The following is a 227,915-nucleotide window of genomic DNA, read 5'->3' as shown; positions in this document are numbered from 1 at the left end:
CGGTGCCAACGCGGCCGGCTGAGCACTGAGCGGTTGAGTGTGTCGGGGGGCTCCGCGAACGGCGGAGCCCCCCTCGGACCGTGGAGAGGGAGGAACATGCGGAAGTCCGGGCTCCATGAGGCGTGGCGACCCTTCGCCGTACCCGTCTTCCGGGCGTTGTGGATCGCGCAGTTCGTCTCCAACACCGGCACCTGGATGATGACGGTCGGCGCCCAGTGGGAGCTGATCGGCCAGTCCGGTGCCGTGCTCGCGCTCGTACAGACCGCCACGAGCCTCCCGCCGCTGCTGCTCGCGTTTCCCGCAGGCCTCCTCGCGGACCGCTTCGACCGCCGAAGGCTCCTCATCGCCGCCCAGTACGCGATGCTCGCGGCCTCGGCGGCTCTCGCCGTCGCGGCCTTCACCGGACTGCTCGGGCCCGGACTGCTGCTCGCGCTGCTCTTCGTGATCGGAGGCGGCTCGGCGTTGATGGGACCGGCCTGGCAGGCCATCCAGCCGGACCTGGTCGATCGGGCCTCGCTGCCGCAGGCCGCCGCGCTCGGTTCGGTGAGCATGAACCTCGCCCGTGCGGTCGGTCCCGCCCTCGGTGGCTTCGTCATGGCCCTCGCCGGCACCGGATGGGTCTTCGCCTTCAACGCGGTCTCCTATCTCGGAACCGCAGCTGTGCTCACGGCCTGGCGCGCACCGCACCGCGCTCCGAGCGACGCCGGCCGGGAAGGCATCCTGGCCGCCGTGGACGCCGGGCGTCGCTACATCCGCTACACACCCGACATCCGACGCGTCCTTCTGCGCACGCTCCTGTTCGTCCCGGCGGCATCCGCGCTGTGGGTCCTGCTGCCGCTCGTCGCGGAACAGCGTCTCGCCCTGGGCGCCTCGGGATACGGACTGCTGCTCGGCGCGGTGGGCATCGGAGCCGTGGCCGGGGCCTTTCTGCTGCCGTGGCTGCGGCGGACCTGGGGAGCGAACGGCCTCCTCCTGATCGCCGCCGCCCTGTGCGCCGCCGTGCTGACGAGCCTCGCCCTGCCCGGCCCGGCGCTGATCGTCATGAGTCTCCTGCCGGCTGCCGGCCTTGCCTGGATATCGGCGCTCTCCGTTTTCAGCGCCGCGGTGCAGACACGTGTGCCGGGCTGGGTGAGAGCCCGCGCCCTGGCCGTCCAACTGATGGTCTTCCAGGGCGGCATGGCGCTGTCCGCGCCCTTGTGGGGCCTGCTCGCCGACCGGCTCGGACTCGCCGCCGCGCTGGGCATCGCCGCAGCCGTCGTGCTGGGCGGCGGGCTGAGCGTCCGCGTTCTGCCCCTGCCCGTCGGCGAGGCGGACCCGACCGGGTCGGACCACTGGCCCGAGCCGTCTCTCGCCTCCCGTCCCGACCCCGATGCCGGGCCGGTCCTGGTCACCGTCGTATACCGGGTGCCACAGTCGCGCACCCACCGCTTCCTCACCGCCATGGAGCCCGTCGCCCGCGCGCGCCGCCGCACCGGAGCCATCACATGGGGCCTCTACAGAGACGGCGACGACCCGGAACTGCTCGTCGAGCACTACCTCGTCGCCACCTGGTCCGGACACCTTGCCCAGCATCACGGACGACTGACCGCCGACGACCGTGCCGCCGAGGAAGCGGCCCGGGCCCTGCTTGCCGACGGCACGGTCCCCAAGGTGACCCATGCCTTCGACGCCTTCGCCGCTGATGGGTCGTGCATGTTCAGGACAGCGCCGGACACGCTCGGACAAGTCCCTGACCTGGGCGTTTCCTATCGTGAGGCCTTCCAGAATCAACGCAAGGAGTAACCCATGGAACTCGGACTTCTGATCCTGAGGGCGGTGGCCGGACTTCTGCTGGCTGCTCACGGAGTTCAGAAGGTGAGCTTTCACCTCGGTGGCAAGGGGCTCGAAGGCGGCACCGAGGAGTTCCGGCGCGACGGCTTCCGCGGTGGTGTGCTGACCGCGCTTGCCGCAGGGACGACGCAGATCGGCTCCGGTGTGCTGCTGACCGCGGGCGCACTCACACCACTCGCCGCGGCCGGCGCGATAGGCACCATGACCGTAGCCCTGACCGTGAAGTGGCCGCACGGGCTCTGGGTCCAGAACGATGGCTACGAGTACCCCTTTTTCCTGATCGTCGCAGCCGCCGTCCTGTCGTCGACCGGACCGGGCGCCTGGTCGGTCGACGCGGCGCTGGGATTGCTGCCATGGCCCGGATGGTGGCTCGCTGTCGCCGCGATCCTGGGCGTCGGCGGCGGTCTCGTCGCGCGCGCGATATTGCACCGTTCGGCGAAGAGCCGTTCCTGACCCGGTCACCCAACGAGAGTCCCGTGCAGCATCCTCTCGATGAAACACCGGCCCCCAAGTTCGCCTTCGGTGGAGTCGGCGCCGAAGGGTTGTGCCGATCGCAGCGGCCCCGCACCTGAAGAGGTGCGGGGCCGCCTGCCGTTGCGTGCCCGGGTGAGCAACTCATGTGCACGCAGGGCAAACCTTGCGTCCGCGTCGGCTCCTACGTTGGAGCCATTCCCCAGGAACCGGGCCGTGTACGACGGCCCCACGATCTCACCGGAGGTGAGCCACGTGACCAGCATGCCGGTCGCGGGCATGGTCCCAGTGCCGGGCACCGTCGAGCCCGCCGAACTCCTCGTCCGTAATGCCAAGGTGTACACCGGTGACCCCGCGCGACCCGAGGCGCAAGCCGTCGCGATACGTGGTGGTGAGGTGATCGCGCTGGGTGATGACCGTACGGTGGCGGGCCTGGTGGGGCCCGCCACCAAGGTCGTCGATGCGCTCGGACGCCGGGTGATCCCCGGTCTGAACGACTCGCACCTGCACGTCATTCGGGGCGGACTCAACTACGTCCTGGAGCTGCGTTGGGACGGCGTGCCGTCACTGCGTCAGGCGCTCGCGATGCTGAAGGAACAAGCCGGGCGCACACCGAAGGGCCAGTGGATCCGGGTGGTCGGCGGCTGGACGGCGGACCAGTTCGCCGAGCGGCGGATGCCGACGGTCGCCGAGCTCAACGCGGCGGCCCCTGATACGCCGGTGTTCGTGCTGCACCTGTACCAGTCGGCGCTGATGAACCGCGCCGCTGTCCAGGCCGCCGGATTCACCGCCGAGACACCCAACCCTCCCGGCGGGCAGATCGTCCGGGGCCGGGACGGCAGTCCCACCGGCGTGCTGCTTGCGGCGCCCGGTGCACTGATCCTCTACTCGACGCTGGCCAAGGCGCCGCCGCTCGGCGCCGAGGATCAGCGCACGTCCACCAAACACTTTCTGCGGGAGCTGAACCGGTTCGGTCTGACCTCCGCGGTGGACGCGGCCGGCGGCTTCCAGAACTTCCCCGACAACTACCGGACGGTGATCGACCTCGCCCGCGCGGGGGAGCTGACCCTGCGGATCGCCTATCACCTGTTCCCGCAGACGGGCGGCCAGGAGATCGCCGACCTCACCCGGTGGATCGAGATGGTCCGGCCCGAGGACGGCGACGCGTGGCTGCGGCTCAACGGCGCGGGCGAGAACCTCACCTGGGCCGCGGCCGACTTCGAGAACTTCACGGAACCGCGCCCCGAGCTGACCCAGGGCTATGAGGCCGAGTTCGAGAAGGCCGTGCGCCTGCTGATGGAGAACGGCTGGGGCTTCCGCCTCCATGCCACCTACGACGAGACGATCCGCCGCGACCTCGCTGTCTTCGAGAAGCTCGCCGCCGACGGGCTGTTCCCGGCCGGGAACCGCTGGCTGTTCGACCACGCGGAGACCGTGACCGATGCCAGCCTGGACCGGATCGCCGCCCTCGGCGGGGCGGTTTCCATCCAGAACCGCATGTCCTTCCAGGGGCGCGCCTTCGTCGACCGCTACGGCGCCCAGGCCGCGGCCCACACCCCGCCGGTGCGGCGCATGCTCGCCAAGGGGCTGGTCGTCGGCGCGGGCACCGACGCCACCCGCGTCTCCTCGTACAACCCGTGGGTCGCGCTGCACTGGCTCGTCACAGGGCGGACCGTCGGCGATCTGGCCCTCTACCCCGAGGACAACCGGCTCTCGCGTGAGACGGCCCTTGAGCTGTACACCCGAGGGGGAGCCCGTCTGACCGGTGAGGAGGACGTCAAGGGGGTCCTGAAGGAGGGCTTCTTCGGTGACCTTGCGATCCTCTCCGACGACTACTTCACCGTGCCCGAGCAGGACATCGCGCACATCGAGTCGGTGCTGACCGTGGTGGGCGGGCGGATCGTGCACGCAGCGGCCGAGTACGAGGGACTCGACGAGGCGATCGAGCCCATCAGCCCCGCATGGAGCCCGGTCGCCCACTTCGGCGGCTACCAGGCCACGCCGCGGCCCAGCGTGACCGGTGCCCGGCAGGCCGACCTGCTGGCGGAAGCCGTCGCCGAGTCCGAGCAGCACCGCCAGTGGCGCGTGGCACGCGGCTTCGTGACCGAACCGCGCACGGAGATATTCGACCCGTGCTTCGTGCTCTGACCCGGGCGCTCCGCAGCCCTTCCCCGCACGACGGCTCCCAGGAGAGACCACTATGAGCACCGACCAAGGCCAGCCTTCCGAACAGCCCGAGCCACCCGGCAGGCACTTCGAGCCCGACCTTCGTCCCATGACGCGGATCAATCTGCATCCGATCGCGTCCCCGATGCCGGTCGGCTTCTTCGCCTTGGCCATTGCCTCGGTGATCGTGGCCAGCCTGCAGCTGGGGTTCCTCGGCGACGACGCCCATCGTGCGGTCGGCCTCGCGATCCTGCCGGCCTTCGCCCTCCAGTTCTTGGTGAGCATCCTCGCCTTCGGAGCGAGGGACGTCCTCGCAGCGACGCTGATGGCCTGCTTCTCCGGGACCTGGCTCGCCAGTTCCCTCGTGCTTGTGGTGGACCCTCCGGGGGGCACCAAAGTGCTCGGCGTACTGAACCTCCTCTTCTCGTTCTTCGCTCTGCTCATGGCCTCGGTCGCGCATCGCAAGCGGTCCATGTGGTTCGTCCTGTGTGTTGCCGTGCCGCGGTTCGCGGTCGCCGCGCTCTACAACCTCACCGGCACCGAGTGGCTGGCCTATGTCTCGGGGTCGTTCGGTCTGCTGCTCGCGGCCGTGGGCCTGTACGCGGCGTTCGCGCTCATGCTCGAGGACATGCGGGGCGAGGAGGTTCTCCCGATCGGACGAAGCGGTCCGGCGCAGACCGCGGTCGAAGGGGACCTCGCGGTTCAGCTGCGCAACCTCGAACGGCAGGCGGGCGTACGCCGCACGCTGTGAACGAGAACGCGTACCCGTTCGCCAGAACGTCCCAACAGATCAGCAAAAGAACCGGAGTTGAACATGAACGCGTCCGTGTCCACCACGGCCGGCCCCGAGCCGCGCGGGGGTACCCAGCCCCTTCTGCACCAGAAGGGGCATGAGTTGCAGGCGTACGGCACGGTCAAGCAGTTGCCGATCGGCCTGTCGCATGACACCCGCAGGTACTCCTGCCAGCGGCTGAATCGGATCCTGGCCGACACCCAGATGCTGTACGGGCTCTACAAGAAGCATCACTGGCTGATGCGCGGCGCGACCTTCTATCAGCTGCATCTGCTGCTCGACAAGCATGCCGGCGAGCAGCTGGCGATCGTCGACGCACTCGCGGAGCGTGTACAGAGCCTCGGCGGTGTCGCGGTGGGGGACCCTCGGCACGCCGCCGAGATCACCGGTGTGCCCCGCCCACCGGACGGCGTCGAGGAGGTGCCCGCCATGCTCTCCCGGCTGCTCGAAGCGCACGAAACCATTCTGATCGAGGCGCGTGACGCCGCGTCCCGCGTCGCGGGCCTCGGGGATGACGGAACCAACGACCTCATCGTCTCCGACGTCATCCGGATCGGCGAGGCGCAGGTGTGGTTCCTGGCCGAGCATCTGGTGGACACGCCGCTCGTCCGCGTGTGACGGAGCGGCATGAGGTACTCCCCGGCGTGCACGACGGCCTCCGAGCCCGTGCGCGCCGGGGATCTCGTTCGTCCGGCGGTCCTCGGGGCCCGGCTGGGCGCAGCGATGAGTGCCGATCTCCCTGGTCGGGAGCTGCCGCAGGCTGCCGCGGGACGGCTCAGCGGAGGGCGTCCCGCCAGGCCTGGGGCGACACACCGAACGCGCTCTTGAACGCCCGGCTGAAGTGGGAGCTGGACTTGAACCCCCAGCGGTGGGCGATGGCCGAGACGGTGTCCGCGCTCGGCGGTCGGCGGGACAGCTCCCTGCGGCACTCGTCCAGCCGGTGCGTACGGACCCACTCGCCGAAGCTGATGTCGCTCCTGGCGAGGATGGCGTAGAGGTAACGGACCGAAATGTGGTGGGCCTGGGCGACCGAGGCCGGTGTCAGATCCCGGTCCGCCAGGTGCGTCCTCATGTACTCCAGGATGCGAAGGCCGAGCGTCTCGTGGAACGAGCCGGTCCCCAGCGCGGGCTTCTCCGCCTCCGAGGCGATGACCGCGCGTACGAGCTCCATGCTCGGAGCGGCGAGCAGAGGGGAGGCCGTCCCTTCATGGAGCTGCGGGCTCGCGGCAAGGCGCGAGAGATACCCGGAGGTGAGCCCCGAGATGCTTCCGTCAGCGCCGAGGGTGCGGGCCGTCACCTCGTGGATCGCGGCGTCCGGGAGGGCGATCTCGCTGATCGGGATCCGGAAGAAGTGCATGTCGACACCGCGGTCGAAGAGGAGCGTGTAGGGGCGCCGCGTGTCGTAGAAGGCGATGTCGCCGGGGCACAGGACGGCATGTCTGCCGTCCTGGACGACCGCGCTCTCTCCGGACACCTGGAGGCTGATGAAGAGCACGGGTTCCCAGTCCGTCTTCGCGAGCCGTGGAGTTCTGAGCACGGTGGCCGGGTTCGCGTTCACCGTGCTCAGCTGCATCGAGCCGATCTGGGCGATCACCACGTCGGCGAACACACGCTCGGGGCACCTGGGGAGGACGAGTTCGACGGGTACGACCTGCTCCCGGATGGTCTGGCGGAGGGCATCGGCGCGATCGCCGAGCGGGATGGCTGACGTGCCCCAGGTCGTGGTCATCGGTTCCTCCTTGCGTGCATCCAGGCGGCAGGCTAGGTCCGCTGAACGTCGATGACCAGGGGTTACTTTGAGTAGCACCAGAGCCGTGCGGTGAGGGACAACAAGCTTGCGCGGACAGGAAGGCCGCGGCTCGCGTTCAGCTCGCGTTCAACTTGTCGCGGAGCTGACCACGCGAGGTGATCCCGAGCTTCGGGAAGATGCGGTACAGGTGTGCACCGACCGTCCGGGGCGACAGGTACAGCTGCTGGCCGATCTCCCTGTTGGTCAGGCCGTCTGCCGCGAGCTTGGCGATCTGCAGCTCCTGAGGTGTGAGCAGGTCCCAGTCGGCACGGCTCTGGCGCTTGCTGCCCTCGCCCGCCGAGCGGAGTTCCTGTCGGGCGCGTTCGCACCACGGCGCCACACCGAGCGCCTCGAAGGACTCCCGGGCGATCCGCAACGGAATACGGGCCTCCAGCACCCGGCGACGCCTGCGGAGCCAGGTGCCGTGGGCGAGCATCAGTCGCGCGCGGGTGAACGGCGTATGGGCCATGTCCAGATCGAGTGCCGAGCGGAAGCGCTCTTCCGCATGCTCGTCGTCGGAGAGGAGCGCCTGGGCGAAACCCAGGTTCACCCGGGTCAGCTGGGCCTTACTCGATCCGGCGGTGGCGTCGAGCCGGAGCAGCGCGCCCCGCGCCATGGCCCGTTGCTCCTCACCCGTGGCGGCCTCGGCCAGCTCCGCGATCGCGAGGGTCTGCAAGAACGGATGGTAGGCCGGGTCGGCCGGGTCGAAGACCCGCCAGACACAGCAGAAGGCCTCCGCGTGGTTGCCCGCGGCCAGGCCGATGAGACCACGGGTGATCTGGATGAACGCGAGATTGGACGGATTGGCGACGGACAGCCCCTGACGCTCCGCCTCACCGATGACGGTGAGCGCGGTGTCCAGATCTCCGTGCAGCGCTGCGAACTGCGCCTTCGCGATCCGCGCACCGGTCAGCCAGCGTGGCTGCGCGTTCTCCTCGGCCAGCCGCATCGCCTCGGCCACACCGGGGAGTCCGGTCTCCCAGTCGACGGTGTGGACCGCGCTGAAGGAGAGGGACACCAGTGTCTGGGCCAGCAGACCGAGACGGCCCTGGGTGCGCAGCCCGGCCACCGCATGCTGGAGAAAGCCCGCGGCGTGGTCGTAGGCGTTCGCCATGGTGGCCGCCGTACCCAGGGTGGCGGCGGCCAGGGCGTCGTACCCGCCCTCACGTTCGAGGCGCTCCAGGCGTTCGATCACCGTCGCTCCCCGCTCCACCGGGGTCGCCGCGGCCAGTGTGTACACCAGGTCCGGATGGAGCTCCGGAACGGGCAGCCGCTCGGCCACGGCCACCACGCGTTCCCGCAGGCCCCGCTCAGGGTCGGACCACCAGCATCTGCGCGCCGCCGAGCGCAGCAGCCGAAGGGCGAGTCCGGGATCCCCGGCATCGGCGGCACGCTCCGCCGTCGTGATCAACAGGTGCAATCGGGGGATGCTTGTCGCGACATCCACTTCGAGTCCTTCGCGGAGCAGCAGCAGCCGCGACCGCTCCCGGACGCCGAGCTCCAGCGGTTCGGCCTGCTGCAGCAGGCTCGATGCGCGGTCCGTCCTGCCGAGTTCGAGGCCCAGTTCGGCGGCGTCCAGGAGGCGTGACACTCTTCCGGAAGAGTGCTCACTCAGTGTGGTGGCTCGTTCCAGCGCCGTCATGGCCACCGCGGTGGCGCCACGCCCTCTCGCTCTGAGGGCCACTTGATCCAATTGCCGCGCGACCGCCTCGTCACGGCGGCCGATCGCCGCAGCCCGGTGCCATGCCTGCCGGTCGGGCTGTCCGTGCAGGACGTCGGCCAGCGCGCCGTGCGCCGCGAGACGGTCGGTGAGCGTTGCCGCGCCCAGGACGGCTGAACGCACCAAGGGGTGCGTGAAGCCGATGTGGAAGGCGTCGGCAGTCACCAGACGCGCGGCGATGGCGGGTTCCAGGGACCGGGTGGAGATCTCTGTGCCGGTCAGTGTCGAGGCCGCGGCCAGCACCTCGGCAAGCGCACCCCCGTCGTCGGCGGCGGTGATGAGCAGGGTGCTGCGTGTGTCGGGCGGTAGATCGGCCAGGCGGGAGGCGAAGGCCTGCTCAAGCCTGGCGGTGAGGGGGAGTGTCGCCGATGCCGCAGGTTCGGCGGTCGCCCGGTCCGTGCCGAGAGTGAGTGGAAGCTCGGTGAGCGCCAAGGGGTTGCCGGCGGACAGCTCCAGTACACGGCGGTGTACGGCGGCGTCGAGGCCGGGTTCGCGGGCGTCCAGCAGGGCGTCGGCCGCGGCCGGCTCCAGAGGTGTCAGACGGAGTTCGCGGAGACCGAGGGTGCCCGGTGACGCGAGGACGCCGCACGACGCGGTGTGGCCTTCGCGGAGGGCGAGCAGCAGACCGAGAGGTTCGGCGCCCAGCCGCCGTGCGAGGAACCCGAGCACATCAAGCGTCGGCATGTCGAGCCACTGGGCGTCGTCCACGGCCAGCAGGAGCGGGGCCTCGGTGGTCGCCTCGCCGAGCAGGCTGAGCGTGGCCAGAGCGATCATGAAGAACTGGGGTGCGGAGGCGCCGGAGGGCGGCTCGGCCATGCCGAAGGCTCCCCGTAGCGCGTCCGCCTGTGCGGGAGGAAGCTGCGAGACGCGGTCCATCAAGGTCCGGGTCAGCTGGTGCAGCCCCGCGAACGGAAGGTGCGTCTCGGCCTGCACGCCCGACGCCTTGAGGACGGTGATCCCTGACTTCTCGGCCTGGGTGACAGCGTGGGCGAGCAGGGTGGACTTGCCGATCCCGGGGGCTCCTTGGATCAGAAGTGCCCCGCCGCGCTCCGGCAGTCCGTCGACCAACTCGTCGACAATCGCCAGCTCCGCGGACCGACCGAACAGTATGTTGCCTGGCACCCGATCTTCCCTTGCACCAGCGATCTCACCTGTACGAACGCATTCTAAGTGCGTGCAGAGGATGACGACCTGCGCTGACAGCAAAGCGTGGCCTGGCGCATCCCGGCATCACAGTCGCTTCGCAGTCATCATGCCGACGACGTAGGTCACCCGGCGTTCCAGGATGGTCGAGGTGCCGGTGGGCCGCTCGTGCGGCGGTGGGGTCCGGCACCGGAGAGATGACTGGAGGCCTCCATGACACCTGTGATCGACACGGCCGGATTCCCGGACAGCGACAACAGGATGCGTCGTTGGAGCCGGGCCGTTTCCAGGGCCACGCTGCCGGTCACGGTCACTCCGTACGGCGCTCGGCCGCTGAAAGGCCGTATGACCACCCGGCGCCTGGGTCATCTGCTCTTCGTCACGACGGACGCGGATCCGCAGTGCTTCACCCGCGGTCGACGGCGGATCGCCCGTGGCGCGGGGGAGACCGAGGGCTATGTGGTGGTCGCCGTCGTAGGGCCCACCGGTGCTCTGCTGGAGCAGGGTGGGAGAACGGTCGACATCACCGCGGGATCGCTCGCGATCTGGGATACCGAGCGTCCGCATGTGGTCGACCTCCCGCACGGTGTACGCACGACGGTCTGCCTCGTGCCACGCCACACCCTTGGTGTACGGGACGACCAGCTGGAGCGGGTGACGGCGACCGTGATCGAACCGGACAGTCCGGTGGCCGCCGTACTTGGACCTCTTTTGGTGACACTGGCCGAGACAGCCGCAGACTGCCCGGAGCACGTCGTCGGCCAACTAGCCTGCAACGTCACGGACTTGGTAGCCACCCTCGTCACCGAGCGCGCCGCCGGTGACGCCGGGAGCACGACAGGTCCGCGGTACACCCAGGCCCGGGAAGTCCGTGCTTACGTGGACCGGAACCTCGGGGATCCGGGACTCTGCCCGGACGCCATCGCGGCCGCTCACCACATGTCCGTCCGGTCCCTCCACAAGCTCTTCGAAGGGGAAGGGATCACGGTCAGCCGTCTGATTCAACGCCGCCGACTGGAGGCGTGCGCCAGGGATCTGCTACGGGGCGACAGCTCCGAGCAGACGGTCTCCGGTGTGGCCCGGCGCTGGGGCTTCACCAACCCGGCCCACTTCAGCCGGCTCTTCCGCGCCGCGTACGGCATGCCTCCGTCCGAGTGGCGCGACACCCAAGGCGGCGCAGAGACCGTGGCCACCGCCCCCGCACCATCCGTACGGCAGCTCTGCCACGCGCTTGACCTGCCGTGATGTGTGATTGCCCCACAGTGCAGGACCGAGGTGTTCCGTGGTGAAAACAACGCGCGGCGACGGAAGATGGCGTCGTCTCCGCCATCGCGCCGGAGCTGCGTGTACGCCTGCATCAGCAGGCCCGACACAGGGGACCACGGCACGGCCACGGCCCCACCGGCCGCCGAAAGGCAGGCCGACGATGCTCTGAACCACTCTGTACCAGGGAGCCCATATGAGCCTGGCGTTCACCACCATGTCTGTCGCCGATCGGAAACGGCTCATATCGGAGGACTCCGTCTCGCGGGCGCTCCCGTCGCGGGAGAACGTCGTGCCGCACGGCTCCTCCTTCCAGGGCCGGGCCGACTCGCACCATTTTGGATTCCTGCAGGTCAGTACCTTCGAGGGCGGAGAGCAACGGTTGGTCGGACCGTCGCAGTCCCTCGCGTCGAATCCCGGCGACGTCATCGGCGTCGGTATCCACACGACGGGCTCGGCCCTACTCGCTCAGCAGGACCGGGCCCTGCGCTGCGAGCCGGGCGACGTGTTCGTCATCGATATCTCACGTCCCTATGCGCTACGTGAGCACGGTGACTTCCGTCTGCACCTTTTCCAGTTCCCTCGCACTGTTCTGGGCCTTTCCGACGAGGACATGGAGGTCCTCTGGGGAGTCCACCGGCCGTCCGGCCAGGGAGTGGTTCAGCTCCTCGCACCGGTGCTCGAGACCATGGCGGACTCGGTTGCGTCCTACTCGCAGCACGTCGCTCACCGCCTCGCGGGCCTCGTGACGGATCTGCTCGGCACGATGGTGTCCGAATTGACGGTGGTCGAGAGCGCGGCCGTTGGCACGGCGGACGAGAATGCCGCTCGTGCCGACCTGGCACGGCGGATCCGCAGCTTTGTGAACCAGAATCTGGGCGACCGTGAGCTGTCTCCCGAGATGATCGCCGCCCACCATCATGTCTCGGTCAGATACCTGCACAAGGTGTTCGCCAACGAAGGCACCACCCTCAGCCGGTGGATCCAGCAGCGCCGATTGGAGGAGTGCAGACGGGAACTGGCCCGGCTCGGGCACGTCACCCCGTCCGTCTCGGCAGTCGCCAAGCGCTGGGGCTTCGTGAACCCCGCCCATTTCAGCCGCAGTTTCCGCGCCGCCTATGGCATCTCACCGAGCGACTGGCACAAGGTCCGCAACGCCGACGCTTCGGCCTCGCCGGCGGAGGAGAAGGTGAGTGGAGCCCTGGCGCTCGCGGGCTGAGGCACGCACGTATGCAGGGAGAAACTCTCTCGCGCGGGGGCTCGACATGCCGGCCCCCCGCGCGCGGGACGACTCCGGTGAGAGAGGCCGTCGTGGTTTCTCAGTCGCTCGTCATTCCCGCGACCCTGCGCCATTGACGGGGCGAGTGCCCGTATACCGACTTGAACGCACGGCTGAAGTGCGCCGGGTTCTGGAAGCCCCAGCTCTGCGCGACCGTCGAGATGGTCGGCGTCGCTCGCCCCCGCCGCACCAGCTCACGGGCGCACTCCTCGACACGCCGCTGCTGGATCAGCTTCCGTACCGTGGTCTCCTCCGCTTCGAAGAGGCGGTGCAGATACCGGACCGAGATGCGGTGGGCCTCAGCGATGCGTTCAGGGGAAAGACCGGGATCGCGGAGGTTCTCGTCGATGTAGCGCCGGATCAACGGCAGAAGGTGATCGCGGGTGGAGCCGCGGTCGTCGGCGCCGCCCAGCTCATCGACCAAGGCGGCCAGCAGATCGGCCGCATTTCCCGCCAGTCGGTCGCCGACCGGTGCCGCGATGCGTGCCGCGTCTGCCACGAGCCCCGTGACGAAGGGGGCGAGAAGCGCGGCCACACCCTCGGCCGGTGCGATGGCACGTCCGGTGATCCGGTGCACACCGGCCGCGGCGTCGCCCAGCGACCGTTCCGGCAGACGGAACAAGTGCAGACAAAAGCGCTGCCGCGGTTCCAGGGCGAAGGGGCGTCGAAGGTCGAACAGGGCCAGTTCCCCAGGGCGCAGCACAGCACTGCGCCCGTCCTGATGCAGTGCGGCGGTCCCGGACTCCTGCACGGCGAGGGCGAGGTGGTTCTCCGGCGCGTCGGTGACCAGGCGGGTGTTGCGGCTCAGACGTACAGGGTCGGCTTCCATCGACAGTACGCGCAGATAACCCAGATCGACGGCCGTCAGGCTCCCTTCGAAGGGATGGGCGGTCTGCCGAGGGGTCACCTGGACCGGAGCCAGCAGACGGCGGACAGCGCGCTGCCACGCGCCGACTCTGTCCGCTTCGGGATCGGAAGCCGTACTCAATACAGATCGCACACAGACTCCTTGGCTCACGTACTCCGGTGGCGAGTGGGACCATGGCGCCGGAGCGACCAGAGGTCTCCGCAAGGCCACGCTCACACCGGATTCGGCGTGGGCGTATCCGGACTTCCAGGCTTAAGTCATCTGACGACACAAGAGTGGCTCGGAAGACCGTCCCTGCTCACCTGGGCATGAGGAGTGCACGGAGCGTCATGTGTTCGTACACCTGGTGGACCGTCTGCTGCCCGGTCGCTCCGTAAGGTCGGTGCACGGTGCCGGGAACACCCTCCTGGCATCCGGCGCATGCCTGCCGATTTCCGGTGGGCGCCCCCACCGTCGGCCATGGCCGAGCCCGTGCAGGAGTGCCCTGTGAAAGACATCGCCCAGGTCTCGCAACCGCCTGTCGTCCTCGATCGATTGGCCAAGAGGTTCGTCGAGACGTACGACTGTCCCTCGGTGCCTGCCGGCACGCGTCCTGAGAGGGCACGGGCACAGCTCACACCCTTGATGAAGGGCTCCGGCTCCGGCTCCGACGCGGACGTCACGGAGGAATGGCTGGCCCTGCCGGGCTGCGACGGAAACAGGATCAGGGTGCGGATCCTGCGTCCTGTGGACGGAGACGAACCGCTGCCCGTGGTTCTCTTCCTCCACGGACTGGGGTGGATGCTCACCGATGCCACCGCCCACCGGCAACTGGTCGCCGACCTTGTGCTCGGCGCCGACGCGGCGGTGGTCGTTCCGGAGTACGACCGGCCCCCGGAGGCTCGCTACCCGGTGGCCCTCGAACAGGCCTACACCGTCGCGCGATGGGTCTCCCAACACGGCGCCGGGTGCCGCCTCGACGGGAGTCGAATCGCCGTCATGGGCGTTTCGGCAGGTGCCACTCTCGCGACCGCGCTGACCCTGCTGGCGAAGCAGCGCGGTGATGTGCGCGTCCTGCACCAGGTCCTTGTCTGCCCCGTCACCGACGCGGCCATGGACACGCAGTCCTATCGCCAGTTCGCCGACGGCTACTTCCTCGGCCGTGCGGCCATGCGCAGCTTCTGGCAGCAGTACGCTCCCGATCCTCACGAGCGCTCGCAGATCACCGCGTCCCCGTTGCAGGCGACGGTCAGCGATCTCGAAGGGCTGCCACCGGCCCTGATCCTGACCGCGGAGGCCGATGTCCTGCGGGACGAGGGGGAGGCGTACGCGGCCCGCCTGCGCGAGGCCGGGGTGCCCGTCGTGTCGATGCGCTACCACGGCACCGTCCATGGGTTCGTCCTGTTCGACGCGCTGCGTGCCAGCGATGTCTCCAGGTCCGCGCGCACCCAGGCCATGGACACCCTCCACACGGCTCTGCACAGCTGCTAGGGCCTGTCCGCAGATACCGACATGTGCGTCAGAGGTCAAGAGTTCGTACGCACTTTGGCTTGTTGTCGCTCCTCGGTGGCCTAGCGTCCGATCGGTAACGAAAGGAGCAGATGTGCAGCAGCCCATCGTGCAATTGGTGACGGCGAAAGTGATGACGGCGCAGTGGGGCTGGTGTCATCTGCCCCTCCGGATGCGCTACCTGCCGGAAGACCCGCTGGCCGTGCGGCTCGACTTCGCCGTGGCCGACGCCACCACCCCGAACGGCATCACGTGGGTGTTCGGGCGAGACCTGTTGGCGACCGGACTCATCCTCCCCACCGGCGAGGGAGACGTGCGTGTCCGTCCGCACGGCGACAGTGAGATCGACGTGGAACTGATCTCCGCGGATGACTGGTGCGTCGTGAGGACGCCATCGGTCGGTGTACGCCACTTCATGGCCCGGACGCAGACGACGCGGCACCGGTGGAGAGCGCTGCTCGACGCCGACCTCGACCGGCTGCTGGACGACATCCTCCGGCACGCCTGAAGCGGGGCCGTCGGCAGGCGCGGTGGGGGGGCGATGAGCTGTGCGTTGTCGGGAAACCTCCCTGCACATGCAGTCATCTTGCGTGGAGCACACCGCCCTAGCTTGTCGCTGACGCTCACCCATCCAAGGAGTCGGAACGGTATGCCCGAGCCTCGGTCGATGAGTCGCCGCCGGAACACGGTGGAGGTCGCGAGCTCACACCTGCCGCTCTACAGCCGGCCCCACACGGTCGCGGGGCTGATCAAGGACGCGGCGCGATCGACCACCGCGTAACCACCGCCCCTCTTCCATCTCCAACAGTGAGGACATGTGCCGTGTCAGCATCGGCCGATCTCGAGACCATCGAGCGCATCAACGCGGGCTCCCGCACCCCTGTCGTGTTCGTCCACGGTCTGTGGCTGCTTGCCAGTAGCTGGGAGCGGTGGGCGCGGGTCTTCGAGGAGGCGGGGTACGCGCCTGTGATGCCGGGCTGGCCCGACGACCCGGACACCGTGGCCGAGGCCAACGCCCACCCCGAGGTCTTCGCCGGTAAAAGCGTGCGCCAGGTCGCCGACCACTTCGCCGGCCTGATCGGGCGGCTGGAGCGCAAGCCCGTCGTCATCGGACACTCCTTCGGTGGCCTCATCACGCAGATGATCGCCGGGCGCGGGCTGTCCGCCGCCTCGGTGGCCATCGACCCGGCGCCCTTCCGCGGCGTGCTGCCGCTGCCCCTCTCGTCGTTGCGGGCCGCGAGTGTGGTCCTCGGCAACCCGGCGAACTACCACCGGGCCGTTCCGCTCACCTACGACCAGTTCCGCTACTCCTTCGCCAACGCCGTCAGCGAGGAGGAGGCCAAGGAGCTGTACGAGCGGTTCGCCGTGCCTGCGCCGGGCGAGCCGCTGTTCCAGGCGGCGTTGGCGAACATCAATCCGTGGACCGAGGCGAAGGTCGACACCCTCAGTCCCGAGCGTGGACCTCTGCTCATCATCTCGGGCGCGAAGGACCACACCGTGCCGTGGGTCATCGCCAACGCTTCCTACAAGAAGCAGCAGCGCAACCAGAACGCGGTCACCGAGATCACCGAGATGAAGGGCCGCGGTCATGCGCTGACCATCGACAGCGGCTGGCGCGAAGTCGCCGACACCGCCCTCGCCTTCATCCGACGCTTCACCAGCTGACCACGAGGAGAATCATGAACGACATCGGCATCGACAGCGACTTCGAGATCAGTGACGTCAGGGACCAGGGGCTCCTGGTCGGGCGTCTCGACGGCGAGATCGTCGGCTTCATCCAGTACTTCGTCCTGCAAGAGCCGCAGCGGGCCCTGGTACCCGTCCACACCGTCGTCGAGTCCGAACACGCAGGCAAGGGCTACGCGGGAGCACTGGTACGCGAGCTGTACCAGTTGGCCGGCCGCGAGGGGCTCGCGGTCGCGCCCCTGTGCCCGTACGTCGTGAAGTGGCGGGCACGTCACCCGAAGGAGGCGCCTGCTGCCTCCGAGGAACTGCTCAGCGCGGCAACGACGGCCTTCGCCGCCGACCCGGTCAGGTGGTGGTGACCGAGAACCGCCCGCACTGATCCGCGCCTTCAAGGCGCACAGAGAGACGGACCGCACTCCTCCCGGCACATCCGGAACCCCGTGTGGGGCGTCGGATCGGCCGACGGTCGGGCCGTATCGTCCGGTGGCCGAGCTGGCGCCGACCGGCCGCGGTGATCGACTTCGGTATCGCGCGGGCCACCGACAGCGAGGGCGGCACCGAGATCACCCACACCGGCCGGCTGGTCGGCTCGCCCGCCTTCATGTCTCCCGAACAGGCCGAGGGGCAGCCGCTCACCCCGGACAGCGGCGTGTTCTCCCTCGGCGCGGTGGCCCGCGGTGCACGAGATGATTGACGAGCGCGCTGAGATCGCCCGGCTGCTCGGGCTGCCGGAAGCGGACACCGTACTCGTGTAGACCGAGACCGAGACCGAGACCGAGACCGAGACCGAGACCGAGACCGAGACGGTCGTCCGCACGACGCTGCTACCAGGCCGCACCCTGCTGCTGCCGGACGCCCCGCCCGCGGATTCTCCGCCCTCGGATCCGGCTACCGCTCCCAGGGCGCCGGGCCCGAGCCGCCGCGCTCTTCTGCTCGGCGCGCTCGGCGCCGGTGCCGTCGCCGTCGCCGTACCGATCGGACTGGATCTGGCTTCCGACTCGTCGGCCACCGGGGACAAGAACGGGGCGGGCGCCACCTCTTCGACACAGAGGCCGTCCGGGCGCGCATCGCGCTCCGCGTCGCCCACCCCCGTCCCGACGCCCAAGGCAACCCTGGCCGACAAGGGGGAATCTCCCCTGCACGCTTTGCAGTTCAGCCCGGACGGCACGCCGCTGGCCGCCTGCCTGTTCCGCCAGCTGGCCCTCTGGAAACTCTGACAGCCGCGCCAGTTCGGCCGGCTGTGGCTTCGCGCCGCGACGTTCTGCCTGGCGCAGTGGATCAGTGGGCCTGGCCGGGAGGGGGGCCGGGAGTCAGCCCGCTGTGGTGTTTTCCGCGCGGGACAGGGCGACTTCGAGTACGACCAGCAGTGCATCCCGGACCGAGCCCGTCTTGCGTGCGTCGAAGACGATCAGCGGTACGTGGTCGGAGACGTCCAGCGCCCACCGCACCTCGTCGAGGTCGTGGTGGACCTCGCCGTCGAACGCGTTGACGGCGACGGCGAACGGCATGCCCTTGTGCTCGAAGTAGTCCACCGCGGCGTAACAGTCGTCCAGGCGGCGGGTGTCCACGATCACCAGACCGCCGAGAGCGCCCTCGACCACGTCGTCCCACATGAACCCGAACCGGTCCTGGCCCGGCGTGCCGAAGATGTAGAGCTTCAGCGTCGGGTCGATGGTGATGCAGCCGAAGTCCATGGCGACCGTGGTGGTGGTCTTGCCGGGGGTGTGAGAGAGATCGTCCACGCCGGCCGCGACCTCGGTGATGGCGGCCTCCGTGGTCAGCGGCCGGATCTCGGAGATCGAGCCCACGGCCGTGGTCTTGCCGACGCCGAAGCCACCGGCGATGACCAACTTGACCGGTACCGGCGGCTGTTCAACCGCTGTCACGGAGTGAGCCCCGTGAGTCGGGGACGGCACGGAGACCATCAATTACCCTTCGCAGTACGGAGATGTCCTGGGTTGTCCTGGCGTTCGGGACATGGACCGCCAGATGTCCGGCGGTGCACAGGTCCTCCGCCAACACCCGGATCACGTTGAGGTGGAGGCGCAGCCGGGCGGCCAGTTCCGCCACCGACTGCGGCCGTCGGCAGGCCGCGACGATGTCGTGTTGTTCGAAGGCGAGCGAGCCCAGGACGGAGAGCCCGGACGATGTCGCCACGACCTGGGTCTCGATCGGGAGCGGTGGGCCGGCGCCGCCCCCCGCCACCCGGCCGGCGGTCAGCAGGAAAGGCCGGATCGCCGGAGCGCGGCCGGCCGGCTCCGACGGACCCTGGGCTCTGCCCTCCCCCAAGCTCTCGGCTCCGCTCGAGCGGGGGGGACCCCCACCCTCGTCCGGTCCTGGTTCACCGGCGGCCATCATGATCCTCTTCTCAGCGCCTGCACCCTGCCTCCGCGGTGTGGGACGGGTCAGCGGGCCGGTGCGGCGCCGGCGTTCTTCTTGAGCTCCAGCACCAGCTGGGGGGTGAGCGCGCTCCCGGCCCGGTTGGCGAAGAGGGTCATCTCGTAGGCGATGTTGCCGAGCTTGGCCTCCTTCGAGGTCACCACGCCGAGGACGGCGCCGCAGCCGATGGCCGACACCAGCACATGGCCGCCCTCCAAGTCGATGATGACCTTGTTGAGGCCGCCGAGGCCGTAGTTGCCGGACGCACCGGCGGCCAGACTCGTGATGCCCGACACGATCGCCGCGAGCCGCTCGGAGTCGGCCTGCTCGCGCAGTTGGGAGACGGCGATCAGCAGGCCGTCGGAGGACACCGCGATGGCGTCGACGACGCCGGCGGTCTGGGTGGCGAACCGGTCGAGCAGCCAGGTGAAGTCGGCCACGGCGGCTGTCAGATCGGTGGGTTCGTCCCGCTCGGAACTGCTCTTACCTGTCGGCGTGGTCACTGCCCGACTCCTTCCGGGATTGCTGGTGTGGTGATGGGGCTGGATCCCTCGGGGCAGGAGCACTCTCTCGCTCTGCCCTGCGTACGGCGGCCTCGAATTCGTCGAGTTCCGAACGGACCGCGTCGGCGTCGACAGGTCGGCGCACGGCCTGGGTCTCGCGGTCGGCCGCCGGGGTGGTCATATCGAGCGTCGCACCCCGTACCCGCCGTCGCAGCGGCCGGGAGGACTGTGCCGGCCGCGGCTCGACCGCGGGGCCGGTCTGCTCCGCGTCCGTGCGGTGCGCGAGGCGCCGGGGGAGCTCGCCCGGCCGCGAGGGGGCGGCCGGCTGCTGTTCGGGCGTGGTGCCGAGGGCTCGTACCGGCAGGGGTGTGGCGGAGGCCGGTGCGGGCTCGGGTGCGGGCGCGGTGGACTCCTGCTCGGGCGTTGCCGGGTGCTCCGCCACGGCCTCGGCCACCTCCGCGGCCGCCCCCGGGGACGGTGTGGCGGCGGGGCTCACGGCGAGCAGCAGCGCGGAGGGGAGCCAGACGGTGCCGGTGACCCCGCCGCCCGGCGTACGGCTCAGGGTGACCCGGATGCCCGAGCGCCGGGCGAGGTTTCCGACCACGAACAGGCCGAGGACCTTGGTCGGTACGAGGTCGAGCCGTTCCCGGCGGACCAGCCGGGAGTTCTCCTCGTCGAGGCGTTCCGTGCTCATTCCGAGGCCGTGGTCGATGACCTCGATCAGGGCACCACCGTCCGAGGTGATGTCGGTGCCGGGCCGGACGACCACTTCGACGGGCGTGTCGGACGGGGAGAACGAGACCGCGTTCTCCAGCAGTTCGGCGAGCATCAGCGTCAGATCGTCGACGATGTCGGGCGCGACGGTGACCTCGGTCTCGGACCGCAGGGACACCCGCTGATACCCCTCGATCTGGCCGAGCCCCGCCCGTATGACGTTGACCAGGGTGGTCGGCCGGGCCTCCACCTCGGGGTCCCGGATTCCGGCGAGCAGCATCAGACTGTCGGCGTTGCGCTGGAGGCGCACGGCGATGTGGTCGATGCGATACATCCGCTCCAGGACGTCGGCGTCCGTCTCCTCGCGTTCCACGGCGTCGATCAGCATGAGCTGGCGTGAGGTGAGGTTGCTGACCCGGCGTCCGACGTTGCCGAACATCTCGGCGACGTTGCGGCGGCTGAGCACCTGCCGCTCCAGCAGCGCCGCGGCGGTGACCTGCACCTGGTTGAACGCCTCGGCCAGGTGGCCGATCTCGTCGCGGACGGGAACGGGGATCGGTCGCGCCCGCAGCGGGGTGCGCTCCGGCGACTCGTCGTCCTCGACCCTGGCGAGTTCCTCGCCGGCCACATCGACCACCTGCTGGGCGGCGTCGGTCAGGGCCGCCAGGGGTCGTACGACCGAGCGCCGGACCAGGACGGAGAAGGTCAGCCAGGAGACGAAGCCGAGCAGGGCGAGGCCGAGCATCGCCAGCGCGTTGTGCAGGGCGCCTTGGGAGAGACCGTCGGCCCGGGCGGCGATCTGCTCCGTCAGCGACCGGGTGATGTCGAGGCGGGCCTCGGCCTGCCGGGTTCCGGCGGTGATCGCCTTGCGCAGCTGTTGCGGGGTCTGGCCCTGTAGGGAGCCCGGATCGATCTGGAGCTCCGCGAACTGGGCGTCGATGCCGTTCTCCTCGGCATCTCGCTCGATCCCGCCCAGGCGCAGGACCTGGTCCGGGTCGGCGATCCTGCCGAACCGTTCTGTCTGCTCCTCGTAGAGCTTGTGAGCACCGACCGCCCGGGTGTACTCGGTGAGCGCGTTGGCATCCCGGGTCTGGGCGGAGAACACCCCGCTCTCGTAGGCCGCGTGGGCGGCGTCGGCGCGCAGTACCGTGTCGAGGAGATGGGTGACCGAGGACGACGAGGTGCCGTCGAAGCGGTCGAGGCCGATGCCGTCGATCAGGTAGCCGACCGCGGCAGCGTACGCGGGATCGATGCCGGCGGCCGGGACCGAGCCCCGTTCGACCTTGTCGCGCAGCACGGCAAGGCCCCGGATGTACTCAAGGGCCCGCGCCTCCTCCTTCGGCAGGCCCGCCCCGAACGCGGAACGCACGGCGGTGACCTGCTCATCGGTGTCCCGCTGCGTCCCGCGGTAGGCGGCGGTCGACGGCAGGGCGGCGCCGGGCCGGGCCGACTCCTGCTCCACGGACAGCAGGAGCGCCTGCCGGTGTTCGGCCTGTACGTCGTTGATCAGCCTTGCGACCTGCTCGCTGTCGCGCACCAGCTCCGCCGTGCGGCCGGCTTCCCGGGCCTTCTCCGCCTGGGTGTTGACCCCGATGCCCAGAAGCACGCCTACGACGGCGACGGGCGCGATGACCAGAACGTTGAGTTTCCGCCGGAACGGCCATCGGTCCAGGAGGGCGCCCGCCTGCTGACGGAACCGCGGCGTCAACGGTGAACGCCGGGACGGGTCCGGTTCGTGTGGCGGGTCCACTGTGTCCACAGACACCCAGGCCTCCTTACGACATGCTCCTGAGCGGTGACCGAGGTGTTGTTGTTGCCGACCGCCGACGACAGGGGATCGTGACGCTTGCGAAGTTCGCCCGAATACACGAGCGAAAAGATTGCGCCACATGCCCAACCGGCCGTGAACATTACCGCTTGTGCACGCGCATGCAACACATGACCACCAACGGCCAAGCGGTATTCAACTCTTTGTCACATTTGGCCCGTTACCCATTGCGGTGTGCCATGCCGGCCGATGGGCCGGTGTCCGTGGGGGAGTAGGGCGCGGACCGGCTCGCTCCGCACCGGGCCCGGCGCCGGTGGCGTACGCCGTGCCTCCCGGAGGTGGATGCGCCGTGGAGCATCGCCACCCGTAATCTGTCTCCCCCCACCCCAACCCGTATCCTCATCCTGCCCTGCGAGGAGACCCGTGCACCCCACCCGCAAGGCGGTCGTGACAGCCGCCGCACTCCTGGTCATGGCCACCGCCGTCGGCTGCGAACCCGGCGCCGGCGCCACCGCATCCCACGGGAGCTCCTCCAAGCCCGGATGCCCCGCCGCCCTTTCCAGGGCCAAGCAAGCCGTCACGAAGGCCGAGGAGGTCAACGCCCCCTGGAGGGGCCCCACCACCGGCCCCAAGGCGGTCCACGGCAAGACCATCGTCTATATCGCCCAGACCCTGACCAACCCCGGCGTCGCCGGAGTCGCCCAAGGTGTTCAGGAAGCCGCCGAGATCGTCGGATGGCACGCCCGCACCCTCAACGGCCAGGGCACGCCCGACGGTCAGCGGGCCGCCTTCAAGCAGGCCCTCCGCCTCAAGCCGGACGGCATCGTCATCAGCGGTTTCGATCCCGGGATAGCCGCAGAGGACGTCAAAAAGGCCAATTCGGCGGGCATTTCGCTGATCGGCTGGCACGCCGCCCCGGCTCCCGGCCCCAGCAAAGACCCGCAACTCTTCAGCAACATCACCTCCCGGGTCGAGGACGTCGCGAAGATCAGCGCCGACTGGATCATCGCCCGGTCCAACGGCCGCGCGGGCGTCGTCCTGTTCACCGACGCCTCGGTACCCTTCGCGAAGCGCAAGTCCGATCTGATCAAGAAGGAACTCGCCACCTGCTCCGGCACCAAGCTGCTGAGCTACACCAACATCCCCATCCCCCAAGCCAACAGCCGCTCCATCGGGGAAGTCCGCTCTCTGCTGTCCCGTTTCGGCCGCAAGTGGACCTATTCCGCCGCCATCAACGACCTGTACTTCCGCCACGCCGCGCCCGCCCTGCGCGCCGCGGGCAAGGACGGCGCCGGCGCCCCGTTCAACATCGGTGCCGGTGACGGCGACCCGTCGGCCTTCCAGCGCGTCAACGGCAAGGAGTTCCAGGCCGCCACCGTGCCCGAGCCCCTCTCCGAACAGGGCTGGCAGATCGTCGATGAGTTCAACCGCGCCTTCACCGGCACCCCGGACAGCGGGTACGTCGCCCCCGTCCACATCGCCACCGCCGCCAACAGCGGCGGCGCACTGTCCTGGGACTCCGAGGGCTACCGCCAGGCCTACCGCAAGATCTGGGGCGATTGACGCGCTCTCCCGGCCCGAGCCGGCCCGGCACCGGCGTGCGGGCCTCGGCCGCGTAGCGCCTTCGAGCTCACCTAGGGCGCGCGCAGTGCGTCGACGGCGATGCGGGCGGCCGTGCCGATGACGGCGTCGGCCGCGGGGAGGGTGGCGGCGGTGTTGGCGGTGCGGGTGAAGACGGCGACGGCGTAGCGGCCGCCGTCGGGATACTCGACGACGCCGACTTCGTTGCGCACGGTCGGCAGGCTGCCGGTCTTGCCCGCGACGTGGACGTCGTCGAAGGGGAAGCCGGAAGCCATGCGGTGTGGCCAGACCTGCAGGCCGAGGATGCGACGGATGGCGGCGCCGTGCTCGGGGGTGCAGGCTTCGTCGCGCCAGACGGCGCCGAGCAGGCGGGTCATGTCGCGCGGGGTGCTGCGGTTGGTGCGGGCCGGGTCGAGGGCCCTGAGCCGGGTGATGACGTGCGGGTCGGTCAGTGCCTGGGCGCCGCCGGGGCCGGCGTCCTCCCGGATGGTGGCGAAGAGTTCGCCGAAGGTGTGGACGGCGTGCGTGCGGGTGAGGCCGAGGCGGGGCATGGCGTCGTTGACGGCGTCGAGGCCGACGTGCCGCAGCAGGAGGTCGGCGGCGGCGTTGTCGCTCACCGCCATCATCAGGTAGGCGGCATCGCGCACGGATATGCGGACGGGGTCGAGCATGGCGGCCAGTCCGGTGGGGCCCGCCGTGCGGCCGGCCGGCGGGCACTCGATCTGTTCGCCGAGGTCCAGGCTCCCCGAAGCGGCCAGCTCGTGGAGTGTGACGAGCAGACAGAGTTTGTGGACGCTGGCGGTGCAGACCGGCTGGTCCGCGCCGGCCTCGATCTGCGCGCCGGAGTCGATGTCGAGGGCGTGCAGCCAGCCGGTGCCACCGGCTTCGGCGAAGGCCGCGTGAATGCGGGCCGGGGTGTCGGTCACAGCCAGTACTCCGATGCCGGGCGAAGGTGCAGCGGCCCTGCGGGCGCCTCGCCCCGCGCGCCGGCGGTCGTCCGCAGCGCGTGCGTGGCCACTTCCGCGAAGGCGCTGACGGCGGCGTCGCCGCGGCCCTTCGGCCAGGCCACGGAGTGCCGCCAGGCCAGTGGGGCACCGGCGAGCGGACGCCATACGACGCCCGAGCCGGCGTCCGCGTTCCGATCGCGGACGTCGGTGGGCTGGGCGTCGTACGGGCCGAGGGCCACGGCCCCGGCGGACAGGACCAGGCCGCGGACGAAACTGGCGCCCTGGCCGTGCCGGACGGCGGCGGGGGTGTAGCCGTTGCGGGCGCAGGTGGTCAGCAGGTCGTCGTACAGCGCCGGAGCACTGCTCCGGGGAAAGAGGATCAGGTCGTACCCGGTGAGCGACGTGAGCGGCACCTCGTGGAGCGCGGCCGCGGCGGCGCTGCGCGGCAGCAGTACCCCCAACTCGCGGCGCAGAACCGGGCCCAGTTCCAGCCCGGAGACGTCACAGGGGTGGTGGATGACCCCGACGTCCAGGTCGTGGGAGGCGAACCGGGCGAGCTGCTGAGCGGTGGACAGCTCGTGCAGCTCCAGTTCCGGGCCGGCATGGCGCCGCGGAAAATCCGCCAGCACCGCGGCGACGGTCTCGCCGGCGATATCGGGTGACAGGGCGGCACGCAGCAGGCCGGTCTCACCGTCCCGTATGCGGCGCGCGGTGGCCATGAACGCCTCTGATCGGGCGAGCAGTTCACGGGCCTCCGCCAGCAGCAGCGTCCCGGAATCGGTGATCGTCACCTGCCGACTGGTGCGCTCGAACAGCCGGACGCCCAGCTCCCGCTCCAGCCGCTGGATGCGCTGCGACAACGGTGGCTGGGCCATGCCCAGACGAGCCGCGGCACGGCCGAAGTGTGACTGTTCTGCAACAGCCACAAAGCACTCCAGATGCCGAACCAGGTCCATGAACAGCAATCATATCGACAATTGATCGATTCGAGATCGATATGCATCTTGGACAGATACCGGGAGGCATTGCTCTCCTCAGGACATGGATTCCTTCACCCCCTCTCGCCGCGGCCGCACCGTGCGCGCCTGGTGCCACGCGCTGCTGCTCGGCCTCGCACTCGCCGGCTGCGGTACGACGACCGAGCCGCCCGCGCCACCGACCAAGGCCGGCGGCTCCGTGGCTCCGACCACAGCGGCCGAACCCCCGAAGCAGCTGCGGGTGGACGGCCGTACGCGGGAGTACCTGCTGCACCGGCCCGCCGCGAACGGCAGCAAGCCCCGGCCCCTGATCATCGCCTTCCACGGCCGCGGCTCCACCGCCTCGTACCTGCGCGAGCAGAGCCGCCTGGACGAGGACGCCAGGGCGCGCGGCATGCTGATCGCCTATCCGGAGGGACTGCACAAGCTGTGGGGCGCCGGCACCCAGGTAACCGAGCAGCGGCCGGATCCGGACCTCGACGTACGGTTCACCAAGACGCTGATCGACGAACTGGTGCGTACGGAACGGGCCGATCCCGAGCGGGTCTACGTCGTCGGGTTCTCCAACGGGGGCTCGATGGCGCTGCGCGTGGCGGCCCAGCACCCCGAACTGCTGGCGGGAGCGGCCGCGGTGTCCGGCGAGCTCCCCACGGGGGCCGCCGCGGTCAAGCCCACCGGACCGGTGCCCGCCATGATCATTTACGGGGCCGACGACCCGGTGCGCCCGCTCGCCGGAATGCCCAGCCCCACCCCCGCCCCCGCCGGTGAAGAACCGGTCACACCGACGATGTCGGCCCGGGACAGCGCCGGGGCGTTCGCGGCCGCGGGCGGGGCGGGCAAACCGGCCACGGAGACCGAAGCGGGCTACGACCGCACCGTGTGGCGCCTCAGGAACCCGGGAGCCACCGTTCAGCTCCTCGTCATGCACGACGCGGGACACGCCTGGCCGGGCTCGCGCATCACTCCGCCCAAGGGCTTCGGGCGCACCAGCACCGCACTGAACGCGACCAGCACGATCCTCGATTTCTTCCGCCTCTGAGCAGCGACAAGACCGGCCGACAAGACCGACGGAACAGGCCGACGAGACCGACGGACCAGACCGGCAAGACCGACATGACAAGGACTTCCCGATGCCGAAATCCGGGTACGCCACCACTCGCCGTCGCAAGCCGCGCACCATGGTTCGGGCCGTCACCTCGGTGGCCGTGGTGAGCGCGGTCGCCGTGGGCGGGACGTACGCGGCCGGTCTCGGTCCCTTCGCCCGTGGTGCGGCAGGCCCCGATCCCGCGGCCCTGGCCCAGGCGCGCGCCTTCCTCGCCGACTGGGCCGCCGGGCGCCTGCCGAACGCGGCCGGCCGTACCACCAGACCTGCTACGGCGCAGGACGTGCTGCGCAACTTCACCGCCGGCCTCGACATCGGCAAACCGACGCTCACCGCGGCGGCGCCCACGGAGGCCGAAGACGACACCGTCAGCGTCCCCTTCACCGCCAAGATGCCCATAACCGACCTGGGCACCTGGACGTACACGTCAAAGCTGCCGCTCCGCAAACAGGGCGACGGCAGCTGGAAGGTGGACTGGACACTGTCCCTGGTCCACCCGCGTCTGAGCGGAGCCAAGAAGTTCCACCTCGAACGCGAGGACACGGACGCCCCTGAGGTCACCGACCGGAAGGGGGTGGCCCTCTCCGGCGACACGTTCCCCTCCCTGAGCCCCGTCCTGGCCCAGATCGACGACGGCGCGGGCGGCACCGGCCCGCGCGGTGCGATCCAGCTCGTCGACCGGGCCACCGGAAAGGTCGAGCGCACGGAAGCCACCTTCGGGAAGAAATCCGGCCGGCCGTCCGACCGGCCCGTCCGTACGACCCTCGACGCCACCTGGCAGGCCGCCGCGGAGAAGGCCCTCGCCTCCGCTGCCCACGGCAAGAACGCCTCGCTCGTCGCGCTCCGGATCGACAACGGCGAGATCCTGGCCATGGCCAACTCCCCGTCGTCCGGCTTCAATCGCGCCGTCTCCGGCACCTATGCGCCCGGGTCCACCTGGAAGATCGTCACCAGCGGCGCCCTGCTGCTCAAGGGCGCCGTCGCACCCGCCGACATCGTGGACTGTCCCAAGTACCTCACGGTGGGGAAGGAGTTCCACAACGTGGAGACCTCCGAACACCGCAACGCCACCTTCCTGAAGGACTTCACCGAGTCCTGCAACACCGCGTTCATCGGCCTGCGCGGCAAGCTCGGTGACCAGGAACCGGGTGACGTCGCCGGCAAGTACTTCGGTGTCGGCCAGGAGTGGCACGTCGGCATCCCCTCGTACGACGGGTCGGTGCCGGCGCCGCAGGACGAGACCGAGAAGGCCGCCTCGATGATCGGGCAGGGCAGGATCCAGGCCAACCCGCTGATCATGGCGTCGGTCACCGCCACCGCGGTCTCCGGCACCTTCCATCAGCCCTCGATCACCCGCGGGAACAGGAACACGACCACCACCACCCCGCTCCCGCAGAAGGTCGTCACACAACTCCGCGCAATGATGCGCGCCACCGTCACCGACGGCACGGCGAGGGTCCTGTCCGACCTGCCCGGCGACGTCGGCGCGAAGACCGGCACCGCCGAGGTCTCGGAGGAAGAACCCAACAACGGCTGGCTCGCCGCCCATCGCGGCAACGTCGCCGTGGCCTGCGTCGTCGAGCAGGGGGTCACCGGCGGTGGCTCCGCCGGGCCCGTGGTCCGCGACCTCCTGGCCGCCGTCCCCGCCGACCCCTCCTGAACGGGACGCCGAGGCAGTACGCAAAACCGGCGGCGAACCCCTCGGCGCACGGTGGCTACCGGTGGAACCGCGGGTGCCACACGTCGCGTACGTCTCCGTTGTCGTCGGTGACGGTGATGTCGGGCCAGCGGTCGAAGGCCGAGCAAGGGTGGGAGATGCCGAGGTCGACGGTGTCGCCCACGTCCAGGCCCTGTGTGTCGGTGAGGACCAGGTGGTGGTCGTAGATCTGGGCCGCGGTGGCCTGTGCCGCGGGGCGCGGGGCGCCGGTCGCCGTGTATGCGGCAAGGAGGACGGGCAGGCCGGCGTCGTAGGGGAGTTCGCGTTTCCCGGCGTTGATGACGGCGGTGCCGGGCTCGGGGGTGGACAGTACGGCGGCCCGGACGGTGAGGGCCGGGCGCAGGCCGGGCAGGGGTGAGACCTGTGCGTAGGTGCCGTGGTCGTGGGTGACATAGCAACCCGAGCGGAGCACCGGCACCAGGGGCAGGTCGCGGAACCGGCGTGCGAGGTCCGCCACGGTGTCGGCGACGCGGTCGGGGAAGGCGGAGCCGCCCATGCTGAAGACCGGCCGCGGGGTCCGGTACAGCGGGGCGAGGGAGGCGAAGGCGTCGGCCGTCACACGGCAGTGGGCGTCGACCGCGGCGAGCGTGGCGGCGTCCCGGCGGTTGGGCCGCACCCCCTCATACCCGGCGACACCGGCCAGCAGCAGTCCGTCTCCCGTCTTCGCCACGGCTGCCCCCAGCTCGTACGCCTCAGCGGCACCGCGCACTCCGGTACGGCCGCCCTGCACGCCGACGTCGACCAGCATCCGGAGGGGGTTCTCGGCGCCGTTGAAGGCCGCGCGGGCGTACCGGAGCCCGGCCGCGGAGTCGACGAGGCAGTAGAGCTCCAGGTCGGGTGTGGCGTCGAGGCGCGCTCGCAGGAGCGCCAGGTCGGCGGGGTGCACGACCTGGTTGGCGATGAGGATCCGGCGTACGCCCCAGCTCAGCGCGGTGTCGGCCTGGCGGGCGGTGGCCACCGTCACACCCCATGCCCCGGCGGTCAGCTGCCGCTCGACCACGGGGCGGGTCATCGTGGTCTTGATGTGGGGGCACAGTTCGAGGCGGTGCGCGCGGCACCAGTCCGCCATGAGGTGCACGTTGTGCTCCAACGCGCCCAGGTGGAGGCGGAGTTCGGGCAGCGCACGGGCTTGGTCGTGGGCAGGGGAAGCGGGAGCGGAGTCCATCTGTCCTCAAGGAGTTCTCGGCGGTACGCCCGACGAGCGGACGCCCGCGTCGGCGTCTTCTATAGAAGACGGACAGTAGAGGATGTAAGACATTCGGGCAAACGATATAGTGGATGGGATGTCCTGTTTACTCGACACGGGAAAGAGGTGAGGGCGCGTGGCGAAGGACGGCGCTCAGGGCGCGGCACCCGACGCGGACGAGGGAATCGGCCGGCATCTGCGCCGCGAACGTCAGGCGCGGGGGTTGACGCTGGAACAGCTCGCCGAGAAGACCGGGCTGTCCCGGAGCTATCTCAGCAACGTCGAGCGGGACGTGAACAGCCCGACGATCAACACGCTGCGCACCATCGTGAACGCCCTCGGCACCACCCTCAGCCGGCTGCTGCACGCCGTCGACCGCGAGCAGCGCGTCCTGACCCGCCCCGACCAGCGCGTCGAGCTGACCCGGGCGGGTGTGGACGGGGTCACCTACACCCTCCTCAACCCCGAGCACGGCGGCAGGCTGGAGATGATGCTGCTGGAGGTCGCCCCGGGAGCCTCCTCCGGTGACCGGCCGCACAGCCACACCGGCGAGGAGGTCGGCGTCCTGCTCAGCGGCGAACTGGACTACTGGGTCGACGGCGTCCCCTACCGCCTGGGGCCCGGCGACTGCGTCAGCTTCCCCTCTGCCACCCCGCACCGCTACAGCAACCCCGGGGACGTCCCGGCCGTCTGCGTCTGGGCCGAAACCCCTCCGAGTTTCTGATCCTCAGATCCCCAGGTGCCTCAGAGGCCTATTGCCGGATCTGGCCGGCGATCTCGCGGGCGAAGGCCGAGACGCGGGTGTAGACGCCAGGCGTGGGCGTGGTGGCGTTGCTGTTGGCCAGCCAGCTCACGATCCCGATCAGCTTTCCGCCCGCGACCAGTGGACCGCCGCTGTCGCCCTCGGCGTGGTGGGCGCCGGTGACCGGATCGTTGGCGCAGGCGTGCATCCTGGGGTCGAAGTCGCCTCCGGGATTGAGTCGCCGGCACGTCCTGTCGGGGAGCATGCGCAGGTTCGCCGTTCGCAGGCTGTTGGCCTCGCGGTTCTCGTAGTCCAGCAGGCCCCAGCCGTAGACCCGTGCGCCGGTGCCCGGGCGGTACGAACCGGTGTCGGCGGCGGTGGCGAGGGGCAGCGGCGTGTACTTCGCGGGCATGGGCGTATCGAGGGTGAGGACGGCGACGTCGTTCTCCAGATGGCGGCCGAACCGCGGGTGGATCCAGACCTTGGTCACCTTGCGCAGGGTGCCGTCATGACGGCGCAGGTCGGTGCGGCCCGCGAGGACCCCCAGATCGGTGGGCTCTTCGGTCACCACGCAGTGGGCGGCGGTGACGACCTTCGTCCGGGTGACCAGCGTGCCGCCGCAGAACTGGCCCGAACGCGGGTAGGTGTCGGTCTGCCGCCACAGGTTGACCGCGACCGTCCATGGTGCCTGCGCCGTGCTCGTTTTCCGACCGCCGACGATGGCGTGGGCGGTGGGGGCCGGCAGCACGGCGAAGCCGAAGGCAACGAGCGCCATGAGACAGGCAAGTGCGGGCATACGCGGGTACGCGTGCCGTCGAGTCATCGTGATTCTCCCTGGCTGTCCAGCTATCCGGCCATCTGGCTCTGGAGGAGCGCGTAGTAGGAGGCGGTCTTGACGGCGACGCCCGGGTAGAGGCGGTTGGTGCAGCTGCCGCCGCCGCTGATGACACCGACGAGCCGCCCCTTGACGACGACCGGTCCTCCGCTGTCCCCGTAGCAGGCGTTGACACCACCGGCCGGGTAGCCCAGGCACATCGTGTAGCGCTTCTGGTAGCGACGGCTGCCATATGCGGTGACGCACTGCTCGTCGCCACGGTTGGGGATCAGTGCGGTCTGCAGCGGCGGCACGCGGTCATCGTCGTCGCGACCGGTCGTGGACCCCCATCCCAGGACCCTGTTGGGTGTGCCTTCCTCGTACAGCTTCTGCTGCGCCGGAGTGGCGAGAGGCAGAGTGCGGTAGGGCATGGGGGCGTTGAGGGTGAGGACGGCGATGTCGTGCGCGTAAGTGGAGCCGTTCCCTTCGGTGTTGGCCTTGGGGTGGATCCACGCCTTCGCGACCTTGCGGACCGTGCCCTCGCCGGTTTTCCGGAGATCCTCCCGGCCGGCGACCACGCGTAGCTGATCGACGGTGGCCGGATTCACGCAGTGGGACGCGGTCAGCACCTTGTTCGGCGCGACGAGCGTGCCCCCGCACTCCGGAAGCTTCACGTCGTCCGCCGACGTCAGGGCCACTGTCCAGGGGTACTTCTTGATGTCGGCGCGGTCTCCTCCGACGACCGCGGCGGCGGGTGGGACGGCTGAGACGACCAGCGCTGCCCCGGCCAACGCCGCGCCCACCAGGGCACCGCGGCGTGTTCTCGCTGCGTTCATTGCTCCTCCGTGGCGTCCGGGCAATGTCACCCAGGGAGAGGCTGTGCAACGCCGCATGGTTGTCTGCGACATGGCGACTCTTGCGGGCCGTGTCGCGCTGCTTGGCGCATGTCTGCCGATGAGGCACCTGTTTGGCGTCGTGAAGCGGAATTGTCGCCGCGCGTTTCGCTGCCGGCCTTGTGGCGCCGACAGCGTTCCTGCGCATGAAACCAATCCGCGCAGCAGCCAGAGCGGGTCTTGTGCTGCTGTTCTTCGTCCTGGGCTTCGGTGTGCAGCCCGCGTCGGCGCATGTGTCGCCGCACCACGCCGAACTCGTCGTCTCCACCAAGGAGAACGTCACCAGCGGGAGGCTGATCGTCCACCGTGACGTGGTCTCGCCCGACAAGGCGGGCGCTTGGGCGTCGCGCCTTCTGACCGCCTCCTGTCCGGCCACCGGCTCCGGTGTCGCCGGCGACAGCGGTGGAGTCCCCGGGGGTGTGGTGGTCGAGCTGGCGTGGAGTTGCCATGTCGACAAACTCGACCTGACGTCGATGCTGACGGAGGGCGGACTGACCCAGGCCGTCGTCGAGTTCGACGGCAATACGGTCGATGCGACCGCGGCGGCCCCGGTCGTCGATGCCTGGGGTGCCCATGAGGGCCCCGCGAGCACTGCCTTCCCGTGGCGCACCGCGGTGCTCGGCGCAGCCCTTGCCGTCGTGGCGCTGCAGGCCCTCCGCTGGGCGCTCCGGCGCCGTTCGCAGTACCGGCCCACACCTCCGCGCCCGCACCTGCGGCAGTCGGTGCGCACCACCCGTCGGCGCCGTAAGCAGCTGATTGCGGCCGGTGCCGCTGTGGTGGCGGGGCTGGTGCCGTACGCCACTGCCGGTACCTCGTTTGCCGCCGACCAGACGGTCGCGGCTGCGGCGAACAGCGACCCGGTGTCCGTCCAGGGCACGGTCTTCAAGGACGTCAACCGCAATGGCGTACGGGACGGGGGCGAGGCGCCCCTGCCCGGCGTCGATGTCACCGACGGTGCCGTCTGGACGACGACCGGCGCCGACGGCTCGTACACCCTGCGGATGGACCCGAGCCGCCGGGAGACCGATCTCGTCAGCGTGGTTTCCCCCAACGGCTATACCCCCGCCTTGCGCAAGGACTACATCCCGCAGTTCTTCCACAAGGTGCCCGACGGCGACGGTCCGCATACCGGCATCGACTTCGCCCTCGTGCCGGACAAGAACGCCGCCAACCCCACCGAGAAGTGGGTGATGGACTCCGACATCGAGGTTTCCAACACCTCGGACGAGGCGGCCCGCGGGACGTTGCCGCGGTGGACCGGCCAGGTCGAGGCGATGTCCGAGGTCGACGGCGCGACGATGGCCATCGCGACCGGCGATCTGACCGTCACCGACTACGCCCAGGAACCGCGCCGTCAGGCCGGTTACGACATCCTGCGCAAGGGCCTGACCGACGGAAAACTCGGTATGCCCTTCTACCCGACGGTCGGTAACCACGACGTCGGCGGCACCGCCACGTCCCAGGGATACGGCGGCAGCATGGAGTACTACCGCCGCAATCTCGGTCCCGAGTGGTACAGCTTCGACCGCAACGGCCGTCACATCGTCGTCCTGGAGGACAACTACGACGCAAGCGGCCTCAAGCCGCAGCTGGAGTGGCTGCGAGAGGACCTGAGGCGCCACGCGGTCGGCAAGCAGGTACTCCTCTTCGCCCACCGGTCACTGTTCACCCAGTGGGGACCGGGCGCCGGTATGCAGCCGACCATCGACGAACTCGCGAAGTACGACGTGCGGATGTTCGCCGCCGGCCACAACCAGCAGGCCGAGTACCGCCGTGGCGCCTTCGACCGCTCGGTCGAGATCAACAACCAGGGCGCGTACGGCATCGACGGCTCCCACCCGGACTACAAGATCCTGAGCTTCAAGGACATCACCGACAACCCGCGCACCCGGCGCAACGAAGACACCGGCTATGTGAGAGGTACGCACCGGCAGTTCGACGTCGATGACGATGCGGCACTGGTCAGCCCCGCGCCCGGCAGTGTCCACGGAGCCGGCGCCACCATCCCCGTCGAGCTGTACGCCGAGGACGACGGCCGCACACCGGCCACCGCAACCCTCACCATCCGCGACAGCCAAGGCCGTACGGTACGGCGCGAGAGCGGCCTGAAGTTCGGCGCCGGCAACGCCCGGACGGGCAAAGAGAACTGCTACACGCCGTCCGGCGGCAAACCGGAGCCCTGTCCCGACGCCCGGATCTCCTGGACCCGCGTCAGCGACCGGACAGGCGGACTGCGGCCGGGAACGTACACGGCGCAGATGACCGCCGTCGACACCAAGGGCACGGCATGGCCCACCCTCAAGAACCGCTTCAAGGTCGTGCCCGCAAAGGAGTTGGCCAACCCGAAGAGCGGCCAGGACTGGACCCGTCAGGGCCGCGACGAAGCGGGACGCGGCGCGAGTGCGGACAACCCGGGCACCGCTCTCGATCTGCGCTGGGCTGCGAGCACCGGTGAGCAGTTCAATCTCAATGGTTCGGTGATCGCCGACGGCAAGGTGATCGTCTCTTCCCGGGCGTTCGACTCCCCGTACAGCATGATGCTCGCCTACGACCTCGCGTCCGGCCGCGAGATCTGGCGTACCTACCTGGACGGCGACGCCGAGTCGGCACCCACCCTCCACAACGGGAAGGTCTATCTGACCACCGCCGTCGGCCGGATCTACGCGCTCGACGCCGGGGACGGCCGTGTCGTGTGGCAGACGATCGAGAACGAGGAGCGGCACGGCGACACCGTGCGGCGCTACGGCCGGGCCGGCGGTCCGGTCAGTGTCTTCGACCTCAAGGGCGAGGACCGTACGATCGCCGTCTATCAGAACTGGAACAAGATCCAGTGCCGCGACGCCAAGAGCGGTGACCTGCTGGGCGGCTTCAACGGAGCGACCAACTGGGGCCAGTTCCACAGCACGGCGGTCCGCCAACCCGGCTCCAACACCGCCTATCTGCATACGGATTCCAGCAACACGCTGGTCGCCATGGACCTCGCGAGCTGCGGTCAGCTGTGGGTCCAGAACACCCAGGGCGGCATCGACAGCCACTCCTCCCCCGCGCTCACCGATCCGGCCGAGGGGGACCCGAAGTTGGTCACCATGACCCAGAGCGGCGCCCGCGGTCACGACCTCAAGACCGGTGCGGTCCAGTGGCAGTCCACGGTGGGCGGCAGCAGCACCTGCGAACCCGGGCAGGCTCCGCTGACCAGTCCCGCCGTCTGGGGCGACACCGCGTATATCGCCGGCCGGGACGGTGTCATCCGCGCCTACGACACCAGCGCGGCCGAACCGGGCAAGCCGCTGTGGGAGACCCCCGTCGGCCATCTGACCGGGGAGAGCCCCCTGGACGACAAGTGGCGGGTGGCCATGGGGTGCACCAGCGCAGGGAAGGGCTCCCCCGCGATGCACGCCGTGGTGACCAAGGACCGCCTGTACGCAGGCACATGGGACGGGCGTCTGCTCGTCCTGGACCGCGCCACCGGCAAACGGCTGGCCGAGTACAACCTCGGCGGCGGAGTGGCCTCGGCACTGTCCATCAGCGGCGACTGGGTATTCGCCCTCACCGACGACGGGACGATCCACGCGCTGGCGGCCAGGCGCTGATCGGTAACCGACCGGTACATCTCTCCCGCCCTGCGGGTGCCTCCCCGACAAGGGAGGCACCCGCAGGGCACTCCTGATCGGAACACCACTGTGCACACCCTCAGCCACGTCTGCTCCAAGGCGGTCCGCCCCGTCCTCGTCGGCGTACTCACGACGCTGGTGCTGCTCGGTCTCGCGGGCACGGCGGACGCACACCCCTTCGGTACGCCGCCCGCCGCCCGGATCAAGGCCCACGGCAAGACGGTCGAGGTCATCTGGTCGGCCGCGAAGGACGACCTGGCCGTACTCCGCAAGGAGGCCCACGCTGCCGACGCGTCCGAAGCGCGATACCTCGGCTCGCACATCCGGCTGAGCCAGGACGGCCGACCCTGCCCACTGCATCACGCAGACACCACGCACCTCGTCCAGGACGGCGCCCGCCTCCGCTACCTCTGTCCCCGACAGGTGACCACGGTCGCCGTGACCATCACCGCACTCAACGACGTCGACCCGAAATACCGCACCATCTCCGTCACACCGTCGGGCAGCGGCGGTCTGCACACGGCCGGGGAGCCGACCCGTACGCTCACGCTCGGCCCGTCCGGCAGTGGCAACTCCGGTGCGGCGGCCGGGCCGCAGGGGCCGTTCAGCGTCTGGACGACAGACCTGTCCGGACTGCTCGCACACCGCGCCGTACTGCCCCTGGCACTCCTCGTCGCGGCGGCGGTGGGAGCCTTCCACGCCTGCGCCCCCGGACACGGGAAAACGCTCGCAGCCGGCTTCCTCATAGGCGGCCGGGGGAGAGCACGGGACGCGGTATGGCTGGGCGTCATCGTCGCCGTGATGCACACCGCATCCGTCGCCGCCCTCGCCCTCGCATGGTGGCTCGCCGCGGACAACGCCCCGGACATCGCAGCACTGACCGGCTGGCTACAACTGATCGCCGCGCTGGTCGTGGTCGGGGTCGGGCTCGGGCTGCTACGACGACACCTGAGCAACCAACGGCATACGCACGGCCACGGCCACGGCCACAGTGAGAGCCACAGCCACAGCCACAGCCACGGTCACCACCACAGTCACGGCCACGATCACAGCCACTCCCACCCCCACCCCCACGCCCACCCTCTTCCCGGCACATCCCTGCTCACCTGGCGCGGCATCGCACTCCTCGGCACGTCCGGCGGACTGCTGCCCTCCCCCTCGGCGTTCCTCGTCCTCCTCAGCGGACTGCTCACGGGCCGGGTGGGCGCCGCGGTGCTGATGGTGGCGGCGTTCGGACTCGGGATGGCGCTGACCCTGACCGGCGTCGGCCTCGTCGTGCTCCGGGGACGCGACGCGCTACTGACCCGCGCCGCCAACTCAGCGAAACTGCGCGCATGGACCGTACGAGCGCCGGTCATCGCCGCCTCGACCGTTGTGCTCGGCGGCGGCCTGGCCTCCGTACTCGCCCTCACACGCGTTCTGGCTTCCTAAGGGCTGTCCCGTAATCCCTGGTGGATCAGCGCACGGCGTCAGATGCACTGCGTTCTCCCCCACGCCTTAAGGGCGCAGGAGGGGCCCCCACCGCTCACTCCGTCTCGGCTCTTCATTCGCTGTACGGATGCCGAGCTGCATCGCAAGGCGGAGGGACGTCCGGATACTGGGCGTATCCGGACGTTCCGACAACGCGGCGTGGGGGCACCTCCCAGCGTTAGCTGGGGGAGTGCCGTAGCTGTCGTCGTGCGCCCGCCAGGGATTACGGGACAGCCCTTAGGCCAGCTGCTGCGGCCCGATGTGGGGGCATGGCGGTGACATCCCCGGCTACGGCACCCGCCCTGGGGATATCCCCACCCGACGAGCCGGGGGCTACCCCCACCTCGAAGAGCCCGGCTGACTCCATGGTCGGCACATAGCCCCCCACTTAGTGTCGACAAGGTAGTTGACCAGCGAAGAAAGGGACACGATGGCCTGGCGCCGCGACCGCATGGACTCCGAGCGGGATGGGGGTGGGCACCCTGCGATCGAGCTGCGCGCCGTCACGCGCGCTCATGGACGGGGCGCTTCGGCCGTCCGGGCGCTGAGCGGGGTGGACCTGGCGCTGGCCCGGGGCAGCTTCACCGCGGTGATGGGCCCGTCGGGGTCCGGGAAGAGCACGTTCTTGCAGTGTGCGGCCGGTCTGGACCGGCCGACCTCGGGGCAGGTGCTGCTCGGCGGGGAGGAGATCACTCAACTGAGCGAGAACCGGCTGACGAAGCTGCGGCGCTCGCGCATCGGGTTCGTCTTCCAGTCCTTCAACCTCCTGCCCTCCCTGACCGTGCTGCAGAACGTCCTGCTGCCACAGCGGCTCGCGGGTGAGCGGCAGGACCGGCGGCGGGCGCAGCAGCTGCTGGCCGAGGTCGGGCTCGCAGAGCACGGGAGCAGGCGTCCGGGGCAGTTGTCGGGCGGGCAGCAGCAGCGGGTGGCGATCGCCCGCGCGCTGATCACGCAGCCAGAGGTGGTGTTCGCGGACGAGCCGACCGGCGCCCTGGACACCCGGTCCGCCGGGGAGGTCCTGGGTCTGCTGCGCCGCGCGGTCGACGCGATGGGTGCCACGGTCGTCATGGTCACCCATGACCCGGTGGCCGCGTCCCACGCGGACCAGGTGCTCTTCCTGGCCGAAGGGGCGCTGGTGGGGAATTTGTGGCGCCCTGATCCGCAGTCGGTGAACGACCGGATGGTGGCACTGACCGCTGCGGCCGGCGGGTTCGCCCGGGTGGCGGCGTGATGAACGGTCTCGCGCGGGCGTCCGTACGCTTTCGTCCCGCGTCCTTCGTGGGCAGCTTCATCGCGCTGCTGCTGGGGGCGGCGATCATCACCGCCTGCGGGGCCCTGCTGCAGACCGGCATCACCGCGCACGTGCAGCCCGTGCGCTATGCGGAATCCCCGGTGGTGGTCTCCGGCGATCCCTACGCCCGGATCAGTTACCAGGGGGGCGAGGGAGCGGAGTCGAAAGAGCGTGCTCTGCCGGAACGCAGCCGTGTCGAGAGCGCGCTGACGGCACGGATCGCCGCCCGCCCCGGAGTGGCCGCGGCCGTGCCGGACCTGTCCTTCCCCGTACAGGCGGAGAAGAGGACAGGCGCACTGCCCGTGCTGACCGGACGGAACTTCTCGGCAGCCGCCCTCACCGCTCCCGGCTCCTCCGCTCGGGCCAAGGGACATGCACCCAGGGCCGGGGAGGTCGTGCTGGAGGAGGCCGCCGCACGCGCCGCCCACCTTGCGCCGGGCGACCGCGTCTCGCTGACCGCCCCGGGCGGAAGCGGGAACTACGTGATCTCCGGGCTGGCCTCCGCCCAGTCCGACGGCCCGAGTGTGTGGTTCGCGGACGGTGTGGCCGAGCGGCTCTCCGGGCACCCGGGGACGGTGGACGCCATCGCCGTCGAGCCGCGCGACGGCATCACCACCGCCGCCCTGGCCGGGCAGGTCCGCCAGGCAGTGGACGGCCGCGCCGAGGTCGCCACCGGTGATGCGCGCGGGGCCGTCGAGGAGCCCGCTCTGGCTGAAGGCAAGACCGTCCTGATCGGGCTGGGCGGCTCCTTCGGCGGCATCGCCGCGATGACCGCCATCTTCGTCGTCATCGGCACGATCGCTCTGGCCATCGGTCAGCGTGCCCGCGAATTCGCCATGCTGCGCGCGGTCGGCGCGACCCCCGGGCAGATCCGCCGCACCATCGCCACCGAGGCGGTGATCCTCGCACCCGCCGCTGCGGCCCTGGGGGTGCTGCCGGGCCTGGCGCTGGCCCGCTGGTGGTTCGGTGAACTCGTCGACCGCGGTGCGGTACCCGGGCAAGTGTCCCTGGACATCGGTGTGGTGCCGATGCTGGCCGCGGTGGGGACCAGCGTGCTGGCCGCGCTGACGGCCGGCTGGGTGGCCGCGCGCCGGCCCGCCAAGCTCCGCCCCAGCCAGGCGCTCGGGGAAGCGTCCGTGGAGCCCGCCCGGCCCGGCGTGACCCGGATCGTCATGGGCCTGGCCGCCCTCGCGGGCGGTGGTGCCCTGACCGGTCTCGCCGCCCGGCTCAACGGCAGCGACGCCGCCAACACCGCCCTCGGCGTGGTCATGTGCTTCCTGCTCGCCGTCGCCCTGCTGGGCCCCCTGCTGGCCCGCCTGTGCACGAGCGTCCTCGGCCTGCCCCTGCGGGCAAGCGCCGCCGGAGCCGCCGGCTCCTTGGCCGCCGACAACACCCGCGCCCAAGCACGCCGCCTGGCCTCCGCCATCACCCCGATCGTCATGGTCACCGCCTTCTGCGGAACGCTGATCTTCATACAGAGCACCATCCGCCACGCCTCCGCCCAGAACGTCGAGGTCGCAGCCGTCGCCGACCATGTGCTCGGCTCGACCGGCCCCGGCCTGCCCGCGGCCACCGCCGAACGAGCAGCCCGGGTACCGGGAGTGGAGTCCGCGACCGGAGTGCTGCGCACGGGGGCCGTCTACCGGTCCGGCGACGAGCTGTCCTCGACGACGGTCCTGGGCATCTCCGGTGACCCGGCCGAACTGCCCAAGGTGCTCGACCTCGGCGTGCGCAGCGGGTCATTGAGCGCACTCGGGTCCTCCAGGGACACGGTCGCGCTGGACACCTCGCTCGCCGAAGACCTCGGCGTGAAGACCGGCGACCGCGTCCCCCTGTGGCTGGGCGACGGCACCAAGGTCCGGCCCACCGTGGTCGCCACGTACGAACGCGGCCTCGGGGTGGGACAGGTACTGATGCCCCGCGCCGCCGTCGCCCAGCACGTGAGCGCCGCCCTGGACGGCCAGGTCCTGGTCTCCGCCGCCCCCGGCGCCGACCCCAAGACCGTGGCCCGGCAGCTGGCCGCGCTCTCCCCACAGGCCACCGTCACCGACGCGGCCGGATACGGCGTCCAAGCAGACCGGAATCAGGAGCTCAACTCCTGGGCCAACACCGTCATGGCCGCTGTCCTCGGCGGATTCGCCGCCATCGCGGCCGCCAACACCCTCGTGATGACCGTCCTCGACCGCCGCCGCGAAGTCGGCCTGCTCCGCCTCTCCGGCACCACCCACCGCCAGGTGCGCGGCATGATGCGCTGGGAAGCGCTCCTCGTCGCCGCATCCGGCCTCCTCCTCGGCAGCGCCATCGCCTGGACCACCCTTGTCCCCATCGCCCGCGGCCTCACCGGAGCCGCCCCTACATCCCCACCGGCACCGCACTGCAACTGGCCGCCGGAGCCGTCCTCCTCACCCTCGCCGCCACCGGCCTGCCCACCCGCGCACTGCTGCGCGCCCGACCGATCGAAGCCGGCACGGCACGGCAGTGACGCCACCCACAGGCACCGCGGCCGAGGAGAGAGGAACCGTGCGCGGCGCACCTCAAATCAAGCTCTGAACTTCCCCGCTGACGGCGGTCATCGTGTGACGCACGGACACCATGGCCGGCATGAGTGCGAAGACGAGGAAGCTGTGGTGGACGATCGGGGGCACCTTGGCGGCGGCCGCCTTTGTGGCGGCGCTGATCTGGGGGCCATGGCTGCTCGAAGGCCGACATGTCCGCGACGCTCGCCTCGCACCGTCCGCCGGGATCATCATCACCGGATTCCGCACCATGCTCGCCGCCCTGGCAGCCGGAGCCGTCGCCGCACTCGGTGTCCACTACACGCACCGTAGCCACAAGCTGTCGCAGCGCCAGTTCGAGCAGACGCAGGATCAGTTCAAGCTCGCCCAGGACCAGTTCGCGCATACCCAAACCAAGGACCGGCAGCAGGCGGAGCAGACTCGCGAAGGCCAAGTAACCGAACGCTACGTTGAAGCCATCAAGCTTCTGGGATCCTCCAATGCCACCGAGCGCCTCGGCGGAATCTACTCTCTTGAGCGCATTATGCGTGACTCCGCGAAAGACCATGACACGGTGGTTGAGGTGCTCTCTTCCTTCGTCCGCTTGCACGCGCCTGCCCCGTTGAAGAGCACTTGCGAGGAGCTCGACTCGAAACCTCGGGTTGATGAGCATGTCCAGGCTGCGATTACGGTACTCGGGCGTCGCCCGGTTCGGGACGAGGGCGAACGCAGAATAGATCTGCGGCGAACGGATCTACGCGGCGCCGACATGGAAATGCTTCGCTTCGACCGGGCCCTCCTCGACAATGCCTTCCTTGACCGGGCGAGTTTGGAGGGCGCCAGCTTCTGCGAGGCGCGGCTGCACCATGCCAGCATCCGCGGCGCGCTGCTCTGCAGCATCGATTTCACTCGCGCCGGCATGACGGGGGTGCGGCTGAACGGTTCCCGCTTATGGAATTCCGATTTCTCGAGCGCCATGTTGGTCATGGCCGATCTCACAGATGCGGACCTCACGGACGCGGAATTCGGCGGAGCGAATATGGATCGGGCACTCCTTGAGTGTGCCGTTCTGTTCGATGTTTTCGAGGACCGTGATGCGCGATTCGTATACCAGGTGGACGGTCTGCAAGTGAGTCAGATTGCGGAAGCTCTCGTCTACGAGACGACTCGGCTCCCGCCCGAATTCGCAGGGGATCCTCGTATCAAGGCGCGCATCGTGGAATGCGAGGCCGAGCGCGCCGAACGGGTTCGTTCCTAATACTCCAGCCGTAGATCGTGATCTTCATGTCTGATTCGCGGCTGGTCGTCGGTAATGGCCGGCTTGGGCTCGGGCCTGGTGGCGGCGTCGCCAGGCGGACCAGGCGAGCCGGTGGGCTACCTCGCGCACGGGCCGGACGACCAAGGTGATGAACAGTCGCTGGATCTCGTTGCAGGTGAGCGGGGTAAGCCCGTCAGGTGCGGGGCGCCGGGCGTGTTCGTCGGCGCGGACAACGGCGAGGAAGGCGTGAGTGAGCATGGCCAGGGTGACCCAGCGGGACCAGGAGGTGTAGCGGCGGACTTGGTGCTCGTCGAGTCCGGCCAGGCCCTTTCCGGACCGGAAGGTCTCCTCCACCCGCCACCTTGATCCAGCGACGCGGACCAGGGTGTTCAGGGGCGCCGGGTCGGGTGAGAAGCAGCGGTAGTAGGCGAGTTCACCGGTGGTGCGGTTGCGGCGGATCAGCAGCTGGCGGCTGCCAGGGCGGGGTTCGGCCAGATCGATGACCGCCCAGTCGTAGAAGCGGTGCCCCTTGGCACCGGCCCCGGCCGACAGCTTCTGCCAGGCCCGCTTGGGCACCTTCGCGGCCAGGGCATCCGCGTGGAACTTCCCCGCGCCAGTGGTGAGTTCATGTGAGCAGGCGACGGCGAGCACGTAGCCGACCTGGCGCTCTTCCGGCGCGGAGCGCAGCTTCGGGTTGCCGCCGTAGACCTCGTCCGCCGCGACCCGGCCGGCGCGGTGCCCGGCATCGAGGAACTGGCCGATCATGCGGTCGGCCGGCTCCGGCTTGGTCGCGAAGACGGTGTCCTCGTCCAGGCCCGCGGCTCGGCAGCGATCTGGGTCGCGCGTCCAGGAGCGCGGGATGTACAGCTCCCGGTCCACCGCCGCGTGCCCGCGCAGTCCCGCGTAGACGAGGTAGACAGCGACTTGCGCGTTTTCGATCCTCCCGGCGGTGTCGGTGTACTGGCGCTGGACACCGACGGTGTGCGTGCCCTTCTTCACGTCCCCGGTCTCGTCGACCACCAGCACTGCACCCTCGTCGTGCAGATGCTCCAGGACGTACTCGCGCACGTCATCGCGCGCGGCGCCGGCATCCCATCGGGCCCGGCCGAGCAGGTGCTGCATGCCGTCCGGGGTGGCCTCTCCGGCCCATTCGCCGATGCTCCAGCAGTTTTTGCGTGGCAGGTCCGACGGCAGCCCCAGCACCAGATCCCGTACCCGACGCCGGGGTTCAACCCGGGCGAACCGGCCGGCTATCCGGCTCACCAGGCCCTCGAACGCTTCCTGCCGGTGAGCAGGGTCTACGCTGTGACCTGCGGCCACCGCAAGATCGTTAGTCTTCACACACCGATGATCAGCGGTGGCCGCAGCCTTCCCGCAGCCGACCCACGAGCAAGATCAAGGTCTACGGCTGGAGGTCGCGCTGGTACCAAGTGCCTGACTTGCCGCCAAGATCGGCCGGGGTGGCAGGGCCAACCGGGACGAACCCGGCCTTGGCCAAGACTTTCTGGGACGCGGCGTTGTCGTGGGAGGTGGCCGCCCGCAGTGTGCGCAGCCCGTGTCGCGCGGTCGAAATCCGGCACAGCTCCCGGACGGTCGCGGTCGCCACGCCGCGGCCGGCGACCCGCTCCGCGACCCGGTAGCCGAGTCTGGCAGTACCGTCCTCCAAGTCGTACAGGTTGAACCTGCCGAGTACCGAGCCGTCCTCGGCGACGAGCACGTAGAAGGCGCAGCTGCCGGCCTCCTGCTCGGCCAGCGAGGCGTTGTACCGGTCGGCGAACTGGTCGAAGAAGTCATCGCCGCGGTCGGAGATCGAGGCAGCGAAGTAGGTGCGGTTCGCCAGCTCGAAGGCCAGGACCGCCGGGGCGTGGCCGGCATGCAGCCGCTTCAGCTCGGGCATCGCCCGACTCTACCCAGATCGTGCGCTGAGGCCACCTGAGTTTCCGCCGGCGGCGGACAGCCCCAAGACCAGGGCACATAACGATCTACGGCTGGAGTACTAAGGGCCGTCAGCCGTCCTGCTCGGCATCGAGGCCGAGTTCGCGGGTGAGGGCGTCCTCGACCCAGGTCTGCATGGTGCGGCGGGGCAGCGCACCCGCGTAAGTGATCGTCTGTACCGCGAATCCGTCGAGCAGCGCGGTCAGCCGCCATGCCGCGCCCTCCGGGTCGGCGCAGTCGAATTCGCCCGCGGCCGCGCCCTGTGCGATGACCTCGGCGAGCGCCGCTTTCCACTGCCGGTCGAGGTCCTGGGCCACCTTGCGCAGTACGGGCTCCCGCAGCGAGGCGGCCCAGCCCTCGATCCACAGCTTCCAGCCCTTGGCCTGCCCGGTGGGGGAGTACCAGCGCAGTGCGGCGCGCAGCCGGCGCAGCGCGCTGCCGCGCCGGCCCAGAATCGACTGGAGATGGGCCAGGTCGGCCTCCGCCGCGTACTGGAAGGCCGCCGCGACCAGCTTTTCCTTGGTCGCGAAGTGGTAGAGCACCAGCGCGTTGCTCACCTTGAGTTCGGCGGCGACATCGGATACGCGCAGGGCCGCCACACCGCGCCGCTCGATCTGTCCGACGGCGGCGCGCAGCAGTTCCTCGCGCCGCTCCTCCACGCTCAACCGTACCCTCGCCACTCCGTCACCCTACTCAGAGCCGGTCGCCAGGGCCGAGGCACCGTCGCCGGAACCCGCCGGCGAAACCTGGTGACGACCTCTTGACCGGGCCGTGCGGCGCCCCGCACAGTCTGCTCTTACTAACTGTTCGTTCAGTCAGTTTACGGAGGTCGAGCCCGTGACCCCAGCACCACCGTCCCCAGGAACCAACGCCCCCGACCTGTCCGCGGGATGGCGCGAACAGCGCTCCCGGCTCCGTAAGGAGCTGCGCAGACTCGATGTCTTCTTCTTCCTGATCTGCACCCTGGTCGGACTGGACACCATCGGCTCGGTGGCCGCCGCCGGGCCGCAGGGGCTGACCTGGATGGCGGTCCTGGCGCTGGTCTTCTTCCTCCCCTACGGGCTGCTCGTCGCCGAACTCGGCTCGACCTTTCCCGTCCAGGGCGGGCCGTACGTCTGGACCCGGCTCGCCTTCGGACGGCTGACCGCCGGCATCAACCAGGTCCTGTACTGGCTCTCCAACCCCGTGTGGCTCGGCGGCAGCCTCTGCATCATCGCCCTGACCACCTGGGAGCAGTTCTTCACCCCGCTGCCGGGCCTGTGGAAGTACGCCGCCGGGCTGGTGTTCATCTGGGCGGGAGCGCTGGCCGTCGTGCAGTCCGTACGGGTCGGCAAGTGGGTGCCCATCGCCGGCGCCGTCGCCCGGATCGTGCTGCTCGGCGTCTTCCTCGTCTCCGTCGTCGTCTACGCCGGCCGGCACGGGGTGCACGCCCTGCCGGCCGGTGAGTTCGCCCCCACCTACGCCGGGTTCCTCGCCCTCGTACCGGTCCTGATCTTCAACTACGTCGGATTCGAACTCCCCAGCACCGCCGCCGAGGAGATGACCAACCCCAAGCGCGACATCCCGCTGTCCATCCTCCGCTCCGGGCTGGCCTCGCTGCTGCTCTACGGAGGCCCGATCCTCGGCATCCTGTTCGTCCTTCCCGCCGAGCGGATCGGCAGCCTCGGCGGCTTCATCGACGCCTGCAAGGCGGTGTTCACCGTCTACGGTGGCCATATCGCGGCCGACGGCACGGTCACGCTCACCGGCTTCGGCGCCGTCCTCGGCAGCATCGCCGCGGCGGGCCTGATCATCGGGCTGCTCACCAGCGGCGTCACCTGGGCGATGGGCGCGCACCGGGCCCAGGCCGTGGCGTGCGCGGACGGCGCGGGCCCGGCCTGGCTGGGCACGTTCTCCGAGCGCCACGGCACGCCGGTCCGGGTCAATCTGCTCTCCGCGGTACTCGCCTCCGTACTGCTGATCGTCGCGCTCCAACTGACCGACGGCGACGGGGAGAAGTACTTCGCGGCCGGCCTCGGGCTGACCATCAGCACCACCTTCATCTCCTACGTCGTCACCTTCCCGAGCCTGCTGGTGCTGCGCCGCAAGTACCCGGACACCCCGCGGCCGTACCGTGTGCCGGGCGGCCGGGCCGGTGCCCGGCTGATCACCTTCCTCGCGACCGGACTTGTCGCCTTCACCGTCGTGGTGCTGATCTGGCCCGGATTCGGCGTCGGCTGGTTCGGCACCGGTGGCTCGGCCGCCGACTCGCTGCCCGAGGCCTTCGCCGGCCAGCGGCTGCAGTACACCCTCAGCCAGGTCGTACCGCTGCTGCTCTTCCTCGTGGTGGGCCTCTGCTTCGCCCTGCTCGGGGCGCCGGCCCGGCGGCGGATGCGGGCGGGGGCCGCAGCGGGCGAACTGCCGGACGGCGAAGGGCGGCAGGCTTCCCCGACGGGCCGTGCGGTGCGTTCGACCGGGCGGTGACCCCGCGTCTGCGGGCGGCCGGCACCGACACACCACCGGGTACGGGGTCCTGAGTACAGATACTCAGGACCCCGTCCCGTTGCGGGGGGAAGCTGAGCGCATGACCACCGAACCCACACCGCGGACACCCCCGCACCACGGAGGGGAAAACGGGGAGCGCGGACGGGGGCCGGCCGCCGACTTCGGGCTGGCGGTCGGTCTGCTCGTGCTGGACGTGATCGTCGCGCTCGTCACGCTGCTCCCGGTGATGAACGAGGCCGGATATCACTTCTTCGACACCGCCGCGAACAGCGATTTCGACAGCACGAGCACGGTGCTCACGCTGATCATCCTGGGCGCTGTGGCCGGGCTGTCGGCGTGGCCACTGCTGCGCGGCCGGTTCTTCATCAGCGGGTGGCTGCAGATCCTGGCCGCCGGGGCCCTGTGGGGTTGGACGCTGCACGGCGCGGTGCGGGGCGGCGCGTGACGATCTGCCTCGACGACAGGGGACCGTGCGACCGCCCTGCTGAACCGACCCCGCTCGGACGTGGAACGGCAAACTAGGCCGTTGCCGTCGCGCCCCGCCCGTACACCTGCTTGCCGAGCCACTGGCCGCCGTCCACGGTCAGGCACTCGCCCGTCAGGTACGAGGCCCCCTCGCCGAGCAGGAAGAGCGCGGCGTCGGCGATCTCCCGGGGTGCGGCGAACCGGCCGGCCGGGACGCTGTCCAGGACCTCCTTACGGGCCTGGGGCGTCGCCCACAGGGCCGCGCCCGCGCCCTCGGTCTCCGTCGGGCCGGGGGCGAGGCAGTTCAACCGGATGCCCAGCGGGGCGAGTTCGACCGCCAGGGTCCGGGTCATGGCCAGCACGCCGGCCTTGGCCGCCGCGGAGTGCACCGTGCCGGGGTGGCCGTGCCAGGCGTAGGTCGCGATCACCGACAGGATCGATCCCGGCGTGCCCTGCTCGCGGAGTCTGCGGGCGACGGCCCGGGTGCAGTGGAAGGACCCGTTGAGGACGATGTCGACGACGGCGCGCCAGCCGTTGGGGCTCAGATCGATACCGGACGCGACGAAGTTCCCCGCGGCGTTGTTGACCAGCCCGTCCACCGCGCCGAAGCGCTCCACGGAGCGGGTGACCAGCGCGTCGACGGCCGCCGGGTCGCGTACGTCGGTGGGTACCGCGAGCGCCTGCGCGCCGTCCGCTTCCAGAAGGCGGACCGTCTCCGCGAGCCTGTCCGGGGTGCGCCCGGCGACGACGACCTGTGCCCCCGCCGCACCCAGGGCGAGCGCGATGGCGCGGCCGATGCCGCTGCCGCCGCCGGTCACGAGGTAGGTACGGCCGTCGAATCCGGGAGTGGCGGGGGTCATGAGTGGTGGCCTTTCGTGACGGGTGCGGACGGGACGGCGTGTGCGTCGAGGGCGAGGGCGCCACCCGGGTGGACGAGCAGCGGGTTGACTTCGATGTCGGTCAACTCGGGGTGATCGAGGGCCACTTGACCGAGGGCGACCAGGGCTGTGGCCGCGGCGTCCAGATCGACGGGCGGCGCGCCGCGCCAGCCGGTCAGCAGCGGGGCGCCGCGCAGCGAGAGCAGCAGCCGGCGGGCGCGGTCCACGGTGAGCGGCGCCAGGGCGAGCGCGGTATCGGCGAGCAGCTCTGCGGTCACCCCGCCCAGACCGGCCAGCACCACGGGGCCGAAGGCCGGGTCACGCCGTACCCCGGCGATCAGCTCGACCGCATGCGGCGGCGCCGCCATCGCCTCGACGGCGAAGGACGCGGCGCCGGTCGCCGCGCGTACGGCGGCGAACGCGGCGCGCAGCGCGGCCTCGTCCCGCAGGCCGAGCGCGACACCGCCCGCCTCCGTCTTGTGGGCCAGGCCCATGGCCTTGAGGACCACGGGATATCCGGTGCGGCGGGCGGCACGCGCGGCCTCGTCGGCGGTGCCGACGAACACCGCCGCGGGGAACTCCACCCCGTAGGAGCACAGCAGCGCGCGCATCGTTGCGTACGCACCGTCGGGCACGGGCGGGGCGGTGCGCCCGGCCGGTAGCGGCACCGGGGGCGGCTCGGGGGAACCCGCCCGCCAGCGGGCGGCGTTGGCGAGCGCCGTGGCCGTCTGCTCGATCCGTTCGTAGACCGGGATGCCGTGGTCGCGCAGCACGGCCAGGGCGGCGGTGTCACGGGCCATCGAATGCACCACGAGGGGCCGGCCGTGCGCCGTGACGAGGGCGGCGAGCGCGCCCGCGGTCGCGCACTCGTGGCGTTCCTGGGAGGGATTGGCCGTCGCATAATCGCCGAAGTAGCCGGTCAGCACGGCCGCATCGGCGTCACCGCTCGCGAGCAGGGTCTCGCTGATCCGTACGTAATTGGCGAGATCGGCCTCGCCGGCGCCGGCGAGATCGACCGGATTGCCGGCGTGGGAGCCGGGCGGCAGATGGTCCGCGACGGCCGCCGCGGTGGCGGGAGAGAGACTCGGTACGTCGAGGCCGCAGGCGGTCAGCGCGTCCGCGGCCAGGGCGCCCTGGCCGCCGCTGTCCCCGGCCACCGCCACCCGCCGCCCCCGTGGCAGCGCGGGCGCCAGCAACGCGACGGCCGTGTCGACGAGTTCACCCGCACCGTGCAGCAGCAGCGCGCCCGCGTCCCGGCACACCGCGGCCACCGTGGCATGCGCGCTGACCAGGGCGCCGGTGTGGGAGGCGGCGGCCCGTCCGGCGGCCTCGCTGCGGCCGGCGGTCAGCAGCAGCACCGGTTTTCCCGCGGCCCGCGCGGCGCCGAGCGTACGGGCCATCCGCCGCCCGTCCCGGAAGTCCTCCACATACGCCGCGATGACCCGGGTCGCCGGATGCGGGATCAGCGCTTCCAGGGCGTCGGCGGCATCGATGTCCGACTGGTTGCCCAGGGAGACGAAACGGGAGATGCCCTGGCCCGCACGGGCGAGCAGCCGCGCCGTCTCCAGCGCGAGATTGCCGCTCTGGGACACCATGCCCACCTCCCCGCGCGGGAAGTCGCCCCAGGTCAGCCGCAGATCGCTGCCGGTGTCGACGACGCCCATACAGTTGGGGCCGAGCAGCCGTCCCCCGTGCGCGGTGACCAGCGCCGCCAGCTCACGGTCCTCGGCCGCCGCACCGGCCCCCGAGGTGATGACGGTGAACCAGCGGGCCCCCGCGGCCACCCCGTCGACGACGACCTGACGGACGCCGGACGGTGGTACCGCGACAACGATGTGCTCGGGAGCGCCGGGCAGCGCGTCCAGACCGGGGAGGAAGGGCACGCCCTGGAGGCTGCCGCCGCGCCGGTTGACGAGATGGACACTGCGGCGGTGCCGGCCGGTCAGCGCCCCGGCGGCGAGCCAGTAGCCCCACTTCTCCGGGTTGTCGGACGCCCCGACGACCGCGACGCTGCGCGGGTCGAACAGCGGCTCCCAGGGGCCGCCGGCCGGCCGGCCGGTCACCGGTGGCTTCCGTAGCGTGCGGCGATCTCCGGCAACCGGTCGGTGACCAGCCCATGCGCGGCGGCCCGCGGAGTGCTGCCGTCGGCCGCGGCGCGCGCCAGCATCCGGTCGATCAGCGCCCGCATCGAGCGGCGTATATGCGCGAAGGCCTCGTCCGCGTCCGCGCCGATGTCGCCGAAGAGCGTCCACCACCACCAGGCGTTGGTACCGGAGTTGACGACCACGTCCGGCAGTACGGTGATCCCGCGGGCCGCGAGCAGCGCCTCGGCCTCCGGCACCACCGGCATATTGGCCGCCTCCACGATCCAACGGGCGGTGATCCGCGCCTGGTTGGCGGCGGTCACGCAGTACGACACCGCCGCCGGGACGAGCACCTCGGCGTCGGCGGACAGCCAGGCCTCCGGGGGCAGTTCGACATCACCGGTCCGCAGCGCCGTACGGTCCATCGCGCCGAACGCGTCCCGGCCGCGCAGCAGCGCCTCGACGTCCAGTCCGCCGGGGTTGGCGACGGTCCCCTTCACATCGGCCACGGCCACGATCCGCAGCCCCGCCCGCGCCAGGAACCGTGCGGTGGCGCCCCCCATCGTGCCCAGCCCCTGGAGAGCGACCCGGGTTCCGGCGTACGGGGTCCCGGCCCGGTCCAGCGTCGCCAGCACCGCCTCGGCGACCCCGCATCCGCCGGCCAGCTCGTCCAGCCCGATGCCGTCGACCTCGACGGCGAAGGCGTCGGCGAGCCGCTGCCGGGCCGCGCGCTCGTCGTCCAGCAGCGGATAGACGGCCTGGATGGAAGAGACCAGACCGGCCTCGGCGGCCGCCTTGTCGACCAGGTCCTGGGTCAGCCCCAGGTCCTCCCCGGTCGTCCAGAACTGCTCGATGTACGGGCGCATCGCCCGCAGATAGCGGGTCAGTACGCCATAGGCCTCCGGGGCGTGCGGATCGCAGTCGATGCCGCCCTTGGCGCCGCCGAGCGGGATATAGCGGGCGTCGGGGTCGTAGTGCAGCGCTTCCTTCATGGTCATCCCGCGGGCGAGCCCGGTGACCTCTTCGAGGGTGCAGCCCGCGCGCATCCGCAGCCCGCCGCTGGACACCCCGCGCACCAGCCGGTCGATGACGAGGTGGCCGAGGTGGCCGGTGACCTGGTCGGTCCAGGTCAGGGAGATCAGCGGGGCGGTGCCGTTCGCACTCACAGGTCGGTCTCCTCGGTGGGGTGGGCCGGTTCGCGGTGGTCCGCCGGCTCGGGGACGGTGATCACGGTGGGGCCCGGCACGGTCAGGGCGGTACGCAGGGCTTCGGCGAGCGCGCCGGGGGTGGTCGCGCGGGCGCCGTGTCCGCCGTACGCACGGGCCAGTGCGCCCAGGTCGAGCGGCGGATGGTCGACGGCCATGGGGGCGTCACCGCGGGCGGCCATCTCGTCGCGGATCTCCCCGTAGCCGCCGTTGTCGAAGACCACGACCGGCAGCGGCAGCGCCAGGTCGGCCGCGGTGGCCAGTTCCTGGACGGTGAACTGGAACCCGCCGTCCCCGCTGAGCGCGACGACCGGCCGCTCGGGGGCGCCCGCTTTGGCGCCGATGGCGGCGGGCAACGCATAGCCCAGGGTGCCGAATCCGGTGGGGTGGAGGTAGCGGCCGGGCGGGTCGACGGGCAGGTGCGGCAGCGCGCCGTAGTAGCAGCACTGCGCGCTGTCGGAGGTCAGCACGGTTCCGGGCGGGAGGACGGAGCGGATCGCGGCGAGGAACGGCAGCCGGCGCCCGTCGCGCCCGCCGGCCGTCCCGGCGTCGGCCTCGGCGCGCAGCGCGGCGGCGTCCACGGGGGCGGGGGCGGAGCCGGTGGTGGAGCCGTCCTCGTCCCGCACGCGGGGCAGTTCGTCCAACAGCGCCCGCAGCGTCTCCCGCGCCTCGCCGACCAGCGCAATGTCCGCGGGCAGCACCGCGTACATCTGCGCCGGGTCGATATCGACGCGGATCAGGGTGCCGGTGAGCGCGGGCGGGGCGGACCACAGGTCGGACTCGGCGAGTTCGGTGCCGACGGCGAGGACGGCGTCGCTGCCGGCCAGCCACTTCTGCACGGCGGCGGTGTGCAGCCGCACGCCGAGCGCGCGCGGATGGGACTCCGGGAAGGCCCCCTTGCCGTTCGCGGTCGTCGCCACCGCCGCGCCCAGCCGCTCGGCCAGGGCCAGCGCCTCGGCCCCCGCCCCGTGGGCGCCACCGCCGAGCACGAGAGCGGGACGGCGCGCCCGGCGCAGCGCCTCGGCCGCCTCCCGGAGCGCCTCCGGCCGTGGGCGGACCGGCAGATGAGGTGGCGCCACTCGGGGCGCACCCGCCGGTTCGGCGGCCGTCAGCAGATCGAGCGGTACCTCGATATGGACGGGGCGGGGCCGCTGCGTACAGAACAGTGTGAAGGCGCGGGCGACGGCCGCACCGATCTCCTCGACCGAGGAGACCCGATGGCTGAAGGCGGTGATATGCCGGAACGCCTCGGTCTGGCTGGGCATTTCGTGCAGCATCCCGGTGGCCAGCCGAGGGTGGCGCAGCGGCATACCGGGCGAGACGACCAGCAGCGGAACGCTGTCGGAGTACGCCTGGCCGACCGCGGCCGCGATGTTCAGCAGGGCGGGCCCGGTGGTGGTGATCGCGACTCCGGGGCAGCCGGTGGCACGGGCGTAGCCGTCGGCGGCATAGCCGGCGCCCTGCTCGTGGCGGGGCGCGAGGTGCCGGATGCCGTACGGCGCGAGATGGCGGTAGATCTCCAGGTTGTGGGTGCCGGGGATGCCGAAGGCGAGGTCGGTGCCATGGGCGGCCAGCGACCGGACGAGCGCCTCCCCGCCAGTGAGCACCGAGGAGCCCGGCCCGGTGCCGGTTCCCTTCACAGTCCCCGCCCGATGACGAGCCGCATGATGTCCGAGGTGCCTTCCTCGATCTCCTCCAGCCGGGCGTCGCGCATCCACTGCTCGACCGGGTACTCACGCGAGTACCCCCAGCCGCCGAGCGTCTGCACCGCGGCCCAGGTGCAGTAGGCGGCGGTCTCCGAGGCCGTCAGCTTCGCCATCGCGGCCTCGGTCGTCGCCTCCAGACCGGCGTCCAGCCGCTTGGCGGCGCGCCAGGTCATCAGCCGGGCCTGTTCCAGCCGCGTCCGCATGTCCGCGAGACGGAAGGCGACGGCCTGGTGCTCGATGATCGGCTTGCCGAACTGGGTGCGCGTACGGGCGTAGTCGACGGCGTACTCGTACGCGGCCCGGGCCACGCCCGTCGCGGCGGCGCCCAGCACCGTGCGGGAGATGTCGAAGGTCCGCATCAGACCGCGGAACCCCTGGCCTTCGTCGCCCAGACGCTGCTCGGCGGGCACAAAGGCGTCCTGGAAGAAGATCTCCCGGCAGACGATGGCGCGCTGGCCCATCTTGCGCATCGGCTCTCCGAAGGTGACGCCTTCGGTGTCCTTGCGGAGCAGAAACGCCGTCACGCCCCGGGAGCGCAGGGCGGGGTCGGTCTTGGCGAAGACGACGTACTGCTCGGCCTCGCCCGCGTTGGAGATCCAGGCCTTCTGGCCGCTCAGCAGATAGCCGCCGTCGACGGGGGTCGCGGTGGTGGTGATGCCGGCGGCGTCCGAGCCGGCCCCCGGCTCGGTGGTGGCGAGCGCGGTCATCGGGGTGCCGGGCCCGGCGAGCGGGGTGAGCCAGGTGTGCTGCTGCTCCTTGGAGCCGAGGGCGAGCACCGGGTCGGCGAAAAACCCGTTGGAGCAGAGCAGATTGCCGATGCCGAGGTCGCCGACGCACAGCTCCTCCTGGACCAGGACCTGGCTGAAGACATCGGTGAAGCCGCCGCCTCCGTACTCCTCGGGGAGCATGAATCCGGTGATGCCGACCTCGGCGGCGGAGCGCCACAGGTCCCACGGGGTGACGGTGTCCGCCTCGTCGACGGCGCGCGCCCGCGGGCGGATCTCGTCGCGGGCGAAGGCGCGGGCGAGGTCGACGATGTCGGACTGTTCGGGGGTGAGCGGGACCAGTTCGGTGGGGAGCGCTGACATGGTGCCTCCAGGCGGGCGGCGGCGCGGGAAATAACTGAACCGCGAGTCAGTATCTGGAGCGGTCGGCGGCCGTGTCAACGGATCTGTTGCTGAATTGTGGTTCAGTAATTGGCCGGCTGTCGGCCGGTCACGTCACCGAGAACCCACCGTCCACGAACACCGTCTGCCCGGTCACATACGCCGCCCCCGGACCGGCCAGGAACACCGCCGCGCCCGCGAAGTCGTCCAGTTCGCCGTTGCGCCCGGCCATCGTGCGGCGCGCCATCGCCTCGGTGCGCCCGGCGTCGGCGAACACGGCCTCGTTCAGCGGGGTGCGCACGAAGCCGGGCGCGAGCGCATTGACGCTCACGCCGTGCCGCGACCAGGCCTCCGCCTGGGAACGGGCCAGCGCCGCCAGCCCCGCCTTGGACACCCCGTACGCACCGCTGTTGCCGAACGCCCGGACCGCCTGCTGCGAGGCGATATGGATGATCCGCCCCCAGCCGCGCTCCGCCATGCCGGGCCCGAAGCGCTGCCCGAGCAGAAACGGCGCCTCCAGGTTGACGGCCATCGTGCGGTCCCAGTCGGGCGTGGTCAGATCGCCCATCGGTGGACGGGGGTTGACCCCGGCGGCATTGACGAGGATGTCGGGCTCGCCGTGCCGCTGCACCATCTCCTCGGCCGCCTGGCCTACCGCTTCCCGGTCACCCAGATCGGCGGCGAGCCAGTCCGCCGTACAGCCCGCCGCACGCAGCTCCGCGGTGGCCGCCCGCAGCGGCTCCGCGCGCCGGGCCAGCAGCACCACCTCGGCCCCGGCGCGGCCCAGCGCCTCGGCGATGGCCCGGCCGATACCGGAACTGCCCCCGGTGACCAGCGCGGTGCGGCCGGCGAGGGAGAAGAGTGCGTCGAGATAGGCGCTTGTGGTCATGGCGTGCGATGCCTCCTGGGGTGCGGCCCGTACGGGATCGATGCCGGGCGTCCGTCGCGACGATCACGCATCATCCCGGCGCCCGGCAACCCGCCGCACGACCTGGAGCAGATACTCCTTGCGATGGAGCGGATCACGGTCCGTACGCGGCCGGGTCGGGATCGCGCCCCGGACCGGCTGATACCGGTCGAAGACACACTCCACCACGCCCTCGCCGCGGGTCAGTCCCGGCAGGCGCCGGCCCAGCTCGTGCACCCGGGCCGCCGGGATCTCCCCCTCCAGCAGGCAGGCCGTGCCCCGCATCTCCGGGGCGCGCACCACGGCGTGCAGCCGGGCCAGCACCGGCGACAGGGGCCCGAGCGTGTCCGCCGGAATCTCCAGCCGGAAGCGGTGCAGCGGCTCGTACACCTGCGTACCGGCCTGTCGCAGTGCGCTCATCAGCACCAGCGGCGTCAGATGGCGGAAGTCCCCGGACGTGCTCGACATGCTCTTGTCGAAGACGCCGTGGGCGTGGCTCTGCCGTGCCCAGTAGCCGGAGTGCGTCATGGTCACCGTGCAGTCCTCGACCTGCCACCCGTAAAGCCCCTGGCGCAGCGTCTGTTGCACGGTCTCCTCGACGGCCTTGATGAACGAGTACGGCATCGACCCGAGCTCGACCTCCAGCCGGAAGTCCGATCCGGCGCCGACCGGGGCCGGATCGACCCGGAGCCCGACGGTGGCGAGAAAGGGGTTGGGATCCTTGTCGATGATCTCGAACGCGGCGCCGGAGGAGAGGGGCTGCTCGACGCAGAGGGTCGTCGACTCACGGAAGACGACATCGACCCCGAATTCCTGCGCCAGGGTCGCCTGGATGACTTCCTTCTGGACCTCACCGTAGAGCGCTACGGAAATCTCCCCCCGGATCTCGTCCTGCCGCAGACCGATCAGCGGATCCTGCTCGGCGAGCCGGTTGAGCGCGAGGTGCAGCGCCCGTTTGTCGGCGGGGCGGGCGGGGGACACGACCGTTTCCAGCGTCGGGGGCGCGAAATGCCGCCGCGCGGGCGCCCGCTGCGTCTCCGGCACGGTTTCCGCCACGCCGACGGTGTCGCCGATCCTGATCTCGCCCAGGCCCAGGAGCTTTCCGATCTGCCCCGCGGTCACCGACGGGCGACGCGGCGCCGATCCCTGGTCGAAGACGCTGATCGCGGTGACCTTGCCCGCGTCGTGCCGCGCGGCGCCGGGCCGGCGGAACGGCAGCAGCTCCCGGGTCCGTACCGCTCCGGAGAACATCCGGACGTACGCGATCTTCTCCCCGGCCGGACCGCGCTCCACCTTGAAGACCGTGCCCGCGGCGGGACCCGCCACATCGCCCTCGGCGGCCGGCAGCAGCTCGGTGATACCGGCGCTCAGCGCCGCCAGGCCCGCGCCCGTGATCGCCGAGCCGAAGAACACCGGATGCACCAGCGCCCGCCCGGTCTGCGCCGCCAGCTCGCCGCGCAGCCGCCGGTAGGAGAGGGCCGGCGTGTCTTCGACGTACGCGGCCAGCAGCGCCTCGTCATGTTTGGCGAGCAGTTCGGCCAGCCGGTCGGTGAAGGCGGCGTCGGTTGCGCCGTACGGGGTGAAGCGCGGGCTGCGGGTGCCGAGGCCGCGGACCGCTCCCATGGCGACGGCCGCCGGGGTCAGCTTCTCGGCGATGCCGCGCAGGATCCGTTCGTCCTGCGCACCACGGCGATCGAGCTTGTTCACGAAGATCAGCGTGGGAATGCGCAGCCGTTGCAGCGTCCGCATCAGGACGCGGGTCTGTGCCTGTACGCCCTCCACGGCGGAGACGACGAGTACGGCGCCGTCGAGCACGTTCAGCACCCGCTCCACCTCGGCGATGAAATCCGGGTGGCCGGGCGTGTCGATCAGATTGACCGCGACACCACCGAGGGTGAACGACACCACGGCGGATTTGATCGTGATTCCGCGCTGCCGTTCCAGCGCCAGGGAATCGGTGCGGGTACTGCCGTCATCGACGCTGCCGATCTCATCGATGACACCGGCGGTGTGCAGCAGCCGCTCGGTCAGGCTCGTCTTACCGGCGTCCACATGCGCCAGAATTCCCAGGTTCAGCGTGTGCACGAAGCGTCATGTCCTTGTGATCGACGGAAATTCCCCTCTGGATGGACATGCACGCTTCCCGCATTTCGTCGCTCCTCGGTCGATCGGCAAGTGCCGGGAGTAGAGCAGAGCGCGCGCTCGGCGGGCAACCGGTTTTTCCCGGTCGGATCGGGTCGGAACGGGTTCTTCCGGTTTTGCCCGGGGCGGGCCCCTGTCGAACAGAGGTCGATCACGAGATATCTTGATGTCGAGCAATGTTGCAGACGTGGAGCGGAGCACCCGGTGACTGACTCGACCATCATCTACACCCACACTGACGAGGCCCCGGCCCTGGCGACGTATTCGTTCTTGCCTGTGGTCCAGGCATACGCGTCGACGGCCGGCGTCAGCGTGGAGACCCGTGACATCTCCCTGGCCGGGCGCATCATCGCGAGCTTCCCCGAGCGTCTCGAGGAGGGCCAGCGCATCGACGACGCCCTCGCCGAGCTCGGTGAGCTGGCCAAGACCCCCGAGGCCAACATCATCAAGCTGCCGAACATCTCGGCGTCGATCCCGCAGCTCAAGGCCGCGATCGCCGAGCTGCAGGAGCAGGGCTACGCGCTGCCGGACTACCCGGACGACCCGAAGACCGACGAGGAGCGCGACATCCGCGCCCGCTACGACAAGGTCAAGGGCAGCGCCGTCAACCCGGTGCTGCGCGAGGGCAACTCCGACCGCCGTGCCCCGGCGTCGGTGAAGAACTACGCCAAGGCGCACCCGCACCGCATGGGCGAGTGGGTGGCCGGCTCGAAGACCAACGTCGCGCACATGGACAACGACGACTTCCGCTCCACCGAGAAGTCCGCGGTCATCGGCCGGCCCGGCTCGCTGCGCATCGAGCTGTCCGGGGACGACGGCAGCACCACCGTGCTGCGCGAGTCGGTCCCCGTCCTCGAGGGCGAGGTCGTCGACGCGTCCGTCATGCGCGTGGCCGTGCTGCGTGAGTTCCTCACCGCGCAGGTCGCCCGCGCCAAGGCCGAGGGCGTGCTGTTCTCGGTGCACCTGAAGGCCACGATGATGAAGGTCTCCGACCCGATCATCTTCGGCCACGTGGTGCGGGCCTTCTTCCCGAAGACCTTCGCCGAGCACGGCGAGACCCTCGCCGCCGCCGGCCTGACCCCGAACGACGGTCTCGGCGGCATCCTCAAGGGCCTGGAGTCGCTGCCCGAGGGCGCGAAGATCAAGGCGTCCTTCGAGGCCGAGCTCGCCGAGGGCCCCGACCTGGCGATGGTCGACTCCGACCGCGGCATCACCAACCTGCACGTACCGAGCGATGTCATCGTCGACGCCTCCATGCCGGCCATGATCCGCACCTCCGGCCACATGTGGGGCCCCGACGGCCAGGAGCACGACACCCTCGCGGTGCTCCCCGACAGCAGCTACGCCGGCATCTACCAGGTCGTCCTCGACGACTGCCGCGCGCACGGCGCCTACGACCCCTCGACCATGGGCTCGGTGCCGAACGTCGGCCTGATGGCGCAGAAGGCCGAGGAGTACGGCAGCCACGACAAGACCTTCGAGATCCCCACCACGGGCACCGTGCGGGTCCTCGACGACAACGGCAACGTCGTGCTCGAGCAGGCCGTGGGCGCCGGCGACATCTTCCGGATGTGCCAGACCAAGGACCTGCCGATCCGCGACTGGGTCAAGCTCGCCGTCACCCGCGCCCGCGCGAGCGGCGACCCGGCGGTGTTCTGGCTCGACGAGGACCGCGCGCACGACGCGCAGCTGATCCAGAAGGTCAAGACGTACCTCGCCGAGCACGACACCGACGGCCTGCAGATCGAGATCATGGCCCCGGTCCACGCGATCAAGTTCTCCCTCGACCGCATCCGCCGCGGCGAGGACACGATCTCGGTCACCGGCAACGTGCTGCGCGACTACCTGACCGACCTGTTCCCGATCCTGGAGCTCGGCACCAGCGCCAAGATGCTCTCGGTCGTCCCGCTGATGAACGGCGGCGGCCTGTTCGAGACCGGCGCCGGCGGCTCCGCGCCCAAGCACGTCCAGCAGCTCGTCAAGGAGGACTACCTCCGCTGGGACAGCCTGGGCGAGTTCCTCGCGCTCGCGGTCAGCTTCGAGCACCTCGCCCAGACGACGGGCAACGCGCGCGCCCAGGTGCTCGCCGACACCCTCGACCGGGCGACCGGCGCCTTCCTCAACGAGAACAAGTCGCCCAGCCGCAAGCTGGGTGGCATCGACAACCGCGGCAGCCACTTCTACCTCGCGCTGTACTGGGCGCAGGAGCTGGCGAAGCAGACCGACGATGTCAAGCTCGCCGAGGCGTTCGCCCCGCTCGCCAAGGCGCTCTCCGAGCAGGAGCAGACCATCGTCGACGAGCTGATCGCGGTCCAGGGCTCGCCGGTCGACATCGGTGGCTACTACCAGCCCGACGCCGAGAAGGCCTCGGCCGTCATGCGTCCGTCGAAGACCTTCAACCAGGCCCTCGCGACCCTCGCCTGACGCGTCAGCGGCACTGACCCGTTCCGCCCCGGCCGGCACTTCGCCCGGCCGGGGCGGTTCCGTTTCCGCCGCCGGCCGGACTTCGCGACGCTTCGCGAGCGGGCGGCCGCCGTCGGGAGGTAGCGTCGGTCCGGCAGTGCACGTACGACATCTCACGGGGGTATCGATGGAACTCGCCCAGATCCGCCTGCTGGTCACCGACTTCCGCGGCTGTTACCGCTTCTACCAGGATGTCCTGGGGCTGAAGCCGCAGTTCGAGGCCGAGGACGGCCCGTATGCGAAGTTCAGCTGCGACGGCGGCTCCGCGGGTATCGCGTTGCAGGAGCGCGCACAGATGGGCCAGGTCCTCGGTGAGCTGTCGGCGGCGCCGGCCGGATACCGGTCCCTTGTCGTCCTGCGGGTCGACGACCTCGACAGTTACTGCGCGGAGATCACCGCGCGCGGCGCCGTCCTCGCCCACGGCCCGGCCCCGATGACGGACCGGATGAGGGTCGCCCACCTCAAGGACCCCGAAGGCAACCTCGTCGAGCTCCAGCAATGGCTGGCTCTGCGGGCGGCGGACTGACCCCGCCCCGGCGCCCGAACCCTCAGTCCACGAGGTCCAGCACCGGGCGCAGGCCGTCCGGGCGCCGGTCCACCGGCAGATGATCCACCGGCATGAAGGCACAGCCCAGCGCCGTGGCCCCGCCGTCCGCCGTGCGGTCGTCGCCCACCATCAGCACGGCGGACGGATCCAGCCCCAACTCCCGGCAGGCGACGGCGAAGAGCCGCGGGTCCGGCTTCTGGATGCCCTGCTCGTAGGACAGCACACAGCAGTCCACATAGCGGTCCAGGCCATGCGCCCGCAGCACCGGCCGCAGATCCCAGCCGATATTGCTCAGTACGCCGATCCGGGTGCCGCGCCGGTGGAGTTCCGCCAGCACGCCGGCGGCGTCCGGGTAGGGGTGCCAGGCGTCCGCCGTCATATGGCGGTCGTAGAGCGCGTCATACAACTCCGGCCGGGGGAGCGGGACTTGGCGGGCCAGGCCGGTGTACACCGCGCGGTGGTGGCGGGCGTCGCGGTCGCGGATCTCCCACAGGCCGGCCAGGTCGTCGGGGATCTCGACGGGCGAGGCGCCGCCGGGCAGCGCGCCGGCCCGTTCCAGCTCGGCCGCCCGGCGGGCGATCTCCGCCTCGTCCATGTCCGTGCCGGACGCGGTCAGGGCCGCGCGCAGCCAGGACTCGGCGGACTCGATCCGCAGCAGGGTCCCGGAGAAGTCGAAGAGCACACCCTTGATCGTGGTCATGGCGACCATCCTGTCCCGCGCGCGGCGCCGGGCCAATCCGTCCGCGGTACGCAGCCGTGGTACACCGCTGCCGCCCCGGCCACCAGGGCGCCGCCCAGCAGCCAGCCGCCGACGACGTCCGACGGCCAGTGCACGCCCAGGTACACCCGGGTGAAGCCGACGCCGACGGCCGAGACCACGACCACCGTTCGGGCCGTCCACCGCCACAACGGGCGCGCCCCGTGCAGCCGCAGCAGCCAGAGCACCAGGGCGCCCGCGACCACCACCGACATCGCGTGCCCCGAAGGGAACGCCGCGTAGTGCGCGGAGTCCACCGGATCCGGCCAGACGGGGCGCGCCCGGCCCACCACCGCCTTGAGCCCCTGTTGCAGTCCCGTACCGGCGAGCGCGGTGGCCGCCACCCAGACACCGAGCAGCCGCTCACCCCGCCGTACGAGCAGACCGACCGCCGCCGCGAGCGCCGCGCGCATCGTCCACGGATCCCACACCCGGTCGGTGAGCACCCGGTTGAGGCGGGTCCAGCCGGGCGCGGCGACCGCCGTACGGTGCAGCGCGCCGGTCACGGCCGTGTCCAGGGACAGCAACGGGCCCCAGCGCAGGACTACCAGGGCGAGCAGCAGGGTGAAGAGAGCGGCGAGGAGCAGCGCCCGGCGCGGCGCGGGGGGAGCGGGCGCTGAGGCGAAGGGGTCGTCGTCCACGGTGGACGTCCGGACGGTGGGGCGCGGCGTCGGCGGCATGGGGCGATCCTCGCCGATACCGGGCGTCTCGGGCGAGGCAGCGCCCTACGTCAGCGCGCTCAGCCCCGGAATGAACGTCACCAGCAGCGGCACCGCGGGCACCAGCGCCGCGCATGCCGTCATCCGCAGCCGGCGGCCCGGCGTGAAGCGTGGCGCGGGGGACAGCAGCCGGTCCACCCGCTGTGGCACCTGGGCGAGTTGGGCCGGGCAGGGGCCGAACACCCCGCGGTCCTCGTTGAGTTCGACCAGCGCCAGGGCGATGGTCAGCCGGCCGAAGCGGCGCGAGGCCACATCGTCGGCGGCGAGTTCGACCAGCCGGTGCACCTGGTCGCGGAACGCGGCGAACACCGGGATCTGCGGAAAGCCGACGGCCAGTGCCGAGGCGCAGTACAGCAGCAGATCGTGCCGGGCCCGCACATGGCCCTGCTCATGGGCGATCAGCGCATCGAGCTGACGGCCTTTCAGTCGTCGCAACGCCGAGGTGGTGATGACCAGTTGGGGTGAGGAGTGCTGCAGCCACCACGCCCCCGGGCGGTCGCCCTCCAGGACGACCAGCCGCTCCCCGAGGGGCTCCTCGCCGGGCAACAGCGGGGAGCGCAGCAGCAGATCGGCCCGGCGCTGCCGGCGGCGGGCCCGCGCCGCCCGTACCTCGCGGGTCAGTGTGACGGCCGTCCATGCGCCGCCGCCCGCCAGGAGGAGGGCCAGTACGCCGGCCCAAGGCCCGTATCCCTTGAGGGCGTACGCCTCGACGACCACCCGTGGGGCGAACCCGAACACCGGACTGCGGACGGCCTCCCAGGCCGCGGCCGCGCTGAGCGACATCGCGAGCACACAGCACAGCAGAACGCCGGCGACCAGGCACTGCCACACCCACAGGGCGAGCACCGGTTCACGGTCGGGCCAGTCGGAACGGGCCATCAGCCGCGGCGCCGTTGCCGCGGCCAGCACGCCGAGAATCATCAGCGCGAGGGGGACCATCATGGCGTCAGCCTATGAGCGGACCGCTACTCGTTGGTACGGCCGCGCGACGGAAGTGATGTACGCCACCCTGGTCCGAGGTGTGCATCGCGGACCCCTGTGCGAGTCGGCCCGCCGGCCGCCGCCAGGGCTTCCGCGCAGCTCACAGCGCCAGCAGCATCGCCAGCATGCCGATGCCCATCGTCACCCGGCAGGCCCGCAGCACCTCGGCCGGCCCGGCCCCCACCGCCGCCACCGGCCCGTCCGCCACCGGCCCTTCGGCCGTCGGGTCTGCCGCCGGCACCAGCCGGACCCCCGCCCCGATGACGTACACCGTGTAGTAGGCGAGCAACAGCCCCGTCAGCAACGGCACCCCGCCCGGCGCGGAGTGCGCCATCCGGCCCATCCGACCCATCTGACCCATGTGCTCCGCGGGCACCATCATCGCCACCGCCATGTACACCATGGCCCACGCGCCCACCGCGTGATGCAGATGCCGCCGCAGCAGCGCCCACAGGCCCGCCGCCCCGAAGGCCGTGGCGAACAGCCACGGTGACCACGCCGGCGGCGCCACGGCGGACGCCGGCAACGCCATCGCCGCCATCCCCAGCGCCATCAGCCCCTCACCGCGCGCCTCGACCCGCTGCGCGGCCGGACCGCTCCGCGCCCGCGCCAGGCAGTACGCGCCGGCCCCGGCGCACAACAGCACCAGCAGCCAGCCGACCCACAAAGATCCGTGCACGGAGCACCTCCCTCAGGGCCCGTCCTCGCACCCGTACGCATCGCGTGCAGGATTCCCGCCCGGCGCCCCGCACATGGGAGCGCACGGACGCAAAGGGGGGAGCGCGCAAGGGGCGCCGGCGTCACGGGGCGGGCGGCCGGTCAGGGCCGGTAGCGCAGCGGATGGTCCGCCGGTACCTCCGTCAGCACGAGGCGATGGCCGTCCGGGTCGGCGATCCACATCTCGATGAGACCCCACGGCTCCCGTACGGGCGGCCGCAGCACCGCCACCCCGCGCGCCACCAGCTCCTCGTGCGCCGCCGCCGCGTCCGCCACCTGGAGCCACAGTTGGAGGGTGTCCGTGGCCGGATCCGTGGCGCGGCCGGAGACCTCCAGGAAGCCGCCGCCGAGGAAGTACACCGTGCCGCGCTCGGGCCCGGTACCGAACTCCCGGTAGATCTCCAGCCCCAGCGCCTCGCCGTAGAACGCCCGTGACCGCTCGGGATCGGACGGCCGCAACAGCACCCTGCTGCTCAGTACGTGCACCATGGGTGGACCCTACGCCGCCGCCCCCGCGTGTCCGGGCCTTGGTCACCGCGCGGCCGTGACCAAAGTCCCTGACACGGCGCACATGCCTCTTGTTAGCCTCCTTTCAGCCATACGTCCGGCCCTGAGAGGACCCCGCGCACCATGCCCACCAGCGAGCTGACCTTCCGTACCGCCCTCGACGCCGATATCCCCGGGCTCGTCGAGCTCATCGAGTCGGCCTACCGCGGGGACGCGAGCCGGGGCGGCTGGACGACGGAGGCGGATCTGCTGGAGGGGCAGCGCACCGACCCGGAGGGCGTCGCCGCCGTGGTGGGCAACGAGACCGGCCGGCTGCTGGTCGCCGAGCGGGACGGCCGGCTGATCGCCTGCTGCCAGCTCGAACACCGCGGGGACCACGCGTACTTCGGGATGTTCGCGGTACGCCCGGAGCTCCAGGGCGGCGGCCTCGGCAAGGTGATCATCGCGGAGGCCGAGCGGATCGCCCGGGACACCTGGGGCTCGCGCGAGATGCAGATGACGGTCATCCGGCAGCGCGCGGAGCTGATCGCCTGGTACGAGCGCCGCGGCTACCGGCGCACCGGACAGCTCACCCCGTTCCCGTACGGCGATGAGCGGTTCGGCATCCCGCAGCGCGACGACCTGGAGTTCGAACTGCTGGTCAAGCCGCTTACAGCCGCCGCGCCTCGATGATCCGCTGAAGGAACCGCCGGGTGCGCTCGTGCTGCGGATCGCCGAAGACCCGCTCGGGAGTGCCGCGCTCCAGCACCACCCCGCCGTCCAGGAAACACACCTGGTCGGCGACCTCCCGCGCGAAGCCCATCTCATGGGTGGCGATGACCATGGTCATGCCCTCCTCCTTCAGATCGCGGACGACGCCGAGCACCTCGCCGACCAGCTCGGGGTCGAGCGCCGCGGTGACCTCGTCGAGCAGCAGCAGCCGGGGCCGTCCGGCCAGCGCCCGGACGATCGCGACGCGCTGCTGCTGACCGCCGCTGAGCCGGTCCGGGTACTCATCGGCCCGCCCGCCGAGCCCCAGCCGCTCCAGCAGCTCACGGGCCCGCGCCTCCGCCTCGGCGCGCGGCACCTTGTGCACCCGGCGCGGCGCCAGCGTGATGTTGTCCAGCACGGTCATGTGCGGGAAGAGGTTGTAGGCCTGGAAGACCACACCGATCCGGCGGCGCACCGCGTCCGCGTCGGCCCGCGGATCGGTGATCTCCGCACCGTCCAGGAAGATCGCCCCGTCGTCGATCTCCTCCAGCAGATTCGCGCAGCGCAGCAGCGTGGACTTGCCCGATCCCGAGGCGCCGATCAGCACGGTCACGGTGTGCGGCGGCACCTCCAGGTCCACATCCCGCAGGACCACCGTGCCGCGCCCGTACGTCTTGCGTACGGACTCCAGCCGCAGCACCGGGCCGCCGTCGGGCGCCGCCCCGGGGGCCGGCACCGGTGTGTTCTCGGTCGTGCTCATACGATGCCTCCCTGGGCGCGCCGGCGGTCCATCCGGGCCGTGACCCAGTCCGTGAAGCGCGTCATCGGGATCGTCAGCGCGACGAAGACGAGCCCGGCCACGACATAGGGTGTGAAGTTGAAGTCCTTGCCGGCGATGATCTGCGCCGCGTAGACCGCGTCCACCGCGCCCGCGATGGACACCAGACCGGTGTCCTTCTGCAGCGACACCAGATCGTTCAGCAGCGGCGGCACCACCCGCCGCACCGCCTGCGGCAGCACCACGAAGCGCAGCGCCTGTCCGCTGGAGAGCCCCAGCGACCGGGCCGCGGCCCGCTGCGAGGGGTGCACCGATTCGATGCCGGCCCGGAAGACCTCGGCCACGTACGCCGAGTACGTCAGCACCAGCGCGGAGCCGCCGAGCACCACCGGATCGGTGGTCACGCCCTGCAGCCGCAGCGCAGGGACGCCGAAGACCACCATCAGCAGACAGATGATCAGCGGCAGTCCGCGGAAGAAGTCGGTGTACGCGGTGGCCAGGGCGCGCAGCGGGAAGAACACCGGGCCGTGCAGCGTCCGGGCCACCGCCAGCAGCAGCCCGAGCACCAGCACCGCCGCCCCGCACACCACCAGCAGCTGCAGATTCAGCAGCAGCCCCTCCAGCACCTTCGGCAGCGCCTTGCGCGCGTACTCGGCGCTGAAGAAGGTCTCCTGGGTGCGCGGCCAGCCGGGGGAGCCGGTGATGACGAGGAAGAGGACGACGGCGGTGACGAGGGTGCTCAGCGCGGCGACGGCGGTGGCACGCCGGGCCCTGGCCCGCTTGAAGCGCTCCCGCTCGATCCGCCGCTGCGAGGGCACATAGACCTCGCCGGCCTGCTCCGGAATCTCGACCGTCTCCTTCAACAACCCTTTGCGGTACGTCACTTGAGCACCGGTGCGTCCACGGCGTCGGCCAGCCACTTCTTCTCCAGCGCGGCGAGCGTGCCGTCCTTGCGCAGCGCGTCCACCGCGGCCGTCACACACCCGGTGATCCGGCTCTCCTTGTCCAGGACGAGCCCGAACTGCTCCTTGGCGGTGCCGGTGAGGGCGAACTGGCCGACCACCTTGGCGTCCCGCACCTCCGCCGAGGTGATGTAGAAGGCCGTGGGCAGATCGGTGAGGATCGCGTCGACCTGGCCGTTCTTCAGCGCGGACTTGGCGAAGTCGTTCTTCTGGAAGGGAGCGACCGGCTGGGTCGGCCGGATGGTGTCGTTGGCGACGTCCAGGCTGGTGCTGCCGACCTGCGCGCCGAGCTTGACGTTCTTGAGGTCGGCGATGCTCTTGGCGTGCGCGGCCTTGGAGCCCTTGAGCGCGATGACCGCCTGCCGTACGTCGTAGTAGCCCGAGGAGAAGGCGACGGCCCGCTTGCGCGAGGCGCTGATGGAGATCTGGTTGATGTCGAAGTCGAACTTCTTCTCGCCGGGCGCGAAGGCGTTGTTGAACGGCACGGTCTGCCAGCGCACCGCGCCCTTGGCGTAGCCCAGTTGCTCGGCGACGGCGTAGGCGACCGCCGATTCGAAGCCCTTGCCGTTGGCCGGGTCGTCGTCGTGGAACCACGGTGCGTACGCGGGCTTGTCGGTGCCGACGGTGAGCTTGCCGTCCGCGACGGTGGCGAGTTTGCCGCGGTCACAGCTCTGCTTGCCCTGCCCGGCGGCCCGCGGGCCACCGGGGGACTCGTCCTGCGGGGCACAGCCGACGGCCGCGGTGAGCAGCACGACGGCGGCGCAAGCGGCAAGCTGAAGGGGGCGGTTGGCGAGGCGCATGGCGGGAGAGTGGCAGTGCACGAGGCCATCTGTCGAGATCACCGGGGAAAACGTCCGCATGCTGGAAGGACGTTGCGCGTCTGTGAACTGCGGATTTCCCCGTGCGCCGGGGCGGGACCGGCGGGACCCGGTACGTCCCGCCCCGTGATCCGGTACGCCCCGCCCGGCTCACGCCGTGCCGCGCACCCTCACGCGGTGAAGCGCACCGCCCGCCGGATCTCCGGCAGGTCGGTCACCACACCGTCCAGCCCGAGGCCGCGCGCGAGCCGCAGCTGGTCATGGGTGTTGACCGTCCAGGCGACGACCTTCAGATGCGCGGCGTGCGCGCGCTCGACGAGTTCGAGGGTGAGCCGGCGGATGTTCAGCGAGAGCATCGTCGCGCCGACGGCCTGTGCGCGGTCGACGACATCGGCGCCGTAGCGGCTGCCGACCAGCGCGGTGCGTACCCCGGGCAGCAGCGTCCGGATCGCGGCCAGCGCCTCGTCGTGGAAGGAGATCACATCGACCCGGCCGACCAGATCGCGCGCCCGCATCACCTCGGCCAGCGCCTGCGCGGCCGCCACATCCTTGATCTCGGCCTGCAGCGGCGCCTTGACCGCCTCCACGACCTCCTCGAAGACGGGGATCCGCTCGCCCTGCCCGGCGTCCAGTTCGCGCAGTTCGGCGAGGGTGCGCTCGGCGATCGGGCCGGCGCCGTCGGTGGTCCGGTCCACGTCCGCGTCGTGCATCACCACGAGCGCGCCGTCCTTGCTCAGATGCAGGTCCAGTTCGATGACATCGAGGCCCTCGTGTTCGGCGCGTACGAAGGAGCGCAGGGTGTTCTCCGGCTCCACGCCCATGATCCCGCGGTGTCCGATGGTGAGAAAGGACAAGGCTGCCTCGCTTCTGTCGGCTCGGTAGTGCTGTCGGCTCTCTGTCAGTGTCGACCGTCGACCGTCGGCAACGGTGGTACGAAATGGCGCACAGCCTAACGGCCCCGGGTGGCGTGAACGGGGTGCCGGACGGGACCGCGGTGTGTCCAGTACCGGTACCCGCCATATCCGGCTTCAGACCGCCTCACCCTTGCGTGGGCGAGTCCTCCGCGCGCTGACGCCCTCCCGCGCAAGCCGGTCCGGTCCGCCGGGGCACCATCCCCCAGTGGGGTGAATCGGCCATTCCGTATGTCTCCGCGGGCCGCTCCCGCACCGTGGACCGGGGCCGGGAGGGCGAATGTGACGAGCGCAACCGGCTCGTCCGGTGGCTTCCGTCGGCCGTGGCCGTCCCAGGAGAAAGCGCGGAAACCCTTGGCATTACTGGCAGGAAGTGGTGTCGAAGTAGCCCCACACAGGAAAAATGATCGTGATCGCGGGGTGTTAACAGAATAATTTTCGGCTACCCCACTTGAGTGGACGATCCCTGGCTGGTTACGGTGTGCTGACAACACGATCTACCGCCGGAGGGCAGTCATGACGGAAATTCTTTCGCCTGTGGGTGTCCAGGGGGGCACTCTGACCGCAGAGCGTGTGGTCGAGCATCCGGCATGGCCCGTGCTCAAGGACGCGGTCGAGACCATCCGCCCCTGGCAGTCCAAGGACGGCTCCATCGACCTGGAGGCGGAGGGCGCGCCGTCCGCCGACGCCGTCCGCGGTGAGGTCGACCGCGTGATAGCGGCCGTCGCCGAGCTCGCCCCGCTGCTGCCGCACAACGCCGCCTACCACCAGGCGCTCGCCACCGACCTGCGCCGCTGGGTCGACGGCGGCTTCGGTGTGCCGGACTTCCTCGACTCGCTGCTCGCCTTCCAGCCCGCCCAGCAGCGCGCCGACAGCCTCCAGCACCTCGTGCTGTTCCCGATGTACACCCAGAACGGCAACCCGAACCGCAACCTCGAGGCCGTCGTCCTGCGCATGGTCTGGCCGGACTGGCTCGCCGAGCTGGAGCGCACCCGCTACGACAACCCCCTCTTCTGCGGCATCACCTTCGAGGACTTCACGGCCGGCTACGACACCCACTCCGCCGTGCTCTTCCCGGAGACCATCGCCGTCCGCGAGGCCCCCGAGCGCTTCAGCTGGGGCGGCATCTTCTGCGACCGCGAGGCCGCCCGCTTCCGTCGGGTCAGCGAGGCCGTCGTCGAGACGCTCGGCGTCGAACTTCCCGCGGACCTCGGCAAGATGCTCGGCGACCAGGAGCGCTGCCAGGAGGCGTTCGTCCTGTGGGACATGGTTCACGACCGCACCCACAGCCACGGTGACCTGCCGTTCGACCCGTTCATGATCAAGCAGCGCCAGCCGTTCTGGATGTACGGCCTGGAGGAGCTGCGCTGCGACCTCACCGCCTTCAAGGAGGCCGTGAAGCTGGAGGCCGAGGGGTACACCCAGGCGCGCGATGTGCAGTTCGCGGTGATCTTCGACCGGATGTTCCGGTTCCCCGTCAGCGGTGACCGGGTCCGTAACTACGACGGCCTGGGTGGACAGCTGCTCTTCGCGTACCTCCACAAGCACGACGTCGTACGCTGGACGGACAACACACTGCACATCGACTGGGAGCGGGTGCCCAAGGTCACCAACCAGCTGTGCGGCGAGATCGAAAAGCTCTACCGCGACGGCATCGACCGGCCCAAGCTGGTCCACTGGTTCGCCGCGTACGACCTCGTCTCGACCTATCTCGCCCCGCACCCGGGCTCGGTCTGGGCCAAGGGGCCGGACGCCCTCGACCTGGACCAGCCGCCGCGCAAACTCGTGGACGACGTGCTCCCCGACGAGTTCCCGCTGAGCATGTTCTACGAGGCGCTCGCCAAGAAGCTGCGCGCTGTGATCGCATCCACCAAGGGCATCACGGCCCACAGCGACGCTTTGGCGGCGGCGTGAGGACCGGCCGGAGCATCCGGCGGATGGCCGTCGAGGGACAGGACGAGGAGGCGACGGAGATGGTTACTTCGACGGGCGGCCAGGGGCCGCTGGAGGGTGCGGTCATCGCCGTGGCGGGGGCGGCCGGACCGGCCGGCCGCGCCACCCTGCTGCGACTGGCCGAAGCCGGTGCGGTGGTGGTCGGCTCGGACGCCAACCCCGAGCGGCTGGCGGAGGCCGTGGACGCGGCCCGCTACGCCCACGGCGGTGCCACGGTGATAGGGGACACCGTCGACCTGCTCGACCTGGACCAGGCCCGCGAATGGGCGGCCCGTACGGAGAAGGAGTTCGGCCGGATCGACGGCCTGGTCCATCTGGTCGGCGGCTGGCGCGGTTCGTCGACCTTCGCGGAGACCGACATCGCGGACTGGGACGTGCTGCACAAGCTGCTGATCCGCACCGTTCAGCACACCTCCCTCGCCTTTCACGAAGCCCTCGAACGCAGCGGCAACGGCCGCTTTCTGCTGATCAGCGCGGCCGGCGCCAGCAAGCCCACCGGTGGCAACGCCGCCTATGCCGCTTCCAAGGCGGCTGCCGAGGCCTGGACGCTCGCCATGGCGGACGGCTTCCGCAAGTCGGGGGGTGAGCAGGGACCGCGCGCCGCGGCTGCCATCCTGGTCGTGAAGGCGCTCGTCAACGATCAGATGCGCGCCGAGCGACCGAACGCCAAGTTCGCGGGCTTCACGGACGTCACGGAGCTGGCCGAGGCCATCGCCGGGGTCTGGAGCCGGCCCGCCCAGGAAGTGAATGGACAGCGTCTGTGGCTGACCCCCGAGCCGTGACCGGAGCGAAGACCGACGCCCGGCAGCACCACGATCCTCAGATACGCGGCTTCGCCAGCGACAACTACGCGGGCGCCCACCCGGAGGTCCTCGCCGCGATCGCCCTCGCCAACGGCGGCCACCAGGTCGCCTACGGCGAGGACGACTACACCGAACACCTCCAGCGCGTCTTCCGCAGCCACTTCGGTCAGCGCGCCGAGGCGTTTCCGGTGTTCAACGGGACCGGTGCCAATGTCGTCGCGCTCCAGGCCGTCACCGACCGCTGGGGCGCGGTGATCGCCGCCACCTCCGCACACATCCACGTCGACGAGTGCGGCGCGCCGGAGCGGGTCGGCGGACTCAAGCTGCTGACCGTACCGACCGAGGACGGCAAGCTCACCCCTGAGCTGATCGACCGCGAGGCGTACGGCTGGGACGACGAGCACCGCGCCATGCCGCAGGTCGTCTCGATCACCCAGAGCACCGAGCTCGGCACGCTCTACACCCCCGACGAGATCCGGGCGATCTGTGAACACGCCCATGAGCGCGGCATGGTGGTGCATCTCGACGGCTCACGGATAGCCAACGCCGCGGCGTCGCTCGATGTCCCGATGCGGGCCTTCACCAACGCCGTGGGCGTCGACATCCTCTCCTACGGCGGCACGAAGAACGGTGCGGTCTTCGGCGAGGCCGTGGTCGTGCTCAATCCCGACCGGGTGCGCGCGATGAAGCATCTGCGCAAGCTGTCGATGCAGCTGGCCTCCAAGATGCGCTTTGTCTCCGTCCAGTTGGAGGCGCTGCTCGCCAAGGACCTGTGGCTGCGCAACGCCCGGCACGCCAACATGATGGCGCAGCGGCTGGCGGCCGGGGTGCGGGAGATCGACGGGGTGCAGATCCTCTACCCCGTGCAGGCCAACGCCGTGTTCGCGCGGCTGCCGCACGATGTCAGCGAGCGGCTGCAGAAGCGCTACCGCTTCTACTTCTGGAACGAGCAGGCCGGCGACGTGCGCTGGATGTGCGCGTTCGACACCACCGAGGAAGACGTCGACGGCTTCCTCGCCGCGCTCCGCGAGGAGATCGCCCGCTAGTCCTGAAGCGTGAGATCTGATCCACCTCTTCATCTGCATAGTTATGCGCCCGACCGAAAAGTCATTGACCTTCGGTCGGGCGCATCGCTACGCTCCCCGGGTATGGAGCTGATCCAGAACACCCCGGATATCTCCGCCTACTTGGCGGCCAGTGACGTCATCGACCACGAGCACCCGCTCGTCCGGGCCACCGCGGCCACTCTGTCTGCCGACGCCCCCGATGCATATGCATACGCCAAGGCCGCCTTCACATTCGTCCGCGACACCATCCCGCACAGCTACGACACCGGCGATCTGCGGGTCACCTGGCGCGCCTCGGACGTCCTCGGGCAAGGCACCGGCATCTGCTACGCCAAGTCGCATGCGCTCGCCGCCCTGCTGCGGGCGCGCGGCATCCCCGCCGCGCTCTGCTACCAGAAGCTCGGATTCGTCCACGGTCTGGTCGCCGTCAAGCTGCCCGGCGAGGAGCGCTGGGCGCGGCAGGATCCGCGGGGCAACATCCCCGGCATCGATGCGCAGTTCCGCCTCGATCGCGAACAGCTCGCCTACACCGCCCGCCCGGAGTGCAACGAACTGGACCATCCGGTGCTGTTTGCTGAACCGCATGCTGCCGTGCTCCAATGCCTCCGGGAGGCCGTCGACCGGCCTCACCTCTGGCAGCTACTCCCCACCGATCTCTGAGGAACGGCTCGATGTCCAGCCCCCTGCACATCTCCGACATGCGGTGCCCCCTGCACGTGTCCGACGAGGTACGCGCCCTGGCGCCCGGCTTCGGTTACCTCGCCGTCGAAGCGCACGGCCTGACCAACGGGCCCAGCGACGAGGCCGGCTCGGCGCTCCTGGACGAGGCCACCCGCCGCCTGGCCGAGCGCCTCGACGGGCGCGCCCCGCAGGACGACCCGCACATCGCCGCCTGGCGCGCCGCGTACACCGCCTTCGGCAGCAAGCCCTCGCGCACCCGCAACTCCGCCGAGGCGCTGGCCAAGCGTGCCCTCGCGGACGGCGGTCTGCCGCGCATCAACCGCCTCGTCGACCTCTACAACGCCATCAGCGTCGCCCACCTCATCCCGGTGGGCGGCGAGGACCTGGACCGTATCCAGGGCCGGATGCGGCTCGTACGGGCCACCGGCGACGAGCCGTTCGCGACCGCGGCCGGCGGCGCCGAGGTCATCGAGCACCCGGATGCGGGCGAGGTGGTGTGGTGTGACGACGAGGGCGTCACCTGCCGCCGCTGGAACTGGCGCCAGGGCGTGCGCACCCGCCTCACCGAGGACTCCGTCAGCGCCCTGTTCCTGCTGGAGCGGATGGCCCCGATGCCCCTCGACGAGCTCGCGACCGCGGGCGCCGAGCTCGCCGAGGCGCTGCACAAGGCCTGCCCGGACGCCCGTATCGAGATCGGCGACATCTGGTCGCAGTGATCGATCCGCCCCGGCCGGGCCCGGCTCCCGCCGCGGCCTTGCCGCGGCCTTGCCGCGGGGTTACGCGATGGACCCGGGTGCCGCGGGCGCGGTGCCGCCGAGGTGGGCCGGGATCCACCAGGTGTCCTCGGGGCCCTTGGGGCGTACGGGGTAGGCGCGCTGAGCCGCTTCCAGCAGCTCCTGGACCCGGGACCGCAGTCGGTCGGTGACCTTCTCGGCCTGCTCGGCCGGGTCGGCCTCCATCGGCTCGCCCACCCGGATCGTTATCGGGAAGTGGTTACGGCCCAGATCGCGCTTGTGGCCCTTGGTCCACAGCCGCTGGGTGCCCCACAGGGCCACCGGCAGCAGCGGCACCCCGGCCTCCTGGGCCAGCCGCGCCGCACCCGACTTGAAGTTCTTCAGGGTGAAGGACTCGGAGATCGTCGCCTCGGGGAAGACTCCGATGATTTCACCCGAACGCAGCGCGGACAGCGCGTGCTTGTAGGCATGCATCCCCTGGCCGCGGTCCACGGGGATGTGCTTCATCGCGCGCATCAGCGGCCCCGACACCTTGTGCCGGAAGACCGATTCCTTCGCCATGAAGCGCACCAGCCGCTTGGCCGGCCGCGCCGTCAGCCCGGCGAAGACGAAGTCCAGATACCCGATGTGATTGCTCACCAGAACCGCCCCGCCACGACGCGGAATGTTGTCCGTCCCGGCGATGTCGAATTTCAGATCGAGCGCCTTGAAGAGGGTGCGGGCGGCGCCGATCACCGGCGGGTAGACGAGCTCTGCCATTGTCCGGAGGACCCCTTTTCCGTGCCTGGGGAGGGTTCTCCCGGCGGATACCTACGCAGCCGTAACTGCGGCTTTCGGGAGATCGTGCCCGATGACGGCCGTGGCGGCCAGCGCGTCGGACGCCAGGGCCGGGAGATTCTTGTCACGTGCGGCGCACGGACCGACACGGTTCAGCCGGCCGTTCTCCGGAACAGAAGGTACATCTCGCACCCCAGGCAGTACCCGAACGCGGCATTGAGGAACGCCGCCGCGAGCGCGCAGCCGGTGGCCGCGAGCCCCAGCCACTGCGGCCCCGCGAAGTAACCGGCCAGCCCCACCACCGCGAAGAACAGCCCGACGCTCTGCGCGAAGCGCGGCGGCGCGGCGGCCTCGAACGCGGTCGGCGCCGACAGTCGCGGGCGCACCGCCACCTTGAACAGCCATGCGTAGGGGGACCGCTGGACACCCGCCACCGCCCCGACGGCGAACACCAGCGCCTGGAAGGCCAGCAGCCGGCCGCTCCCGCTGATCAGCACGGCCGCCAGTACGACAGCCGTCAGCGTCGCCCCGAACCTCGGACCCCGTACGTCGATACTGTCGATGGGCATGCCCCCACCCTCTCGCAGACCGGGCCGCCCGCGGCGCCGGGAATCTTTGCGGTCTCATGAACGCTGGACCCGTCGATGACTGGACTCATGGTGTGCATCGCGGTGCTCGCGGCGGCGAGTGTCTTCGGCGTGTGGCACCAACGCCGCAATGGGAGGCTGACGGTGCGGGAGCGGGACGACACGGCGCGGCTGGGCGCCGCCGAGATCGGCGTGGAGCTGGGGGAGCGGGCCACCCTGCTGCAGTTCTCCAGCGCCTTCTGCCAGCCGTGCCGCGCCACCCGGCGCACCCTCACCGAGATCGCCGGGATGGTCGACGGGGTGACCCATGTCGAGATCGACGCGGAGGCCCATCTGGACCTCGTACGGAATCTGAACATCCTGCGGACCCCCACCGTGCTGGTGCTCGACGCGAAGGGCGCGATCGTCCGCCGCGCCTCCGGGCAGCCCCGCAAGGCCGATGTCATCGCGGCGCTGGGTGCGGCCGTCCGTGATTGATCTCCCAGATGCCGGACGTGCCTTGACGCTGTGGGTCACGAATCGTCACTCTGACGTGATGCGGCCAGGACTCCTTCTCTACGGACGCGCCCACGTCGACCTTCTGCGGACTGCCAGTGCCCGCTGTCCGGGCGTGTGAGCAGCGACGACATCACCGCTGCCGGCAGCCGCACGGCCGTCGGCGGCTCCGCCCGGGCCCGTACTCCTCAGCAGAAGGACAACTCCATGACGGTCTCGCCCGACCTCGGCGCGCCTCGTACCGCCTCCCCTGAACTCCTGCGTTCCGCCTTCCGGCAGCACGCCGCCGGCGTCGCCGTGATCACCGCACACGGCTCCCGCCCGGTCGGCTTCACCGCCACCTCCCTGACCTCCGTCGCCGCCGAACCGCCGCTGCTCTCGTTCGGCATCGGCACCGGCTCCTCCAGCTGGCCGGCCGTCTCCGAGGCCGAGCACATAGGCGTCCACATACTCGGCGAGCACCAGCAGGAGCTGGCCGCCACCTTCGCCCGCAGCGGCGCCGACCGCTTCGGCCCCGCCACCTCCTGGCGCACGGGCCCCGAGGGCGTCCCCCTTCTGGAGGGCGTGCTCGCCTGGCTGGTGTGCAAGGTCGTCGCGCGGGTGCCGGCCGGCGACCACCGCATCGTGCTCGCCCAGCCGCTCGTCGGCGACCCCGCGGGGCCCGGCCGTCCGCTGCTGTACCACCAGGGCCGCTTCAACGCGCTGCGGGACTGACCGGTTCCCGCGGCGCTTCGTCATTCCCCCGTCAGGGCCGTTGGCAAGGTCACATTTCGACGGCCTTGATTCGGGGCATGAGACTGGATGTACTGGCGAGTAATATGACGGTCGGCGTGGGGAACCGCATCCGACCGGGAGCCGCCCCAACAGGCGCCTATGCTGCCAGCACAAGGCAGTTCTGAAGAGACGAAGCAGGTAGGAGAGCCGGCGTGAGCTTGAGGATCGTTGTCTGTGTGAAGTACGTGCCCGACGCCACCGGCGACCGGCACTTCGCCGAGGACCTGACCGTCGACCGTGACGACGTGGACGGTCTGCTCTCGGAGCTCGACGAATACGCCGTCGAGCAGGCCCTGCAGATCAAGGAAGCCGCCGACGACGCGGAGATCACGGTCCTGACCGTCGGTCCCGAGGACGCCAACGACGCGCTGCGCAAGGCCCTCTCCATGGGCGCCGACAAGGCCGTCCACGTCGAGGACGACGACCTGCACGGCACCGACGCGCTCGGCACCTCGCTCGTGCTCGCCAAGGCCATCGAGAAGACCGGCTACGACCTCGTCGTCTGCGGTATGGCCTCCACCGACGGCACGATGGGTGTGCTGCCCGCGCTGCTCGCCGAGCGACTGAACGTCCCTCAGGTCACCCAGCTCTCCGAGGTCGCCGTGGCCGACGGCAAGGTCACCGGCCGCCGGGACGGCGACACCGCCAGCGAGCAGCTGGAGGCCGCGCTGCCCGCCGTTGTGTCCGTCACCGACCAGTCGGGTGAGGCGCGTTACCCCTCTTTCAAGGGCATCATGGCCGCCAAGAAGAAGCCGGTGGAGTCCCTGGACCTGGACGACCTGGACATCGACGCGGACGAGGTCGGCCTCGAGGGCTCCTGGACCAAGGTCGACGACGCTGCCGAGCGACCGGCTCGTACGGCGGGCACGATCGTCAAGGACGAGGGCGAGGGCGGCAAGCAGCTCGCCGAGTTCCTCGCGGGCCAGAAGTTCATTTAAGGCCCGCCACCCTCTCAACCGCCCTCATTCTTCCCGCAGGAGAGCATTCCCATGGCTGAAGTCCTTGTCTACGTCGACCACGTGGACGGTGCCGTCCGCAAGCCCACCCTCGAGCTGCTCACCCTCGCCCGCCGCATCGGCGAGCCGGTGGCCGTGCACCTCGGCCCGAACGCCGACGAGGCCGCGAAGGTCCTCGCCGAGCACGGCGCCGTGAAGGTCCTGGCCGCCGACGCCCCCGAGTTCACCGAGTACCTCGTCGCCCCCAAGGTCGACGCGCTGCAGGCCGCCTACGACGCGGTCTCCCCGGCCGCCGTGCTGCTGCCGTCCTCCGCCGAGGGCAAGGAGATCGGCGCCCGCCTCGCGGTCCGTATCGGCTCCGGCATCATCACCGACGCCGTCGACCTGGAGGCCGGCGACGAGGGCCCGGTGGCCACGCAGTCCGTCTTCGCGGCCTCGTTCACCACCAAGTCCCGCGTCACCAAGGGCACCCCGGTCATCACGGTCAAGCCCAACTCCGCCGCTCCGGAGGCCGCGCCGGCCGCCGGCACCGTCGAGCAGCTCGCGGTGACCGTCGCCGACTCCTCCAAGGGCACCAAGATCGTCTCGCGCACGCCGCGTGAGTCGACCGGCCGCCCGGAGCTGACCGAGGCCGCGATCGTGGTCTCCGGTGGGCGCGGCGTCAACGGCGCCGAGAACTTCCCGGTCATCGAGGCGCTCGCCGACTCCCTCGGCGCGGCCGTCGGCGCCTCGCGCGCCGCCGTGGACGCCGGCTGGTACCCGCACACCAACCAGGTCGGCCAGACCGGTAAGTCGGTCTCGCCGCAGCTGTACATCGCGGCGGGCATCTCCGGCGCGATCCAGCACCGCGCCGGTATGCAGACCTCGAAGACCATCGTCGCCATCAACAAGGACGCCGAGGCGCCGATCTTCGATCTGGTCGACTACGGCGTGGTCGGCGACCTCTTCGACGTCGTCCCGGCCCTCACCGACGAGGTCAAGTCCCGCAAGGGCTGAGCCCGTTCGGCTCGCGGGAGCCCACGGCCACCGCACGAGGCCCCGTACGCGCGGTGCGTACGGGGCCTCGTGCTGCCGTGGCCCGGGCGGGCGGCGACTCAGGTGTTCGGCAGCCTGCCCTTGCCCGGCTCACCGGCCGGTACCGGCTCCAGTACCGCGACATCCACCGGCGAGGCCAGCGCCTCCGCGATCTCCGCGCCCAGCGCCTCCAGGGCCGGTCCGGCCGAGTGCGCGTCGAGGGACGCATGGTCGACCCAGTTCTCCACCACGGTGACCCGGTCCTCGCCGGCGTGCACGGCATAGAGCAGGCAGCCGGGCTCGGCGTGCACGGCGGGTGCGTGCCGGCGGAACGCGGCGAGGACGTCCTCGCGGCGGCCGGGCTTGGTCTTGATGGTGGCGACGACGACGGGCACGGGGCCTCCTGGGGTTGTGGGTGGATGTGATCTTGGAGAGAAAAGAGTGACCTTAGTCGCCCGTCACGCCGTCGATCCGCTCACGCAGCAGATCCGCATGGCCGTTGTGGCGCGCGTACTCCTCGATCATGTGGACGTAGATCCAGCGCAGGTTCAGCGTCCGGCCGCGCGAGGTCGCGAAGGTCTCGTCCAGCCCGCGGTCCGCCACCGCCTTGTCGCAGGCCTCGATCTCGGCGCGGAACGCCGCCACATTCGCCTCGGCGGCGGCCGGGTCGACGTCGTCGAAGTCGGCGTCGATGTTGTCCTCGGTGAAGTAGTGATCACCGATGTCCTCGCCGAGGAAGCGCTTCCGGAACCAGGTGCGCTCGACGTCCGTCAGGTGGCGGACCAGGCCGAGCAGCGTGAGGGTGGACGGCGGGTTGCTCGCCGCGGCGAGCTGGTCGGGCGTGAGTCCGGCGCACTTGGCGAGCAGGGTGTCGCGATGGAAGTCGAGCCAGCCCTGCAGCATCTCCCGTTCGCCGGCCGCGGTCGGGAGGTCTCTGCGCTCGATGGAGGGTGCGATCCAAGTCATGAGGGTGAGTGTCTCGTTGTCGGCCACGGCCCGCCACGGGGTTTTCGGAGGGCGACCGCGGGCCCGTGACCTGCGTCGCCTCGGGTGCGGGGTGTTGACCTCGCCCATCGACCCGGTTAACTTCGCTATACGGATTGTTGATTCCGTTACGCGGAAAATGCTCGATCGTCGGGCGTAAGCACCGGGAGGGTATCGAATGGGGCAGCAGGAGACCGTGGCGACGAGCCTCGCCGACACCGTACGCGAGGGAATCGGAGCCGCCCTCGCAGAGGTGGACGCGGATCTGGCGCGGCGCTACCCCGGCGACCCCGGCACCCGCCAGCCCGTCCACACGGTCTACGTCCCCGGCGACGTCTTCGCCGCCGACACCCTGCGCTCCTGGGGCGATCAGGCGCTCGCCGCCCTCGACGAGCACGCCCCCGACGCCGGCGCGCTCGCCGGCGTCCTCGGCATCCCCGACGAGCTCGCAGGGCCGGTCCACGACCGCGTCCGCGCCAAGCTGGAGCGCGAGCCGATCGAGGACCTGCGGATCGACTTCGAGGACGGCTACGGCCCCCGCCCGGACGCCGAGGAGGACGAGGCCGCGGCCCGCGCCGCCGCCCTGGTGGCCGCCGCCTACCGTGGGGGCACCTCCCGGCCAGAGGCTGGGGGAGGCACCGCGGCCCCTTACATGGGCATCCGGATGAAGTGCATGGAGGCCGCCGTCCGCGACCGCGGCATCCGCACCCTCGACATCTTCCTCACCGGCCTCATGGAGGCCGGCGGCCTGCCCGACGGCCTGGTACTGACGCTCCCCAAGGTCACCTACGTCGAGCAGGTCACCGCCATGGTCCGGCTGCTGGAGGCCTTCGAGAAGGCACGCGGCCTGGAGAGCGGCCGGATCGGCTTCGAGATCCAGATCGAGACCACCCAGTCCATCCTGGGTGCCGACGGCCGCGCCACCGTCGCCCGCATGATCGAGGCCGCCGAGGGCCGCGCCACCTCCCTGCACTACGGCACCTTCGACTACAGCGCCTCCTGCGGCGTCAGCGCCGCCCATCAGTCGCTCGACCACCCGGTGGCCGACTACGCCAAGGCCGTGATACAGGTCGCGGCCGCGGGCACCGGCGTACGCCTCTCCGACGGCTCCACCAACGTCCTGCCGGTCGGCCCGACGACCCAGGTGCACGACGCCTGGCGGCTGCACCACGGCCTTGTCCGCCGCTCGTTGGCCCGCGCCTACTACCAGGGCTGGGACATGCACCCGGCCCATCTGCCCACCCGTTACGCGGCGGTGTACGCCTTCTACCGGGAGGGCCTGGAACAGGCCTCGGCCCGGCTCGCCGCGTATGTGGCCAAGGCCGGCGGCGACGTCATGGACGAGCCCGCCACCGCCAAGGCGCTCAGTGGCTACTTGCTGCGCGGCCTGGACTGCGGCGCCGTGGACACTTCCGAGGTCGCCCGCCTCACCGGCCTGACCCGCGCCGACCTCGACGCGTTGGCGGGGCGGGCGGGGAAGACGGGCTGAGGGGGGCGGGGGAGAGCGCCAAGGCTGCCGAATCGCCGCTTCCGCCGCCGCGGGCCGGGCCGCTTCCGCCTCGGCGAACGGCCCGCCCCCGCCGCAGGAACCCCCCTCCGCCCCGTACACGCAACGCCGCCGTGCGGGCGGCGGTGGCGCTGTCAGTGGCTCGTGCGAGCATGACGGTGGGTTGATTCGGGACCGCAACGGGGGGAGCCGATGAGGTCGGGGTGGGGTGCTGTCGTAGGGCAGTTGACGGTATTTCGGCGAGCGGCTCGACCGGTCCTGGGCAGGGCGGTCCGTTCGGTCACCGGCCGGGCGGCCCGGTTGGTTCTCGGCCGGGCGGTTCGATCAGTCCTCGGCCGGGGGGATTTCGCCCGAGCCGCGGGCGATCAGGCGGGTGGGGATCTCCATCTGCCGGGGCGCGTCGTCGATGCCGTCCAGGCGGCGGAAGAGCAGCCCGGCGGCCGTCCGGCCCATGCGTGCCGGGTCCTGGGCGACGACCGTGATCGCCGGCCGTACGAGATCGGCCAGTTCGAAGTCGTCGAAGCCCACCAGTGCGACGGGGCGCGGGCGTTCGCCGAGGACGCGTACGGCGGTGACGGTGACCCGGTTGTTGCCCGCGAAGAGCGCGGTGACCGGCTCGGGGGCGTCCAGCATGGCGTTGGTGGCGGTGCGTACCCGGTCGGGGGCGGTGGAGCCCAGCGACACCCAGGAGTCGTCCACGGGCAGACCGGCGGCGGCCATCGCGGTGCGATAGCCGCGCAGTCGCTCCCGTGCGGTGTGGATCCGCGGCTGGTCGCCGATGAAGCCGATGCGGCGGTGGCCGTGTGCGATGAGATGGGCCACCGCGTCCTGGGCGCCGCCGAAGTTGTCGGAGAGCACGACATCGGCATCGATCCGGCCGGCCGGGCGGTCCACGAAGACGGTCGCTATCCCGGCCGCGATCTCCGGCTCCAGATACCGGTGGTCGTCACCGGCCGGGATGACGACCAGTCCGTCCACCCGCCGCGCGCACAGCGCCAGCACCAACTCCTGTTCGCGGGCCGGGTCCTCGGCGCTGGAGCCGTTGATCAGCAGCGCACCGTGGCCGCGTGCGACCTCCTCGACGGCGCGGTTGAGGGGGCCGTAGAAGGGGTCGGCGAGATCCTCCAGCACCAGACCGATGCTGGCCGTACGGCCCTTGCGCAGGATCCGGGCGGAGTCGTTGCGGCGGAAGCCCAGGGCCGTGATGGCTTCCTGGACGCGTCGTTCGGTGTCCGGTGTGACGCCCGGTTCGCCGTTGACCACGCGGGAGACCGTCTTGAGGCCGACCCCGGCGCGCGCCGCGACATCCTTCATCGTGGGCCGGGTGCCATAGCGGCGGGACGTGCCCCGCGCGGTGTCGGTCACGGTGTGCGGTCCTGTTTCTGTCGGCGTCGAGGTGTGGCGTCGAGCATAGCCTCTAGACAACGTTGTCAAAGGGGGGAAGACTGGCGTTCTCACGCCGGGCCGGTACCCTCGGCCCCCGGGCCCACCAGGAGATTCCACACCGATGCAGACGGACCTCAGCGCAGCGTTGGACATTGGCGGCACCAAGATCGCCGGCGCTCTGGTGGACGCACACGGCAGACTGCTCGTACGAGCCGCCCGGCCCACCCCGGCCGACAAGGACGGGGCGACCGTGATGCGCGCGGTGGCCGAGGTGGTACGGGAGCTGGCCGCGGGCCCGGACTGGGCGCGGGTGGCGGCCGTCGGCATCGGCAGCGCCGGGCCGGTGGACGCCAAGGCCGGCACCGTCAGTCCGGTCAACATCCCCGGCTGGCGCGGTTTTCCGCTGGTCGCCGGGGTGCGTGCGCTTGTCGGGGAGCGCCCGGTCGTACTCGTCGGTGACGGTGTCGCGATGACCGCGGCCGAGCACTGGCAGGGCGCCGCGCGCGGCCACGCCAATGCGCTGTGCATGGTGGTCTCCACCGGCGTCGGCGGCGGACTCGTCCTCAATGGCCGGCTGCACCCCGGCCCCACGGGCAACGCCGGGCACATCGGCCACATCAGCGTCGACCTGGACGGCGACCCCTGCCCCTGCGGGGCCCGCGGCTGTGTCGAGCGGATCGCCAGCGGCCCCAACATCGCCCGCCGGGCCCTGGCCGACGGCTGGCGGCCGGGCCCCGATGGGGACACCACCGCCGCCGCCGTGGCCGCCGCCGCGCACGCCGGAGACCCGGTCGCCATACGCTCCTTCGAGCGAGCCGCCCAGGCGCTGGCCGCCGGGATCGCCGCCACCGCCACGCTCGTCGAGATCGATATCGCGGTCATCGGCGGCGGTGTCGCGGGCGCGGGAGACGTCCTCTTCGCCCCGCTGCGCTCCGCCCTGCGGGACTACGCGACGCTGTCGTTCGTGTCGGGCCTGACGGTCGTACCCGCCCAGATGGGGACGGATGCCGGAGTGGTGGGCGCCGCCGCGGCCGCCGCGCAACAGTCCCGTCTCGATGCCTTCGTCCCCACACCCTGAGGCCACCACAGGCCCCCGCGCGCCCCTTAGTCTGTTGCCGACCGCGACGTACGCCGTGTGGCACACGGCGTACGGGCCAAGACACGGGTATCGAGGGGATCGGCGACGGTGACACCGGGGGAGCGTGAGCAGGGCGGAGCGGACGCGGCGCATGGGGCGAACGGTGTGAGCGGATCCGGCGAGGCGGGCAGCACCCCCTCGCCGGACACCGGCGGGGGCGCGGGCGGTGCCGGCGACGGCGTGCCCGGTGCCGCCGCCGCGAGTGGGCCCCGGCCCGGCAACGACGCCGATCTGACCGGGCGCCTGCTGGGCGGCCGTTACCGCGTGACCGGCCGGATCGGCCGCGGCGGGATGGGTGTGGTCTGCCGCGCCGTCGACGAGGTGCTGGGCCGCGAGGTCGCGGTCAAGGTGCTGCGCGCCTACACCGACGCCTCCGCCCCGGAGCTGGCCGATCTGCGTACCCGTATGCAGCGCGAGGCGCGGGCCGCGGCCCGTATCCGGCACTCCGGTGTGGTCACCGTCCATGACGTCATCGACGAGGACGGCCGGCCCGTCATCGTCATGGAGCTGGTGGACGGGCCCTCGCTGGACGACGCCCTGGAGCAGCGCGGCACCCTCGACCCCCGGGAGGTCGCCCGGATCGGCGCCCAGGTGATGGACGCGCTGGACGCCGCCCACCAAGCGGGCGTGCTGCACCGCGATGTGAAGCCGGGCAATGTGCTGCTGGAGCGATGGGGGCACCGCCCGGGCTCTGGGGCAGGACGGGTGGTGCTCACCGACTTCGGCATCGCCAGCATCGAGGCCCCGGGCGACGGCGCGACCACGAACATCACCCGCAGCGGCGAACTGGTCGGCTCGCTCGACTACTTGCCTCCCGAGCGGGCGCAGGGCCAGGACCCCACCCCGGCCTCGGACATCTGGTCGCTGGGCATGACGCTGTACGCGGCCGTCGAGGGCGGCGGCGCGCCGTTCCGCCGTACCTCGGTGTGGTCGACGCTCACCGCGATCGTCACCGAAGCACTGCCCGAGCCCCGTAAGGCCGGGCCGCTCACCCCCGTACTGCACGCCCTGATGGCCAAGAACCCGGCCGACCGACCGTCCGCCGCCCAGGCCAGGAGCATGCTGAACGCGGTGGCCGAGGGCCGCGAACCCACGACGCCACCGGCGCCCGGTGCGCCGTATCTGCCCACCGCGACGCATGTACGGCCGGTCGCCCCGCCGCCTCCACCGCAGGAGTTCGGCCCGCAGGCGGGCGGCGGCCAGGCCGCGGCGGCCGCGGGCGCGGGCCCCGCCGGTTCGGCCGACGCGGGCGCGCCGCCGACCAGTTGGATGTCGGGGCCGGGGGCTCAGGGCGCGCCGGTGACCCAGCCCACGCCGCTGCCACCATCGGCGCCGCAGCCCGCATCCTCACAGCAGCCCGTCTCCTCGCCGCACCCCGCCCCCGCGCCGCAGCACAACGCACCGCAGGGGCAGTACGGCGCCACGGGCGGTCAGGCGACAGGCTTTTCGTACGCGACCCCCGGCGCCGCCTGCGACCCGCCCGGCGTGGTGCCCGGTCCACCCGTGGGTGCTACAGGCGCCCACCCGTACCCGGCGAGCCCGCCCGAGCGGGACACCGAGCGGCTGCCCGCCCGCGGGCGCCGTCGTGTGGTGCTGGCCGTGGCGGCGGTGCTCGCCGTGCTCGCGGCCGGCGGCGGGGTGACGTACGCACTGGTCGGCGGCGGTGCGAGCGATACGGTCGCGGACGGCGGGCGGCAGTCGGCGGAGTCGGCCGGGACACCGGGCGGTCCGGGTACGCCGAGTCCGGCCGGCGGCAAGGACGGCAAGGGCGACAAGGAAGACAGCAAGGCCAACGACCAAGGCACGGGTAAGGACGGCGGGAAGGGCGCTTCGTCGTCCGCTTCGGACAAGCCCTCCGGTGGCGGGAAGTCCGGCGACCCCAAGCCCGGTGGTGCGGGCGGGACTTCGGGCGACCAGAGCGGCGACGCGGGCGGCAGCCAGGGCGGCACCGACGGCGGCAGTGGTTCGGGTGGTGCGTCCGGCGGCGGTGCGTCGGGTGGGTCCGGCAGTGGCACCAGCGGTGGCAGTGGCGGCGGCGACCCGACCCCGGGGACATCGTGTGTGTCGATCGGGGGCGGAAAGGCCAACTGCGACGTATGGCGCACCGCGAACTCGTACACCCAGTCCTTCCAGCAGGTCGGCACCCTGAACATGGGTACCAACTACTTCTACTGCCAGGCGAATCTGGGCCGCCGGGAGACGTACGGGAAGTGGACGAATGTCTGGTGGGCCAAGACCGATGACGACAGCGGCAATTCCGGTGTCTATGTCAGCGTGGTCTACCTCAAGGGCGGCGCGAACGACCAACCGATCCCGGGGCTGCCCACCTGCTGAGTTCCGGCGGCGGGTGGCCGGTCAGGCCGGGTGGGCCAGGTGGCCGGGCGGGCCGGGCCGTGAACCCACCCGACCCACCCGACCCACCCGACCCATCCGGCCCTTCTGGCCCTGAACTCCCCCGTCAACTGCCCCGTCAGCAGCTGAACTTGGCGTCGCCCCAGTCGGCATGGTCGTAGTCGATACCGTCCCCGCCGTCGGTCACGACGAGCCGCACGGTCTGGGCTCCGGCGACCGAGGCGCTGACCGCCTTGGCGGCATCCGCCCCGGTCAGCGTGCCGGTCCCGGCGACGCGCCGGCCGTCCGCCCACACCTCGAAGCCGGCCGAGCCCTTGTAGCCGGACTCGTCGTCGATTCCGACCTGGGCGCTGAACGTCGAGCACCGGCCACCGGTGTAGAAGCTGACCTCACTGGGCGCATGGACGCCCAGGCCCCTGGCGAAGCCGGTGCCGCCGATGCTGATCGGCCCGCCGTCGCCGGGCGCGCTCTCCCCGACGCTGCTGTTCTTCTCGACCGGACCCCAGCCGTTGGCGGCGGTGAGCCAGGGCAGCTCGGCGGCGTACGCGGTCCCGGACGGCGGTGGCACCACGACATGGGCCGTGCCGGGCAGGGTGGCGGTGGCCCGTTCGCCGCGTGGCGAGCGGTAGTCGGCGGTGAGCGGCAGATCGTACGTGCCGGGCGCGGCGCCGGCCGGCGCGGTGATCCGCCAGCTGGTGGTGAGCGTCCTGCCGCCGGGCAGTGCGCGTGCCGTCGCGGGCGAGGTGGCCTTGATCTGCCACCCCTGTGGGGCCTTGAGCGTCACCGCGAGGTTCTTGGCGGGGGTGCCGCCGAGGTTACGGACGGTGGAGCGGAGGCCGGCGGGCGCGCCGGCCTCGACCAGCGGCGTACGGTCGGTGCCGGTCTCGACGGCCGGTGGGTAGTCGGCCCAGCGGCGGTCGGCGGAGACCCGGTAGACGGTGGTGCCGTGCGCCGGCACGGTCGCGGAGATGGTGCCCGTGGTGTGGGTGTCGCGGTGCTGCCACAGGTCGCGCAGACGGTAGCCGTCGGCCTGCGGGAGGCCCACGTCCTTGGCGGTGGTGGAGATCTGCTGCGGCTGTCCGGTCTCGTTGAACAGCGCCACCGCGCGGTCACCGTTCGCCAGTTGCCTGACCACCGTCCAGCGGCCGGACTCGGACTTCAGCACGGTCGCCTGCTTGCCCAGTGCGTCCTGGTCGATCGCGATGACGTCCTTGTTGGAGAGGATCTCGAATGTCTCCGGGGTCGCCTTGCGCAGATCGGAGCCGATCAGCAGCGGCGCCGCCATCATCGACCACAGGGAGAAGTGGCTGCGGTACTCGGTGTCGGTCATCCCGCCGTTGCCGACCTCCAGCATGTCCGGGTCGTTCCAGCGCCCGGGGCCGGCGTACGACGCCAGCGGCAGATTCTGCTTCGCGATCTCGAGCATGCTCGACCAGGAGTCGCTGATGTCGCCGGTCGTGCGCCATAGATGCCCTACGTCCGACGCCCACTCCCAGGGCTTGTTCTCGCCCCATTCGCAGATGCTGTAGACGATGGGCCGCCCGGTGGCCTTGAGCGCGTCCCCCATGGTGCGGTACCGCTGCTTGGCGTCCACACCGAGGTTATTGCAGTTGTCGTACTTGAGGTAGTCCACGCCCCAGTCGGCGAACTGCTGGGCGTCGGACTTCTCGTGGCCCAGGCCGCCGGGGAATCCGGCCGGGTTGCACGTCTTGATGCCGGCGCTCGTATAGATGCCGAACTTCAGGCCCTTGGAGTGGACATAGTCGGCCACCGCCTTGATGCCGTTCGGGAAGCGCTGGGGATCCGGTACGAGCTTGCCGTTCCCGTCGCGCGTGGGCAGCGCCCAGCAGTCGTCGAGATTGACGTACTGATAGCCGGCGTCCTTGAGGCCCTTGGCGATGAAGAGGTCGGCGATGCCTTTGACCATCTCCTCGTTGAACTCCGCCCGGCAGTGCGTGGAGTTCCAGTTGTTGAACCCCATGGGGGGCGTCTTGGCGAGACCGTCGGGCAGCCGGGGCGCCGGGGTGGTGTCGGTGGTGTGCGCGGTGTCGGCGGGGCCCGGGGTGTCGGGCGTACGGGCCGCGGCGGGCAGGGCGGTCACCCCGGCCGTACACAACAGCGCGGCGGACAGCGCTCCGACGATTCTTCGATGACCTCGCCGTGGGGTGGTGCGGATGTGAACGCGCATGCTTCGCGTCCTCCGTCTTCGCGAGAGATGTGGTGGGGGCATGTACCGGTCACTGGCGAGTGTTTACGGTAGGGCTTGTTGGAGTCTGTTGGAAGAGGAGCGGTAACGGTTCCTGCTTCGCCTGCCAAAACCCTTGACTCGACCTGCCGTTCGGAGTGAGATCCCACCACTCGCGTTCGGTTCTGTTTGGTTCCACCCCTGAGGAGGGGGACATGGTCCAGTCAACGTTCAGCGGCTCAGACATGCACGGGGAAGCGGCAGGACGTCGGATGTCCCGCCGGACGCTGCTGAGGGGCGCGGCGCTCGGCGCGGGGGCCGTGGCCCTCCCGTCCCTGCTCGCCGCGTGCAGCAGCGGCCCCAGCGGCATCACGATGGGGTCCAACGCCTCGGACGCGGTGCCGAAGAAGGCCTTCGCCGAGGCGTTCACGGCGTACGAAAAGAAGTCAAAGAAGTCGGTGAAGGTCAATACCATCAATCACGAGAACTTCCAGGAGAACATCAACCGCTATCTCCAGGGCACCCCGGACGATGTCTTCATGTGGTTCGCCGGCAACCGCATGCAGTACTTCGCGCAGAAGGGCCTGCTCTCCGATATCAGCGATCTGTGGCGGGACTTCGACGGATTCACCGACGCGCTGAAGAAGCAGTCGACGGGGCTGGACGGCAAGCAGTACTTGGTGCCGTACTACTACTATCCGTGGGCCGTGTTCCACCGGAAGAGCGTCTTCAAGGCGAAGGGGTACGAGATCCCCAAGACCTTCGACCAGTACCGGGCGCTCGCCAAGCAGATGCAGAAGGACGGGCTGGTGCCGTTCGCCTTCGGCGACAAGGACGGCTGGCCGGCGATGGGCACCTTCGACTACCTCAATATGCGCGCCAACGGCTACGACTTCCATATCGCGCTGATGAGCGGCCAGAAATCCTGGAACAGCCCGCAGGTCAAGCAGGTCTTCGACCTGTGGCGCGGGCTGATGCCATATCACCAAAAGGGCGCCAACGGCCGCACCTGGCAGGAGGCCGCACAGACTCTGGCGCAGAAGAAGGCCGGGATGACCGTGCTCGGACTGCCGCACCCCGGCCAGCAGTTCAGCGCCGCCGACCGGGAGGATCTGGACTTCTTCCCCTTCCCGGAAATCGACCCGGCGCACGGCCAGGACGCGGTCGAAGCGCCGATCGACGGATTTCTGATGTCGAAGAAGGCCAAGGACAAGGACGGCGCGAAGGACCTGCTGAAGTTCCTCGCCACGCCCAAGGCGGAAGACATCTACCTCAAGTCGGACCCCAACAACATCGCGGTCAACAGCGGCGCCGACACCGCCGCCTACACCCCGCTGCAGAAGAAGGCCGTCCAGCTCATTTCGGGCGCCAAACAGATATCGCAGTTCATGGACCGTGACACCCGGCCCGATTTCGCCTCGACCGTGATGATCCAGGCGATCCAGCAGTTCCTCAACGCACCGGATGACATCGACGGCCTGGTGAACGACATCGAACGCCAGAAGAAGCAGATCTTCGCCGTCAAGTGACCACTGTCAGCCGACCGCTGTGAAGGACGGGGAGCGAACCGCCGTGCCGAACACCCGCGCACGGCGCGCCAAAAGACCGGGGCCGCGGCGCCACACCCGCCGCGACCTCGTCGTCCTCGGCGTGCTGCTGGGCATACCGATCCTGCTCGACCTCGCCTTGATCTGGGGCCCGACGCTCGCCTCCGTCGGCCTGTCCTTCACCAACTGGGACGGCATCGGCGATATCCAATGGGCCGGCCTCAAGAACTACGACAACCTTTTCGCCGACTACCCGCAATTCTGGCCGGCGGTCCGCCACAACCTCCTGTGGCTGGCCTTCCTCGGACTGCTCGCCGCCCCCTTCGGCCTGCTGCTCGCCGTCCTCATCGACCGCGGCGTCCGCTTCAGCCGCTTCTACCAGTCGACGCTCTATATGCCGGTGGTGCTCTCGCTCGCCGTCGTCGGCTTTATCGCCCAGCTGATCCTCTCCAGGGACCAGGGCGCACTGAACGCCGTCATCGGCGGCAAGAATCCCACCGACTGGCTGGGAGACCCCGGACTCAACATCTGGATGGTGCTGCTGGCCGCCTGCTGGCGGCACACCGGCTATGTCATGATTCTCTATCTCGCCGGCCTGAAATCCGTCGACCCCAGCCTCAAAGAGGCCGCCGCCATCGACGGCGCGAGCGAACGGCAGGCCTTCTTCCGGGTCGTACTGCCCACCTTGCGCCCGGTGAATGTCATCGTCGGCGTCATCACCGTCATCGAATCGCTGCGCGCGTTCGACATCGTCTACGCCATCAACAAGGGCCGCAACGGCCTGGAGCTGCTGTCCGTGCTGGTCACCGACAACATCATCGGGGAGGCGAGCCGGATCGGATTCGGCTCGGCCATCGCCGTCGTCCTGCTTCTGGTCTCCCTGGGATTCATCGTGACCTATCTCGTCCAGGAACTGCGAGGGGAGCAGCAGCGATGACCACCCCTGCCACCACCGCGCGCCCCGTTCCGCGGCCGGTGCCCGTCGGCCCCGGCCCGGCCCGCCGCCGCGGACGGTTCGGCGTCCAGATCTTTCTGGCCGCCGTCTCGCTGGCCTTTCTCGCCCCTCTGCTGCTGGCCGTCTACGCCTCGCTGCGCCCCTACGAAGAGACCGCGAAATACGGCTATTTCTCCCTGCCGCGCCATCTCTCCTTCGACTACTACCGACAGGCCTTCGTCGACTCCGGTATGAGCAAGTACTTCCTGAACTCGCTCATCATCGCGGTCCCCGGTGTCCTGCTCACCCTCTTCCTGGCGTCCTTCGTCGCCTTCGCCGTCGCGCGGCTGCGCCTGCGCGGCGGCATCGTCGTACTGATGGTCTTCACCGCTGGAAACCTGCTTCCCCAACAGGTGATCGTCACCCCGCTCTATGTGCTGTTCAACAAGATTCCGCTGCCGTACTGGATGTCCGACTCCATGACGATGTACGACTCCCTCTGGGCCGTCATCGCCGTACAGATCGCCTTCCAACTCGGTTTCTGTGTCTTCGTCCTGGCCAATTTCATGCGCACTCTGCCACGGGAAATCCTGGAGGCCGCGATCGTCGACGGAGCCGGGGTCTGGGCCCAGTACTGGCGCGTCACCCTTCCGCTCTGCCGCCCCGCACTCGCCGCGCTGGGCACCCTGCAATTCACCTGGATGTACAACGACTTCCTGTGGGGCCTGGTCTTCCTCTCCGACGGCGACAAACTCCCGGTCACCTCGGCGCTGAACAATCTCCGCGGCCAGTTCTTCACCGACTACAACCTGCTCGCGGCGGGCTCGGTCATCGTCGCGCTGCCCACGATCCTGGTCTTCCTGATCCTGCAGCGGCATTTCATCGCCGGTCTGACCCTGGGGGCGAGCAAGGGCTAGGGCGCACGCACCCTGGGCGTGTCCGGCGGATGAGCGCCGGGCACGCCCTGGCGGACCGGACGCCGAACCGGCCGGTGGCCGGCGCGCGACCGCATGATGGGCCGCCGTCATATGCGCCTTCCCGAATGCCGGCGACGGTACGGAACCCGGTATGCGGGTGAGGGTTTCGGTACTGGAGGGGCTGGGGAGCGCTTGTTTGCCGGGGGCTTCGCGGCGGGGGATCGGTGACCGGCATCCTCCTCGCGATGCATTTCACGATCGGCTCGTCCATGGGCAGCGAAGGCTCCCTGGCCGGGCCGGTGGTCGAATGCGCAACGATCCCGGCAGTGCGCGCGGCCCGTGGTCCCGAGCGTTTCCGTGGCAGGGTGTTGCGGGCAACTCACCTGGGTCTAGGGAAGAGGGGAAACCGTGATCGTCTGGCTGAACGGCACGTTCGGTGCGGGCAAGACCACAGCGGCTCATGAATTGCTCGACCTGCTTCCCGGAAGCACGCTCTACGACCCCGAACTCCTCGGCAGCGGACTGCGGTTGATGCTGCCGGCCAAGCGGTTCGAGGAGGTCGACGACTACCAGGATCTGCCGTCCTGGCGGCGGATGGTCGTGGACACCGCAGCGGCACTGCTCACCGAAGTGCCGGGCCCGCTGGTGACGCCGATGACGCTGCTGCGCCAGGAGTACCGCGACGAGATCTTCGGCTCCCTCGCCGCCCGCCGGATACCCGTACGCCATGTTCTGCTACATGCGGAGGAAACGATCCTGCGGGCGCGCATAGCCCACCGCGAGGAGACACCGGGCGACGACGGGACCAATGCGTCGATACGCCGCTGGAGTCTGGAACACCTCGGGCCCTACGCCGACGCGCTGCCCTGGCTCAAGGGCGATGCGCACGTCGTGGACACCACCCGGCTCACACCCCGGCAGACCGCCGAGCGGGTCGCCGAGGCCGTACGGACCGGCGCCGGCGCCTGCGACATCGTGCAGACCCCCGAACCCACCGCCGAGACGCTCGCCGCCGGCGTACTGCTCTTCGACGACCAGGACCGGGTGCTGCTCGTCGACCCCACCTACAAGGCCGGGTGGGAATTCCCCGGCGGCATCGTCGAACGCGGTGAGGCGCCCGCCCATGCCGGCGTACGGGAGGTCGCCGAGGAACTGGGCATCGAGCTCCCGCGCGCGCCCCGGCTGCTGGTGCTGGACTGGGAAGCCCCCAAACCGCCCGGCTTCGGCGGCCTCCGGCTGCTCTACGACGGCGGCACCCTGACCGGCGACCGGATCAGCAAGCTGCTGCTGCCCGGCTCCGAACTCCGCGACTGGCGCTTCGTCACCGAGGCCGAGGCCGAGAAGATGCTGCCGCCGGTGCGCTGGAACCGGCTGCGCTGGGCGCTGCGCGCCCGCGAACAGGGCTGTCCGCTCCACCTGGAGGCGGGCGTCCCCGTCGGCTGACACCGGGGTCGAAGGATCGGGCGCCGCACCCAGGGCGCGGCGCCCGATCGTCCCTCAAGACAGTCGGGCCTCAGGCCCGGCTCTCCGCGTACTGCCGCAGGAACAGCGCCTCCGCCAGCGAGAGCCGCTCCAGCTCCTGCGGCGAGACGCTCTCGTTGACCGCGTGGATCTGCGCCTCCGGCTCGCTCAGCCCGATCAGCAGGATCTCCGCGTCCGGGTAGAGCCCGGCCAGGGTGTTGCACAGCGGGATCGAGCCGCCCATGCCCGAGGTCTGCATCTCCTCACCGTCGTACGCCTCCCGCAGCGCCGCCGCCATCGACGCATACGCCGGGCTGCTGGTGTCCGCACGGAACGGCTGGCCCTGCCCGACCTGCTCGACCGTGACCCGCGCGCCCCACGGAGCGGCGCTCTCCAGGTGTGCGGCCAGCAGCTTCGTCGCCGCCACCGCGTCCGTGCCCGGCGGCACCCGCAGGCTCACCAGCGCCCGCGCGCCCGCCTGTACGGACGGCGTGGCGCCGACCACCGGCGGGCAGTCGATACCCAGCACCGTGACGGACGGCCGCGCCCAGATCCGGTCCGCGACCGTGCCGTTTCCGGTCAGCCCGACGCCGTCCAGCACCTTGGCGTCCTTGCGGAAGTCCTCCTCCGGATACTGCAGGCCCTCCCAGGTGGCGTCCGCGGCCAGGCCGTTCACGGTCGTCGAACCGTCCTCGGCGCGCAGCGAGTCCAGGATCCGGATCAGCGCCGCCAGCGCGTCCGGGGCCGCACCACCGAACTGGCCGGAGTGCAGATTGCCCTCCAGGGTGTCGACCTGGACGCGGACCAGCGTCATCCCGCGCAGCGTCGCGGTCACCGTCGGCAGCCCGACCCGGAAGTTGCCGGTGTCGCCGATGACGATGGCGTCGGCGGTCAGCAGCTCGGGGTGTGCCTCGGCGTACCGCTCCAGACCGCCGGTGCCCTGCTCCTCCGAACCCTCCACGATCACCTTGACGTTGACCGGAACCCCGCCGTGCTCCTTCAGCGCACGCAGCGCCGTCAGATGCATGATCAGGCCGCCCTTGCAGTCGGCGGCACCGCGGCCGTACCAGCGGCCGTCGCGCTCGGTCAGCTCGAACGGCGGCGAGACCCAGGCGGCTTCGTCCAGCGGCGGCTGCACGTCGTAGTGCGCGTACAGCAGGACCGTCGGGGCGCCGGCCGGGCCGGGCAGAAAGCCGTAGACGGACTGGGTGCCGTCCGGGGTGTCCAGCAGCGCCACGTCCTGGAAACCGTCCGCCCGCAGTGCATCGACGATCCAGTTGGCGGCCGCCTCGCACTCGCTCTTGGGGAACTGGGCCGGGTCCGCCACCGACTTGAAGGCCACCAGCTCGGCCAGCTCGGTCCTGGCACGGGGCTGCAGCGCGGCGACGGTGTGGGCGAGCGGGCTGTCGGACATGGAACGCTCCTTGTGGGCGCGGCGTTGTGCAGTACGGGCCGTCCGGGCCTCGTGAGCCGGACGGGCCGGACGCATGAGTGCCCCCGATCTTCCCACAGGCCCTTCGCGCAAGAGCGGCCCGTAGGATGCGGGCGGTACGCGCAGCCAGGCATCGAACAGGAGCAGAAGCACAGGTGAGCAGCGAGCGGGCAGCCGAGGACAACCAGCAGGTGTGGGACGTCGTGGTGGTGGGCGCGGGGCCTGCGGGCGCCTCGGCCGCGCATGCCGCGGCCTGTACGGGACGCCGGGTGCTGCTCCTGGAGAAAGCGGAACTGCCGCGGTACAAGACCTGCGGCGGCGGCATCATCGGCCCCTCGCGGGACGCACTGCCGCCCGGCTTCGAGCTGCCGCTGCGCGACCGGGTGCATGCGGTGACGTTCTCGCTGAACGGCCGGCTGACCCGCACCCGCCGCTCCAAGAACATGCTGTTCGGGCTCATCAACCGCCCCGAGTTCGACGCCCGGCTGGTCGAGTCGGCCAAGGACGCCGGCGCGACGGTCCGTACGGGCGTCACGGTCTCGCGGGTGGAGCAGCACGGCGCCGAGGTGCCGGACCGGCGGACCGTCGCGGTGGTGCTGGGCGACGGCGAGGTGTTGCTGGCGCGCGCCGTGGTCGGCGCGGACGGCAGCGCGGGCCGCATAGGGGCACACGTCGGGGTCAAGCTCGACCAGGTCGACCTCGGCCTGGAGGCGGAGATTCCGGTTCCCGAGCCGGTCGCCGAGGACTGGGCGGGCCGGGTGCTCATCGACTGGGGACCGATCCCCGGCAGCTACGGCTGGGTCTTCCCCAAGGGCGACACCCTCACCGTCGGCGTCATCTCCGCGCGCGGCGAGGGCGCGGCGACCAAGCGCTATCTGGAGGACTTCATCGGCCGGCTGGGCCTGGCCGGCTTCGAACCGAGCATCTCGTCCGGGCATCTGACGCGCTGCCGGGCCGATGACTCGCCGCTGTCCCGCGGCCGGGTGCTGGTGTGCGGCGACGCGGCCGGGCTGCTGGAGCCCTGGACGCGCGAGGGCATCTCCTTCGCGTTGCGGTCCGGGCGGCTCGCGGGGGAGTGGGCGGTCCGGGTCTCCGAGGCGCATGACGCGGTGGACGCCCGCCGCCAGGCCCTCAATTACGCCTTCGCCATCAAGGCGGGCCTGGGGGTGGAGATGGGTGTGGGGCGGCGGATGCTCGGTGTCTTCTCGCGCCGCCCCGGACTGCTGCACGCCGCCGTCACGAGCTTCCGCCCGGCCTGGCACGCCTTCGCGAAGATCACCCGCGGGACGACGACGCTGGCCGAGATGGTGCGCACGAACTCGGTGGCGCGACGGGCGCTGGAGGCGTTGGACCGGGGATGAGGTCCCTCCACCGGGCTCAGGATTCGGTGATCCGGAAGACGGGGTGGCGCGGGGCCGCGGCGAGAAGTTCCTCGTCGGTGGAGTCCGCGGTGATCTCGCCGAAGTACGACTTGACCTCCCAGCCCCAGCGCTTGAGGTAGGCGCGCAGCAGCGCCGGGGTCTCGGCGGGCGGCAGTTCGACGGCGGTGAAGGGGCGGGTGCGGCGGCCGACGCGCAGCTCGCCGCCGCCCGCCGCGCGCATATTGCGTACCCACTCGGAGTTGCCGCGCGCCGAGACGAGATAGCGGCCGTCCTCGAAGGTCATCGGGTTGACCGGGACGCGCCGCCATTCGCCGCTCTTGCGGCCGCGGACGGCGAGGTCGGCCGAGCCGGCGAGGCTGATGCCACGGCGGGCGAGCCAGCCGATGGCGCCGTTGAGGCGGGCGGCGAGGCGGCCGGGCTTGAGGTAGTGGGTCATCTGGGACATGGCTTTCCTCGGTTTCTGCGCCGGGCGGTGCTCGCGCGCTGCGTTGTTAGGGCGCTCGCAGTCGTGAGCGCCGCACTCAATCGAGAGCACTGCTCTCGCTTACGAGCAGTGTGCACGCGAATGGCACACCAAAGCAAGAGCACTGCTCTCGTTTTTGTGCGGTGATCCGGAAAGTGGCACACTGCTCACCATGACTGCGATCCGAGGAGCCAGGGAACGGGCCCGTAGCGAAATCACCGAAGCCATCAAGGCCGAGGCCCGCAAACAGCTCGCCGCCGAGGGCGCCGCCAAGCTCTCCCTGCGGGCCGTCGCCCGCGAACTCGGCATGGCCTCCTCCGCCCTCTACCGCTACTTCCCCAGCCGCGACGACCTGCTCACCGCCCTGATCGTCGACGCCTACAACGTGGTCGGCGAAGCCGCCGAGCGCGCCACAGCCGGCCTTCGGGGCCCCGACGCGGCCCGCCCCGTCGCCCGGTGGACCGCCATCTGCACGGGCGTGCGCGACTGGGCCCTGGCCCATCCGCACGAATACGCGCTCATCTACGGATCGCCCGTCCCCGGCTACCGTGCCCCCCGCACCACCACAGAGCCCGCCGCCCGGGTCGGCCTCGCGCTGATCGGCGTCGTACGCGACGCACACGCCACCGGCGCGCTGAAGGAGCCCGCGCAGCCACTGCCCGACGCGGTGGTGGGCGATGCTCTGGCGCTCGGGGCGGAGCTGGGCGTGGAGCTGCCCGGCGCCGTGCTGGCGCGGCTCGTCGGGGCCTGGGCGCAGCTCTTCGGGCTGCTGAGCTTCGAGCTGTTCGGCCAGTTCAACCGGGTGATCGAGGCCCGTACGGAATTCTTCGAGCAGGCCGTCCTGGAGCTCGCCCGCAGCGTCGGTCTCAGCACCCCGCGCTGAGGCGCCGCGCCCGCCCTCTACTCCCGCGGGAGTACGGCTGATCACTGCGCCGGGCTGACGCCGCCGGCCCCCGCCGCGGTCTAGCGTGACGGCATGGAGAACGCACGGCCGCCGTGGGCGCGGCGCTGTCTCGGCCCGGCCTGGGAACGGTGGCTGTCGGCGCCGCCCGAGGAACCGCCGGGCCGGCCCGGTGCCCGGCTGCCCTGGCTCTCGACGCTGGTCGTGACGGTCTTCGTGACGGTCGGCTCCGGTTTCGCCGGGCACGACCAGCCGGACCGCGTCCCCGTGGACTCCTTCGCCCGCGCCCTGCTGATCGTCGGCACGGCGCTGCTGCTCTTCCGGCACCGCTACCCGCGCACCGTCGCCCTCGGTACCGCCGCCGCCGGTGCGGTCTACCTCGCGGCCGGCTACCCGTTCGGACCGGTCTTCCTCTCCCTCGCCCTCGGCGCCTTCGCGGCGATCGTCGCCGGATACCGCAAGGTCGCCTGGTGCGCGCTGGGCGGAGTGTGGATGAGCCATGTCCTGGTCGCCCACTGGCTCTACCGCTGGCTGCCTCCGCACGGCGATGGGCCCGCCCCCTGGGGGCAGGAACTCTTCGTCGCCGCCTGGGTGGTGGCCGTGCTGGCCCTCTCCGAGTTGGTACGGGTGCGCCGCGAACAGCTCGCCAGGGCGCGCGCCGAGCGGGCCGCCGCCGAACGGCGCCGGGCCGACGAGGAGCGGCTACGGATCGCCCGCGAGCTGCACGATGTCCTCGCCCACAGCATCTCCGTCATCAATGTCCAGGCGGGCGTGGGGCTGGCGCTGCTGGACAGCGACCCGGAGCAGGCGCGGACCGCGCTGACCACCATCAAGGGAGCGAGCAAGGAGGCGCTGGGCGAGGTCCGCCAGGTCCTCGACACCCTGCGCACCCCGGGCGACGCCCCGCGCTCCCCGGCCCCGGGCCTGGACCGGCTGCCCGAACTCACCGAACAGGCCAAGAGCGTCGGCCTCACCGTGGACATCACCACCGAGGGCGCCCCCGCGGCCCTCTCGCCCGGTACCGACCTCGCCGCCTTCCGCATCGTCCAGGAAGCGCTCACCAACATCGTCCGGCACTCCGGCTCCCGCGCCGCCCGGGTGCTGCTCCACTACGCCCCCGGGGCGCTGGAGATCCGGGTCGACGACGACGGCCCGGCGACCTCCCGCCCGGGTGAGCCGGCCGGCGGCGGCAACGGCCTGATCGGGATGCGGGAGCGGGCCGCGGCGCTGGGCGGCACCATCGAGGCCGGCCCGCGCCCGGACGGCGGCTTCCGGGTCCGGGCCCGTATCCCGCTGGACGGCCGGAAGGCCCGGGACCGGGCCCCGGGTGCGGATACGGTGACCGGGACCGTCACCGAGGAGGAGTCGTGATCCGGGTACTGCTCGCCGACGACCAGCTGCTGGTCCGGGCCGGCTTCAAGGTGCTGCTGAACGCCCAGCCCGACATCGAGGTGGTCGCCGAGGCCGCGGACGGGCAGCAGGCGCTGGCCGCGGTCCGCGAACACCGCCCGGACATCGTCCTGATGGACATCCGCATGCCGGTGGTGGACGGTCTGGTCGCCACCCGCCGGATCACCGAGGACCCACAGCTGCCCGAGGTGAAGGTCGTCATGCTGACCACCTTCGAACTGGACGCGTACGTCTTCGAGGCGATCCGCTCCGGCGCCTCCGGCTTCCTGGTCAAGGACACCGAACCGGAGGAGCTGGTACGGGCGGTGCGCGCGGTCGTCGCCGGGGACGCGCTGCTCTCGCCCGGCGTCACCCGTCGCCTGATCGCCGAGTTCGCGGCCCGCTCCAAGGAGCCGGCCGACGCCGGCACCCTCTCCGAACTCACCGAGCGGGAACGGGAGGTGATGGCACTGGTCGGCATCGGCCTCTCCAACGAGGAGATCGCCCGCCGCCTGGTCGTCAGCCCCCTCACCGCCAAAACCCATGTCAGCCGCACCATGGTCAAACTGGGCGCCCGCGACCGGGCCCAACTCGTCGTACTCGCCTACGAGTCGGGCCTGGTGCGCCCCGGCTGGCTGGGCTGAAACCGGACGTCGTCCCGGCCGCCGCTGTCGCCGCGGAGCTGCACGACGCGGGGTGCGGCTCGCGGCGTGTGCGGCGCCCGGGAGAACGCCCCCAGGGCTCAGATGCCCGCGTGCTCCCGCCACAGGCGGGTCAGTGCCTCATCGCCGGTGATCGTCATGGTGTCCCACGGCAGGCGGTTCCACAGTGCGAGATACAGCTCCTCGGCCGGGCCCTCGATCGTGCAGTCCGCCGGCTTCGCGGCCTCGCCCGGCCCGTCCGGGGCGGATGTGCGCACCATGCGCGGCGGTGCGTCGGAGAGGTGCACGGTCCACTTGGCGCCCGGTGAGTCCGTCGCGCGCACCCGGAGCGTGCGGGGCACGTCCGTACGGAGCGCGCTGCGGTCCAGGGAGTGAATGCCCGTCAGGAGTTCGTCGATGCCGTCGGCGGCGAAGGCGGACGGGAGGGGGGTGAGGGCGGCGCCGAGCGCCTGCTGGGCGTCCACGCGGTGCACCGATGTCTCGTGCGCCTGGCGGCGGGCCCAGAACGCCAGCGGGGACGGGGCGGGCCAGAAGGTCCAGGCCGCCAGGTCCCGCGGGGCCGCATGCAGCGCGAGGACGAGGTGGTGGTGGCCTTCGCGCAGCCAGGCCACCAGTTCGTCGTCGGCCAGGTCGGGAGCCTCGGCGGGACGGCTGGGCTGTTGCGCTCCCTGCGTCACGATTCCCGCCGCCCAGCGGTGGACCCGCCCGATATGGGTGACCAGATCGCGCATCCGCCACTCGGGACAGGCCGGAATCGCGGCCTCCGGGCCCGCTTCCTCGGCGGCGTCGGCGAGCAGTCCTCCGTCCAGCCGGAGCGTTTCGACGAACTCAGTGATCTCCATGCCCACGAGTGTGCCAGCCGGCACTGACAGCGGACCGTCGCGGGTCCCGGCGGCTGCGCAGCGCGCGGTGCACCAGCCCCAGCAGCAGCGCATTGACCAGTGCCGCGACGGCCGTCGCGGCCATCAAGTACCCCTCTGGGGCGCCGGATCCGCCCCAGAGCGCATCGCCCGCCAACCACAGCGGGAAGACCGTGGGGGCGGTGAGCAGCAGCGCCCAGATGCCGGAGAACGAGGCGTCGGGGTGGTGCACCGCCAGGCCGTCGACCAGCGCGAACAGCACCGCGGCGAGCACCAGGGAGAGATAGCCGAGGGAGAGCGGGTTGGTGAAGGTCAGGCGGAGCAGGGCGCGTGGCCGGTGCGGTCGGGGACCGGCCGGCCCGCCCGCAGGGCGTGGGCCGTGGGTCCCGCCGTCTTGGTGCCGGTGTGCCGCGTCGTCCATGCCGTTGTCCCCGTCCGTCTGCCGATGGTGCCCCGCGTGCGGCTCAACTACCGCACGAAAGGAGGAGCGCGGATACGCACAGTGCGCGTACCCGTGGGCGGGCCGGCGAATCACGTCCGCCCGGTGTGGTGTGCCCGGCGGGTCGCATACGCGATACCCGCGGCGAGAGCGGCGAGCAGGGCGACCGTGGTCAGCGCGGTGGGCAGGGTGTACGCCTCGGCGAGGAAGCCGATGACGGGCGGGCCGAGCAGCATGCCGCCGTAGCCCACCGTGGAGGCCGCGGCGACACCGTCGGGGCCACCGGCCTCGCCGGCCCGGGCGATGGCGATCGGGAAGATGTTGGCGAGCCCCAGACCCGCGACGGCGAAGCCGAGGCAGGCCGCCCAGGCGGTGGGGGCGAGCGCGCCGAGCAGCATGCCGGCGGTCGCCGTCGTACCGCCCGCGATCAGCGCCCGCGCCGGTCCGAAGCGCTGCACCACGGCGGTCCCGGACAGCCGTCCGGCGGTCATCGCCAGCGCGAACACCGCATATCCGGCGGCGGCCGGGCCGGGCCCGGCGGCCAGGTCCTGGGACAGATGCAGCGCGCCCCAGTCGGCCATGGCCCCCTCGCCGTACGCGGTGCACAGCGCGATCAGGCCGAAGACGAGCACCAGGCGGCGCCCGCGGCCGGCGGGGCCCGTGCGCGGCCCGTCCGCGGGCACAGGCAGCCGCTCGGGAACCACGGGCGCCGGGTGCGCGCGCAGCGACCGCCCCGCAACGGCCGTCACCAGCAGGCCGATCACGGCGAGCAGCAGCAGATGGACGGTGGGGGAGAGGCTGCCCGCGATCAGTGCGCCGAGCCCCGCGCCGAGCATCCCGCCGAGGCTGAAGGCGGCGTGGAAGCTCGGCATGACGGGGCGTCGCAGGGCGCCGATGAGGTCGACGGCAGCGCTGTTCATGGCGACGTTGAGCGAGCCGTACGCGGCGCCGAAGACCAGCAGGACCAGCCCCAGGGCGGTCGCCGAGTGGGTGAGCGGCGGCAGCACGATGCTCAGCGCGAGGGCGGCGGCGGAGGCGGTGGTCACGGCATGGCTGCCGAACCGCCGGCACAGCCGTCCGGTGATCATCATGAAGGCGACCGCGCCCGCCGACACGCCGAGCAGGGCGAGCCCGAGGGCGCCCGCGTCGGCGCCGGTCTGCGCCTTGATGGCAGGGATACGGACGACCCATCCGGCGAAGAGGAAGCCGTCCATGGCGAAGAATGCGGTGATGGCGATGCGGAGGCGGGCCAGGCGCGGATCGGTGGGGACACAGCCGCGACCCCCCGCAAAGGCCGTCCGTATTTTGTTTAGCGTCGGCACAAAGCCAGAATAGGGGTGTGACCCAGACTCGGACAACCAGGTTGGAGCGGGGCCGTAGCGCCCTCGGCCCCGCACTGGAGCTCGTACACACCGGACGCGCGCCCACCCGCGCGGTCCTGACCTCCGAACTCGGCGTGACCCGCGCGACCGCGGGGGCGGTGGCCGCCGAGCTCGAAGCGCTCGGACTGATCACCGTCGACTCCCGGCCGACCGCCTCTGCCGGCTCCCAGGGGCGCCCCTCACACCGACTGTTCGTCAACGAGCGCGGCCCCGTGGTGCTCGCCGCGCAGATCCACGCCGACGGCTACCGCGTCGCGCTGGTCGGCCTCGGAGGCCGCATCGTGGCGACGTCGCCCGGCTGCGGCACCATCCCGGAGGACCCGGCCCATGTCCTCGCCGACGCCGTCGCGGCCGGCTCCGAGCTGCTGCGCGAGACCGGCCGGCGCTGCCTCGGCGCCGGCCTCGCGGTGCCCTCCGCCGTCGCCGAACCGGACGGCGAGGCCCTCAACCCCCTGCACCTCGCCTGGCCTTCGGGTGCCCCCGTACGCGCACTCTTCCTCCGCGCGCTCGCCGACGCCGGCATCCCCGGAGTCGCCGAAACGATCGGCTTCAGCGGCAACGACGTCAACCTCGGGGCGCTCGCCGAACACCGCCACGGCGCCGGTCGCGGCGCCCGCGACCTGCTCTGTGTGGCCTCCGGCCACCGGGGTGTCGGCGGGGCACTGGTGCTCGACGGGCGGCTGCACAGCGGCAGTTCGGGCCTGGCGCTGGAGGTCGGCCATCTGACCGTCAACCCCGAGGGCGCGCCCTGCCACTGCGGCAGCCGCGGCTGCCTGGACGTCGAGGCGGACCCGCTCGCCTTCCTCGGCGCCGCCGGCCGCGAACCGGGCCCCGAGGTCTCGCTGCTCCAGCAGGCCGCCGATCTGCTCCGGCACGAGTACGCCGATCCGGACGTACGCGCCGCGGCCGACCTCCTCATCGACCGCCTCGGCCTCGGCATCGCCGGACTCGTCAACATCCTCAACCCCGACCGCATCATCCTCGGCGGACTGCATCGCGCCCTGCTGGAGGCCGACCCGGAGCGGCTGCGGGCGGTGGTCGCCGACCGCAGCCTGTGGGGCCGCAGCGGCGGGGTGCCGATCCTGCCCTGCAGCCTCGACCACAACAGCCTGGTCGGCGCGGCGGAGCTGGCCTGGCAGCCGGTGCTGGACGATCCGCTGGTCGTCCTGGAGCGGTGAGAGCGCGGGCGCCGTACCGCGCGGGGGGCACGGATCAGGGTTGTGGCCGGCCCTTAGGCTGCGGCCATGATTCCCGAAGCGCTCGCCCGCAGCCCGTACGTCAGCCTGGTCACGTACCGCAAGGACGGCAGCCCGGTCCCCACCCCCGTATGGGCGGTGGCCGAAGGGGCGGAGCTCCTGGTGTGGACGCGGGACGACAGCTGGAAGGTGAAGCGGCTGCGCAACGACGCGCGGGTGTCCGTCACCCCGTGCGATGTGCGCGGCCGGATCGCCGAGGGCGCACAGACCGTCGAGGGCGCCGGCCGGCTTCTGGAGGGCAGCGCCGAACTCGGCCGGGTACGCCGGGCGATGGCGCGCAAATACGGGCTGCGGTTCCGGCTGATGGACGGCGTCGGCGCGCTGCTGCGCGGGGGCAAGCGGCCGCATGTGGGGATCTCCGTCACCCTGTGAAGCGGTGTCCGGATGCCGTGCCCGCCCAGTCGGCGGCGAAGGCCCGCGCCGGATTGGCGGTCAGACACTGCGTCACCAGCCTCTCGCCCAGGACGAGTTCCAACCGCTCCCGTTGGCGACGCAGCAGATACGGCATGCCGGGGCCGCCGTTCACCGACCTGGCGCCGGCCGTCGTGGTGTCGCCGCCGAGCAGGATCCGGTCGCCGAAGCCCGCGTCGGCGAGCGCGGCCAGCGCGTCGGGCAGCCGCCAGTCGGTCGCGTGATGCGCGCGCGAAGGGCCGTCGAAGGCGAGATAGGCGCCGGCGTCGGCGGCCGCCCGGTGTACGGCGAGGTCCGGTGAGCGGTTGAGATGGCCGAGGATCACCCGGTCCGGCGGGACCGCCAACTCGCCGCAGAGCAGATCGAGTACGTCCAGCGCACCGGTGCCCAGCTCCAGATGGACACCGACGGCCGCGCCGGTCGCCCGCTGGGCCTCGGCGGCCGCGGCCATGGTGTACCGGGCGTGCCGGTCCAGACCGTGGAAGCCGCCGGCCACCTTGATCATCCCGGCGCGGGGGCCGCTGCCGCCGATCCCTTCGGTCAGCTCGGCCACGAACAGCCCGGCCGGATCCGCACCGATTCGCTCCAACACCTCGGGGGTGTAGTGCACCGCCTGGTGCAGCCCGGTGGCGGCGACGATCCGTACCCCCGACTCCCTTGCCAGCCGCGGCAGTTCGGCGGCGCCCCGGCCCATGCCGAACGGCGTCCACTGGATCATCGCCGCACCGCCGGCCGCGCGGAAGGCGGCCAGCTCGGCGGCCGCGGCCCCGGCGTCGGCCAGCTCCTGGCCCGGTAGTTGGGGGCTGCGCAGAAACAGGTGGTCGTGCGCGTCACAGACGCCGAGGTCGGCCGGGGCGATATCGCCCAGGACCGTACGGATGGCGGGAGCGGGGGGAGCGACGGGCCCGTCCGCGGGAGCCGGGTTCACCACTGCCGCCCCGCGCCCAGCCGGTCGGTGCCGGGGGCGGACAGATGCAGCACCTGGTAGCGGTCGCCCGCCGACTCCGGGGCGGCGTCCGCCCAGAGGGTGAAGTGGATCAGTTCCCAGTGTCGCGGATCGAGCGCCAGCGCGGTGCTGTGCACACCGTCCGACGCGGCCAACTCCTCGTGACCGGCCACCGCGTTCGCGATGACGGTGGCCACATCGGCGCTCTCGGGGAGGGTTTCGGTCCGCCGGGTGAAGGCGCGCGGGAGGACCCCGGCGGCGGGGCCGGGCCGGTGGAACAGCCCTTGCCAGTGCTGGACGACCGGCCGTCCGAAGTCGCGGACCACACCGCGGAATCCGTCGCCGAGGAGGAAGCGGTTCATGGCTTCCGGGTCGGCCCAGAGGTAGAACGGCGCGTACTGATTGACGGGCGAGCCGTCGACCCCGCGCTCACGGACTCCGTATGCCTTGAGGCCGAGCCCCTCGAAGTCGTCGAGGAGGTGGCCCTTGGACTTCACACGGTGCCGGATGATCTGCATGTCGTAGTCGGCGGGCAGGGTGATCGCGTACTGCATGGCGTGCATGACGGGCTCCGTACGGGCGGGGGAGGGGGCGGTCCTGTCGTTGGCGGTCGTGCCGTGGGTGATTGCGGCGGTTACGGCGGTTACGGCGGTTACACGTCCGGGTACTCCTGCGCGCCGACCAGCTCCGCCCACTCGATCGTGGTGCCGTCGGCGGCGGCCTCGACGGTGGCCAGGTGCGTCATAAAGGTGTCCGGTGCCGCGCCGTGCCAGTGCCGCTCGCCCGGCGCGATCCAGACGGTGTCCCCGGCGCGGATCGGCTCGACGGGGCCGCCCGCGCGCTGCACCAGACCGGCGCCCTCGGTGACATGAAGGACCTGGCCGTGCGGGTGGGTGTGCCAGGCGGTGCGGGCGCCGGGGGCGAAGTGGACGCTGAACATCCGCAGCCGGGAGGGCGGCGGCGGGGCGGCGATCTCGTCGAGCCAGACGCTGCCGGTGAAGTGCGCGGCGGGGCCCGGCCGGCTGGCGGGGCGCTGTCGGGTGATCTCCATGGGGCGGGGCGCTCCTGGTGGTGGGTCGGTGCGGGGGCGGCGGGGACTGTCCGGCGTTGAGCCGCCGGTCGGGCGCTAGTCGGTGGTGCCCGTGCCGGGTGCGTCGACTGCGCCGGCTGTGACCTGCGTGGCGAGCAGCGTCAGCACACCCCGTACGGCCGCGTCGAACGGCGCGGTGTCATCGGCCGCGCGGGCCAGCACATAGCCGCCCTGGACGACGGCCGCGACGGCCGCGGCAAGGGCCGCCGGATCCGGACCGGCGGCCAGCTCACCACGGCGCTGCCCCTCGGCGAGGACCTCGGTGATCCGGCCCTGGAGCCAGCCGAACATCTCGTCCAGCGGCGCGCGCAGTTCGGGGCTGTGCACCACATCGCGGTCCTGGGTCATCCGGCCGATCGGGCAGCCGCGCAGCACCTTCCGCTCGCGCTGCAGATAGGCCGCGACGCGGTCGTACGCCGTGCCGGGGGCGGACAGGCACTCCTCGGCGGTCTCCTTCATGCCCTCCGCGGTGCGCCGGATCGCCGCCAGTGCGAGATCGGACTTGCCGGAGAAGTGGTGGTACATGCTGCCCTGGCCGACGCCCGCGCGCTCCAGGATCGCCTTGGGGCTGGTGCCGACATAGCCCCGCTCCCACAGCAGCTCCTGGGTGCTGCGCACCAGTCGTTCCTGGGTGCCGAGCTGTTCCTGAGTGCTCATGACCGCACTGTACATACTAGTAGTTACAGAGATCAAGAACGGCCGGGCGGTGTGCGTCCAGGAGGCGCCGAGAGGTGGCGGGAGCAGACGCGCATGCCGCGCGTACTTCCCTGGTGGTACGGGCAAAGCCGCTGGCCGTACGACGACCGGCGGCCCCCGGAAGGCGAGGCTCGAAGAAGACCGCGAGCCCGGTCTCCGACGGGACCGGAAACCCGGTCTCTCAACGGACCGCAAGCACCCGGTCCACCTTTCCCACTACCGAGGAGTTGATGGCGATGTTCGAACTCGCCGAACCCTGGTCCGGCGGCGGCCCCGGCCCCTGGATCCTGTTCGTCCCCGCCCTCTGGGCACTGGTGATCTTCGGCGTGGTCGCGCTGCTGCGCCGCACCGGCCGGTGGCACGGCGGGCCCGGCCGGCAGTTCCGCGGCCCATGGCCCACCGCCCGCGGTGACGCCCCCTCGCCCATCGCCGTACTCGGCCGGCGCTTCGCCGCGGGCGAGATCGACGAGGAGGAGTACTGGCGCCGGCTCTCCGTCCTGGAGGAGCACTTCGCCGTCGGGTCGAAGGGAGGTGCGGCATGACGGCCCACGACGTCAGGGCGACGGCCGTGGGCGACCCGCCTGCGACCTGATAGCCGACCATTGGCGCGACGGCTCGCAACGGACCGCCCGGCCGGCCCCGGCCCCGGTCAGCCGACCTTCGCGCCCCGTATCCGGGTCCGGGGATCGACCGCCGTGCGGGCGTCCTCCAGCGGCAGCGGCTCCCAGTACGCCCGCACCGCACGGGCCTCCTCGGGGCCGGTGGTCAGCGCCGGCAGGGTGAACCACACGACCTTGCCGCCGTCCTCGGGGCGCACCCCCCAGCTCTCGCTGAGGGCAGCGATCAGTGCCAGGCCACGGCCGCAGGTCTCCCAGCTGTCGGCGGCCCGGATCCGTGGCAGCCGCGGATCCTCGTCGTGCACCGAGACCGTCAACTGATCCAGCAGCACACACAGTTCCACCGTGCACTGCTTGGTGGGACGGGCGTGCCGGTGGACATTGGCGAGGAGTTCGGTCACGCCGAGCGCCGCGGGGTCTATCAAGGCGTCGAGACGCCAGTACCGCAGCTGCGCGGAGACGATTCTGCGCACATGTCCGATGCGAGCCGGAACGGCTTGGAGCTCCACCGTGCAGTGCCTGCTGGGCTGCCTGATCACGACCGCGACTCCCTGATGAGGCCGGGCGCCCCCCGTACCTGGCAGGGCGAAGATCGGATCCAGCGATGCCCGCTGCACCACAGCGTCACCGCTGGTGAACCCTCAGTGATACGAGTCCAGGGTCAGACAGCCGGGGCGCTCCCGCAACCGCACCGCCTTGGCCGGGGCGGGCGTTCAGGTGCGTGGCGGACGCGCCGCCTCCAGGGCCTTGAAGAAGAGTTCCGGGGTCCCGAGGGTGAGCGAATAGCGGTTCCCGTTCAGTGTGGCCAGCGCCCGGTCCCGCGCCGCGAACAGCGGCTTGTGCGCCTCCACGGCCTGCAGCGGGGCGCTGTCGATCTCCGTGCCGTAGCTGGTCAGCAGCGCGAGTCTGCCGTCCCTGATGACGACCTGCCCGGCGCGGGTCAGCGACCGCAGCCACCGCTCGATCCGTACGCCGGTCGCGTTGAATTCCGGCTCCGCCATGGCCGGCACCTCCTCGGTGAGACGGGCAGCTGCCCTTCACCGCCCCTTGTGGGAAGTTTGCCGGTAGGACGCCAAGTGCACCAGTGCCCCCCCGGTGCGCAGCGCCCGCAAGGCCCCTCTCCCAGGGCCTCCTTGGGGTATCTCAAAGTGATGTTTATGCAGGTGAGAAGGGTGCGGGGGATGGTTATAGTCGGAATCGGCCCGGCATTGTGCACGGGCTTGGACACCCCTGAGGAGCGCGCCGGTGAGCACCGTACAGACGCCGCAGAGCCGGCCCGACCACGAGGCCGGGGCCGAGGCCCCGATGCCGGCTGTCGATGTCGACCGCACGGATCCGGACTACCGGATCTGGCTCAAAGAAGCCGTCCGCAAGGTCCAGGCGGACGCCAACCGCACGGCCGACACCCACCTCCTGCGCTTTCCGCTGCCCGAGGAGTGGGGCATAGACCTCTACCTCAAGGACGAGTCGACGCACCCCACCGGCAGCCTCAAGCACCGGCTGGCCCGCTCGCTGTTCCTCTACGGGCTGTGCAACGGCTGGATCCGCCCCGGCAAGCCCGTCATCGAGTCCTCCAGCGGTTCCACGGCCGTCTCCGAGGCGTACTTCGCCTCGCTGATCGGGGTGCCGTTCATCGCCGTGATGCCGGCCACCACCAGCCGTGAGAAGACCCGTCTGATCGAATTCCACGGCGGCAGCTGCCATCTGGTCCAGGACCCGCGGACCGTCTACGAGGTCGCCGCCCGGCTCGCCGCCGAGTCCGGCGGCCACTACATGGACCAGTTCACCTACGCGGAACGGGCCACGGACTGGCGCGGCAACAACAACATCGCCGAATCGATCTACCAGCAGCTGCGGCTGGAGCGCTATCCCGAGCCGGCCTGGATCGTGGCCACCGCGGGCACCGGCGGCACCTCCGCGACCATCGCCCGCTATGTCCACTACATGCAGTACGACACCCGTGTCTGTGTCCCCGACCCGGAGAACTCCTGTTTCTTCGACGGCTGGCTCACCGGCGACGTCAAGACCGGCTGCGAGACCGCCTCACGTATCGAGGGCATCGGGCGGCCGCGGATGGAGCCGAGCTTTGTGCCCGGCGCGATCGACCGGATGATGAAGGTCCCGGACGCGGCCAGCGTCGCCGCCGTACGCGCGCTGGAGACGGCGATCGGCCGTAAGGCGGGCGGCTCGACCGGGACGGGGCTGTGGAGCGCCCTGAAGATCGTCTCGGAGATGGTCGCCGAGGGCCGTACGGGCTCCGTCGTCACCCTGCTGTGCGATCCGGGCGACCGCTACCTCGACAAGTACTACTCCGACGACTGGCTGGCCGCCCAGGGCCTGGACATCGCGCCCTACGCGCGCACCCTCGACACCTTCCTGGCCACGGGCGTCTGGCCTGGCTGAGTCCGCCGAAGGGGATTGCGGCGGGGCATATGAGGGCCTGCGGCGGGCCGCGATGGGCCTGTGGCGGGGCTGTGGTGGACCGACGATGGGCCTTGTGGCGGGTCTGCCGGCCGTCCGTGCGGCCGGACGGCCTCAGGCGAGCGGCCGGGCGCCGCGGCGGCACCCCTGCGACTCGCCTCAGGCCTTGGCCAGCCGCCGGTCCAGGGCCCGCGCCGACTCCCGGAAGGCGCGGCCCAGGCCCGGCCTGGCCAGCGTCATCGCGAAGCGGAACGGTGCCGGGCCGTCCGCCGCGAACGTCCAGCGCAGCCGGGTGCCGCCGCCCGCCGGCGTCAGTCGCCAGTCCTCCAACAGGGCCCGCAGGCCAGGGGCGTTGGTGGTGTCGACCCGGTAGGCGTAGTGCTCGTCCGGCGCGGCCGCCAGGACCGTCTCGGTGAAGCGGGTGCCGCCCGTCAGCCGCACCTCCCGGCCCCTGCCGCCGTGCGTCGGCGCCGACCGGGCCACGCCCGTGAACCAGCACGACCAGCCCGCCACATCGTCCGCCAGCGCCGTATACACCGCCTTCGGTGGCGCGGCGACCTCCGCGGCGAACACCAGCCGCAGCGGGGCGGATTCGACGAAGTCGAGCTCGACGGGGCGGAGTCGGCGTGCCATGGGACGAGCACCCCCTACGGGACGGACGGCGGGCCGGGGCGTGCGCCCGGCGCCGCACACCATAGCTGGCGGACCGTCAGATGTCTGCGTCCGCCGGCTGCTCGCCCGCCACCACCAGCTCCGGCGGCAGTTCGGCGAACTCCGCCCGCGCCTCGGCGGACAGCCCGCCATCCGTCACCAGCACATCCACCTGGTCCAGCGTCGCGAACGAACTCAGCCCGACCGTGCCCCACTTGGTGTGGTCGGCGACCACCACCACCCGCCGCGCGGACCGGACGAAATGCCGGTTGGTCTCCGCCTCCGCCAGATTCGGCGTGGACAGCCCCGCCTCCACCGATATGCCGTGCACCCCGAGGAACAGCACATCGAAGTGCAGCGAACGGATCGCGGCATCCGCCACCGGGCCCACCAGGGTGTCCGACGGCGTACGCACCCCGCCCGTCAGTACCACCGTCGCGGCCCCCGCGCGCTGCCCGGCGCCGCCGCTGGCCGCCGCCCGCTGCGCCCCGTAGAACACATCGGCCACCCGCACCGAATTCGTCACCACCGTGAGATCCGGCACCTCCAGCAGCTGCTGCGCCAGCGCGAACGCCGTCGTGCCGCCCGCCAGCGCGATCGCGCTGCCCGGCGCCGCCATCTCGGCCGCCGCCTTGGCGATGTCCTCCTTGGCGCTCAGCTCCAGGGCCGACTTCACCTCGAAACCGGGCTCGTGCGCGCTCGGTTCGCTGACCGGCACCGCGCCGCCGTGCACCTTTTCCACCATGCCCTGACGGGCCAGCGCGTCCAGATCCCGACGGACCGTCATGTCCGACACGCTCAGTTTGCGGGTGAGTTCATTGACCCGCACCCCACCGCGCCGCCTGACCTCGTCGAGAATCAGGGCACGCCGCTGCTCCGCGAGGAGATTCTGGTTGTCGCTCACCCCGGCCCGTCCCTTCCGCCCGGCTCGCTGTGTCGGGTCGTCCCCGCCGGCTGCCGCCCGCGATCACTGGTTCCCACATCCTCGCACGAGGCACCGACAGTGACGCCTGTGAGGCGTTGATGTGGATGTCGATGAGGTTCTGGTGGTGACGTTGGTGCTGGTGCTGGTGCTGGTGCTGGTGCTGGTGCTGGTGCTGGTGCTGGTGCTGGTGCTGGTGCTGGTGCGCGGGCGCCGCCGGTACCAGCACCGGCGCGAGGCGCGGGCGGCGGCAGCCCCGGCCGGGACTGCCCGGGGCGCGGCAGGGCCCACTGGTTGCTTCCCCGCCCCTCCCCCTCTCCCCCTTCGGGGGAGGGGCGGGGGTGGGTTCGGGGGTGGGGGAGACACGGGGTGCGTGGATGCGCTCTCGTGGGAAAGAGACAATCCTGAGGGCGTCGCACCGCACGGCGCCGTACGGACACAACGGGGGACAACAGTGGAGACCGCGGATCCGACACCGCATGCCCGCTCAACGGGCCGTGACACAACAGCAGATGAGCCATCGCCCGCCGTACCGCAGCTCTCCCTGGAGCTGCTGGTGCACGGCGTCGGCGGCACCACACCTCAGGAGATGCTCAGGGACCCACGCGTCCAGCTGATCACCGGCGACGACACCGCCGCCTGCTACCGGCGCACGGAGGACGCGGACGCCGAGCAGCGGCCCGACGACTACCGGGGCGAGCCGGTCCGTGAGGCGTACTGCTGGTCCAACCTCACCTCGGGCAACGGTGCCCGCGCCCTGTGGCTGATCCTGCTGCCCTTCATGGTCGCCAACCTCGCCCACTGGATGCGCCCGGCCGCACCACCCGAGCACCGCGCCCAGCGGATCTACGACCTTCTGGTGCGCATCCTCGCGCTCACCCTCACCGTCCTGCTCGCCGCCGCGGCCTGCGAGGTCGCCCTCGACCTCACGGCCTGGCAGTGCGCCGGCACCACCGTCTGCGTCGCCGGCAAGTCCTGGCTGGGTTTCCTCAGTCCCGACAACTCCGGCTGGTGGAGCGCCCCCGGCCGCCGCCTCGCCCTCGCCTCCGTGGTGCCGCTGCTCGTCATCGGCTTCCTGTCGTGGCTCTCGCACCGCACCTGGAGCGCCTACGAGTCCGCCTCGCCGCCGCCGCGGCTGCCCGGCACCTCCCGCTACACCCCGGACGCCGAACGCACCGCGCTCAGCCTCGACGGCTTCTGGTACGGCCGCCGGCTGGTCGCCCGGCTGCGCGCCGCCCACACCACCGCGGGCGTGCTGACCATCGCCGTCGTGCTGCTCGCCGCCGGCGCGAAGGCCGACCGGCGCACCGGCGGCTACACCGCCCTCGCGCTCACCGGCCGGGCCCTGACCGCCCTGGTCATCCTGCTCGCCGCGGCCACCCTGGTGGTCGTTTGGCGCACCGCCCGCAGCGAGGCCGCACCGGACGACGAATCCGACCGCCTGATCGTCCGGGCCCTGCCGTATGCCGCCCTCGGCGTACTGGCGCTGATCGCCGTGCACACGGGCTGGGCGCGCCCCGAAGCCCGTAGCCACGGCCCGCTGCCCGGCGCCGCCGCCTTCGGCGGTATCGCCGTCTTCCAGGGCCTGGTGGTCCTCGCGCTGGCGGTGACCGCCTGGGTCCTGCAGCGCGCCGCCCGCGACGACGCCCGCACCGCCCTGCGCGGCATGGGCGGGCCCGCCGTCGCCCTGCTGGCCTGCGCGGTCGGCGGCGTACTGTCCGGGGGAGTGGCGCAGCGCTTCGCCGACTGGATGGACGGCGGCGCGACCCCCGGCCAGGTCGACGCCCCCATCCCCGGCCCGCCGGTCCTGCTGTCCTGGCAGGCCTCGGTCATCCCGGCCCTGCTGGTCGTGGTCGCCGTCGTGGCCGTGCTCGCCGCCGTCCGCGTGGTGATCGTCCGCGGCCGGGTCGCCAAGGACGTCCCCGGGCTCTACGACCCGCGCGAGCACCCCGACGAGCGCCGTACGAAGCGGATCGCCGGCACCATCGCCCGCGCCGGACTCACCGACGCGGCGCCCGTCCTGGTCGCGGCCACCGCCGCGGTCACCCTCGTCCTCGGCGCGGGCGCGGTGGCCGGCGCCTGGCTCACCGAGCGCGCGCCGGGCCGCGCCACCGCCGGTGCGCCGCCGGTCGTGCACGCCGCCGCCGAGACCGCGGAGTCCCTCGGCTCATGGCTGATGAGCGCCGGCGTGATACTCCTGATCGCCATGGGCCGGCGCGCCTACCGTGACCACTCGGCGCGGCGCACCATCGGCATCCTCTGGGACGTCGGCACCTTCTGGCCGCGCGCCGCTCACCCCTTCGCGCCGCCCTGCTACGCCGAGCGCGCCGTCCCCGACCTCACCTGGCGGATGGCCACCTGGACCGAGCGGTTCGACGGCCGCCTGGTGATCTCCGGGCACTCCCAGGGCAGTGTGCTGGCGGCCGCCGCCGTCTGGCAGCTGGACCTGGTCACCCGCAGCCGGGTCGCCCTGCTGACGTACGGCAGCCCCCTGGAGCGCCTCTACGGACGCTGGTTCCCCGCCTTCTTCGGACCGCCCGCGCTCACCGGGCTGCACCGCGAGATGGACGACTGGCGCAACCTGTGGCGCTTCACCGACCCGATCGGCGGCCCGATCCGGCTCACCTGTGAGGACGGCCGGCGGATCGACCAGGGACCGCTGCGCGACCCGCTCGCCTTCGGCCGTACCCTGCACAATCCGCTGCCCGCCCAGATACTGGGCCACGGCGACTACCAGGCCGACCCGGTCTTCGACACGGTGCGCGCCGAACTGGTCGCCCGGCTCGCACCGGACCTGCCGGGCCAGCGGCCCGCGGCGGACTGTTCCGGTCCGCCGCCCGCTCAGGGCAGTTCGGGCAGATCGTCCGCGTAGAGCAGCGTCAGGTCGTCGGTGCTCGGGTCGGCGAGCTGCGCGACCCGGCCCGCGTGCCGCTCGACCATCGCCTCGAACGTCTGCCGCGCGGTCCGGCCGTTGCCGAACGACGGCCCCTTGGGCAGCACCGTGAAGTACTTCAGCAGCGCCTCGCCGGCCCCGTCGGCGAGGCGGTACTCATGCTCCTCACCCTGCTGCTCGACGATCCGCAGCAGCTCCTCCGGCGCATAGTCGCCGAAGGTGATGGTCCGTGAGAAACGGGACGCCACACCGGGGTTGACCGCCAGGAAGCGCTCCATCTCCGCGGTGTAGCCCGCCACGATCACCACCACCGCCTCCCGGTGGTCCTCCATCAGCTTCACGAGGGTGTCGATGGCCTCCTTGCCGAAGTCCCGGCCGGAGTCCTCGGGGGAGAGGGCGTACGCCTCGTCGATGAACAGCACCCCGCCGCGCGCCCGGTCGAACGCCTCCTGGGTACGGATCGCCGTCGACCCGATGTGCTCGCCCACCAGGTCCACCCGGGACACCTCGACCAGATGCCCGCGCTCCAGCACCCCCAGGGAGGCGAGGATTTCGCCGTACAGCCGGGCCACGGTCGTCTTGCCGGTGCCGGGGGAGCCGGTGAACACCAGATGGCGGCGCACCGAGGCGGCCTTCAGCCCCGCCTGCTGCCGCCTGCGCCCCACCTCGATCATGTTGATCAGGCTGCGCACCTCGCGCTTGACGCTCTCCAGCCCCACGAGGGTGTCCAGTTCGCCGAGCACCTCGTCGGAGGGCCGGCTGCTGACCGCCGGCTCCGCGGCCGCAGCGGCGGCCGGCGGGGGGCTCTGCGCCGGCACATTGCCCAGCAGCCCGGCCGTCTGCGTCGCCTGCTGGACGGCGGGCGCTGCCCCGGCGGCCGGTTCCTGCACCGCACGGCTCTCGTCGCTGGTGCAGTCCTGGACCGTCGGCCCGTCGCCCTGCCCGGCGCCGCCCTCGGCGAACTCGTAGCCGCCGCGCGCACACCGCTCTGTACGGCACCGCGTCAGCGTCGTACGGCAGCCGTCGATCACATGGAAGCCGAAGCCGGAGCTGCCGGTGACCCGGCAGCCGTGGAACGTGCCGCGGCCCTCCGCGGAGACATAGAAGCCGGCCTCGGCCGGCGAACTGACCGTGCAGCCCTCGATGGTGGGGTCGGCGCCCTTGGTGACGATCACGCCGGTCTGCGCCCCGTCGATGGTGCAGTTGGCGAGCGTGCCGCCGCTGTCGTGGTCGCGGAACCACGCGCCGGTGGCCGCCTCCCGGATCCGGCAGTCGTCCAGCTGCACGGTCGCCCCGTCGCTCACCGACACCGCGGTGTTGCGGACCTGGGAGATGTCGCAGTCCACCACATCGGCGCGGGAGCCCCGGTCCAGCACGAACAGCGCGTCCGGCACATCGTGCACCCGCGTCGAGTCCAGTACGGCGGTGGCGCCGTCGCTGACCCAGACCGCCGGATAGTCGCCCGTACTGTCGTGGATCTCGCACTGGTTGGCGTCCACCCGGGTGCCCGGGTCCCATACGGACAGGCCGTTGCGCCCGAAGTGCCGCACCGTGCTGCGGGTCAGCGTCAGCACCGAACGGGAGCGCAGATCGACGGCGTTCTCCGGGATGTCGTGGATGTCGCAGTCGGCGAGCGTGAGGACCGCGTCGGTGTCCAGGGTGACGCCGTCGGCGGAGGTGCGGTGCACCGTGCAGTCCGTGAGGTGGCCGGTGGCCCGCGAGGCCACCTGGATCCCGGCGCCCTTGATCTCGTAGATCTCGCAGCCCACCGCCTCGGCCGCGCTGCCCTCGCCGTTGATCGACAGACCGGCGCCCGAGGCATGGTGGATCCGGCAGTTCTCCAGCCGCGGATGGGCCGCGCCGCGCACCGCTACACCGTCCTGCCCGGCTGCCAGCACCTCGCACTCCTCGAAGACGCCGCCGGCGCCGTCCAGAACGCTGATGCCCACCCCGCCCGCGTTGTCGACGGTGCAGCGGCGCACCGTCGGGCGGGCGCCGCCGCGGACCTCGATGCCGGAAGCGGACCGGGTCACCACCCGCAGGCCGGTCAGCTCGGGGGCGCCGTCCTCCACGAGCAGCGCCGGGGAGGCCGAATCCGTCGCCTCCAGATGCAGATCGTGGACGGTGGCCGAGGCACGTATGGTCAGCGCCACACCGTCGGCCGGGGCGATCCGCACCGAACCGCGTGCCCCGTCGGGGCCGCGCAGCGTCACCGCGCGCACCAGCACCAGATTCTCGCGGTACGTACCGGCCGGGACGGTCAGCACATCACCGTCCCCGGCGGCCTCCAGGGCGGCGGCGAGCGAGCTGTACTCCCCTGTACGGCGCCGCCAACGCGACGTTCCGGAGTGCGTCACCTGGACCGAGCCCTGTGCCATGGCGCTGTCGTGCCCCCACTTCGTGCGGCTGTCGTCGGCCCGGCTACCATCCGTCCACGGATGTCCGCATTCGGGTTCTCCAGGCCCCAGCCGAGAGGCTGGCGCCCCCACCGTAGCGCGCCCGGCGAGGCGCGGTTGACACGGTCAGCGGCTGGTCAGCCGAGGGTCAACTCCCGGCATCCGCCCGGCCCCAGTCCTGGCCCGCGCGCTCCCACTCCTGGTCCCAGCGGCGGAAGCGACGCACCATCAACTGCCCTACGACCAGCCGCCGGCCACCCTCGATCAGTCCGCCGACCGCCGCCGCGGTGCCCAGACCGGCCAGCACCGCATGCGTACCGGCCGTGCTGACGTCCATCGGCCGCGGCAGCACCCGGCCATGGCCGTCCGTCCAGATCCGGAACCGCTCACCGGGCTCCACGGGGCGCGGCGCGGCGAGCCGGCCGATGTGCGCACTGCCGTCCAGGGCCGTCCAACGGGCGATGACCCGGTGGTGCGCATCGCGCTGCGAAGAGGTTTCCGGATCCGGGTCGACCGGGGCCCGGGAGACCAGGCGGTCGACCGTGACCCACACCAGATGCCGCTCCTGGTGTTGCACGCGTACGGTCTCCAGCAGGGCGCCGTGCGCGGCCCGGCCGGCCGACCAGCCCGCGAAGGGCGCCCCGAGGGCGATCAGGAGGGCGGCGGTGAGCGCCACCCAGGCCTCGATCCGATCGGTCCGGCGGCGCAGCGGATTGTGCCGCCAGCGCCATATGCCTCTCATCGCTCGCATCGTTGCCCCCTCTCCGTGTCCGTGAATACCGCATCAGGGGTGGTCCACGCGAGGGTTATGCGAAGAGAGAGCAACATCACCCCGTCCGGAGAGCGACATCCGCCCGTACGGAACGAACGGCCCCTGGAACGCTTGTCGGGGAGTTCCGGCCGTCGGCTCCGTGGTGGTCAGCGCAGCCGCACTGCCAGCGTCACCACGGCGCCCGTCATGCCCGTGCCCGGGGCCTCCGCGGCGACCGCGAAGCGGTCCGCCACCAAGCGCGCCAGCCACAGCCCGCGGCCCTTCGTGGCGCCGTCCAGGCCCGGCAGCAACTCGGGGATCACCGCCTCGCTGAATCCGGGCCCCGCATCGCTGATCCGGCACTCCAGCTCGTCGCCCACCCGCCGCAGCAGCAGCCGCCCCGAGCCGCCCGCATGCTCCACGGCGTTCCCCGCGATCTCGTCCACGGCCAGCACGAATTCGCCGCGCCGCGGCTCGCACAGCCCCTCGCGGGCGGCGCACTCCTCGACCAGCAGCCGCAGTTGCGGCAACAGCCGGGCGGTGAAGCGCCGTTGCAACAGCCGGCGGCCGAACTCCTCGGCCGGTACCTCGGCCGGACCCGCCGGATCGGGGTTCACCACGCCCGTACCACCTCCGTCAACACCAGCCTGGGCACGGTCCCGCCGCCCAGCCGCCGCAGCATCCGGCGCTGCCCGCGGTCGCAGCGCACCTCGACGAGATCGTGGCCCGCGGCGGCGCGGGCCAGGGTGAGCAGGCGGACGGTGCAGCCCACCGACAGGAAGTGCAGCCGGGTCAGATCCACCGTGAGCCGCCGCAGCGCCGCCGTCTGCGCCAGCGCGATCTCCAGCGATCTGGTGAACGTGTCCTGATTCGCGGCGTCCGCCTCGCCGATGAAGCACAGCACGCCGTCCGGGCCGCGCAGTGACCGCAGACTGCCCAGGCGCTCCAGCAGCGCGCGCGGATGCGCCCGTTCCATGGCGCTGACCACCGCGCGGTCGAACCGGCGGCGGTCGTAGGCGCAGATCTCGGTGTACGGTCGGCCGGCGAACAGCGCCTGCGCACCGGTCTCGCGGCGCTCCATCGCGCCGACGTCCGTGCCGAGCGCGGCCACCCAGCCCATGTCGATGAACGCCCGCAGGCCCGCGTACCCCTCGACCGTCGCCCGCTCCGTCTCCGCACCCAGCCGGCTCATCTGCCGCGCGGCGGTGAACTCGCTGTCCGGCCGGATCAGCTCGCGCATACTGCTCACCACCAACTGGCCGCGTGCGCGCGCCGAAACCGTGCTGCGACCGGTGAAGTCGAGCCTGGCCAGCACCTCCTCCTCGGGGACGCCGGGGCAGGGAAGGACCAGGACCTTCTCGCCGCGGGCCAGCCCGAGCCGTACGAACGCCGTGACGACCTCCCAGCGCACCTCGTCATTGCCGTAACTCACAAAGGCGTGGTCCCCGGGCCGCAGATGCTGGACAGGAAGGAGATGGTCGCTCCCGGTGTCCCTCGCAGACATCGACACGCAGCTCTTCGTCTCCCCGTCGCCCTCTCCCGTCGGCGGCGCGGGGCGCCCACCACAGCCGGCCGGTCACCGGCACGCGAAAGGTCCGGCGGCCGCCCCGAGCGCCCGCGGCGCGACCACGGCGAAGGGCCGCGCCGGCCCGTCAGTCGAGTATCTCGAACGGGTCGCCGATACGGATCGTGCCGACCCCGCGAGGGATCAGATTCTGGCCGAAGACCAGCCGGTCACCGAAGCGGCGATGCCGGGCGAGCGTACGCAACGGCTCCTTGCCGCGCTCGGCGGTGCGCTGGTCGGTGGTCGTGACCACGCAGCGTGAGCTGGGCTTGGCCACCTGGAAGACCACCTCGCCGATGCGGACCCGGTGCCAGTCGTCCTCCCCCCAGGGCGCGGTGCCGTCCACCACCACATTGGGCCGGAAACGGTTCATCGGCAGCGGGCCCTCGTCGGCGTGATCGCCCTGTGCGATGAGGGAGTTGAGGGCGTCCAGCGACGAGGTGGTGGTCAGCAGCAGCGGGAAGCCGTCGGCGAAGCTGACCGTCTCACCGGGCTCGGAGTACTCCGGGTCGATGGGACGGCGCTTCTCCGGGGCGTCGAGATGCACCAGCCGGCACTCGACGCCCAGATACCCGCGGAACCACTCGGCCGCCGCCTGGCCCGCGGGCACCGCCTCGACCTCGTCCTTCCAGACCTGGACCGGGACCGTCTCCTCGAACTCGGGTACCTCGACCGTCAGCGGCGGCATCCCGGGCGCGGTGAGTGCGAGGGCGCCACCGGGCAGCACTGCGGCGTGCGCCAACGCCAGCTTCGGCTGCTGACGTTGGGTGATCTGCCTGCGCTCGGCATCGACCAGCAGCCATCGTCGATCCCCGGCGAGCCCCCACGGCTCTACGACCGCCTCGCCGGGACCGGACCCCGCAATGGATTTGACCGGATAGAGATGGATCGACTGGAGCGCAGGCTTCGGCATGCCATCCATCCTGCCAGCAGCCTCGGACAGTTGGCCGATCGGCCGGGTCAGTAGCCGCGTGGGTACTGGCGGCCGTACGGATCGTCGTACGGCGCGGCCGGACGCGGCGCGACCGGAGCGGCCGGCCGCATCGCCTCATACCCCGTGCCCGTGGCCGGGCGCTGGGGCTGCTGCTGTTGCGGGGACGGATAGCCGCGGACGCCCGCCTGCTGCGGGATGTACGGCGCCGGAGCGTGCTGGAGCGGGGCGACCGGCTGCGCGGCGGCACCCGGGTAACCCTGCGCCGGCGAGGGATGGGAGGGCGCGGCCGGAAGTGCGGGCAGCGCCGACGGCAGCGCCGGCAAATAGGACGAACCCGTGTCGTAAGGGGACGGGTTCACCCGGATCGGGGCGATCTGCGGCGTACCGCGCTCTGCGACGAGGCTGTCGTAGATCGGAGTGTCCGGGAAGGACGGCGAAGCGTAGTAGCCGCCGCCGTAGGTAGAGCGGGGGGAGGTCATGCCTCATAAGTTAAGCCCACGATGTGCCGATTGGGGAGCCTGAAAAGAGGGTTGTTTTACGTGTTGGGAGTGTCTACGGATCGCCAATGCGAGCGAACTTGCGGAAATCGGTCGCGATCGACCGTAGGAATCGTGTAAAGACCTGGCTTCTCGCGGGTGAACAAGGGGCGTTCGGAGCGGTTCGGGCCAAGTAGGTTGGGAGGTGCCACCACTGACGGGGCACGGCGGACGAGAGGAAGGCGCGGCGATGTCGATGCTGAAGGGCGGCAATGTCCCGGTCCCGGCCCCGGCGGTCCGGGTGGAGCTGGGCTGGCAGGCCGGCCCGGGGACACCGGACGTGGACGCCTCCGCGCTGCTCCTGATGTCCGGAAAGGTCCGCGACGACGGAGACTTCGTCTTCTACAACCAGGCCGTGCACGCCTCCGGCGCCGTACTCCACGAGGGCAAGCGCCCGGCCGGCGGCGCGCTGACCGACAGCCTCACCGTCGCCCTCGCCTCCGTCGAGACCGCCGTCGACAAGGTGGTGCTCGCCGCCTCCGCCGACGGCGGCACCTTCGGCAGCGTCCCCGGGCTGTACATCCGGGTGCTGGACGCGGCGAGCGGCGCCGAGATCGCCCGCTTCGACAGCCAGGACGCCACCACCGAGAGCGCCTTCGTGCTCGGCGAGCTCTACCGCCGTCAGGGCGCCTGGAAGTTCCGCGCGGTGGGACAGGGCTACGACACCGGGCTCGCGGGCCTGGCCACCGACTTCGGCATCAGCGTCGAGGAGCCCCAGGCGCCGCAGCCCCCGCAGCCCGCCCCGGCCGCTCTGCCCACGCCCCCGCCGCCCCCGGCCGCCGCCATGCCCACCCCGCCGCCCGCCGCGCCCCCGGCGATGGCTCCCGCGCCCCCGACGGCGCCGCCCATGGCTCCCGCGCCCCCGATGGCGCCACCCATGGCTCCCGCGCCCCCGTTGCCGACGGGTCAACCGGCGGCGTCAATTCCGCCCCCGCCGGGGCAGCCCGCACCGGCCCCCGCACCCCCTGCCGTTCGTCTGACAAAAGTCACCCTCACGAAGGAGGCCCCTGCCGTCTCGTTGACGAAGCAGGGCGGCACCTCCGGCGCGATGCGGGTGAACCTCAACTGGACCAGCGGCACGGCCGGCAAGCGGCTGACCAAGAAACTCGGCCGCAAGGCGATGCAGGCCATGGGCGCCCGCGGCGCCCTGCTGCCCCCGTCCGGCGAGCTGGACCTCGATCTGTGCGCGCTCTACGAGCTCACCGACGGCGCCGCCGGCGTGGTCCACCCGCTCGGCAACAACTTCGGCGCCCTGCACGCCCCGCCGTACATCCAGCTCGACGGCGACGACCGCACCGGCGCCGTCACGGCCGGCGAGAACATGACCATCAACCTCGACCATCAGGCGCGCATCAAGCGCATCCTGATCTTCGTCACCGTCTACGCGGGCGCCCGCAGCTTCGAGGGCCTCCACGCGACGGTCACCCTCCAGCCGCAGTACGGCGCCCCCGTCGACTTCTCGCTCGACGCCTGCACGGTGCCCTCCAATGTCTGTGCGCTCGCCCTGATCACCAACACCGGCAGCGAACTCGTCGTCCAGCGCGAGGCCCGCTACCTCGTCCCCGAGCCCGGCGTCAGCCCGCAGCGCACCGTCGACTACGCCTACGGCTGGGGCCTGGACTGGTCCCCGGCCAGCAAGTGACACCACCACCGGGGGCGCGGCTCAGGGCGCCCCGTACGTCCGGCCCTTCCACGCCGCGCCGCGCCCCCGGTAGTGCTGCACCGCCGAGTCCACCGTCATCAGCAGATACAGCAGCGCGGTGAACGGCAGCAGCGGCGCCGCCCACAGCGGCTGCCCGTAGTAGCGCAGCATCGGCAGAAACGTCCCGCACATCACCGCCCAGGCCGCCCCGCCCAGGGCCGCGAGCGTCGCATCGCCGCCGGCCAGCCCGACCGCCAGCGCGACGGGCGGCGCCAGATACACCAGCGCGAGACCGACGACCGTGCCGAGCAGCAGCAGCGGCTGGTGCAGCAGTTGGGCGTACGCGCTGCGCGAGACCATCCGCCACAGCTCGGCCAGCCGCGGATACGGCCGCACACTGTCCACCCGGTCCGCCAACCCCAGCCAGATCCGGCCACCGGAGCGCTTCACGGCGCGCGCCAGCGTCACATCGTCGATCACCGCATGCCGGATCGACTCCGGGATGCCCGCCCGCTCCGTGGCCTCCCGCCGCAGCAGCACACAGCCGCCGGCCGCCGCCGCGGTCCGCGCCCCGGGACGGTTGACCCGGCGGAAGGGGTAGAGCTGCCCGAAGAAGTACACGAAGGCCGGCACGATCAGCCGCTCCCAGAACGTCACCACCCGCAGCCGCGCCATCTGCGACACCAGATCCAGCTCCGCCGACCCGGCCGCGGCCACCAACTCCCGCAGGCTGTCCGGATCGTGCGCGATATCCGCGTCGGTCAGCAGCAGATACTCCGGCGCGGTCCGCTCCCGCGCCAGCGCGATCCCGTGCCGCACGGCCCACAGCTTCCCCGTCCACCCCGGCTCGGGCTCACCGGGCGAGGACACCGTCAGCGGCAGTCCGCCCCGCGCGGCCGCCAGTTCCCGGGCCAGCGCGCCGGTCCCGTCCGTACTGCCGTCGTCGACCAGGAACACCTCCGCCCGTCCCGGGTACTTCTGCCCGAGCAGCGAGGGCAGGCTCTCCGGCAGTACCGCGGCCTCGTCCCGCGCCGGAACCACCACCGCGACCGACGGCCAGCGCTCCGGATCCTGGCGGTCCGGCAGCCGTACGTCCGTCCGCCAGAAGAAGCCCTGCCCCAGCAACAGCCACACCCAGGCCAGCAGCGACCCGGCACCGATCCACTCCATCGCTCCCACGCGCGCAGTCTGCCGCACCGCACCCGGCGCGCACCGGTGAGCGACACGGTGTTCGGGGGCGGGGAAAAAGCGGGGCACCCCGCGCCGACGGCCACGCGGGGGCACCGCCCGTCGGCGCCCGGTATGACAAGTCCGACCCGCGGCCCAGTAAAGTGTCCGGGTGAAGATCGCGCTGATGGATTCCGGGAATGGGCTGCTCGCGGCGGCCGCCGCCGTGCGGCGACTGCGGCCGGACGCCGATCTGGTCCTCTCCTCCGACCCCGACGGCATGCCCTGGGGCCCGCGCACCCCCGACGATGTCACCGCCCACGCGCTGGCGGTGGCCCGCGCCGCGGCCGCGCACCGCCCCGACGCCCTGATCGTCGCCTGCAACACCGCGTCCGTGCACGCACTGCCGGCGCTCCGGGCCGAACTGGAACCGGCCGTGCCGGTCATCGGCACCGTCCCGGCGATCAAGCCCGCCGCGGCCGGTGGCGGCCCGCTCGCCATCTGGGCCACCCCCGCCACCACCGGCAGTCCCTATCAGCGGGATCTGATCGAACGGTTCGCGCGCGGCGTGGACGCCACCGGTGTGCCCTGCCCCGGGCTCGCCGACGCGGTCCAGGAAGCCGACGAGGACGCGATCGACGCCGCCATCGTGGCCGCCGCGGCCCACACCCCACGGGACATCCGGGCCGTGGTTCTGGGCTGCACCCACTACGAGCTGGTCGCCGAACGGATCCGCGCCGCCCTCCAGCAGCCCGGCGCCCCGGCCCTCGTCCTGCACGGCTCCGCCGAGGCGGTCGCCGCCCAGGCGCTGCGCCGCATCGGTGCCGAGCCGGCGCCCGCGGCCGCCCCGACCGGCGGCCTCAGCGTGATCCTCAGCGGCCGCCCGGCCGGACTGCCGGCCGCGGCGCTCGCCTACGCCGAGGGCCGGCTGCTCGCGGGGAGCCGTACGGACACCGCAGAAGCCGTACGCAGCTGACGTCGGCCGTGACACCGATCACGACGCCGATCACGATGCCCATCACGTTGCCGACCGCACCGCAACCCGGGTCGTGAACGACGTTCCGACGCGCTGCCCCAGGGTGCGAAGACGCGTACGCTGCGTCTCATGAGGGACCACCCCCACGAGGGGGCAGCAGCCCCCGACAACCACGGCAGTACCGACGGCACCGGCAGCACAACGGGCCCCGTGGGCGGCGCCCATGCGGAGATTCCCGAGGTCTGGCACGGCAGCGCCACCAACCGCATCCAGTGGCTACTGGCCGCGGTGGGCGCGGGGTGCCTGGCGCTGGGCATCAAGATCGCCGTCGACAGCCCCTGGACCTCGGGCCTCGCGCCCCTGGTGATGTCGGTGGTCGGCTGTGTCGCGGCCGGCCTGCTGGTGCTCTTCGGCACGCTCGCCTTCGTCCATGTCGCGGTACGCGTCGACAAGGACTGCCTGGAAGTGCGGTGCGGCCATATAGGAGTGCCACGCCGCCGGATCCCCCTGGACACGGTCGTCGGCGCCGAATTCGAGCCGCAGGTCACGCCCCGCCACTGGGGCGGCTGGGGCTACCGCTGGCGCCCGGAGCAGGGCACGGCCGTGGTCGTACGCCGTGGTGAGGGCCTGGTGCTCCAGCTCGGCGACGGGCGCAACTTCACCATCACCGTCGATGACGCCGAGGGCGCCGTCCGCGTCATCCGCGGCCGGCTCCGGCCGCGCAAGGGGACCCCGGCGGGAGCCTGAGCCGCTCCTCCGGGGCGAGGTCCAGGGGTCTGCCGGGGCGGTCCCGTAGGGTCGGAGCATGGCAACCCCCGATTTCATCCGAGACCTCCGGAACTCCATCGGCCGACAGCTCCTGTGGCTGCCGGGGGTGAGTGCGGTCGTCTTCGACGACCGGGGCCGGGTCCTGCTGGGCAAGCGGGCCGACACCGGCGGCTGGGCGGTGATCGGCGGCATCCCCGAGCCCGGCGAGCAGCCCGCCGAGACCGCGGTGCGCGAGGTCTACGAGGAGACCGCGGTGCGGGTCGTCCCGGAGGGCGTGGTCCTCGTCGAGGCCATACCGCCGACCCGCTACCCCAATGGCGATGTCTGCCAGTTCATGGACGTGACACTGCGCTGCCGGGCGGTCGGCGGCGAGGCGAAGGTCAACGACGACGAGTCGCTGGAGGTGGACTGGTTCGCCGTGGACGCCCTGCCGGAGCTCGACGAGTACGCGCTGACCCGGATCAAGCGGGCGCTGGAGGCCGGCCCGACGTGGTTCCACGGAATGGGCGAGGAGCCGGGGGGACAGCAGACCCAGAGGTAGGCCCCGGGGTTCCCTCAGGGGTTGCTCAGGGGTTCCTCCAGGGGCGGGCCCCTAGCGTTCCCACCGGTAGCGGTCTCAAGCGTTTACAGCTCCTCCGTCGACGGCTCGTCCATGGGGTCCGAGGACTCGCCGGGAAGCGTGGGCAGCTGCGACCCGTCCGGGACGCCGGGCTCCTGGGACGGCCCCGGGCCGGTGTTCCGGCCGGACGGCTCCTCCGTGTGCATCTCGCGCTTGTCCTTGCGGCAGGTCGTGATCCAGGTGCCGGTGGGGCCGCTCTCGTACTGGCAGAGCCACCCCCGTACGGACAGCGTGCCCCGGTCGTCACGGGCCTCCCGCGGCGCCCGCAGAAAGAACTCCGACATCACACCGCGGGCCTCCACACAGCCCACCGTGCCGCCGGCCCCAGGGTCCGCGTACAGCGCGACGTCTCCCGCGGTGCCCAGCGCGTCGGGGAGCACACCGCAGTCCATCGGCTGCCCGGGGACGGTGGGGGACGCCGTACCGGGCCCGGAGCGCTGCGGGCCCGGGGTGCGGCCCTCGCCCGCGGCGGACGCCGAGGCGCCGGTCGTCGCGTCCCCTTCCCCGCAGCCCGCCGCGGCCAGGGCGAGCAGCACAGTCGGCACGGCGATCAGCCTCCGCATGTCGGACTCCCTTGTGGCGGCGGTGCGCAGACGGCACATTGCGTCGTACGACGCTAGGAGCCCCGCGCGGGCGCGGCGATCCGGGACGGCCGTTCGGGTGAAGCGCGCGCGGCGCCGGCCGGCCACCCGGACGGGCGTGTGCGGCCGCCACATCCGACCCGCGAAGTGTGGTGCCGTGACACATCGGTGCCGGACCCGGTGGCTGCCTAGGGTGCGGGCATGACCGTGATCGGCACCCCAGGCCCGGTATCCCTCGACCTCGACGGCCGCACCGCCCTCGTCACCGGCGCCGCCAGTGGCATCGGACGCGCCTGCGCCCTGCGGATGGCGGCGGCCGGTGCCACGGTGCGCGCGGTCGACCGGGACGCGGCCGGCCTGGCCGACCTCGCCGCGGCCCTCCCGGACGGCACCCGCGGCAGCATCGCGCCCCACCCGCTCGACCTCACCGATCTGGATGCCGCCGAGCGGGCCGCGGCGGGCACCGATCTGCTGGTCAACAATGCGGGCATCCAGCTCGTCCGGCCCATCGAGGAGTTCCCGCCCGAGGTCTTCCACCAGGTGCTGACCGTCATGCTGGAGGCGCCCTTCCGGCTGCTGCGCGGCGCGCTGCCCCATATGTACGAACAGGGCTGGGGCCGGATCATCAACATCTCGTCCGTGCACGGGCTGCGGGCCTCCCCCTTCAAGTCCGCGTATGTCGCCGCCAAGCACGGCCTGGAGGGCCTGTCGAAGACCGCGGCCCTGGAGGGTGCCCCGCACGGCGTCACCAGCAACTGCGTCAACCCCGGATATGTCCGCACGCCCCTGGTCGAACGGCAGATCGCGGACCAGGCCGCCGCACACGGCATCCCCGAGGAACGCGTACTGGCCGACATCCTGCTCGCCGACTCCGCCCTCAAGCGGCTGCTCGAACCGGACGAGGTCGCCGAGGCCGTCGCCTACCTCTGCACCCCGCAGGCGTCCTTCATGACGGGCACCTCGCTGGCCCTGGACGGGGGCTGGACCGCACATTGAGCGGCCCGCGTGCGATACGCGGGCGGCGGAGGCTGGCGCGTGGCGACGACCCGAAGGTATCCCTGTGACCATGCGCACCGATCAGCCGTCGCCCGAGCCCCGGTCCGGCCCCGAGACCGAGCCCGGGGCCGCGCCCGGCCCCGGGCCGGCGCCGTCGTTGTCCGAGGCGGCCCACGAACAGGCCGAGAACCCCTTCCTCGGCCTGCTGGCCACCGGCGCCGCCGCCGAGGAGTACGAGCGGCCGGTGCTGCGCGCCCGCGCCGAGGGCGCCCCCGCCGGCCGGCTCGCCGCCCTGGAACGGTCCAAGCTCCTCGCGCTGCGCGTACGGACCGAACTGGAGGGCCGCCGACGGCGCGAGGCCGAGCTGTCCGCGCTCTACGCCACCGCACACGACCTGGCCGGGCTGCGCGACCTGGACGCCGTACTGCGTGCGATCGTGCGCCGGGCCCGCTCCCTCCTGGGCACCGAGGTCGCCTACCTCACCCTGAACGACCCCTCCGCCGGCGACACCTATATGCGGGTCACCGACGGCTCGGTCTCCGCGCGGTTCCAGCAGCTGCGGCTCGGCATGGGCGAGGGCCTGGGCGGACTCGTCGCACAGACAGCCCGCCCGTACGTCACCGACAGCTACTTCCACGACGAGCGGTTCCGGCACACCCGCACCATCGACTCGGGCGTCCGCGACGAGGGCCTGGTGGCGATCCTGGGAGTCCCGCTGCTGCTCGGCAGCGGCGTCATCGGCGTCCTCTTCGCCGCCGACCGCCGTGAGCGGGTCTTCGAACCCGGCCAGATCGCGCTGCTCGCCGCCCACGCGGCGCACGCCGCCGTCGCCATCGACACCGCCAACCTCCTCGCCGAGACACGCAAGACGCTCACCGAACTGGAGGCCGCCAACGAGATCATCCGCGACCGCAGTGCGGTCATCGAGCGCGCCTCGGACGTCCACGACCGGCTCACCGAACTGGTGCTGCGCGGCGGCGGGGTCCAGGACGTCGCGGACGCGGTGGCCGAAGTCCTGCACGGCGAGGTGGAGTTCACCGCACCCGACCGGGCGCCGGCCGAGGCGCTGGACCGCTCCCGCGCCGACGGACACGCGGTACGCCACGGCACCGACTGGGTCGCGGCGGTCGGCGCGGGCGGCGAGGTGCTCGGCGCCCTCGTGGTGCGCGGCCACCCGGCCCTGGACCCCGTCGACCAGCGCACCCTGGAGCGGGCCGCCATGGTCACCTCCCTGCTCCTGCTGGCCCGGCGGACCGCAGGCGAGGCCGAACAGCGCGTGCGCGGCGAGCTGTTGGACGACCTCCTGGACGCCGCCGACCGCGACCCCCGCCTGCTGCGCGAACGCGCGGCCCGGGTCGGCGCGAACCTGGACGCGCCGCATGTCGTCCTGGCCGCACAGATCGACGAGGCGCAGACCGACGGGGCGCCGGTGACCGACGGGGCGCCGGTGACCGACGGGGCGTCGTCGGCCGCCAACTCGCCTACGTCCCATACGGCTCCGCCGGCCGACGGCTCCGGGACATCCGACGGCTCCGGGATATCCGACGGTGGCACCGCGCCCGCGCCCGCGCCCGCGCCCCCGCCCCCGCCCCCGTCCTCGCCCCCGCCGCACGGCGCCGGCCGCCGGCGCCTGTGGTCGGCCGCCTCCCATCTCGCCGCCACCCGCCACGGGCTGGCCGCCGTACGGGACGGCGGCGCCGTCCTGCTGCTGCCGCTCGACCCCGACGGCGACCCGGCGCGCACCGCCCGCGAGATCGCCGCCCGGCTCGGCGCCGCGCTCCATGTGCCCGTCACGGTCGGGGCGTCGGCCCCGGTGGCGGCCCCCGCCGCCCGCCCCGCCGCGGTCGCGGACGCCTACGCGGAGGCCGGCCGCTGCCGGGAGGCGCTGCGGGTGCTGGGCCGGGCCGGCCAGGGCGCGGCCGCCGCCGACTTCGGCTTCCTCGGGCTGCTGCTCGCCGACACCCGCGATGTGGACGGCTTCGTACGGCGGACACTCGGTGCGGTCGCCGACTACGACGCCCGCCGCGGTACGGATCTGCTGCACACCCTCGGCGCCTACTTCGCCTGCGGGATGAGCCCGGTGCGTACCAAGGACGCGCTGCATGTCCATGTGAACACCGTCGCGCAGCGCCTGGACCGGGTGAGCCGGCTGCTGGGACCCGACTGGCAGTCCCCGGCACGTGCCCTGGAGATCCAGCTGGCGCTGCGGCTGCACCAGCTCTCGTCCGCCGTGGCGCGCGATACGGGGGAGTAACAGGAGCCCTTGATCCGTGCCGCACCCGTCGGCGGGCCGCGTACCGATAGCCGCCTCCGGGTGCGCACCATGCCGACCTGCGGCAGCGTGGTGGCGAAGCTTTCACCCCCTTCACCGGACAAAGGAGTTCGAGATGGCCGGCAACGGATCCAGGGACAAGATGAAGGGCAAGGCCAAGGAGATGACCGGCAAGGTCACCGGCGACGCGCGCATCAAGCGCGAGGGCCGTACGGACCAGGCCAAGGGCAAGGCCAAGAACGCCATGGACGACGCCAAGGAGAACATCCGCGGGATCAAGGACTCCCTGAAGGGCAAGGACGCCTCCTGACGCCCGGCGGGGGCGTGGCGGGCCCGCTGCCCCGTCTCCCGGAGCGTCCTCGGGCCCGCCGCGCCCCTGTCGTACATCAGTGGTCGTCCATCAGCTGTCGTCCCTCAGAGCCTTGAGGAAGGCACGGGCGACGACGCTCCGCCCTCCGCCGTTCCCCGGCCCGTCGCGGCCTCGTGCCCGCCGGCCTCCACCGCCGTGAGATCCCGGCTACGGGTCTCCTTCGCCACCCCCACCGCGATCAGCGTGAGCAGCGCCGCGGCGATGACGTAGAGCGCGATCGGCGTCGGGCTGTCGAAGTCGGCGAGCAGCGCGGTCGCGATCAGCGGGGCGGGCGCGCCGGCCGCCACCGAGGAGAACTGGGCGCCGATCGAGGCGCCCGAGTACCGCATCCGGGTCGCGAACATCTCCGCGAAGAAGGCCGCCTGCGGCGCGTACATCGCCCCGTGGAAGACCAGCCCGACGCTCACCGCGAGCAGCAGCGGCCCGAAGTGGCTGGAGTCCACCAGCGCGAAGAACGGGAACGCCCAGACGGCGACGCCGACCGCGCCCAGCAGATAGACCGGCCGGCGCCCGATCCGGTCCGAGAGCGCGCCCCAGGCGGGGATGACCGCGAAGTGCAGCGCCGAGGCGATCAGCACCGCGTTCAGGGCGGTCTGCTGCGACAGCCCGGTGTGCGCGGTCGCGTAGACGAGCACAAAGGCCGTGATGACGTAGTACGAGATGTTCTCGGCCATCCGGGCGCCCATCGCGATCAGCACATCGCGCCAGTGGTACTTCAGGACGGCGACCAGCGGCATCTTCTCCGCCACCGCGCCCTCCTGCGCCCGCCGGGCCTCGGCGCCGGCCAACGCGGCCCTGAACACCGGTGATTCGTCCACCGACAGCCGCACCCACAGGCCGACGACCACCAGCACCCCCGAGAGCAGGAACGGCACCCGCCATCCCCAGGCCACGAACGCCGCATCCGGCAGCAGCGCCGTCATCGCCGACAGCACACCGGTGGCCAGCAACTGCCCCGCCGGCGCGCCGGTCTGCGGCCAGGACGCCCAGAACCCGCGCCGCCGCGCGTCACCGTGCTCCGACACCAGTAGTACCGCGCCGCCCCATTCACCGCCCAGCGCGAACCCCTGGACCAGCCGCAGCACGGTCAGCAGCACCGGCGCCGCCGAACCCACCGTGGCGTGCGTCGGCAGCAGGCCGATCGCGAATGTCGCACCGCCCATCATCAGCAGGCTCAGCACCAGCAGCTTCTTACGGCCCAGCCGGTCCCCGTAATGCCCGAAGACCAGCGCCCCCAGGGGCCGCGCCGCAAAGCCGACCGCATACGTCAAGAACGACAACAGGGTGCCGACAAGGGGGTCGGAACCGGGGAAGAACAGCTTGTTGAACACCAGCGCGGCGGCGGATCCGTAGAGAAAGAAGTCGTACCACTCCACGGTCGTGCCGATCAGACTCGCGGCGACGATGCGCTTGAGGTTGGTGGGTGGTGGGGTAGCGGTCGCGGGGGCGGACATCGACACCACTTCCTGACGAGGGGCGGGGACGTTTCGTGTCGCCACACCGTAGGAATGTGCAGGTCGGACGCACATGTGGCGGGACCCCACACTTCGGGCTCCGACCGTGCGCGCGGGCACCATTACGCGGTGCAGAGGGGGAGTCGGGGGCGAAGTAAGCGTCAGATCTCGGCCGGTGCCGATGCCGCTTTTGGTCAGTTTTGACGGTGCGGTGCTGACTCCCGTGCTGACTGAAGTCGCATGTCATCACCCCTGATCACCTCGCCCGTGCTGACTTGGTGCTGACGATCTTGCCGTGAGCTATCCGAATGCCTGGGATAGGTCTATCGGTGCCGCTCGGGACTCCGGCGTTGAGGAAGGGCGGGACGGTGACCCTCGGCTGACTTGGCGACGATCGGCCGCGATACCCGTGCGCGAGCCGTATGGCTTGCCAGGCCATACGGGCAACACGGGTTGCCTCCAGCGGGTGCCTTTGCACGACGTGGCCGTCGGCGGTGGAACCACATGGCACAGGTTGTAGAGCGCGTCTCGTGTGGTCCAGGTGGTCCAGGTCAGCGGCGTAGGCGCAGGTCAGGGTCTTGTCGGCCCATGAGGCGCGGCGCTTGGTACCAGCGGTGCGGACGTCGAAGGGGAGGCAGACGAGGGCCATTTGCCACGGGGCACCGCCGTGCGCTGGTCGTTCGGGGGCGCCGATCCCGGCGGCTCTCTCGTCTGCGTCCGTTGTGCGCAACGTGCCACAACCGCGAGACAGTGAAGCGCCAGCCGGGGCGGTTGGGTGTCGTACGGGGCGGCTCTGCCGTTCGACCACGACTGTTGTATCAAGACCGGACCTGGGTGAGGGGGCAGTGAGCGTTCGGCCTCGGATGGTCAGGGCGGAAACTTACGACTCGGTCCGCGATTGAGGTCAGGACGTGCTGGCCTGACGGGTCGGCTGGTGGATGATCAGCAGGCCGCCTGCCAGGCGAGCACCAGTTCGACGCTCGGCTGCGGGTGGTCGGCCGACGGGCGGAGCGGTCCGGGACCAAGGAAGCGATCGCACGAGGGGCCTCGGCGCCCTGGTCGAGGAGCATCGCGGACCGCGTCGTAAAAGAGCGTTTTGTTCCGGTGAGAAGTGTTTGATCCCGACGTTTGTCGTGGCGAGCGCGTTCGAAGGGAGTCAGGCCCCCGAGGGGCGTACGGCCGACTGCGTGATCGTGGATGATCGGAAGCGCGTTCCTTACTGCCAGGGCGCTGAAGACGGCAGGTGCCTGGCAGGGACATGCAGTCTGTTCCCTGTCGCTAGAGGGGGATGGCGATGGGCAAGCAGCGGTGGGTGGGAACGGTCCTGCCCAGCCTCGGCATGGGCCTCGTTTCCGGATGCTTGGGATCACCGGAACCGCAGGCGGAACACGTCACGCGCTCCGACCTGGTCGGTGAGTGGCACGCCGGCGGCATGTGTGATTCCTCGGTGAGGCTTGAGGAGGACGGCTCCGCACGGGTGTCGCGATGGCCGCAGCCCTGAACGACAAGGGCCGCATTGCGCAAAGGAAGAACGGCACGGGAATCTGGATGCTGGAAACATTCCAGGGCAAGCAGGAACTCAAGGTAAAGCTGGGTAAGACGTTCGAAACGGTGCTTCTACGCCAGAGCGATGGCTGGCTCATGCTCCTGCAGATTCCGGGGGACGCCCCGGACAACAGCATCGGCTGCCGCTTTATGCGCGTCCACGAACCCAGTTGATAGAACGCTCAGCTCGTTGATTCGTAGGCGATCGCAGGCCACGTTCCGGCGCGCCGGCTCGTCAGCCGCAGACCCCCGCACTGGCGCGGGGCCGCCGAACTGGCAGCTGAAGCCTTTGATTCGACCTGTGTTTCACAACCCCCACCTGATGCGGAGCAACGGATAGGGGCAAGGGCATGAGACAGCGAAACCGCGCGGGCTCGCCGTACGACGGCCCCGCCCATTCCTCGCTGGTGAAGTCCGTTCAGCACCCGGTATGGGAGCCGCGCCCGTCAAGAACGCCCTGCCCCCGCAGCGGGCCCCCGCCGCTGCTGCACGGTCGGGCGTACGGAGCGCCGCTGCACCGCGGCCCGGCGTCCTGGCTTGGTCAGAGGCGGCGCACCCGCCCGGCGATCAGGTGCCCGGCGAGCAGATAGAGCGCGGCAGGCAGACCGTAATTGAGTCGAGCAGGTAGAGCAGGATCCAGAGCCCCAAGAACGGCGGCTATGTCGGCAATCGCATGGACGATCAGGGTCGCCCGCTTTGCGGCGGTGCCGCCACGGCCGCCGCTGTACTGACCATCTACGGGTAGAGATTCGCGTCTGTGGCTCGGGGGAGTCGCAATCCGACGTATGGAGCGCCTCGGCGGCAGGGAAGAGCGAGCACGGCCAGGGTGGCCACCCCCCACAGGAGTCACCCTGGCCGTAATCGCATACGGGGGCGAACGCACGCCCGTATGCAGTTCTGCGTCGCAGCATGCTGCCGCGTTACCCGACCAAGCGATACGTCCCATGTGTGCGGACATATGCACTCTTGCAGCCGCCTGGTCGTGCGGGTGTGACAATCGATCCACCGGTGGCGCAGTAGAAGTAGCCGACTGGTCGTCGGCGCAGCGGACCCGACAGTTCCCCCCCGTGCCGGCGGGTCCGCCACCCGGCGCGGGCGGCGCTATCAGTCCCGCCCGCGCCGGCTCCCTATCTCGCACAGAGTGGTGCGCTCTGTGCGCAGCGCGACCAGCGTGGGTGAGGCGCCGTGGCACATCCTTGCGTGCTGCAGATGTGCAGGAATGGTAATCAAGAGTTTCGAAGATGTTACGGACTGGATATCGACAGCGTGCCTACTATGGCCGACTTGTTCAGACGAGTTATTCGCACAAGTTCTTACTCCCCACGCGAATCCGCGTGTGTCCCCTGTGCCCTCTTGTGTACCCCTCTGGAGAGACCGTGACCGAGATCCTGCCGAGATCCGCCGTCCTTGCCGGCGGCCTCGTTGCCGCCATACTCGTCCTCAGCGCCTGTGGCGCGGGCCCCGACGCGTCGACCAACGCCGACGGAGAGAGCGCGGCCACCGCGATCGACGCCAAGGACTTCGGGGGCATGGACGCGCTCGTCAAGGCAGCCAAAGAGGAAGGCACGCTGCACGCCATCGCGCTCCCCCGCGACTGGGCCAATTACGGCGCGCTGATCGACGGCTTCGAGAAGAAGTACGGCATCAAGGTCGAGGTGGAGAACCCGGACGGCACCAGCCAGGACGAGATCGACGCCGTCACCTCCCGTAAGGGCAAGGACCGGGCGCCCGACGTCCTCGACCTCGGCAGCTCCTTCGCGTACAGCGCCGCCCAGCAGAATCTGCTCGCGCAGTACATGGTCGCCGACTTCATTGACATCCCCGACGGCCAGAAGGACGCGATGAGCCGCTGGTACAACGGCTACGGCGGCTATATCTCCATCGGCTGCGATGCCGATCGCGTGAAGACCTGTCCGACCACCTTCAAGGATCTGCTCAAGCCGGAGTACAAGGGGCAGATCGCGCTCAACGGCAACCCCACCAAGTCGGGTTCGGCCTTCGGCAGTGTGTACGCGGCCGCCCTCGCCAACGGCGGCTCCTTCGACTACATCCAGCCCGGCCTCGACTTCTTCGCCAAGCTCAAAAAGAACGGCAACTACACGCCCGTCCAGTCCACCTCGGCCACCATCATGAAGGGCCAGACGCCGATCGTCCTCGACTGGGACTACCTCAACGCCAGGTACACCGACGAGTTCAAGAGCAAGGGACGCGACTGGCAGGTCACGGTCCCAGAGGACGGCAAGTTCGCGCAGTACTACTCGCAGGCCATCAACGAGGACGCCCCACACCCGGCGGCCGCCCGACTGTGGCAGGAGTACCTCTACAGCGCCGAGGGCCAGAACCTCTGGCTCAAGGGCTACGCCCGCCCGGCCCTGATGGCCGCCATGGAGAAGAACGGCACGCTCGACAAGACCGCGGCCGCCAAGCTGCCGAAGGTCTCCGGCACGCCGAGTATCCCGACCGAGTCGCAGCTGGGCTATGCCAAGGATGACATTGCCCAGGGCTGGGGCAAGGCCGTCTCCAGATAGCCGCGACTTTCACCAGGGCCGACGCGGTGCCCGCCGTTTCTTCGGAGCGGCGGCGCCGCGCGGCTGGCTGGTGCTCGCGATTCTCGGCGGCGACCCGCTGGCCTTCGCCTTCGTCGGCCCCTCGGCAACGCCGGTGTCCTGACCACCCATCTGGGGGCAGTGATCGGTACCGAGGTGTTCTTGGCCACCGCGGCTGGATACCGCGAACTGCTGGAGTGGGCCAGGGGGCTGGGCACGGTGCGGCGGGCCGGGTGGAGGGGACCGGCTCGTTCGGGGCGGCTCTGTCCCGCTACCTGCTGGCTCAGGGTGCGGACGTGTTCGATGTGAACCGGCCCGACCGGACCGACCGCCGCCGGCGCGGCAAGTCGGACCCGCTCGCCCAGAACGCGGCCCGGGTGGTGCTGAGCGGGCGGGCACGGGCCCAGGCCAAGTCAGGCGACGGACCTGTGCAGATCGCCCGGATGTACAAACTCACCAAAGGGTCGGCAGTCAAGGCCCGCACCCAGGCGATCAACCAGCTCAAGGATGTCCTCGTTGGTGCTGACCCGAACCTGCGGGAAGAACTGGCCGGGCTGAACAATGCGGAACGTTTCCGTATCTGCGCACGGCTCGCCGACGACAGCAAGAACGACAAGGGCGGTGAAGAGGCGGTGCTGCAGGCCACCCGCAATACCCTGTGTCTGCTGGCCCAGCGAATCGGGCAGCTCACCGAGCAGATCCAGGACCTGGAACGCCGCCTGGCCCTGCTCGCGGAACGCCACGCCCCGCAGCTGCTCACCGTGGTGGGCATCGGTCCGGACACTGCCGTCACTCTGCTGATCACGATGGGGGACAACCCGGAACGCCTGGGCAGTGAGGCATCCTTCGCCGCGCTGTGCGGGGTCAGCCCCGTCGAGCGTTCCTCGGGCACTCGGCAGTACCGTCGCCTCAACCGCGGCGGCGACCGGCAGGCCAACGCCGCCCTCCACCGGATCGTGCAGACCCGCCTGCGCTTCGACCCACGCACACGTGACTACTACGAACGCCGCACCAGGGAGGGCAAAACCCGACGCGAAATCGTCCGATGCCTCAAACGCTATGCCGCCCGCGAGGTGTTCCACCTGGTCAGGCCCACACAGTCATGACCCGCGTCATAGGGGTAGTGTTGTGAGACGACAAAGCCCCGCCGGAATGCTCCGGCGGGGCTTCTGTGTGCGTGAGGTGACGCACACTGGCGAGCGCTCTTACTTGGATTCGACTCGTCCGAGCGGGTTGGGGCCGGCCGTCAGCGCGTCACGCGCTGCCTGCCAAGCGGAATCCCCGGGGTAGAGCTGGGTGCGGAGGTAGGCCCAGGTGAGCCGCTGGACCGCGGACACTCGCTCGGGGTTCTCGTCCGTGGTCTCGGCGACGTCATATCCAGAGATCCCGCCGAGCCCGTGCTCTGCGTCGAACAGGGTGAGCAGGGATTTGGGGCCCGGGGAGAGGACGTACGGATCGGTGTGCCAGTCCGGTCCCCGAACTGTCAGGTGGGAAGAGGTGTCCTCGTCGCCGGCGACGACGAGCGTGGGCGTCGTCATCTTGGAGAAGTCCGTGGTCGAGAAGAAGGGGAGATTCTCGGCTGCGGACCGGCTGAGGGCGTTGCCGCCTCTGCCGGGCGCGGCAAGCAGCACCCCCGCCCTGATTCGGGGCTCGGCCAGGTTCACTTCCGTTCCGTCGTGCGGATCGGTGAGCCGGGCGCCCAGCAGCAGGCTCGCGGTGTGCCCGCCCATCGAGTGCCCGGCTACGGCGACCCTGCTGCGGTCCAGGCGCCCGAGGAGCTGCGGGACGGCGGCCTCGATCACGTCGAGCTGGTCGAGGATGCGCTTCATGTCCTCGGCCCGTGATCGCCAGTACAGAGGCGCCCCGGGGGTATCGGGATCCAGGCTCAGCGTCTTGGAGCTCAGATGGGTGGGCTGGATCACGACGAAGCCGTGCGCCGCCCAGAAGTTGGCGAGGGGGGCGTAGCCGTTCAGTGAGGAGAGGTGGTTCGAGTAGCCCTGGCCGTGTGAGAGGAGGATGAGCGGTAGGTCGCTCCCGGTCACGGGTGCGGAGACTCGCACCTGCAGGTCCACGGCGCGACCGGGAGCTGACAGCACAACTGGACTGACCGAGAGGACCGGAGTGGGCGAGCTGACGGCGTCGGCTGTGTAAGTCGATTCACTCATGATGGTGTTCGAGTCGGACATGGAAGCGCCTTCCGTTCGGATTCTTCACACTCGTGGCGCGGTGCGCCCGGCGGTCAGCGGCGCCGCAGTGCCGGGTCGAGCAGCGCCGGCGGGGTGTCGTACTTCTCGTGCGCGGCCAGGTCGGTGCCGGGAGCGACGATGGCGTCGATGGCGTCGAGCACGTCGGCGGAGAGCACGGTGTCAGCGGCGGCGAGCTGTGAGTGCAGGTGGTCCAGGGTGCGGGGACCGATGAGCGCGCTGGTCACGGCGGGATGCGCGGTCACGAATCCGAGCGCGAGCTGGATCATGGTCAGGCCGGCCTCGTCGGCGACCTTGGCCAGCTGCTCGACTGCGTCGAGCCTGGCCCGGTTGGAGGGGATGGTGGTGTCGAAGCGTTGCGGCATGAACGTGGAGCGGCTGGTGGTGATTTCCTGGCCTTCGCGGATCGCGCCCGACAGCCAGCCCGAGGCCAGCGGGCTCCATACCAGCACACCGAGCCCGTACTGCTCGGTCACGGGCAGCACGTGGGTCTCGATCCCGCGCTGCAGGATCGAGTAGCTGGGCTGTTCGGTGACGTAACGGCTCAGGTGGTTGTCCCGGGCGGCCCATTGGGCTTGCACGATGCGGTATGCGGGGAAGGTCGAGGAGCCGAAGTAGCGGATCTTTCCCGCGCGTTGCAGGTCGGTCAGGGCCGACAGCGTCTCCTCGTCGCTGGTGCTCGGGTCCCACCGGTGGATCTGGTAGAGATCGACGTGGTCGACACCGAGGCGGCGCAGGCTGTTGTCCAGCTCGGTGATCAGCCAGCGGCGCGAGCTGCCCTGGTGGTTGTGCTCGTCGCCCATGGGCATGCCCGCCTTCGTGGCCAGCACGATGTCGTCGCGGCGGCCGGCGATGGCTTTGCCGACCAGCTCTTCCGATTCGCCGTCGCTGTACATGTCGGCGGTGTCGATGAGGTTGATCCCGCCGTCGAGAGCGGCGTCGACGATGGCGGTGGCCTCGTCCTGGGTGGTGCGCCCGATCTTGCCGAAGTTCATCGCGCCGAGCGCGAGGGAGCTGACCTGCACACCGGTGCGGCCCAAGGTGCGGTACTGCATGACCGTGTTCCTCCACTGCGGATGAAGCGTGGTGACAATGCATGGCTTGGTTGGCGGCCGTCTGTTCTGGCATCATGAACAAACGGAACGCTGTCCCGTTTGACGATACGGAACAGTGTCCCGTTTAGCAATCTCGGACAGCGGAGGGAACGGCGCGATGAACGACAGCGACGAGGGCGCAGGGCGCGCAGCCCCGCCCAAGCGGGCGGACGCCCGGCGCAACAAGGAGACTCTGCTCGACGCGGCCGCCGCGGTCTTCGTCACGTCAGGCGTGGAAGCGCCGGTACGTGACATCGCGGCCAAGGCCGGCGTCGGGACAGCCACGATCTACCGCCACTTCCCGACGCGAGCGGATCTCATCATCGCCGTCTACCGGCACCAGGTCGAAGCCTGCGCCGAGGCCGGTCCAGCCTTGTTGGCGGCCGGCCCGACACCTCACGCCGCCCTCGGACGGTGGGTCGACCTCTTCGTCGACTTCCTGGTCACCAAGCACGGCCTCGCGGCCGCACTGCAGACCGACAACGCCGGCTTCGAAACGCTGCACGCCTACTTCCTCGACCGGCTCCTGCCGGTGTGCACCCAACTCCTCGACGCTGCCGCCGCATCCGGTGAGATCCGCTGCGGCCTCGACTCCTACCACCTCATGCGCGGCATCGGAAACCTCTGCATCGGCGCCGACAGCGACCCCCGCTACGACGCCCGCCGACTGGTCGCGCTCCTCGTCGCAGGACTACGCCGACCGGCTGACCGTGGCGCTCGTAAATGACGGGAGCCTCGCGTAAACGGTCATGTGCGAGAGTCTTGCGAGAGCCCCGGACGTGATCACGTTTCCGCAGGTCGGCGAACGCGTGTTTTCCCCGGCAGGCATGACCCGCCGCCCATCACGCGTAGTCGTTCTTCCCGGAACGTGAGGGCGCGTCACTCACGGCGTCGGCGTCTTCGACGATCAGTGCGGGCACGACGGCCAGGAGCGCGGCGACGAGGAACGCGGCGACGAGGAACGCGGTGTGGTAGGCGGTCAGGTTCGGCATGGAGCGGCCGGAGACCGAGCGGCGGCACGTTACCGGCAAGCCCCGCGCCACTCTCCACGGCCACACGAGCTCGGTGCGTTCAGTGGCGTTCAGTCCCGACGGCAAGACCCTCGCCACCGTGAGTGACGGCAGCTTCGTGCGGTTGTGGGGCGTGGCTATCCCTGATGCAGTTGAAGCCGGCCGGGAAATCTGCCGGGCACTGCACCGGGATTTCACCAAGGAAGAACAGCCTTCGTACCTGCAGGGCCAGGCGTCCGATCCACCATGTCCAGCCTCACCGGCCCACTGAAACGGATGGGGTGCAGCGACCTGTCCGCGCCGCAGCCCCACCCTCCCGAGCAGCAGCACGACCAGCCGGTCCCGCGCGCTCCGGCACGCACCGAACCGCTGGGACTCTGCGGCCGGCACTTGTCCCGCTACAAGAGCCAGGGACTGCCGGGTGGAGCCCAACTTCCCGCGCAATGGGGCAGTGCCTCAGCGAGAGTCGTGAGGGACGGGCTGGCTGGCGTCATTCGGTGCCTGGGTTCCTGGTCGGTCTGGGGCGAGTGAAGCTTCTTGGACCGCGAGCTGTTCGGGGGTTCCCACGAATGCCGGGCTGGCACCTGACGGGAGCCTTGCGATGACCATGGCGACGGCTTCTTCTGCGGTTGCTGCCGGACCAACTGATTCGCTGCGCAGGGGCCCGGACACCAAGTAGCCACCCCCCTTGGCGGGCTGGATGTATGGGATGTCCCAGGTCCAGCGAGGTTCGGTGCAGCGGCTGAAGTGCAGCTCTCCCATACCTGTCCAGGGGAATAGCTGTCGCAGGAGCGGCTCGCGGTAGGCAGCGTCGATGAGTTCGTCCCGGACTCGCCCGTCCCGGCGAACGGCCTGCCAACCTGCTTGCACCATCTCGTGGCCTGTGGGCAGTGTGCCCATGTCTTGGTCATCGAGGGGCATGGGTGTCTGCTTCCTGGTAGTGGGGGGTGGCTCGGCGGCTGACCTCGGCCGCGTAGGCGCCCCAGTCCCTGGCGGCGGCTCGCTGCCATTTGACGGCGATGGTGATGTCGATGCCGAGGGTGCGGGCGAGGACTGCGGCGGGCAGTTCGGCGGCGAGCTGGAACAGCGCGGTCGAGCGGGTCGCCGCGAGCCGGATGCCGAGTTTGCGGAGCCGTTCACCCATGGCCCAGGCACTGATCGGTCGGCCGGGCCGGCCACCAGGGAAGAGCCAGGGGGAATCTGTCCGGCCGAGGACGGCATGGCTGCGGCGAACCTCGACCTGTTGGAGGGCCAGTTCGACTTCAAGGTGCTGTCCGCGGGCAGCAAGCCCGGCAAGGTCGAGGACGCCAAGGGGAGGCCGGGCAAGCCGGGTAAGCAGGGAATGCCGGACAGGCCGGGGATGCCGGGCGGCACGAGTGCCGCCGGGAACACGCCCGCGGCGCACGGCACTCACGACGCGGTCCCGGTCACCGGCAAGCTCGCCACGACCGGTTCCTCCTCCGCGCTGCCGACCGTGGCCGCCATCGGTGGCGCCGCGGTCGTCGCAGGTGCCGGGGCGGTTTTCGTCGTGCGTCGGCGCAAGGCCGGTTCCGGCGCGTAGGCGGGCGGAAGCGGGATCAGCGGGAATCGCCGGTCCGGGTCCGACGGGCCCGGACCAGCAGCACGCCGCCCGTGCCCACCGCCAGCGCCGCGGCGCCGCCGCCGATGACCGACACGGCCGGGAAGCTCCCGCGATCGCGTTGGCGCCCCGGCGTGTTGCCGTCGTGCCCCGGCTTGTCGCCGTGGTGCCCCGGCGCCGCCGTCACGACGAGCCGGCTGCTCCGCTTGACCCGCCCGTGGTGGCTGACGACCGTCACGGGATAGCTGCCGCCGTCCAGGCCGGACCGGATCCTGGCCAGACCGTAGAAGCGCGGGTCATCGCCGTCGGCGGACTTGCTGTCGTCCCGCTCCAGCCGCACCGGCTCCTCGAACGCAGGGGAGGTCGCGGTCAGCCGCTTCTCCTCCCCGGCGTCGGGCGAAGCGTCCTGCCACAGCACATGCATCCGGCCGCCGGCCCTGACGCGGAAGCGGCGGGTGGATTCGCCGAGGTCGCTGCGCTTCCTGAAGAACTCGGGGCCGCGCACCTTGCCCTTGTAGTCGTAGTCGCCGGGCCGGGAGGCCCGTACCGTGAGCCGGCGCTCGGCGATCCGCCGCCCGTCCGGGCCGGTCAGCACCACCTTGTACGTGCCGTCCTCGGCGTCCGGCAGCACGCTCGGCACCGCCTCGAACATCCGGGGATTGTTCCAGTACCCGCCGTGGTCGTCGTGCCGGAGCGGTACCGGCCCCTTGAACGCCTTCGAGTGCACCGTGAAGGAGCTGCCGGTCTCCCCCGGATACAGGTCGTCGAAGAACAGCCCCACCGACTCGCCGGGGCGCACACCCTCCAGGGAACCACTCACCTCGAACGACGGCCGCGGCGACGCCACCACACGGACCCTTCCCCGGTCCACGACGCGCCCGGCGATCTCGACCGTGAGCGGGTACCTGCCGCGCTTGGCCTTCATCGCGATCTGGCCCCGCGCCTGGTAGCTGAGGCCCCACGAGGGTTCCGCCATCGGGTCCCGGTCGTAGGCGAGCCGGACGGCGTGCGCGAAGGCCGGGGACTTCACGACGACTTGCTCGTGCCGCGTGGCGACGCCGACCACCTGGAGGTCGACGAGCTCACCGGGCCGCTCGCCATCGGTCTGGTACAGCAGCTGCGTCTTCTTCCTGGCGCGGCTGCCATCGTCGGCCGCCGCGCTGCTGGACGCGCCGACAGCGCACACCACTATCCCGCCGCACACCGCGACGGCCGTGCCGATCGTGATACGTGACCAACCCACGGCGCTTCCCCCTTGACGGCCTTTCCCGGAGAGAGGGGGTTGGTGCCCGATCGGTTGCTTTGTGCCTGCCGGGCCTGCTGAGCCGGCCCGCAGCAGGCGCTCAGTGAGGGAAGGCCGTCGCCACGCCCTCCGGCCGCTGCAACACTCGGAACGGTGATGGACACGGCAGCCTTTCCCGCCACCGCGGTCGGCTACGGCCAGCTCCTGGAGTGGGCCTGCCGGTTCGGGCCGGCGCCCCGGGCCGGGGCGGAGGGGGCCGGCAGCTATGGCGCGGTGCTGAACGGCCGTGCCTGAGTCCGGGCCAAGACCGGGAACGGGCCGGCGCAGAGCGCCCGGATGTTCAAACTCGCCAAGGCGCGGTCAAGGCGCGCACGCAGGCGATCAACCAGCTCAACGCCATCCTGGTCACCGCCGACCCCACGCTGCGGGACGAGCTGGCGGGCTTGAACAACTCCGCGCTGTTCCGCGCCTGCGCGCAATTCGGCACCACTTTGGAAGGCGACGGCGAGGGGCGGACGTGCTCCAGGCCACCCGCATCACGCTGAGCCTGCTGGCCCAGCGCATCGAGCAGCTGACCGGACAGATCCACCAACTCGACCAGCGCCTGGCCCGGCTCGTGGAACACCACTTCCCGCAGCTGCTCACCCCGGTGGGCATCGGCCCGGACAGCGCCGCCATCCTGATGATCACAATGGGGGACAACCCGGGGCGCCTCCATGGTGAGGCGTCGTTCGCCGCACTGTGCGGGGTCAGCCCTATCGAGCACTCCTCAGGGCGCGAGCGGTGTTGGCGGCTCAACCGTGGGGGAGACCGGCAGGCCAACTCGGCGCTCCACCGGATCGTGCATGCCCGGCTCCGTTTCGACCCCCGTACCAGGGACTACTACGAGCGGAGCATCAAGGAAAGCAAGACCCGACGCGAGAGAGTCCGCTGCCTCAAGCGCTACGTGGCCCGCGAGTTCTTCCATTTGGTCCGGCCCGAGAGCACACTCCGCGAAGCGGCCCAGGCTGCCAGACTCAGGCTTCGGTCCCGGAGGCCGCACCCCGGCTTTCAGCGCCTGTCGGTGAGCCGTGGTTTGTGCGGGCGAGCTCGACTTCACGACCCACCCAGCACGAGATTTTCCGGTGCTGGTTCGGTGCTGACCGCAGAGGGGCGATGACAGGAAAACAGCAGGTCGTAGCTCTGATCGGATGAGTTGTCGTACCACTCCACGGTCGTGCCGATCAGACTCGCGGCGACGATGCGCTTGAGCGAGGCGGGGGAGCGGGGGAGGGCGGAGCGGGTGCCGAGGCGGCCATGGTCACCACTTCCGGGGCGGGGGCGGGGAGGTTTCGTGTCGCCACACCGTAGGAACGCCCAGGTCACGGGCACATGTGGTGGGACACCACACTTCGGGGCCCGACCATGCGGGCGGGCACCATGATGCGGTGCAGGGGACGCCGGCCGTCAGCCGGCGGAGGAGTGGCTGGAGAGCGAGTTCGTCGGTTCACCGCAGACCGTCGCCCTGGTGGTGCGCGGGGACGGGAGTCAGCTCGTAGAGATCCGCTCGGCCGGTGACACGGCCGGCCGTGGGCGGCGGGAAGTGGGAGCCGAGTACCAGGACTTCGGTGCCGGAGAGCGAGGCGAGCACGGCCCGGCGTGTCGCCTCGGACTGTGCGGGGTCGATGTCGACGCAGCTGCTGATCTCCGGGTGCGGCAGCTGGACGGGGTGGTGGATGCAGTCACCGGTGATCAGCGCTGCGCGGCCGCCGTTGCTGAGCTGGACCGCGAGGTGGCCGGGCGTGTGGCCCGGGGTGGGGATCAGGCGCAGTCCGGGGGCGATGTCGAGGCCATCGGCGGGGATGTCGAGGAGGTCGAGCAGCCCTGCGTCCTCGATCGGGTGAACGGAGTCGCGGAACATCTGCCGACGCGGTTCGTCCATGTCGTAGGAGGACCAGAAGTCCCGCTCTGCACGTGAGGTGAGGTATCGGGCACGGGGGAAGGTCGGCACCCATTCGCCGTTCACCTCACGGGTGTTCCAGCCGACGTGGTCGGTGTGGAGGTGGGTCAGGATCACCAGGTCGATCGACTCCGGGGGGTAGCCGGCGGCCGTCAGGCGCTGGAGGTAGTCGGTGCGGAGGCCGTGCCAGGCCGGGTTCGCACGTGTCTTGCCGTTGCCGATCCCGGTGTCGACCAGAACGCGCAGTCCGCCGACCGTGAACGCGAAACTGTGGCTGGACAGGTTCAGGATGCCGTCGGCGTCGGCGAAGTCCGGCCGGAGCCAGTCCTGCCGGCCGACGACCTCCGGGGTCGCGTCGGGCAGCAGCCAGCTTCCGGTCGGGGGCGGGAGAGGTACCTCGTCCACCCGGTGGACGGTGATGTCCCCCACTGACCAGTAGGGGATCGTGGCGCCGCTGATCGAGTCGGCTGACCGGGTCTTCATGTTGTCGCTTCCTTCGGCGGTGGGTGTGGACCTGTGTGTCGGGGCCGGCTGTTTCACGGCTCGCGGGTGCGAGGCGGTGTGCAGGGACCGCTCCCAGCACTTAAGGCAATTTGTTTGCGTTAAGCCAACGTAAGTCCTATCGTCGACTAAAGCAAACAGTTAGCTTTTGGCTGTCGCGGCAGGGTCGACCCCTTCACCGCATCGGCCCGGCCAGGAAAGAGCGCTCATGTCCGCTGCTGAACTCACGCCCCTGGAGGCGGCCCGGTGGGCTGCTCGTACGGGGCTCCTCCTGCCGGAAGACCGCCACTCGGTCGTGGCGGCCACCGCCAACCACATCCATTCCGTCGTCTCGGTCCTGCGGGAGCTCGACTTCGGCGACACGCCTCCGGCTGCCGCCTACCGCGTCGGGGAGGAGAAGAACGATGCGGCCCTATGAGCTCTCAGTGGCCGCCGCCGGGCGGGAGATCCGGGCCCGCCGCCTGTCGCCCGTCGAACTGGTGGACTCCGTGCTGGACCGGATCGACCGGACGGAACCGCGGCTGGGGGCCTACGTGACGGTGACGGCCGCACGTGCGCGCCAGTCCGCCCGCCAAGCCGAGCGCGATATCGCGGCAGGCCGCCACACGGGACCTCTGCAGGGGATTCCCATGGGTCTGAAGGACCTGATCGACACGGCCGGTGTGGCTACCACCGCCAGTTCCCGGGTGCGCGCCGGCCACCAGGCGGGGACCGACAGCACGGTCGCCTCGCGCCTGGGCGCGGCGGGTGCGGTGCTGCTGGGCAAAACGCACACCCACGAATTCGCCTACGGCCTGACCACGCCGCAGACCAAGAACGCCTGGGACGCGGAGCGGGTCGCGGGCGGGTCCAGTGGGGGGTCGGCCGTGGCCGTCGCGGCCGGGGCGGCGACCTTCGCGCTGGGCACCGACACCGGCGGATCGATCCGCGTGCCCGCCGCGCTGAACGGAGTCGTCGGCCTCAAGCCGACCTACGGCCTCGTCCCCCGCCACGGCGTGACGCCCCTGTCGTGGTCACTCGACCATGTCGGCCCCCTCACACGGACGGTCGAGGACGCGGCGCTGGTCCTCGCCGCCCTCGCCGGGTACGACCACCGCGACCCCGCATCCCTGTCCGTCCCCGCCGCCGACTACCGGCCGACCTCTGCCGAGGACCTCGGCGGACTGCGCGTCGGCGTGCCGGGCAACTACTACTTCGACCACGTCGATGCCGAGGTCGAGTCCGCCGTCCGGCTGGCCGTCGAGCGCCTCGAATCCCTCGGTGCGGAGCTCGTCGACGTCGAGATCCCGATGACGCGCTACATCCAGGCGACCCAGTGGGGTCTGATGGTGCCCGAGGCAACCGCGTACCACCAGCAGACGCTGCGGTCGGTGCCGGAGCTGTACGCGCCGGACGTGCGCATTCTTCTGGAGGCCGGCGAACTCATGCCCGCAGGTGACCATCTGCGAGCCCAGCGGGCCCGCACGCTCATGCGGCAGGCATGGCTCGGCGTACTGGACACGGTCGACGTGATCGCCGCCCCCACGGTCCCGGCGACCGCCGCGCGGGCAGGCCGGTCCACCATCACCTGGCCCGACGGAACGGTCGAGAGTGTCTCCGACAGCTACGTCCGCCTGTCGGCTCCCGCCAACATCACCGGGATACCGTCGCTGACCGTGCCGGTCGGCCACGACTCGGCGGGGCTGCCGATCGGCATGCAGCTCATGGGGCGGCCGCTGGGTGAGGCGGTTCTGCTGCGGACGGGGCACGCCTACGAACTCAGCGAGCCCGCCCGGGGGCTCGCGCCCGTGGCAAGTGAGCGCCAGGCGCCCCGTCGGGCAGGGGAACTACGGCCGAACTGACGCATCAACGTTCATTAAGGTGGTATCCATGCCCAGACCCATGGCGCGCCCCGGCGGGCGCAGTGCCCGTGTCCAACAGGCCGTGCACGCCGCCGTACGCGAACTCGATACCGAGGTGGGCCGGAGTGCACTGACCATTCCGCTGATCGCGGCTCGGGCCGGTGTCACCCCGTCGACGATCTACCGTCGCTGGGGCGACATCCAGGAGCTCCTCTCGGACGTCGCCGTTGAACACCTCCGGCCCGACACCGGTCCGGAAGACCTCGGAGACCTGACGTCCGACATGCGGGCCTGGGCCGAGCAGTTCGTCGAGGAGATGGCGTCGGAGGTCGGCCGTGCCTACATCCGCGACGCCCTCCTGGGCGACCCGGAGAGCAACAACGCGAGCCAGTGCTCGGCGTACGCCGCCGAGGCGATCAACGTCATCCTGGGGCGGGCGGGCGCCCGCGGTGAAACCGCCCCCGACGTCGAAACGGTCCTCGACGCCGTCGTGGCACCGATCATGTACCGCATCCTCTTCCGGCCGAGCCCCCTGGACGCTGCGTACGCACGGCGCTTGGTCGACGGCTGCCTGAAGTAGGAGTGGTACGGCCAGCGGTACGGCCCTGACGCTCGGGGAGTCATCGCGTCTGTTTCAGGGCGGTGGCGAGGTCATGGAGATGCCGGCGTACCGAGCCGCAGGTGAGGACACCACTGCCCGCGCCGGCCAGCTCCGCCTCTGCGGGCAGGAGCGCGGCATGGGCCCGTTCCATCGCGACACGGTGGGACACTGTGACGGCCGCCTGAGCCACCAGGCACCACAGCGCCTCGTACAGGAGGCCGGGCGGCGGGTCCGGAAGCCGGTCCAGCAGTTCCTCGGCCTCGGTGCGGCGGTCCTCGGCCAGGAGGACCAGCGGAGCGGCCCACTGCCGGTGGGGTCCCCAGTCGGCCCGTTCGTCGGCTCGGGCGGGCTGTCGATGCCGCACGCGCAAGCAGAGCAGTGCGAGCGGCAGCAGCCCGCGTTCCACGCCGGGCATGCCGACGCCCTCCAGCCGGCCGGCGGCAGCCCGATAGGCCGCTTCCGCCTCGGGTGGCGGGCCGGTCGCGGCAAGGCGCAGGGCCCGGTACCACTGGGTGAACACACCTACCAGCGGCAGCTCGTTGCGCTCGGCGAGGCGGTCTGCGGCGGCCGCGTGCCGTTCGGCTCCGGCAAAGTCCGCGACGGCGCTCCGGGCCTGGACGCGGATGAGGTGTCCGAGCACCTCATAGGTGATCAGTCCGTGCCTGGCGGCCAGGGCGATGACCTCGGCGCCTGTGCTGTCGCGGCGGGCCGACAGGCCGGCCCGGTAGAAGGTCTGCATGAACACACCGTTGAGGGCGAAGGCCAGCAGCGCGGGATCCTGGAGCCGACGGGCGATCTGCTCCGCCTGCCGGGCGGCCTGGAGAGCGCGCGCCGAGCGTGTTCCGCGGGATTCCAGCGCGATGGTGGTCAGCAGACGCGCTCGTGCGGCCTCGTGCCCTCCTGGCTGAAGGCCCATCAGGGTGCGCTCGGCCGAGGCGATGACGTCGGCCGAGTGTTGCGGGTCGTCGGCCTGGGTCCAGATCGCGGGAACGTCGTAGCTGCCGATCACCCGGGCGGTCAGCTCGGAGTCGCCGAGCTCCTCGGCGGCGGAGATGGTCGCCAGACGGTGCTTGCGGGCGGCCTCAAGACCACCGCCTCCCGTCACGGCGAGGTTGCGGAGCAGGTCGACGGTCGACTCCAGCCGTGCCCGTGGGCCTGATGTCAGGGTGCGGTCGTAGGCGGCTGCGGCGTCCGCCCACACTCTCCCCGGCGACCCGCTCGGCTCGACAGGGGCGAGGCGGTGGTCCTGCGCGAGGATGTCCGTCTCCAGGCGGCGCAACGCCGGCCCCGGATCGATCCCGAGTTGTTCGACGAGAAGGTTGCGGGCCCGGGCCAGTACTGCCAGTGCCTCGCCCTGGCGGCCGCTGCGGTAGAGCGCGAGGGCCAGCAGTCGCCACGCGTCCTCGCGCCAGGGGTGTTCGGAGACATGCGCGTCCAGATCGGGTACTGCGTCCGCGGCCCGGCCGAGGGCCAGTCGGGCCTCGGCCTGGCGTTCCACGGCGGAGAGCCGTAGCTCGCTGAGCCGTGAGCGCTCCGTGCGGGCCCAGATCTCCTCGGGGAAGTCGGCCAGGGCGGGCCCGCGCCAGCACCCCAGCGCTTGTTCCAGGCGGGGGAGAGCCTGCTCGGGCGGCAGAGCGGCCGCGCCGGAGAGCAGTTGCTCGAACAGCCGGCTGTCGACGCGGTCGTCCTCGGTGTGCAGCGCGTACCCCGGGCCGACCGTGACCAGCAGGCGGGCCGGCGTACGAGGCCGGCGCTCGGGTTCCAGGGCTCGTCGCAGCGCCGCCACGAAGGTGCGGACCGCACCGACCGCGTCCGAGGGCGGGTCGGCCCACAGATCCTCGACCAGACGCCCGACCGGAACGACCCGGCCTCGGGCGACGACCAGCCGGGCAAGCACCGCCCGGTGCCGCGGGCCTCGCAAGCCGACCGGGCGCCCTTCGCCGTCCCAGGCCACCACCGGGCCAAGGATCCCGAACGTGACGCTCACCCGTCGGCCCGCCTTTCGCTCATGCCCGGTGGTCAAGCCCTCGCTTGCTCATCTGGCTCTGTTCACGAGAACGGGAGTCGGTTGTCGACGACTTCGGGAGTCATTTCCCCAGTCTCATTCATGTTCATTGTCGATGAGTTCGGGAGTCACCGCGGCCTTCGAGCGCCTGTTATGGCCGATGCTGATTCTCCTGCGTCCTGGTTTGTCGTGCGGCGCGGGTCGTGGTCAGCGGTGCGGTGATGCACGCGGCAGCGAGGAGGATGCCGAAGGCGACTGTCAGGGCAGTGGTGTAGCCGTGGACGGATGCCGCACTCGGCGTGGCGTGACGTGCTGACGCCAGGTATGAAGCCGTGGCGCTGGCCGCGATGGTGTTGAGCAGTGCGGTGCCGAGTGCGGCTCCCAGTTGCTGGGAGGCGTTGTAGGCGGCCGATGCGGCTCCGATGTCATGCCTGTGCATGTCCGCGGTGGCCAGGCTGGCGGTCGGGGGCATGACGCAGCCGAGACCGAGCCCGGTGAGTACCAGGGCGGGCGCCAGGTACAGCGGCAGGATGTGCGTGCTCTGCGGTGTCAAGCGGGTCAGGATGAGCATCCCGGCGGCCGCGGCGAACAGGCCCGGCAGGATCAGCACCGCAGGCGCGACCCGTCCGTGCAGTTTCCCGGCGATGAGTGTGGAGCCGAGCAAGGCGGCCAGGGCGTTGATGATCAGCGTCAGGCCCGCCTCGACCGGTGAGTAGCCGAGGACGGTCTGTGTGTAGTAGCTCATGAACAGGTAGAAGCCGAACATCGCGACGAACATCAGGGTGATCGAGATGAGTGCACCGGCACGCAGACGGTGCATGAGTACGCGTGTCGGCAGCAGCGGGCGGGGGGCGCGCACCTCGACGGCTGCGAACGCGGCCAGCAGCAGGACACCGCCGGCCAGCAGTGCCAGCACCTTCGGTGAACTCCAGCCGAGCGGTTCGGCTTCGTTGAAGGCGTAAACCACAGCGGCGAAGCCCGCGGCGCTGAGCAGTGCGCCCGCAGCGTCGAGCCTTCCGGCGCCGGGGATTGGGCGGTCCGGTGGCACGAATGTCGTGCCGAGCACGGCGAGCAGGGCGACTGGGACGTTGATGAACAGGCACCACCGCCAGCTGGCGTACTCGGTCAAAAGCCCCCCTGCGACCAGGCCGAGGGCCGAACGGTGGCACCGACTGCGGCGAACACACCGAACGCCCGACCGCGTTCGTGCGGCTCGGTGAACGTCGTACTCAACAATGACAACCCGGCGGGCGCGAGCGCGGCGGCGAAGACACCTTGCAGGGCCCGGGCCCCGAAGAGCATCTCGGGGTTCACGGCAGCCCCGCCCAGCGCGGACGAGGCGGCGAAGCCGACCAGGCCGATGAGAAACATGCGCCGATGGCCGAGTGCGCCGCTGACTCTGCCGCCGATCAGCAGCAGTCCGCCGAAGGCCAGGGCATACGCGGTGATCGCCCATTGCCGACTCGCGTCGGACATGCCGAGCGCGCTCTGGGCGGAGGGCAGCGAGACATTCACGATCGTCCCGTCCATGACCACGAGGAGCTGGGCCGCGCTCACCGCCAGCAGCGTCCACCACCGCCGTTGCGCAGAGGCAGGTCCTCCCTTTTTGTCGCAGGTCTCGAAGGCAGGCTCCGCCCTGGGCGGCTCGATGTTTCGGGCATTCATGACTTCAAGTGTTTCGTTGAACTGATCCCGGAGACTTTTCCTCACCTCTGGTCGCCGGACCAGGGCCGATGAGCGGATAACCCTCAAGCCTCCGTTGAACCTTGGCGGGCGCCTCCCCAACTCGTGAACAGCGCCCATCGGCAGGTCAGCTCCCGTCGCTGGGGACGTGCCTGGGCGTGGGCTTGCAGCTCCACAGACGTTGAGCCAGAACCATGAGTCGTGAACCAAGTCACTCATCAGATGCTCATTCGCGGCGGCCACGATGGAAACACCTTCTCATCCACGGAAATGGGCCGGAACCATGGCACCTACCATCGCCAACTTCGACTACCAGCGGATCCACGTCGGCGATGACGTGTCCCTGAATGTGGCCACCGCCGGCTCGGGCACTCCGATCGTGCTGCTGCACGGCTTCCCGCAGACCCATCTGATGTGGCGGCATGTGGCCGCCGACCTCGCGACCGACCACACCGTGATCTGCCCGGATCTGCGTGGGTACGGAGACAGCGACAAGCCCGCCGAAACGGACGGCTCGGTCTACGCCAAGCGCACCATGGCCGCCGACATCCTCGCCCTGGCCGGTGCTCTGGGGCACGACCGCTTCGCCCTGGCCGGACACGACCGCGGCGCCCTGGTGGCCTTCCGCGCCGGACTCGACCACCCCGACAAGATCACTCACCTCGCCAGCCTCGATGTACTGCCCACCCTTGACATGTGGGAGGTGATGCACGGTGTGACCGCGGCTGTCGGCTTCCACCTGTACCTCATGGCCCAGCCTCCGGGCCTGCCGGAGCAGATGATCGCGGCCGGCCCCGACGCCTTCTTCGGTCACTTCCTCGACACCTGGACCAACGACCCGGCTGCCATCCCGCCCGGTGTCCGGGCTGCCTACCTGGAGGCCTGTCGTGGAGCGGTGCCCTCGATCGTGGCCGACTACCGCGCTTCGGCCGGGATCGACATCGCGCACGACCAGGCAGATCGCGCGGCCGGCAACCGGCTGCGGATGCCCGTCGCCGTACTCCAGCAGGACTGGGGTGCGGCCCTCGGCTTCGACGCGGCCGCGCTGTGGGCCTCCTGGGCCGCCGACCTGCGGCACCACACCGTCACCTGTGGACACTTCCTGGCCGAAGAGGCCCCCGACGAGGTGGCCAGGGCGCTTCGGGAACTCCTCGGCCGGTGACCGGCAGCGCCGACCGCATCCTGCCCATCGAGGCCACCGGTCGCCGGTGCCCTGCTGACCTTCCTCGCCAAGTAACCGTCGGTCTGCCGCGCGAATCCAGGAGTGACATCAGATGCGATATCTCCATCAACTGCGCCCATCCACCGGCGCGTTACACCGAGACGGCCTGCCCGGGCCATCGTGGCCGTGCTCATCCCATCGACCGCATCGCCACCGACCGGCCGTACTACTCGGGGAAGCACCGCAAGCACGGGATGAATGTGCAGGTCATCGCGGCCCCGTACGGCAGGCGGCTATCGGCTTCGCCAACCCTGCCCGGTGCCGTGCACGACATCCAGGCCGCCCGCACCCACGGCATCATCGATGCGCTGACGGACGTCGGCATTTCCTGCTGGGCCGACAAGGGCCACCAAGGCGCTGGCGGCGCAATCCGCGTTCCCTGCCGCGGTCGTTGGCACTACCTCTCGGCAGGCCAGCAGGCCGTCAACCGCTCCCACGCCAAAATCCGAGCGCTCGGCGAACAAGCCATGGCCACCCTCAAGACCTGACGCCTCCTGCGCAAGCTGCGGTGCAGCACGAGTCGCCTCACGGACCTGGTCAAGGCCGTGCTGGCCCTCCACCTCCAGCCTGAGATCAGGTAGATGTCTCAGTCTCCGGACCACCCCCAGAAGTAGATCTCCTGTGGCGTCCCGTGGTCGTCATGCAGTATTGCGCAGCGGCCGTAGCCGCGCTCGCGAGCAAGGTCCTGGATCGCTGGAACGTGTTTCCGGGTGAGCCGTTCCGTGCCGGTGGCCCTCCGGGCCTCTTCGGCGGTCACCGGCTGTACCGCACAGATCTCGGGTTCCTCATCTTCCCCTTGAACATGGAAGACATCGAGAATCGAGTGCGTGCCGGAGTGCTGCGTCCACTCGTCGGCCCACAGTTCGTCCAGAGACAATGGTCGCGGCTGGCGCTCCTCCTCAGGAAGCCAGTCCTGGCCGCGCACCCAGTAGTAGTCACCAGCAAGGAACACTCGGTGCTGCAACTCCACCAGCGCGACGCCAAGATCCTCCTGGTGAGGCACGTAGTAGTCCCAGGCCGAAGCACCCATGCTGCACTCCTTCGAGTCAACAGCCAGCGCGGTATTACGTCACAAGAACGCTAGCGGTCGCCTCCGACAGGCCATGAAGACTGACGACAACCCTCCTGCATCGCCTGCGGAGACGAGCTCAACGGTGACAACAAGGCGGACTACCTGATGGTGAAGCAGGACGGCTCCGTCGACGCCTACATCAACAACTGGGATCGCAGCGACCCCACGGCCCCCGGCCGCTTCACCAAGAAGGAGAACTTCGTCAAGGCCACCCACTACCCGGCGGACAAGTCCACCTTCCGCGACATCAGCGGCGACGGAAAGGCCGACTACGTCGTCATCTACGACGGGGGAGCCGTCCGCTGCCGGCTGAACGAAGGCGGCAACGGCTGAGAGACAGCCGGCCTTTACCGACACGCTGCTGACCAGATGCCGCCGACGGGTGCGGCGGCGGTGACCGGAGCCCGTAGGGCAGCCGGGGGAGCGTGGTCCTCGCCGGCGTGCACATCAGGGCTGGAGGAACCCCGCCTCATGTACCAGGATCGCGGCCTGGACGCGGTTGGTGCAGCCGAGCTTGTTCAGTGACCGGCTCACGTGCGTTTTCACGGTTGCTTCCGTCATGGACAACTTCGTGGCGATGTCGGCATTGGACATGCCCTCCGCAACGAGGCACAGAACGTCGCGCTCGCGATCGGTGAGGCCGGCCAGGCGCCCCCGCGCGACGTCGAGGAGGGTCGAATTCCGTCGGGAGAAGTGCGTAACCAGTCGGCGGGTCACAGTGGGTGCGAGCATGGCTTCGCCTTTATGGACGACCTTGACCGCCTGGATGAGATCTCGCGGTGGTGTGTCCTTGAGCAGGAATCCCATGGCTCCCGACTGGAGTGCGGCGTGGACGTACTCGTCCAGATCGAACGTGGTGAGCACGATGACTTTGGGCGCGTTCGGCAGAGCGTGGATCTTCCGGGCGGCGGTCAGACCGTCCATTCCTGGCATGCGGATGTCCATCAGTACGACATCGGGGCGGCAAGTACCGGCCAGGCGAACGGCCTCCGCGCCGTCGCAAGCCGCTCCGACCACGGTTATCCCCGGATCCATACTCACGAGGTTTCCCAGCCCGCAGCGGAACAGTTCTTCATCGTCGACGACGAGAATGCGGATGGTCATGCCGCCCCCTTCACCGCGGGAATCCAAGCAGAGACCTGGAAACCGCCCCCAGGACCCTCTGCGGCGAGAAAGGTTCCCCCGAGCACGCTGACGCGCTCACGAAGTCCGTTCAGGCCGTGGCCGCCGCTGGGCAGGTCCAGCAGCGGCCGTGTCGAGGGAGCGTCGTTCTCCACGGTGACGCGTAGCCCGCCGGGGAGGTAGTGCAGGTGCACGACGGTGGTGGCGTGGCCGGCGTGCTTGTGCACGTTGGTCAGTGCCTCCTGTACCAGCCGGTAAGCGGTGCGCTCCGCAGTGCCGCCGAGCGGATGCCGCTCGCCCGAGATCCGCAACGCGACCGGTACTCCCGTGTCCCGGGACTGCTGAAGCAGCTTGGTCAGGTCCTCCAAGGAGGGTTGCGGAGACAGCGGCACAGGGCAGTCTTCCTTGTCGCTGAGCCGAAGCACGCCCAGTACCTGTCGTAGCTCCCCAAGAGCCTGCCGTCCGATCTGGCCGATCATCTGGCCCGCTTGGGCCGCCCGCTCACTCTGGTCAGGGTCGATCTCCAGGGCGCCCGCGTGCACGACCATGAGACTGACCCGGTGGGCGACGACGTCGTGCATTTCCTGGGCGATCCGGGTGCGTTCCTCACTGCGTGCCTGCTCGGCCAGCAGATGCCGCTCCCGTTCCAGTCGCTCGGCTCGCTCCTTGAGGTTCTCCATCACCGTACGGCGGGCCGTGATGTACAGGCCGAACAGTACGGGGACGACCACCAGGCCGAGTTCCACGTAGGTTTCCGGCTCCCACAGCATGAGACCGCGTTCGGAGCGCACGAACCAGACCCTGCCGACAGCAACGGCCAGGAAGGCGGCACCGGAGACCACCACCAGGGCTCCGCGCGAGCGCCCATGCCTGGCCGCGGAGTACAGAGCGATCGGCAACGCGGCGCGGGGCGTGAAAGACGGAATCGGCGCGAGCACCAGCGTCGCGACGGCGACAGCGACCGGATAGCGCCGCCGCACGATCAAGGTCAGACCCACCGCAATGGCCATGGATCGCACGGATGGACCCGAATTCCCCCAAGAGGTATCCGCGACGTACAGCACGTTCACCCACGTGACCGTGACCGTGATCGTGACGTCCAGCAGCAGCTCCCTCCAGGACTCCCACCACAACAAACGGCGTGTACGGGGGTGCTGGTGACGTATCAAGGCGCCGAACCGGTGAAGCGGCGTGGGGTCGGAACGCAGGGAATGCTGGGAATGACGGAAAAGTTGCATCGGGCAGACCCTAAGGCCAGGCGCGTGGCAAGGAACTACACCCACAAGCTGATTCGACGTTGACTTTGGTCGTACTTCGCGGCGGTTCCCCTCGTACTTTCGGCCGAGGGGCCCCAGGTGCCGCTGTGTTCCTCACGCGGTGACTTTCCGTTGAGCCCATGTCACCGGGCTGAGCGTGGTGGGGGATTGAATCAGGACCCGCGCAGGGATGGCGACAAGTTTCTGTTTCGGCGCATCATCCGCCCCGTTCATGAGGGTGATCTTGTAGACGATATAGCCGATGTACCAGCCTCCGTTGACACGTTCGTCGATCCAGCCGAAGTGGCCGCCGGGGACGGTGGTTTCGACCGTCTCATCGCGCATACTCGTGAAACCGTTCGTAGTGGTCGTCGACTGGCTGTACTCGAAACTCCCCTCGACGCCGATTTCCCCGGTATCCGTCTTGCCGATCTTGGCGTTGACCTTCCCGCCCACGGACCACCCCGTGGTGTCGCTCTCCGTTTTGCTGACCGTGGCCTGCTGCTTGAAGGTGAGCTTCGAACCTCCCGCGACGCGCGCCGTTGCACCGTTGCTCGGGTAGGACTTCTCCAGTACGCCGACAAAGCCACATGCCGGCTCGACCGCTACTCCTGGCACGGGAGATATCCCCTGCCTACGGCATTCCTCCTTGGCGGTCATCCCATTGTCGAACGGACCGCGCGGGATCCACGGTTCGATGTCGTCCTGGCTGCTTGTACGGATGTCCGGGCTGTCCTTGACGGCGACGTCAGGATCAAGATTGAAGACGCTTCCGAGCTGGGTCTGCACGTCCTCAAGTGCTTTCTGGTGCGGATACTTGCTCTCCACCTCGGCGAGCGGGGTCAACTTGGTTTCCAGCCCGCTGACCGGGTAGCCCATGATGGCTTCTGAGCTATTGAGGGGAGCCGTCCGCGCGAGCATGGCGTCGACCTGCGCGTCGTTGTCGTACCACACGCCGTCGGCCGCGAAAGCCGGGGAATGGGTGCCGATCAGCGAGGCTACGGTGAGGCCGGCGGTCGCGAGGGCCGTGGCGGCCCGCCGGGTCCGCGTACGGCCGGAAATTCCTGTGCTGGGTTTGATGGGTGTCCTCATGACTCTCTCCTCATCCGGGAGACTCTTTTCCGCCTGATTCAGACGCGGTAGCGAGAAGTATGGTCGCCGCTATCTCCGGAGCGCATCCATCGAAAGAGTGCCATGAGGTGAAACGAAAGTTGCAGGGATTTCCTGTTCCTTACCGACTCCTCGGCCGGTGGAACCGAAGTGGGGAGCTATTACGTCTTGCGGGTCGGCGCGAGATCGCCATGACGCTGAATGTGCAGTGTGCGAACGGCACGTTCACCGAAGAGAACAGCCCAAGGAAAGAGCAAGAGCCTCATGAACGAACGAATCACTCCGCAACCGTCGACAACCCATGAATGGAGAGGGGCGGCCACCTCAGGGACGGCCGCCGCCACCCCAGGGCGCGGCCTGACCGGTATGAGAGGACGCAGCCGCCGTCAGGTCTGCGCGGTGCTTCTCCTGGTCTTCGGTGGGTACATCCTGCCGGTGGCGGGCTGGTTGATCGGCGGTGTCGTATGGCTGGTCACCCCAGGATGGAGCACCCGTGTCAAGACGGCCGGGCTGCTGGTCTGGCCGCTGTGCACGCTGGGCCTGGTGGCCACCAGCGCCGCCACGTACTGGCTCATCCTGCCCTTGGGGGACCCGGTTTCCTCCATCGCCACGTCTCTCTTCCTGCTGGTGCCCAGCAGCTGGTTCCTGCTGCTGTTGACGGCCGCCTGGACGCTGCTCGGTGCTACGAGCGCACCCCGCGACGTAGAGGGAGACCCGCAGTGACGTGGGCGCGGCGTACGGGAACGCGGTCCATGCTCGTCACGGCCGTCCTGGCCATGACCGCCACCCTGTTCACGGGATGCGCCTCGCCTCCGCGCAGCGATCGCTCCCGGCCGGCCGTCCCTCCGCCGCCGACCGTCACGTCTACCGAACAGGCAGGCCCCGCACTGCCTCATGTCTCGCCGACGCCCCGTCAGATCCGCCGCACCGGCCCCGACCTGCCGGTCCCCGCCACCGTGGACGTAGTGCGCGGCGAGGGCGCCGATGACTCTGCCGTACAGCGCATCAACCAGGCACTCCGCTCGGCAGGCGCCACCGAGGTGCGTGTGTCCGGCCCTGAGGCGATCACCTCCACCGACGTATATGTCTCCGCCCCCGAGAAGGCGCCCGCCACTGACGTAGGCGCCCCCGGGCTCAAGAAGGCGACCACCACCGGCGGACGACCGCCCCTCACCATCGTCATCGGCCGGATGGACAGCGAGCCGGTGGCCGGCCTACTGAAGCGCAGCAAGGCCTTCGGCCAAGGCACCCTCCCCGCAGAGGGCTACCAGATCACCACCGGCTCGCTGCGAGGCCGCGCGGGCGTCTTGCTGGCCGGCAAGGACACCGACGGCGTCTACTACGCGGCCCAGACGTTCGCCCAGCTCATCCACCGTTCCTCCATCGCCGGAGCATCGGTCGTCGACTATCCGTCCATGCCGCAACGAGGCGTGGTCGAGGGCTTCTACGGCAGACCATGGACCCACCGGACACGCCTGGCCCAGCTGGCCTTCTACGGGCAGATGAAGCTCAACACCTACCTTTACGCACCCAAGGACGACCCGTACGAGCGGGACCGATGGCGCGACCGCTACCCAGCAGGGCAGGCGAGCCGGCTGACCGACCTGGCAAAGGCCGCCCGCGCCCACCATGTGCGCTTCACCTACGTACTCTCCCCGGGCAAGTCCATCTGCTACAACTCGCCCGACGACCGGCAGGCCGTCACCGACAAGCTTCAGTCCCTCCACGACCTGGGCATACGCGACTTCGCCATCGCCTTCGACGACATCCACCCACTGCCGGTTTGGAGCTGTGCAGCGGACTTGGCCCGCTGGGGAACAGTCACCGAACAGTCCCTGGCCGCCGCCCAGGCCGAGCTGCTCAACCGCGTACAGCGGGAATTCATCGACCGCCACCGCGGAATACGGCCACTGCGGATGGTCCCCACCCAGTACAGCGACCTGTCCGACACCCTCTACAAGAGAACACTGCGCCACCAGCTGGACGAGCACATCGGCATGATGTGGACCGGCACCGACGTCCTGCCCACCAGTATCACCGCAGACCAGGCACGCGACGCCGCGGCAGTGTGGGGCCGCGACGTACTGCTGTGGGACAACTACCCCGTCAACGACTCCGACCAGACCACCGGTCGCCTCCTCCTGGCCCCCTACGCCAAGCGCGCCAGGAAGCTGGACGAACACCTCTCCGGTGTGGTGCTCAACCCGATGAACCAGGCCTCGGCCAGCAAAGTAGCCGAATTCACCGGCGCCGATTACGCGTGGAACACCCGGGCCTACGACCCGACGACCAGCGCCCGCGCAGCCGTCGACCACCTCGCCGACGGAGACCCCGCGACCGTCCGGGCACTGCAACTCTTCTTCGACACCCAGCATATGGCCCCCAGCTGGAGCGGAGCCCCCTGGCAACCACAGGCCCCTGCCCTGGCCGCCCGGCTGGAACGTTTCGACAAGCAGTGGGCACGAGGCGAGAAGCGCCAGGCCGCAGAACAACTGTGCTCGTACGCCCACTTGATGGCCACAGCACCCGAGCAGATCAGAACCCATGTCACAGACCGAGGCCTGGCCGCAGAAGCCAAGCCCTGGCTGGACGCCCTCACCTTGTGGGGCCAAGCCCTCACCGCCACCTGCGACGCGCTCCAGGCACGCCTCGACGGGAATGCAGAGCGGGCCGGCGAGTTGCTGACCCTCTCCCGGGCCAAGGCGGACCAGGCGTCAGAACTCCGCACCATCCCGGGCGCTACCCGGCCCCAAGGCGCCATCAAAGTTGCCGACGGCGTACTCGACACCTTCCTGAAACGAGCCCCTGCACTCCGCTGACCCCGCCAAGAGCGTCGACACCCCGACCGGCTTCTCCTGGATCAACCAGGACGAGCGAGGGTTCGGGGCGGTGAGCGGGCCGTGCGCGCCAACCGACATACTGCGTGCGATCTTTCTCCTGCCCCGAAGGGAACGCCGCGACGTGTCCTCTCCTGCCGCCCTCACCCTCACGCGCACCTCCGTTGCCATCGTCGGCGCCGGTCCGGCCGGGCTGACCGTGGCGAATCTGCTGCGCGCCGCCGGCGTCGACTGTGTGCTGCTGGAGGCGGAGAGCCGGGAGTTCATCGAGCGGCGGCCGCGCGCCGGGTTCATGGAGGAGTGGGCGGTGCGGGCGCTGGCCCGGCACGGGCTGGCCGATCGGCTGCTCGAACGGGCCGACACCCAGGCGGAGTTCGAGTTCCGGTTCGACGGGGAGCGGCACACCGTACGGACGGCGATGCTGTCGGGGCGCCGGCACTTCGTCTATCCGCAGCCGCTGTTGGTCACCGACCTCGTCGCGTCGTACGCGGACAGGGCGGCCGGCGATGTGCGCTTCGGTGTACGTGAGGTGCGGCTGCACGACCTGGCCGGCGAGCGGCCCGCGGTGTCGTACACCGATCCGGTGACCGGCGCCCGGCACCGTATCGAGTGCGACTTCGTCGCGGGCTGCGACGGTGCGCGCGGGGTTTCCCGGGCGGCGATACCCGCCGACCGGGCGGTGCTCACGCGCTATGACCACGGCGTCGCCTGGCTTGCCCTGCTCGCCGAGGCGCCGCCGTCCGCGGACGGGGTGGTCTTCGGTATCCACGAGCGCGGGTTCGGCGCCCATATGGCCCGTAGCCCGCAGGTCACCCGCTACTACCTTGAGGTGGCACCCGGCGAGGACGCCGAGAACTGGTCGCATGCGCGGGTGTGGGACGAGCTGCGCATCCGGCTCGCCGCCGCCGGCGCTCCGCCGCTGACCGAAGGACCGCTGCTCGAGAAGGTGGTCCTGGGCATGCACAACTATGTCGTGGAGCCGATGGCGTACGGCCGTCTCTACCTTGCGGGCGACTCGGCGCACCTGGTCGCGCCGATCGCCGCGAAGGGCATGAACCTCGCGATCAACGACGCACTGCTGCTCGCCGACGGGCTGATCGCGCACTACAAGGGCGACGACAGCGGCCTGGCCGGCTATTCGGAGGCATGTCTGAGGCGTGTCTGGCAGTACCTGGAGTTCTCGCAGTGGCTGTCCGAGGTGATGCACGGCGCCTCCTCCGGCGACCGGTTCCGGGCGGGCACGGCCTCCGCGCGGCTGCGGCGGCTGCTGGGGTCCGAGTCCGCGGCGAAGGCGTTCGCCGGGCTGTACATCGGCGAGGAGGCCGATCTGTAACGCCGTTACGGGCGGGGCGAGCGGCACGTCCGTAGGGCGATTCATCGAGCCGGGGTGGGGTGAGACCCCGGAAGGCTGGGTACGCGGCCTCGTGATCGCCGGGCGGGATACCGCGATGAAGTGGTAGAAATTCGGCGAAAAGCATTGATGCGAAACCGAAGAAGGGAGACGCCATGTCCTCGAAGCGCCGTCGCAAGAAGAAGTCCCGTCGTAAGAGCGGGGCCAACCACGGCAAGCGGCCACAGTGCTGAGCTGAGCGCTGCGATCCGCCCCCGCTCAAGGGGGAACCGTGGGCTCCCCGCGTCCGCCTCAACCCACCCGCGGACGCGGGGAACCCCGCAGCGCCCGGCCTACACCTACGCCTACTACGCTTACGCCTTCGTCAGAGCCTCGGCTATGCGCAGGGTGGCCTGCAGCTGGGTCTTGTCGCGGTGGGTCGGGTTGAACGAGAAGACCGCCCGGCGCTGTTGGTCGCGGGTGGCGACCATGGCCGACGCATAACCGTACCGCTCGCCAGTCTTGCCCCAGAAGGTGATGCCGTTCACCGTGACGGTCTGCAGACCGGCGGCATAGCGCGCCGGGGTGCCGTCCACCATCCGTACGTCGTCCGGCGGCAGTGTGAACATCGGCTCCAGCTCACGAGGCGGCAGAAGCTCGCCGGAGAACAGGGCGGTGATGAAGCGGTCCAGGTCACCGGTGTGGGAGATCATTTCGCCCTCGCCCCAGGCGTCCGACTGCTCGAACTCGGTGATGTCCAGCAGGGACCCGTCCGTCATCTTCATATAGCCGTGCACATGGGGCCCGTGAATCCGTGGGTCGTTGCCGGGCACGGATGTGTGCCGCAGACCCAGCGGGCGCAGGATACGGCTGCCGATCTCCGCTCCGTAGTGGCACCCGGTCAGCCGCTCGATCAGCAGCGCCAGCAGGACGTAATTGATGCCCCGGTACTCCTGCGCGGTGCCGGGGGTGAACTTCACCGAGCCGTGCGAGACCAGCGCCACCAACTGCCGGGGCGTCCACCGGTCGTAGCGGTGACGGGCAATGGCTTCCGGGGTGGACAGGTCCGGCTCACCCTGCTCGGCGGGGAGCCCGCTGGTGTGGTTCAGCAGCTGCAACACCGTGATCGGGGGGAAGCCCTCGGGCAACACACCGGGCAGATGACGCTGGATCGGCGTCTCCAGCGTGAGCCGGCGCTCGGCGGCGAGCTGCAGCACCACCGTTGCCACGAAGACCTTGGTGATGCTGCCGATACGGAAGGTGTCACGCTCATGGACCTCGCGGCCGGTGAAGCGGTCGGCGACGCCCGCGGTGCCGTACCACCGTCCGGCCGAGCCGCTCACCCGCAGCTGGGCCGCGGTCAGCTGCGGGTGCTCCAGGTCGGAGACGGCGGCCCGGAGCGCGGGCACGTTCAGCGGAGGGACCGGCGTCGGAGGAGCCGGCGCAGGCGGGGGCACCGGGCCGCCCGACGACCGGGCCACGGACGGACGACCGGCGGCATGCGCGGAACCCGTCGTCGCGAGGACCACCGCACCGGACAGCGCGGCACCCACAACTGCCCTGCGGGACAAGGAAGAAGAACTCATGTGCCACAGCATCCCGAGTCCCGGCCGCCCTGCCTTCAGGGGTCACCCTGACGCACCCCTGAGCCACCCCGGAGACGTCCCCCACCCCTGCCGAACTCGTCGGGCGGCGTTCCGGGCACGCCCCGAGTAGAGGGCGGCGTCGCGGCGGTCTAGCGTGGAAAGAGGTTCTCCTCATGGAGAGGCTGTTGTCATGTCACTCGACCGGGAGGAGTCCGCCACCGGCGGCCGGCTGTCGCAGCTGCTCGACAGTCCCGTCTTCGGTATGGCGCCATGGATCGCGATGTCGGTAATCGTCGGTCCGGGGCGCTATGAATGGGCGGTCGGAATATCCCTTGCCATCGCCGTGGTGATTGTCATCGCCGGTCACCTACGCCACCGTGGAACGTCCTTCAAAATCCTCGAGATTTCCGATGTGGTCTTCTTCGCGGTGATGGTGATCATCGGCATCTTCGCCTCCCCGGGCGCACACCGCTGGCTGGAGACGTACGCGGGGGAGATCTCGAACATCGCACTGCTGGTGATCGCTCTGGGGTCCATGGCCATCAGACAGCCGTTCACCCTGCAGTACGCCCGTGAGCAGGTGCCCCGCGAGATCTGGAACGAGCCCGCATTCCTCCGGACCAATTACCGCATCACCGGTGTATGGGGCGCCGCGTTCGGTGTCGCGGCAATCGCGGGCGCCTACGGCGATCTCGTGCTCCACAATGCCAACAACCTCTGGACGGGCTGGATCATCCAGATCGCGGCCATCATCGTCGCGCTCGAATTCACCAGCTGGTATCCCGAGGTCGTACGGGCCCGTGTGCGGCGCGAACGCGATCTTTCCGGCCCGCCGGAGCCCCCGGTCAGCGCCATGCTCATTCCGCTGGCGGGCTATCTGACCCCCGTGGGCATCGCGGTCCTCGCCTTCGACGCCGGGCCGGCCTGGCTCGGGGTGGGGCTGATCGTCGTCGGGCTGCTGCTTGTGAAATCGCTGAGCCGCGCCACGTCCGCGGAGGCGGACGTGGGAGGGTGAGCGCCGACGGGACCGCAGTGAGGCCATGGTGAGGCCGCAGCGAGGCCGCAACGGCATGATTGCCCCGGCTTGACGGCACATGGTGTCAGATGACCTAGAATCGGCGGATGATCTTCATTGTCGTCAAGTTCCCCGTCAAGCCCGAGCACGCCGAAGAGTGGCCCCGGCACGTCGAAGCCTTCACCAACGCCACCCGCGCCGAGCCCGGCAATCTGTGGTTCGAGTGGTCCCGCGGCATCGAGGACCCGAACACCTATGTACTGGTCGAGGCGTTCAAGGACGACGCCGCCGAAGCGCATGTCAATTCCGACCACTTCCGCGCCGGGATCGAGCAGATGCGCCCGCTGCTGAGCCGCACCCCCGACATCGTGAGCACCACCATCGAGGGTGCGGACGGCTGGAGCGCGATGGGCGAAATCACCATCGCCTGAGACCCGACCTGAGACCCGACCCACCCTGGAGCCAGGGGCGTTGAGCGATCGGTCAGGCTAGGCCCCCCTCCCCGCTACGCCCGCCCCTCCCCGCTACGCCCGCCCCTCCCCGCTACGCCCGCCCCTCCCCGCTACGCCCGCCCCTCCCCGCTACGCCTGCCCCACCAAGTGGCCGAGGAACCAGTCCCGGGCGAGATGGGCGACCTGGTCGAGGGCACCGTGTTCCTCGAAGAGGTGGGTGGCACCGGGGACGATTTCCAGGCGGGTTTCGCAGCGGAGGGCCGCTTCGGCCTCGCGGTTGAGGTCGAGGACCAGCGGGTCGGCGCCGCCCACGATCAGGAGCGTCGGAGCCCGTACACCGGCGAGCAGTGGGCCGGCGAGGTCGGGGCGGCCACCGCGGGAGACCACGGCCCCGATGTCCGCGTCGGGCGCGGCGGCGGACCGCAGCGCCGCCGCGGCTCCGGTGCTCGCGCCGAAGTAGCCGATCGGGAGGGCGGCGCGGTCGCGCAGCCAGCCGGTGGCGTCCGTCAGCCGCTCGGCCAGGGTTTCGATGTCGAAGACGTTCGCCCGGTTGGCCTCCTCCGCCGGTGTGAGCAGGTCGAAGAGCAGAGTGCCCAGGCCCGCCCGGTTGAGGGCCTCGGCGACCAGGCGGTTGCGGGGGCTGTGGCGGCTGCTGCCCGAGCCATGGGCGAACATCACGACCGCCGTGGCGCCCGCCGGCAGATTGAGGTCCCCGGTCAGCCGGACCCCGGCGGCGTCGATCGCCACCTCGGCCTCCACGTCCCGCTCGGTGTCCGCTTCGCCCGCGATGTCGGCGGACGGCGCGGGGTGACGCGTCTCGGCACCGGCCGAGGCCTGTGCCAGCAGGGAGACGACTTCGTCGTCCGGGGTCTGGGAGAAGTCCCGGTACCACTCGCCGACCGCGGAAAAGGCGAACGGCGTCGAGAGACAGACGAGTTCATCGACTTTGCCGCGCAGACGCTCCGCCGCGTCGGGAGGCGCCACCGGAACGGCGAGCACCACGCGGGCCGCGCCCTGCGCCCGTACCACCTCGCACGCGGCCGCCGCCGTGGAGCCGGTGGCGATCCCGTCGTCCACCACGATCGCCGTCCGGCCTTCGAGGGTCAGCCGCGGCCGTCCGGCACGGAACCGCTGCGCCTGCCGTGAGAGCTCCGCCGCCTCGGCATGTTCCACGGACGCCAGGTCCGCATCATCGAGCCGGCCGCGGCGGACGATGTCGTCGCTGATCACCCGTACGCCGCCTTCGCCGATGGCGCCGAACCCCAGCTCGCGCTGGTAGGGGACCCCGAGCTTGCGGACGACGATCACATCGAGGGGCGCTTTGAGCGCCTGCGCCACTTGGAAGGCCACCGGGACCCCGCCGCGAGGCAGTCCCAGGACGATGGGTTCGTCCCCCTCCAGATGCCGTAGTGCTTCGGCAAGGCGGTGCCCCGCATCAACGCGGTCGGTGAACAGCACAGTGTGCACCCCCTACTCAGGGGAGACGGAAGCCACGTCCACACCTCACTTCGAAGTAACCCCATATGCCGATACTTCGCAAGTCGGGCGGCTGACCCTTCTCGGCCGTACGCCCTGACCCTGGCTGACCAGGGCCGACCGTGGTTACCGTCGGCGTATGGATGGAATCGGAGCGGTTCTGATCGATATCGACGGCGTGCTCACGGTGTCCTGGAAGGCGCTGCCCGGCGCCGTGGAGGCCATGGAACGGCTCCGGGCCGCGGGACTGCCGCTGGCGCTGGTCACCAACACCACCTCGCGGACCCGCGCCGCGATCGCCGAGCGGCTGGCCGGGGAGGGCTTTCCCGTAGGCGTCGACGACATCCTTACCGCCCCTGCCGTCACCGCCGCCTACCTGCGAGAACACCATCCGGACGCGCGCTGTCTGCTGATCAACAGCGGTGATGTACGGGACGATCTGGAGGGGGTGACGCTCATCGGCGAGGGGGGCGGTGAAGAGGGCTCGAAGGCGCCCGAGGTGGTGATTTTCGGCGGTGCGGGCGAGGAATTCAGCTACCCGGCGCTCAATACGGCCTTTCGGCACCTTCAGCACGGCGCCCGGCTGGTCGCCATGCACCGGAATCTGTACTGGCGCACGGCGGACGGGCTCGACCTGGACACGGGCGCCTTTCTGGCGGGGCTGGAACGGGCCGCCCGGGTCGAGGCGGAAGTCACCGGCAAACCGGCAAAGGCGTTCTTCGCCACCGCCCTGGCGCGCCTGGGCGCCTCCGCCGGGCGCACGCTGATGGTGGGCGATGACATCGAGTCCGATGTGCTGGCGGCCCAGCGCTGCGGGATCACCGGCGTGCTCGTCAAGACCGGCAAATACCTGCCGGAGACGCATCGGGCGGCCGGTGGCACACCGGACCATGTGCTCGATTCCTTTGCCGAACTGCCCGGTCTGCTCCGTCAGTTGGACCAGTCCGACCGGTCCGACTAGGGCCTGTGTGATGTTGTGATCAACCAGTTGGCTTCAGGAGGTCGTTGATCCAGATCATCGAGGCGCGGAGGTGGAGGCCGGCGAGGTAGCTCTCGGGCGTCTTGTCGTATCGAGTCGCGATGCCCCGCCAGGCCTTCAGCTTGTTGATCAGGCGCTCGACGGTATTCCGTTCCTTGTAGAGATCGGCGTTGTGGCGTGTGGGCCGGCCGCCCCGGCTGCCTTTCTTCTTCCGGTTGGCGGCTTGGTCCTTCTTCTCCGGGATGACTGCCTTGATGTTGCGTTTCCGCAGGTAGGAGCGGTTGGCGCGGGATGAGTAGGCTTTGTCCGCGGCGACAGCGGCAGGCCGGGTCCGGGGACGGCCGACAGGCAGACGGACCCTCACCTTTTGCAGCACGGGGACGAACTGGGGGCTGTCGGCGGCCTGTCCTGCGGTCAGGACGAGTGACAACGGACGGCACTTGCGGTCTGCGGCAAGATGAATCTTGCTCGTCAGCCCACCACGGGATCTGCCGAGCTGGGCTTCCTTCAAGCGGAGCTTGCGCCGTCGCCTGATGCGCCGCCGCTCTTCCTGCTCGGGGTCGTCATTGCCGTCCTGCCCGTTCTGTTCTGGCCGGCGGCCCCCTTTTGCCGGGCCCGCTCCTGCTCGGCGGCGGCTTCCTCAAGGGCGTCCATGACCTCCTTGCCGATGCGCATCCCGGCGGCGTCGTGGTGGGCGCGGGCGGCAGTGGAGTCCACGCTGACCAGGGACAAGTCCGTCTTCCCCTGGCGGGCGGCCTCGGCGATCACGCCTTCCAGCAGTGCGGTGAAGACACCGGCGTCCCTCCACACCCGAAAGCGGCCGTAGACCGTCGACCACGGGCCGAACTCATGCGGCATCTCCCGCCACTGACTGCTGGTGCGGAACCGCCAGATCACCCCCTCGAACTGCTCCCGCAGCCGCCCGGGGTACGGGCCGTACTCGCCTATCGGCAGGAACGGCTCGATCAACTTCCACTGCTCGTCGGTGAGTTGGCTACGCGTCACGACCGCCTTCCTACCGGATCCGCCTTCCGGGCGGATCCGGATCGCAAGATTGATCACGACATCACACAGGCCCTAGGCCGTGTCTCTCCGATCGCGACCGGAGCCGGACAAGGATCACGTGCGGCCGAAGCGTCCGGGCAGCTTGCGCCACCCGTTCGAGGGGGCACGGCCAAGCCGGCATATGGCCCGCGCGCTCCGGCCGCCCACGGTGCCGGAACCATTCCGGCGCAAGAATCGACATCCCCGCGGCGTCCACCCGCTCGCCCTCCCACTGCAGCGCATCCCGCAGGACGCCCTCAAGGACGAAGCCCACCTTCTCGTAGACACGGCGGGCCCGCGGGTTGAAGGCGTACACCTCCAGTGAGATGCGATGCAGAGCCAGCTTCTCGAAGCCGTAACCGATGATCAGCCGGGTCGCCTCGGTCCCCAGGCCGCGCCCTTGGGCTCCGGGCACGAAGGAGACGCGGAATCCGCAGCCCTCGTTGTCCGCGTCCCACTCGTTGAGCACCGCCTCCCCGACTACGTTCCCGGTCGCTTTCTCCACCACCGCGAGGTCCAGGCGGTCGTCTGGTCGGCACGCGTGCTGTACCACGCCCGTAGCTGTCCCTCATCGGGCTCGCCATCGTCGTGGCTGCCGGTCAGCCGCGTCACCTCCGCGTCCCGGAACATGGGCATCAGCGCGGGCACGTCGTTCACCGTGACCGGCCGTAGGAGGACCCGCTCGCCGCTCAGCGTGGGCTTGAAGCGGAATCCAGGGGCCGGAATCCCTTGCTCGTGATCAGACATTTCTGGAGCGTGTCCCGCGTCCGGACCCGCTGTCCTCCGGATATTCGCCCTGCGGACGGCTCCCGCATGGCTGAACTGCGGGTTCACGATGCGCCGGGAGCGGTGAGCAGTGCCGCGATGTCGGTCGCCGTCCAGTGCCCCTGGGCTCCCGGGCAGCCCGCCAGATACTCGGCGGCCCTGAGCGGGCTCCAGCCGTGGGAGGCGACGATCCCGGCCGCGATGTGCCGCAGGTAGGGCGCGGAGGGCGGGTTCGGGGCGATGTCCTTGCTGCTCCACGGGGCCGTGAAGGTCAGTACCGGACAGCCGTCCAGGAGTCCGGCGCAGACCAGGGTTTCGTAGCGGCCGGGGCCGATCCGGGATCGGCCGCGGGTGAGGGCCTCGGTCAGATCGAGATCCTCGCCCGGCTCCCGGTACATCTCCTGGGCGGCGATGTCGGAGAACTGCTGTGGCGTCAGCAGATAGGCGCGGGCGGGGAGTTCGGGCCCATGGTCGGCAGGAGCGGAGCCGGGGTCGGGCTCGGAGCCGGCGCCGGGGTCGTAGAAGGCTCTGCCGCCGGTCCACACCTGTGACTCGGTGGCGAAGTACAGCAGACCGGGCAGCATGATCGGTGACGTGCGGGCGGGGTGGCGCGGGTCCCGGCAGCCGGGGTAGGTACGCAGCCCGCCAGGGGGCCGGCCGCCGGCGAGGTAGTACGTCAGCCGGTCGAGATGCATGTTGGAGCCGTATGCGGCGTACCAGAGGTGACGGACGGGGCGGAGGTTACGGACGGTTTCGGGGGAGCCGCACCGGGCTTCGAAGCGTCGGGGCCTGATCACATGCTCACGCTACGCGGACACCTCCGCGACGGCCGTGCCCGGCGGCTCCGCGAGGCCCTTGATGAGACGTGACAGCCCGGTTTCGCCGGTCATCGCTCCTCATGATGCCCCGGCCGCGGGGCAGGCTGGCCGCATGGACATCAGCCCGCAGAACGCAGAATCGGAATCCGTGCTGGTCGCCGTGGTCACCGGTGCCGCACAGGGCATCGGCCGGAAAGTGGCCGAGGTGCTGGCCGCCGAGGGCTATGCGCTGGTGCTGGCCGACATCAAGGAGCCGGGGGAGACGCTGGCGGCCGTACGGGACGCCGGGGCGGAGGCGACCGCGGTCGTCGGGGACATCACGTCCGAGGCGTATGTGACCGCGCTCGCCGACGGTGTGCGCGAGCGCTACGGCTGTGCCGACGTACTGGTCAACAACGCGGGGATCTCGCAGCTCACACCGGCCGAGGACACCACGGCCGCACAGTGGCGCCGGGTCCTGGAGACCAATCTGACCGGGCCGTTCCTGCTCTCCCGGGCCCTGGGTCGGCTGATGCTCGACGCCGGCGGCGGCGCGATCGTCAATATCGCCTCGATCGCCGGGCTGCACGGGATCGCCGACCGGGCCGCCTACAACGCGAGCAAGCACGGCCTGATCGGGCTCACCCGCACCCTCGCCGCGGAGTGGGGCGGCCGTGGGGTGCGGGTCAATGCGGTGTGTCCGGGCTGGGTGAAGACCGAGATGGACGCCGCGGACCAGTCGTCCGGCGGATATACGGATGACGACATCGTCGAACGGGTGCCGATGGCGCGGTTCGCCGCCCCCGAGGACATCGCCCGGGCCACCGCCTTCCTCGCCGACCCCGGCCGCAGCGGCTTCATCAACGGTGTCGCGCTGCCCGTCGACGGCGGCTGGACGGCCGACGCGAGCTGGACGTCGCTGCGGCTGCGCAAACGCTGACCGCGGCACCGGGCCGGCCGGGTTTTGCCGCGAGTGGTCTGGAGATGCGCACTGCACGGGGCGGACCGGTCCACGGAACAGCCGGCGTTCGGCCATCGGCCGGAATGCCGGGGGACGGAGGCAGTGTGGCGGACGAGAGGGTACGGCGGGGCGACGAGGGGGCGCGGCGGAGCGGCGAGGCGTCAGGGCGGAGTGAGGAGGTGTCAGGGCGGGGCGAGGCCAGGACAGGTGCGTCCCGGGCGAGCCGACGCGGGGTGCTCGCCGCCACGGCGGCGGCGGGGCTCGGACTGCTCGCCGCCTGCGCCGAATCGTCCTCGCGTGCCGATTCGCCTCCCCATAAGTCACCGCCCGGCGGCGGCGCGCGGCAGTCCCCGTCCGGTCCGGCGGGCACGTCGGACCCGCCCGGATCACCGAGCCGCTCCGCCCCGGCCACCGCGCGCCCCTCGGACCATCCGGCGAAGCGGCGACGGCCCGAACTTCCGCGTGGTGGGCGGGAGTTGTTCCCGCGGTATCGGCTGGTGGGGTTCTGCGGTCTGCCCGGCGCCGCGGCGCTCGGCCGGCTCGGGACCGGTGATCCCGGGGAGCGGGCCGGCGAGATAGCGAAGGTGGCGCGTTCGTACGCCGGTGGGCGCGAACCGCTGCCCGTGCTCGAACTGCTGGCGGTGGTCGCCAATGCCGCGGCCGGCCCGGACGGTACCTACCGCTCGCGGACGCCCGCCGCCACCGTCCGCCGCTTCCACCGACTGGCGCGCAGGCGGCGGGCGCTGCTGCTGTTGAACATCCAGCCGGGGCGCGCGTCGGTGCTCGACGAGGTCAAGGCGCTGCGCGAGTGGCTGGTCCATCCGGATGTGGGTGTCGCGCTCGACCCGGAGTGGGAGATGGGCGCCGGCGAGGTGCCCGGCGATTCCTACGGACACACCGATGGCCATGAGCTGACCGAGGTCGCCCGCTATCTGTCGGAGCTGGTCGAGGTGCACGACCTGCCGCAGAAGCCGCTGGTCTTCCACCAGGTGGCCACGTCCGTGGTGCGCGAACAGTCCGCGCTGCGGCCGCAGCCCGGCGTGGCGCTGATCAAGAGCGCCGACGGTATCGGCTCACCGGGTCTGAAGCGCGGTACCTGGCGTCGGCTGGTCAGCGATCTGCCCGACGGGCTGCACACCGGCTTCAAGCTGTTCTACGAGGAGGATGCGCAGGGCAGCCGCCTGATGACGCCGAAGGAGGTGCTGGCCCTGCGGCCGCAACCGGAGTATGTGATGTACGAGTGAGCGGGTCGCGACGATCACCTCTCGGCCGCGACGATCACCTCTCGGCCCCGAGGATCACCTCTCGGCCCTGACGATCAGGCGCTGGGTCGCCGACCGCGCCACCGACAGCGCCCGGTCGCGGTCGGTGCCGCGCTGGCCGAGCACCACCCGGGTGCTCAACCCGTCGAGCAGCGCGAGGAGTTCCGAGGCACGTGCCGGTACGTCCATGGGGACGAACCGGGACCGTGCCACGCCCTTGGCGAGCAGCGCCTCCAGGTCGTCCTGCCAGCCCTGGTCCATCTCCTCCTGGGCGCGCCGCAGCGACTCGTTGGAGGGCGTACGCGCCCAGAGCTCGATCCACAGCATCCAGCGGGCGTCACGGGGGCCGCGCGGCAGATAGAGCTCCAGAAACAGGTCGAGTTTGCGCTCCGCGGTCAGCCGTCGGGCCAGCAGCGCGTGCCGCTCCTGGGTGAGTGCGGCCTCGCTCCAGCGCAGCGCCTCCAGCAGCAGCAGGTCCTTGCTGCCGAAGTAGTACAGGATGTGCCCGCCGCTGGTACCCAGCCGCTCGGCGAGTGCGGACATGGTGAGCGTGGCCAGACCGTTCTCGGCGATCGCGGCCATGGCCTCCTCAAGCATCCGTTCCTGGGCGATGTGCCCGTCGCGCCGCCGTGCCGCCCCTGCCACCCGTATCGCCTCTGCTCTTCCGTGCGGACCCTGCGCCCCGGTCGTGCGTCCCGGTCCCGCCTGGTCCCTGCCTCGTCCCGCCCGGTCCCTGCCTCCCGACCCTATCCGTGAATTTCCGCAGAGGTCTTGACGGGCGGGGAAGCGGTCCCACATCTTGAATGCCGTCCTAAAAGTTAGAACGGCATTCAAGATATCGGCATTCAGAGATGGGTGCGGAAGGCCTGGCAGCCGGCCGAGACGGTGAGTGTCGAGACCGCGGTGTACGCGTACACGATGGGCTCCGCGTAGGCCAACTTCCTTGAGAAGGAACGGGGTTCACTGGCCGTCGGCAAGCTTGCCGACTTCGTGGTGCTGTCCCGGGACATTCTGCGGGTGGCTGCCGAAGACATCCCGGGCACGGTCGCCGAGACGGTCGTCGTCGGCGGTGAGATCGTGCACGAGAGCCGACAGCCTTGATCCGCCGTCAGTACGGATGCTTCTCCTCGCGGTTGGTCCACGCCTCGTACGCATGGGCGCCCAGCTCGGGGTAGATCTGTTCGACCTTGATCCTCCGCTGGTCGAGCGGCTTCTTGAAGTCCTCGTACTGGAATGTGTCGTCGAAGCCGATCCTCGCGGTGTCGTCCAGGTCGCAGCTGTAGTACACCGCATCCATCCGCGACCAGTAGATGGCGCTCATGCACATCGGGCAGGGGGCACCGCTGATGTAGATCGAGCAGCCCTGCAGCATACGGGCGCGTTCCGGGAGGGGGTCCGGTGACCCCTCGGGGCGGGGGACGTATTCCAGAGTGCTTTCGTTCTCATGCGCCACGGCGATTGATGGAGCCTCAGGGTTGAGGACCTGTACGGCCTTCCGGATCGTCTCCACCTCGGCGTGGGCGGTGGGGTCGCCGGTCAGCAGAACGCGGTTCTGCCCGCGGGCGATGATGTCCCCGTTGTGCGTGATCACCGCGCCGAACGGGCCGCCCCAGCCGTTCTCCACGGATTCCGTGGCGAGCCGTACGGCCTCTGTGAGGAGTTCTTTCTGTCCCATTACGGAGTCTCCGATCGGCATCGATTCCTTGGCGGAACGGTTAGATAAAGTCCCGATTTGCCCTGAAAATCGCTTATGTACTAGGCTACTCCAGGTGAGTGCCCGTGCAAGCCGTGGTTCCGCGGCTGACAACGCCACCGTTGTGACCTCGCAGAAGGTGCGCGAAGGCCGGACCGACGAGTATCAGCGTTGGCAGGACAAGACGAACCAGGCTGCCCGCGAATTCGAAGGTTTTGTGGGCGCCGAGGTGTATCCGCCCGGTGCCGGTGAAGCCAATGAATGGGTGGCCGTTTTCCGCTTTTCCGGAATGGACCACCTGACCGCTTGGCTGGATTCTGGCCGGCGACAGGAATTGCTCGAAGAAGCGCGCGGACTCTTCGTCGCACCTCCGACGCAGGAGGTGCTCCATGGCGGCAGTCCGGCCCAGGTGGCTCCGGAGGTGGTCACGGCCGTCATCTCCCACGTGGTGAAGCCCGGATACGAACAGCAATTTCTGAACTGGCAGGAGAAGGCGCTCAAAGCACAGGAGAAGGCGCCGGGATTCATGGGCTCCGAGCTGTTCAAGCCGGTGAAGGGCGTTCAGGAGCACTGGGTCGTCGTCTTCCGGTTCGACTCCCGCGAGCACCTCGACGAGTGGCTCGAATCCGATGTGCGCGAGACGCTTTTGGAGGAGGGGCGCAGGTACTTCACCTCCTACGACGTGCGCAAGGTCGCCTCGGCGTTCAGCGGTTGGTTCCAGTTCGACCACGGCAACGGTGAGGGCGCTCCGCCCAACTGGAAACAGGCCATGACCGTGCTCCTGGCCCTCTATCCGACCGTGATGGTCATCAACCTGACCGTGGGACTTGAGCTGAACCACCTCAAGATCCACGAATACCTCGGCCTGTTCATCGGAAACATCCTCAGCGTCAGCGCGCTGACCTGGCTGCTGATGCCTCTGGTGAACAGGGGGCTCGCCTTCTGGCTGGTGCCCGGCCGGGCCATCGGCCGCCGGGTGCAGGTGATGGGCGCCGCGGTGGTGGTGCTCGGCTATCTGGTGTCCCTCGCCGTCTTCGCCCTGATCACCCGCTGACGATCCGCCGCGTGGCGAGGAGGCCACCATGCGCCAACGGACACCGGCACCCACGCCCGACATCGACGGAAGCCTGATCCGCCGGGGCGACCCCGGCTACGAGAACGCCCGCACCGACGCGGTGTGGAACGAGGTCATGCCGCGGCGGTTCCCCGCCCTCATCATGCGGGCCGCATCCGAGGAGGACGTGGCGCACGCCGTCAGATACGCCCGTACGCAGGGACTACATATCTCGATACGCTCCGGCGGGCACAACTGGTCCGGCTCGCCGCTCCGCGACGACGGTCTGCTGCTCGATCTCTCCCGGCTCCGCCGGTGCGCCGTCACCCCCGCCACCGCAGCCGCCCCGGCGACGGCCACGGTGGGGCCGGGCGCCACCGGCCGGCACCTGGTCGCCGCCCTCACCCCGCACGAACTGGCCTTCCCCGTTGGCCACTGCCCCTCCGTGGCGGTCGGCGGATTCCTGCTCAGCGGCGGTCTCGGCTGGAACTCCCGCGCATGGGGCGCCTCGTGCGCGGACGTGCAGGAGATCCGGGCCGTCACCGCCGACGGGCGGACGGTCACCTGTAGCGAGACGGAGCACGCCGATCTCTTCTGGGCCGCGCGCGGCGCCGGGCCGGGATTCTGCGCCGCCGTCACCCGCTTCCGCCTGACCCTGCACCCCCACCCCGCGTCGATCATGGCGACCAGCCTTTCCTTCCCGCTGGCCGAGGCCGCCCGGGTGACCGGCTGGGCGGCCCCGCTCGCGCGCCAACTCCCGCCGTACGTCGAAACGGCCTTCGTCCTCGTGCCCTCCGCGAAACCGGCGGACACGGCTGCGCCGGGCCCCCGGATCACCGTCGCCGCCACCGCGTTCGCCACCACGCAGCGGGAAGCCCTCGCGGCGCTCGAACCGTTCGCCGACTGCCCCTTCGGCGAACTCGCCGTCGCAAGACAGCTGCCCGGGCCGACATCGTTCGCCGCCCTGCACGAGGGCGCGGTCGCGGTCTGGCCACCGGCGCACCGGTACGCGACGGACACCCTGTGGTCGCCGGAGAGCTACGGAACCCAGCTGACGCGGATGGCCGACGCGATGGCCCGTGCACCCTCCGGCAAGTCCCTTGTGCTCGCACCCGTGCAGCCGGTTTCCCAGGTCCCCGCGCTGCTGCGGAACATGGCCTTCGCCCCGCTCGGCGAGTCCTATCTCGTCTGCTACGCGGTCTGGCAGGACCCGGCCGAGGACGAGGCCAACACACGCTGGCTGCGGGAGGCGATGGCCGCCGTGGACCCGCAGCGCAAGGGCTGCCACTACATCGCCGAAACGGACCTGGAGGCCGACCCCGCACGGGCCCGGCGCTCGTACGCCCCCGCCACCTGGGACCGGCTACAGGAGATCAAGGCCCAGTGGGACCCGGAAAACCTCTTCCACTCCTACCTCGCCCCGTGACCCAGGGCCCGGGCACCCGCGGCGTCCCCGGCCGGGCAAGCGGGGACGACGTCGCGGAGGCACCATGGCCGTATGCTGCTGGCCGATCTCGCACAGGTGTCGAGGGATGTCGCCGCGACATCGGCGCGTTCACAGAAGATCGCGCTGCTGGCCGGGCTGTTCCGGGCCGCCGCACCGGAGGACGCCCCCGTGGTCATCCCGTATCTGGCCGGACGACTGCCGCAGGGGCGGATCGGGATCGGCTGGAGCGTGCTGCGCGAGCCGGTCGCGGCGGCCGACCACGCCACGCTGACCGTGCGCGAGGTGGACGCGGCGCTGACCGGACTGGCCCGGGTCGCGGGCGCCGGGGCACAGGGTGAGCGGCGCCGCCTGGTACGCGAGCTGCTGGCCGCGGCGACCGAGGACGAGCAGCGGTTCCTGATCGGCCTGCTCACCGGCGAGGTACGGCAGGGCGCGCTGGACGCCCTCGCGGTCGAAGGGCTCGCCGCGGCGACACAGGTGCCCCCGGCAGACGTACGACGGGCCGTGATGCTGGCGGGATCGCTGCGGGACGTCGCCCGCGCGCTGCTCGCCGAAGGGTCGCAGGCACTCGCGGAATTCCGGCTCACCGTCGGCCGGCCGGTCGGGCCGATGCTTGCGCAGAGCGCCAAGTCCGTGGCCGAGGCGGTCGAGCGGCTCGGCGCCTGTGCCGTGGAGGAGAAGCTCGACGGCATCCGCGTACAGGTGCACCGGGACGGGCCGGACGTCCGCATCCACACCCGCACCCTGGACGAGGTCACCGACCGGCTGCCCGAGGTCACCGCCGTCGCCCGCGCGCTGCCGGCCACACGCTTCATCCTGGACGGCGAGGTGATCGCGCTGGACGGTGCGGGCCGTCCGGTGCCGTTCCAGCGGGTCGCCGGCCGCTTCGGCTCGCGGGTGGACGTCTCCGCCGCACACGCCGCGCTGCCACTGTCCCCGGTCTTCTTCGACGTCCTGTCGGTCGACGGCCGCGATCTGCTGGAACTGCCCGGCGAGCAGCGGCACATGGAACTGTCCCGGCTGGTCCCCGAGCCCTTGCGGGTGCGCCGCTGCGTGGTCCGGGACCCGGCCGACGCCGCCGCCCGCGCGGCCGCCGAGGACTTCTTCGCCGCGACCCTGCGCAGGGGCCACGAGGGCGTCGTGGTCAAGGCGCTGGACGCCCCGTACAGCGCGGGCCGCCGGGGCGCCGCATGGCTGAAGGTGAAGCCCGTGCACACCCTCGACCTGGTGGTGCTGGCGGCCGAGTGGGGGCACGGCCGGCGCACCGGCAAGCTGTCCAACCTCCACCTCGGCGCGCGCGGGCCGGACGGCGGCTTCGTCATGCTGGGCAAGACCTTCAAGGGACTCACCGACGCCACCCTCGGTTGGCAGACCGAACGGCTGCGGGAGCTCGCGGTGCGGGACGACGGCCATGTCGTGACGGTGCGTCCGGAACTCGTCGTCGAGATCGCCTACGACGGACTGCAGACGTCCTCGCGCTACCCGGCGGGCGTGACCCTGCGCTTCGCGCGCGTGGTGCGCTACCGGGAGGACAAGACCGCGGCGGAGGCGGACACGGTGGAGACCGTGCTCGCCGCGCACACCGGTGGGGAAGAGTAGGGCCATGACGGGAAAACGAAGCGCCGGGCTGCTCCTGTACCGACGCGGCGAGAGGGGTGCCGAGGTGCTGCTGGGCCACATGGGCGGGCCGTTGTGGGCCCGGCGGGACGCGGGAGCCTGGTCGGTGCCCAAGGGGGAGTACGCACCACCGGAGGAAGCACAGGACGCGGCCCGGCGGGAGTTCGAGGAGGAGCTGGGGATGCCGCCCCCGGACGGGCCGTACGTACCTCTGGGGGAGACCCGTCAGGCGAACGGCAAGGTGGTGACCGTCTGGGCCGTCGAGAGCGATCTCGACCCGGAGCGGATCGAGCCCGGCACCTTCGAGATGGAGTGGCCGCGCGGGTCCGGGACGATCCGCAGCTTCCCCGAGATCGACAAGGTGGCGTGGTTCACCCCGGAACAGGCCCGGGAGCGCATGGTGCGAGGCCAGCAGGCGTTCCTGGAGCGGCTGGCCGGACATCTCGAAGGCTGAGAGTGCCGCCCGGCGCCCCGCGCACCCGGCCGCACCACCCGCGCATGGCCGGGGCCCCGAACCCGCCCTGGACACCGCCGGTCCCCGCCGGGCAGTCTGACCGCGGGGCCGTACGACAGGCCCCGCAACGGGGCCCTGCCGACAGGGTCATGAGCATGCCGCGGGGGCCGCATGTTGCACATCCACTTCGACGAACGGGATGTCGCGCGCGTACAGATCGCCGCCGAGCCCGATCCGCTCTGGGAAACGGTGCTCGCGATGCACCAGCTGGCGCCGGCGGGCCGCGGCGTAGCGGTCTACGCCGCCTGGCGCGACCGCGCCCGCCGCGAGCTGGACGAGCGGGGCCTGACCCGCGCCGCCCGGCTGATCAGCGCGCTGGCCCCGGCCGACGCCCGCTACTTCCCGGACTTCCTCACCCCCGACGCGGCCCGCGACGGCCTGGCGGCGGGGCTGGCCGCGTTACGGGACACGCCCCGGGCGCGGCTGACCGAGGAATCCGCCCGCGCCGCACTGCCGGACCGGCTGCCGCGCTGGGCCGGCGCACTCGCCACCGGAAGCCGGCAGCCGCTCGACGAACTGGCCGACGCGTTCAAGGAGGTGCACCGCGCGGTGATCGCCCCCGACTGGACGGAGGTGTCCGCCACGGTCGACTGCGACCGCAGCGCCCGCGCCCGCACGCTCTGCCACGACGGCGTCGACGCGCTGCTCAACACCTTCCGCCCCACGCTCCGCTGGGAGCCACCGGTGCTGCACGTCGACTATCCCTACGAGCGCGATCTGCGCCTGCACGGACGCGGACTGCGCCTGATCCCCTCCCACTTCTGCCGGCGCAGACCCATCGCCCTCGCCGACCCCGGACTGCCGCCGGTCCTGGTCTACCCCGTCGCACACTCCACCGCCTGGGCCCCGGCCACCTCCCGCGGCCGCCACCCACAGGCGCTGTCCACCCTGCTGGGCCGCACCAGGGCCCGGATCCTCGCCGCCCTCGACGACCCGGCGACCACCGGTGAACTGGCCCGCCGCTTACGGGTCTCCGCCCCCTCGGCCAGCGAGCATGTCAGCGCACTGCGCGAGGCCAACCTGGCCCGCAGCCACCGCGACGGCGGTTGCGTCATCCATGCCCTCACCCCGCTCGGCACCGCGCTTCTGCACGGTGAACTCGCGCCGGTACGCCTGGGGAGCGGCCGGCCGCCGGCCGCTCCCGCGCCACACCTCCGGGCTACGGCAGCACCTGGATCTTCCGTCCTTCCCCCGCCTGGAAGCGGCTCAGCGCCCCGGCGTAGTCGTCCAGCGGGAGCCGGTCGCTGATGAAGATCTCCGGGTCGAGGACGCCGGCCGCGAAGAGTTCCGCGGCGCGTTCATAGCTGTGCAGGACGGCCATGGAGCCGGTGATGGTGATCTCCTGGTTGTAGATGCGGTAGGGCTCGATGGTGGCGCGGGCGGCGTAGTCGGCGACGCCGAACTGGAGGAAGGTGCCGCCCTTGCCGACCCGGCCCAGGGCGTCCTGGATGGCGCGTTCGTTGCCGGTGGCGTCGATGACCACGTCCCAGCCGCGCGGGCGGTCCAGCTCGTCGGCCGACCCGGCCGCGTTGCTGCAGCCCAGGGTGCGGGCGGTGGCCAGTCGCTCGGGGTTGATGTCGACGACGTCGACGCCTGCCGCACCGGTGCGCTTGGCCAGTTCGAGCATCATCAGGCCCATCGTGCCCGAGCCGTAGATGAGGACCTGGGTGCCCAGTTGCTGGGAGCGCAGGATGTCGTAGCCGCGTACCGCGCAGGAGAGCGGTTCGATCAGGGCGGCGTCCTCGGTACGGATGTGGTCGGGGAGCTTGACGCAGTTCGCGACGGGCGCGACGGCGAACTCGGCGGCGCCGCCGGAGGTGGTCACCCCGATCGCGGCCCAGCGTTCGCAGAGGTTGTTGCGGCCGGTGCGGCAGTAGTGGCACTCGAAGCAGTAGAGGGAGGGGTCGACGGCCACCCGGTCGCCCTCGGTGAGTTCGGTGACGGCGCTGCCGGTGGCGACGACCGTACCGGCGAACTCATGGCCCGGGACGACGGGGAGGGTGGGCGCGAACTCGCCCTGGAGGATGTGCAGATCGGTGCCGCACAGCCCGCAGGCCGCGACGGAGACCACGACCTCGCGGGGCCCGGGCGTCGGGTCCACCACGGTGGTGACCTCGACCTTGCCGGGGGCGCTGATCACTGCGGCTTTCATTTCACGGCTCCAAGCGACAGGCCCTGGACGAGTTTGTCCTGGGCGGCGAACCCGGCGATGAGCACCGGGAGGGAGATCACGGTGGCGGCGGCGCACACCTTGGCCAGGAACAGGCCCTGGCTGGTGACGAAGCCGGTCAGGAACACCGGCGACGTACCGGCCACGATGCCCGTCAGGACCCGGGCGAACAGCAGCTCGTTCCAGCTGAAGATGAAGGAGATCAGCGCGGTGGCCGCGATTCCCGGCATGGCCACGGGGGCGACGATCCTGAGCAGGGTGGTGTGCAGCCCCGCGCCGTCGATCGACGCGGCCTCCAGCATCTCTACCGGGACCTCCGAGAGGAACGAGCGCATCATCCACACCGCGATCGGCAGGTTCATCGAGGTGTAGAGGATGACCAGCAGCCAGATGCTGTCCAGCATCCCGGTGTTCTGCGCGACGAGATAGACCGGCAGCAGACCGGCCACCAGCGGCAGCATCTTCGTGGAGAGGAAGAAGAACATCACATCGCTCCACTTGCGCACCGGCTTGATCGACAGCGCGTACGCCGCCGGTACGGCCAGCAGTAGGACGACAAGTGTGGAGACGACGGAGGCGGTCAGCGAGTTGATCAGCGGCGGCCAGGGGCTGACGCCGGTGCCCGCGCCGAAGAACTCCTGGTAGCCGTGCAGGCTGAGCCCGGCTCCGACGCTCGGCGGATTTGTCGCCGCGTCCGTCTCGCTGTGGAAGGACGTCAGCACCATCCAGGCGACGGGCAGGAAGAAGGCGATCCCGCACAGCCAGGCCACCAGGCCCAGCAGGCTGCCGGTGCGCCGCCGGCGCCGTGCGTCGGGGGAGACGGGGCCGCGGGAGCGGCGCGGGGACAGGGGTGCGCTGTTCATCGGGTGACCTCCTCGCGCAGCAGGGACGAGACGGCGCGCAGCGCGAAGGTGGCCACGACCAGCGAACACAGCACCACGACGACGCCCTGTGCGGACGCCCGTCCGTAGTCATGGGCCTGGTAGAAGGTCTGGTAGATGGTGTACGGAAGGTTCGCGGTGCCGAGTCCGCCCGAGGTGATGGTGAACACCGCGTCGAAGTTCTGGACGACGTAGATGGTCCCGAGCAGGGCGGCCAGTTCCAGGTAGCGGCGCAGATGCGGCAGGGTGAGATAGCGGAAGATGTCGAAGGCGGAGGCGCCGTCCATCCGGGCCGCCTCGATGGCGTCCGTCGCCCGGCTCTGCAGCCCGGCCAGCAGGATCAGCATCATGAACGGTGTCCACTGCCAGATCAGCGACACCTCCACCGCGGCCAGCGGTGAATCGGTCATCCAGTCCGGCTGCGGGGGATCGTCGCTGCCGAACAGCCCCCATATCCACGTCAGCGCGCCGTTGAGCAGCCCGTACGAGGCGTTGTAGAGGGCGTGCTTCCAGAGCAGGGCGGAGGCGACGGGCACCACCAGGAACGGGGTGATGAGCAGGGTGCGGACGATGCCGCGGCCGCGGAAGCTGCGGTCCAGCAGCAGCGCGAGGCCCAGCCCCAGCAGCAGGCTGACCAGCACCACGGTCACCGTCAGCAGCACCGTCGTACCCACCGAGGATCGCATCGCCGGGTCGGTGAAGACGGCCGTGTAGTTGTCGAAGGCGGCGAAGCCGCGGTTGTCGGGGGCCAGCGCGTTCCAGCGGGTGAAGGAGATCACCACCGTTGCCACGAACGGGAGTTGGGTGACGATGATGAGGAAGACCAGCGCGGGCAGCAGGGGAGCGCGCCGGGCCCAGTCCTTCGCCCGCTGTGCGCGCCGGGCGCGGGCCGCTTGACGGCCGGGAGCCGCGGCGACGGCCTCGACGGGCCGGGTCGCCTCAGCGGTTGGCGTATGCATCGGACACCTCCTGCGCCAGCCGCTGGCTCTTCTTGAGGGCCTCGGGCACGCTCTGCTTGCCGGCGATCGCCGAGCTCACCTCGTTGGAGACCTTGGTTCCCAGGTCGGCGAACTCGGGGATACCGACGAACTGGATGCCGGGGGCCGGGCGTTCCTGAACGCCGGGGTTGTTGGGCCGGGCCGAGCTGATCGCCTGCTTGGTCGCCTTGGCGAAGGCCCCCGAATTCTTCAGATACTGAGGGTTCCGGTAGAGGGATGCCCGCTTGCCTCCAGGCACCTTCGACCAGCCCAGAGTGCGGCCCACCAGCTGCTCGTACTCCTGGCTGGAGGCCCAGCGGATGAACTTCCAGGCCGCGTCCTGGTGCGTACTGGCCTTCTGCAGGCCCCACGCCCAGGTGTAGAGCCAGCCCGAGCCCGCCGTCCGCTCGACCGGCGCCGGCGCGTAGCCGACCTTCCCGGCGACCTTTGAATCGGAGCTCTCCAGCGAGCCGGCGCCGGCGGTCGCGTCGTACCACATGGCGACCTTGCCCTGCTGCATATCGTTGAGGCACTCGGTGTACCCGGCCTGTGGCGCGCCCGCCTCGCCGTGCTTGCGGACCAGATCGACGTAGAACTGAGTGGCCTTGGTGAACTCCGGGCTGTCCAGCTTGGCCTGCCAGTCCTTGGTGAACCAGGTGCCGCCGAAGGTGTTGACAACGGTGGACAGCGGGGCCACCAACTGGCCCCAACCGACCTGGCCACGCAGGCAGATGCCCTTCATGCCCTTGCGGAATCCGTCCAGCTTCCCTGCGATGTCGGCGACTTGGTGCCACGTAGGACGTGTGGGCATGGTCAGCCCCGCCTCCTTGAGGAGGTCCTTGCGGTACATCAGGAACGACGATTCGCCGTAGAAGGGCTCCGCGTAGACCTTGCCGTCGGCGGCGGTGAGCGAGGAGCGGACCGGGGCGAGAATGTCGCTCTGGTCGAACTCCGGGTCCTTCTCGGCCCGATCGCCGAGCGGGGAGAGCCAGCCGTTGCGCGCATAGATCGGCGTCTCGTAATTGCTCAGGCTCGCCACGTCGTACTGCCCGGCCTGACTGGAGAAGTCCTGGCTCATCTTGTCGCGCAGATCGTCCTCCGGCAGCACGGTGTAATTCACCTTGATGCCGGTCTCCTTGGTGAAGTGCTCGGCGGTGAGCCGCTGCAGATCCACCATCTGCGGGTTGTTCACCATCAGCACATTGATGGTCTGCGGACCGCCGCTGTCCGCGCTGTTGGCGCCGCTGTAGCAGCCGGTGGCGGCCAGCGACAGGGTCAGGGTGATCGATGTCAGCGCTATGGCGCGGCCGGTACGGCCTTGCCCGAGGGATCGTGATCTCACGGCTCTTGCCTTTCAGGGGACGTCTGAGGGAGGTGGGGATATCGGGGGTACGGGGATATTGCCGCGGTGTTCCGGGCAGGCTCGGGGGACCGTCCGAGGGCCGGGGGTGTGGCCTTCGGCGGTGCGGTGGCGGTGGTTTCCTACGGGGCCGGTCGTCCGGGCGGCCCCCGCCCCGGTCAGACCCGGAGCACCTGCGGCCCCAGGAGGGAGTAGCGATGAGCCTCCGGCGCGGACAGCCCCGCGTCGGTGACGATCGCGTCGAAGTCGCTCACATCGGCGAACCGGCAGAAGCTGCTGGCGCCGAACTTGCTGTGCACCCCGACCAGCACCCGCCGCCGCGAGGAGCGCACGGCCTGCTCCTTCACCTCGGCGACCGCCGGATCCGGAGTGGTCAGCCCGTGCTCCCGGGAGACGCCGTTCGCCCCCAGGAACGCCAGGTCGATCACGAACCGGGCGAGCATGTCCCGGGCCCAGGACCCCACCGTCGCCTGCGTCCCGGCGCGGACCCGCCCGCCGGCTAGCAGCACGGTGGCCGACTCGGACGCCGCGACCAGCGACGCGGTCCGCAGTGACGCGGTGATCACGGTCAGCGGACGGTCGGTGGGCAGCAGCATCGCGACCAGTTCGGGCGTGTAGCCCTCGTCGACGAAGACCGTCTCGGCCTCTCCGACCAGTGCCGCGGCGGCCGCGGCGATCCTCCGTTTCTCCGCCACCTGCTGGGTCTCCCGCCGGGCCAGTGTGGTCTCGAAGCCGGCGCTCTCGACCGGGTACGCCGCGCCGTGCGTGCGCCGGACCAGGCCGCGGCGCTCCAGCTCGCTCAGATCCCGGCGTACGGTCTCGCGGGCGACTCCGAACTCCGACGCGGCATCGGCGACCTCGACCCGGCCGGACTGCCGGGCGAGCGCGAGGATGCGGTGCTGGCGTTCCTCGGCCCTCATGGCTCACTCCTGCCCGATGTCTGGGGTGTTTCCGGTCTGCGTTCGGTCACGGAGCTGCCCGTTTCCGCCCGCATCAGGTTTATAGCAATCGCAGCAGCGTCCACGGCTGCCCGTAACGGTAGAAAACTTGCCCGTTTTTGCCCGCTTCAGACAGGCGTCAGCCTGGGAGGATGCCCTGGAGGGTGTCCGTCGGGCCCTTCGTGCGGGCCCGTCGCGGGGCCCGCGCCGAGGCCACGGGCGGGGGCCGCGGGCGGGTGTGGGCCCGGGGACGCCGGCGGGCCGCAGCGGTGGTGCGGCAGACGGCGGCGCTTAGTCTGGACGGCATGAGCTCGGAGATGCGGTCGTTGGCGGTCACTGCGATCGTGCAGGCGGATGAGTGCGCGGTCCTGCGCGTCAGCGGGGAACTGGATCTCCGCACCGAGCAGGCCTTTCTCGCCGAGGCACGGTCGGTGGTCTCGGCCGGTCACCGCTTTCTCGTGCTCGATCTGACCGCCCTGCGCTTCTGCGACTCGCGGGGGCTGAGCTGTCTGCTCGCCCTCGAATGGCTGTGCCGGCGCCTGGAGGGCCGGCTGCTGCTGGCCTCGCTCGGCGTGCGGATGCTGCGCCTGCTGGTCGGCACCCAGTCCCTGGGCGTCTTCTCCTGCTACCCCACGGTCGGCCATGCGCTGGCCGCCGTCCCCGACGGCAGCCGCCCGGCCTGGCCGCCCGCGGCGGAGGACCCGTCCGTGTGAAGCACCGGTTCAGCCGGGTGACGGCAGGCCGCCCGGGCAGTTCACCCCCAGCCAGGCATCGTCGAACCGCGCGAAAGTGATCTTCTGGTACGGGCCGGACTCGTAGAGCAGCCCGAAGGTGCCGTCCGTCAGCCGGGTCAGCGTGGAGTAGGCCGCCGCGCCCGGTGCGACGGCCCGGGAGATGGGCCAGCTCTCGCCGTCGTCGTAGGATGCCCGCACGGTCAGGTTCTCGCGCGCGCCGGTGCTCGCCGTATTGCTGAACAGCAGCCAGTGCGACCGCGGCTGGTGCGCCGGCGCTGCCGGGTCGTAGCGCAGGATCGAGGCGTTGTTGGCCGGGTCGATCAGCTCGTCGTCCGGGGCCGGGGCGCTGTAGGACAGTCCACCGTCCCGTGAGTGTGCGACCAGTCGCTTCGTGGTGCTGCTGGTGCGGCTGTTGAGCATGACGCGGCCATCGGCCAGCTCGACGGTCTTGTTCTCGTCCATCAGCGGCCCGACCGGCGTCCCCATGTGCCAGGTCGCGCCGTGGTCGTCGCTGTACGCACTGGCCGCCCACATGCTGCCGTCGGCCTTGCGGAACGCGTACTGCTGCAGCAGCCGCCCGCCGGCGAGCTGGCTGCCGGAGCCGGACGAGGCGAAGATGCCGCGCCAGGACGGGTCCTTGAGATCATGGGTGAGGCGCCGGTGGTGCCAGCTGAGGCCCCGGTCGTCGGAGTAGCTGTAGTCGGTGTGCAGCACGGTGGTGCTGTCGTGGGCGTTGCCGGCGCCCGCGTTGCCGAACCCGACGCCCTTGGGCGCGTACGCATGAAAGAGGAAGACCCGGCCGGTCTTCCGGTCGACCAGCAGGCTCGGGTCTCCCGCGCCCACCCCGCCGTCGTAGTCCACCGCCGCCCGTGGGGCGCTCCATGTACGCCCCTTGTCGGTGCTCCGACGCACCATCACATCCACATTGCCGGGCAGATCGGCCGCGCTGGCGTTGCGCCGGTCGTACGCCGCGATGAGGCTGCCGTCCGGCAGCGTGGTCAGTGCCGGGATGCGGTAGGTGTGCGCTCCTTGCCCGGATACCGCCAGATCCGTGGTCTCGTACAGGGCCGGCCGGGCGGTGGCACGGAGCGGTACGAGGCGCGGTTCGGCGGCGGGTGCCGCGGGGGCGGACAGCAGGCCGGCGCCGGCGGCGAGCAGGGTGGCCAGCGTGACGGGACGGGCAGCTTTCACCGAGACCTCCAGGGCGGGACGCGGCGCGGGACGCGACGGGCATAACGGAGGGATCGGACATCAGACGTCCTGTGAATCTAAGGTCATGGTGAGGGGCAGTCAACTCCGGGGAGCAAGTGGAGTGATGGGCCGTGCGGGGCCCGTGTGAGCGACGGTGTGAGGTGGGGGTATGCGTCTTGCGGGGGCTGTGGCGGGACCTTAGGGTCGAACGCGGCATCGGACATCAGACGTCCTACGCCCCGAGAGGGGGAGCGCAGGTGCCGGGTCCTGGGCTTGCCGCGGGGTGACGGCGGCGGGATTCCCGTTACGGCGCCGCGCCCTCGCGCAGTGCGTCGATCAGCGCCGCCACCGACGGCCGCCGGCGCGCGGCGGAGCCGACCGCGACCACGATGTGCCGGACGACCGGATCCCGCAGCGGCACGGACGTGATGCCCTCCGAGCGCAGCCGCAGCATCAGCTCCGTCAGCGGCGCGACACCCAGCCCCGCCCCGACCATCGCCAGCGAGGTGGCGGTGTCGGTCACCTCGTGGACGACCCGCGGTTCGAAGCCGGCCCGGCGGCAGGCGGCGCGGACGGCCCGCCCGTAGTACGAGCCGGGCGCCGGCAGAATCCAGTCGAAGCCGGCGGTGTCCGCCAGCCGCAGCGGTGCGGTCCCCACCTCCGCGTCGTCCGTCCCCTCTTCGTTCCCCTCGGCGTCGTCCGCCCCGTCGTCCTTCGCTCCCGCGTCGTAGGCGTCCCACGGCGGCAGCCCCGCCGGTACCGCCAGCGAGAACCGTTCGGTGCACAACCGCACCAACTCCACAGTGCCGTCCCGGACCAGCGGCGCGTCCGGATAATCCAGGCCGAGCGCCAGATCCACCCGGCCGGCGCACACCTCCGTGTACGCCTGGTCCACATCCACCTCACGGCTCTCCACCCGCACACCGGGATGCCGGGCACCGAGGCGGCGCAGGGCCGGCGGCAGCAGCCCGGCGGCCGCCGTACCGAAAACCCCCAGCCGCAGCCGCGCGCGGACCTCGCCGTGGGTGCGCTCCAGCGCCGCCACCGCCTCGGCCTGCGCGGCCAGGATCCGCTCCGCGTGGGTGGCGAGGGTGTGCCCGGCGTCCGTCAGCTGCACCCGGCGCCCGGTCCGCCGGACCAGCTCCGTGCCCGTGGCCCGCTCCAGCGCCGCGATGTGCTGGGACACCGCGCCCGGCGTGTAGCCGAGGGCCGCGGCCGCCGCGGTCATCGTGCCGCTCCGGGTCAGCTCCAGCAGCGTTTTGAGCTGGACACCTGGCAATTCCATGGCGGCACCCTATCCACGGGCCCTCAGGCGCCCGGCGCCACGAGGTGTGCCGCCTTGCGAAACCCCTCTACGCCCAGAACTCTTAAGAGATCGCGTCCAGCAACTGTGCATGGACGCGGCACGGTCCGCCCGCCACCATCTGAACCACCGGTGGCCGACCCGCCACCCGCTCCGGCACCTCCGACATCCCACATCCCACTCCGTCCGGAACAAGAAGACGGGAAGGCGGCCCGGATGGCTTCCACGACGGCTTCGGCCGATGCCCCTGTCCCCGTCCCCGAGCAGGCCGACGTCGTGATCATCGGCGGCGGTGTCATCGGGGCGAGCATCGCGTTCCACCTGGCCGAGGCGGGCGTCGCCCGGGTGCTCCTGCTGGAGCGCGACCGGCCGGCGTCCGGCTCGTCCGGCAAACCCATCGGCGGCGTCCGCGCCCAGTTCTCCGACCCGCTCAACATCCGGCTCGGCCTGCGCAGCCTGGACGCCTGGCGGGACTTCGTCCGCAGGCCCGGCGCCGACATCGGACTGGAGAACGTCGGCTATCTCTTCCTCCTCGGCAACGACAGCGAACTGGCCACCTTCACCGAGGGGGTTGAGGTCCAGAACGCATACGGCGTACCCAGCCGCATCATCACCCCGCGCGCCGCCCAGGACCTGTGCCCGTACGTCGACCCGAGCGGCATCGTCGCCGCCGCCTTCTCACCCACCGACGGCTATGCGCTGCCCAGGTCCGCGGTGGCCGGCTATCTGCGCGCGGCCCGCCGGCTCGGCGTGACCGTCCGCACCCGCTGCCCGGTCACCGCCATCGACACCGCCGACGGCACACTCCAGGCGGTCCGCACCCCGCACGGCACCGTGCGCACCCACACCGTCATCTGCTGCGCGGGCGCCTGGTCCGGCGCCCTGGGCGCGATGGCGGGCGTCGAACTCCCCGTCACGCCGCTGCGCCGGCAGATCGCCTTCACCGGACCACTGCGCCCCGCCCCGCCCCGCATCCCCTTCACCCTCGACTACGACTCCACCCTCTACTTCCACAACGACGCCGCCGGCGGCCTCCTCATGGGCCTGTCCGATCCCCGCCAACAGCCCGGATTCCAACGGGAGTTCAGCCACGAATGGCTGGAGCCGTTCCGTACCGCGGCCGCCCGCCGCGCACCGGCACTCGCCCGCCTCCCGGTCGTCGACGGCTGGGCCGGCCTCTACGAGATGACCCCCGACCGCAATGCGCTGATCGGCGAGGCCCGGAACGTCGGCCGCTTCCTGTACGCCACCGGCTTCTCCGGCCACGGCTTTCTGCAGGCCCCCGCGGTGGGGGAGCTGGTCCGCGACCTCTACCTGGGCCGGGAGCCGTTCCTCGACGTCGGTCCGCTCGCCGCCACCCGCTTCGACGGCCGCGCCGTCCGCCCCGAGGCCCACATCATCTGACCCCTGCCCCCACCCCTCGTCCCGGGAGTTCCCCATGGTCCCCACCTGGCAACTGCGCGCCGCGTTCGCCCGCCGGCTGTCCGACATGTACGGCACCGAAGTCCCCGCGTACACCACGCTGCTGGAGGTGGCCGGGCAGGTCAACGACGAGGTCGCGGCCCGGGACCCGGATGCCGGCCGGTTCGGCAGCATCGGCCGGGTCACCGCCGAACGCCACGGCGCGATCCGCGTCGGCACACCCGAGGAACTCCGCCAGGCCGCCCGGATCTTCGCTGCCCTCGGCATGCATCCGGTGGGCTTCTACGACCTGCGCGACGGCGACGAGGGCGCCGTACCCGTCGTCTCCACCGCCTTCCGGCCCACCGACACCGACGAACTGGACCGTAACCCCTTCCGCGTCTTCACCTCGCTGCTCACCACCTCCGACCGCCGCTTCTTCGATGCCGGCCTGGAATCCCGGCTCGACGCCTTCCTCGCCCGCCGGCAGCTCTTCCCGCCGGAGCTGCTCGCCCTCGCCGAGCGCGCCGAGGAAGAGGCCGGGCTCCCCGAGTCCGGCGCCGAACGCTTCCTCGCCCTCGCGGTCGCCGCGTTCGAACTGTCCCCGGAACCCGTCGACCGCGCCTGGTACACCGAGTTGGAGCGGGTCTCGGCGGTCGCCGCCGACATCGGCGGGGTGGCGGCCACCCATATCAACCACCTCACCCCGCGCGTCCTGGACATCGACGCCCTCTACCGGCGCATGGAGGAGCGCGGTATCACCATGATCGACCGGATCCAGGGGCCACCACGCTGGGCCGGGCCCGATGTGCTGCTGCGGCAGACCTCCTTCCGGGCCCTGGCCGAGCCACGCAAGTTCCGCGAGCCCGACGGGAGCGTCACCGGCGGATCGCTACGGGTCCGGTTCGGCGAGGTCGAGGCGCGCGGTATCGCCCTGACCCGCGCGGGCCGGGCCCGTTACGACGGCCTGATGGCGGAGACCGACCGCCTGACGGGGCTGCGCCCCGACGCCGACCGGCAGGACATCGCCCGTGCCCTGTGGCAGCGGGGCTTCCCCGGCACCGAACACCAACTCGCCGTGGAACACCAGGCGTTCTTCACCTACCGCCCGGTGACCGGACGGCCCCGGGACGGACGCCGCCCGCCCGCCGACCTCACCGGCCTGCTCACCCACGGCTGGCTCACCGCCCACCCCATCGTCTACGAGGACTTCCTGCCCCGCTCCGCCGCCGGCATCTTCCGGTCCAACCTGACCGAGGACGGCACCCGCGACGCGGAGCTGGCGGGCACCCCCTTCGACGCACACCGCCTCTCCGAAGCGATCGGCCGGCCGGTGCTCGACCCGTTCGGGCTCTACGCGGAACAGCAGGACCGCTCGCTGCGGCAGGCGCTGTTCACGCTCGGGGCGTGCGCGGCACTCCGGGCTCTGGACGACGGAGAACTGGTCGCCGCCGATCAGGACAGCGGCGATCCGGACGCCGGAGCCCCGGCCCTCTGACCACCTGCCCCTGACCGCCCTGAAAGCCCTGACCGCTCTGCCGGCCCATTCATCCGGATCTCCCGAGGAGCCCCAACATGCCCGCGACCCCTGCCGCCGGTCCCCGCCTCCCCGACACCACCACCCTGCGCGCCCGCGCGGCAACCGCCCTCCGCCGCTGCGGCATCGACCTCGACGCCCATACCGCGCCGCCGGCACACGAAGGCGACACCCTCGCCGCCCGTACCCCGCTCACCGGCGGCACCCTCGCCCACCTCCCCGCTACCACACCCGAGCAGGCCGACGCGGCCATCGCCGAGGCGCACCGTACGTTCCAGGACTGGCGCACCGTGCCCGCCCCACGGCGCGGCGCGCTGGTCAAGCGGCTCGGTGAACTTCTCACCGCGCACCGCGAGGAGCTCGCCGACCTGGTCACGATCGAGGCGGGCAAGATCCGCTCCGAGGCGCTCGGCGAGGTGCAGGAGATGATCGACATCTGCGACTTCGCCGTGGGCCTCTCCCGGCAGCTCTACGGCCGCACTATCGCCGGCGAACGGCCGGGCCACCGGCTCTCCGAGAGCTGGCACCCGCTCGGCGTGGTCGGCGTCATCTCCGCCTTCAACTTCCCGGTCGCCGTCTGGTCCTGGAACACCGCCGTCGCCCTGGTCTGCGGCGACACCGTCGTATGGAAGCCGTCGGAGCTGACCCCGCTCACCGCCCTCGCCTGCGACGGACTGCTCGCCCGGGCGGCCGTCGAGGTGGGCGCGCCCGCCGGGGTGCACCGGCTGCTGCTCGGGGCGCGGGCGTGCGGTGAGCGGCTGGTCGACGACCCGCGGGTGGCGCTCGTCAGCGCGACCGGATCGGTACGGATGGGGCAGCTGGTCGCCCCTCGGGTCGCCGCCCGTTTCGGCCGCTGTCTGCTCGAACTCGGCGGCAACAACGCCGCCGTCGTCACCCCCTCCGCGGACCTCGACCTCGCTGTCCGCGGCATCGTCTTCTCCGCCGCCGGCACCGCGGGCCAGCGCTGTACGACGCTGCGCCGGCTGATCGTCCACGAGGATGTCGCCGACGGTCTCGTGGAGCGCATCGTGCAGGCGTACGGCCAACTGCCGCTGGGCGACCCGTTCGACGCGTCGACGCTCGTCGGCCCGCTCATCAGCAGCGCCGCCCATACGGCGATGTCCGATGCGCTGGCCGCCGCGCAGCAGGCCGGCGGCAAACTGCTGACCGGCGGCGAGCGGTGCTACGAGGCACAGGCACCGGATGCCGCCTACGTCCGCCCGGCGATCGTCCGGATGCCGGAGCAGACCGAGATCGTCCGCACCGAGACCTTCGCCCCCGTCCTCTACGTCCTGACCTACCGCACCCTCGACGAGGCCATCGCCCTGCACAACGGCGTCCCGCAGGGCCTGTCGTCGAGCATCTTCACCCGCGACCAGCGCGAGGCCGAGCGGTTCCTGGCCGCCGACGGGTCCGACTGCGGGATCGCCAACGTCAACATCGGCACATCAGGGGCCGAGATCGGGGGTGCGTTCGGCGGCGAGAAGGAGACCGGCGGCGGCCGCGAGTCCGGCTCCGACGCCTGGCGTGCCTATATGCGCCGGGCCACCAACACCGTCAACTACTCCGCGGATCTCCCGCTCGCCCAGGGCGTCAACTTCCTCTGAACGCCCGCCGACGGGCCGGGCCGCTACTCGGCCCGGCCCAGGTCCTGGACGAGGGTCGGCGAAGGGCGTGGGATCTCACCGAAATCCTCGTCGTCGCTGTCCACGACGAGACGGTTGATCACATTCTCCAGCGCCGTCGGCAGGGTCGGGGCGAGCCCGCTGTGCCACTGGACGAGGAGATTGTGCCGGGCCGCGTCCGGCAGCAACTGCTTCTCGTCGAACGCGGCCACGGACCGGCGCTCCTCGTCGGGCGCGTGCGCGGCCTGCTCGCGCCAGTAGGCGGCGTCGCGGTACTCGCCGTTGCGACGGTGCGAGAGATACAGGCAGTAGGCGGCGGTGCGGCTGCCGGCGCCGGCGCCGAAGTGCCACCAGAAGTGCGCCGCGTCGCAGCGCCCGGTGATGTGCAGCAGACAGGCGAAGACCAGTGCGCCCTCGGGGTCGATGTGGTGGTCGTTGACCAGCCGTTCCAGGCTGGCCGCGGCCGCCGCGGCATTGACGACCAGCGCGCAGGCCAGCTGGAGTTCATGGGTGGCCTCGTCGCGGGCGCTGGGATAGGCGCTGGGCGCACCGCGGTCGGCGCGGGCCGGCGACAGCGTCGCCCGCGGCCCGTCCGCTGCCGCCGCCCCCGCCTGCCGGGGGACGGTGAGACGGCCGAGCGCACCCCCGTCGTCGAGGTCACAGAAGCCGGCCGGAGCATCGATTCCGGGCACCGCGGCCGCGGCGCTGAGCAGCGTCTCGACGGTCTCCCGGCGGCCGGGTGGCATGATGTGCGACATTTTCAGTTCCCCCTGGTATTTCCCTGGTCGATACCGAGCGCCGCGGCGAGCTTGCGCTTGCCGCGGCTCGCGTAGGAGCGGACGGTGACTTCGTCGACGCCGAGCAGCGAGCCGATCTGCGCATCGCTGTAGCCGATGACATGCCGCAGCACGATCACATCGCACTGCCGCTCCGGCAGCCGGGCGATGGCCGCATACAGCCCCAACTGGCTCTCCAGCATGGCGAACTGCTGCTGGCACTCGCGCAGCAGCGCATGCGTGACGACGGCGAAGGCGGCGGTTTCGGTGAGCGCGGTGGGCTGCTGGTGGTCGTAGAGCCACTCCACGACACGTTCCTTGAGGACCGACCAGGCGTACGCCTCCACCGACGCCTGCCGCAGCGCATGCGGCCACAGCCGGCCGAGCTGCTCATAGGCAGCCAGGGTGACCTCGCGGGCCGCGGCCTCGCTGCCGGTGTGCAGATAGGCGTACGTCAGCCACTTACGGGCGTGTGTCGTCAGGAACGCCTCGAAGGTGATCGACAGCTGGTGGTCGGACGGATCCGTGGCGACGGCCCGGGGTGGACAGCGCGGGAGCGCGGCTAACTCCGCGATGCGGACGTGCGCCGGGGCGCACGCCGGTAGAAGTCGGTCCCGGTCTGCGCTCACGAGCCGTCCTCGTTCCGTTCGCCGTGCACCGCCGCGCGGGCGCGAAACGCCGACAGCAGCGGGAGGACGGTTTGCCCTCACGTTCCAATGAACAGGAAAGCGACCCTGTTTGTGGCATCAGGGGCATAAAAATCTTCCGCTGCGTATTCATATGACTACTCGTGATAAGGGAGTGGTCGGCCGCCATGGCCCGTGTCGTGGAGGCGTTCCGCATGATCCAGGGCGTACGGGGCATTGCTCCAACAGCCGGGCGTGCGGCGGCGTGTGGGAAGCCGTTGGGGCGCACGGCTTGAAAAGTGGCGCCACCGTGCGCCGGTGAAGCACCGGGGTGGCGTGCCGTAGTGGAGAGGCAGCGCACGATGAGCGAGCAGGAGCCCGAGTCCGTGGTGGATCTACGGCTGGACCGGGCCCACTCCTCCCGGATCTACGACTACTTCCTGGGCGGCAAGACCAACTTCCTGGCGGACCGGATGGCCGCCGGAGAAGTGCTGGGGGTGTTCCCCGCCGCGCTGGTCGCCGCCCGCATCAACCGGGAGTTCATGCACCGCGCCACGCGGTTCCTCGCCGCATCGGGCCTGCGGCAGTTCCTCGACATCGGCACCGGCATCCCCACGCCGCCCAACCTCCACGACATCGCCCAGGGCATCGCCCCCGACGCCCGGGTGGTCTACACCGACAACGACCCGATCGTCCTCGCGCACGCCGCGGCACTGCTGCTCAGCACCCCCGAGGGCCGCACCGCGTACGTCCCGGCCGACGTCACCGACCCCACCGGCATCCTCACGGCGCCACAACTCCTCGACACCCTCGATCTGAGCCGCCCGGTCGCGCTCAGCCTCAACGCGCTGATGCACTTCGTCCCCGACGACGGACAACGCCGCGCCCACACCATCGTCGAGACCCTCAAGGCCGCCCTGCCCAGCGGCAGCGCCCTGGTCATGAGCCATGCGACACCGGACTTCACCCCCGAGGCGATGCGGAAGATCATCAAGATCTACGGTGACGCCGGCACCAGGCTCCAGCTCCGCTCACGCGCCGAATTCCTCCGCTTCTTCGACGGCTGGGAGCTGCTGGAACCGGGTGTCACCCTCTCCCACCAGTGGCGCCCCGACCGCCCCGAGGACGCCACCCATGTCACCGACGCGGAGGCCGCCTGCTACGCCGGCATCGCCCGCAAACCCTGAGCCGGGCGGGGCGGGCGGCCTAGGGCCTGTCCGACGGGTCAGGGTCGGACAGGCCCTGGCGCACGCCGTCCCTCACTCCTTGCGATAGTCGTACGCCTCGCCGGCCGCCGCCGCGACCGCGTCCAGATCCGCCCCGGCCGAGGCGGTGACCACGGCGGCCACCGCGCCCTCCACGAACGGCGCATCCACCAGCCGTGCCCCCTCCGGGAGTTCATCCCCCTCGGCGATCAGGGCCTTGACGGTCAGTACGGCGCTGCCCAGGTCGACCAGGATCGCCACGCCCGCACCGCGGTCCACCGTCCGTGCCGCCTCGGCGATCAGCTCCGCGCTCGTCCCCAGCCCGCCGTCCGGCGTACCGCCCGCGGCGGCCACCGGCGCCGTGGCACCGCCCCCGGCGAGCCCGGCGGCCATCGTCGCCAGGGACTCGGCGACCGGCCCGCTGTGCGACACCAGCACCACCCCGACCGGCGCCGCCGCGCCACCGCTGCCCTCCGCACTCACTTCGCCACCTCCGCGAGCGCCGAGAACAGCAGCGCCGACGAGGTCGCCCCGGGGTCCTGATGCCCGATGCTGCGTTCGCCCAGATAGCTCGCCCGGCCCTTCCTGGCCAGTATCGGCACCGTTGCCAGCGCACCCCCCTCGGCCGCCTCGGCCGCCGCGTCGAAGGACGTCGCCAGCGCCGCCACCCCCGGCACCAGCGCATCGAGCATCGTCTTGTCACCCGGCGCCGAGCCGCCGAGCTGCGCCACCGCATCCACCCCGGCGCCCAGCGCCGACCGCAGCTCCTGTGCCGAGACGTGCGGCGCGTCGCCGAGCGCCTTGCCGGCGCGCCGCAGCAGCGTCCCGTACAGCGGCCCGGACGCGCCGCCCACACTGGAGATCAACTGCCGCCCGGCGGCCGTCAGCACGCCACCGGGCGTCGCCGGCGGCTCCGTCTCCACCATCTTGGCCACGGCCACGAAGCCGCGCTGCATGTTCGTGCCGTGGTCGGCGTCACCGATGGGCGAGTCCAGCTCGGTGAGCCGCTCGGCCTCCCGGTCGATGACGGCGGCGGCCGCCGTCATCCAGCGTACGAAGAACGCGGCATCCAAGGCCGTTTCGGACACGGACTACTCTCCTTAGTTGTTCCGGCACACTGCGTGAAGAAGCCGATAGGGCTACGGATACGGCTCCCTCGGTCCTCCCTCACCGCCCCCAGCGCAGCCCCGCCGTCTCTACCGGCGCGTCCCACAGCCGCAGCAGCTCCCCGTCGACCTGACACAGCGTCACCGAGCAGCCCGCCATGTCCAGCGACGTCACATAGTTCCCGACGAGCGTACGGGCCACCGCCACACCCCGCTCGTCGAGCACCCGGTGGACCTCCGCATTGAAGCCGTACAGCTCCAGCAGCGGCGTCGCGCCCATGCCGTTGACCAACACCAGCACCGGCAGCCGCGGATCGAGGTCCTCCAGGACCGCGTCCACCGCGAAGTCCGCGATCTCGCGCGAGGTCATCATCGCGCGGCGCTCCCGCCCCGGCTCGCCGTGGATCCCGACCCCCAACTCCAGCTCCCCGGCCGGAAGGTCGAACGTCGGACTGCCCTTCGCCGGCGTCGTACAGGCGCTCAGCGCCACCCCGAAGCTGCGCGAGGACGCCACGACCTGCCGGGCCAGCGCCTCCACCCGCTCCAGCGGCATCCCTTCCTCGGCCGCCGCCCCCGCGATCTTCTCCACGAACAGCGTGGCCCCGGTGCCGCGCCGCCCCGCCGTGAACGTCGAGTCGATCACCGCGACATCGTCATTGACGAGCACACTGGCGACCTGCACACCCTCGTCCTCCGCCAGCTCCGCCGCCATCTGGAAGTTGAGCACATCCCCGGTGTAGTTCTTCACGATGAACAAGACCCCGTTGCCGCTGTCCACGGCCGCCGCGGCCCGCACCATCTGATCGGGCACGGGCGAGGTGAAGACCTCACCGGGACACGCCGCATCCAGCATCCCGGGCCCCACGAACCCCCCGTGCAGCGGCTCATGCCCACTGCCACCCCCGGACACCAACGCCACCTTCTGCGCCACCGGCGCATCCCGCCGCACGATCACCCGGTTCTCGGTATCCACCACCAGCTCGGGATGCGCCGCGGCCATCCCGCGCAGCGCATCCGCGACCACGGTTTCGGCGACGTTGATCAGCATCCTCATGGGTACCTCCTGGTGAGATTAGGCAGTCGTGCCTCTGGCCGGTGTTTTCCCAGGTCAGAGTGGACTCTGGCAGTTTCTGATCTTGGCGATCCGTGGCGGTCGTATGCGGGGTCCGGCGGGGCTGATGCTGACTTAATGCTGACTTTCCTGATGGTGTGTCAGGCCTGCTATGGGCGTCACGGAGGTGGCGGGCTCGCCGGTTCAAGTATCGGACCGTGAGCCGACGACGGCCCTGCTATCCGCGGGTGTCGTTGTGCCCTGAGCAGTGTCACCTTGCGTTGCCTCCGACCGATCATCGTCGTGTCCACGGCCCCATGGAAGTGCACCAGGCGGACGACTGGCCACTCGGATTCGTACGGCGGAGTCCGCCACCTTGGCTGTGCTCACTGCGGCCCCGCCGAGCCCTGGCCACCACTGCGGCTGATCCGTTGCCCGGAACAATTGCCGGCTGCGCGGGCCAATAGGTTCCGGGTTCGCACCAGCCACGCTACTAGGCCACGCCTGCATGCCCCTGACTCAGTAACAGGGAGTGGATCGCACGAGACGGTCCCGGTCGACCGGCTTGGTGCAGCTGCCGTGCGAGCATGAGTGGCCGTGATCAAGACGCAGACGGTTGCCGAGGAGCCAGACGACAGCACGGTGATCCATACCCTCACCGGGGCGCTCCGCCGCGAACGCACCAACCACCGCGAACGCGTCCAACAACTCGAACAGCGGCTGGCCGCCGCACACGGAGAGATCCTCCGCCTCCAACGGCAACTCCGCGAGCAAGGCGTCGCAACCTCACGTTGCCGACGCGTCAGCAACGTTCCCACCGGCAGGCTTGGAGCATCAATGATCTGCAACCCTGGATAGCTTCGGGGACTTCTCCCGCGGGGGAAGCCCGTTGCTTTGATCCGTCGTTCCGAACGGCAGCGGGCCCGGTCGTCGCACTCGGTCATCAGCAGTTCGGCGAGGAGGCCGCGGTAGGTCATCTGGTCCTTGACGGCCCGGTCGGCGATCTCCTCACCGGACTGCGCTTCGACCTCACCGAAGCGGAGGCTGAGCTGGTGCGAACGCTGTTGGGAGCTGCCTGACCTGCGTTGCGGCACTGTTCTGGGAGCTCAACTGCGCTGCGCGCGGATGAGGTCGCGGTACCACGCGAAGGACGCCTTCGGGGTGCGCACCTGGGTGTCGTGGTCGACGTGGACGAGTCCGAAGCGCTGGTGGAAACCCTCGGCCCATTCGAAGTTGTCCATCAGGGTCCAGGTGAAGTAGCCGCGCACGTCCACGCCCTGGGCCACGGCGGCGTCGACGGCCCGGAGGTGGGTGTCGAGGTAGTCGATGCGGTCGAGGTCCAGGACGGTGCCGTCCGCGGCGACGATGTCCTCGGCCGAGCAGCCGTTCTCCGTGATGTAGACCGGCGGGAGGGCCGGGTAGCGCTCCTTGAGGCCGACGAGCAGTTCCCGTAGACCGTCGGGGACGACGGGCCAGTCGAAGGCGGTGCGGCGGTAGCCCTCGATGGGGGCCTCTTCGAACGGCAGCCCCTCGGACGCCGGCGTCCGGATCCGGGTCGGGTTGTAGTAGTTGATACCGAGCGCGTCCAGGGGGGCCGAGATCAGTTCGAGATCGCCGTCCCGGACCGAGCCGCCGAGAGTGGCGTCGGAGCCGAAGGCCGACAGGTCGGGGTAGGTGCCCGTGAAGATCGGATCGTTGAACAGGCGGTTGTGCAGGCTGTCATAGGCCCGCGCGGCGGCGCGGTCGGCGGGGGTGTCCGAGGCGGGCCAGACCGGGGTGCAGTTGTTGGAGATCATCATCTGGAGGCCGCGCGCCCGCAGCTCCCTCAGCGCCAGGCCATGACCGAGCAGCTGATGGTGGGCGACCGGCAGGCAGTCCAGGAACAGGGTGCGGCCCGGTGCGTGGGTGCCGAGGCCGTAGCCCCAAACCATGTGGATGAACGGCTCGTTGAGCGTGATCCACTTCTGGACCCGGTCTCCCAGCCTGTCGGCCATGACGGCGGCGTACTCGGAGAAGCGGTGCGCGGTGTCGCGGTTCAACCAGCCGCCATCGTCCTCGAGGCCCTGCGGGAGGTCCCAGTGGAACAGGGTCGGGACGGGTTCGATGCCGCGTGCCAGCAGGCCGTCGACCAGCCGGTCATAGAAGTCCAGGCCCCGGAGGTTGACCTCGCCCTTGCCGGTCGGCTGGATCCGGGGCCAGGCGATGGAGAAGCGGTAGCCGGTGAGGCCCGCCTCGGCCATCAGCGCGAGGTCCTCTTCGTACCGGTGGTAGTGGTCGCAGGCCACGTCACCGGTGTGCCCGTCGCGGATCGTACCGGTGCGGGCGGTGAAGGTGTCCCATACCGACGGTCCGCGACCGTCCTCCTCGGTGGCGCCCTCGATCTGATACGACGCCGTCGAGGCACCCCAGATGAAGTCCGCGGGCAGATGGTCCAGTGTCACGTACAACCCCCGAAACATGAGTAGTACTCACGTTAGTCGTTCCGATGGGATGATGGAAGCGTGAATCAAGACCGCACTGCAGGGACGCTGCGCCGGCTGCCGGTCCAGAAGCGCAGCGCCGAACGCTTCGAACGGCTGCTGGATGCCTGCGCCGAACTCCTGGACGAGGTCGGCTATGCCGCGCTGACCACCAAGGAGGTGGCACGCAGAGCCGAGGTGCCCATCGGCACCCTCTACCAGTTCTTCTCCGACAGGGAGGGGCTGATCGGCGCGCTCGCCGCCCGCAATCTGGAGTCCTTTCTGGCGCGGGTCGAGGACCGGCTGGAGCGCGAGGCGCCCGACGGCATCTCGGGCATCGTGGATGTGACCGTCGACGAGTTCGTCGCCATGCGCCGGAGCATCGCCGGGTTCGGCGTGGTCGACTTCGGCGCGGTGGGACAGGACCACATCCTGGAGCCGAACCGGGACAACAACGCCGCGGTCGCCGGATCGCTGCGCGCACTGACCGCCTCCCTGACCGGTGTCCAGGACAACGCCGAACTCGAGATCGCCGTGCGAGTGGCCCTTGAGTGCGCGGACGGCGTGCTGAAACTGGCCTTCCGTACCGATCCGCAGGGCGACCCCCAGCTGATCGCCGAGTGCAAACGGGTCCTCAACAGCTATCTGAACGATCGCATCCGGCTCCTGGCGACCAGTCAGCAGGTCTAGCGGACGGTCTTGACCTTCCAGACCAGTACCGCACCGAGCGCGGACATGGCTGCGGAGCAGAGGAACAGCGAGTGGTAGCCCCCCGGACTGCCGAGCACGACCGAGGCGATCAGGGGAACGCGAACGTACGGTAGGGAAGTCATCAGGTTGGCCAGGCCATGTCCTTGCCGCGGTCCGCCGAGGCAAGGAGTACCTCGGTGACCAGAGCGGTGTCGACGGCCAGGTACACGCCGTAGCCCAGGCCCAGGATGACGGCCGCGACCAACCCGTAACCCAGGCCCATGATGAACCGGGAGCTCATCGCCCAGAGGAATTCGGGGTGCGCGCGGGCTGATCCGGTAGCCGTCCAGGAAGGCACGCAGCGAGAACGGCTCGCGGTGCCGGCGGGGAAGCGGCGGATCCTTCATGGTGGTAGCGAACAGCAGTATCAGCAGCGGAAACGCGGCCATCAGCATGTACTGCGCGGAGAAGCCCGTGACCAGCCCGAGCAGCACCCCGCCCGCGATCAAGCCGCCGACCTGCGGGCCCAGCCCGGCCCAGCCCAGCACCACACCACGCTGCGCGACCGGGACCTGGTCGGGCACCACCGGGGAGAGCCCGGCGCCGATGATCATGAACGAGGCGGACAGCGCGAGGGAGCCGAGCGCGACCCCGGCGACCGTCGTCTGGATGCCGATGCAGACCAGCGTCGACATGCAGACCAGCGAGCCCACGATCAGCCACGGCCGGCGGCGGCCGAACCGACTGGTGGTGCGGTCGCTGAGCGCGCCGTGCTCCTCGGCGGCGTCCTGTGCATCGAGCATCAGCCAGGGTCCGGCGTGCTGTCCCGTGATGCCGAGGCGGCTGGTGAACACGGTCTCCCCGACGGGCACCCGGTCACGCTGGTGCTGGAACTCCCGACCCCATTCCCCCACCACATGATTCCCCCACCACATGACTGATCAGGTAGTCGTCGCGGGCCGGCAGCGTCCAGGCGGCGGAGTCGAAGCGCAGGACCTCCACCGGCTCGTCCGCGGTGAGGATGGCCCAGCGCTCGATCTGGTCATGGCCTTCCCGGATCCGGTAGTTCAGGTCGAGAGCGAGGGAGCGGACACGGTCGGTGAAGGAGCGTGAGCCAGCCGTCGTCGACCGTGTGCGAGACGAACCGTCACTCGAAGCCGCGGACGCCGTCGCCGAACCGGACGGTCAGCGACGGCGTCCAACGCTCACCCCCTGACGGGGCTGTCGAAGATCGCTCCACCGGGGCCGGGCCCTGGACACCGCCTCGTCGGTGCCTCAGTCGGCGTAGACGCCGACCTCGCGAAGCGAGTAGCCCCACTGGGTGCTGCGCTCCAGCCCCTTGACGCGTACGTAGCGCGCCTGGGCTCCGGCGAAACGGGCCGTGTCCAGGCCGCCGTCACCGGAGGCTGTGGACCACACCGTCTTCCAGTTCGTGCCGTCCTCCGACAGCTCGACGCGGTACGACTTCGCGTACGCCCGCTCCCAGTCGAGGGTGACGCGCTTGACCGGCTGCGCGGATCCGAGATCGATCCGCAGCCACTGGTCGTCGTTCCACTCGCTGGCCCAGCGGGTGCCCGTGTCGCCGTCCACCGCCTTCTCGGGCTTGAAGCCGACGGCCGGGTTCCACCACTCCGACGAGGACGCCGTCGCGGCCGCGCCCGCGGCGAGGTTCTTCCCGGCCTGGTACTTCTCGGTGTTCCCCCAGGTGCGGAGGTAGGACTCGGCTCCCGAGAAGAGGTCGTCGACGACCCCCTGGCCGCCGACGATCCGGATGTCCTCGATCCAGTCCGGGACCATGCCGTAGTGCGCGCCGCCGTCGGTGTTGAAGTCCCACGTGCGTTCGCCGGTGGTCTGCTTGCCGATCACCGAGCCGCCGTCCGTGCTGCGGAAGGGGTACTTCACCGGGTTCGGGGTGTCCCCGCCCCGTGGAGCCGGCCAGCCTCCGACACCGTTCATGTCGGTGCCGTAGCCGTAGCCGACCTTGTACTTCTCGCGCAGCGCGTCCGTGCGCTTGGCCTCCGCGCTGAAGGCCTCGGAGCCGCTCATGTACTGGGCGGCGAACCCGCCGAGCTTGTAGAGGCGTTCGGTCCAGCCCAGGTCCATCCAGCTGTGCGAGGAGATGGCGCCGGGGTACGACTCGGATTCGAGGATGTCGAAGGCCTGGTCAGCGGCCTTGACGCTCATGTGGTCAAGCTCCAGCATCATGTTGCGCTTCATCATGCCGCGCACCGCGTACGCGCCCAGGTCGGTCAGCCCGCGGGTGTTGCACTGCGCGCCCGAGGCGTACGAGGGGACGGTCACGCCCTTCGGGAGCCGCTTCTCCGCCTCCGGTGCCGCCGCGTTGCCGATGGGGTTGTCGTGCTGCGGGCCCCGGCAGGTCTCCGTCTTCCAGAACGTGCCGGTCGACAGGAACTGGCCCACGTTGATGGCCGTACCGAGCGCGCCGGAGTCGTAGCGCACCCCGCACAGGGCGTTGTCGAACTTGTGGCACAGGAACATGCTGCTGACGCCCAGTCCCTTCAGCTCGTCCAGGCCCCGGTCGATGTCCTCCTTGCTGCACTGCGCGATGTCCAGGATCTGCTTGCAGCCGAACGGCTCCGAGGTCTCGACGCCCAGGACGACGGCCAGCTTGCCCTGCTCGATGACCTTTCGGGCCTGCGCGCTGTTCGTGACGATCCGGAACCAGCCCTTGCCCGGACCGCCGTACATCTTGTCGATGAAGGCCTGCATGTCGTAGGTCTTCTTCGCCTCGAGACGAATGGCGGTCATCTCGTCACAGCTGCGGTCCTTGAAGAAGTAGACCGAGCAGATCACGCCGTTGGTGACCAGGTCGTTGACCAGCACCCGCTGGCCGCCGCGCCATGCCCGCTCGATCCAGGCGTAGTAGTTCTGCTGGTGGGTCAGCGAGTCGTGGGCGGGCCAGTCCTTGAAGGTGGGCCACCCGTTGGGGTCGTGCTTGCCGTCGCCGCCCTTGGTGATCATGTCGAAGATGGCGAGCGAGCCGTCGGGGTAGTGCTCGGGGCAGTCCTTGAGCGCGTCGGTGACGCCCTGCTCCGAGAACGGCTTGCCGCAGATCAGCCGGCCGCCGAAGCCCTCGTTGGACATGATGTGGTCGTGGGCGTCGACGAAGCCCCTGACGCGGCCGTGGGCGTCGGTGCCCTTAAAGGGCTCGCCCGTGACGTTGATCTGCGAGTCGGGTGCAGGCCTCGCGGACGGATCCCACCAGTTGGACTCCGCCGCGGCGTTGGGCACCGGACCGAGCACCAGGGCGGTCACGGCGAGAAGCAGCGACACCACCGCGAGCGATCTGAGTCTGCGGCGTAAAGGTTGAACGATGACCATCGCGTAGATCCTTAAATGCGAGCCGGGCTCATATTCTGCTCCACGTTAGGGACGCGAGCCCGCAACGCCAACCCCCTGGCGGCGTTCACGTTCGGCAGTTCACGCGTCCTTGGTCAGGGTGGCAGCGTCTCCTGCGGAACGGTCCACCGCTACATGTCCGCTCATCCACGCATGGCCACAGACACCTTGACCAGTCACCCCGAATGGGCCCCAGGGAACTACCTCGCCACTACTCAACAGACGTTCCACAGGGCAGTGTTCAAGCGTTATCGGGCCCTGCTGACCGCGGTTCGGCGAGAGCCCGCCCGGCACGGCCTCGATGCCCACGAGAACAACCAGACGGCCTCGCCAAGATCTTCAGGGACTACCAGGAGTGGCTGACGGCTCAGACCTGGTATCAGTTCGACACGGCGAAGCCGGACCAGATCAACTGAGACAGCCTCCGGCATCTGCTCGCCTGGGACCACATCACCCGAGATCCCCGGCATCCCGACGTCTCAACTGAACTGGTCGCCGCAGGTCAACGGTCCAATTCGGAACCAAATCCGTTAAGATCGGACAGGGGTCAACCCTGCATGCGCGGGGACCGCAGGCCGTGAGACACCCGCGCTCAGCACTCGATGATGTTGACCGCCAGCCCGCCCCGCGCCGTCTCCTCGTAGCAACGCCCTTTGGCCATCGTGGGCCAGTCGTAGACGGCCTCCGCGAGGTAGCCGGTGCTGGTGCCGAGGTGACGCACGGTGAAGAGTGAGCGTGTTGCGGCCCGAGGCTGTCCGTGCTGCCACTCGTCAATGCCGGAAGCCAGCACCGATCCAGCACAACACCCCCGGACCGGACCGGAATGGACGGCAGTGGAAGTCAGCACGAAGTCAGCACAGCCCGGCTTGGGCTTGTTCGGAGTGGACGAGCCCAAGCCGTTGACCTGTATATTTGTCTCCCCGCTCGGCATCTGCTTTTGAGCCGCATCCCGGTTCGAAAACATCTGGCTCAGGACGTGGTCTTCGCGTGAGTGGAGGTGATCTGCTGATCAGACGCCGCGGGGCGGGCTCTATGGGCGCAAGGTGTCACCTCATCGCTTTCTCTGAGAGCGACCAACCTGCTCACTCCAAGGCCGAGCATCCCGCTCCATTGGGCTCGGCCGGATTCTTTGGTCAACCTCCAGTTGTCAATGGCATGGAGGGATCGATGGACCGTCGATATATAGGCATCAACGATGCTGCACAGTACCTCGACATGACGCCCCGTTGGATGTATCGAAGAGTCTCGGCGCCATGGGATTCCGCGGTACCACTTCGGCGGAAAGCTGAAGTTTCTGATCGAAGATCTGGATCGGTGGGTGGAACAGCAGAGGGTCACCTGAAGAGGGGTCGAGCGCAAGCTCGGCCCCTCTTTCTATGGCGTCAGAGCCCCTCGTTGAGGGCCTTGGCGGCGCGGCCGATGGAGGCGGGCATGAAATGCCGGTAGATGCGGAACGTCTTGCCGATGTTCTTGTGGCCCATCCATTCGGCCACGTCCGTGATCGGGATGCCCTTGGACAAGCAGTTGGACGCGAAGTAGTGGCGGAGAGAGTACGGGTTGAGCTTGCGGATGATGCCCGCCTTCTTCCTTGCCGCATCCCACTGGTATTGCAGGGTGGTGTGCGCCCAGAACGGGCTGCGCTGGGTGCGGAGGAGGTAGCCGTCCGAGTCTGCTCCGTACTTCGCCTCGTACATCAGTAGAGACTCACGGACAATGGCTGGCATCGGCACTTCCCGGAACTCGCCAGGCTTCCGGTGCTTGAGGCGTGCCTTTACACGGCTCACACCGTCTATCTGCTCGGTGATGCGGTAGACGTCATCGGCGACCATTCGGTTGATGTTCGCGGCATATCCCTCACCGTTGCGGTGGCCGCAGCCAGACATGAGGTCGATGAGCAGGCGGAGCGGGTCGGATGCCGTATCTTTGAGGGCGTGGATCTCGTCGAGCGTCGGGATGGTGACCTGCCGAGGGATGTACTCGGGCGGGATGACATCCGCGAAGGGATCCTCCGGGATTGCGCCCTTGCGGCGAGCGTCGAGGAGAATCTTCTTCAGAGTGTCGAAGGCGTTCTGCTGCGTCGCGAGGCCGACGTTTCCCTCCTCCATCGACATGATGAAGTCCTCGACAACCGTTGAGGTGAAGGTGTTGACGCGACGGGGCTCCAACGCAGGGAGTATCTGGCTCTGGAGCAGCTGGTTGACAGTCCGGTTGCTGCCGTCGGTGTAGTGGCGCTGTCGGGTCAGCCATGTCGATGCATACTCGCCGAAGCGCTGCTTTCCGAGCTCCCGTTTCAGCTCTGCCTGCGGCCTGGGAGTGTTGCGCTTCGCGTCGTAGATTTTGGCGAGGCGGTCCAAGGCGCCTTGCTGTGTGGAATAGCCCGTCTCTTCGCGCTGCCGCCCTGAAGCGTCGCGATAGCGGATGGCGTAGGGATGTGGGCATCGACTTTGTCGCGCGCAGTTACAGCTCTTGAAGGAGCTGCCCATCCCACGGATGAGTTTGGTCGCCAACGTGCACGTCTCCTGACTCATGCTGGGAGTTTGCTGACCTCGGGGCCCTCAGCATGGTCCTGACCTGCGGCCGCACCAAACTAGGTCACGTTGATCAGCATCCTCATGGGTACCTCCTGGGGAGACGAGCAGTCGGATCCCTGACCTGCATTTTCCCAGGTCAGGGTGGATATGGATCGTTTATGATCTTGACGTTCTCTGACGTTCTCTGACGTTCTCTGACGTTCTTCGGCGGTCGGGGCGGGGTCTGCCGGGGCTGATGCTGACTTGATGCCGACTTTCCTGATGGGGTATCAGGTGCGTTCCATGAGGCCTCGGACGTGCCTGGAACCGGCGGTTCCAGTATCGGACCGTGCGTGTGCCGACGGCACTGTTACGGACTGGTGTCGTCTCGCTCCGCGTGGTGTTCTCCCTCGGTTGTCGACGGGGGACGGTAGCTTCACCACCGGCCTGGGGCTCACGCGTCCGGAGCGACGAGGCTACGGAGCAGGGGAGTGACGATCCGCACGATGTCCTCCACGTCCGCCTCGGCCAGGTCGGGCATGTGCAGCAGAAAGCGCTGGGCGGCGACACCCATCATGATCGCGCTGAACAATGCGGCGCGCAGTCGTGCGTCGGGGGCATCGATGGTGGCAGCGATGTGGTCGGTGACCTCCGCGGTGACATGCCGGCGCAGCAGTTCTGCCGCTTCGTCGCTCGTCATGCTGGTCCGCAGGAGCACTGCCATGGGGCCGTCCGGATCCGCCGCCCAGATGTCCAGCATGCCGCGCAGGCGGTTCTCCACCGTCTGGCCGGGGTCGCTGGTGGTGAGTTCGTCGTGGGGGATCTGCCAGTGGACGGCCTCGCGGAACAGGTCCTGCTTGCTGCCGAAATACTGGATCACGGAGGACTTGTCCACGTCAGCTTCGGTCGCAATGGCGCGGATGGTGGCGCGCTCGTAGCCGACTTCCGCGAACTTCCGCCGTGCGGCCGTCAGGATGCGCCGACGTGTGCGCTCGCCTTTGCGCTCCGGAAGGGCTGCTTCCTCGGCCGGGCTCCCTGAACCGGAATTCCGCCGTGCGGCCTGTCCGGGCGCATTCGTCACTGCATCGGCGCAGGTCAAAGTCGGTCCCCTTTCCGGTGCCGGTCCTGATGCTACAAGCACCTCCGCGCGGCGCCGGGGCCTTGGCGACGGCAGTTCGGAAGGCTCCGCAGAGGGGGAGCCGATGCTGTTGCACGGGGAGGGCCGGCCCTCACCACTACCGCACTCCGGCCGGTGGGGTCCCACCGGCCGGAGCGAGACGCAACGGTTCGGCGAAACCGTCACAGTGGTGGTGTGCGGACGAGAGCCGTCCGGCTCAGGCGACCAGCGCTGCCGCGTCCTCCACCAGCCGGTCGAGGTCCGGCAGAGCGTGGGCCCGGCGCTGGAGTCCTTGGGCGCGGGACCGGTAGGAGCGGTCCTCCAGCACGTTGCGCACCGCCGCGGCCAGCGATTCGCGGGTGACGTCCTGGACGTCTATCCGGGTCCCGACGCCCAACTGCTGGAGCCGGCCGGCGTTGTGGGACTGCTCGGCGAACAACGGCACAGCCACCATGGGGACTCCGGCTGCCAGCGCCTCCCGGGTCCCGTTGAATCCGGCATGCGTAATGAACAGGTCGCTGGACCGGAGCAGCAGTTCCTGCTGGACGAACGACGTCAGATGGACGTTCTCGGGGCGTGGTCCGTCCCACTGCCGCGGGTCGCGGTCCGCCCCCAGGGCCACGACACCGGTGACGGGCAGCTCTCCGAGTGTCTCGATGATGGTCTCCAGCAGAGCGTGGGCGCCGCCAGGGAGCCGGGTGGCGTTCGAGCCGAGGGTGGCGAGGACGAGCGGCCGGTCCGTGGGGAGTTGGGCGATATCCGGGTCGAGGGCACCCTGTGCCGCCTGCGCGGGGACCTGGTAGTAGCGGGCGCTGGGCAGTCGGCTGTCCGTGGGGTAGAAGTCCTCCGGAACGACTCCGGCACGGAAGGCGCGGAACGTGTGCCAGGCGTCGCTGACCGGCGCCAGGCCGAGTTTCCCCCGCTGCCGGTTGAGCTCCTCCGTCACGACGGGATGGGCATAGGGCGCCATCGGCGCGATGTCCAAAGCGCCGTGTGGGATGCCGAGGCATTCCGCCGCCAGATAGCCGCCGTACTCGGTCGACTCGTGGAGGATCAGGTCCGGTTGCCAGCTCCTCGCCACTTCGAGGAGGTCGCGGGTGCCGGCGTCGGCAAGGTGCCCGACGAAGGCCGCGGCGAAGAATTCCGGCGCGATCTCGACGGTCACGGAACCGGCCTTCTCCATGCCCGGCGGGGGCCGGAGCGTACCGCCCTGGAGTGCTTCCCCCAGCGACTGGAGGTTGGGCAACGTCAACGCGGTAAGTCCGCGCTCCTTGATGTGCGGGACAACGCTGGCTCCTGTGGCGACGGCCACCTCATGACCCGCCTCTTGGGCTCTCTCCGCCACTGGCAGCACCAGGGGGGCGAGGTGCGAATAGATTGCCTGGGCGGTGATGAGTATGCGCATGGTGCTCGCTCTCCACGATGCGGTGCAGGCGCCACGGTGTGGGCCTCGCCCCGGGTTTCACGGCCGACTGCTCAAAAATAAACGCTTGTTGAGAATCTATCACTCGCCCTTCGCACCCCCTTCAGGGACTCGTCGTGGTCTCGGGGGCACCAGCACTGGTCGACCGAGCGGCGGCGGGGCGGCGGTCTTCCGTGGGTAGCGCAAAGGACCCGACACCCGGTCCGTTGGGGACTGGTGTCGGGTCCATTGCGCTGACCGGCGGCGCTCTTCGTTCAGTGGGGCAGGTGGAAGGCGGCCGGGCGCCGTTCCCGCTCATGGGCTCGAACGGCCTGAGGTGACTCCCCAGATGTGTTCCCGGCCGCCGTCCACGTCACCCAATTCTGCGGACCACACGCCCGCTTGGCGCTGCTGAGGTATGGCGATCTCCTTGGTGTCAGAGCGCTGAATCGTGACGAGGCGATCTCGTCGTAGGCGGACGTCGGTGACGCGGTCGTCGGCGGAGAGGTGGACGACAAGGTCGGTATGGCTGGCGCAGGGAGCATGCGCGGTCGTCGGACGCGAGTTGCTCGAAAATGCTTCGCTGCTTGGGTGGCCGGTACGCCCCGTGATCAGTGCTGGGGGTGGGGGCGGGAGTGGAACACGGGCCGCCGCTTGGTGGCAGTGCCCTGGGTGAGGCGGCCGACTTCGATGCGCATCTTGATGGCGTGGAAGACCTCGACAGCGCCCACGACGATGGCCATGATGCCCACCACCAAGGTCAGCGCGGCGATCGAGCTGAACGGCGACACGATCAGCACGATGCCTGCCAGAGTGGTGATGATCCCCGAGAAGAGCTGCCAGCCACGCGCCGGGATGTCCTTGGCGGAGGCCGCTGTGGCGGTCACCATGATGCCGCGCAGCAGCCAGCCGAAGCCGATCCACAGCGCGAGCAACAGAATCGATTCCAGGGTGCCCCGGAAGCAGATCAGGCCCAGCAGGATGAAGAGCGCGCCCGCGACGAAATGCAACACCCGCAGATGTCGAGGGACGTGTGTGCCAAAGGCACCGGCCAGCTGAAAGACACCGGTGGCCAGCAGGTAGATGCCGAAGAGCACGCCGACGACCCGCAGGGTCTGGCTGGGCCAGGCCAGGACAACGACGCCCAGGGCGATCGCAGCCAGCCCCATGGTGAGCAGGAATTGCCAGCCCATGTTCGCCAGGGCGCCCAGGCCCCCGTCCGGGGAGACATCTCTGGGCTCGGTGCCGTGCGGAGGGCCGGTGCCTGAGGAATCGGAGGGGTATGTCATGCCGTCTGCCTCCTCCAGGAAAGAGCACGGTCAGATGGATCCAGTTCCATCGTCACCCGTCTGGCCCCGTCCCGCCTGGCAGGCGCTCACAGGTCCCGTCGGTGGCCGCAGGTGCCGTACGTCCCCCGAGCAGGCGGAAACGCCGCTCGGGCTCTGGCCGGGCGCCCACGGGTTGCAGCGGGCACCGTGGCGCGATGACATGGAAGGCGGAGGCCATCCACAGGGGAGCGCCGCCACGGGGCTCACTGCCATCGCCAAGGTGTCGGTCACCTTCGGCTTCTCTCCGTCCCGGTGAATGGGTGCGCCGCCGCCGGTCCCGCTAGTTGGAGAGGCTTGGTATGGCCAACGACGGTATTCCAGCCCCGGGTGAGGGGCTTCTGATGACGCATTTCTTGACGGTGCGTGATGTGGCGCGTTCGCGCCGCTTCTACAGCGAGGTGATCGGCGGGCAGGTCGTCCTGGACGAGAACCCTTGCATCGTGAAGCTCGCCAACAGTTGGATCATCATGAATCCGGGCGGCGGCCCGACCCCGGACAAGCCCGATGTGACGCTGGTCCCGCCCAGCGAACCCCACACCGTCTCCAGCTTCATGAACCTGCGGGTCGCCGACATCGAGGCCTGCTACGCCCAATGGAGCGCGAAAGGAGCGGAGTTCCTGACTCCGCCGATCGACCGGCGTGCCGAGGTCCGCTGCTACCTGCGCGATCCTGATGGCTACCTGATCGAGGTCGGGCAGGCCACCGGAATGCTGGAAGGTATTTTCGCCCGCACCGACACCAATTCCGGGTAGTTCATCCTCCCCAGGCAGGTCCCATGACGCTGCCCGCCCAGTCAGGTCCCGTCACGCCGCCGACTCTCTGATACGCGCAGGCCACCTGGCGCCAGGGGCGGTCGAGGGCTTCCCGCCACGGTTGTCCGCCGGGCAAGCCTTGTCGGCGCTCAGGCGGCGGAGGTCACGGCCGCCACCTGCGCGGTCTCCATACGACGTGGGGCCTCCGCTCGGCAGAAGCCCCACGTCACATCACCTCGTCCGGAACGGGTCAGAAACGGCCGGGCATCCCCGCCATCCCCGGGATGCCCGGAGGCGTGGGAAGCGGCAGTTTGCCGGCGCTGCTGCGCTCACGTGCCGGCGCGGGTGCCTGGCAGGTCACGTCCTTCGCGGGGAGCTTACCCGTGGTCAGGTACGCGGTGGCCGTCTTGTCGGCGCACGACTTGGAACCGTAGATGCCGTGTCCGACGCCCCCGGCGACCGTGACCATCCTCGAGCCCTTCATGACCCGGTGCATGCCGAGGCCACTGGGCAGAGGCGTCTGGGAGTCCCACTCGTTCTGCAGGGTGAGTGCCCCGACCTTGTTGTCGATCGTGGTGGCGGGCTCGCTGCCGTTCTTCTTCCAGAACGCGCACGGCTTGATGTGGGACGCGAAGTCGCCGTACAGGGGGTACTTGGCCTTGTCCCGGATCGCATCGCGGCGGTACTGCTCGGGGTCGCGCGGCCAGGCGCGGGTGTCGGAGCAGACGACTGCCCAGAAGCTGGCGCTGGCGTTGTCCGAGGGCACGGCACGGCCGAATGCCGGCGGAGCGGGTCGCTCGGGCGACACGGTGTCAGGGGTGGAGGACCGGCCCTTGCCGTCGGCGGCCTTCTTCAGGTCGACGATTGTCTCCGCGGCCTCGCGCACACTGAAGAACATGGCGCGGCCCACGCGGATGTCGTCGCCGCTCACCGGGGTGCCGTGGAACTCGATCGGCTTCCGGTTGGCCTGGGCGACCAGAGCCCAGAACGTCTTGCGGACTTCGTCCGGGGTGTTGCCCAGCTTGTAGGTCGCGTTCCGCTGGGCGGTCCACTCGCTCCACCTCGTGAACGCGGGCTCGCTGCCCTCCGCCCAGACCTGCATCATGCCCCGCCAGATCCGTGCGGGGTCGACGGCGCTGTCCAGTACGATCCGGTCGCTGCGCTGCGGGAACATCTGCGTGTAGACGGCTCCGAGATAGGTGCCGTACGAGTACCCGAGGTAGGAGATCTTCTTCTCGCCCAGCACGGCCCGGATCACGTCCATGTCACGGGCGGTGTTGCGGGTGGTGATGTGACGCAGCTTGTCGCCCTGCTTGGCGTCGCACTTCTCGGCGACGGTCCGGGCCCACTTGACGTCCTTGGCGAACGATGCGGCCTTGTAGGGACGCTGCCAGTTCTGCTCCTCGGCGGTCAGACCGCAGTTGAGGGGAGAGCTCTGGCCGACACCCCGCGGGTCGAAGCCGATGAGGTCGAACTTTCCCTTCACGGGCTTGGGGAGCTCGGCCGACAGCGCCTGTGGCATATCGAGGCCCTGGCCCCCCGGTCCCCCGGGATTGAGCAGCAGGACACCGCGGCGTTCGGCGGGGCTGCTCGCCTTGATCCGCGATATCGCGAGGTCGATCTTCTTGCCGCCTGGACGGCTGTAGTCCAACGGGACCTTGATGGTGGCGCACTGAAAGGAGGCCGGGGTTGCGCTGCTGCAGCGGTGCCATGCCGGTCGCTGCTTGAGGTGCTGCGGTAGGGGGTTCTCAGCGGCAGAGGCGGCCGCCGGCGTGAGTGCCGGAACCAGTGCCGCGACGGCACTCACAGCCAGGACAGGGGCTATTCGTCTGCTTCGCACGTGGGGATGGCCCTTCGGGTCAGTACGTGTGGGACGCACTCACCCTTGCGCACACGGCAGTTGGGACGAATCCCTCAGCAGGGCACAGTGTGTCCAACTGTGGGTGGACGGACTGCTGGGGCAAATGGTCCTGGAGTCGTACACGGTGCGTCATATCCAGTGTCCAGCACCACCGTCCAGGGCGTTCGGCCCGTGTCCCGTCGCCGTTGCACGGGCCGTGGCGAGAGCGGCAGTTCGCACCTACGAGAAGACCGGGTCGCCGCCACGGCGCGGGACATCGGCACGCTCGCTCCTCATCTCCAACGCTTCCTGGCTACACGAATCGCACGTCGGTCAATTGTTCCGACAACTCCCACAGACGGCGGCCGGTTTCGCGATCGGCGGCCGCGGGGGACAGCTGTACCCGCTTCGGTCCGCCGCGCAGCTCGGCCGGGCCGTCCGGCCCGATGAACGCACCGCCCTCCACATTCGGTTCGGTCGCCGCGTACAGCTGTGGCAACGCGCCGCGGGCCGGTGGCTGGGCGAACAGCGGGTTGCCGATGTGGCCGAATATCACCCGCCACAGGCCGACCGGCGCACTCATCTGCAAGTTGGTGGCGGTATAGCCGGGATGGGCGAGCAAACTGCGTACGGGGCTGCCGGCCTCGGTCAGCCGCCGGTGGAGTTCCCGTCCGAAGACGGCATTGGCGAACTTCGACTGGTTGTAGAAGGCCATGGGCTTGTAGCCACGCTCGCCGGTGAGGTCTTCGAAGTGGATGCGCCCCTGCCGGTGGTTGACCGAACTCACCGTGACCACGCGGGGGTTGTGCCCGACGGCCAGCAGGTCGAGCAGCAGTCCGGTGAGCGCGAAGTGGCCGAGATGGTTGCAGGCGAACTGCGCCTCGTGGCCCTGCGCGCTCAGCGATCGAGGCGGCGCCATCACGCCGGCGTTGTTGATGAGCACGTCCAGCCGCGGATGGTCGGTGTGCAACTGATGGGCGAAGGCTCGGACCGAGTCGAGATCGGCCAGGTCGAGGTGGCGCACCTCAAGGCTCGCGTCCGGCTGCTCGGCGGTGATCTCCGCGACTGCCCGGTGGCCCTTTGTCCTGTCGCGCACCGCAAGGATCACGTGTCCGCCCCGGCGGACGAGCGCCCGAGTGGTCGCCAGGCCGAGGCCGCTGTTGGCTCCGGTGACGACGAACACTCGCTCGGTCTGGTCCGGGATCTGCTCGGCAGTCCAGTGCCGCTGCTGTGTCATGCGGCACATGCTGTCGCTAGTGTCACTCGGTGTCAAGACGCTACTGAGTGCCATACGAGGCATGGCGTTACCATTGCCCGGTGAGCTCCCGCCCTGAAGTCACCATGGCCCAGCGCAAACGTCAGCTCGTCTCGAACGAGCTGGCCGAAGCGGCACTGCAGCTGCTGGCGCTGAAGGGGTTCGACGCGGTCACCATCGACGAGATCGCGACCACCGCCGGGGTGTCCAAGCGCACGTTCTTCCGGTACTTCGCGTCCAAGGAAGACGTGGTCGTCCAATTCCTGGCCGATATGGGCACCGGCATTCACGCGGAGTTGGCGGCCCGCCCCATCGAGGAGCGCCCCTCCGTGGCGCTACGGCACGCCGTCTGGGTCTCCATCGCTGCCTGCGGCGACCACTCCGACAGGGCGCTGCGCGTGGTGCAGCTGATTCTGCGCACCCCCGCCCTGTACGCACGCTTTCTGGAGCGCCAGGCGCAGTGGCGCGACGACCTGACGGGGGAGTTGGCGCGCCGCCTGGGGCTCGACGCCCACACCGATCTGTACTCGCAGCTGGCCGCCGGGATGGCGTTGACCGCCTTCGACGCCGTGCTTCAACGGTGGAGCAACAGCGACGGCGCCGAGGACCCCGCCGAACTGACCGACCGGGCCTTCGCCGTGATCGCCCCGGCGCTGGACGCCGTTCGGAACGGTCGGTAAGTCGCCTTTAACGGGTGGTACGGCGCGTACGTGTCCCGGGCAGTGAACCTCCTTCGCCCGCGGACACTTCCGGCGCCGCCCGCAGCGGGCGGCGCCGGAGGCCGTGGCGGCCGAAGCGGGGTGGCGCTACCAGTAGTGCCTTCGCCCGCCGACCGCGTGTCCCAGTGAACCCAGGACCCACAGGATCGCCCCGAGAACGGCGAGCACGATCCCGATGGTCCACAAAATGCCGACGCCGGTCAGGAAGCCGATGACCAGCAGGATGATGCCGAGAACGATCACGGGTCTCTCCGATCTCGTGTGCACACTCCCTCTCACTGTGGTCCTGGCCTCTTGCGACGGCAACTGCTGCCGGCTCGCGGCAAGGGCCTCGATCGACCTGCTCGGCTTCCGGCGCCCCGGACCTGGCTACGAGCCAGGGGGGAAGGGCTGTGTGCGGGCGATGAGCAGGGCGACGTCATCCGGGTCGTCGGGACGCCGGAGTTCGCGAAGGAGCCGGTCGCAGGTCTCTTCCAGGGAGCGGTCGGGCGCATCGAGCAGCTGGCGGAGGGTTTCGAGGCGCTCGTCGATGGGGTGGTGGCGGGTCTCGACCAGGCCGTCGGTGTACAGGACCAGCTTGTCGCCGGGGCCGAGACCGAAGGTGGTGGTCTCGAAGGGGACGCCGCCGACGCCGAGCGGGGTGCCGGTGGGCAGGTCGAGGAGTTCGGGGCGCTTGCCGCGGCGTACGAGGGCCGGCGGAAGGTGGCCGGCGGTGGCGATATGGCATTCGGCGCGGTGGGGATCGTAGACGGCGTACACGCAGGTGGCGATGTAGTGCTCCAGCCCTGAGGTGATCTTGTCGAGGTGCTGGAGGACCTGGGCGGGGTCCAGATCGAGGTCGGCGAAGGCGCTGGTGGCGGTGCGCAGGCGGCCCATGGTGGCGGCGGCGTCGATGCCGCTGCCCATGACGTCGCCCACGACGAGCGCGGTCTTGTCGTCGTTGAGCGGGAGGACGTCGTACCAGTCGCCGCCGATCTCGTACGTGGCCAGTGCGGGCCGGTACCGGGAGGCGATCCGCAGACCGGGAAGGTGGGGCGGGTGGTCCGGGAGCAGGCTGCGCTGCAGGGTCTCGGCGGCGTTGCGCACGCTCTGGTGCGAGCGGGCGTTCTCGATGCACACGGCGGCGCGGGAGGCCAGCTCGCCGGCGAGGGCGAGATCGTCCTCGTCGAAGGGCAGCGGGTTGCGGGCGCGGCTGAGCCCCAGGCAACCGAGGATATGGCCGCGGGCGGTGAGCGGGGCCAGCATGTAGGAGTGCACCCCGGCGCGGGCCAGCAAAGAGGCGGCGTGGTCGTCGCGGGCGATGCGCGCCAGGTCGCTGTCGTCCGCGTGGGAGATCAGGATCGGGCGGCCGGTGCGCACGCACTGGGTGGCGAGGCGGTCGGTGTCGTAGGCCGCGATCTCGCCGGGTGGATCGGCGGCCTGGGCGGCTTCGGTGGGGTAGGCGGCCCGCACCGCGAGGGCGCGGAAGACCGCGGGGCCGTCTCCGCGGGCAGGGCGGTGCTCGTCCAGTACGGAGTCGAGCACATCGACCGTGACCACGTCGGCGAGCTCGGGAACGGTCACCTCGGCCAGCTCGCGGGCGGTCTGTCCCACCTCCAGGGTGGTGCCGATGCGGGCGGAGCCGTCGGCGATCAGGGCCAGGCGCCGCCGGGCCTCGGCGGCCTCCACGGCTGCCTGATACCGGTCGGTGACATCCACGACGAGGTCGGCCACCCCGAGAACCCGCCCCTGTGGGTCCTCCAGCCGGTACAACGAGATCGACCAGGCATGCTTGTGGTCCGGGTCGGCGGGGGTGCGGCCGACGATGGTGGAGTGGTCGACCAGGGGAGTCCCGGTCTCCAGGACCTGCTGCATCGCGGCCTCGGGCACCGCGAACTTCGCGGAGGTCATGATCTCGCGGTAGTGCCGGCCGAGGTGGTCCTTCGCGGGGATGCCGTGCATCCGCTCCAGGGCGGGGTTGACGGCCACGTACCGCAGATCGGTGTCGAGGATCGCCACCCCGATGGGGGACTGGGCGATCAGCCGGGTGGACAGTGCGACATCCCGCTCCACCTCGCGCAGCGTCGGTGAGTCGGTGGCGAGCCCGAGGGCGTAGAAGTCGCCGCGGTCGTCCAGCAGCCGCATGTTGCGCAGCTCCACCAGCCGCGCGGTGCCGTCCTTGTGCCGGACGGGGAATGAGCCGCCCCAGCTCTGGCCGGTCTCCATGACGTCGGCAAACTTCTTCATCACCAGGTCCCAGTGCTCTTCGTGGACGAGCAGCGGGGCTGCGTACTGTCCGAGCGCCTCGTCGGCGGTGTAGCCGTACAGGTCCTCGGCCTGCGGGCTCCACAGGACGATCCGCCCCTCGGCGTCCAGCAGCACCGCGGCGACACCGAGGAGATCCATCAGCCCGCTCGGCCGCGGCGGCCTGTCCTCGGGCTCACCCGCGTCAGCCGGACGCCCGTCGGCTGCGCTCACCCGGGCACTCCTTCCGCTCGACGGACCACGGGGGCCGTCCCCTCGCTCCGGTCCGTGGCCGCCCCCTGTCTGGTGAGTGCTTCGGCATCCATGGTCCCCCGCGGAACGACCGAACGCCCACCCGGTCCCGGCGGGGGGCCGGGCCGCGGTGAAGAGGTGAGGGGGCTGCGTCAGCGGTTGGTGAGCACCATCCGGAAGCGGGCGGTGCCGGAGAGCATCTTCTGGTACGCGTCCGGGGCCTGGTCCAGCGGCATGATCTCGGTCATCGGGCGGATCCCGTGCAGGGCGCTGAACGCCATGGTGTCCTGCACGTCCTGCGCGGTGCCGGACGGATGGCCCCGGACGATCTTGCCGCTCATGAGCAGCTGGGTCGGGCTGATCCCCAGCGGGTCGGGGTCCGCGCCGATGACCACCAGCTCTCCGCGGTGGGTCAGCCCGTCCACGGTCGCCGTGATGGCCTCGGAGTTGGCGGCGGTGGCCAGGACGACCTTGGCGCCGCCGAGGGACTGCAGCGCGTCCCCGACGGGGGTGTCCGCCGTGCTGTCGACGTAGTGGTGCGCGCCGAGCTGCTTGGCGAAGTCGGCCTTGCCGGCGCCACGGGCGATGGCCACGGTCTCGAAGCCCATCGCGGCCGCGTACTGCACTCCCAGATGGCCGAGGCCACCGATGCCGAGGACGGCGACCAGGTCCCCCGACCGGGCGGAGCTGCGCCGCAGCCCGTTGTACGTGGTGACGCCCGCGCAGGCCAGGGGCCCGGCATCGGGCGCCGCCAGCGCATCGGGGATCCGGGCCAGCGCGTCCACCGGTGCGATCACCGCCTCGGCGTAACCGCCGTCGTACGCCCATCCGGGTACCTTCAGGTTCTCGCACACCATGAAGTCGCCCTGTCTGCAGGGCGTGCAGTGGCCGCAGCTGCCGCCGAACCAGCCCACCGCCACCCGGTCGCCCACCTGCCAGCCGCTGTACGTTCCCTCGCCGACCTCCTCGATGCGCCCGGCGATCTCATGCCCGGGGACCATCGGAAACCGCACGCCGGGGAATGCGGCGTTCACGAAGAAGGCGTCGCTGTGGCAGATCCCGCAGGCGTCCACGGCGATCCGTACGTGGCCCGGGCCCGGCTGCGGCACCTCCCGCTCGACGATCTCGAACGGCCCGCCGGCCGTGTCGACCTGCGCGACTCGATAAACGCTCATCTGGATCTCTCCGGTGTACGGGTAGGAAAGCCCTCTACCAGCAGACCAGCTCCGGTGCGATCGCGCGCGCCGAAAGGAGCAAAGGAGCAGGCGCCTGGCGCGGGGATGTCCTGGCCGGCGCGCTGCCGAGTACGTCGGTCGACGGAAAGCGGCGGTGTCCGTCAACTCGTCCATACCTCAATGGAGTTGGGCAACAAAAGGACAGAGCGGTGAGATCCCGCTCAGGCGCGGCGGCGCGCGATCACGCCGAGTGCGAGGTCCACGGCCAGGAACGCCACGAGCGTGATGCCGAGCAACGGCACCGCCCAGCCCACTGCTCCGACGGCCGGTACCAGCGGAATCAGTACGGGCAGCGGGACCTGGCGCCAGGCTCCGCGCGGTATCGGACGGCCGAAGGAGAGAGCGCGTTCGCGGGTGGGGCGGCGCTGCCACCACATCCGGTAGCCCCAGGCGATGAGGAAGATCAGTGCGAGGGCGAGCGCGGCCAGCGCGATCTGGTTGGCGAGGCCGAACAGGATGCCGGTGTGCAGGTCGATGCCATAGCGGGTGAGCTTGGCAAGGACGGGGTAGTCGGCGAAGCGCAGGACGTCGGTGACCTTGCCGCCGGCCGGGTCCACGGCGACGGAGTCCTGCTTCTCGGGCCAGCTGCGCCGGACCTGCTTGACGAGGTAGGTGGTGCCGGGTTCCGTCGGCAGAACGATCTCTACGGGGTCGGACAGGCCCTGGGCGCGGGCCGCCTTGAGTACCTGGTTGATGCCGACGTCCGAGGGCGCGGATCCGGCCGACCCGTCGTGGTGCATGCCCTCCATGCCCGGCATGTCAGGCATCCCCGCCATCCCTGCCGCGCCCGAGTGCTGCCCATGGCCCTCGGCGACGGCCGTCGAGACGGTCGGGGTCGCCTGTCCCAGGGACTTCCGGAGATCGTCGATGTTCGCCCCGGCATACGCGGACCACGTCAGCCCGGTGGCGGAGAGGAAGAACAGGCCGGCTGCCGCCCACACGCCCACCGCGCCGTGCCAGGACAGCGTCCGGCGGCGGCCGGTGGCGCGGCGATCCGGCAGCGCGAGGGCCCGCAGCTTGCGGTTCGTGCGCTTACGGCCGATCCACAGGGCGAGCCCGCCACCGGTCACCACCCACAGCCAGCTGGCGGCCAGTTCGCTGTAGAGGCGGCCGGTCTCGCCCAGGTGCAGATTGCCGTGAAGCGAGTCGAGCCAGGTGCGCAGCGGCAGCGCGCCCGTGGAACCGGATGTCTCCAGCGCTCCTCGGACACTGCCGGTGTAGGGGTCGACGAAGACGGCGAGCTGGTGGCCGGCGGGCACGCCCGGGACGTCGGAGAGCAGGACGCGGGTGGTGTCTCCCGGCTGCGGCGCCGGGCGTACGGCGGCGAGCTTGCCCTCCGGATGGGCCTGACGGGCGTCGGCGACCTGCTGCGACAGCGGCAGGGTGCGCGTACCGACCGGGACGCTCAGCTCATGCGCGTAGACCACTTTCTCCGCCTGGAAGGAGCAGGCGTACAGGAGGCCGGTGACCGCGGCGACGAGGAGAAAGGGGGCGACGAGAACGCCGGCGTAGAAGTGCAGGCGCAGCACCAGCGGGCGCAGGGCGGCCCAGCCGGCTCGCCGCGCGGGCCGCTGCTCCGTGGAGCCCGCGATGTCCGGGGCATCGCCGGGCGCGACATTCTCTTCGGTGGGCGTGGGCACGCGGGGTCTCCCGGTTCGAGGTCAGGTGGCAGGGCCGGCAGCCGTGCCGCTTCAGGGAGTCGGGCGACCGGAAGGGATGGTTCCGAAGGCGGGGGGTGACGTGCGGCACACGTCGGATCGTCAAAATGCCGACGCCGGGCCCGAGTGGCATACGGGGCGGCCGTCGATACGCGCGCCGACCCGCCCTGCCGCGGTGCACGGGCCGGATGGCACCATGTCCGGCATGACAACCGGGCCGGCCTCACGCGCTGCACGAGCCGCGATCTTCGCGACCGTCTGCGTGATGACGACGGTCCTGGGGCACGGGCTGATGTCCGCTCAGCCGGTGCCGTGGTGGGCCGTGATCGCCGCATTCGGGGCCACCGGCGCCGCGGCGTGGTGGCTGACCGGGCGCGAGCGGGGCGCAGTTGTCGTGACCGGATGCACGGTGTTCGCCCAGCTCGGACTGCACTCGCTGTTCGGCTTCTCGCAGCAGTCCGCAGGCGGTACGGGTATCGCCGCCTCGTCCGACGGACAGTGGGCGGAGCGGCTGTTCTGCAATGGGTCCGGGGTCGATCCGGCACTCCGCGCCTCGGCGCTCAGGCTGCTGCGCCAAGCCGGTCTCGACCCGCTGGCGACGCAGACGCCTCCGCCGACACCGATGAGCGGCATGCGTGGAATGCGCGGAATGGCCGAGATGGTCACGATGCCCGGCATGGGTCATACAGGCGCCATGGCCGGCGACATGGGGCACATGGGTCACCTGCAGATGACCCACTCCGGACACGGAACACTCGGCATGTTCCTCGCCCACGCGCTGGCCGCGTTCGTGTGCGGAATCTGGCTGTGGCGCGGCGAGGCGGCCGTGTTCCAGCTGGCTCGCAGTCTGGCGGCGGCGCTGTTCGCACCCCTGCTGCTGGTCCTGCGCACGCTGGGCCGGACCGGTGGGAAGCTGCCCGTACGCCGGGTGGTGAGCTCCCATGTCTTGTGTCTGCGCGGGGCGTTGTTGCAATATGCCGTCTCCCGCAGGGGCCCACCGAGGCTTTCGGTCTGCTGACCGCTCGTCCCCACATTCCTTCGACGTTTTTGCGATTCTCCGAATCCCCGAGGCGCGTTGATCCGGTGGCGGGCGGAGTGCCGGCGTATCCGCGTGGCCTACCTCTGTAAGCGCGCCCTTCCCATGCCGGCCCTTGGTCATACGGCCCTCCGGCCTGCCCGAAGGCGTACGCCCGCCGTACCCCCGAGGTACCCCTGACGTACGCCCGCCGATCTTGGCGCGGGTGCTCGGAGCGCCGCCCACCGATGGGGAACTGCCCTGCCCTGGCGCAGTCGCCCCGGAGCCTCCGAAGGATGTTTTACGATGATTCCTGCCCTTCTTGGACCGGCCCGTAGCAAGCGGACCGCCGCGGACGACGAGCAGGTGACCGGCTTGGCGCTCGCCGCCCGGGACGGAGACCCCGACGCGGTCGAGCGCTTCGTCCGCGCCACCCACCGGGACGTCTGGCGGTTCGTGGCCCACCTGAGCGGCGATATGAACGGCGCCGACGATCTGGCCCAGGAGACGTTTCTGCGTGCCCTCACCAGCCTGCCGAGATTCGCCGGCCGCTCCTGCGCACGTACCTGGCTGTTGTCCATCGCCCGCCGGGTGGTGATCGACCGTTATCGCTCCGCCGCCGCCCGTCCGCGTATCGCCGACATCAACGACTGGCAGACGGTGGCGGAGCACCGGCAACCCAGCGGACTGCCGGGATTCGAGGACGGCCTGGCGCTGAGCGAACTCCTGGACGCACTCGATCGCGAGCGCCGAGAGGCGTTTGTGCTCACGCAGTTGGTCGGACTGCCTTACGCGGATGCAGCGGCGGTCGTGGGCTGTCCGGTCGGCACCGTGCGCTCCCGGGTGGCCCGGGCCCGCGCCGACCTCACCGAGTGGCTGAGGTCCGCCGAGACCTCCGCGCGGGTCCCCCGGATAGTCGCGGCGTAACAGGTTCCGGTTCCGGACTCCCGGATCACATCGACCACGGTGCTGCCGGAGGCATCGAAGCGCCCCGCCCGGTCACTTCGGGCGGGGCGCCGGCGCGGCGGGCGGCTCCGGTTCGCGCAGGGCCGCGTACGTTCCCAGCGCCCGGACCAGGATCTTGGTCAGGGAAGCCGGCAGCAGCGGCGCGAGCGTGCGCCAGGCGTCGTCGACCAGCGCCCGCGCCTCCCGTTGGCAGGCCTGGACGGCACCGGACCGGGCGATGGCGGTGGCCACGCCGTGCACGGTGTCCGCATCGGCGCCGCCGTCGCGTACGGCCTTCCACAGCAGGCGCACCCGGTCGGCGGGGAGCAGCGCGACACAGTGGGCGAGCGGCATGGTCACCGTCCCGGAACGCAGGTCCTCACCGGTGTGTTTGCGGCTGCTGCCGGAGGGCTGCGGGGCGGTGGCGCCCAGCAGGTCGAGCACGTCGTCGGAGATCTGGTACGCGGTGCCGACCGCCTCGAAGTAGGCGCCGATGGCGGCGCGTTGCGCGCCGTCGGCCCGCGCGACAAGGGCGCCGAGCTCCGCGAAACCACGGGCCGGTACCCCGGTCTTGAACCGGTGCGCCGCCCGCAGCCGCCGCAGCAGCGGCCGCGGGTCACCCGTGGCCACCGCGGCATCCATCTCCTCGGTGTGGCCGGCCAGATCCAGGGCCTGGCCGCCGTGCGCCGCGCGGAGCGTGCGCAGATACGTCCGGCAGACGGCGAGCTTCAGCCCGTCGTCCGCCGGTACCAGGTCGTCGATGACCCGGTCCAGGGCGAAGTAGGCGGCCGTGGCGGCGTTGACGGTGGCCGGAACCCCGAAGACCCGGTGCACCGCGGACACACCGCGGCGGTGGAGCGAGCCGTCCTGGACGTCGTCGATGGCCAGATTGGCGCTGTGGATCACCTCGACCGCGGCCAGCAGCGGCGTGTACGGATCGGCCCGGACGCCCACCAGTTCGATGGCGGCGCAGCAGACGTACGTCCGCCAGCCGCGGCCGCCGGGGTCGGTCAGATGCCGGACCGGGCGTACCAGGGTCTGGTGCACGGCGGTGTCCGTGAAGCCGTCGAGCGAGGCGCCGGTCCCGCCGAGCAGGGACCTGGTCGTCGCGGACGACGGCCGGTCGGGGTACAGACGGCGGACTTCACGCCGGGTCACCTTGTGCAGCCGGCCCAGATACTCCTCCAGGTCACCGATCCGTTGCGCGGGCACGGCCGACACGAGGGCCCAGCCCGTCACCGCCCGGCCGGCCCGCGTACCGGCGACCCGCGCCGCGGCACACAGAAAGCCGTGGCCGGCGAGCATGGTGCGCACTTCCTGGCCGGGGAAGTGCGCCGTGACGTCGAGGCGCAGCCGGAGTTGCTCGGAGGTGACCGTCCAGGTGGTGGGGTAGGTGTTCAGGGTCGCGAGGGACGTCCAGGGGGCGGCGGAGCGGCAGCGCGCGTCATCGGCCGGCAGTGCCCGGCCGTCGGGGGCGTATGCCGTCAGCAGGTCCTGATGGGCGAGCACCGCGCGCGAGGGCACGTCGACGTGATCCACGCTCTCGGCCGTCACCCGCCAGCCGTCGTCCAGCAGCACGGTGAGGCGTTGCCGACCGATGTCCCTTGTCCCGGCCGGGAGTTCGTCCGACAGCGGCCCACCGCCCGGCCCGGCCGGGTACCGGCCGTCGCCCCGGCCGGTCTTGCACCGTTCCTCGTCCCGGCCGGTCTTGCACCGGTCCTCGCCCGAGCCGGTCTCGATCCAGCCCTCGCCCGAGACGTCGATCGTGCCCTCCGTGCCCGGAGCGCCGACCCGGCCGGCGACGGCGTAGCGCGGCGCGTACGTTGCGTCGCCGGTCGTCCCCGCGGAGGCCGGGCCCGGTACGGGGGAGAAGACCAGGTCGCAGTGCGCGCGCTCGCCGCGCAGCGTGAGCCCGTACCGGCCGCCGTCCTGCTCCTCGTACAGCGTGCCCGCCGCGCCGAAGCCGATGTCGAACGGGCCGGGGCCGACCCGTACCGGATCCGGCAGCAGCCGGTCCGGCGCCACCGGCAAGCCCGCCGCCAAGGCCTCCAGCAGCGCCGCCCGCACCCGGGCATCCATCGCCCCGGCCGCCGCCGCGCGGAAGGCGTCGACCGCGCCCCGGTCCACCCATGACTCGGCCGCATGGGAGCGCCGCCGCACATCGATGAACGACCAGACCAGGCCGTGTCCCCACCCCGGCGATCCGTCCGCCGCCGTGGTGCGGTGCCGGACGAGGTCCGCCGCGACCACGTACGCGTCCCCGGACCCCGTCACCAGCCGGCACCCCAGTCGCCACCGCGTCTCCCCGGGGTCGTGTCCAGGCGCCGTGGCACCGCCCCCGGCCTGGTTGTTTGCACTCTCCACAGCTGCCACGGCTGCCTCAACGATCCGGCCCACAGAAGGAAACGCCTCGGGAGGCCGAGCCCGCGGGCCCGCTCTACGCTGGGTGAGGAGGCCGAAGGCCGACGTGCGGTGAGGCGGTGGAAGGCTTGTGGCGGTACGGCACCAGCTGATCAAGCGCTCTCCCGAGGCGCTGTGGGCGGTACTTGCCGACGGCTCCCGGTACGCGGACTGGGTGGTCGGCACCGCACACTCGCGTCCCGTGGACGGCAACTGGCCGGAGGTCGGCTCCGCGATCGAGTACACGGTGCGCCTGGGTCCCTGGGACCTCATCGGCCACACCGTCGTACGGCACAGCTCCCCGCCACGGGAACTCGAACTCGAAGTCGACAGCGGCCGGCTGGGCACGGTCCGGATCGCCGTCGAAGTGCGCAGCTGGGGCGAGGATTCGCTGGTCATCGTCGATGAGCATCCGCTGCGCGGCCCCGCCGGGCGGCTGCACAACGCGGGCCTGGAATTCCTGCTGCAGCTGCGCCACCGCAGCATGCTCAGCAGGCTGGCGGCGGTGGCCGAAAACGCCCCGCACGGCGCGCACACAGGCCCCTGACCGCCGCCCCGCCGACTGTGCCGACGGCCACGGCCGGGTGAACAGGAGACAGCGATGCCGGACGCAGTGGTGATCGGTGCCGGGCCCAACGGACTTGTCGCGGCCAACCTGTTGGCGGACGCCGGATGGACCGTGGAGGTGCTCGAAGAGCAGAACGAGCCGGGCGGCGCGGTCCGCAGCGACCGCGGGGTGCACCCCGACTACGTCAACGACCTGTTCAGCTCCTTCTACCCGCTGGCCGCCGCCTCGCCGGTCCTCTCGGCCCTCCGCCTGTACGAACAGGGGCTGGTCTGGAGCCATGCCCCACGGGTGCTGGCGCATCCGCTGACCGACGGCCGCTGTGCGCTGCTGGAGCGCGATACGGCCGACACGGCGGCCGGGCTGGAGGCCTTCGGCGTGGGTGACGGTGCGGCCTGGCAGGCGCTGTGCGGAGTCTGGGACCGCGTCGGCAGCGACCTCGTCGACGCCATGTTGACCCCGTTCCCGCCGCTGCGCGCGACGGCCCGGCTCGCCGCGCGGCTGCGCGGCGCGGGCGGTCTGCGGCTGGCGCGCACGATGCTGCTGCCCGTACGGCGCCTGGGAGATGAGGAGTTCCGCGGCGAAGCCGGCCGGCTCCTGCTGGCCGGCAACGCCCTGCACGCGGACCTCGCCCCCGAGGCGGCGGGCAGTGGCGGCTTCGGGTGGCTGATGTCGATGCTCGGCCAGACCTGCGGCTTTCCGGTACCGGCCGGTGGCGCCCAGTCGCTCACCGCGGCGCTCGTGCGGCGCCTGCAGCGCAGCGGTGGCGTACTGCGCTGCGGGGAGCGCGTCGTCGGCATCGTCGTACGCTCCGGGCGCGCGGTGGCGGTACGCACCGCGATCGGCGAGACCGTGCCGGCCCGCCGCGCCGTACTGGCGGATGTGTCCGTACCGGCCCTGTACGGCCGGCTGGTCGACTCCCGGTATCTGCCCGGCCCGCTCCTGGCCGATCTGCGGCGCTTCCAATGGGACTTCGCCACCTTCAAGGTGGACTGGGCGCTCGACGGTCCGGTGCCGTGGACCGCGGAGGGAGCCGCCACCGCGGGCATCGTGCACCTGGCCGACGGGATGGACGAACTCACCCGCTTCGCCGCGCAGATCGCCATGGGGCAGGTGCCGGACCGGCCGTTCGTCCTCTTCGGCCAGATGACCACCGCGGATGCCACCCGCTCCCCGGCCGGCACCGAGTCGGCCTGGGCCTATACCCATGTACCCCATGGGATCCGCGGGGACGCGGGGGAGGACGGGATCACCGGAGCCTGGGACCCGCGGGAACAAGAAATGATGGCGAACCGGGTGGAGGCACAGGTCGAGCGCTTCGCTCCCGGCTTCCGCTCGGGGATCAGGGCGCGCCGGATCCTCGCCCCTCCCACCCTGGAGGCGATGAACGCCAATCTGCACGGCGGCGCCCTCAACGGTGGCACCACCGCCGTCCACCAGCAGCTGGTTCTCCGCCCGCTGCCCGGCCTCGGCCGCCCGGAAACCCCGGTCGAGGGCCTCTATCTGGCATCCGCCGGCGCGCACCCGGGCGGCGGTGTGCACGGTGCCCCCGGCGCCAACGCGGCCCGCGCGGCCCTGCGCAGGCGCGCGCCGAGCGGCCTCCTCAGCCGGACGCAGCGCGCGCTGGCCACTCCGTTCGTCAACGCCCGCCCGGCAAAGGCGGGTTGAGGTGCCGCCGGGCTCAGGCAGCTGCCGTCGACGCGATCGGCCGGGAGGCCAGGAGCATCAGGGCCACATCGTCCTGCCGGTCCGCCTCGTCCTGCCGGTTCTGCAGAAGGGCGTCGGCGAGGCCGTCGGGCCCCTGTGGCGGAGCGTCGTCAAGGCGCCCGGCCAGGTCGGCGACCGCGCGGTCCAGATCGACGCCCGGGGCTTCGACCAGGCCGTCGGTGTAGAGGACCAGCACGGATTCCGGCGGCAGGGCGATCTCCGTGGCGTCGTACCGGGCATCGGGCTCGATGCCCAGGAGCAGCCCGGGCGGTACGTCCAGCACCGTGGTGTGCCCGTCGGGGTGGCGCAGGAGGGGCGGGGGATGGCCGGCGCTGGCCAGGCACGCCCGCCGGGTGAGCAGATCGATATGGACGTACAGGCAGCTGGTGAAAAGATCCGGGTCCAGATCGGTCAGCAGCCGGTTCGTACGGGCCAGTACCTCGGCCGGTGAGGCGCCGGCGGTGGCGTAGGCGTGCACGGCGGTGCGGGCCTGCCCCATCAGGGCGGCGGCCGCCGCGTTGTGCCCCTGTACGTCACCGATGACGGCGGCGACGCTGTCTTTGCCGAGCCGGATCAGATCGTAGAAGTCGCCGCCGATGTCCATACCGCGGGTCGACGGCAGGTAACGCGCGGCGACGGCGAACCCGGGTACCGGGGGAAGGCTGTGCGGCAGCAGTCCGGCCTGCAGATCATGGGCGAGTTGCTGCTTGGTGTCGTACAGCCGGGCACGGTCCAGTGCCTGGGCGATCAGCCCCGCCAGCGAGGTGAGGACCTGGCGTTCTTCCACGCTGAAGGTGCGGGGTCGGGTGTACCCGAGGATGCAGCAGCCGACCGGGCGGCCGGACACGATCAGCGGCAGCACGGCCCGGGCGGCCTTGCCCGTCAGATGCGGCAGCCCCGGGTAGACGCGTTCCAACTCCTCGGGGGAGGAGAAGAAGCTGGGCTCGCCGGTGGCGAGGGCGTGTACGGCCGGGCTGTTGGCGGCGCTGAGGGCGACACCTTCGAAGGCGGCGACGGCTTCGGCGGGGTAGCCGCGGTGGCCGATGGTGCGCAGCCGGCCCGCCTCCGCCGCGTACATGAGCATGCCTTGGGCGCCGAAGGCCGGCACGATCTGGTCGGCGACCAGATCGACGACATCCGCTGCGCCCACGGCCTCGGTGAGCGCCGCGGACAGATGCAGGACGTGGTAGATCTGCCCGGCCCGCACGGGTACGGTCTCCGCGGGGTAGGACGCCACCGGGTCGTGATCCTCGCCCGACGGGGTGATCCACACACTCAGGCCCCGGGCGTCCGGGAACAGACGGAAGGTGAGCCACTGTTTCGGGGGCCGGAGGGCGGTGAAGGACGTCGGCCGGCGGCTGAGCACCGCGGCGCGGTAGCGGTCCTCGAAGACCGGGTCGCGCAGCCACGGCAGGACTTCCCAGGGGTGCGATCCGATGAGCCGGGTGTCCTCTTCGCCGAGCAGTTCCTCCGCGCCGGTCGTGACCAAGGTGATGCAGCCGTCGAGGTCCAGCGCGCAGCAGCCGCCGGGCAGCCGCTCCACGTAGTCGACCGCCGCCAGCGCCTCCACCCGGCCGACGGTCCGTACCGGGGGCGGTGACAGCACGCGCGGCACCTCGGCCGGCTCCCCGTTGGGCAGGGGGCTCGTCGCCAGCAGCGCCGCCAGACGCCGGCAGCCGGCCCGCACCGCCTCGGCCTCGTCCGCCGACAGCTGCGGCGGATGGCCGGCGGGCCACAGCAGCAGCAAGGCGCCCCGGCGCCCGGTCCCGTCGCTGATCGGAGCCGCGGCCAGCGCGAAGTCGTACGGGACGGCCACCGCCGTACGGGGGAAGTCACGGGTCAGCTGCTGATGGCCGGCCGCCCACACCAGACGCTGCTGGCGGGTGGCGACAGCGACCGGAATCGGGGCCGCCAGCGCGACCCGGCTCCACGGCTCCAGGAACGGCGCCGGAACCCCGCTCATGACGGTCAGCCGCAGCACCGGCTCGTCGGCCGCCAGCACGTAGAGCCCGCCCGCGGATGCCCCGGTCTCCCGCATCGCCCGAAGAAGCGCCCGGTCCACAGGGTCGGACCCGGCTCCGTCGCTCATCTCGCACCTTCACACAGCTGTCGTCATGACGTCTCCCACGGGACAGTGCCGACGTTACGCCGCTCACTGTGGTGCGGCACTCGGGTACGCGCTGTGCCCGAGATGTACAGAGTTGCGATGAGCTGTGGATGTATATCATGTAATGGCGCTTCTTGAACGTGGCGCGGGCAGCGTGTCGTCTCCGTTCCGGAGAGGGAACATGGCCGCAGGCGAAGAGGACGAGACAGAGCGGGTTCGGCGTCCGTCCGGTAAGAAGACCGCCAAAAAGACCGCCAGGACAACCAGCAGTGCTCGGGCCGACAGCCGGAAGGGCGAGACCGAGCCGGAGCGCGTGGCCGGCCGAGTTTCGGCGCCGCGGGCCATGCGGAACGCGGCGGAGCAGCTCCAGCAGCTTCTGGGGCGGGCCCCCGAGTCCGTCTCCGCGGTGAAACCCACGGAGGACGGCTGGCAGGCGGACGTGGAAGTCCTGGAGCTGGAGCGCGTCCCGTCGACCACCAGCGTGATGGCGACCTACCGGGTGGTGCTGGACAAGGAAGGTGAACTGGTGGCATACGAGCGCATCCGTCGCTACACCCGAAGTCAGATCGACCGGGGCACCTGAAGGCTCCGGATGCCACCGCAGAACCGTTCGCCGAGCGAACTACACGGCCACTCCGCGCAGGAAGGGGCGAGCCGGGGAAGGGAGGCACCGTGACTGTGGTGCCGCAAAGCGGAGGAACCGTCGCCAGAGGTGGCGGCGGAGGCTCCGGCAACCTCTACGACATCCTCGATCTGATTCTGGACCGCGGACTGGTCATCGACGTCTTCGTACGGGTCTCGTTGGTCGGCATCGAGATCCTCAAGATCGACGCCCGTATCGTCGTGGCCAGCGTGGACACTTACCTGCGCTTCGCCGAGGCGTGCAACCGCCTCGACCTGGAGGAGGGGCGCAAGGCGCCCTCCCAGCTGACCGACATCGTCGGCGAGGTCACCGAGGGTGGCTCGCACGGCAAGGCCAAGGGTGCGCTGAGCGGGGCCGCCGAGGCGGTGACCGAAGCTCTCAAGGGCGGACACGAGGACGACGAGGACGACGAGGAACCCGCGGAGCGGCGCAAGGAGCACGCGGAAAAGCGGGAGCGGCCGGCTCGTCGCCCGGTCCGGCACCGGAAGGAATGAGCCATGGCCGTATACGTCTACTCCATCGTCGCGACCGACCATCCCCAGCGGCTGGACGGTCTCGACGGGGTAGGGGACCCGCCCACCGCCCTTCGCACGGTGCACACGAAAAAGCTGTCCGCGGTCGTCAGCGACGCCCCCGAGGAGCTACGACCCAAA

Annotated in this window: 208 protein-coding genes and 5 pseudogenes (2 of these 213 running past the window's edge); 105 read left to right on the top strand and 108 right to left on the bottom strand. The window is 70.7% G+C overall.

The features are described from left to right. From KI385_RS09070 to KI385_RS09045, 6 genes are all read left to right on the top strand, one after another. Positions 1–22, top strand: partial view of a hydrolase gene (locus tag KI385_RS09070; protein ID WP_238571698.1) — the final stretch only. The gene continues 647 nt to the left of window position 1, outside the view; 22 of the gene's 669 nt are visible here — the last part of the coding sequence; the start codon falls outside the window, past its left edge; it ends in the stop codon at positions 20–22. A 74-nt stretch (positions 23–96) separates the two neighbouring features. Next, entirely contained in the window at positions 97–1,782 is a 1,686-nt protein-coding gene (locus KI385_RS09065) for an MFS transporter (protein ID WP_238571697.1), read from the top strand. A 3-nt stretch (positions 1,783–1,785) separates the two neighbouring features. Continuing rightward, entirely contained in the window at positions 1,786–2,283 is a 498-nt protein-coding gene (locus tag KI385_RS09060) for a DoxX family protein (protein ID WP_238571696.1), read from the top strand. A 282-nt stretch (positions 2,284–2,565) separates the two neighbouring features. Beyond that, positions 2,566–4,449 carry an amidohydrolase gene (locus KI385_RS09055; protein WP_238577629.1) on the top strand — a complete coding sequence of 628 codons (1,884 nt, stop codon included), beginning with the start codon at positions 2,566–2,568 and terminating at the stop codon, positions 4,447–4,449. 52 nt (positions 4,450–4,501) lie between these two features. Next, positions 4,502–5,218, top strand: coding sequence for a GPR1/FUN34/YaaH family transporter (locus KI385_RS09050; protein WP_238571695.1), 717 nt, complete (start codon positions 4,502–4,504; stop codon positions 5,216–5,218). Positions 5,219–5,281: 63 nt separating this feature from the next. Beyond that, positions 5,282–5,878 (top strand): Dps family protein, encoded by a 597-nt coding sequence (locus KI385_RS09045; RefSeq protein ID WP_238571694.1) that lies wholly within the window; start codon positions 5,282–5,284, stop codon positions 5,876–5,878. Between the two features lie 157 nt (positions 5,879–6,035). On the opposite strand, the gene KI385_RS09040 is transcribed toward KI385_RS09045, so the two are convergent. Then, a complete protein-coding gene (locus KI385_RS09040) occupies positions 6,036–6,989 on the bottom strand; it encodes an AraC-like ligand-binding domain-containing protein (RefSeq protein WP_238571693.1) in 954 nt (317 codons plus the stop codon). Positions 6,990–7,125: 136 nt separating this feature from the next. After that, positions 7,126–9,891 carry an ATP-binding protein gene (locus KI385_RS09035; RefSeq protein WP_238571692.1) on the bottom strand — a complete coding sequence of 922 codons (2,766 nt, stop codon included), beginning with the start codon at positions 9,889–9,891 and terminating at the stop codon, positions 7,126–7,128. Positions 9,892–10,125: 234 nt separating this feature from the next. Between KI385_RS09035 and KI385_RS43880 the strand changes: the two genes are divergently transcribed. Together KI385_RS43880 and KI385_RS09020 are read left to right on the top strand one after the other, a co-directional pair. Next, entirely contained in the window at positions 10,126–11,157 is a 1,032-nt protein-coding gene (locus KI385_RS43880) for a helix-turn-helix domain-containing protein (protein ID WP_281066810.1), read from the top strand. A gap of 214 nt (positions 11,158–11,371) precedes the next feature. Next, positions 11,372–12,394: a helix-turn-helix domain-containing protein gene (locus KI385_RS09020; protein WP_238571691.1), complete on the top strand. Its 1,023-nt coding sequence runs from the start codon at positions 11,372–11,374 to the stop codon at positions 12,392–12,394. Positions 12,395–12,494: 100 nt separating this feature from the next. On the opposite strand, the gene KI385_RS09015 is transcribed toward KI385_RS09020, so the two are convergent. Next, the gene (locus KI385_RS09015; RefSeq protein WP_238571690.1) at positions 12,495–13,454 is read right to left on the bottom strand and encodes a helix-turn-helix domain-containing protein; all 960 of its coding nucleotides are present in this window, start codon (positions 13,452–13,454) and stop codon (positions 12,495–12,497) included. Between the two features lie 327 nt (positions 13,455–13,781). Here KI385_RS09015 and KI385_RS09010 point away from each other — a divergent pair, with 327 nt between their 5' ends. The 6 genes and pseudogenes from KI385_RS09010 to KI385_RS44570 all read left to right on the top strand — a co-directional run. Beyond that, a complete protein-coding gene (locus KI385_RS09010) occupies positions 13,782–14,792 on the top strand; it encodes an alpha/beta hydrolase (protein ID WP_425357066.1) in 1,011 nt (336 codons plus the stop codon). Between the two features lie 112 nt (positions 14,793–14,904). Further along, the gene (locus KI385_RS09005) at positions 14,905–15,318 is read left to right on the top strand and encodes an SsgA family sporulation/cell division regulator (RefSeq protein ID WP_238571688.1); all 414 of its coding nucleotides are present in this window, start codon (positions 14,905–14,907) and stop codon (positions 15,316–15,318) included. A 141-nt stretch (positions 15,319–15,459) separates the two neighbouring features. Then, entirely contained in the window at positions 15,460–15,591 is a 132-nt protein-coding gene (locus tag KI385_RS43875) for a hypothetical protein (RefSeq protein WP_281066809.1), read from the top strand. A gap of 41 nt (positions 15,592–15,632) precedes the next feature. Then, on the top strand, positions 15,633–16,475 hold the full coding sequence (locus tag KI385_RS09000) for an alpha/beta hydrolase (RefSeq protein ID WP_238571687.1): 843 nt from the start codon (positions 15,633–15,635) through the stop codon (positions 16,473–16,475). Positions 16,476–16,489: 14 nt separating this feature from the next. Continuing rightward, positions 16,490–16,855, top strand: coding sequence for a GNAT family N-acetyltransferase (locus tag KI385_RS08995; protein ID WP_238571686.1), 366 nt, complete (start codon positions 16,490–16,492; stop codon positions 16,853–16,855). A gap of 152 nt (positions 16,856–17,007) precedes the next feature. After that, positions 17,008–17,166 (top strand): annotated as a pseudogene (locus tag KI385_RS44570) (serine/threonine-protein kinase); the annotation flags it as partial. 640 nt (positions 17,167–17,806) lie between these two features. Here KI385_RS44570 and KI385_RS08985 read toward each other — a convergent pair. Genes KI385_RS08985 through KI385_RS08970 form a run of 4 tightly spaced genes read right to left on the bottom strand, consistent with a single transcriptional unit; the run spans position 17,807 to position 21,857 of the window. Continuing rightward, complete coding sequence (locus KI385_RS08985) at positions 17,807–18,421, bottom strand: GTP-binding protein (protein WP_238571685.1); 615 nt, start codon at positions 18,419–18,421, stop codon at positions 17,807–17,809. Then, positions 18,369–18,854 carry a DUF742 domain-containing protein gene (locus KI385_RS08980; protein ID WP_425356892.1) on the bottom strand — a complete coding sequence of 162 codons (486 nt, stop codon included), beginning with the start codon at positions 18,852–18,854 and terminating at the stop codon, positions 18,369–18,371. The genes KI385_RS08985 and KI385_RS08980 overlap by 53 nt, the downstream gene beginning before the upstream one ends. Positions 18,855–18,901: 47 nt before the next feature. Beyond that, positions 18,902–19,378 carry a roadblock/LC7 domain-containing protein gene (locus KI385_RS08975; protein WP_238571683.1) on the bottom strand — a complete coding sequence of 159 codons (477 nt, stop codon included), beginning with the start codon at positions 19,376–19,378 and terminating at the stop codon, positions 18,902–18,904. Beyond that, the gene (locus KI385_RS08970) at positions 19,359–21,857 is read right to left on the bottom strand and encodes a sensor histidine kinase (protein ID WP_238571682.1); all 2,499 of its coding nucleotides are present in this window, start codon (positions 21,855–21,857) and stop codon (positions 19,359–19,361) included. Before KI385_RS08970 ends, KI385_RS08975 begins: the two co-directional genes overlap by 20 nt. Before the next feature lie 426 nt (positions 21,858–22,283). Between KI385_RS08970 and KI385_RS08965 the strand changes: the two genes are divergently transcribed. Continuing rightward, positions 22,284–23,423, top strand: a complete 1,140-nt coding sequence (locus tag KI385_RS08965; protein WP_238571681.1) for a substrate-binding domain-containing protein — start codon at positions 22,284–22,286, stop codon at positions 23,421–23,423. Positions 23,424–23,494: 71 nt separating this feature from the next. Here the strand turns inward: KI385_RS08965 and KI385_RS08960 are convergent, their stop codons facing one another. Further along, positions 23,495–24,367 carry a serine hydrolase gene (locus KI385_RS08960; RefSeq protein WP_425356891.1) on the bottom strand — a complete coding sequence of 291 codons (873 nt, stop codon included), beginning with the start codon at positions 24,365–24,367 and terminating at the stop codon, positions 23,495–23,497. Next, positions 24,364–25,344, bottom strand: a complete 981-nt coding sequence (locus tag KI385_RS08955; RefSeq protein ID WP_238571680.1) for a LysR family transcriptional regulator — start codon at positions 25,342–25,344, stop codon at positions 24,364–24,366. The genes KI385_RS08960 and KI385_RS08955 overlap by 4 nt, the downstream gene beginning before the upstream one ends. Before the next feature lie 85 nt (positions 25,345–25,429). Between KI385_RS08955 and KI385_RS08950 the strand changes: the two genes are divergently transcribed. Both KI385_RS08950 and KI385_RS08945 read left to right on the top strand, forming a co-directional pair. Then, a complete protein-coding gene (locus KI385_RS08950) occupies positions 25,430–26,404 on the top strand; it encodes a CE1 family esterase (RefSeq protein ID WP_238571679.1) in 975 nt (324 codons plus the stop codon). A gap of 91 nt (positions 26,405–26,495) precedes the next feature. Continuing rightward, positions 26,496–28,127, top strand: coding sequence for a penicillin-binding transpeptidase domain-containing protein (locus tag KI385_RS08945; protein ID WP_238571678.1), 1,632 nt, complete (start codon positions 26,496–26,498; stop codon positions 28,125–28,127). Positions 28,128–28,182: 55 nt separating this feature from the next. Here KI385_RS08945 and KI385_RS08940 read toward each other — a convergent pair whose 3' ends face one another. Continuing rightward, positions 28,183–29,349, bottom strand: coding sequence for an alanine racemase (locus tag KI385_RS08940; protein WP_238571677.1), 1,167 nt, complete (start codon positions 29,347–29,349; stop codon positions 28,183–28,185). A gap of 157 nt (positions 29,350–29,506) precedes the next feature. Between KI385_RS08940 and KI385_RS08935 the strand changes: the two genes are divergently transcribed. Continuing rightward, positions 29,507–30,094 (top strand): cupin domain-containing protein, encoded by a 588-nt coding sequence (locus tag KI385_RS08935; protein ID WP_238571676.1) that lies wholly within the window; start codon positions 29,507–29,509, stop codon positions 30,092–30,094. Positions 30,095–30,122: 28 nt separating this feature from the next. On the opposite strand, the gene KI385_RS08930 is transcribed toward KI385_RS08935, so the two are convergent. Both KI385_RS08930 and KI385_RS08925 read right to left on the bottom strand, forming a co-directional pair. After that, on the bottom strand, positions 30,123–30,935 hold the full coding sequence (locus KI385_RS08930) for a S1 family peptidase (RefSeq protein ID WP_238571675.1): 813 nt from the start codon (positions 30,933–30,935) through the stop codon (positions 30,123–30,125). A 23-nt stretch (positions 30,936–30,958) separates the two neighbouring features. Next, positions 30,959–31,762, bottom strand: coding sequence for a S1 family peptidase (locus tag KI385_RS08925; protein WP_238571674.1), 804 nt, complete (start codon positions 31,760–31,762; stop codon positions 30,959–30,961). 203 nt (positions 31,763–31,965) lie between these two features. Here KI385_RS08925 and KI385_RS08920 point away from each other — a divergent pair, with 203 nt between their 5' ends. The 5 genes from KI385_RS08920 to KI385_RS08900 all read left to right on the top strand — a co-directional run bounded on the left by KI385_RS08920 (position 31,966) and on the right by KI385_RS08900 (position 41,944). Next, positions 31,966–35,409, top strand: a complete 3,444-nt coding sequence (locus KI385_RS08920) for an outer membrane protein assembly factor BamB family protein (protein WP_238571673.1) — start codon at positions 31,966–31,968, stop codon at positions 35,407–35,409. A gap of 90 nt (positions 35,410–35,499) precedes the next feature. Then, positions 35,500–36,861 carry a HoxN/HupN/NixA family nickel/cobalt transporter gene (locus tag KI385_RS08915; RefSeq protein WP_238571672.1) on the top strand — a complete coding sequence of 454 codons (1,362 nt, stop codon included), beginning with the start codon at positions 35,500–35,502 and terminating at the stop codon, positions 36,859–36,861. Positions 36,862–37,330: 469 nt separating this feature from the next. Further along, entirely contained in the window at positions 37,331–38,131 is an 801-nt protein-coding gene (locus KI385_RS08910) for an ABC transporter ATP-binding protein (RefSeq protein ID WP_238577626.1), read from the top strand. Then, on the top strand, positions 38,131–41,019 hold the full coding sequence (locus tag KI385_RS08905; RefSeq protein WP_238571671.1) for an ABC transporter permease: 2,889 nt from the start codon (positions 38,131–38,133) through the stop codon (positions 41,017–41,019). The genes KI385_RS08910 and KI385_RS08905 overlap by 1 nt, the downstream gene beginning before the upstream one ends. Next, complete coding sequence (locus KI385_RS08900; protein WP_238571670.1) at positions 40,958–41,944, top strand: pentapeptide repeat-containing protein; 987 nt, start codon at positions 40,958–40,960, stop codon at positions 41,942–41,944. The genes KI385_RS08905 and KI385_RS08900 overlap by 62 nt, the downstream gene beginning before the upstream one ends. 24 nt (positions 41,945–41,968) lie before the next feature. Here the strand turns inward: KI385_RS08900 and KI385_RS08895 are convergent, their stop codons facing one another. From KI385_RS08895 to KI385_RS08885, 3 genes are all read right to left on the bottom strand, one after another. Then, complete coding sequence (locus KI385_RS08895; RefSeq protein ID WP_425357065.1) at positions 41,969–43,264, bottom strand: IS701 family transposase; 1,296 nt, start codon at positions 43,262–43,264, stop codon at positions 41,969–41,971. Between the two features lie 82 nt (positions 43,265–43,346). Further along, positions 43,347–43,841, bottom strand: a complete 495-nt coding sequence (locus KI385_RS08890; protein ID WP_238571669.1) for a GNAT family N-acetyltransferase — start codon at positions 43,839–43,841, stop codon at positions 43,347–43,349. Positions 43,842–43,950: 109 nt separating this feature from the next. Continuing rightward, positions 43,951–44,559 (bottom strand): TetR/AcrR family transcriptional regulator, encoded by a 609-nt coding sequence (locus tag KI385_RS08885; RefSeq protein WP_238571668.1) that lies wholly within the window; start codon positions 44,557–44,559, stop codon positions 43,951–43,953. Positions 44,560–44,716: 157 nt separating this feature from the next. On the opposite strand from KI385_RS08885, the gene KI385_RS08880 reads away from it, so the two are divergent. Further along, positions 44,717–46,342, top strand: a complete 1,626-nt coding sequence (locus KI385_RS08880; RefSeq protein WP_238571667.1) for an APC family permease — start codon at positions 44,717–44,719, stop codon at positions 46,340–46,342. 100 nt (positions 46,343–46,442) lie between these two features. Beyond that, entirely contained in the window at positions 46,443–46,808 is a 366-nt protein-coding gene (locus KI385_RS08875) for a DUF6234 family protein (RefSeq protein ID WP_238571666.1), read from the top strand. A gap of 73 nt (positions 46,809–46,881) precedes the next feature. Here the strand turns inward: KI385_RS08875 and KI385_RS08870 are convergent, their stop codons facing one another. The 7 genes from KI385_RS08870 to KI385_RS08840 all read right to left on the bottom strand — a co-directional run bounded on the left by KI385_RS08870 (position 46,882) and on the right by KI385_RS08840 (position 56,799). Further along, positions 46,882–47,688 carry an SDR family oxidoreductase gene (locus KI385_RS08870; protein ID WP_238571665.1) on the bottom strand — a complete coding sequence of 269 codons (807 nt, stop codon included), beginning with the start codon at positions 47,686–47,688 and terminating at the stop codon, positions 46,882–46,884. Then, positions 47,685–49,769, bottom strand: coding sequence for an acetate--CoA ligase family protein (locus KI385_RS08865; protein ID WP_238571664.1), 2,085 nt, complete (start codon positions 49,767–49,769; stop codon positions 47,685–47,687). Before KI385_RS08865 ends, KI385_RS08870 begins: the two co-directional genes overlap by 4 nt. Beyond that, positions 49,766–50,956: a Glu/Leu/Phe/Val dehydrogenase dimerization domain-containing protein gene (locus tag KI385_RS08860; protein ID WP_238571663.1), complete on the bottom strand. Its 1,191-nt coding sequence runs from the start codon at positions 50,954–50,956 to the stop codon at positions 49,766–49,768. Before KI385_RS08860 ends, KI385_RS08865 begins: the two co-directional genes overlap by 4 nt. After that, complete coding sequence (locus KI385_RS08855) at positions 50,953–52,635, bottom strand: 5-guanidino-2-oxopentanoate decarboxylase (RefSeq protein ID WP_238571662.1); 1,683 nt, start codon at positions 52,633–52,635, stop codon at positions 50,953–50,955. Before KI385_RS08855 ends, KI385_RS08860 begins: the two co-directional genes overlap by 4 nt. Next, positions 52,632–53,789 carry an acyl-CoA dehydrogenase family protein gene (locus KI385_RS08850; protein ID WP_238571661.1) on the bottom strand — a complete coding sequence of 386 codons (1,158 nt, stop codon included), beginning with the start codon at positions 53,787–53,789 and terminating at the stop codon, positions 52,632–52,634. Before KI385_RS08850 ends, KI385_RS08855 begins: the two co-directional genes overlap by 4 nt. A gap of 127 nt (positions 53,790–53,916) precedes the next feature. Next, positions 53,917–54,696 carry an SDR family NAD(P)-dependent oxidoreductase gene (locus KI385_RS08845; RefSeq protein WP_238571660.1) on the bottom strand — a complete coding sequence of 260 codons (780 nt, stop codon included), beginning with the start codon at positions 54,694–54,696 and terminating at the stop codon, positions 53,917–53,919. 63 nt (positions 54,697–54,759) lie between these two features. Then, the gene (locus KI385_RS08840) at positions 54,760–56,799 is read right to left on the bottom strand and encodes an elongation factor G (protein WP_238571659.1); all 2,040 of its coding nucleotides are present in this window, start codon (positions 56,797–56,799) and stop codon (positions 54,760–54,762) included. A 261-nt stretch (positions 56,800–57,060) separates the two neighbouring features. Here KI385_RS08840 and KI385_RS08835 point away from each other — a divergent pair, with 261 nt between their 5' ends. Continuing rightward, positions 57,061–59,280 carry an NADP-dependent isocitrate dehydrogenase gene (locus tag KI385_RS08835; protein ID WP_238571658.1) on the top strand — a complete coding sequence of 740 codons (2,220 nt, stop codon included), beginning with the start codon at positions 57,061–57,063 and terminating at the stop codon, positions 59,278–59,280. Between the two features lie 166 nt (positions 59,281–59,446). Further along, a complete protein-coding gene (locus tag KI385_RS08830; protein ID WP_238571657.1) occupies positions 59,447–59,845 on the top strand; it encodes a VOC family protein in 399 nt (132 codons plus the stop codon). 22 nt (positions 59,846–59,867) lie between these two features. Here the strand turns inward: KI385_RS08830 and KI385_RS08825 are convergent, their stop codons facing one another. From KI385_RS08825 to KI385_RS08805, 5 genes are all read right to left on the bottom strand, one after another. Beyond that, complete coding sequence (locus tag KI385_RS08825; RefSeq protein WP_425356890.1) at positions 59,868–60,575, bottom strand: HAD family hydrolase; 708 nt, start codon at positions 60,573–60,575, stop codon at positions 59,868–59,870. Then, a complete protein-coding gene (locus KI385_RS08820) occupies positions 60,563–61,303 on the bottom strand; it encodes a phosphatase PAP2 family protein (protein WP_238571655.1) in 741 nt (246 codons plus the stop codon). Before KI385_RS08820 ends, KI385_RS08825 begins: the two co-directional genes overlap by 13 nt. Positions 61,304–61,348: 45 nt before the next feature. Beyond that, the gene (locus KI385_RS08815) at positions 61,349–62,284 is read right to left on the bottom strand and encodes a M56 family metallopeptidase (protein ID WP_238571654.1); all 936 of its coding nucleotides are present in this window, start codon (positions 62,282–62,284) and stop codon (positions 61,349–61,351) included. Between the two features lie 139 nt (positions 62,285–62,423). Further along, a complete protein-coding gene (locus KI385_RS08810; RefSeq protein ID WP_238571653.1) occupies positions 62,424–63,002 on the bottom strand; it encodes a DUF5134 domain-containing protein in 579 nt (192 codons plus the stop codon). Positions 63,003–63,142: 140 nt separating this feature from the next. Further along, entirely contained in the window at positions 63,143–63,529 is a 387-nt protein-coding gene (locus KI385_RS08805; protein ID WP_238571652.1) for a VOC family protein, read from the bottom strand. Between the two features lie 141 nt (positions 63,530–63,670). On the opposite strand from KI385_RS08805, the gene KI385_RS08800 reads away from it, so the two are divergent. Continuing rightward, positions 63,671–64,219 carry a GNAT family N-acetyltransferase gene (locus KI385_RS08800; RefSeq protein ID WP_238571651.1) on the top strand — a complete coding sequence of 183 codons (549 nt, stop codon included), beginning with the start codon at positions 63,671–63,673 and terminating at the stop codon, positions 64,217–64,219. On the opposite strand, the gene KI385_RS08795 is transcribed toward KI385_RS08800, so the two are convergent. The 4 genes from KI385_RS08795 to KI385_RS08780 form a co-directional block, all read right to left on the bottom strand. Next, positions 64,197–64,997, bottom strand: coding sequence for an amino acid ABC transporter ATP-binding protein (locus tag KI385_RS08795; protein WP_238571650.1), 801 nt, complete (start codon positions 64,995–64,997; stop codon positions 64,197–64,199). The two genes, KI385_RS08800 and KI385_RS08795, sit on opposite strands and share 23 nt — an antisense overlap. Then, positions 64,994–65,899 (bottom strand): amino acid ABC transporter permease, encoded by a 906-nt coding sequence (locus tag KI385_RS08790; RefSeq protein WP_425356889.1) that lies wholly within the window; start codon positions 65,897–65,899, stop codon positions 64,994–64,996. The genes KI385_RS08795 and KI385_RS08790 overlap by 4 nt, the downstream gene beginning before the upstream one ends. Then, positions 65,896–66,777: an ABC transporter substrate-binding protein gene (locus tag KI385_RS08785; RefSeq protein WP_238571649.1), complete on the bottom strand. Its 882-nt coding sequence runs from the start codon at positions 66,775–66,777 to the stop codon at positions 65,896–65,898. The genes KI385_RS08790 and KI385_RS08785 overlap by 4 nt, the downstream gene beginning before the upstream one ends. A gap of 188 nt (positions 66,778–66,965) precedes the next feature. Next, entirely contained in the window at positions 66,966–67,649 is a 684-nt protein-coding gene (locus KI385_RS08780; RefSeq protein ID WP_238571648.1) for a glycerophosphodiester phosphodiesterase, read from the bottom strand. A 573-nt stretch (positions 67,650–68,222) separates the two neighbouring features. On the opposite strand from KI385_RS08780, the gene KI385_RS08775 reads away from it, so the two are divergent. From KI385_RS08775 to KI385_RS08755, 5 genes are all read left to right on the top strand, one after another. Next, the gene (locus KI385_RS08775; protein WP_238571647.1) at positions 68,223–69,620 is read left to right on the top strand and encodes a DUF6421 family protein; all 1,398 of its coding nucleotides are present in this window, start codon (positions 68,223–68,225) and stop codon (positions 69,618–69,620) included. 23 nt (positions 69,621–69,643) lie between these two features. After that, entirely contained in the window at positions 69,644–70,441 is a 798-nt protein-coding gene (locus tag KI385_RS08770; protein WP_381403957.1) for an SDR family NAD(P)-dependent oxidoreductase, read from the top strand. After that, on the top strand, positions 70,438–71,508 hold the full coding sequence (locus tag KI385_RS08765; RefSeq protein WP_425329506.1) for a threonine aldolase family protein: 1,071 nt from the start codon (positions 70,438–70,440) through the stop codon (positions 71,506–71,508). The genes KI385_RS08770 and KI385_RS08765 overlap by 4 nt, the downstream gene beginning before the upstream one ends. Positions 71,509–71,610: 102 nt before the next feature. Beyond that, positions 71,611–72,189, top strand: coding sequence for a transglutaminase-like domain-containing protein (locus KI385_RS08760; protein ID WP_238571646.1), 579 nt, complete (start codon positions 71,611–71,613; stop codon positions 72,187–72,189). 38 nt (positions 72,190–72,227) lie between these two features. Continuing rightward, complete coding sequence (locus KI385_RS08755; protein WP_238577622.1) at positions 72,228–72,926, top strand: B3/B4 domain-containing protein; 699 nt, start codon at positions 72,228–72,230, stop codon at positions 72,924–72,926. Positions 72,927–72,986: 60 nt separating this feature from the next. On the opposite strand, the gene KI385_RS08750 is transcribed toward KI385_RS08755, so the two are convergent. Further along, entirely contained in the window at positions 72,987–73,703 is a 717-nt protein-coding gene (locus tag KI385_RS08750) for a lysophospholipid acyltransferase family protein (protein ID WP_238571645.1), read from the bottom strand. 170 nt (positions 73,704–73,873) lie between these two features. Continuing rightward, positions 73,874–74,290: a DUF4395 domain-containing protein gene (locus KI385_RS08745; RefSeq protein ID WP_238571644.1), complete on the bottom strand. Its 417-nt coding sequence runs from the start codon at positions 74,288–74,290 to the stop codon at positions 73,874–73,876. Between the two features lie 75 nt (positions 74,291–74,365). Between KI385_RS08745 and KI385_RS08740 the strand changes: the two genes are divergently transcribed. The 4 genes from KI385_RS08740 (at position 74,366) to KI385_RS08725 (ending at position 77,529) form a co-directional block, all read left to right on the top strand. Further along, positions 74,366–74,785: a thioredoxin family protein gene (locus KI385_RS08740; RefSeq protein ID WP_238571643.1), complete on the top strand. Its 420-nt coding sequence runs from the start codon at positions 74,366–74,368 to the stop codon at positions 74,783–74,785. Positions 74,786–75,010: 225 nt separating this feature from the next. Continuing rightward, complete coding sequence (locus KI385_RS08735; RefSeq protein WP_238577621.1) at positions 75,011–75,517, top strand: flavin reductase family protein; 507 nt, start codon at positions 75,011–75,013, stop codon at positions 75,515–75,517. Positions 75,518–75,729: 212 nt separating this feature from the next. Beyond that, positions 75,730–76,515: an electron transfer flavoprotein subunit beta/FixA family protein gene (locus KI385_RS08730; RefSeq protein WP_238571642.1), complete on the top strand. Its 786-nt coding sequence runs from the start codon at positions 75,730–75,732 to the stop codon at positions 76,513–76,515. Between the two features lie 51 nt (positions 76,516–76,566). After that, on the top strand, positions 76,567–77,529 hold the full coding sequence (locus tag KI385_RS08725; protein WP_238571641.1) for an electron transfer flavoprotein subunit alpha/FixB family protein: 963 nt from the start codon (positions 76,567–76,569) through the stop codon (positions 77,527–77,529). Between the two features lie 98 nt (positions 77,530–77,627). On the opposite strand, the gene KI385_RS08720 is transcribed toward KI385_RS08725, so the two are convergent. Both KI385_RS08720 and KI385_RS08715 read right to left on the bottom strand, forming a co-directional pair. Continuing rightward, complete coding sequence (locus KI385_RS08720; protein ID WP_238571640.1) at positions 77,628–77,942, bottom strand: putative quinol monooxygenase; 315 nt, start codon at positions 77,940–77,942, stop codon at positions 77,628–77,630. Positions 77,943–77,994: 52 nt separating this feature from the next. Beyond that, positions 77,995–78,513 carry a DinB family protein gene (locus KI385_RS08715; protein ID WP_238571639.1) on the bottom strand — a complete coding sequence of 173 codons (519 nt, stop codon included), beginning with the start codon at positions 78,511–78,513 and terminating at the stop codon, positions 77,995–77,997. A gap of 196 nt (positions 78,514–78,709) precedes the next feature. Here KI385_RS08715 and KI385_RS08710 point away from each other — a divergent pair, with 196 nt between their 5' ends. Beyond that, a complete protein-coding gene (locus KI385_RS08710) occupies positions 78,710–80,020 on the top strand; it encodes a DUF6986 family protein (RefSeq protein ID WP_238571638.1) in 1,311 nt (436 codons plus the stop codon). A gap of 342 nt (positions 80,021–80,362) precedes the next feature. On the opposite strand, the gene KI385_RS08705 is transcribed toward KI385_RS08710, so the two are convergent. After that, on the bottom strand, positions 80,363–81,403 hold the full coding sequence (locus KI385_RS08705; protein ID WP_238571637.1) for a LacI family DNA-binding transcriptional regulator: 1,041 nt from the start codon (positions 81,401–81,403) through the stop codon (positions 80,363–80,365). Between the two features lie 142 nt (positions 81,404–81,545). Between KI385_RS08705 and KI385_RS08700 the strand changes: the two genes are divergently transcribed. Together KI385_RS08700 and KI385_RS08695 are read left to right on the top strand one after the other, a co-directional pair. Beyond that, complete coding sequence (locus tag KI385_RS08700) at positions 81,546–82,502, top strand: ROK family protein (protein ID WP_238571636.1); 957 nt, start codon at positions 81,546–81,548, stop codon at positions 82,500–82,502. Positions 82,503–82,742: 240 nt separating this feature from the next. Beyond that, positions 82,743–84,896: a serine/threonine-protein kinase gene (locus tag KI385_RS08695; RefSeq protein WP_281066976.1), complete on the top strand. Its 2,154-nt coding sequence runs from the start codon at positions 82,743–82,745 to the stop codon at positions 84,894–84,896. A gap of 136 nt (positions 84,897–85,032) precedes the next feature. Here KI385_RS08695 and KI385_RS08690 read toward each other — a convergent pair whose 3' ends face one another. Then, positions 85,033–87,102 (bottom strand): NPCBM/NEW2 domain-containing protein, encoded by a 2,070-nt coding sequence (locus tag KI385_RS08690; protein WP_238571635.1) that lies wholly within the window; start codon positions 87,100–87,102, stop codon positions 85,033–85,035. A 269-nt stretch (positions 87,103–87,371) separates the two neighbouring features. On the opposite strand from KI385_RS08690, the gene KI385_RS08685 reads away from it, so the two are divergent. From KI385_RS08685 to KI385_RS08670, 4 genes are all read left to right on the top strand, one after another. Next, on the top strand, positions 87,372–88,628 hold the full coding sequence (locus KI385_RS08685; RefSeq protein ID WP_238571634.1) for an ABC transporter substrate-binding protein: 1,257 nt from the start codon (positions 87,372–87,374) through the stop codon (positions 88,626–88,628). Positions 88,629–88,671: 43 nt separating this feature from the next. Further along, on the top strand, positions 88,672–89,583 hold the full coding sequence (locus KI385_RS08680) for a carbohydrate ABC transporter permease (protein ID WP_238571633.1): 912 nt from the start codon (positions 88,672–88,674) through the stop codon (positions 89,581–89,583). Then, positions 89,580–90,497, top strand: coding sequence for a carbohydrate ABC transporter permease (locus KI385_RS08675; RefSeq protein WP_238571632.1), 918 nt, complete (start codon positions 89,580–89,582; stop codon positions 90,495–90,497). Before KI385_RS08680 ends, KI385_RS08675 begins: the two co-directional genes overlap by 4 nt. A gap of 408 nt (positions 90,498–90,905) precedes the next feature. Next, complete coding sequence (locus tag KI385_RS08670; protein WP_238571631.1) at positions 90,906–91,940, top strand: NUDIX hydrolase; 1,035 nt, start codon at positions 90,906–90,908, stop codon at positions 91,938–91,940. Between the two features lie 70 nt (positions 91,941–92,010). Here the strand turns inward: KI385_RS08670 and KI385_RS08665 are convergent, their stop codons facing one another. Continuing rightward, entirely contained in the window at positions 92,011–93,372 is a 1,362-nt protein-coding gene (locus KI385_RS08665) for a dipeptidase (RefSeq protein WP_238571630.1), read from the bottom strand. A gap of 173 nt (positions 93,373–93,545) precedes the next feature. Here KI385_RS08665 and KI385_RS08660 point away from each other — a divergent pair, with 173 nt between their 5' ends. After that, entirely contained in the window at positions 93,546–94,751 is a 1,206-nt protein-coding gene (locus KI385_RS08660) for a geranylgeranyl reductase family protein (RefSeq protein WP_238571629.1), read from the top strand. A 16-nt stretch (positions 94,752–94,767) separates the two neighbouring features. Here the strand turns inward: KI385_RS08660 and KI385_RS08655 are convergent, their stop codons facing one another. Then, complete coding sequence (locus tag KI385_RS08655) at positions 94,768–95,217, bottom strand: nitroreductase family deazaflavin-dependent oxidoreductase (RefSeq protein ID WP_238571628.1); 450 nt, start codon at positions 95,215–95,217, stop codon at positions 94,768–94,770. A gap of 190 nt (positions 95,218–95,407) precedes the next feature. Here KI385_RS08655 and KI385_RS08650 point away from each other — a divergent pair, with 190 nt between their 5' ends. From KI385_RS08650 to KI385_RS08640, 3 genes are all read left to right on the top strand, one after another. After that, positions 95,408–96,118 (top strand): TetR/AcrR family transcriptional regulator, encoded by a 711-nt coding sequence (locus KI385_RS08650; RefSeq protein WP_238571627.1) that lies wholly within the window; start codon positions 95,408–95,410, stop codon positions 96,116–96,118. 93 nt (positions 96,119–96,211) lie between these two features. Beyond that, a complete protein-coding gene (locus tag KI385_RS08645) occupies positions 96,212–97,507 on the top strand; it encodes a sensor histidine kinase (RefSeq protein WP_238571626.1) in 1,296 nt (431 codons plus the stop codon). Then, positions 97,504–98,169, top strand: coding sequence for a response regulator transcription factor (locus KI385_RS08640; protein WP_238571625.1), 666 nt, complete (start codon positions 97,504–97,506; stop codon positions 98,167–98,169). Before KI385_RS08645 ends, KI385_RS08640 begins: the two co-directional genes overlap by 4 nt. Before the next feature lie 98 nt (positions 98,170–98,267). Here the strand turns inward: KI385_RS08640 and KI385_RS08635 are convergent, their stop codons facing one another. The 3 genes from KI385_RS08635 to KI385_RS08625 all read right to left on the bottom strand — a co-directional run bounded on the left by KI385_RS08635 (position 98,268) and on the right by KI385_RS08625 (position 100,808). Further along, on the bottom strand, positions 98,268–99,029 hold the full coding sequence (locus tag KI385_RS08635) for a maleylpyruvate isomerase family mycothiol-dependent enzyme (protein ID WP_238571624.1): 762 nt from the start codon (positions 99,027–99,029) through the stop codon (positions 98,268–98,270). Further along, the gene (locus KI385_RS08630) at positions 99,016–99,468 is read right to left on the bottom strand and encodes an SCO4225 family membrane protein (RefSeq protein ID WP_238571623.1); all 453 of its coding nucleotides are present in this window, start codon (positions 99,466–99,468) and stop codon (positions 99,016–99,018) included. The genes KI385_RS08635 and KI385_RS08630 overlap by 14 nt, the downstream gene beginning before the upstream one ends. Positions 99,469–99,578: 110 nt before the next feature. Then, positions 99,579–100,808: an MFS transporter gene (locus tag KI385_RS08625; protein ID WP_238571622.1), complete on the bottom strand. Its 1,230-nt coding sequence runs from the start codon at positions 100,806–100,808 to the stop codon at positions 99,579–99,581. A gap of 17 nt (positions 100,809–100,825) precedes the next feature. Here KI385_RS08625 and KI385_RS08620 point away from each other — a divergent pair, with 17 nt between their 5' ends. Then, positions 100,826–102,046: an ROK family protein gene (locus tag KI385_RS08620; RefSeq protein WP_238571621.1), complete on the top strand. Its 1,221-nt coding sequence runs from the start codon at positions 100,826–100,828 to the stop codon at positions 102,044–102,046. 66 nt (positions 102,047–102,112) lie between these two features. Beyond that, complete coding sequence (locus KI385_RS08615) at positions 102,113–102,496, top strand: PPOX class F420-dependent oxidoreductase (protein ID WP_238571620.1); 384 nt, start codon at positions 102,113–102,115, stop codon at positions 102,494–102,496. Here KI385_RS08615 and KI385_RS08610 read toward each other — a convergent pair. From KI385_RS08610 to KI385_RS08595, 4 genes are all read right to left on the bottom strand, one after another. After that, on the bottom strand, positions 102,486–103,463 hold the full coding sequence (locus KI385_RS08610) for a phosphotriesterase family protein (RefSeq protein ID WP_238571619.1): 978 nt from the start codon (positions 103,461–103,463) through the stop codon (positions 102,486–102,488). The genes KI385_RS08615 and KI385_RS08610 overlap by 11 nt on opposite strands. Further along, a complete protein-coding gene (locus KI385_RS08605) occupies positions 103,460–104,044 on the bottom strand; it encodes a DUF4865 family protein (protein ID WP_238571618.1) in 585 nt (194 codons plus the stop codon). Before KI385_RS08605 ends, KI385_RS08610 begins: the two co-directional genes overlap by 4 nt. 89 nt (positions 104,045–104,133) lie before the next feature. Beyond that, on the bottom strand, positions 104,134–104,532 hold the full coding sequence (locus tag KI385_RS08600; protein WP_238571617.1) for a (R)-mandelonitrile lyase: 399 nt from the start codon (positions 104,530–104,532) through the stop codon (positions 104,134–104,136). A 75-nt stretch (positions 104,533–104,607) separates the two neighbouring features. After that, the gene (locus tag KI385_RS08595; protein ID WP_238571616.1) at positions 104,608–105,228 is read right to left on the bottom strand and encodes a TetR/AcrR family transcriptional regulator; all 621 of its coding nucleotides are present in this window, start codon (positions 105,226–105,228) and stop codon (positions 104,608–104,610) included. A 275-nt stretch (positions 105,229–105,503) separates the two neighbouring features. Here KI385_RS08595 and KI385_RS08590 point away from each other — a divergent pair, with 275 nt between their 5' ends. Beyond that, positions 105,504–105,809: an SHOCT domain-containing protein gene (locus KI385_RS08590; protein WP_238577619.1), complete on the top strand. Its 306-nt coding sequence runs from the start codon at positions 105,504–105,506 to the stop codon at positions 105,807–105,809. A 107-nt stretch (positions 105,810–105,916) separates the two neighbouring features. On the opposite strand, the gene KI385_RS08585 is transcribed toward KI385_RS08590, so the two are convergent. Together KI385_RS08585 and KI385_RS08580 are read right to left on the bottom strand one after the other, a co-directional pair. Continuing rightward, positions 105,917–106,423, bottom strand: a complete 507-nt coding sequence (locus KI385_RS08585) for an ATP-binding protein (RefSeq protein WP_238571615.1) — start codon at positions 106,421–106,423, stop codon at positions 105,917–105,919. 174 nt (positions 106,424–106,597) lie between these two features. Next, positions 106,598–106,885 carry a hypothetical protein gene (locus tag KI385_RS08580; RefSeq protein WP_238571614.1) on the bottom strand — a complete coding sequence of 96 codons (288 nt, stop codon included), beginning with the start codon at positions 106,883–106,885 and terminating at the stop codon, positions 106,598–106,600. A gap of 304 nt (positions 106,886–107,189) precedes the next feature. On the opposite strand from KI385_RS08580, the gene KI385_RS08575 reads away from it, so the two are divergent. Beyond that, positions 107,190–108,287: a PLP-dependent cysteine synthase family protein gene (locus KI385_RS08575; protein ID WP_238577618.1), complete on the top strand. Its 1,098-nt coding sequence runs from the start codon at positions 107,190–107,192 to the stop codon at positions 108,285–108,287. Between the two features lie 177 nt (positions 108,288–108,464). On the opposite strand, the gene KI385_RS08570 is transcribed toward KI385_RS08575, so the two are convergent. Both KI385_RS08570 and KI385_RS08565 read right to left on the bottom strand, forming a co-directional pair. Next, positions 108,465–108,938, bottom strand: coding sequence for an SRPBCC family protein (locus tag KI385_RS08570; protein WP_238571613.1), 474 nt, complete (start codon positions 108,936–108,938; stop codon positions 108,465–108,467). Positions 108,939–109,014: 76 nt separating this feature from the next. Beyond that, positions 109,015–109,860, bottom strand: a complete 846-nt coding sequence (locus tag KI385_RS08565; protein WP_238571612.1) for a DeoR/GlpR family DNA-binding transcription regulator — start codon at positions 109,858–109,860, stop codon at positions 109,015–109,017. A gap of 472 nt (positions 109,861–110,332) precedes the next feature. Between KI385_RS08565 and KI385_RS08560 the strand changes: the two genes are divergently transcribed. Next, entirely contained in the window at positions 110,333–112,750 is a 2,418-nt protein-coding gene (locus KI385_RS08560) for a hypothetical protein (protein ID WP_425357064.1), read from the top strand. Here KI385_RS08560 and KI385_RS08555 read toward each other — a convergent pair. From KI385_RS08555 to KI385_RS08530, 6 genes are all read right to left on the bottom strand, one after another. Next, entirely contained in the window at positions 112,720–115,149 is a 2,430-nt protein-coding gene (locus tag KI385_RS08555; protein WP_238571611.1) for a right-handed parallel beta-helix repeat-containing protein, read from the bottom strand. The two genes, KI385_RS08560 and KI385_RS08555, sit on opposite strands and share 31 nt — an antisense overlap. 166 nt (positions 115,150–115,315) lie before the next feature. Next, positions 115,316–115,918: an Rv1733c family protein gene (locus KI385_RS08550; RefSeq protein ID WP_425356888.1), complete on the bottom strand. Its 603-nt coding sequence runs from the start codon at positions 115,916–115,918 to the stop codon at positions 115,316–115,318. A 167-nt stretch (positions 115,919–116,085) separates the two neighbouring features. Then, positions 116,086–116,538 (bottom strand): ATP-binding protein, encoded by a 453-nt coding sequence (locus tag KI385_RS08545; protein WP_238571609.1) that lies wholly within the window; start codon positions 116,536–116,538, stop codon positions 116,086–116,088. Then, a complete protein-coding gene (locus KI385_RS08540; RefSeq protein WP_238571608.1) occupies positions 116,532–117,422 on the bottom strand; it encodes an MEDS domain-containing protein in 891 nt (296 codons plus the stop codon). Before KI385_RS08540 ends, KI385_RS08545 begins: the two co-directional genes overlap by 7 nt. Before the next feature lie 148 nt (positions 117,423–117,570). Further along, entirely contained in the window at positions 117,571–118,395 is an 825-nt protein-coding gene (locus KI385_RS08535; RefSeq protein WP_238571607.1) for an MOSC domain-containing protein, read from the bottom strand. Between the two features lie 47 nt (positions 118,396–118,442). Continuing rightward, positions 118,443–118,895: a DUF6643 family protein gene (locus KI385_RS08530; protein WP_238571606.1), complete on the bottom strand. Its 453-nt coding sequence runs from the start codon at positions 118,893–118,895 to the stop codon at positions 118,443–118,445. A 247-nt stretch (positions 118,896–119,142) separates the two neighbouring features. On the opposite strand from KI385_RS08530, the gene KI385_RS08525 reads away from it, so the two are divergent. Then, a complete protein-coding gene (locus KI385_RS08525) occupies positions 119,143–120,594 on the top strand; it encodes a TerD family protein (RefSeq protein WP_238571605.1) in 1,452 nt (483 codons plus the stop codon). Positions 120,595–120,615: 21 nt separating this feature from the next. Here KI385_RS08525 and KI385_RS08520 read toward each other — a convergent pair whose 3' ends face one another. Beyond that, entirely contained in the window at positions 120,616–121,764 is a 1,149-nt protein-coding gene (locus tag KI385_RS08520) for a glycosyltransferase (RefSeq protein ID WP_238577616.1), read from the bottom strand. A 169-nt stretch (positions 121,765–121,933) separates the two neighbouring features. On the opposite strand from KI385_RS08520, the gene KI385_RS08515 reads away from it, so the two are divergent. The 3 genes from KI385_RS08515 (at position 121,934) to KI385_RS08505 (ending at position 124,046) form a co-directional block, all read left to right on the top strand. Further along, positions 121,934–122,737 (top strand): glutamate racemase, encoded by an 804-nt coding sequence (locus KI385_RS08515; RefSeq protein ID WP_238571604.1) that lies wholly within the window; start codon positions 121,934–121,936, stop codon positions 122,735–122,737. 129 nt (positions 122,738–122,866) lie between these two features. After that, complete coding sequence (locus KI385_RS08510; protein WP_238571603.1) at positions 122,867–123,484, top strand: hypothetical protein; 618 nt, start codon at positions 122,867–122,869, stop codon at positions 123,482–123,484. Between the two features lie 58 nt (positions 123,485–123,542). Next, positions 123,543–124,046 carry an NUDIX hydrolase gene (locus KI385_RS08505; protein WP_238571602.1) on the top strand — a complete coding sequence of 168 codons (504 nt, stop codon included), beginning with the start codon at positions 123,543–123,545 and terminating at the stop codon, positions 124,044–124,046. An 83-nt stretch (positions 124,047–124,129) separates the two neighbouring features. Here the strand turns inward: KI385_RS08505 and KI385_RS08500 are convergent, their stop codons facing one another. Beyond that, positions 124,130–124,687 (bottom strand): hypothetical protein, encoded by a 558-nt coding sequence (locus KI385_RS08500; protein ID WP_238571601.1) that lies wholly within the window; start codon positions 124,685–124,687, stop codon positions 124,130–124,132. A 219-nt stretch (positions 124,688–124,906) separates the two neighbouring features. Here KI385_RS08500 and KI385_RS08495 point away from each other — a divergent pair, with 219 nt between their 5' ends. The 3 genes from KI385_RS08495 to KI385_RS08485 all read left to right on the top strand — a co-directional run bounded on the left by KI385_RS08495 (position 124,907) and on the right by KI385_RS08485 (position 128,283). Further along, entirely contained in the window at positions 124,907–125,701 is a 795-nt protein-coding gene (locus KI385_RS08495) for a 3-hydroxybutyrate dehydrogenase (RefSeq protein WP_238571600.1), read from the top strand. Positions 125,702–125,771: 70 nt separating this feature from the next. Beyond that, the gene (locus KI385_RS08490; protein ID WP_238571599.1) at positions 125,772–127,955 is read left to right on the top strand and encodes a helix-turn-helix domain-containing protein; all 2,184 of its coding nucleotides are present in this window, start codon (positions 125,772–125,774) and stop codon (positions 127,953–127,955) included. A gap of 133 nt (positions 127,956–128,088) precedes the next feature. After that, a complete protein-coding gene (locus KI385_RS08485) occupies positions 128,089–128,283 on the top strand; it encodes a CsbD family protein (RefSeq protein ID WP_238571598.1) in 195 nt (64 codons plus the stop codon). 104 nt (positions 128,284–128,387) lie between these two features. On the opposite strand, the gene KI385_RS08480 is transcribed toward KI385_RS08485, so the two are convergent. After that, a complete protein-coding gene (locus KI385_RS08480; protein ID WP_238571597.1) occupies positions 128,388–129,797 on the bottom strand; it encodes an MFS transporter in 1,410 nt (469 codons plus the stop codon). Positions 129,798–131,282: 1,485 nt separating this feature from the next. On the opposite strand from KI385_RS08480, the gene KI385_RS08475 reads away from it, so the two are divergent. The 3 genes from KI385_RS08475 to KI385_RS08465 all read left to right on the top strand — a co-directional run bounded on the left by KI385_RS08475 (position 131,283) and on the right by KI385_RS08465 (position 134,994). Then, positions 131,283–131,516 carry a hypothetical protein gene (locus KI385_RS08475; RefSeq protein ID WP_238571596.1) on the top strand — a complete coding sequence of 78 codons (234 nt, stop codon included), beginning with the start codon at positions 131,283–131,285 and terminating at the stop codon, positions 131,514–131,516. Between the two features lie 1,202 nt (positions 131,517–132,718). Continuing rightward, positions 132,719–133,870, top strand: a complete 1,152-nt coding sequence (locus tag KI385_RS08470; protein ID WP_238571595.1) for an ABC transporter substrate-binding protein — start codon at positions 132,719–132,721, stop codon at positions 133,868–133,870. A 314-nt stretch (positions 133,871–134,184) separates the two neighbouring features. Next, positions 134,185–134,994, top strand: a complete 810-nt coding sequence (locus KI385_RS08465) for a transposase (RefSeq protein WP_238571594.1) — start codon at positions 134,185–134,187, stop codon at positions 134,992–134,994. Positions 134,995–135,093: 99 nt separating this feature from the next. Here KI385_RS08465 and KI385_RS08460 read toward each other — a convergent pair whose 3' ends face one another. After that, complete coding sequence (locus KI385_RS08460) at positions 135,094–136,053, bottom strand: alpha/beta hydrolase family protein (RefSeq protein WP_238571593.1); 960 nt, start codon at positions 136,051–136,053, stop codon at positions 135,094–135,096. A 74-nt stretch (positions 136,054–136,127) separates the two neighbouring features. Next, positions 136,128–137,147: an aldo/keto reductase gene (locus tag KI385_RS08455; RefSeq protein ID WP_238571592.1), complete on the bottom strand. Its 1,020-nt coding sequence runs from the start codon at positions 137,145–137,147 to the stop codon at positions 136,128–136,130. A gap of 157 nt (positions 137,148–137,304) precedes the next feature. Here KI385_RS08455 and KI385_RS08450 point away from each other — a divergent pair, with 157 nt between their 5' ends. Then, positions 137,305–137,913, top strand: a complete 609-nt coding sequence (locus KI385_RS08450; RefSeq protein WP_238571591.1) for a TetR/AcrR family transcriptional regulator — start codon at positions 137,305–137,307, stop codon at positions 137,911–137,913. Positions 137,914–138,028: 115 nt separating this feature from the next. On the opposite strand, the gene KI385_RS08445 is transcribed toward KI385_RS08450, so the two are convergent. Continuing rightward, positions 138,029–138,178, bottom strand: a complete 150-nt coding sequence (locus KI385_RS08445) for a hypothetical protein (protein WP_238571590.1) — start codon at positions 138,176–138,178, stop codon at positions 138,029–138,031. Between KI385_RS08445 and KI385_RS08440 the strand changes: the two genes are divergently transcribed. Continuing rightward, entirely contained in the window at positions 138,177–138,467 is a 291-nt protein-coding gene (locus KI385_RS08440; RefSeq protein ID WP_238571589.1) for a WD40 repeat domain-containing protein, read from the top strand. The two genes, KI385_RS08445 and KI385_RS08440, sit on opposite strands and share 2 nt — an antisense overlap. A gap of 185 nt (positions 138,468–138,652) precedes the next feature. On the opposite strand, the gene KI385_RS08435 is transcribed toward KI385_RS08440, so the two are convergent. Next, positions 138,653–139,069: a DUF6193 family natural product biosynthesis protein gene (locus KI385_RS08435; protein ID WP_238577615.1), complete on the bottom strand. Its 417-nt coding sequence runs from the start codon at positions 139,067–139,069 to the stop codon at positions 138,653–138,655. Positions 139,070–139,103: 34 nt separating this feature from the next. Then, on the bottom strand, positions 139,104–139,340 hold the full coding sequence (locus KI385_RS08430; RefSeq protein WP_238571588.1) for a hypothetical protein: 237 nt from the start codon (positions 139,338–139,340) through the stop codon (positions 139,104–139,106). Between the two features lie 75 nt (positions 139,341–139,415). Between KI385_RS08430 and KI385_RS08425 the strand changes: the two genes are divergently transcribed. Next, a complete protein-coding gene (locus KI385_RS08425) occupies positions 139,416–139,757 on the top strand; it encodes an LAETG motif-containing sortase-dependent surface protein (protein WP_238571587.1) in 342 nt (113 codons plus the stop codon). A gap of 16 nt (positions 139,758–139,773) precedes the next feature. Here the strand turns inward: KI385_RS08425 and KI385_RS08420 are convergent, their stop codons facing one another. Continuing rightward, the gene (locus KI385_RS08420; protein WP_238571586.1) at positions 139,774–141,018 is read right to left on the bottom strand and encodes a hypothetical protein; all 1,245 of its coding nucleotides are present in this window, start codon (positions 141,016–141,018) and stop codon (positions 139,774–139,776) included. A 153-nt stretch (positions 141,019–141,171) separates the two neighbouring features. Here KI385_RS08420 and KI385_RS08415 point away from each other — a divergent pair, with 153 nt between their 5' ends. Together KI385_RS08415 and KI385_RS08410 are read left to right on the top strand one after the other, a co-directional pair. Next, the gene (locus KI385_RS08415; protein ID WP_238571585.1) at positions 141,172–141,312 is read left to right on the top strand and encodes a hypothetical protein; all 141 of its coding nucleotides are present in this window, start codon (positions 141,172–141,174) and stop codon (positions 141,310–141,312) included. Between the two features lie 223 nt (positions 141,313–141,535). Then, the gene (locus KI385_RS08410; protein ID WP_238571584.1) at positions 141,536–142,177 is read left to right on the top strand and encodes a transposase; all 642 of its coding nucleotides are present in this window, start codon (positions 141,536–141,538) and stop codon (positions 142,175–142,177) included. A 327-nt stretch (positions 142,178–142,504) separates the two neighbouring features. On the opposite strand, the gene KI385_RS08405 is transcribed toward KI385_RS08410, so the two are convergent. Then, positions 142,505–143,440, bottom strand: coding sequence for an MBL fold metallo-hydrolase (locus tag KI385_RS08405; protein WP_238571583.1), 936 nt, complete (start codon positions 143,438–143,440; stop codon positions 142,505–142,507). A gap of 226 nt (positions 143,441–143,666) precedes the next feature. Here KI385_RS08405 and KI385_RS08400 point away from each other — a divergent pair, with 226 nt between their 5' ends. From KI385_RS08400 to KI385_RS08390, 3 genes are read left to right on the top strand one after another with little or no spacing between them, the layout of a single operon-like run. Further along, entirely contained in the window at positions 143,667–143,876 is a 210-nt protein-coding gene (locus tag KI385_RS08400) for a hypothetical protein (RefSeq protein ID WP_238571582.1), read from the top strand. Next, the gene (locus KI385_RS08395) at positions 143,863–145,299 is read left to right on the top strand and encodes an amidase (protein WP_238571581.1); all 1,437 of its coding nucleotides are present in this window, start codon (positions 143,863–143,865) and stop codon (positions 145,297–145,299) included. Before KI385_RS08400 ends, KI385_RS08395 begins: the two co-directional genes overlap by 14 nt. Positions 145,300–145,327: 28 nt before the next feature. Next, the gene (locus KI385_RS08390; protein ID WP_238571580.1) at positions 145,328–145,879 is read left to right on the top strand and encodes a TetR/AcrR family transcriptional regulator; all 552 of its coding nucleotides are present in this window, start codon (positions 145,328–145,330) and stop codon (positions 145,877–145,879) included. A 40-nt stretch (positions 145,880–145,919) separates the two neighbouring features. Here the strand turns inward: KI385_RS08390 and KI385_RS08385 are convergent, their stop codons facing one another. Both KI385_RS08385 and KI385_RS08380 read right to left on the bottom strand, forming a co-directional pair. Continuing rightward, positions 145,920–147,887, bottom strand: coding sequence for an AfsR/SARP family transcriptional regulator (locus KI385_RS08385; protein ID WP_238571579.1), 1,968 nt, complete (start codon positions 147,885–147,887; stop codon positions 145,920–145,922). 169 nt (positions 147,888–148,056) lie between these two features. Further along, positions 148,057–149,570 (bottom strand): annotated as a pseudogene (locus KI385_RS08380) (MFS transporter). 301 nt (positions 149,571–149,871) lie between these two features. Here KI385_RS08380 and KI385_RS08375 point away from each other — a divergent pair. Together KI385_RS08375 and KI385_RS08370 are read left to right on the top strand one after the other, a co-directional pair. Further along, positions 149,872–150,750 (top strand): alpha/beta fold hydrolase, encoded by an 879-nt coding sequence (locus KI385_RS08375; RefSeq protein ID WP_238571578.1) that lies wholly within the window; start codon positions 149,872–149,874, stop codon positions 150,748–150,750. A 182-nt stretch (positions 150,751–150,932) separates the two neighbouring features. Further along, positions 150,933–151,391: pseudogene (locus KI385_RS08370) on the top strand (transposase family protein); the annotation flags it as partial. A 5-nt stretch (positions 151,392–151,396) separates the two neighbouring features. On the opposite strand, the gene KI385_RS08365 reads toward KI385_RS08370, so the two are convergent. Then, the gene (locus tag KI385_RS08365) at positions 151,397–151,840 is read right to left on the bottom strand and encodes a hypothetical protein (protein ID WP_238571577.1); all 444 of its coding nucleotides are present in this window, start codon (positions 151,838–151,840) and stop codon (positions 151,397–151,399) included. A gap of 147 nt (positions 151,841–151,987) precedes the next feature. Between KI385_RS08365 and KI385_RS08360 the strand changes: the two genes are divergently transcribed. Beyond that, the gene (locus KI385_RS08360; protein WP_238571576.1) at positions 151,988–152,215 is read left to right on the top strand and encodes a hypothetical protein; all 228 of its coding nucleotides are present in this window, start codon (positions 151,988–151,990) and stop codon (positions 152,213–152,215) included. Between the two features lie 114 nt (positions 152,216–152,329). On the opposite strand, the gene KI385_RS08355 is transcribed toward KI385_RS08360, so the two are convergent. The 3 genes from KI385_RS08355 to KI385_RS08345 all read right to left on the bottom strand — a co-directional run bounded on the left by KI385_RS08355 (position 152,330) and on the right by KI385_RS08345 (position 155,352). Continuing rightward, on the bottom strand, positions 152,330–152,986 hold the full coding sequence (locus KI385_RS08355; RefSeq protein WP_238571575.1) for a response regulator: 657 nt from the start codon (positions 152,984–152,986) through the stop codon (positions 152,330–152,332). After that, positions 152,983–154,068 (bottom strand): sensor histidine kinase, encoded by a 1,086-nt coding sequence (locus KI385_RS08350; protein ID WP_238571574.1) that lies wholly within the window; start codon positions 154,066–154,068, stop codon positions 152,983–152,985. The genes KI385_RS08355 and KI385_RS08350 overlap by 4 nt, the downstream gene beginning before the upstream one ends. Positions 154,069–154,374: 306 nt before the next feature. Next, complete coding sequence (locus tag KI385_RS08345; RefSeq protein WP_238571573.1) at positions 154,375–155,352, bottom strand: hypothetical protein; 978 nt, start codon at positions 155,350–155,352, stop codon at positions 154,375–154,377. A gap of 384 nt (positions 155,353–155,736) precedes the next feature. On the opposite strand from KI385_RS08345, the gene KI385_RS08340 reads away from it, so the two are divergent. The 4 genes from KI385_RS08340 to KI385_RS44565 all read left to right on the top strand — a co-directional run bounded on the left by KI385_RS08340 (position 155,737) and on the right by KI385_RS44565 (position 159,791). Next, the gene (locus KI385_RS08340; RefSeq protein WP_238571572.1) at positions 155,737–156,093 is read left to right on the top strand and encodes a hypothetical protein; all 357 of its coding nucleotides are present in this window, start codon (positions 155,737–155,739) and stop codon (positions 156,091–156,093) included. Positions 156,094–156,122: 29 nt separating this feature from the next. Beyond that, positions 156,123–158,189 carry a glycoside hydrolase family 84 protein gene (locus KI385_RS08335; protein ID WP_238571571.1) on the top strand — a complete coding sequence of 689 codons (2,067 nt, stop codon included), beginning with the start codon at positions 156,123–156,125 and terminating at the stop codon, positions 158,187–158,189. 142 nt (positions 158,190–158,331) lie between these two features. Next, positions 158,332–159,540 carry a 4-hydroxybenzoate 3-monooxygenase gene (locus KI385_RS08330; protein WP_238571570.1) on the top strand — a complete coding sequence of 403 codons (1,209 nt, stop codon included), beginning with the start codon at positions 158,332–158,334 and terminating at the stop codon, positions 159,538–159,540. A 173-nt stretch (positions 159,541–159,713) separates the two neighbouring features. Then, positions 159,714–159,791 (top strand): 50S ribosomal protein bL37, encoded by a 78-nt coding sequence (locus KI385_RS44565; protein ID WP_381394572.1) that lies wholly within the window; start codon positions 159,714–159,716, stop codon positions 159,789–159,791. A gap of 120 nt (positions 159,792–159,911) precedes the next feature. Here the strand turns inward: KI385_RS44565 and KI385_RS08325 are convergent, their stop codons facing one another. Further along, positions 159,912–160,946, bottom strand: a complete 1,035-nt coding sequence (locus tag KI385_RS08325) for a serine hydrolase domain-containing protein (protein WP_342593443.1) — start codon at positions 160,944–160,946, stop codon at positions 159,912–159,914. 367 nt (positions 160,947–161,313) lie between these two features. Between KI385_RS08325 and KI385_RS08320 the strand changes: the two genes are divergently transcribed. After that, a complete protein-coding gene (locus KI385_RS08320) occupies positions 161,314–162,138 on the top strand; it encodes a hypothetical protein (RefSeq protein ID WP_238571569.1) in 825 nt (274 codons plus the stop codon). 107 nt (positions 162,139–162,245) lie between these two features. Then, entirely contained in the window at positions 162,246–162,569 is a 324-nt protein-coding gene (locus tag KI385_RS08315; protein ID WP_238571568.1) for a putative quinol monooxygenase, read from the top strand. 150 nt (positions 162,570–162,719) lie between these two features. Here KI385_RS08315 and KI385_RS08310 read toward each other — a convergent pair whose 3' ends face one another. Continuing rightward, positions 162,720–164,048 carry a phosphoribosyltransferase family protein gene (locus KI385_RS08310; RefSeq protein ID WP_238577613.1) on the bottom strand — a complete coding sequence of 443 codons (1,329 nt, stop codon included), beginning with the start codon at positions 164,046–164,048 and terminating at the stop codon, positions 162,720–162,722. Positions 164,049–164,205: 157 nt separating this feature from the next. On the opposite strand from KI385_RS08310, the gene KI385_RS08305 reads away from it, so the two are divergent. Further along, positions 164,206–165,027, top strand: coding sequence for a TIGR01458 family HAD-type hydrolase (locus KI385_RS08305; RefSeq protein ID WP_238571567.1), 822 nt, complete (start codon positions 164,206–164,208; stop codon positions 165,025–165,027). 19 nt (positions 165,028–165,046) lie between these two features. Here KI385_RS08305 and KI385_RS08300 read toward each other — a convergent pair. The 3 genes and pseudogenes from KI385_RS08300 to KI385_RS08290 all read right to left on the bottom strand — a co-directional run bounded on the left by KI385_RS08300 (position 165,047) and on the right by KI385_RS08290 (position 167,651). Continuing rightward, positions 165,047–166,050: pseudogene (locus KI385_RS08300) on the bottom strand (IS5 family transposase). 181 nt (positions 166,051–166,231) lie between these two features. Then, positions 166,232–166,725: pseudogene (locus KI385_RS08295) on the bottom strand (GNAT family N-acetyltransferase); the annotation flags it as partial. A gap of 194 nt (positions 166,726–166,919) precedes the next feature. After that, on the bottom strand, positions 166,920–167,651 hold the full coding sequence (locus KI385_RS08290; protein ID WP_238571566.1) for a histone deacetylase: 732 nt from the start codon (positions 167,649–167,651) through the stop codon (positions 166,920–166,922). A 133-nt stretch (positions 167,652–167,784) separates the two neighbouring features. Between KI385_RS08290 and KI385_RS08285 the strand changes: the two genes are divergently transcribed. Together KI385_RS08285 and KI385_RS08280 are read left to right on the top strand one after the other, a co-directional pair. Next, positions 167,785–168,591 carry an SDR family NAD(P)-dependent oxidoreductase gene (locus tag KI385_RS08285; protein ID WP_238571565.1) on the top strand — a complete coding sequence of 269 codons (807 nt, stop codon included), beginning with the start codon at positions 167,785–167,787 and terminating at the stop codon, positions 168,589–168,591. A gap of 125 nt (positions 168,592–168,716) precedes the next feature. Next, positions 168,717–169,856 carry a hypothetical protein gene (locus tag KI385_RS08280; RefSeq protein ID WP_238571564.1) on the top strand — a complete coding sequence of 380 codons (1,140 nt, stop codon included), beginning with the start codon at positions 168,717–168,719 and terminating at the stop codon, positions 169,854–169,856. 54 nt (positions 169,857–169,910) lie between these two features. Here KI385_RS08280 and KI385_RS08275 read toward each other — a convergent pair whose 3' ends face one another. Further along, positions 169,911–170,519, bottom strand: coding sequence for a TetR/AcrR family transcriptional regulator (locus tag KI385_RS08275; protein ID WP_238571563.1), 609 nt, complete (start codon positions 170,517–170,519; stop codon positions 169,911–169,913). Between the two features lie 345 nt (positions 170,520–170,864). Between KI385_RS08275 and KI385_RS44180 the strand changes: the two genes are divergently transcribed. Next, on the top strand, positions 170,865–170,975 hold the full coding sequence (locus KI385_RS44180; protein WP_342593442.1) for a hypothetical protein: 111 nt from the start codon (positions 170,865–170,867) through the stop codon (positions 170,973–170,975). A 7-nt stretch (positions 170,976–170,982) separates the two neighbouring features. On the opposite strand, the gene KI385_RS08265 is transcribed toward KI385_RS44180, so the two are convergent. Next, positions 170,983–171,549, bottom strand: a complete 567-nt coding sequence (locus KI385_RS08265; protein WP_238571562.1) for a nucleoside deaminase — start codon at positions 171,547–171,549, stop codon at positions 170,983–170,985. A 94-nt stretch (positions 171,550–171,643) separates the two neighbouring features. Here KI385_RS08265 and KI385_RS08260 point away from each other — a divergent pair, with 94 nt between their 5' ends. The 5 genes from KI385_RS08260 to KI385_RS08240 all read left to right on the top strand — a co-directional run bounded on the left by KI385_RS08260 (position 171,644) and on the right by KI385_RS08240 (position 177,447). Next, positions 171,644–172,621, top strand: a complete 978-nt coding sequence (locus KI385_RS08260) for an antibiotic biosynthesis monooxygenase (protein WP_238571561.1) — start codon at positions 171,644–171,646, stop codon at positions 172,619–172,621. 28 nt (positions 172,622–172,649) lie between these two features. Then, a complete protein-coding gene (locus tag KI385_RS08255) occupies positions 172,650–174,047 on the top strand; it encodes an FAD-binding oxidoreductase (protein ID WP_238571560.1) in 1,398 nt (465 codons plus the stop codon). Between the two features lie 72 nt (positions 174,048–174,119). After that, positions 174,120–175,667 (top strand): ATP-dependent DNA ligase, encoded by a 1,548-nt coding sequence (locus KI385_RS08250; protein ID WP_238571559.1) that lies wholly within the window; start codon positions 174,120–174,122, stop codon positions 175,665–175,667. A gap of 4 nt (positions 175,668–175,671) precedes the next feature. Beyond that, a complete protein-coding gene (locus KI385_RS08245; protein ID WP_238571558.1) occupies positions 175,672–176,139 on the top strand; it encodes an NUDIX hydrolase in 468 nt (155 codons plus the stop codon). 171 nt (positions 176,140–176,310) lie between these two features. Continuing rightward, positions 176,311–177,447, top strand: a complete 1,137-nt coding sequence (locus KI385_RS08240) for a DUF5937 family protein (protein ID WP_238571557.1) — start codon at positions 176,311–176,313, stop codon at positions 177,445–177,447. On the opposite strand, the gene KI385_RS08235 is transcribed toward KI385_RS08240, so the two are convergent. From KI385_RS08235 to KI385_RS08215, 5 genes are all read right to left on the bottom strand, one after another. After that, positions 177,359–178,351 carry a zinc-dependent alcohol dehydrogenase family protein gene (locus KI385_RS08235; protein WP_238571556.1) on the bottom strand — a complete coding sequence of 331 codons (993 nt, stop codon included), beginning with the start codon at positions 178,349–178,351 and terminating at the stop codon, positions 177,359–177,361. The two genes, KI385_RS08240 and KI385_RS08235, sit on opposite strands and share 89 nt — an antisense overlap. Then, positions 178,348–179,232, bottom strand: a complete 885-nt coding sequence (locus KI385_RS08230) for a carbohydrate ABC transporter permease (RefSeq protein WP_238571555.1) — start codon at positions 179,230–179,232, stop codon at positions 178,348–178,350. The genes KI385_RS08235 and KI385_RS08230 overlap by 4 nt, the downstream gene beginning before the upstream one ends. Then, positions 179,229–180,209 carry a carbohydrate ABC transporter permease gene (locus tag KI385_RS08225; RefSeq protein ID WP_238571554.1) on the bottom strand — a complete coding sequence of 327 codons (981 nt, stop codon included), beginning with the start codon at positions 180,207–180,209 and terminating at the stop codon, positions 179,229–179,231. The genes KI385_RS08230 and KI385_RS08225 overlap by 4 nt, the downstream gene beginning before the upstream one ends. Continuing rightward, positions 180,190–181,569 carry an ABC transporter substrate-binding protein gene (locus KI385_RS08220; RefSeq protein ID WP_425356887.1) on the bottom strand — a complete coding sequence of 460 codons (1,380 nt, stop codon included), beginning with the start codon at positions 181,567–181,569 and terminating at the stop codon, positions 180,190–180,192. Before KI385_RS08220 ends, KI385_RS08225 begins: the two co-directional genes overlap by 20 nt. A gap of 176 nt (positions 181,570–181,745) precedes the next feature. Next, complete coding sequence (locus tag KI385_RS08215; protein WP_238571553.1) at positions 181,746–182,507, bottom strand: DeoR/GlpR family DNA-binding transcription regulator; 762 nt, start codon at positions 182,505–182,507, stop codon at positions 181,746–181,748. Positions 182,508–182,830: 323 nt separating this feature from the next. Between KI385_RS08215 and KI385_RS08210 the strand changes: the two genes are divergently transcribed. Continuing rightward, positions 182,831–183,238 carry an STAS domain-containing protein gene (locus KI385_RS08210; RefSeq protein ID WP_238571552.1) on the top strand — a complete coding sequence of 136 codons (408 nt, stop codon included), beginning with the start codon at positions 182,831–182,833 and terminating at the stop codon, positions 183,236–183,238. Positions 183,239–183,247: 9 nt separating this feature from the next. Here the strand turns inward: KI385_RS08210 and KI385_RS08205 are convergent, their stop codons facing one another. Together KI385_RS08205 and KI385_RS08200 are read right to left on the bottom strand one after the other, a co-directional pair. Further along, positions 183,248–184,450: a sialidase family protein gene (locus tag KI385_RS08205; RefSeq protein ID WP_238571551.1), complete on the bottom strand. Its 1,203-nt coding sequence runs from the start codon at positions 184,448–184,450 to the stop codon at positions 183,248–183,250. 304 nt (positions 184,451–184,754) lie between these two features. Beyond that, entirely contained in the window at positions 184,755–185,735 is a 981-nt protein-coding gene (locus KI385_RS08200) for a LysR family transcriptional regulator (RefSeq protein ID WP_238571550.1), read from the bottom strand. A 234-nt stretch (positions 185,736–185,969) separates the two neighbouring features. Here KI385_RS08200 and KI385_RS08195 point away from each other — a divergent pair, with 234 nt between their 5' ends. The 3 genes from KI385_RS08195 to amaB all read left to right on the top strand — a co-directional run bounded on the left by KI385_RS08195 (position 185,970) and on the right by amaB (position 190,298). Then, positions 185,970–187,157 carry an NAD(P)/FAD-dependent oxidoreductase gene (locus KI385_RS08195; RefSeq protein WP_238571549.1) on the top strand — a complete coding sequence of 396 codons (1,188 nt, stop codon included), beginning with the start codon at positions 185,970–185,972 and terminating at the stop codon, positions 187,155–187,157. A gap of 34 nt (positions 187,158–187,191) precedes the next feature. Beyond that, positions 187,192–188,652: a 2-oxoadipate dioxygenase/decarboxylase gene (gene hglS, locus KI385_RS08190; RefSeq protein WP_238571548.1), complete on the top strand. Its 1,461-nt coding sequence runs from the start codon at positions 187,192–187,194 to the stop codon at positions 188,650–188,652. A gap of 77 nt (positions 188,653–188,729) precedes the next feature. Next, a complete protein-coding gene (gene amaB, locus KI385_RS08185) occupies positions 188,730–190,298 on the top strand; it encodes an L-piperidine-6-carboxylate dehydrogenase (RefSeq protein ID WP_281066806.1) in 1,569 nt (522 codons plus the stop codon). Positions 190,299–190,321: 23 nt separating this feature from the next. Here amaB and KI385_RS08180 read toward each other — a convergent pair whose 3' ends face one another. Both KI385_RS08180 and KI385_RS08175 read right to left on the bottom strand, forming a co-directional pair. Continuing rightward, entirely contained in the window at positions 190,322–191,074 is a 753-nt protein-coding gene (locus KI385_RS08180) for a hypothetical protein (protein ID WP_238571547.1), read from the bottom strand. A 2-nt stretch (positions 191,075–191,076) separates the two neighbouring features. Then, positions 191,077–191,721: an RNA polymerase sigma factor gene (locus KI385_RS08175; RefSeq protein WP_238571546.1), complete on the bottom strand. Its 645-nt coding sequence runs from the start codon at positions 191,719–191,721 to the stop codon at positions 191,077–191,079. A 359-nt stretch (positions 191,722–192,080) separates the two neighbouring features. Between KI385_RS08175 and KI385_RS08170 the strand changes: the two genes are divergently transcribed. Next, positions 192,081–192,905, top strand: coding sequence for an SAM-dependent methyltransferase (locus tag KI385_RS08170; RefSeq protein ID WP_238571545.1), 825 nt, complete (start codon positions 192,081–192,083; stop codon positions 192,903–192,905). A 72-nt stretch (positions 192,906–192,977) separates the two neighbouring features. Here KI385_RS08170 and KI385_RS08165 read toward each other — a convergent pair whose 3' ends face one another. The 3 genes from KI385_RS08165 to dhaK form a co-directional block, all read right to left on the bottom strand. Continuing rightward, on the bottom strand, positions 192,978–193,406 hold the full coding sequence (locus tag KI385_RS08165; RefSeq protein WP_238571544.1) for a PTS-dependent dihydroxyacetone kinase phosphotransferase subunit DhaM: 429 nt from the start codon (positions 193,404–193,406) through the stop codon (positions 192,978–192,980). Then, complete coding sequence (dhaL, locus tag KI385_RS08160; protein WP_238571543.1) at positions 193,403–194,011, bottom strand: dihydroxyacetone kinase subunit DhaL; 609 nt, start codon at positions 194,009–194,011, stop codon at positions 193,403–193,405. The genes KI385_RS08165 and dhaL overlap by 4 nt, the downstream gene beginning before the upstream one ends. 79 nt (positions 194,012–194,090) lie before the next feature. Further along, positions 194,091–195,083, bottom strand: a complete 993-nt coding sequence (gene dhaK / locus KI385_RS08155; RefSeq protein WP_238571542.1) for a dihydroxyacetone kinase subunit DhaK — start codon at positions 195,081–195,083, stop codon at positions 194,091–194,093. Between the two features lie 594 nt (positions 195,084–195,677). Between dhaK and KI385_RS08150 the strand changes: the two genes are divergently transcribed. After that, positions 195,678–195,938, top strand: coding sequence for a BAR domain-containing protein (locus tag KI385_RS08150; protein ID WP_238578090.1), 261 nt, complete (start codon positions 195,678–195,680; stop codon positions 195,936–195,938). A gap of 248 nt (positions 195,939–196,186) precedes the next feature. Here KI385_RS08150 and KI385_RS08140 read toward each other — a convergent pair whose 3' ends face one another. Beyond that, positions 196,187–197,521: a GH1 family beta-glucosidase gene (locus KI385_RS08140; protein ID WP_238577610.1), complete on the bottom strand. Its 1,335-nt coding sequence runs from the start codon at positions 197,519–197,521 to the stop codon at positions 196,187–196,189. 60 nt (positions 197,522–197,581) lie between these two features. On the opposite strand from KI385_RS08140, the gene KI385_RS08135 reads away from it, so the two are divergent. Next, entirely contained in the window at positions 197,582–198,229 is a 648-nt protein-coding gene (locus KI385_RS08135; protein ID WP_238571541.1) for a TetR/AcrR family transcriptional regulator, read from the top strand. On the opposite strand, the gene KI385_RS08130 is transcribed toward KI385_RS08135, so the two are convergent. The 8 genes from KI385_RS08130 to KI385_RS08100 form a co-directional block, all read right to left on the bottom strand. Further along, positions 198,226–199,143, bottom strand: coding sequence for an MFS transporter (locus KI385_RS08130; RefSeq protein ID WP_281066805.1), 918 nt, complete (start codon positions 199,141–199,143; stop codon positions 198,226–198,228). The genes KI385_RS08135 and KI385_RS08130 overlap by 4 nt on opposite strands. After that, positions 199,106–199,288 carry a hypothetical protein gene (locus tag KI385_RS08125; RefSeq protein ID WP_281066974.1) on the bottom strand — a complete coding sequence of 61 codons (183 nt, stop codon included), beginning with the start codon at positions 199,286–199,288 and terminating at the stop codon, positions 199,106–199,108. Before KI385_RS08125 ends, KI385_RS08130 begins: the two co-directional genes overlap by 38 nt. Positions 199,289–199,504: 216 nt before the next feature. Next, positions 199,505–201,571, bottom strand: coding sequence for a discoidin domain-containing protein (locus KI385_RS08120; RefSeq protein ID WP_238571540.1), 2,067 nt, complete (start codon positions 201,569–201,571; stop codon positions 199,505–199,507). A gap of 610 nt (positions 201,572–202,181) precedes the next feature. Next, positions 202,182–202,310 carry a hypothetical protein gene (locus KI385_RS43870; RefSeq protein WP_281066804.1) on the bottom strand — a complete coding sequence of 43 codons (129 nt, stop codon included), beginning with the start codon at positions 202,308–202,310 and terminating at the stop codon, positions 202,182–202,184. Between the two features lie 661 nt (positions 202,311–202,971). Next, positions 202,972–204,117 carry a tyrosine-type recombinase/integrase gene (locus KI385_RS08115; RefSeq protein WP_238571539.1) on the bottom strand — a complete coding sequence of 382 codons (1,146 nt, stop codon included), beginning with the start codon at positions 204,115–204,117 and terminating at the stop codon, positions 202,972–202,974. Between the two features lie 436 nt (positions 204,118–204,553). After that, a complete protein-coding gene (locus tag KI385_RS08110; protein WP_238571538.1) occupies positions 204,554–205,198 on the bottom strand; it encodes a TetR/AcrR family transcriptional regulator in 645 nt (214 codons plus the stop codon). Positions 205,199–205,433: 235 nt separating this feature from the next. Then, positions 205,434–206,621 carry a glycosyltransferase gene (locus KI385_RS08105; protein ID WP_238571537.1) on the bottom strand — a complete coding sequence of 396 codons (1,188 nt, stop codon included), beginning with the start codon at positions 206,619–206,621 and terminating at the stop codon, positions 205,434–205,436. A 608-nt stretch (positions 206,622–207,229) separates the two neighbouring features. After that, positions 207,230–207,907, bottom strand: a complete 678-nt coding sequence (locus KI385_RS08100) for an HdeD family acid-resistance protein (protein ID WP_238571536.1) — start codon at positions 207,905–207,907, stop codon at positions 207,230–207,232. Positions 207,908–208,245: 338 nt separating this feature from the next. On the opposite strand from KI385_RS08100, the gene KI385_RS08095 reads away from it, so the two are divergent. After that, positions 208,246–208,698, top strand: a complete 453-nt coding sequence (locus tag KI385_RS08095; protein WP_238571535.1) for a VOC family protein — start codon at positions 208,246–208,248, stop codon at positions 208,696–208,698. A 250-nt stretch (positions 208,699–208,948) separates the two neighbouring features. Here the strand turns inward: KI385_RS08095 and KI385_RS08090 are convergent, their stop codons facing one another. Both KI385_RS08090 and KI385_RS08085 read right to left on the bottom strand, forming a co-directional pair. Beyond that, on the bottom strand, positions 208,949–210,538 hold the full coding sequence (locus tag KI385_RS08090; protein WP_238571534.1) for an alpha/beta hydrolase: 1,590 nt from the start codon (positions 210,536–210,538) through the stop codon (positions 208,949–208,951). 313 nt (positions 210,539–210,851) lie between these two features. Beyond that, a complete protein-coding gene (locus KI385_RS08085; protein WP_238571533.1) occupies positions 210,852–211,775 on the bottom strand; it encodes an oxidoreductase in 924 nt (307 codons plus the stop codon). Between the two features lie 104 nt (positions 211,776–211,879). Here KI385_RS08085 and KI385_RS08080 point away from each other — a divergent pair, with 104 nt between their 5' ends. Further along, entirely contained in the window at positions 211,880–212,473 is a 594-nt protein-coding gene (locus tag KI385_RS08080) for a TetR family transcriptional regulator (protein ID WP_238577608.1), read from the top strand. Between the two features lie 126 nt (positions 212,474–212,599). Here the strand turns inward: KI385_RS08080 and KI385_RS08075 are convergent, their stop codons facing one another. The 4 genes from KI385_RS08075 to KI385_RS08060 form a co-directional block, all read right to left on the bottom strand. Beyond that, positions 212,600–212,755 carry a DUF6131 family protein gene (locus KI385_RS08075; protein WP_238571532.1) on the bottom strand — a complete coding sequence of 52 codons (156 nt, stop codon included), beginning with the start codon at positions 212,753–212,755 and terminating at the stop codon, positions 212,600–212,602. A 126-nt stretch (positions 212,756–212,881) separates the two neighbouring features. Beyond that, positions 212,882–214,969, bottom strand: coding sequence for a SpoIIE family protein phosphatase (locus KI385_RS08070; protein ID WP_238571531.1), 2,088 nt, complete (start codon positions 214,967–214,969; stop codon positions 212,882–212,884). 170 nt (positions 214,970–215,139) lie between these two features. Further along, complete coding sequence (locus KI385_RS08065; RefSeq protein ID WP_238571530.1) at positions 215,140–216,162, bottom strand: alcohol dehydrogenase; 1,023 nt, start codon at positions 216,160–216,162, stop codon at positions 215,140–215,142. A 221-nt stretch (positions 216,163–216,383) separates the two neighbouring features. Next, complete coding sequence (locus tag KI385_RS08060) at positions 216,384–217,862, bottom strand: PepSY-associated TM helix domain-containing protein (RefSeq protein ID WP_425356886.1); 1,479 nt, start codon at positions 217,860–217,862, stop codon at positions 216,384–216,386. A 223-nt stretch (positions 217,863–218,085) separates the two neighbouring features. Between KI385_RS08060 and KI385_RS08055 the strand changes: the two genes are divergently transcribed. Together KI385_RS08055 and KI385_RS08050 are read left to right on the top strand one after the other, a co-directional pair. Beyond that, the gene (locus tag KI385_RS08055) at positions 218,086–218,898 is read left to right on the top strand and encodes a PE-PGRS family protein (RefSeq protein WP_238571529.1); all 813 of its coding nucleotides are present in this window, start codon (positions 218,086–218,088) and stop codon (positions 218,896–218,898) included. A 303-nt stretch (positions 218,899–219,201) separates the two neighbouring features. Beyond that, positions 219,202–219,822: a sigma-70 family RNA polymerase sigma factor gene (locus KI385_RS08050; protein ID WP_238571528.1), complete on the top strand. Its 621-nt coding sequence runs from the start codon at positions 219,202–219,204 to the stop codon at positions 219,820–219,822. A 72-nt stretch (positions 219,823–219,894) separates the two neighbouring features. On the opposite strand, the gene KI385_RS08045 is transcribed toward KI385_RS08050, so the two are convergent. Beyond that, positions 219,895–222,114, bottom strand: coding sequence for a polyprenyl synthetase family protein (locus tag KI385_RS08045; RefSeq protein WP_238571527.1), 2,220 nt, complete (start codon positions 222,112–222,114; stop codon positions 219,895–219,897). Positions 222,115–222,331: 217 nt separating this feature from the next. Between KI385_RS08045 and KI385_RS08040 the strand changes: the two genes are divergently transcribed. Together KI385_RS08040 and KI385_RS08035 are read left to right on the top strand one after the other, a co-directional pair. Continuing rightward, positions 222,332–222,787, top strand: coding sequence for an SRPBCC family protein (locus tag KI385_RS08040; RefSeq protein ID WP_238571526.1), 456 nt, complete (start codon positions 222,332–222,334; stop codon positions 222,785–222,787). A gap of 54 nt (positions 222,788–222,841) precedes the next feature. Next, positions 222,842–224,473, top strand: coding sequence for a phytoene desaturase family protein (locus KI385_RS08035; RefSeq protein ID WP_238571525.1), 1,632 nt, complete (start codon positions 222,842–222,844; stop codon positions 224,471–224,473). Between the two features lie 13 nt (positions 224,474–224,486). On the opposite strand, the gene KI385_RS08030 is transcribed toward KI385_RS08035, so the two are convergent. After that, the gene (locus KI385_RS08030; protein ID WP_238571524.1) at positions 224,487–226,601 is read right to left on the bottom strand and encodes a SpoIIE family protein phosphatase; all 2,115 of its coding nucleotides are present in this window, start codon (positions 226,599–226,601) and stop codon (positions 224,487–224,489) included. A 199-nt stretch (positions 226,602–226,800) separates the two neighbouring features. Between KI385_RS08030 and KI385_RS08025 the strand changes: the two genes are divergently transcribed. From KI385_RS08025 to KI385_RS08015, 3 genes are all read left to right on the top strand, one after another. Continuing rightward, a complete protein-coding gene (locus tag KI385_RS08025; protein ID WP_238571523.1) occupies positions 226,801–227,202 on the top strand; it encodes a gas vesicle protein GvpO in 402 nt (133 codons plus the stop codon). A gap of 89 nt (positions 227,203–227,291) precedes the next feature. Beyond that, a complete protein-coding gene (locus tag KI385_RS08020; protein ID WP_238571522.1) occupies positions 227,292–227,756 on the top strand; it encodes a gas vesicle structural protein GvpA in 465 nt (154 codons plus the stop codon). A gap of 3 nt (positions 227,757–227,759) precedes the next feature. After that, a protein-coding gene (locus KI385_RS08015) for a GvpL/GvpF family gas vesicle protein (RefSeq protein WP_238571521.1) crosses the window boundary here: on the top strand, positions 227,760–227,915 show its beginning. The gene runs 558 nt beyond the window's last position; only the first 156 of its 714 coding nucleotides appear in the window; its start codon is at positions 227,760–227,762; the stop codon falls past the right edge of the window.

It is taken from the genome of Streptomyces inhibens, assembly GCF_022221585.1.
GTDB classification, from domain to species: domain Bacteria; phylum Actinomycetota; class Actinomycetes; order Streptomycetales; family Streptomycetaceae; genus Streptomyces; species Streptomyces inhibens.
This window is presented reverse-complemented; position numbering and strand designations above follow the sequence as displayed.

What these genes read in the sequence shown, in the direction of transcription:
- KI385_RS09065 (WP_238571697.1), top strand. Translation starts at nt 97, where the DNA reads ATGCGGAAGTCCGGGCTCCATGAGGCGTGGCGACCCTTCGCCGTACCC.
- KI385_RS09060 (WP_238571696.1), top strand. Translation starts at nt 1,786, where the DNA reads ATGGAACTCGGACTTCTGATCCTGAGGGCGGTGGCCGGACTTCTGCTG.
- KI385_RS09055 (WP_238577629.1), top strand. Translation starts at nt 2,566, where the DNA reads ATGCCGGTCGCGGGCATGGTCCCAGTGCCGGGCACCGTCGAGCCCGCC.
- KI385_RS09050 (WP_238571695.1), top strand. Translation starts at nt 4,502, where the DNA reads ATGAGCACCGACCAAGGCCAGCCTTCCGAACAGCCCGAGCCACCCGGC.
- KI385_RS09045 (WP_238571694.1), top strand. Translation starts at nt 5,282, where the DNA reads ATGAACGCGTCCGTGTCCACCACGGCCGGCCCCGAGCCGCGCGGGGGT.
- KI385_RS09040 (WP_238571693.1), bottom strand. Translation starts at nt 6,989, where the DNA reads ATGACCACGACCTGGGGCACGTCAGCCATCCCGCTCGGCGATCGCGCC.
- KI385_RS43880 (WP_281066810.1), top strand. Translation starts at nt 10,126, where the DNA reads ATGACACCTGTGATCGACACGGCCGGATTCCCGGACAGCGACAACAGG.
- KI385_RS09020 (WP_238571691.1), top strand. Translation starts at nt 11,372, where the DNA reads ATGAGCCTGGCGTTCACCACCATGTCTGTCGCCGATCGGAAACGGCTC.
- KI385_RS09010 (WP_425357066.1), top strand. Translation starts at nt 13,782, where the DNA reads ATGGCCGAGCCCGTGCAGGAGTGCCCTGTGAAAGACATCGCCCAGGTC.
- KI385_RS43875 (WP_281066809.1), top strand. Translation starts at nt 15,460, where the DNA reads ATGCCCGAGCCTCGGTCGATGAGTCGCCGCCGGAACACGGTGGAGGTC.
- KI385_RS08995 (WP_238571686.1), top strand. Translation starts at nt 16,490, where the DNA reads ATGAACGACATCGGCATCGACAGCGACTTCGAGATCAGTGACGTCAGG.
- KI385_RS08985 (WP_238571685.1), bottom strand. Translation starts at nt 18,421, where the DNA reads ATGGTCTCCGTGCCGTCCCCGACTCACGGGGCTCACTCCGTGACAGCG.
- KI385_RS08980 (WP_425356892.1), bottom strand. Translation starts at nt 18,854, where the DNA reads ATGATGGCCGCCGGTGAACCAGGACCGGACGAGGGTGGGGGTCCCCCC.
- KI385_RS08955 (WP_238571680.1), bottom strand. Translation starts at nt 25,344, where the DNA reads ATGGACCTGGTTCGGCATCTGGAGTGCTTTGTGGCTGTTGCAGAACAG.
- KI385_RS08950 (WP_238571679.1), top strand. Translation starts at nt 25,430, where the DNA reads ATGGATTCCTTCACCCCCTCTCGCCGCGGCCGCACCGTGCGCGCCTGG.
- KI385_RS08945 (WP_238571678.1), top strand. Translation starts at nt 26,496, where the DNA reads ATGCCGAAATCCGGGTACGCCACCACTCGCCGTCGCAAGCCGCGCACC.
- KI385_RS08940 (WP_238571677.1), bottom strand. Translation starts at nt 29,349, where the DNA reads ATGGACTCCGCTCCCGCTTCCCCTGCCCACGACCAAGCCCGTGCGCTG.
- KI385_RS08930 (WP_238571675.1), bottom strand. Translation starts at nt 30,935, where the DNA reads ATGACTCGACGGCACGCGTACCCGCGTATGCCCGCACTTGCCTGTCTC.
- KI385_RS08925 (WP_238571674.1), bottom strand. Translation starts at nt 31,762, where the DNA reads ATGAACGCAGCGAGAACACGCCGCGGTGCCCTGGTGGGCGCGGCGTTG.
- KI385_RS08920 (WP_238571673.1), top strand. Translation starts at nt 31,966, where the DNA reads ATGAAACCAATCCGCGCAGCAGCCAGAGCGGGTCTTGTGCTGCTGTTC.
- KI385_RS08910 (WP_238577626.1), top strand. Translation starts at nt 37,331, where the DNA reads ATGGCCTGGCGCCGCGACCGCATGGACTCCGAGCGGGATGGGGGTGGG.
- KI385_RS08905 (WP_238571671.1), top strand. Translation starts at nt 38,131, where the DNA reads ATGAACGGTCTCGCGCGGGCGTCCGTACGCTTTCGTCCCGCGTCCTTC.
- KI385_RS08900 (WP_238571670.1), top strand. Translation starts at nt 40,958, where the DNA reads ATGCTCGCCGCCCTGGCAGCCGGAGCCGTCGCCGCACTCGGTGTCCAC.
- KI385_RS08890 (WP_238571669.1), bottom strand. Translation starts at nt 43,841, where the DNA reads ATGCCCGAGCTGAAGCGGCTGCATGCCGGCCACGCCCCGGCGGTCCTG.
- KI385_RS08875 (WP_238571666.1), top strand. Translation starts at nt 46,443, where the DNA reads ATGACCACCGAACCCACACCGCGGACACCCCCGCACCACGGAGGGGAA.
- KI385_RS08870 (WP_238571665.1), bottom strand. Translation starts at nt 47,688, where the DNA reads ATGACCCCCGCCACTCCCGGATTCGACGGCCGTACCTACCTCGTGACC.
- KI385_RS08850 (WP_238571661.1), bottom strand. Translation starts at nt 53,789, where the DNA reads ATGTCAGCGCTCCCCACCGAACTGGTCCCGCTCACCCCCGAACAGTCC.
- KI385_RS08845 (WP_238571660.1), bottom strand. Translation starts at nt 54,696, where the DNA reads ATGACCACAAGCGCCTATCTCGACGCACTCTTCTCCCTCGCCGGCCGC.
- KI385_RS08830 (WP_238571657.1), top strand. Translation starts at nt 59,447, where the DNA reads ATGGAACTCGCCCAGATCCGCCTGCTGGTCACCGACTTCCGCGGCTGT.
- KI385_RS08825 (WP_425356890.1), bottom strand. Translation starts at nt 60,575, where the DNA reads ATGGTCGCCATGACCACGATCAAGGGTGTGCTCTTCGACTTCTCCGGG.
- KI385_RS08820 (WP_238571655.1), bottom strand. Translation starts at nt 61,303, where the DNA reads ATGCCGCCGACGCCGCGCCCCACCGTCCGGACGTCCACCGTGGACGAC.
- KI385_RS08815 (WP_238571654.1), bottom strand. Translation starts at nt 62,284, where the DNA reads ATGATGGTCCCCCTCGCGCTGATGATTCTCGGCGTGCTGGCCGCGGCA.
- KI385_RS08805 (WP_238571652.1), bottom strand. Translation starts at nt 63,529, where the DNA reads ATGGTGCACGTACTGAGCAGCAGGGTGCTGTTGCGGCCGTCCGATCCC.
- KI385_RS08800 (WP_238571651.1), top strand. Translation starts at nt 63,671, where the DNA reads ATGCCCACCAGCGAGCTGACCTTCCGTACCGCCCTCGACGCCGATATC.
- KI385_RS08795 (WP_238571650.1), bottom strand. Translation starts at nt 64,997, where the DNA reads ATGAGCACGACCGAGAACACACCGGTGCCGGCCCCCGGGGCGGCGCCC.
- KI385_RS08785 (WP_238571649.1), bottom strand. Translation starts at nt 66,777, where the DNA reads ATGCGCCTCGCCAACCGCCCCCTTCAGCTTGCCGCTTGCGCCGCCGTC.
- KI385_RS08775 (WP_238571647.1), top strand. Translation starts at nt 68,223, where the DNA reads ATGACGGAAATTCTTTCGCCTGTGGGTGTCCAGGGGGGCACTCTGACC.
- KI385_RS08770 (WP_381403957.1), top strand. Translation starts at nt 69,644, where the DNA reads ATGGCCGTCGAGGGACAGGACGAGGAGGCGACGGAGATGGTTACTTCG.
- KI385_RS08760 (WP_238571646.1), top strand. Translation starts at nt 71,611, where the DNA reads ATGGAGCTGATCCAGAACACCCCGGATATCTCCGCCTACTTGGCGGCC.
- KI385_RS08755 (WP_238577622.1), top strand. Translation starts at nt 72,228, where the DNA reads ATGCGGTGCCCCCTGCACGTGTCCGACGAGGTACGCGCCCTGGCGCCC.
- KI385_RS08750 (WP_238571645.1), bottom strand. Translation starts at nt 73,703, where the DNA reads ATGGCAGAGCTCGTCTACCCGCCGGTGATCGGCGCCGCCCGCACCCTC.
- KI385_RS08745 (WP_238571644.1), bottom strand. Translation starts at nt 74,290, where the DNA reads ATGCCCATCGACAGTATCGACGTACGGGGTCCGAGGTTCGGGGCGACG.
- KI385_RS08740 (WP_238571643.1), top strand. Translation starts at nt 74,366, where the DNA reads ATGACTGGACTCATGGTGTGCATCGCGGTGCTCGCGGCGGCGAGTGTC.
- KI385_RS08735 (WP_238577621.1), top strand. Translation starts at nt 75,011, where the DNA reads ATGACGGTCTCGCCCGACCTCGGCGCGCCTCGTACCGCCTCCCCTGAA.
- KI385_RS08725 (WP_238571641.1), top strand. Translation starts at nt 76,567, where the DNA reads ATGGCTGAAGTCCTTGTCTACGTCGACCACGTGGACGGTGCCGTCCGC.
- KI385_RS08715 (WP_238571639.1), bottom strand. Translation starts at nt 78,513, where the DNA reads ATGACTTGGATCGCACCCTCCATCGAGCGCAGAGACCTCCCGACCGCG.
- KI385_RS08710 (WP_238571638.1), top strand. Translation starts at nt 78,710, where the DNA reads ATGGGGCAGCAGGAGACCGTGGCGACGAGCCTCGCCGACACCGTACGC.
- KI385_RS08700 (WP_238571636.1), top strand. Translation starts at nt 81,546, where the DNA reads ATGCAGACGGACCTCAGCGCAGCGTTGGACATTGGCGGCACCAAGATC.
- KI385_RS08690 (WP_238571635.1), bottom strand. Translation starts at nt 87,102, where the DNA reads ATGCGCGTTCACATCCGCACCACCCCACGGCGAGGTCATCGAAGAATC.
- KI385_RS08685 (WP_238571634.1), top strand. Translation starts at nt 87,372, where the DNA reads ATGTCCCGCCGGACGCTGCTGAGGGGCGCGGCGCTCGGCGCGGGGGCC.
- KI385_RS08675 (WP_238571632.1), top strand. Translation starts at nt 89,580, where the DNA reads ATGACCACCCCTGCCACCACCGCGCGCCCCGTTCCGCGGCCGGTGCCC.
- KI385_RS08665 (WP_238571630.1), bottom strand. Translation starts at nt 93,372, where the DNA reads ATGTCCGACAGCCCGCTCGCCCACACCGTCGCCGCGCTGCAGCCCCGT.
- KI385_RS08655 (WP_238571628.1), bottom strand. Translation starts at nt 95,217, where the DNA reads ATGTCCCAGATGACCCACTACCTCAAGCCCGGCCGCCTCGCCGCCCGC.
- KI385_RS08650 (WP_238571627.1), top strand. Translation starts at nt 95,408, where the DNA reads ATGACTGCGATCCGAGGAGCCAGGGAACGGGCCCGTAGCGAAATCACC.
- KI385_RS08645 (WP_238571626.1), top strand. Translation starts at nt 96,212, where the DNA reads ATGGAGAACGCACGGCCGCCGTGGGCGCGGCGCTGTCTCGGCCCGGCC.
- KI385_RS08635 (WP_238571624.1), bottom strand. Translation starts at nt 99,029, where the DNA reads ATGGAGATCACTGAGTTCGTCGAAACGCTCCGGCTGGACGGAGGACTG.
- KI385_RS08630 (WP_238571623.1), bottom strand. Translation starts at nt 99,468, where the DNA reads ATGGACGACGCGGCACACCGGCACCAAGACGGCGGGACCCACGGCCCA.
- KI385_RS08615 (WP_238571620.1), top strand. Translation starts at nt 102,113, where the DNA reads ATGATTCCCGAAGCGCTCGCCCGCAGCCCGTACGTCAGCCTGGTCACG.
- KI385_RS08605 (WP_238571618.1), bottom strand. Translation starts at nt 104,044, where the DNA reads ATGCACGCCATGCAGTACGCGATCACCCTGCCCGCCGACTACGACATG.
- KI385_RS08600 (WP_238571617.1), bottom strand. Translation starts at nt 104,532, where the DNA reads ATGGAGATCACCCGACAGCGCCCCGCCAGCCGGCCGGGCCCCGCCGCG.
- KI385_RS08595 (WP_238571616.1), bottom strand. Translation starts at nt 105,228, where the DNA reads ATGAGCACTCAGGAACAGCTCGGCACCCAGGAACGACTGGTGCGCAGC.
- KI385_RS08590 (WP_238577619.1), top strand. Translation starts at nt 105,504, where the DNA reads ATGTTCGAACTCGCCGAACCCTGGTCCGGCGGCGGCCCCGGCCCCTGG.
- KI385_RS08580 (WP_238571614.1), bottom strand. Translation starts at nt 106,885, where the DNA reads ATGGCGGAGCCGGAATTCAACGCGACCGGCGTACGGATCGAGCGGTGG.
- KI385_RS08575 (WP_238577618.1), top strand. Translation starts at nt 107,190, where the DNA reads ATGCCGGCTGTCGATGTCGACCGCACGGATCCGGACTACCGGATCTGG.
- KI385_RS08570 (WP_238571613.1), bottom strand. Translation starts at nt 108,938, where the DNA reads ATGGCACGCCGACTCCGCCCCGTCGAGCTCGACTTCGTCGAATCCGCC.
- KI385_RS08555 (WP_238571611.1), bottom strand. Translation starts at nt 115,149, where the DNA reads ATGGCACAGGGCTCGGTCCAGGTGACGCACTCCGGAACGTCGCGTTGG.
- KI385_RS08550 (WP_425356888.1), bottom strand. Translation starts at nt 115,918, where the DNA reads ATGCGAGCGATGAGAGGCATATGGCGCTGGCGGCACAATCCGCTGCGC.
- KI385_RS08540 (WP_238571608.1), bottom strand. Translation starts at nt 117,422, where the DNA reads ATGTCTGCGAGGGACACCGGGAGCGACCATCTCCTTCCTGTCCAGCAT.
- KI385_RS08535 (WP_238571607.1), bottom strand. Translation starts at nt 118,395, where the DNA reads ATGCCGAAGCCTGCGCTCCAGTCGATCCATCTCTATCCGGTCAAATCC.
- KI385_RS08530 (WP_238571606.1), bottom strand. Translation starts at nt 118,895, where the DNA reads ATGACCTCCCCCCGCTCTACCTACGGCGGCGGCTACTACGCTTCGCCG.
- KI385_RS08525 (WP_238571605.1), top strand. Translation starts at nt 119,143, where the DNA reads ATGTCGATGCTGAAGGGCGGCAATGTCCCGGTCCCGGCCCCGGCGGTC.
- KI385_RS08520 (WP_238577616.1), bottom strand. Translation starts at nt 121,764, where the DNA reads ATGGAGTGGATCGGTGCCGGGTCGCTGCTGGCCTGGGTGTGGCTGTTG.
- KI385_RS08510 (WP_238571603.1), top strand. Translation starts at nt 122,867, where the DNA reads ATGAGGGACCACCCCCACGAGGGGGCAGCAGCCCCCGACAACCACGGC.
- KI385_RS08505 (WP_238571602.1), top strand. Translation starts at nt 123,543, where the DNA reads ATGGCAACCCCCGATTTCATCCGAGACCTCCGGAACTCCATCGGCCGA.
- KI385_RS08500 (WP_238571601.1), bottom strand. Translation starts at nt 124,687, where the DNA reads ATGCGGAGGCTGATCGCCGTGCCGACTGTGCTGCTCGCCCTGGCCGCG.
- KI385_RS08495 (WP_238571600.1), top strand. Translation starts at nt 124,907, where the DNA reads ATGACCGTGATCGGCACCCCAGGCCCGGTATCCCTCGACCTCGACGGC.
- KI385_RS08490 (WP_238571599.1), top strand. Translation starts at nt 125,772, where the DNA reads ATGCGCACCGATCAGCCGTCGCCCGAGCCCCGGTCCGGCCCCGAGACC.
- KI385_RS08485 (WP_238571598.1), top strand. Translation starts at nt 128,089, where the DNA reads ATGGCCGGCAACGGATCCAGGGACAAGATGAAGGGCAAGGCCAAGGAG.
- KI385_RS08480 (WP_238571597.1), bottom strand. Translation starts at nt 129,797, where the DNA reads ATGTCCGCCCCCGCGACCGCTACCCCACCACCCACCAACCTCAAGCGC.
- KI385_RS08475 (WP_238571596.1), top strand. Translation starts at nt 131,283, where the DNA reads ATGGCCGCAGCCCTGAACGACAAGGGCCGCATTGCGCAAAGGAAGAAC.
- KI385_RS08460 (WP_238571593.1), bottom strand. Translation starts at nt 136,053, where the DNA reads ATGAGTGAATCGACTTACACAGCCGACGCCGTCAGCTCGCCCACTCCG.
- KI385_RS08455 (WP_238571592.1), bottom strand. Translation starts at nt 137,147, where the DNA reads ATGCAGTACCGCACCTTGGGCCGCACCGGTGTGCAGGTCAGCTCCCTC.
- KI385_RS08450 (WP_238571591.1), top strand. Translation starts at nt 137,305, where the DNA reads ATGAACGACAGCGACGAGGGCGCAGGGCGCGCAGCCCCGCCCAAGCGG.
- KI385_RS08440 (WP_238571589.1), top strand. Translation starts at nt 138,177, where the DNA reads ATGGAGCGGCCGGAGACCGAGCGGCGGCACGTTACCGGCAAGCCCCGC.
- KI385_RS08445 (WP_238571590.1), bottom strand. Translation starts at nt 138,178, where the DNA reads ATGCCGAACCTGACCGCCTACCACACCGCGTTCCTCGTCGCCGCGTTC.
- KI385_RS08435 (WP_238577615.1), bottom strand. Translation starts at nt 139,069, where the DNA reads ATGGTGCAAGCAGGTTGGCAGGCCGTTCGCCGGGACGGGCGAGTCCGG.
- KI385_RS08430 (WP_238571588.1), bottom strand. Translation starts at nt 139,340, where the DNA reads ATGGGTGAACGGCTCCGCAAACTCGGCATCCGGCTCGCGGCGACCCGC.
- KI385_RS08425 (WP_238571587.1), top strand. Translation starts at nt 139,416, where the DNA reads ATGGCTGCGGCGAACCTCGACCTGTTGGAGGGCCAGTTCGACTTCAAG.
- KI385_RS08405 (WP_238571583.1), bottom strand. Translation starts at nt 143,440, where the DNA reads ATGAAGACCCGGTCAGCCGACTCGATCAGCGGCGCCACGATCCCCTAC.
- KI385_RS08400 (WP_238571582.1), top strand. Translation starts at nt 143,667, where the DNA reads ATGTCCGCTGCTGAACTCACGCCCCTGGAGGCGGCCCGGTGGGCTGCT.
- KI385_RS08395 (WP_238571581.1), top strand. Translation starts at nt 143,863, where the DNA reads ATGCGGCCCTATGAGCTCTCAGTGGCCGCCGCCGGGCGGGAGATCCGG.
- KI385_RS08390 (WP_238571580.1), top strand. Translation starts at nt 145,328, where the DNA reads ATGCCCAGACCCATGGCGCGCCCCGGCGGGCGCAGTGCCCGTGTCCAA.
- KI385_RS08375 (WP_238571578.1), top strand. Translation starts at nt 149,872, where the DNA reads ATGGCACCTACCATCGCCAACTTCGACTACCAGCGGATCCACGTCGGC.
- KI385_RS08365 (WP_238571577.1), bottom strand. Translation starts at nt 151,840, where the DNA reads ATGGGTGCTTCGGCCTGGGACTACTACGTGCCTCACCAGGAGGATCTT.
- KI385_RS08360 (WP_238571576.1), top strand. Translation starts at nt 151,988, where the DNA reads ATGGTGAAGCAGGACGGCTCCGTCGACGCCTACATCAACAACTGGGAT.
- KI385_RS08355 (WP_238571575.1), bottom strand. Translation starts at nt 152,986, where the DNA reads ATGACCATCCGCATTCTCGTCGTCGACGATGAAGAACTGTTCCGCTGC.
- KI385_RS08345 (WP_238571573.1), bottom strand. Translation starts at nt 155,352, where the DNA reads ATGAGGACACCCATCAAACCCAGCACAGGAATTTCCGGCCGTACGCGG.
- KI385_RS08340 (WP_238571572.1), top strand. Translation starts at nt 155,737, where the DNA reads ATGAGAGGACGCAGCCGCCGTCAGGTCTGCGCGGTGCTTCTCCTGGTC.
- KI385_RS08335 (WP_238571571.1), top strand. Translation starts at nt 156,123, where the DNA reads ATGCTCGTCACGGCCGTCCTGGCCATGACCGCCACCCTGTTCACGGGA.
- KI385_RS44565 (WP_381394572.1), top strand. Translation starts at nt 159,714, where the DNA reads ATGTCCTCGAAGCGCCGTCGCAAGAAGAAGTCCCGTCGTAAGAGCGGG.
- KI385_RS08320 (WP_238571569.1), top strand. Translation starts at nt 161,314, where the DNA reads ATGTCACTCGACCGGGAGGAGTCCGCCACCGGCGGCCGGCTGTCGCAG.
- KI385_RS08315 (WP_238571568.1), top strand. Translation starts at nt 162,246, where the DNA reads ATGATCTTCATTGTCGTCAAGTTCCCCGTCAAGCCCGAGCACGCCGAA.
- KI385_RS08305 (WP_238571567.1), top strand. Translation starts at nt 164,206, where the DNA reads ATGGATGGAATCGGAGCGGTTCTGATCGATATCGACGGCGTGCTCACG.
- KI385_RS08285 (WP_238571565.1), top strand. Translation starts at nt 167,785, where the DNA reads ATGGACATCAGCCCGCAGAACGCAGAATCGGAATCCGTGCTGGTCGCC.
- KI385_RS08265 (WP_238571562.1), bottom strand. Translation starts at nt 171,549, where the DNA reads ATGGGACAGAAAGAACTCCTCACAGAGGCCGTACGGCTCGCCACGGAA.
- KI385_RS08255 (WP_238571560.1), top strand. Translation starts at nt 172,650, where the DNA reads ATGCGCCAACGGACACCGGCACCCACGCCCGACATCGACGGAAGCCTG.
- KI385_RS08250 (WP_238571559.1), top strand. Translation starts at nt 174,120, where the DNA reads ATGCTGCTGGCCGATCTCGCACAGGTGTCGAGGGATGTCGCCGCGACA.
- KI385_RS08245 (WP_238571558.1), top strand. Translation starts at nt 175,672, where the DNA reads ATGACGGGAAAACGAAGCGCCGGGCTGCTCCTGTACCGACGCGGCGAG.
- KI385_RS08240 (WP_238571557.1), top strand. Translation starts at nt 176,311, where the DNA reads ATGTTGCACATCCACTTCGACGAACGGGATGTCGCGCGCGTACAGATC.
- KI385_RS08235 (WP_238571556.1), bottom strand. Translation starts at nt 178,351, where the DNA reads ATGAAAGCCGCAGTGATCAGCGCCCCCGGCAAGGTCGAGGTCACCACC.
- KI385_RS08230 (WP_238571555.1), bottom strand. Translation starts at nt 179,232, where the DNA reads ATGAACAGCGCACCCCTGTCCCCGCGCCGCTCCCGCGGCCCCGTCTCC.
- KI385_RS08225 (WP_238571554.1), bottom strand. Translation starts at nt 180,209, where the DNA reads ATGCATACGCCAACCGCTGAGGCGACCCGGCCCGTCGAGGCCGTCGCC.
- KI385_RS08215 (WP_238571553.1), bottom strand. Translation starts at nt 182,507, where the DNA reads ATGAGGGCCGAGGAACGCCAGCACCGCATCCTCGCGCTCGCCCGGCAG.
- KI385_RS08210 (WP_238571552.1), top strand. Translation starts at nt 182,831, where the DNA reads ATGAGCTCGGAGATGCGGTCGTTGGCGGTCACTGCGATCGTGCAGGCG.
- KI385_RS08200 (WP_238571550.1), bottom strand. Translation starts at nt 185,735, where the DNA reads ATGGAATTGCCAGGTGTCCAGCTCAAAACGCTGCTGGAGCTGACCCGG.
- KI385_RS08195 (WP_238571549.1), top strand. Translation starts at nt 185,970, where the DNA reads ATGGCTTCCACGACGGCTTCGGCCGATGCCCCTGTCCCCGTCCCCGAG.
- hglS (WP_238571548.1), top strand. Translation starts at nt 187,192, where the DNA reads ATGGTCCCCACCTGGCAACTGCGCGCCGCGTTCGCCCGCCGGCTGTCC.
- amaB (WP_281066806.1), top strand. Translation starts at nt 188,730, where the DNA reads ATGCCCGCGACCCCTGCCGCCGGTCCCCGCCTCCCCGACACCACCACC.
- KI385_RS08180 (WP_238571547.1), bottom strand. Translation starts at nt 191,074, where the DNA reads ATGTCGCACATCATGCCACCCGGCCGCCGGGAGACCGTCGAGACGCTG.
- KI385_RS08170 (WP_238571545.1), top strand. Translation starts at nt 192,081, where the DNA reads ATGAGCGAGCAGGAGCCCGAGTCCGTGGTGGATCTACGGCTGGACCGG.
- dhaK (WP_238571542.1), bottom strand. Translation starts at nt 195,083, where the DNA reads ATGAGGATGCTGATCAACGTCGCCGAAACCGTGGTCGCGGATGCGCTG.
- KI385_RS08120 (WP_238571540.1), bottom strand. Translation starts at nt 201,571, where the DNA reads ATGGTCATCGTTCAACCTTTACGCCGCAGACTCAGATCGCTCGCGGTG.
- KI385_RS08115 (WP_238571539.1), bottom strand. Translation starts at nt 204,117, where the DNA reads ATGAGTCAGGAGACGTGCACGTTGGCGACCAAACTCATCCGTGGGATG.
- KI385_RS08105 (WP_238571537.1), bottom strand. Translation starts at nt 206,621, where the DNA reads ATGCGCATACTCATCACCGCCCAGGCAATCTATTCGCACCTCGCCCCC.
- KI385_RS08100 (WP_238571536.1), bottom strand. Translation starts at nt 207,907, where the DNA reads ATGACATACCCCTCCGATTCCTCAGGCACCGGCCCTCCGCACGGCACC.
- KI385_RS08095 (WP_238571535.1), top strand. Translation starts at nt 208,246, where the DNA reads ATGGCCAACGACGGTATTCCAGCCCCGGGTGAGGGGCTTCTGATGACG.
- KI385_RS08085 (WP_238571533.1), bottom strand. Translation starts at nt 211,775, where the DNA reads ATGACACAGCAGCGGCACTGGACTGCCGAGCAGATCCCGGACCAGACC.
- KI385_RS08080 (WP_238577608.1), top strand. Translation starts at nt 211,880, where the DNA reads ATGGCCCAGCGCAAACGTCAGCTCGTCTCGAACGAGCTGGCCGAAGCG.
- KI385_RS08065 (WP_238571530.1), bottom strand. Translation starts at nt 216,162, where the DNA reads ATGAGCGTTTATCGAGTCGCGCAGGTCGACACGGCCGGCGGGCCGTTC.
- KI385_RS08055 (WP_238571529.1), top strand. Translation starts at nt 218,086, where the DNA reads ATGACAACCGGGCCGGCCTCACGCGCTGCACGAGCCGCGATCTTCGCG.
- KI385_RS08050 (WP_238571528.1), top strand. Translation starts at nt 219,202, where the DNA reads ATGATTCCTGCCCTTCTTGGACCGGCCCGTAGCAAGCGGACCGCCGCG.
- KI385_RS08035 (WP_238571525.1), top strand. Translation starts at nt 222,842, where the DNA reads ATGCCGGACGCAGTGGTGATCGGTGCCGGGCCCAACGGACTTGTCGCG.
- KI385_RS08030 (WP_238571524.1), bottom strand. Translation starts at nt 226,601, where the DNA reads ATGAGCGACGGAGCCGGGTCCGACCCTGTGGACCGGGCGCTTCTTCGG.
- KI385_RS08025 (WP_238571523.1), top strand. Translation starts at nt 226,801, where the DNA reads ATGGCCGCAGGCGAAGAGGACGAGACAGAGCGGGTTCGGCGTCCGTCC.